Genomic DNA, 230,686 nt, shown 5'->3' on the forward strand with positions numbered 1-230,686 from the left:
CCCCTAGTACCGTAAAGTAATTTATTTAGTTTTATTAACTTTGCTAATTACCCACAAAAGCTAAAGCAACCTAATCCATTTACTTCGCCTTCAGCATTTATTTCCTCAGTTTCTTCTAATAATTGGCACATTTCCTCATCTGTAATTTTTTCATTTTGCCCAAATATCCTTTTTGTGTTTTTATCCATGATTAATTCCCCACTTTCAAAGTTTTACTTTTATTAAATAATTAACTTATTGCTATTTACCAGCTTGAAGCCATGTAGATTCTCTACAGTAAAGTAATTTAATTAGTTTTATTAACCTTCCCAATTAACCACAGAAAGTAAAGCAACCTAATCCATTTACTTCACCTTCAGCATTTATTTCCTCAGTTTCTTCTAATAATTGGCACATTTCCTCATCTGTAATTTTTTCATTTTGCCCAAATATCTTTTTTGTGTTTTTATCCATGATTAATTCCCCACTTTCAAAGTTTTACTTTTATTAAATAATTAACTTATTGATATTTACCAGCCTGAAGCCATGTAGATTCTCTACAGTAAAGTAATTTAATTAGTTTTATTAGCCTTCCCAATTAACCACAGAAAGTAAAGCAACCTAATCCATTTACTTCGCCTTCAGCATTTATTTCCTCAGTTTCTTCTAATAATTGGCACATTTCCTCATCTGTAATTTTTTCATTTTGCCCAAATATCTTTTTTGTGTTTTTATCCATGATTAATTCCCCACTTTCAAAGTTTTACTTTTATTAAATAATTAACTTATTGATATTTACCAGCCTGAAGCCATGTAGATTCTCTACAGTAAAGTAATTTAATTAGTTTTATTAGCCTTCCCAATTAACCACAGAAAGTAAAGCAACCTAATCCATTTACTTCGCCTTCAGCATTTATTTCCTCAGTTTCTTCTAATAATTGGCACATTTCCTCATCTGTAATTTTACTACTTTTTTCAAATACTTTTTTTGTGTTTTTTTTCATATTTATCCCCCCTTCCAAAGTTTATATTTTTATTAGAACGGTATTTATACCATTTAATAACTGAAAAATGTGTGCTATTTAGAAAACCTGCTCCACTTAGACAATATTATACTTGGAGTATTGGAATTATATCATCAACATTTACATTTCCTAATATTGCTACACCCAGATTCTCTGTTGAAATTACCTCATCAACTATTTTAGTTAAATTTCCCTTGTTAACTTTATCCAATATTCTTAATTCATCTTCTAGTAAAAATAGTGATCCTCTAATAGCACTTGCCCCTATGGTCTTAAGCTGAGCTGAAGTTGACTCAATTGAATATAAAATTTCAGTCTCCTTAACTTTTTTCACATTTCTAATAATTGCTTCATCAATACCATTTTCCTTCAAATACTTTAATTCTTCCATGCATATCTTAATAATTTCTTGTATTTTGTCATTATTAGCAGTAAAGGTAAATCCTATATCCCCAACTAAGCTAAATGCAGCTGAAAATCCTGATAATGAATAAACCAATCCCCTTTTTTCTCTTAATTCATTAAATAATCGTGACCCTGGTCTAACTAAAATATCCTTTAATACTTCACAATACTTACTTCTTTTATCTGTACATGGATATGTTGAAAATCCTATTCCTATAGTTGATCTATTACCACCAAACGAATCATTTATATATATCCCTTGTCCATTTTGAATTATAGGATCTTTTGTATTTTGGGGTTTATCCTCCCAACTACCAAACAGCTTATTAATATCTTTTTCAATTTCTCCAAATTCAAAGCCGCCTACAACTACAAGAACACAATTTTCTGGAACGTATGCTTTTTGAATAAGTGAGTCCACCATATTTTTATCTATATTTTTTATTGTGTCTGGACTTCCAATAACAATCTGACCAAACCCCTCCTCACCCCACAATGCTTGTCCAACTCTTTCTCCAATCTGCTTAGAATAAGTTAAGTATCCTTCTACTTCTCTTAAAATAATCTGTTTTTCATTCTCTAAATCATTTACTTCTACAGGTTCTTTATTAACTACTATATAGGATAAAACTTCTAGTATCTTGGTAATATCTTTTCTTAATCCATCAATATAATATCCAGTATAATCTTTTGTTGTTACTGCATTATATTTGCTTCCTATTCTGTTTAAATCATCTATAGAATTTGACATACTTACTAAACTATTTTTACATTTAATCTTAAACATTAAGTGCTCTACTAAATGAGAAATACCATTATCTTCAACAGTTTCATTTTTTCCACCTTGATTTACCCAAATTCCACATGAAACAGTTCTTTGTTCTGGAATACGTCTTAATAAAACTTTTAATCCATTGTCTAAACAAGAGGTCGAAATTGAAAACACTAGTAATCACCACTTTCTAAAACATAAGTCTTATATTATTGATAACAAACATTATTTCATAACTCAAAATTCATTATGATATTTCATTAAGCATTTTTATAGCAATTTTTCCATTATCTTTTCTCATGAATAATACTTCTATAGCTTTAGTATTACTTAAATCCATATTGTTATTTTTATACATGCTAAGAACATCACATGTATAACTTGCTCTATATTCAAATTCATTTGAATTATTTATAAACTCATATTTATCTTTTTCAAATTTGAAAATATCTAAAGAAGTTTTACTTTCTTCTGATAAAGCCCTTTCAACTATTAAGCTAAACGTTTTATATAATAACTGAACAATTAAGTTCATGTTTTTACCATTTTCTTTACTTACAGCTTCCAAATCTTTTTTGAACTCACTAATTATATTTTTATTCTTTATAAATATTTTATCTAAACTCGAATCAAACCTTCGTAGTAACAACTCAAATGTTAAGTTAAAATTATTATACAAAATAGAAATCATTGATACGAATACGTCTATACCTTTAAAAGAATCTCGTATGTCAGTTGAATATTCATAAAAGTTCATGAAAATATCTTTGTGTTTTTTTACTAAAGGAAACAACTCTTCACTATATTGCCCTTCTAATATTGGTAAATTTATATTTTCATTATCGATATACATCTTATTCTTTAATAATTCATACTCTTCTGTCCCTGGCATAATAATCAATCGATGTAATTGAATTGTTTTTATTTTTAATTTTAAAAGTTTGAGGATGAAATTTAATGTATCTTGGATATCTTCATAAGTTTCATCAAAAAATCCATAAATTAAGGATATTGCCATATCAATATTGTGTTTTTTTAAAATTTTTATGGTATCTAAAGCCTTTTTTAAATTAATATTCTTCTTTATTCTTTTTTGAATTTTATCAGATCCTGTTTCTATACCTAAAAATATACTTTTACATCCTGCATTTTTCATGCTTAATATTAAATCCTCATCTAAGGTGTCTACTCTCGCACTACAGCTCCAACTTATATTTAATTTTTCATTAGATAAAATTTCACAAAAATTCATTATAGTATCTTTATTCATAGTAAACATATCATGAGTAAAGGAAAACATACTTATCCCATAATTAACTTTTAATAATTTTATTTCATCAATTATTCTTTCGATACTCTTTAATCTGTATTTTCTTTTCCAAAATAAACTTGTAGAACAAAAGGTACAACCAAAAGGACAACCTCTTCCTACGTCTATGTTTATTTTTTCGGGAATAACTTTAGGATCCATTAAATCTAAATTTATAATTGGTAGTTCATCGAGATTGTGACTTATAGCTGTTTCATTTATACCAATTCTATTTCCAATTCTGTATGCTACACCTCTTAATTCACTAAGAGGTAGCGAATTAAGAAGATTATTTACTATCGGAACTATAGTTTCTTCTCCTTCACCAATACCAATAGCATCTATAGATTCAAAAGCCTGTAATGTTTCTCTTGCAGTTAAAGTTGCTTGTGGTCCTCCTAATAGTATTTTTACACTACTGTTATACTTTTTTAATTCTTCTGCTAGTTTTATTGTAAAAGGATATGAATTACACATTGTATAAAATGAAACTATTTTAGGGTTATATTTAAGAATATATTTTGCCATTTTACTTAATGTTTCATGTATATCCTTACCTAGTTCAAAATTTCCGTTATAAAGTAATGCATCAAAATCAATAACTTTAGAATCAAATTCTTTATCTTTTAAGATTTTAGCTAAAATTAATGTTCCACTATTAAGACTCTCAATCTGCTGGACAAAATTAATGCTATTCACAAATACAATATCCATATTTCCTCCTTTTTTATGTTTGCTTTAATTATCAATAACAACATAATACTCGATAGTATTATTTAGTAGTTTTAAAAATGTAGTTACTACATTTCTTTTAGCTTGAAAAGTATTACTTTCCATCTAGAAAATAGACGCATTAAAGAAAGTTAATAGTTCACGCTAGAAGCTAAGATATACATCCTACCTGTTCGAATATTCTCAATATTTAAGCTAGACTAGCTTTTTCATATATTTTAATTTCTCTATCTCTATATACGGACGATAATATTCTTCATATTCTTTTTTTAAAAACAATTCCGAGCATACATGACATATCTCAACATAATTCTCTTCCAAACTTATTGGAAGTTTATGATTTTTTATTATATCTATAAACCATTTAACGCCATAAGTTTTCAACATTTTACAATATATATTAGAATTATATTTTTTTAATATTTCACTGATTGGCATTTCCTGTGCAGAACCTAAATACAATAGCCCATTGTACTCAGTTGGGCAACAGCATGGAAACGCCCTTCCATCAGGAAAAATTAGCAACGTAGTTTGATTAAAACATTTTTGAGTACAAGCAGAACTTTTATATATTAAATCTTGTTTACTAATTTTCTCGGCAGCTCTACCTACTGGTGAACATGGCCTCTCAATTATTGTAAAACTTGAAAGATGCTCATTTAGGACATCTTTTATATCTTTTAATCTATGGCTTTTCTGTGTCACAACAGAAGACAGTTCAATTTCCAAATTTGAACCATCAGAGGCTTCCAATATATTCCTAATATACTCATAGGGAATATATTTTGAATGAAATTCATCAACACTTAAATCCATTCTACTTAATCCTGCATTAATTAAATTTTCCACAATTTTCTTACTATTTTCTTTGGTTTTGCCCCAAAAACCATTAGTAGTTACTGCAATCTTAAAATTTAAACTTTTTGCTTTCTTAATTAATTTTATTAATTCATCATAATATAAGAATGGTTCTCCCCCTGAGATACCCACATATTTAAAATTACTAATTTTAGATGCCTGTTCCATATAATTGTAAGCTTGTTCTAACTCCATAATTCCTTTAGTTCTTGGAGAACAACTCAACGCACATATGTCACACTCAGCATTACATTGTTCTGTTAATATTAAAGCTAATTTCTCAAAAGACATATTTCGCCTCCTTTATATTCATTATTTTAAAAAATTTAGATTCCAATTAATTAGTAAAATTGGAACTGAAAACAATATTATCTTAAAGAATAACATCTCACTAAGCACCTATGCTAATATGTTTTCGATATGCAAGTCACTTTTATTTGCATATCGAAAATATATTTAATTAATCATCTTTACTAGGTGGGTCTATTATTAAATTAGAAGATTCACTTATTCCATTACTTATTTCTGCTGCAAAAGATATTTTAGCGTAAGCAGATAAAATAGCCACTGACAGCACTGTTACTACTATTATTTTCTTTAAATTTTTATTCATATTTATATCCCCTTTTTTATAACTTTATGTAAACAAATAACTACATAATATGTAAATACCTTACTCTTTATACTAATAATATCATCTCATTTTACTTTTGTAAATATACTTCACTTGCATTTTTAAAAAAATATTTTATTTTTATATAATTTATGTTATTATTAATTCATAATAGTTAGGAGATTAAATAATATGAATACTAAAATTATTTCACCAGGACAAAAATTGAAAGAATTAAGAAAAAAGTACAAAATTAAACAACATGAAATTTGCGGAACCCAAATTACGCGAGGCATGATTAGCATGATTGAGACCGATAAAGCAGGTCTAACAAAAAATACAGCAATATTAATTACAGAAAATATTAAAAGGCTTTGTGAAGAAAGAAATATATCTTGCAATGTTTCTTTAGAATATTTACTTGAATCAGAAGAAGAACAAGCAAAAAAAATATTAAAAAACTTTTTAGAACTTTTTAGTTCTCAACCTGAAAAAATTTTTTCCAATTCTTTTCAAGAAGAGTTTGGAGAAATTGAAAAAATAATTAATACTTATCAATTAAAAGACGACAAATATACTATATACAGAACAATAGGAGATATTTTTAAAAAGAGTAAAGAATATTATAAAGCTTATAGCTATTATTTAAGAGCTTTCGAATCCTGCACTAACTTATTTAATGACGTGAGATTAATCAAATTAATTGTTAATATAGGCTTTTGTTGTAATCATCTTAAAAGATTTAAAGAAACTCTAGAATTTAACAAATTGGCTAGTATTTACATGGATGATATACCCGAAGACCTAAATTATAAAATAAAGTTTAACAATTTAATTGCCTTAAAGAATTTAAAAGAATATGATTTAATGTTGATAGAACTTAATCAATTAGAAATTACATTTCAACGCAAGTTAAATTCAGAAAGAATTGAAAAAGTAAATGTAATGATTTTAAAAGCCAACTGTTTAAAAGAGAAAAAACTATACATCGAAGCTATCTCTGCTCATAGAGATGTATTAACTCTAGCTAATAGCAATATTGAACTGCAATTAGTCACCTTATGCAATCTCATTGAAATATATATTGAATTGAATGATAGTAGTAATTTAAGGAAATATCTTGATAGATGCATAGCTCATTTAATAGATTATCAACTTGTAAATGATAAGATTTATTCATCAGAAATATATAATGATATTGGTTTAGGATATTATACAATACATGAGTTTGAGTTAAGCAAGCTTTACTTTAATAAATCTGTAATTGAAGCAAAAGAAACTAAAAATGCCAACATTTTACTTCTAGCTTTGAATAAGCTACTAGATATAGCTATTTGTGCTAATAATTTAGATGAAGTTGAAGAGCTTAAAATGCAAACACTTGAGATCATTTCATTAAAGCTCTTACCAAGTAACAATGTTTTGCTTATTAAAATTTTAAAATATTATAATAGTATTGGTAGAACTCAAACTGTAGATGATATACTTAGTTTTGCTGAATCCTTATTTTAAGGTACTAATTCACATTACTGATTGTACTTTTTCAGTAATCAACCCAATATACCCCTAAATTTTAAAGATTATTATAAAGGCACATACAAATACTGTTAGCTGAAGAATAGATGAATTACCTATAAACTATCCCTCTAGTAGGTTATTAAGTTTTAATCCTTACTAGAAACCCCTTGGTTTAGTTTATTAGTGTTTCTATATAAAATTTGGCTATTTATTAAGCATTTTATTATATTAAAGGCTAAAAACTCACTTAACCCCCCTCTATCCGCTGAAGTGGATAGAGGGGGGTTTTTTTAGAATCAATTTTCTTTACACTATTTCATCTCCTATACATTGTATTTTTCTGTTCAACATCTAATTTTTTATACACATCATAAATTTACTCGTACTTGAGTGCCCTTCTTATATACTTAAATTTCACAAATATATCACAATTCCATGAAAAACTCATTACAACTACAGCTTAAAATGAAATAGTAATATTTCTTATAGGTATGGTTTTTGAGATGAAGGCTTAATTTATTCATCTGTAAATACTATAGCCCAACCTAGCTAAGATAATATATAATCTGTATCTTACCTCTGGGGACCTATAAATTTTGCAATTCAAATCATAATATTAACTTTCGGGAGGGGTTACTTTGAAAAAGAAAACTAGATTATTTACTCAAGGCTTTTTCTTTGTTTTAATTGCACTAATAGCTGTAAATCATGGATTATCAGAAAAAGGAATTGCCCTATCATTTATTCCAACAGCTTCGCTTCATGCTATTTGTCCTTTTGGTGGAGTAGAAACTTTATATACTCTTTTAGCCTCTGGCAAATTATTACCTAAGTTACATGAATCCACTTTAATAATAACTGGCTTAATACTAATTATTTCTTTACTATTTGGAAAGGCCTTTTGTGGATGGATTTGTCCCCTAGGTACTGTTCAAGAGTGGATAGGAAAGGTTGGAAGAAAGCTTTTTAAAACAAGGTACAATAGTTTTATTTCCCCAAAAATTCATAAGTTCTTATCCTTTGGTCCTTATATCATCTTACTCTTGACCCTGTATGCCACAGCAACAACTGCTAAACTTGCCTTTCTAGATTTTGATCCTTACCATGCACTATTTAGCTTTTGGACTGGAGAGGTTGCTCTTTATAGCATAATTATTTTAGTTTTAATTTTGCTTGCATCCTTAGTTATAGAAAGACCTTGGTGTAAATATTTATGTCCTCTAGGCATAGTTTTAGGTATCACTAATAAATTTAGATTGTTTACAATAAAAAGAAATGATAGCACTTGCATATCCTGTAAGTTGTGTGACAAAAAATGTCCTATGAACCTAACCATATCAGATAGCACTAAAGTTTCGTCTACAGAATGTATTTCTTGTATGGAATGTACTTCTGAAAATACATGTACAATGCAGAATACCCTAGTAATGAAATCAGGAAAATCACATATTAAAAATAAGTTCATGCCTTTACTTATTATTCTATTTCTCTTTGGTGGAATACAATTATCCAAATCTTTTTCCCTTTGGAAAACAGAAAGAAGTGCAGAGCCTGCTAAGATTACTTCTAGTGACTACACTGAAAAATATGATCCTGCAGATATCAGAGGCTCTTATTCCTTTAAGGAAATTTCGAGTCTTTACAATGTGAAAGAAGAAGACCTTATTACCAGCTTTAAACTAAGTGATATTAACCTTAAAGTTAAAGATTTAGAAACTCTTTATTCAGATTCTGAAATAGAAATAGGTACAAAGTCTGTGAGATACTTCGTTGCTCTTTACAATGAAATTCCTTTTGATAAGGGCGAAGAGGAAGTATTCCTACCCTCCTCTGCTGTAGATCTACTATTATCCACAAAAAATTTAAACCCTGAAGAAATTGATTATTTAAAAGCTCATGAAGGAAACTAAATTTAACTAACCCTAATCATAAAAAAGCAAGAAAATCATAATGATTTTCTTGCTTTTCTAACATTATTAATCCATAATGAAAGTCCCATTTACTTTACTAGAACTACTATGGCTTTACATTTTAATTTAACTTCTATTAATTTTCTTGTTTATCTTCACTTTCTTCACTATCTTCATAATCTACGTCGATAATAGTTGAATCACTATAATCTATAACTGTATCATCCTTATTTTCTTCATAATCATCTTTGTTTACATTATAATAATATTTTAAATTTGGATCTTCTCTATACTCTTTTTCCAACTTCTTAGCTTTATATTTTAAATAAATTACTACTCCTGAAATAGCTATCACTGCCAATATGATAATAAAAAACAAACTTCTTACAAAAAACCCAAAGACTCCAAATATTACTGGTGAAAACACAATGAATAAAACAACAATCAATATAATTTTTAGTATATCTTTAAAATTATTCATTAATTATTCTAATTCCTTTCTCTTCTATATTAGGACATTAGGCATTTTAAAAAAATAAATAAGTCAGTATGTTTGTCTATTTTGAGTTATACTGCGTCAACAGAACCCTTAGATAGCTCTACTATCTGCGGAACCTGTTTCCTAGTCGCACAAGCTTGCTTGTGAATTAAAAATCCCCTTCACATCTTTGACTTGTTATTTATTTTCAAATGCCTTAGTTTCACAAACTATCAATACCTTGTCCTTATTATATGATATTATATTATAAATCTAAAATTAATAAATATAGGTTTCTCCATTTTAATAAAAAATTAATATTATTGAAGACCTCCATCTACATTTATTATTTGTCCTGTAACATAACTTGAATCCTCACTAGCTAAAAAAGTTACTACCTTTGCAACTTCTTGTCCATTCCCTAATCTACCAAGAGGAATTTCACTAATAAGTTCTTCTCTTTCTTCTTTTGATAACCAAGCATTCATATCAGTATTAATAACCCCTGGGGCTACTGCATTAACTCTAATGTTGCTTGGTGCAAGCTCCTTTGCAAGAGATTTTGTAAAGGAGTTTATTGCTCCTTTAGAGGAAGAATATAGTACCTCACAAGAAGCTCCCAAGTTTCCCCACATGGAGGAGATATTTATAATATTACCTCTTTTATTGCCAATCATATGCTTTATTACATTATGACTTGTATTATATGCGGATTTAAAATTAATATCCATAATGCTATTGTAATCACATTCTTCCATATCCATGAATAGTCCTACTTTTGATATAGCTGCATTATTTACTAGTATATCAATTTTTCCTAAGGTTTTAATTATTTCTTCAATCATAGATGAAGCAAAATTATAATTGCTCACATCTCCTTTTATTAAAATACCATAAGCCCCCATTTCTTTAATTTCCTTCAGGGTCTCTTCAGCCCTTTCATCATCATTAACATAATTTAATGCTAAAATAGCACCTTGTCGAGCAAACTCTATGGCTATGCTTTTTCCAATGCCCCTAGTTCCCCCTGTTATTAATGCAACTTTCCCTACTAATTTCATATACAAACACCTCTATAGCAAAATATTCTTATTACCTAACTGTAAGTTACAAAAAATTATTAATCCATAACTATAACTACCTAGAAAAACCAGTCTTTGTTTTATTAACTTTAGCTGTTAAAACTAGTAACTTTTCTTTTAATATTATATCTAGAAAATCCACAGTTACTTGTCTATCTAAGTAAGTAACATATAAATATATTATGTATTGTATCCTAAGTAATAAGTTATTTCTATAGAAACTTTAACTCTGCGTTATTATTTAAAATTATTCTAACTTATATAAGTTTATATTTTCTATATTTAAGGTTTAAAGATTCAGTTCTAGCTTCATAATATAACTGTATGCTTATTAAGGAGGGTCTATATGGCTTATAAAATTACTAACCTCTGTACCTGTTGTGGTCTTTGTATTCCTGAATGTCCTTTGAATTGTATTGGAAAGGGTGATAATATTTTTATTATAGATGAACATATTTGTATCGAATGTGGGGCTTGTTCTAATGTATGTCCCGTTAGTGCTCCTATTTTAGACTAATAATAGTTTATTAATTTTAAAATTATAATTATTTCTATTTACATAAACCCTCTACTTAATCATCCTGTAGAATTATATAAATCTCTTTATTATTTTCTGAAAATATGTTATTATTATGTTGATTTAAGAAAAAGGAGGTTTTTGATTATGGCTTATAAAATTGTTGATGCTTGCATCTCTTGTGGAGCATGTGAAGCTGAGTGCCCAGTTAACTGCATAAGCGCTGGAGATGGAATCTACCTAATCGATGGAAATGCTTGTATCGAGTGTGGTGCTTGTGCTAGCGTTTGTCCAGTAGGAGCTCCAGTTCAAGAATAATTGAACATAGAAGTAACCTTAAAAAGTACAAGCTATTAACTTTTGTTAATAGCTTGTGTTTTTTTATGAAATTATATTATCTTTTAACTTTGATTTGAAGAAACATAGTTGTGTCAAGCTTCTACTTCTAGTTTAAGTTATTATCTTATTCCATTAAATCAGTAAAACCTTCACCTAAAGTTTCATGAACATTATAAGTTATTATAAAAGCTTTTGGATCAATTTCTTTAATAAAGTTTTTTAACCTAATAACTTCCCTCTTTCCAAGAACAGTTGTTATTACCTCTTTATTTTGAAGGGAGTAAGCACCTTTTGCATCATATAAGGTTGCACTTCTATCAAGTTCTTTTATTATAAAGTTTTTGATTTCTATTCCTTTACTACTAACTATTTCAACTTTCTTAATTATATTTAACCCTTGAATAGCTGAATCTACTGTAAATCCATTTATTATAACTCCAAGTAAAGAATACATACCTACTGTAGCACCAAAAGCAGCTATAGCTAGTATAGTAACTAATAAGTCTGCTAGCAAAAGACCTTTTCCTATCTCTAAATGCATGTATTTATTTAATATTTTAGCTACTATATCTGTACCACCAGTAGAGGCATTTTGATTAAATACTATAGCCATACCAATAGCTCCAACTAGAATACCAAAAATAAGGTTTATAAATATATCCTCAGTTACCGGACCACTCATTGGAAACACTGTTTCCATAATAGATATTATAAAAGAAAGCATTAAGCTTGAATATATGGTTTTAACTCCAAACCCAGAGCCTATAAATATAAAGCCAATTATAAATAAAATCACATTTAAAACTAGCATTATAGCTCCAACATTTAGTACTGGAAAGTAATAATTAATAACCATTGCAAGACCTGTAACCCCACCTGCTGCTAAATCATTTGGTATTAAAAAGAAGTAAACTCCTGCTGCAACCAATATAAGTCCTATAGTAATCATTACATATTCATAAATTGTTTTTTTCATTTGGAACCCTCCTTAACATATAGTATATTAATAAACTTAAAATTATATTTATTTTTTCACAAATAAAAAACTCTCAACCTACTACGGCAAAGAGTTATGCTCATTTCTAAAAATGTGTACATCAAGTTTAGAAAATCTTTATTTTATATAATTAGTCTTAATAAATCTAAAATATATTGAGACTAATTATAGTATATTTTACGTTTATCATTGTTACCCAATGATATTATACTACACTTGTTATGGAAAGTAAATATGTGATATTTATGTAAATTTATTCATGTTTAATGTATTTTTATAACACTATAAAAAAAGGGCTTAAAGCAAAAGCCTTAAACCCTTGAAAATACTGATTAATCTTAGTAATAAAATTTCTTATTTTAGAATTCAGCTGTTCCTGTAGTTCTTGGGAATGGTATTACGTCTCTAATGTTGCTCATTCCTGTTAAATACATAATCATTCTTTCAAAACCAAGTCCGAAACCAGCATGTTTTGTTCCGCCATATTTTCTAAGTTCTAAATACCACCAGTAATCCTCTGTATGAAGTCCTAACTCTTCTATTCTCTTTATTAGAAGGTCTAGTCTTTCCTCTCTTTGGCTTCCACCAATGAGTTCTCCAACTCCTGGCACTAAAAGATCTGTAGCTGCTACTGTCTTGTTGTCATCATTCATTCTCATATAGAAAGCTTTTATATCCTTTGGGTAATCAGTAACAAATACTGGCTTTTTATATATTTCTTCTGTAATATATCTTTCATGTTCAGTTTGAAGGTCACAGCCCCACTCAACTGGATATTGGAACTCTTTATCTGCTTTCTTTAAAAGCTCCACAGCTTCAGTATAAGTTATCTTACCAAATTCTGAATTTGCTACATTCGTTAATCTTTCAATTAAGCCTTTATCTACAAAGCTGTTGAAGAATTCCATCTCTTCTGGAGCATTTTCCATTACATAGTTAATGATATATTTTACCATATCTTCTGCAAGTTCCATATCATCATTTAAATCTGCAAATGAAATCTCTGGCTCAATCATCCAAAACTCTGCTGCATGTCTTGGAGTGTTTGAGTTTTCTGCCCTAAAGGTTGGTCCAAAGGTATAAACATTTCTAAAAGCAAGAGCATAAGCTTCTGCTGCTAACTGTCCACTAACTGTAAGGTTAGTTTCTTTTCCAAAGAAATCTTGCTTATAGTCTATTTTTCCTTCCTCAATTTTTGGAATGCTGTTTAGATCCATTGTTGTCACTTTAAACATTTCTCCAGCACCCTCACAATCACTTCCAGTAATGATTGGTGTATGAGTATACACAAAGCCTCTTTCTTGGAAGAACTTGTGAATTGCAAAAGCTGTTAAAGAACGTACTCTAAATACAGCTGAAAAAGCGTTACTTCTTGGTCTTAAGTGTGCTATTGTTCTTAAATATTCAAAGCTGTGTCTTTTCTTTTGAAGTGGATAATCACTAGAAGATTCCCCTTCAACCACTATTTTTGTAGCTTTAATCTCAAAAGGTTGCTTTGCTTCTGGAGTTAAAACCACATTTCCTATTACAGTAATAGATGAGCTTATGCTTAACTTTTCAACTTCTTTAAAGTTTTCTAAAGCCTCCTCAAATACTACTTGAACATTTTTAAAGAAACTTCCGTCATTTACTTCAATAAACCCAAAAGCTTTTGAAGATCTTAAAGTTCTAATCCATCCAGAAATAGCTACTTCTTTCTCTGCAAACTTTTCAGTTTCTCTGTAAAGTTGTTTTACTAATAATTTTTCCATGATAACTCCTCCTATATTATTACAAACCAAAGTTTGTTTATTTATATATTAAAAACTAAGCATCTTCAATTTAAAATTGAGATTTACTTATATTTTTATAGATTAAACCTATTTAAAGAAAATTTCTTCTAGTGTGATCTCAATTACTTTGTTTTACTTTATCTTTTTTTAAAATAAAAAAAGCCTTTCATCCCTACGTAAAGGGACGAAAAGCATTATTTCGCGGTACCACCCAATTTGTGATAAAAATCACCGGCTCTATCAGTACGGAGAGTTCTCGATACTGTTCAAGGATAACGGTATGATGCCGTCTAAGTCTACTCTCCAAAGGATTTCGGTTAGAAACTCAAAGATGTTCTTCAATATAAGCTTCATATTGGTCTTCCACCCTCACCAATTCGCTTTAACTACCTCTTATATCTACTCTTCTTATCATAGTTTTTGTTTTTGTGTTACTTCTATAATATACAATAGTTCTAAAAATTATACTAAATTTGTATATAAAATATTATATGTCTTAAATATATTATTGTCAAACAATAATTTTTATGAATCAATGTATTTTCCAATCTAAAAATTTCCTACCTAAATTCATGCAAGGAATTTTAAATTTACTTATTTTATTTAAGCTTCAAAGCCTGAAGTAAACTTTTATTATCTAAAATATACTTAAATATTACTACTCCTACAATTGAAACCACAGTAAATTCCCCTATTGCTACTTGAAGTGTAGATAGCCAAAACGGAAGGTTTAACACATAATATAGCTCTGCACCAACCATGAAAGCATTAAATATTGTTGGCCAAAGGGATGCAATAAAAAGATTTTTGCTTTTACTTATACCAATGGTAGCAAATAATGTAGCCAAAGTTCCAATAATAACGTCTACCATTCCCATAGGACTTAATAAAAAATTTGAAATAAAGCATCCTATAGTAAGAGCAGGTATGTATAATGGATCTACAAAAGCTAACAGTACCATAACTTCGGAAAATCTAAATTGTACACCTAAAAAAGACAATGGTGCAAAAACAAAGGTAAGCGCTACATATATAGCAGCTACTAAAGCCATTTTTAGCAATTTCACTAAATTTTCATTATTATTCATTTCAATTTCCCCCCTATAAGGCATCTGAAAATAAATAACAAGTCAAAGATGTAAAGAATATTTTGAGGTATACAAGGAAACAGGTTCCGCAGATAGTGGTGCTATCTAAGGGTTCTGTTGACGCAGTATAACTCAAAATAGACAAGCATACTGACTTATTTATTTTTTGAAGATGCCTGCTGTATTTAACAGCGGACTAGCTCCCAAAATCTACTTCAGCATTATTATTTGCGCAATATAAAATATAAATCCATAAAGGAACCTTAACTTATAATCTTTAGGATTATATAAGAAATCAATTTAATGACTTAACTTATACAAGGAACCTTCTTTAGTTCTCTTTAATTTTTTGTAGATGAATGAAATTCATCATGAATAAGTTAATTTATCACTAAGGAATCCTATATGGTCTAAAAATTAGAATTAAGCTTTCCAAATGAATTAATAAAAACTTTAGCTTCTTAACCAACCAAATTAATATAGTTTTAGCACTCTAATAGCTAGTTATAAGATATCTTTATTGCACAAATAAATAAGGCTGCCAAAATGACAGCCTTGTAATCTTTAACAAATGAGAATTAGCCCTTGTAAATAAACTTACAAAGGGGTTTAAAGATTTCAATGCCGTAGTTTTATTTAAAGACAGGAGGCTTCCGAACTGTCCATTTAGTTTTATCGTATTTCATTATACAACTTAACCTGCGTAAAATCAATGCTAATCTTCATTAACCAAATACAAGAGATTATCATCCACATTGTAAAACAATGGAGCTACAAGTATCTTTGGATACTTGTCTCTTAATCTCTTTGCCTCACTTAGCAAGAAATCTATTTCATTATCAATTTCAAACATTGGGGCAAAATTTCTAAAGTGCTCTTCTGCTTGTTTTTGTTCCCAACCCGCATTTTCCACTAAGCCTTTAATAAACTTTTCCTTTTTAGACATAAGGTTAACCATACCACAGTTATTGTGACCCGTTAAGGCTATAGTCTTAACCCCACCTACTGCAATAGCATAGGATACCTTAAATTCACTATAACGCAAGTTTCCACCACCGGAGCGTATAATATATGAAAAGTTATTAGGAATTTTTAGCTGTTTTCTATTATCCATACACATACCTATTAACAGCTCAGCTTTCTCGTACTCATCAAAGGAATAGCCTAGATTATGATATTTTAAAAGTTTTTCTATTGGAGTACCTTTATACTTTAAAGAAATATCTTCATCACTTAGCACCTTTATTAATCTTTCCATAGAATTTGTATACGGATTGCACTTAGGCATCTTCAAAAAATAAGTAAGTAAATCTGCTCGTCTATTTTGTGCTATACTGCGTCAACAGAACCCTTTGATAGCTCCACTATCTGCGGAACCTGTTTCCTTGTCAGCACAAGCTTGCTTGTGAACTCAAAATATCCTTCACATCCTTGACTTGTTATTTATTTTCAGATGCCTTAATCCATATTTCCCCTTTCCAAATTTTAATATAATTATATTAGGTATTTTTGCCACTAGCAATATTTTTATATGTAGAGTTTTTAAATATTAGGATTTAGTTTTAAATTTTGTGTTAATTACAAGCCTATATCATTTAGCAAATCAACTATTTAGCTTTGAAAAACAACTAATTTAGGTATTTTAGCTATATTATTTATGATATATAAATATTTTATTGTTATAATAATATTAATAATGAAAATTAATAGGAGGTTTATGGATGCTAGATTTATTAAAAAGACGAAGAAGTATTAGAAAATATACCACTAAAGAAATTGAAAAAGAAAAGGTTCTTAAGTTAGTACAGGGAGCTTTATTATCTCCTTCTTCTAGAAATTTAAGACCTTGGGAATTTGTTGTGGTAGAAGATAAAGCCACTCTTGAAAAATTATCTTTTTCAAAACCTGGTGGAGGTTTTTTAAAAAATGCACAGCTTGGCATAGTTATCCTTGGAAACCCCGATATTAGTGATGTTTGGATTGAGGACACCTCAATTGCATCAACAATAATACATCTTTTATCCTATGACCTAGGACTTGGCTCTTGCTGGATTCAAATTAGGGAAAGAAACCATAATGAATCAACTTCAGGTGAAGAATATATTAGACAGGTATTAGGAGTTCCAGAGAACCTAAAAGTTTTATCCATTCTATCCATAGGATATCCTGACGAAACAAAACCAACCAATAATGAGGAAGCTTTAAATTATGAAAAAGTTCACTTAAATACTTATGGAAGCAAGTTTGTTAGATAGTTTTAAATGTATTCTATACAATAAAATTAGAGAAATGAATAAACAGCCCCTTGTTTTCTAAACAAGGGGCTGTTTATATTATCTAGCTTATCTTTATACAATTATTACGTTTTTGCATCCATTTGAAATCGCTATTTCCTTAAGCTCTTCCATATATTCCTCAGTTGGCACTGTTGATTTAATTAGGTTTTCTCTAACGCCTAGTGGTCTATATTTAATGAGCTTATAAATTATATTAGGATTTATGCTGGCAAGGAGCTTACTTCCTTCATCTACAGTTTTTTTACTGTCTAATACCTGTGGAACTACCACTGTTCTAATTTCATAAACCTTATCTAGCTTTCCTAAAACCTTTATATTTTCTATAACTGTTTGGTTCTCTAGCCCTGTAAGCATTTTGTTTTCTTCATTGTCATAAGCTTTTAAATCTATCATTGTCTTATCCATCACTTCTAACAGCTCTTTGTTATTATATATGGGCGTAGAGCCATTAGTATCTATGAAGGTAGTAAGTCCCATTTTTTTAACTTCTCTAAAAAGTTCTGTTAAGAAATCACTTTGAAGTGTGCATTCTCCCCCAGATACAGTAATCCCAGATATAAAATATCTGGTCTTTTGCAGATACTTTAGTATATCTTCCACTGTCATTGGAGTTATTTTAGGACTGCTGTTTCTTTTGCATTCAGCAATGCATCTATCACAATTTTTACATTTTTCTATATCATAAATTACTTTTCCCTCTATTTTAGATAAAGCTCCATATTTGCAATGTGGAACGCAAAGTCCACAGTTATTGCAATGATTTATGGTTTCTGGATTATGGCAGTATAGGCAGTTATAATTACATCCTTGAAGAAAAATAGCTGTTCTATTCCCCTCTCCATCCACATTGCTAAAGGGAATTATTTTATTCACTAGGGCAAATTTACTCATTGTGTCTTAGCTTTCTTTCAAGAATTTTTGAGTTTTTAACTGCACCATAACCTAATGCCACTGTATCTTGTAAAACTTGCTCTCCTCTATCTAACTTTTCAATATCTGAACGTTTAACTAAATATCCTGTGATTCTTATAACATCACAATCATCACAGTATAGGGAGAAATATCTCATATCTAAGGAAAAGGCTCCTTTTATCACATCTAAGATAGACTTAGGATTATTTTTTGACATGGTGTCAAATTTAAAGATATCACCAATTCCTGATGGGAAGTATTTATGGAATACTGCACTTTGAACTAGGTGCTCATGTAGCACTGGCTCTTCTCCAATTGGAATTCTGCATCCTGGACTTGTTTCGCAATCTGTTTCAATCCCAACTTGTGCATGAAGAAGGAAATGTCCGTTAGTTGGAGCACAGTATGGATTATTATGATTGTTCACTATTTCTTCCATTTTACTTATAATAGTTTCTCCAAGTTTATTAGCCTTTTCACTGTGTCCGAATCTATATTTTTGTTCAGTTGCTCCTAGAAGAGTGTTTACACATTCAGCAAGACCTACTAAGCCAAACATAGCTGTAAATCTATCCTTACTTATTAAACCTTCTCTAACTAAGAAGTTTGATTCAAAGAAGTTACTTTCTTCAACAATGAACTTAATTCTCTTATCCATGTAATCTAGCATAACTTTCATAGCTTCTGGAAGAACATTATTTAAAAAGTCTTGTTCATCCTTAGCCTTTTTTGCTACCTTTGATAAAATCATTCTAACTAAAGTATAACTTCCTCCACCAATGTGTAGGCCATTATAACAGCTAGCAATTCCATAATCTTCTCCAAATTCTTTAGAGAACATTCTATGATTTGCAAAGCTTGGTTTCGCACAAGAAAGAGCAGTTTTTATTGCTTCTATAGCAAAATCATCGCTGGTTTCTTCACTATATTTTAAAGTTATATTAGGTGTAGCATTTTGAAGTTCTCTTTCAACTTCTAATATAATTCTTCCTGCTTTAGTTTCTTTAGGTCCAATGTTACCGTGGCAGAAAGAATCTGTGATGGTTCTATCTATATGCTTTAAGAAAAACTTAATTGCAGCATACGCTTCTTTCTCATCTTTTACAAAAGGCTCTAATAAATAATCTATATTTCCCACATATACGGGAAAAGATGTTATTGATGGCACATGTTTATAAAGTATTAATAAGTTATTTACAGCTTCCCAAATGTCTGTAGCAGGGTCTAATCTCAAAAATTCACTACCTTGTTTCATGAATTTTTCATAATCAGGTACAATGTATCTTGGTCTATAAGGAGCTAATCCTTCATTTAAGTCACAAATAAGTCCTTCTTCTCTGTAGTTTTTTATTTTTTCATTCATATTTAAAACATCTAAACTGTTCTCTGCTGCTCTTGCTAAATTAAGTACCTTCATCTCATAGGTCAAAGTTTTATCCTTTATAATGTTAAGGATTTCATTACTCATATTACTTCACTCCTTCTTAAGATTCAAAAATATATAGTTCATAAAACCGAAGGTTTTCTACAAAATTCCTTATATTTTGACTTATATATTTATTATAGCTTAAATTTTTAATTTATAAATATATTATACTAAAATACTAATTATAATTCCATAATTATTGATAATAATTATTAACAAATAATTTATTCTAAGCACTTCTTTACATATAAACTCTCTATTACAACCCTCTTATATTTAAATTGAGATTTTATCTTATTATTAACCTTTTTCTTCTAAATTCTCTTACTACCATATAAGCACTTGCTTATATAAATCCGCTAAGATATCTGTATACCTATGATATTACCATAACTTTCTATTGACTTTTATCCTTTAAGGTTTTACAATTCTATTAGATAATTTGTCTTTAAAAGTTCTCATAACTTTTTGCAAATTTAATATATTTATTTTTAGGTGCTGATAAAAGCATAAAAGGGAAAGTGTGAAACACTGCAGCCCCCGCTACTGTATATGGTGACAAAGCTTGAATACCACTGTGATAAACGGGAAGGTAAGCTAAGGATGAACCATAAGCCAGGAGACCTACCTAGAAATCGATAATCACTTTCGGAGGGAAAGGAGATGGATGTAATTCGTCAAACAGCCTCTTTGTGGGCTTTTTTTATTTACTGGAAAATTTTTAAGGAGATGAAAAAAATGAAATCAATGAAAAAGCTTTTTAGTTTGTTTATATCAATGATCTTTATTTCTTCTTTATTAGTTGGTTGCAGCAAGCCTGCTACTAATGAAGAAAAAAAAGAAAATAAATCAGCAGCTACTTACCCAATGACTATCACTGACTCTTATGGAAAAGAAGTTACTATTAATAAGAAACCTGAAAAAATAGTTTCTCTTGGTCCCAACACTACTGAAATAGTATTTGCTCTTGGTCTTGGAGATAAGTTAGTAGGAAGAACTGATTTCTGCGACTATCCAAGTGAAGTTTCAAAGGTTGAATCTATTGGATCTCTTATGGAACCAAATGTTGAGAAAATAGTTTCTTTAAAACCTGATTTAGTTTTAGCCTCTACACATGTAAAAGAAGATGTAGTTAATAAATTAAGAGATTTAGGAATTACTGTTCTTGCTGTTTATGAAAAAGATAGCTTTGAAGGAACCTTTACTATAATTGAGAAGATAGGAACTGTTTTAGGCGAAACTGAGAAAGCTAAGAAAATTACTGATGATATGAAAGCTAAAATCTCTGCTGTTGAAACTAAAACTAAAAGTGTAACTAATAAACCAAAAGTTTATTATGTTGTAGACTTTGGTGCTAATGGAGATTTCACTGCCGGTGGTGATACTTTTATTAATAAAATAATTGAACTTGCTGGTGGGGCAAACATCGCTAAGGATCTTCAAGGCTGGCAATATAGCTTTGAAAAAATCGTTGAAAATGACCCTGATATAATAATCTGCACAAGCAATTTTGGTGCTAAAAATAACTTAATCAACGATCCTAAATACAAGGAGTTGAGAGCCGTTAAAGAGGGTAAAGTCTTTGAAATTGATGAGAATATCATAGTAAGACAAGGACCTAGATTAGCTACTGGCCTTGAGGAAATGACTAAACTTCTTCATCCAGAACTATTTAAATAAATTTAATAACATAGGGATATAACATTAATTATGAAGTAGATTTTCATTGTAGGTTTGTTCCTTAAGACATATAATATGAATTATCTTTACCTTCATAATTATGTGGCTAAATGATTTAAAAAGTATGCTCTTTTATAGGGCATACTTTTATACATATTTAATATAAGGCATCTTTAAAAAATAAATAAGTCAGCATGCTTGTCTGTTTTGTGTTATACCATTTGAGCAGACCCTTAGATAGTGCATCTTTCACTTATTATTTGTTTTCAGATACCTAAAGGAAATGAGGGATAATATGAAACTTTTTAAAGAAAGGAATATATTTTGGAATTACATAGGTATAGGGCTACTACTGTTAGCTTTAGTAGTAGTAGCTGTAAGTTTTGGTGCTGCAAACATTACTCCTATTGACACCTTTAAAGTAATTTTATCCCAAATTCCTTTTGTAGGTAATTTTGTTGATGTAAGTTCCATTCCTGAAACTTCTTATACTATTGTAATGAAAGTAAGACTTCCAAGAATACTTCTCGGTGCACTAATTGGAGCTAATCTTTCTGTAGTTGGAGTTACCTATCAAGGTATATTCAAAAATCCAATGGCTGACCCTTATATTTTGGGAATTTCCTCTGGAGCAGCTTTAGGCTCTGCTCTTAGCATAGTATTTCACTTTAATAACACTGCTGGCCTAGCCTTTGTTGGTGCACTATTAACCACTTATCTAGTTTATAGCATTGCTAGAGTTGGAAACAAAGCTCCCACAGTGAATCTTCTTCTTGCTGGTGTAGCCGTAAGCTTTTTTCTCTCTTCCATAATTTCTTTATTAATGGTTCTTTTCACTAAACAAATAGATAAAATAGTATTTTGGAGCCTGGGAAGCTTAGTAGCTTCCAACTGGAATAAAGTATTACTAGTACTTATACTATCTCTACCTATGATTATAGTAATTATAGCTAACTCCCGTGAGTTAAATATAATCTCTACTGGTGAAGAGTCAGCAAAGAACTTAGGAGTTAATACAGAAAAAACAAAAAAACTTCTCCTAGTGATAAGCTCACTACTTATTGCAACTAGTGTATCTTTTACTGGTATTATTGGTTTTGTGGGGCTAATTGTACCTCATTCTGTGCGCATACTATACGGAGCTGATCATAAAAGATTAATCCCTCTATCTGGTCTTTACGGTATGGCTTTCTTAATAATATGTGATACCTTAGCAAGAACTCTTATAGCTCCTACAGAAATTCCTATTGGTGCTATTACTTCTTTCTTTGGTGCTCCATATTTTATATATCTTTTATATAAAAATAAAAATAAGGTGATGTAATGGATAAAGAAAATAAAAAATCTATTGAAGTTAAAAATTTAAGCTATTCCGTTGTAGATAAAGACATTTTGAAAAATATTACGCTATCTGTAGAAACCGGAAAATTTTACGGAATTATTGGTCCAAATGGTTCTGGAAAAACTACCCTACTTAAAAATATTTCTAACTCCTTAGGTATCGATAAAAATAAAATTTTCATCGAAAATAAAGACATCTTAACCTATAATTATAAAGATTTAGCAAAAACCATGTCCTATGTGCCTCAAGATAACGAAAGTAACTTTGACTTTACAGTATGGGATATTGTACTTATGGGACGCTACCCCTACCTTAGAAGATTTCAACAAGAAAGCCAAAGGGACATGGAGATAGCTGAAAACGCCTTAAAACTTACTAAAACCTTTCACCTTAAGGATAAAAACATAAAGTTCTTAAGTGGTGGTGAACGTCAACGAGTATTTATTGCTAGAGCCTTAACTCAAGAGACTAAGATTTTAATTTTAGACGAGCCTATATCTATGCTTGATATACACCATGCTCTAGAAATAATGGATACCATAAAAAACTTAAATTCAAAGGTTGGCCTTACAATCCTCACCGTACTTCATGATTTAAATCTGGCTGCAGAATACAGTGATGAATTAATTCTTGTCGATGACGGAAAAATTGTGGCTATAGGAACTCCTGAAGAAGTACTCACAGAGGAAAATTTAGAAAAAGTATATAAGGTTAAAGTTTCAATAAGTAAGAATCCATATTCAAAGAAACCACATATAATACCTATACCTAATAGATATTATAAATAACAGAGAAAATATTTGTTCTTTTAAAGTCAAATATTTTCTCTGTTTTTCTTTAAAGTTATCTACAATATAATAATTCTCTTCCACGTTTTCCACATTCTTTTATAATTTCTGCATTTTTTAGTGTATAAGTTATTTTTCTTACCTTTTGCACTGGTAAATTTAACTTTTCTGCTAATTCCTTATTAGTAAAATACTCAGGCAGTTCCTTTGGCAGAAACTTATTAAAGTCTTCTATAGAGTTAAAAACATGTTTCTCTACAACTTCCACTAGTTTCCTATCTACTATGCTAGTTCCTTTTCTTCTCCAACTACCCTTTCCATCTTTTCTTCTTATTTCCTCTTCAATGGTCATTAAAACCTCAAGTTTAAAGTTTTCCCTTCCTAATAAGTAAGGAGTACTTACCAGCTCATCAAAAATATCCTCTAGCCCCCCCTTTTTAGGGGATTTTCTTCTACTTATAACTTGTCCATCTTTATCTTGAGTTATTATGTACTTTTCCACAGCTATTGGATGCACTAATACTACCTTATTATATTCTAGTATATCTATTAACTTTTTCCCTATGGCATAAAAGTTTTTAGTTTGAATTTCGTAAAAGGTATCTTCTTTAATAACATCAATAATATAACTTCCAACTTTATATTCTACTTTTGAATTTTCATCACTATATAACTTTTTTATATCTGAATGAAGGGCTTTTTCATTATTAGTACCTATACCTCTTCTATCTACAATGTCAGTCCTTGATATTTCCTTTTTCATTGTGTGCTTCCTTCCCTGCAAAATTTTATAAAGGTTAAATAGAGGTTTGTAAGTTAAAACTATATTTGAAGTATGTTACTAATTTCTCTACTGCATATTATATAGCTTATTAACTAAGCTTTCCTATGAATAATTGTATTATAATTAGTGGAATTTTAATATAGGCTTTCTTAGTTAAAGATTAATTTATTCATTTTGAAAACACCTTAAGGGAATCAATATAAGTTCCCTCCTAAAATAAATGTTAAATTTAATCATCTATAGATAAACCACGTCCAAGTTTGAAGAGTTTTTTACTCTAAAGTAGTAAGAACTTAACTTTATTTTAAGTTAAGATGTAGTTTATCTATCTAGATATAAGCTCTTAATAAAATTTATATTTTGTAACAGGAATGAAAGAAGATAAATAAACTATAATGTAGTGAAACTTTTTTAATTGTTTGAGTATACTTTTCTCACTTTTCTTTAAATAACTTAATTTTTTATATGGATATCCTTAGTACACGGTAGTTTTATTTAAACCTCCACGTTCCTTAATATTAGCATTATAATTATCAACTCATTAAGCTACTAATTAAATCCGAATATCTATGGACTAAAAACAAATTTTGGTGGTGATAAACTTGAAGATAGCAATAATTTCTGATACACATATTCATAAACATGGTGATAAACTCCAAACTCTAATTAAAAATAGACTATCCTCTGTGGATCTTATCATTCATGCAGGCGATTATACAGATATAAGAGCTGTGACTCTTCTTCAGAAAACACAAAAATTCCTTGGAGTTTGGGGAAATAATGATAAAGCTTCCATTAGAGAAATTATAAAAGAGAAGGAAATTTTAAAGGTCGAAAACTATAAAATTGGAATATATCATGGTCATGGCATGAGAAGCACTACTATAGATAATGCTTACTATGCTTTTTCTGATGATGATGTAGATATAATTGTTTATGGACATAGCCATCAACCTAGCATTTCCACAAGGAAAAAAGTGTTGATGCTAAATCCCGGTTCTCCGACTAGCAAAAGGAAAGAAAGATGGTATTCCTATATAATTCTTGAAATATGCCAGAATAACATTTTTGCCAGTTTACATTTTTATGAATAGCTTTAATTGTTTTTATAAAAGTTGAAGTATAATGCTCTATTAAATTACTTCCATAAAGATTTCCCTATCCAATATTTCATTAAGGGCATAATTCTTAATTTCCCTTAACCTTTAGTTTGACAATATAAGAATCTATAAGTGATTAAATGGTACTTGGGTATTGCACAAGTAATATAATTTCAAATTACTTATTTACTAAGAAAGTAATAAAACTACCAAGGAGTATTTTTACTCCTTGGTAGTTTATACTTTCAAACCTTTTTCATTAGTTAACTATACATAACCCTTGAGAATCATCCTTACAAATATGGCTAAACGTATCCATATAAACCTCTCACAGATATCTCTCCAGACAACACTTTTCCAAGAACTCCATCTTCATACTCAACTATTAATTCACCATCATCATCGATATCTATAGCCTTAGCCTTCCTTATGTTTTCCCCATTAATAAGTCTAACATCCTTACCTAAAAGTACAGATTTATTTCTACATATATCTATAACCTGATTAAAATTATTTTCTATGATAAATTTATTATATAGGTTTTCAAAGTTATTTAATATACCTGCTACTAATAACTTTCTATCTACTTCTCTTCCAGTTTCTAGCTTTAAGGAAGTAGCTATGCTATTAATTTCTTCTGGAAAACTATTTGTATTAACATTTATCCCAATACCCATTACTATGTAATTAACTCTGTCCATTTCACCACTCATTTCAGTGAGTATTCCACAAACCTTTTTACTATTTAACACTATATCATTTGGCCATTTTATATAAGCCTCTATTCCTACCTCTTCCATTGCTCTCTCTACAGCTGCGGCACCAATCAACGTAAGCTTAGAAGCCATAAAAGGACTTATATTGGGTCTTAAGATTACAGTCATCCATATACCAGTGGATTTCGGCGACACCCAAGCCCTACCAAGTCTTCCACGCCCAGAAGTTTGTTCCTCAGCTAAAATTACAGTGCCATGGACTGCACCTTCTTGTGCTAACTTTTTAGCTAAAACATTTGTAGAATCTATACTATCATAATGAAGGAAATTTCTTCCCATCTCCTCTGTCTCTAAATACTTTCTTACCTCTCCATAGGTTAGTAAATCTGGAGAATACTCTAATTTATATCCCTTTTTAGATATGGATTCAATTTTATATCCTTGGTCTTTAATAGTTTTTATATGTTTCCAAATTGCTGCCCTACTAATTCCAAGCCTTCTACTTAATTCTTCTCCAGATATAAAATCCTCGCTATTTTTTAGAGCCTCTAAAATCTTTTCCTTCACTAAAATCGTTCCTTTCACAAATCCAGTTAAACTTTATATAAGCTCACTTAAATTCTTATACTACTTTAAAATCACTTTATTTTTGAACTTTTCTACTTAATTTCTTTTTACTCTTCTCTAAAAATGCCTTAACATTTTTTTCTTCCTTTTCAATGGTGTTTCTATTCATGTCTCCTCTTCCTAGTCTATCACACTTTCCTAGTAATGCAATTTCTTCTATAGAGGTTTCTTCATCCATCTTCTCAACATTCTGCCAAGGCATATCTTTTACTACAAATAATATTTGCATGTGCCATCTAACTAAAGCAGTTACCTCTCTTATAAACTCTTTATCTTCATTAAAATACTCTAGAAACTCTCTTGCCATCCTTTCCCCTACTTCATCATGGTCATAGGACGTGATTTTTCCCTTTCTAACCTTTGTAGTTGGACCCTTTCCTATATCATGAAGCAAAGCTGCCCACATAAATACTCTTGGATTTTCACTATGATTTCTTCTTGTTGCTGCCTCATCTACCACCATCATAGTATGATTCCACACACTTCCTTCTGGATGATACTCTAAATTTTGTTCTGTTTTTATAAGATCACTAATCATATTAAAAGGATATTCTTTAGGGTAAGCACCCAACTCTATAAGACTATTAAAATATTCAGAAGGTTTTTCATCCTCCATAAGGTGTTTTTCAAATTCTATAAAGTAATTACTCATTTTTTTCACTCCTCTCTTGGTAATAATTATTTATGTATTGATTTATTTTTGCACCAAAAATCATTTATTTAATATACTATTTATATACTCTAAATTGTATTCCCCCTTAGATTTGAAGCTACGATATTATATTTAGTATTGTGGCTTCTTTCTATTGTATATATCTTTTAGGTTACTTTATTTATTATATCTATTTCTCTCTATTTTCTTTCATTTTTATCATAACTTAAGCTAAATTTTTATAGAGATAAATTTTAAAGAAAAAAGACCTACAATCAGTAGATCTTTTTTATGTTATGTTTAAATAATTGCTTCTATTATGGGTTTGGTTTCGGTGTAGTATCAGTATTCTGATTTGGCGTAGTTGTTGCCGGAACCTCAGGATTACTTGGAGGAGGTGTAGTAGGCTGTTTAGCCACTACTGGTTTAGTTCCTCTTTTTATAATCCTAGGATTTGGTTTATAAGTATCATTATTTAAAAGTTCTCTTGCTATTTCCTTACCATTCTCATAAGTTACTCTATAAGCCTTTGCCTTGTACCCATTTGACCCTGGTTTATCTACAACTTCTTTTCCCACTTCTAAATTTGGATCATCCATATATTTTACTGGTGGTGCTACATGATCATAGGTTTCTGTTGGAAAACTATAGGTTTTTCCCATTAGTGATGAATTAGAATACAGACTTAAATATACTTTACCACCCGATGTATACCCTTCTATATAAATTGGATATTGAGTTGAGTTAGTAAAAGTATAATCTATTCCACCATAGAAAATTGTAGCATCCAAACCCGGTTTTACATATCCTACTGGCATACTATGGTTTCTTCTACTATCTGGTATTATCCCTGCTAGTAATACTGCATTGTGCAAAGTACTTGATACCTGGCAGATACCTCCACCGTAATCATCTACTACTTGGTCCCCTACGTATGCTCCACCTTTTTGATATCCTTTATCTGGAGTGGTGTTACCTACTATTGTGTTAAAACTAAACTTATCTCCTGGCATTAGTAAAGTCCCATTTAAAGCTTTAGCACCAAGTGAAATATTAGTGGCTCTACTTGATGTAGATGTTCCAAAGCTTGTATCAAAGGATGATATTTTAGCATTAATTTTTGATAATTGCTCTTTAGTTACCTTAGGTACATCTTCATTTACTTTAGCTATTACCTCTATATTTCCTTCTTTTGTACTAGCAATTTTGCTATTTAACTCGTCCATAAGTGCTTGTACATCTAATTTAGCTCCAACCTTTTCTTCTTGTATTGAGAATTGATCACCAGAAGCCTTTTTTATTGTAGCATCTTTTTTTTCTTTATTAACTTCTTTTTCAATAGCTGCAACTTTATCCTTTATAACTTCACTATTATAAGTAAATTCCATAGTAAAGTTTTTGCCTTCACCATTTTTTATTAATTTAAATTTGTTAACCGCATTTAAATCTCTACCATAATTGAAAGCATCTTTAACTGTATTTTCTACATTGTACTGCACATTAATATCTGAATACTTTATAGAATATTCCTTATTCGCTGCTTTAATGCTAATATTTCTGTTTGCTATTTCTTTTTCATACTTTTCTCCAATAGCCTTTATAGCCTCTTCAATAGTTTGTCCAGAAATATCTATTCCCTCTATAGCAACTTTTGGCATTACTATATTTTCGTATTTATTAATGGTACCATACATATATGAAGTAGCACCAACAAAAGATAAAGCAAGTATTCCAACTACTGAAGAAATTACTATAATTTTCTTTTTGCTCTTTTGATCTTTTGGCTTTTTATTTGTTGGAGTGCCACTAATTTTACTCTCATTTTTCTCCAAATTTATATCCATAGCCACATCCCTTTCTATAATAAATTATAAAGTTACATTTGCTCTTATAAGTATATCATAAAAAAATGTAACTTTCACTTGTATATTGCTAGTATATAATTATTTTTCTATTAATTTTTTAACCCAAGTTTACCACTTAATACTAGATAACCTTTATAGTGTTATTTGGTATTTAAAAGTAAGAAAATTCACCATACATGTGAAAAAAGTATTAACAAAATTCTATGCTTTTGTTAATACTTTTTAATTAAGCACTTTCTAAACTTTTTCATTTACCCTAAACCTCTTTTTACTATCTTTTCTACTGGTTTATAATAATCATCATATAGTAATCTTTTATTATCTTCTCTTCCATTTTCATAGGTAATCATATATACCTTTACTTTATATCCATTGCTACCCTTATTCTCTATTACTTCCTCACCTTTTTTTAACTTATTATCCTTAATATATTTAGTATTTTTAGGAATCTCCTTATAAACATCACTAACAATATTATAACTTCTATTCTTTAGGCTAGAATTAGAATAAATATTAAATACCAATTCATTATTATTTATATAGCTATGAATGTAAAGTGGGTAATTTAAAGTATTTTTAAATTTATAATCAACTGTGTTGTAAAAAACTGTTGCATCGGTTCCTTTTGGAACATATGCTACTGGCATAGAATGATGCATTCTTTCTATTGGAATAATTCCTGCTCTTAATATAGCATTATGAAGAGTTGTAGATACTTGACACACACCACCACCATAACCTGGTTCTAATTTTTTATTAATTATTACTGGTGCTTCTTTATATCCTTTATCTGGAGTTGTATCTCCAACTAAACCATTAAAGCTATAAGTTTCTCCTGGCATAACTACTATTTCACTAGCAGCTCGTGCTGCTATTTCAATATTTACAGATCTTTCACTAGGAATAAACTTTGTTGAAAAGGAAGATATAACACTATCAATTTTTTTTAGTTCCTCAGCAGAAATCTTAGGTTTCGTAACACTTACTGTTGGTTCCAAACTTATACTAAGCTCTCTTTTATTAATTTTTTCTACAATTTCCCCCAATGCTTTATTGACATCTATTTCTTCTTTTATTTTTTCTTCCTGAACCTGAAAACTCTCTCCATTTTTTCTAATTGATGCATCTAAAATCTCTTTGTTTAAACTCTTATCTATTTTTTCAAGTAAAGCTTTAATTGGTTCTTCTTTATATGCTAAGCTTAAATTATACTTTATGTTTTTAGGATTCTTTATAAGCTTGTATTGACTGTAAAAATTTAATTCTTTTCCATAATTAAAAGCACGATTTACTACTTCATTAGTGTTATAATGCACATTTAACTCTTTGTATGGCAGGTTATATTCATTACTTTTAACCTTTATACTAATGTTACCTTTTTCCAATAGCTTGTCATATTTTTCTATAAGAATATTTTCAGCTTCCTCCTTTGTTTTTCCACTCATATCGATATCTTCTACACTGACTCCGGGATATATGGCATTTTTAAATTGGCTAGAAACAGAATAGGAATACTTTATATATGCTGTAATACTTAGAATTAATAAACACATTACCAAAACCACTAGGATTGTTTTCTTCTGTAATCTTCCTTTTAATTTGCTCATAATATCCTTCCTTTCATAATGTATTCTTAATACTTATGGTGTGTAGTAATCCACAAAATATTCTTTTATAAAACTTACATAATAGCCTATAAATTCTAATAAAGTCAATTCATTGGTATGTAAATCTATAAAATTTAATTTTACATTATTAAAGTAAATTTATGGATAAGTTTTAGCTTTAATACTTTTAAAACATAATACTGAGCATAACCTAACTTTTAGTACTTAAACTTTATAAGGCGCTTTAAATTGGAAATCATTTTACACTTATGCAAAATTACTTAAGAAAGTAATATATCTTTGCTACCTAAATTTTAGTTTTAATTTTCTAAGCTAAATTATAAACTAATTATTTACCATAGTTTTATATTCTTATTATTAATAAATCCATAATAATAAAAACTTCCTATAACATATAATGTCATAGGAAGTCTTATTATTATATATAATTTTATTATCTTTCAACTACAAGAGCTGTACCTTGTCCTCCACCTATACATAAGGTTGCAAGACCAGTTTTAGCATCTCTTTTAATCATTTCATAAATTAATGAAGTAAGTATTCTTGCTCCTGAAGCTCCAATTGGGTGTCCTAAAGCTATAGCTCCACCATTAACATTTACTTTATTCATATCAAAGTTTAGATCTTTTCCAACTGCTAAAGATTGAGCTGCGAAAGCTTCATTTGCTTCAATTAAATCTAAGTCTTCTACTTTTAAATTTGCTTTATCTAAAGCTTTTTTAGTTGATGGAACTGGACCATAACCCATTATCTTTGGATCTAATCCTGAAGAAGCATAAGATTTTATTGTTACAAGAGGCTTAACCCCTAATTCTTCTGCCTTTTCTTTTGACATTACAATTAACATCGCAGCACCATCATTTATTCCTGAAGCATTACCAGCTGTTACTGTACCATCTTTTTTGAAGGCTGGCTTAAGTTTAGCTAGTTTTTCAATAGTCATATTTGATTTAGGGAATTCATCTGTATCAAATACTACTGGTTCCCCTTTTCTTTGTGGTATTACTACTGGTACTATTTCATCTTTAAATCTTCCAGCTTTTATAGCAGCCTCTGCTTTTAATTGGCTATTTAAAGAAAATTCATCTTGCATTTCTCTTGTTAAGTTCCATTGCTCTGCAATATTTTCTGCTGTTATTCCCATATGATAGTCATTAAAAGCATCCCATAAACCATCTTTAATCATTATATCTACAAGACTAGCATCTCCCATTCTTTGTCCCCATCTATTACTTGGAACTATATAAGGAGCATTACTCATGCTTTCTGTTCCACCTGCTAGCACAACATCAGCATCTCCTGATTTAATCATTTGAGCTGCTAAGCTTACAGCTCTTAATCCTGATCCACAAACTTTATTTATAGTCATAGCTGAAGATGCTTCACTTAATCCTGCATGTATAGCTACTTGTCTAGCAACATTTTGTCCTAGCCCTGCACCTAATACATTACCAATTACAGCTTCTTCAATTATTTCCGGATTAATTCCTGCTCTTTTTATAGCTTCTTTTGCTGCAATTGTACCTAGCTCCACTGCAGATAGTTTTGATAAACTTCCACCAAAAGCTCCTAAGGCTGTTCTAGCTGCACTAACAATAACTACTTCTCTCATAACTAATTCCTCCTATTAAATCAACAAATATTATATTTAAAATTTAATAATTATTATTTATAAATTTTATATTTCCACGCTATTTATTATAGCAATTTTCATGCCAACTTTCAAAGTTAATAAAACCCTGTTATACCAAGGGTCTTACTTTTCCCTATAAATTTGCAGTGTAAACAAAGTATACACTGCATTGGAATCAAGTATTTTCAAGGGTTTCTTGTTAATTTTATAACATCTATGTTAAATTAATCACTTAAAGGAATCTCAACATGTTACCATGTTTTTATTGTTAACTTTATGTTAACTCATTTTTATTTTATTAATATTCTTTTCTAATGCTACAAAAACACAAGCACATGTAAACTTTGTTTACATGTGCACTTAAGTTGACATATTTATGATTTTATTACACAACTTTATATTATTCTAACCCTAATCTTTTTATCTTTTTATAAAGCCCTGCTCTACTAATACCTAGAATTTTAGCAGTTTGGTTCTTATTTCCTTTAGTTTTCTCCAAGATACTAACTATTATTTCCTTTTCCATTTCGTCAACTGCTTCCTTTAAGTCACTATTATCAATGTTATGTTTTTTACCTTTAGTTTCTACTATTTTATCTGGCAGGTGTTTAGGTAAAATTAAAAGTTCTGTATCTAAAAGATTTATAGATCTTTCAATAACATTTTCAAGCTGTCGTATATTACCAGGCCAATCGTAATTTTTTAAGTATTCTAAGGCTTCTTTAGACACCCCTTCTGAGTAAATGCCATATTTATTGCAAAGTTTTACTCTTAAGCTATCTGCTAACAATTCTATATCTTCAGCTCTTTCTCTTAAAGATGGAAGTTTTAAATGTATAACATTTAATCTATAATATAAATCTTCTCTGAACTTTTCTTGTTCTATGAGTTCTTGTAAGGATTTATTTGTGGCAGCAATAACTCTCACATTAATATTTATAACTTCATTGCCACCTACCCTCATAATTTCTCTTTCTTGTAATACCCTTAAAAGCTTAACTTGCATGCTTAATGGCATATCACCTATTTCATCTAAAAGTATGGTTCCCCCATTGGCAATTTCAAACTTTCCCTTAAGCCCACTTTTTTTTGCTCCAGTAAATGCACCTTCCTCATATCCAAACATTTCAGATTCAAAAAGCTCAGCTGGGATAGCAGCACAATTAACTTTTACAAAAGGCTTAAGTGCTCTTTTACTTCCATTGTGTATAGCTTGAGCCAATAGTTCCTTTCCTGTTCCACTCTCACCTGTAATAAGTATGGAGGAATCCCCTTTTGCTGCTCTTTGAGCAAAATTTACTACTTCCTGGAACTTTATACTTTTTCCCATTAAACTATTAAAAGTATATTTTGCTTTTTTTTCGCTATCTAATTCATTTTTATAGTACTGAAGCTCTTTTTCTAAATTTGTGATTTTGCTACTAAGTATTTTAAAATTATTTAAATCCTTAAACATGATCTTGCCGATAGCACCCTTCAATTTTCCATCTAGTACTATAGGTACTCTAATAGATATTATTCTGTGATTGTTTACTTCTTGTATTTCTCCAAATTCTTTTAAACCTGTCTTCGCTACAATATGAAGCTTAGTATTTGGAATTACCTCTGTAACATGCTTACCTTCTGGATTAATGCAACCTAAAAATTCCTTATATCCATTACTCATCATAGTTACAATTCCATTCTCATCAACAACCACAATACATTCTTCAAAGCTATCAAAAATAAAATTCAGTAACTCTTCATCAATGTTCATATAAAATCAAACCCCATTTGTTTTGATATTTTCTTTAAATGACTTACAGCAAAATTACCTGTTAACCCAACAAAAATTCCTGTACCTACTCCTGCTATAGTCATAATTGGTAAATATAACATTACGCCAAAAGTATTAACTACTAATGCAGCAGCAGCTAGTTGTCCAATATTATGAAATACAGCCCCTACAGAACTTACTCCTATGATACTTACATGATTCTTTCCTATGTTTTTTATAACAACCATAGATAAGTAGCTAAAAATTGCTCCACTTAAACTATAAATTAATCTTGATATACTTCCTCCGAACATTACTGATAGAAGTATTCTAAGAAATAAAACTAGAAAGGTTTCCTTATAATTTAGAGTGTACAATGCTATAACTGTTATGATGTTTGCCAATCCAAGCTTAGCTCCTGGAGTTATGAATGGTACTGGAATCATATTTTCAAATATATGCAATACTAAGGACATTGCCACCAGTAAGGATATATACGTCATTTTTCTTATATCTTTCATTTAATCACCTCAGCGAGAAATAAAGTCTTCCGTGTCACTTGTATTTTTACTTCCCCTAATTTCAATCACCACTCTATGTGGCAGACAAACAATCCGCTCTCCAGGTCTATTTACCAATCCAGGTAATACACAGACTTTATCTGGACAATCTGCATCCACTACCCCAATCTTACTTCCTTCAACTTTAATCTTGTTAACTCCTTCATGAGTAGTTATATTGAATTCTTCTGTGGTAGTATGGTTATCTAATCTAATCCTTCTCTGTTCCTTACCATCAACTGAAATTATTGCATAAATCTCACCATTACTTGAGCCTTCTCCATATATGAAAATCAAGTATGGTATAAATGAAATTACTACTAATAATACGATAATTATTACATCCCATTTTTTCACAATTTTCATCTTATCATCCATTCTAGTAACAATCTTAATAAATTTGTCTAGCCAAAATAAAGGCTTACATACATTAACTAGTATAACATAAAATATTCTTCTAGTATTCACTTTCACTGAGGATTTTATAAAAGATTTAAAAGTATAAAGCAGTCCTCAGCTTTTTTATTTACATCTGTGAATAAAAATCTTATAATGTTACTCATAAGATTTTTACTGACTTTATTATTAATCAATCTCATTTATTTAAACAGTTCTAAAAGGGAATTATAAGGTCAACCTAACCTTCTTTGTTGCTAAAGAATTTATTGTTTTTCCATGGAAGTTTTCACAGTAGAAAATCATTAAGTTCTCGCAAGGCTAAGGTACTTCACTTTTTAGGCTATGGTTAAAGTCTTATAATTTATTTTAAAAATTAGTGTAAACTATAAATTAATACTATAGCTTAGCATCTGCTAAAATTTTATATTATTGGAGGATGAAATGAAATCTTTTAAATCTTTCCTTATATTTATATTGTGTTTTATTACAACTTTATCTTTGTCTGGTTGTAAATCTAATAATTCAACAAGCAAGGGGCAACCTTTAACTAAAACTGAAGTTATTATAGGTACTGCTTGTACTATAAGTTTGTATGACAATAAGGATCCAAAAATCTTAGATGAAGCTTTTACAAGATTAAAGGAATTAGAGGATATCTTAAGCATTAACAAACTTGGCACTGAACTTGACAAGGTAAATGAAATGGCTGGAAAAGCCCCTGTAGAAGTTAGTGATGATACTTTTTTAGTAGTTTCTCAAGGCTTAAAATACTCAAAACTTTCTGATGGTGCTCTTGATATTACCATTGGTCCACTTGTTAAGCTTTGGGGCATTGGCACAGATGCTGCAAAGCTTCCTACTGAAGAAGAAATAGCAGAAAAAAAATCCTTAATTAATTATAAGGATTTAGTTTTGGATGAAAATAATAAATCAATTTTCTTAAAAAAAGAAAACATGATAATAGATTTAGGTGCCATAGCAAAAGGATATGCTGCTGACGAAGTTGCTAGCCTTTTAACTAAAAACAACGTGAAAAGTGCAATAATCGATTTGGGTGGAAATATTTTTGCAGTAGGTTCAAAAATTGATGGCTCCAACTGGAAAATTGGTGTTCAAGATCCTGAGGATGCAAGAGGCTCAAGCATTGGTTATATTGAGGTCACTAATAAGTCTATTGTAACTTCTGGTATTTATGAAAGATTTTTCGAATCAAACGGAAAAAAATATCATCACATATTAAATCCTAAGACTGGATACCCCTATGAAAGTGAAATACTTGGAGTATCCATACTAACGGATAAATCTATTGATGGTGATTCTCTTTCAACTACTCTTTTTGCCCTAGGAATTGACAAAGGCTTAGAATTTATTAATGCTCAACCTGGTGCAGAAGCTATATTTGTTTCAAAAGATCATAAACTATATTTAACTGAAGGTCTTAAGAATAATTTTCATTTAACCTCCTCAAAATATGAAATAATTAAATAAAGTATCTTTTTTTTATATACCTTTAAGCTGATATTTATTTATCTTGCACAAAGGTTAAGAAAGCCAAGATGGACTTATAAGTTATCTTACCTATAAGTCCATCTTGGCTCCCTTATTTAATATCTTTAATCACCTTTTACTCTATAACATTTGCCATTGCTATAGACTATGTTATAGGACAACTGAGCTTCATATTTATTCACTTCTGCCTTTATAAATCCCAATAAAGTATCCATCTCTTCATTACGTTTTTTCAAATCTTCATAATAAAGTTTAACTTTATCATAGTTCTTTTCTATAATTTCTATATCTTGAGTAGTATACTTTAATATTTCTCCAAATAAACTATGAACTTCCCTCTGAAGTGTTGAGCATAAATCCTCTAGCCCCTTAAATATGTTTCCTACTAGCTTATTAGTTATATCTAACTTTACCTCAATAATTGTGGTTTTAATCCTACTTCTTAAAATTTGTATCTTATCCTCAGGCTTTTTAAATAAACCTTTTGCAGAATGAGCAAAGTTTTGTACTAAACTTTCTTGAGGAAAAATATTTATGTCATAGTTTACTCCCTTTGAGAAGTCACTATAATGGTTCTTAAAACTTTCTAAAACCTCTTCAGGAGTTTTAATTTCTATTGGTAAAATCTCTTTAGTGAATTCCTCATAAACAGCAGCTACAGTTTTTCTGTTTTCTTCAATGTTTTTTATTATGCTCATATGCTCTAAGTAAATATTTTTATACTTAGCTAAGTAAACATTGAATTGTTCCCATAGTAAACTATTTAGGTTCTCATCGCACCATTTTATTATAATTTCCTTAAATTTTTCTTCTGAAAGACTTTTTACAGTTTTTATATCCTCAAATTCATCGATTTCATTTAAGTTTTTTTCCAACAAATCTGGTATAGCTATGTTCATTTTATTATGGCTATACTCCTTTAAAAACTCTAAATCATTTTTGATTTTATCTTCAAACTCTTTTAGATCAGTGTTAATCCCTGTTTCAATGGTTTTATTTTCATAAATTCCTTCTTCCATAACCTTAAGCTTGTTACTTACTATTTCATCTTCCCTAGTAATATTTTCTTCAATATTACAGATTTCCTTAAATAATGAATCCTTAAAGTTATAAAAATTGAGTTTCAAATCACTTTCATTTTTCACATCTGAGGCTTTAGTATTAATTTCTAATAAGGGACACTCTTTAGCTTCACCATATTGCTTAATTGAGTAATCTAACTTTTCCCATAGATACACCCATGGCTTTTCCCCTAAATCTTCTCTTTCCAAGTTCAAGTTCTCGATACATGTTTTTTTGTACTGTCCTATAACTGTTTCGATATATTTTTTTTCCTTATTATTTTCTCCTGAAATGAAATTTAATTTTGTAATGCTCTCAAAAGCATCTTCATAGTTTTTATTCTTCATAGCTGCATTTAATAATAAAAATGTAAAATTAAACTCATATGATCTTAATTCCTTATTTTCATACTTATTAAGTTTAATATGATTAAATACTTTATTTATAATATTAATACAGTGAGGAAAGTAGGAGAAATCTGTAGTTTTGTAATTCACTTTATTTAATGCACTATTTAAATATCTTACATACTGATTTAATGCAGTGTCCCAAGAGTCTATAGTTTCGTAAAGTTTTACTGCAATACTTCCCCAAGAGCTAAGTTTTAAGTTCCAAAGAAGTAAATCTAGAAAGTTAATGACCTTTTCTAAACATTGAATATTAAAGTTTTCGTGTTTTTCACATAAACTTTCAACTAGATCAATCCATTTATCCTCTTCAGTTCTTTTATATTCATTAATTGCAATGTCTAATGCATTATAATAGCTCTTTGACTCTCTTAAAAACTCTACTGCATCTATATTTACATTTTCATACTCTGGATAGACTTTGATAATGCTTCTTGCGGCTTCATAAGCTCTATCTACAATTTCAAGTTTCTTGGATCTTATGTATATTGAATAGTTCTTTTGAAGGTAAAGAAGTTCTCCTTCACTTATAATCCCATCATATTCTTCAATTGAAGCTGTATCTTCCTTCATGTCTGCTAAATTCTTTTTAGCCCACATCATAAGTTCAAAGAAGCTTACATCCTCTTTTTCTATCATTAGTGTATGAGCATATCTATTTCCTGACTTTAAGGTTTCTTCTAGAATCTCAATTACCTTAACAAAATACTCTTTAGCTAACTCTATTTGATTTTCATGAAAATATATTTCTCCTAAAGAGTAGTAGGCTACTACTAAATTTCTAAAATCAGTATATTCCATTTTTATTAAAGCCTTATAATCTTCTTTTTCTATAATTTTCTTTAGATAACCGTCTATTTCCCCTTCTTCCATATCCTCATTATATAAATACTTTAAACTCCATTTATAATATTTTTTTAAAGCTAATGCTGGCTCACAACTTATCTTCTTATCACCAATATTAAGATATAGTTGAAACTTGTCCATATTTTTTGCACATTTAGTTAAAAAGTTAATCTGCTGAGTTAATATCAAAACTACTCCTCCTTATATTTAAAATAACATTTTATATTATCTAGCCTGCCAAATTTATAAAAAAATATATTCTCTATCTTTAACTATAAACTTATTTTATACTAAACTAAATACTTTCAACTTTAAAGCTTTCAATTAATTTTACACTAAAAATAATTGTTAAAACAGATTGATATCCATTTATATTTAATATTTATAACAATTTTATCATAATACTGTATTAGTATAAAACAAATTATGCTTACCATAAACAAAAGAAGGCTACATAAAGTAGACCTTCTTTTAGAATGCTATTTTTGTTTACGTCTAAATAATGTGAATATTGCTCCCCCAATAACTGATAAAATTGTTCCTACAGCAATTGTATTTGTAGCTCCCATTGCTGCTCCAGCTTGTGGAATACCTGCAGTCACAGTGCCATTTGAAGTACCGCCAGTAGTTGTTGACGTATTTCCTCCTGAAGTTGTGCCTCCATTATTCGCTCCACCTGGGTTATCCGCTGCCTTTTCTTTGATTTCAAATTTAACAACTTTCTCAGATTTATTTCCCACTGCATCAGTTGCACTTACTTGAAGTTCATACTTTCCTGATTTTTTAATTTCAGTTCCCTTTGCATAACTTTCCCCATTAAGTTTAAGCTCTACAACAGCTTTTGAGTCATCTACAGTAATTTCTGGAGTTACTGAATTCTCATATACTTTTCCATCTTCAACCCCTGAGATAGTAATTGCTGGTGCAACATTATCTATCTCAACTTTTAAATTTTTAACAGTCTCATGTCCATATAAATCAACAGCCTTAACCTGTACAATATCGCCTTCTTTAACATCCAATTCCTTCTCAAATGTTCTTTCATTGTATTCAATTCCTGCAACACTATTACTTACGTTTATTAAGGCATCTCCATTTACATAAAACTTATATCCAAAGGTATTATCAGATACTTTACCTTTTATATTTATCTTTTTCTGATTCGGTGCTATTGTCAAAGTGTTTTTATCATTGTCTACATTTGCCACATCTAAGTTTATTACTGGAGAAATTGTATCGCATTCTCCTTTTATAGCATATTCAGCTATAACCTTATCATCGAAATCTTTTATATAGACTCCTATCTGATTCATACCCTGCTTTAATTTCACTTCATGGGCAAATGATAAGTCATTCTTCAATACAACATTTTCTCCCCCGATAGTAAACTCCTTAACTGGTCTATTTAACTTTCCTTTAATTACATAAGTTTCAGCAGAATCTGAAACAAATTCACCTGTTGCAGCAGTTTCGAAGGTTACCTTAGCTGGTGGAAGATTTATCATCACTTTTTTAGATGCAACTCCTAAGTTCTGTGCTCTATCTAAAGCACCTACAGTGATTTCTAATGCTCCACTAGTCAAATCTAAGTCATAACTATAAACACCATTTTCTACATTTACTTTTTTCCAGTCTATTGCAACTTCCTTTCCATCAACAAATATAGTAGCTCCACCAACTTCTAGATTCGATTGTATATCCTCCATTGTCCATTGAAGTTTATAAGTGTTTCCACTTACTTTTGTTACATCTTTAATTTCAACTTTTGGAGCTGTTAAATCGATTTTCACTGGAACTATAAAGCTTTGTGGTTTTGCATTAGGTAAATCCACTGATGATCTTATATCTATTGTATATTGACCCTCTGGTAGTATTTCATTCTTTCCAGTAGATTTATTATATATACTTCCATCCCAAGCAAGATCCATTAAAGTTGTTCTAATTGGATTTTTCGCATATTCTCTTTTTCTTATATTTGACTGCTTAGCAACTTCTCCAAGTTCCTTACCATCCTTATCAAGAACTACTACCACTGTATTCTTAGCATTTCTTAAGTGATATAATGATGGTATTATTACATCTCCTTGTTTGTCTCCATTTGGTGAAATTGCAATTGTATTCTTATCAATTTTTGGTTCATTATACTTGCCAGTTGCTCCATCATATCCAAGATAAGAATTGTAAACCTTATCTCCTTCAGTAACTTGAGTAACTACAGTAGACTTTAAAGATCTTTTATCAGTATCAGTTAGATATAAATGATGATCCTTTGTACTAGCTTCCCACATAGGTATATTTAAAATTTCTTCCTTACTCCAATCTCCATAATATCCTATATAAGGCATCACTAAATCTGGAGCATCTGAAGTATTGAATTTAATGAATCCCTCTAAAAATCTTTCAGTAGAAACCCCATCTGCCACATCTAATGTTGCTTTAACCATTGCCTTTCCTTTTGCTGGTACAGTTACTTTGTTCACGTCAAATTTCACACTTGCCTGATCTATTTTTTCAACGTAGTGCATAGAGCTAATAGAATCTGACTGATCTGTTAAAACGCCTAAACTTTCTACATCATAGGTCACAGGCTTATCCCCTAGGTTTTCAAGCTCTAGTTCAAAGGTTGTTGTTTTTCCTATTTCCTTTAAAGCAGTAACAGCGTTACCATCTTTCTTGTAGGTTAATATAACATTATTTTTTATAGCATTTTCAATTTGCATCATACCAGCACCTTGTCTTCTTGGAGAGTAAGGTGTAGTTGGGTCATGTTTATCCATCTTTATCTCTGCAGTATTAATAGCTGTAAATCTAGCAAGTCTGCTTAAGTCTCTACCTTTTATACTAGGATTGTTCTTTTTAATTCCTTGAATTATCAATGCTTGTCCACCTGTAGCATGAGGTGCAGCCATTGATGTTCCGCTCATAGTTTCATACTTATTATCATTTACTGTAGAGTAAATATCTCCACCTGGTGCAGATATTTCTGGTTTGAAATCTAAGCTTGGAGTCACTCCCCAAGAAGTACTTGAATCAAAATCTCCAGCATCTGCATTAGCTTCTGAAATCACTTCTTCTTTAAAGCTCACTTTTGGATTTTGACCATTCTTTATGGCTTCTACAATTTTCAGCCCTGAACTACGCCTTACAAAAGTTGCTGGTATATTCCTATTATCAGCAATAGTCACTGCCATGCTCATATATGCTTCCTCGTCAGCTCTGGAATTATTATAAACAATAACCCCAATAGCTCCAGCAGCTTGAGCATTAGCTATTTTATTATCAAAGCTAGTATCTCCTCTTTCAATTAAGGCAATTTTACCTTTAACATCTTTTCCTTGGAATGCACTACCATCATTAGCTCTTCCACAATCAACAACGTCGTACTCTTTTCCATTAAGTTTTGAATAAACATCTACTCCAGCCTTTGTAAATCCACATTTACCTAATAAAGTATCTCCTGATTTTAAGTATACTGTATCTGCTAGTGTTATCTTGTTGTTTTCAAAGTTAGCTACTTGGAGAGTATCCTTAGCAACTCCTGGTGAACCTACTATTCCTATATCTGTCATAGAGTTAAATTTATTAGGTGCAGTTGAGTATTGAGAGTTTCCTGCAGAAACTACAACAGAAACTCCTGCATTTGTTGCTCTTTCTATAGCTATTTGTTGTGGATCTTCTGAATCCATAAAACCTGAACTAGATCCTAAACTCATATTAATTACATCTGCACCAAGAGTTACCGAATCCTCAATTGCTGCTACTATGTCATCAGAAAATGCACTTTTACTTAACGGTCCATTAGAAAATACCTTCATAGCTAACAATTGGGCATCTGGTGCTACTCCATCAACTGCACTTCCTGTCTTTACTTCCTCATCACTTCCATTAGCAGCAGCGATTCCTGCTACATGCATTCCATGCATACTATCAGTACTATCTTTTGCTGTATTATTTTTATCAGCATAATTATATCCAAAAGGAACTTTTTCACTCAAATAAGTACCTTTACCAAGAGTTTTTATTTTTTCTTCAACTGCGCTTTTGCTTAACTTGACTTTGTCTTTACCATCTTGGTCAAGTCTCATATCTTTGTGAGTATGATCTATTCCAGTGTCAATTATAGATATCAACATACCTTCTCCTTGATATCCATAATCTTTCCAAACATTTTCTGCTTGAGTAAGTTCTTTAGCAGAGTTCATATCTACATAGTACTTTTTAACTTCCGTTACATTTTTTACTCCTGGTAAATTTTTAATCTTCTCTAATTCGCCTCTTCTAACCTCTATACTAAAACCATTAACTAAATTACCAAAGGAATTTTTAATGTCAGTACCAATAATCTTTTTTACTTCCCCCATAACCGGCAACTGTGCTGACTTAGCTACATTTATCTGTTGACCTGATGCCTTTGCATTTCCTGCCACTTCTGCTGCTGCCGGAGCTTCTACTTCAACAATGACTCTTATTAACTCGCTAACATTTTCTTTTTCATCATTAACAAATATGTCTTTTGAGACAGAGTCCTTTTTCATATTCTTGTAGATAGCATTTCTTAATAAAGTTTCCCCATTTTCTTTAGCTTGTACATCTTCCACTTGGTTTCCTAGAACTATTGTTGAAACAACTATTCCAACCAGAGTTTTAGACATACTTTTTCTAAAAGTATCTTTCATATTATTAACCCCCTATTTCTACATGTATGTAATATCCAAAATAAGTACATTTTGTAATATTTTAAATATTTATACACTTATGTATCAATTATAATATTGAGATTTTTCCATTTCAACAAAAAAAATACACATAATTTTTACAAAAATTTAACTATATTCTTACTTTTAAGGGTTCTTTTATTCATAATTTAAGCTTTTTTTATAATTCTTTAAATAAAATATTATTAAATTAAGAATAAATTTAATTGATAGTTTAATCTTTATTTTTTTTATTTAATACATACCTCTATATCTATATAAGTTTATTTAATTATTATTAAATATTTCTAGAGTGAATTTTTATTTTTTTCATAATTTAGGGGTTTACAAATTTTATTTTTGTCATATAATATAAATATAAATCAGAGTAATTAACTAAGAATTAAATGCATTGAAAAAGGAAAGTAACATAGATATAGGTTCCAGAGAGGAAACGATGGTGTGAAGTTTCTACTGATAATTTATGTGAAGTGCCCTTTGGAGCAGAAGTCTGAAAGTTTTTAGTAAGACTATCCAGGTTCGCCTGTTATAGCGATAAGGTATTTTTGTACCTGAATGAGGTGAGATATTTTATATCTAATTAGGGTGGAACCGCGAAGGCATACAAAGCTTCGTCTCTATATATTATAGAGACGAGGCTTTTTTTATTGATTATTCTGGTTATACTAACTTCACTATGTATGAGGATTTAAGCGCTTAAATTTCCAGGAATACTTTACCATTGTTAGTATTGTTTCAATTATGTTTTTAGTCCATTTTGTAAGTTTGTATATTTTATTGATTATGATGTATTTGTGTTATAGAAAATATGAAATTAAACCTAAGGAGGAAATCAAATGTTATATAATAGTGTTTTAGAAATGGTAGGCAATACCCCAATAATAAAGTTAAATAATATAGTTCATGAGGACATGGCAGAGGTTTATGTGAAACTTGAAAAATACAATCCTGCTGGTAGTGTCAAAGACAGAGCAGCACTGGGAATGATAGAAGAAGCAGAAAAGTTAGGGGTTCTAAAACCAAATGGTACAATTGTAGAGCCCACTAGTGGTAATACAGGAATTGCACTTGCTATGATTGGAAAGTTAAAAGGCTACAAAGTTATAATCGTAATGCCTGATACTATGAGTGTTGAGAGAAGAAATATGATTAAAGCTTATGGAGCAGAACTTGTTTTAACAGAAGGTGCCAAGGGCATGAAAGGTGCTATAGAAAAGGCTAAAGAAATTGCTATAGATGATAGCTTTTTCGTACCTCAACAGTTTGTAAATATCGCAAATCCTAACAAGCATTATGAAACAACTGCAGAAGAAATTTTAAACGATGTACCCGACTTAAATGCTTTTGTTGCAGGAGTTGGCACTGGTGGTACTATAACAGGAGTTGGTAGAAGACTAAAAGAACTTAAAGGTTCAATCCTTATTAATGCCGTAGAACCTTCAAAGTCCTCAATTTTATCTGGTGGTACTCATTCACCCCATAAGATACAAGGTATTGGTGCTGGTTTTATACCTGATAACTATGATAGTAAGGTGGTTGATAAAATTTCAACTGTTAGTGACGAAGCTGCCTTTGATACAGCAAGATTATTAGCTAATGAGGAAGGGATTTTAGTAGGAATTTCTTCTGGAGCAGCAATTTCTGCCGCTTTAGCTCTTGCTAAAGAATTGGGAAAAGGAAAAAAAATCCTTGTAATAGCACCAGATAGTGGGGAAAAATATTTATCCATGGGTCTTTTTCAATAATTTTTAGGTAGTGGTGATATGTTCAATAGACTTAAAGAAGATATAGATAATATAATTTCAAAAGATCCTGCAATTAGAAGTGTGATGGAGGTATTTTTATATCCATCTCTTCACGCCCTATTTTTTCACAATATTTCTCATAGACTTTACAGATTAAGACTTTATTTTATAGCCAGGTTAATATCTCAAATTTCTCGATTTTTTACAGGTATTGAGATTCATCCAGGTGCCAAAATTGGCAAAAGAGTTTTCATTGATCATGGAATGGGTGTAGTTATAGGAGAAACTGCTGAAGTCGGCAACAATGTTACTATTTATCATGGTGTTACATTAGGAGGAGTTGGCACAGAAAAAGGTAAACGACACCCCTCTATAGGAGATAATGTTATAATAGGTGCAGGTGCCAAAATTCTTGGGCCTATTGATATCGGTAAAGACTCCCGAGTAGGAGCTAATGCTGTGGTTTTAAAATCTGTTCCAGAAAATAAAACTGTGGTAGGTATCCCTGGAAAGATTTTAGGGGATGACTACTTTTCACCATAGATATGAAAAATAAAAACAGGGATTTAGTATAAGAGGTTTAACTCTTTTAACTAAATCCCTATTTATATCCATGTATACTTATATTAATATTTACTATAATTTATATAAGCTATAAATCCACTTAGCCTCTTAAACTTTTATGAATTTTATAACTTAATGATGCTCTATGCATAATTTATTCACAGATTATACCATTAATCATATATATCAGAAAACTCCAATATAACTTTGTTCTTTAGTTCAGTATTTGAATTATGTTCTCCTCCTAAATCTTCATTTTCAGCAATTTCTGCTGGTATTTCTACAATGAATGTAGATCCCTGTCCTTCCTCACTTTCAATATGGATACTTCCTCTATGAAGCTCCACTAGGGCTTTCACCAATGATAGTCCTATACCACTTCCTTCACTTTTTCTTGAAAGTGATGTATCCACCTGGGCAAATCTATCAAATATACTTCCTTGTTTATCCTTAGGAATTCCTATTCCATTATCTTTAACTGAAATTTTAACTTTTTCTCCCTGATCCTGGAGTTCTACAAATATACTACCTTCTTTAGGTGTGAATTTTACAGCATTAGATAATAAATTTAACATTATTCTCTCCATCTTCTGTAAGTCTACAGCCATAATCTTTTCCTCAACATTTGTATCAAATATAAGTTCAATAGAATGTCCCTCTATGTAATCAGCTACAGATAAAGTAATATCCTCTATAACTTCTACTATATTTTTATTTTGCAATTGCAACTCGTAAAAATCTGATTCTATTCTTGTTATATCTATAATATTATTAACGAGTCTTAATAACCTATATCCATTTTGTTTTATGTATATTATCTTCTTTTTAGAATTCTCATCCTCAAATTTAATTCTTCCTTGTTTTATATATACCTCTAATAATTGTACAGTGCTAAGTATTACATTTAATGGTGTTCTAAGTTCATGAGAAATATTTGAAAAAAATTCTGTTTTTAGCTTATCATATTTTAAAACTTCATTATAAGTTTTTCTATCATTTTCCCCCTTTTTTCTAAGATATATATTATAAAAAACTATTAAAAACACCACTATTATTAAACCATTCATCATTAGTATGACTTTAGCTTTCCCCCCAGCAACTACCATCATTTCATAATTTCCCTTGTTTATTATTACGCTATTTTGTGGTATTTCATTGATAGAAATCCCGTACTTCTTCATCTGCTTATAATCAAAGATGTACGTTCCTGGAGGTTCCTCAAGAATAGGAATATTTTTCATTGATTCTCCCCTTAAAATTCTCATAGCAATATCTGCTCCCATTTTGCCATGTTCTTCTCCTAGGTCCATCTTTCCACCTAAAACTCCTTGGCCTAAATAATTTTCAGACTTTGAAAATATGGGATAATTATTAGTGACTTTCAACTTATTTACTGCTTCTTTAGGCAAAGATTCTTTGTCGTCTCCATCTGAAAAAATTCCTACTATTAAGTTTACATAAGGTTTTGAAGTCTTTGAAACCTTTTCAATCACCTCATCTATCTTTGCACCCTCTATGTAATTAAATTCTAAATCATAATAATAAGGTCTAACCTTTTCTAATCTTATTTTAGTATTTCTAGAATAAGTAGTATCATCTAATAAAAAATTAATAGTTTTTATTTCGGGATAAAGTTTTTTTATAATATCTATATTTAATCTCTCATCTACATTATCTGAAAGTCCTGTAAAGTATTTTTGTTCTTCAGAGGTTAATTCTACTTTGCTATTTACACCAAGGAAAACTACAGGAATTTCTTTAAACAATATTTCATGATATTCCCTTATAAAATTTAATGATTCATCATTAGAAGCAAGTATTAAATCAAAGTTTTTTTCTTTGTATTTTATTTTTAAAATGTCACTTAATTCTTTAAAGTATTCATTAGAATTGTTACTTTTTAAGTCTAAGTACTCTATTGTATATATAACATTAAATTTGCCATTCAAGTTTTTTTGAAATCCCGATACTATATTTTTTTCCCAAAGTTGTTCTCTGTCATAAGAGTTTATTATAAGAATTTCATACATCTTTTCAGCTTTCATTGATTGTCCGTATACTTCCATATTAGAAGCTTTAATAAAAATAATGGTTAATAATAAAATTAAAGCTTTTTTCATACATCTCATAATAACCTCCTTAGTTTATTTACTTTCATATTTAATTATAGTTTCTTCCTTAACTAACTTAATTAGTCTCTTTGGTTCTAATTTTTATTTTTTTGTATTTTTATAAAAAAACACCCTCATAATAATTATTCATATTATGAGGGTGTTTTATGTATGAGCTTCAATGTTATTATATTTTAATACTCTCCTGTTACTTTTGGCTCATTTCTTTTGATTTATCCATGCAATTTATCATTGCTTCAATAACTGCACTTCTAAAGCCTCTTTCTTCCAAAGTTCTAACAGCTTCTATAGTTGTGCCACCTGGTGAGCACACCATATCCTTTAATTCACCTGGATGCTTTCCTGTTTCTAGTACCATCTTAGCAGCTCCTAGGACAGCTTGTGCGGCAAATTTGTAAGCCTTATCTCTAGCCATTCCCGCTAGTACAGCGCCATCAGCAAGAGCTTCTATAAACATAAAGGTGTATGCTGGTGAAGAGCCACTAACACCTATAACGCTTTCTATTAGGTGTTCTGGTAATATTTCTGCTTTACCAAAGCTTTCAAAAATAGTTTTCACCTGATTAAGTTCTTCCTCAGAAACAATTTCATTAGCACAAAGAGAACTCATTCCTTCATTAACTAAAGCTGGAGTGTTAGGCATAGTTCTAACCACTTTGTACTCTTTTCCTATAACTTCTTCTACGCTTTTTATAGTTTTTCCTGCTGCAATAGTAACGATGATCTTGTCCTTTGTTAGTTTTCCCTTGATTTTTTCTAATACCAAATCATAAATATTAGGTTTTACTGCTATAAATAATATATCTGAATTTATTACAACTTCTTCTTCACTACTGCCTATTTCTACGTTATACTCATCCCTTATAGCATTAAGTTTATCATTGTTTAAATCATAGATAATTACATTGTTTGATGGAACAAGCTTAGAGTTTACTATTCCTCCAATCATTGCTTTTCCCATATTTCCAGTTCCTATAAAGCCAATTCTTTTGTTCATAAATTCCTCCTAATTATGCCTTACTTGTTTGAATCATTAAGATGATTAGGGATACTTACAATTAATATTTTAGTAATTTTATTTGTATAGTTAGTAAAGTTATGACATGCTTTTGAATCAAGATGAGCACAATCACCAGGATGTAAGTTTTGTTTTTCATTATTGATAAACAAAGTAAGTATTCCTTCTAGTACATAGATAAACTCCTCACCTTCATGGTGAAAGGAAGATAATTCTTCATCACTAGAATTAGGTAATATTTCTATAAGTCTAGGCAACATTGTTTTATCGTTTATACTATTTGATAAAACATAGTTTACATATAAGCAGTTATCTATATTATGTACTTCTCTTTCATAACTTCTTTGGATAACTCTTTCCTTTCTTTTCGTACTTGAAAAGAAATAAGATAGTTCTACTTCAAGTGCCTCTGCAATACTTAAAAGAGAATCTGTAGCAATGCTTGTAAGTCCTCTCTCAAGTTGAGAAAGAAAGCCTGTAGATAAATTAGTTTTTTCACTTAACTCCTTTAGAGTCATTTTTTTTTGCGTTCTTAATTCTTTAACTTTACTTCCGATAACTTTATTCAATGTATTTCCACCTCTTCAGTTCTATAATTATTTTAAACTAAATCAAATTTGAAACATAATATAAGTTAACTTATATAACTTATTATGGGGTTCTATGATGGGACTTTAAATTATCCATCTCCATAAACCTTTAAGGGACCCCGGTTAGGACTTATGTATAAGTTAAGTTTTAACTCTATTTCCCTATATTTGCCTATTAGTTTATATCTTAATATAAAAAACCATCATTTAGTAGTTTGTCTCTAACTTCAAATTTAATAATTAATTACAACAATTTTTTTAATATATAATGTAATAAAGATACTACACTAATAATAAGCCTACTTTTGCATTCTCTTTTATACAAGTTGCTTCTAATTTATTGATTAATATAGAAACATTTTTACAACTTATATATAATAATTATTACTCAAAAATAGGTATATTGTCTATATAATATTTACATTTAAGTTAATTAACATTTTTAACTTAATAAGTAATAAATAACTTAACTTCTTCAACTGTTTTAAATCAGAATTTACTGGTCCAAAACTACCTTTATTATAACAAACTTCACCTTCCGCCATAAAACTCTCACTAATTGAAATTCAATAATCCTACTTGAAAAATGTTATTAAAAACTTAAAAATTCTTCTAATACTATTATTTCGTATTAGAAGAATTTTTATCTTAAATATTAAGTCTTTTAATAATTTAAATATAATTTAACCTAAAGCTACATCTAAAATCATCATTACAACAAATCCCATGATGGTAGCAATGGTAGCTAAATCTGTGTTTCCTCCCAACTGAGATTCCGGAACTAATTCTTCTATAACTACAAAGATCATTGCACCTGCCGCAAAAGATAGTGCGAAAGGTAATAAGGACCTCATAGTCATTACTGCTATAACTCCTATAACTCCAGCAATTGGTTCTACTATACCTGATGCTTGCCCGTAAGCAAAGCTTTTTAGTCTGGAAAAGCCTTCTCTTCTTAATGGCAAAGATACCGCTGCACCCTCTGGAAAGTTCTGAATCCCAATTCCTATAGCAAGAGCTATGGCACTAGCTAAACTTGCCGATGGAAGCCCAGCAGCTACGGCTCCAAAAGCAACCCCTACTGCTAAACCTTCTGGAATATTGTGAAGGGTTATTGCTAAAACCAGTAATACACTTCTTTTCCAACTTGTTTTTATTCCTTCCGCTTCTTCTGTCTTAAAACCCACATGGAGATGTGGAATTATCCTATCAACTAAAAGTAAAAATAATCCTCCTCCTATAAATCCAATAGCTGGTGGAAGCCAGATAACACCTCCTGCTTCAGCAGCCATTTCAATGGCTGGAGCTAAAAGAGACCAAAAGCTTGCTGCAATCATAACCCCTGCAGCAAATCCCATCATTGCATCTAAAACTTTTTTATTTATATTCTTAAAGAAAAACACCAATGCTGCCCCTAGCGCTGTAACTCCCCAAGTAAATAAAGTTGCAAGTAATGCTTGATACACAGGGCTTAGGGTAAGAAACCACTCCATAATAATCACCTCTTTTATTATCCTAGGTATTGAAACCCTACGGAAAATCCGTATTAATTTAGCTATGAGTGAAAACTTCGCTACTATATCCTATTCAAAACTTAAAAAGTGGTTATTAAAATTTAAGCTTCTTCTTATCTTAATAAATCTTGTTTAGACTTTATAATTGATAAATGCTAAAATATACGTAGGTAAATTATAAAACTAGATTTTGAAATGAACCTAAGGTTAAAGTTATGATTATAAACGACTAAAAAATTAAATGCATGGGGGTATACTCTATGAAATACTTATTTATAATTAATCCTGTTGCTGGTAAAGGACGAGGGTTAGAGTACATTAGTAAAATTGAAGAATATTTTAAGGATAAAAATATAGAGTTCCATATAAAATTAACTCAGTATAAAAATCACGGAGAAGAAATCACTAGGGATTACTGCTCACAGGATACCTATCACGTGTTTGCTATTGGTGGAGATGGTACTGTTAATGAAGTTCTTAATGGTTTAATTGGTACGAATAGCTTATTGTCTATTATTCCTTGTGGCACCGGTAATGATTTTGTGAAGACCCTTTATGGAGACTTAACAGCTGATAATTATCTCCACTTATTAATTAACGGAAAACTTTGCTCTGTTGATTTAGCCTCTGTAAATCATAGATATTATCTTAATATCTCTTCTGTAGGATTTGATGCAGAGGTGGCCTACAATGCTAGAAAATTTAAGTATAATAAGTTCTTTCCTAATAGCCTGTCATACTTAACAAGTGTTTTTTATACTGCTTTTAGATTTAAATCTATGGATTTACAAATCTTAGTGGATAATACCCATATAACTCAAAAGACCTTTCTTTTAGCTGTATCAAATGGAAAGTGTTATGGTGGTGGCATTTATATTACTCCTGATGCCAATATCTTTGATGGTAATTTAGACATTTGCAGTATTGAAAAAGTTACTATTTTAAAATTATTACTTTCTATAAAAAAAGCCTTTGATGGTAATATAAAAGATATTAAACAGGTTTCTTATCATAACTGTAAAAAAGCTATTATTTCCTCACCTATGGAATTTGCTTTAAATGTGGATGGCGAACTATTAAGAACAAATCACGCAGAATTTAATATAATCCCAAATGGATTAAAAGTTATGTTGCCACAGGAAAGCATATGTAATAATTATGAATTAAGGGAAACTATAAATTTATAGTCTTATTAATAACTCTAGTTAAAACCTAGAGTTATTAATTTTTATTAGTATTTCTACCCTCTTTAAGGTTCATAATAACTATATAGTTACTTGCAAAGAATAGTAAATAAGCTTACAATATAACAATAACTAAAGGACAAGGTAATAAATATGAATAAAAAAACATTTGAAGATTTTAATTTAAATCCAAGCATTATAAAATCTGTTAAGCTACTAGGCTATAATACCCCTTCTCCTGTTCAAGCTGAAGTAATTCCTATAGCTCTTGAGGGAAAGGACATAATTGCTAAGGCTCAAACTGGAAGTGGTAAAACTGCTGCTTTTGCAATTCCTATTCTTGAGAATCTACAACTTGAAGAAAATGCTGTTCAAGCACTTGTGCTTACACCAACAAGGGAACTTGCTGTTCAAGTTGCAGAGAGTTTCTCTACTCTAGGTTTATATAAAAGAATTAATGCAGTTTCAATCTATGGAAAACAGCCTATGACTATACAAAAAACTAAGCTCGCTCAAAGGGTTCATGTGGTAGTTGGAACCCCTGGCAGAACTATAGATCATATAAATAATGGAACTTTAAATTTAGACCATATCCGATACTTGGTAATAGATGAAGCGGATGAAATGTTAAATATGGGCTTTTTAGACCAAGTAGAAACAATTATAAAAAGGGTTCCTAAAACTCGGCAAACTCTTATGTTTTCTGCTACCTTATCTGAAGAAATTCAGCAGCATATAGTGACCTATATGAAGTCTCCACAAGTAATCCAAATTACACCTAAAGAATTAACTGTAGAGAAAATTAATCAAAGATGCTATTTTGTAAGCGACAATGATAAGTATAAACTTCTACAAGATTTAATTGTTGTTGAATCTATGGAAAAGTGTATACTATTTTGCAGAACTAAAAAAAATGTAATTGAACTAGCCTCAAGAATGAGAGCTTCAAATTACTCTGTTACTGAAATCCATGGTGATATGCTTCAACAAGATAGGCTTAAAGCTATGAAATCCTTTAAACAGGGTGAGTATACCTTTATAGTGGCTACAGATGTAGCTTCTAGAGGCATAGATGTAACAGGAGTTAGTCATGTTATAAATTATGATATACCACTTGAACTAGAAGCCTATGTTCATAGAATTGGTAGAACTGGTAGAGCTGGAAACTTTGGAGAGGCAATAACTTTTGTAACTCCTTATGAAGATAAGTTTTTAAAATCTATTGAGGAATTCATTGGGCTACAAATTCCAAGAGCTAATGCTCCAACGGAAAAAGACCTTGAAAAAGCACCTAAAATTTTAGAAAAGCCTATTATTACAAAGACATCTACGACACCTTCTCAGGTGCTTAAATTGTATATAAATGCTGGAAAGAAAAAGAAAATTCGTAGAGGGGATATTTTAGGAGCTTTAGTTAATAGCGGTAATATTCCTAGTGAATCTATTGGTGTCATTGAAGTTTTTGATAATTATAGCCATGCTCATATTCTAAACGGTGATGGAACTAAACTTTTAAAAGCTATGAAAGAAATAAATCTTAAAGGTAAGCCTGTAAAGATTGAGAAAGCTAGAGAAAAATAATGTTTTTCTCTAATTTAAAGGGTATCTCAAAACAAATTGAAAAAATGTTTTGAGATACCCTTTTATCTATAGATCTAGTTCATCTTTTCTTTTCTTAATTCTTTACATAAAGATATAAAACCTATAATTATAATTATAACAAATGGCAGAGCTGCTATTATAGCCATAGCTTGTAGCGCAGATAATCCTCCTGAAATTAACAATATTATAGCTAATAATGCTTCAATAATTCCCCAGAATATTTTCTTTTTATTTGAAGGGTTTAGACTTCCTTTAGATGTAAGCATAGCTAGCACAAAGGTGGCAGAATCTGCTGAGGTTATAAAGAACGTACAAAGTAAAATCATTGTTATAATTGATATTATATTATGAAAGGGATAATAACTTATAATTTTAAAAAAGGCTATTTCCGGTGAAGCCGCAATGGTTTTTAAAGCTTCCAACGTTATTATCTTATTAATTCCTAAGTTTGTTCCTAAAGTTCCAAAGATAGAAAACCATAATGCTGATGCTAAAGTAGGGGCCATAATAACTCCTAACACAAATTCTCTTATAGTTCTTCCCTTAGAAATTCTTGCAATAAACATTCCTACAAAAGGAGTCCAAGATATCCACCATGCCCAATAGAATATGGTCCAGTTTCCCAACCACGACTTATCCTTTAACCCTTGAAGTTGTATACTACTACCCAAAAAACTTTTTAAATAACTTAATGTTCCTTTTGAAAAATTCTCCATAATATCTTTTGTTGGTCCTATAAAAAAGCAAGCAACCATAATGCCAAATGCTAAAATTAGATTTACATTTGATATAATACTTATACCTTTATTAATCCCACTAACAGCAGACAATATAAACATGAAAGTAATAAGAATTATAATAATTAGCTGAACTTTTATATTTTCAGGTATATGAAACATGTAATTAAGTCCACTATTAATTTGCATTGTCCCCATTCCTAAGGATGCGGAAACACCAGCTACTGTTGCAAATACCGCAAAATAATCTATCATCTTTCCAGTTAACCCACTTGCTCTTTCTTCCCCTATTAAAGGAATAAAAATACTACTTACTAAACTTGGTTTACCTTTTCTAAATTGAAAATAAGCAATGGCAAGACCTACAATACTGTAACTAGCCCAAGGATGAATCCCCCAGTGCATAAAAGAAGTTACAAAAGCAAAGTTTGCAGCTTCTATAGACCCTTCTTTTATATTTCCTAGAGGCGAGGTAAAATGGAAAATGGGTTCTGCAACACCCCAAAACACTAAGCCAATACCCATTCCTGCTCCAAACAGCATAGCAAACCAAGCTCCAAAGGTATACTCTGGTTTAGTATCTTCACTTCCAAGCTTAATTGTTCCAAGTTTGCTTAGGGCTAGTATGAAAGAAAATACAATGAAAAGATTCATAGAAACTAAGTAAAGTATTCCAAACTCATCACTAATTAACTTCATCATACTGGTAATTAATTCCCTGAAGTTAATTTGTTTTAATATACCCATAAGAGAAATTAAGCATACACCAAGTATTATGGGAAACCCTTGATGAAATTTCTTTATATGCTGATGTTTACTTTTCAATGCTCTTAACTTAAAATCTTTTTTCATTCGCTTAACTCCAATTTTAAATATTTTAATCATGCACTAAAATACATGTGTTAAATATATTAACTATCTTTTACTCTAAATTACTTTAGTACAATTATATATACATACCTACCTCTAATTTTACACCATAATCATCTTATAACAACACTATTTATCTTTATATTATGAAGTATATTTTCAAGCTGTTTAAAATGTGTTAAATTTTTCTCAAATTCTTTAAAATAATATTTTATTCTGCTCACAACTTGTGCTATAATAAACGCTATATATATTATGGGAAAAGGGGATATTCTTATGACTAAGTCAGCAATGGAAAAAAAAGAAATGATGCTTTCATTTGTTAATGCAACAAAAAAACTCATAGCCGAGGAAGGTATTGAAAATGTAACTGCGAGACGAGTAGCTCAACTTACGGGCTATAATGTAGCAACTGCATATAAGTACTTTAATAACTTAAATCACATAATCTTTTTTGCTAGCATGAAGTATTACAATGAATATATTCATGATTTACCTAACTATATAAATGAAGGTTACTCTTCATTAAGAAACTATTTAGAAATCTGGAGATGCTTTTCTATTCATGCCTTTAGCAATCCAAGAATATTTAAATCTTTATTTCTTGACCAAAAACCACATAGTGTTCAAGATACAATGAAACACTACTACGATCTTTACCCTGATGAGTTTCACGAATTACCACAGGTTTTACTACCTATGCTAAATAAAGATTGTATAATCGATCGAGATATTGCAATTCTTAAGGTTTGTGTTGATGATGGCTATATTAGAAAAGAGGATTTAGAGGAGTTAAGTAGAACTATAATTATTTTCTTTGAAGGATTATTGATGAAGGTTACAAATAATATTGACGGATATGACAAAGATACCTCACTTGAAATTATTGTGAATTACATAAAAAATAATTTGCACTATTACAATTTAAAAGTAAAAAATATGATTCCTGAATTTACAGAATTCAAATAGATTTAATTATTAGCTATACTATCTAATAATAAGAGGTTGTTTCTATATTATAGAAACAACCTCTCACTGTTTATTAGCATATCCTGGGCAGCATTACCGAATCTAATTCTTGTAATATTCGTTTTCCTCCAAAGTTATTTTTCAAAATAACTTTTTCATGGTCTATAGTAATTTCACCAACAATAGATGATTTTTTATAACCTTCACATTTTCTTAGTTTATCAACCATTTTACTAGCACTTTTTTCCTTTACAATGAGAATCATAGCTCCCTCTGAGGCAAGATAGTAGGGATCTAACCCGATAATTTCATTTATGGTTCTAACTTCACTTCTTATAGGAATATTCCATTCATCAATATTTAACCCTATTTTATATTTTGATGAAATTTCATTAAAGCACTGTCCAATTCCACCCCTAGTTGGATCTTTTAAAAGCCTTATATCCTCTTTATATTCCCATAAAACTTCAATTAAGTTATTTAAAGGTTTTACATCACTTTTTATATCTCCTACCACTTGAAACCCATACCTTTCCACAGCAATAGCAGTTCCATGCTCTCCAATAGTAGAAGTTAAAATCACCTTGTCTCCAGGTCCTATGTTATCATTAAGTTCATATTCAACAAAGCCTATGCCCGAAGTGTTAATAAAAATTCCCTGAGCATTTCCTCTCTCCACTACCTTAGTATCCCCAGTAGCAATTATAACTTCTGCTTCTTCAGCAGATTCCTTTATAGACGTTAATATTTTTTTTAATTTCTCAACAGGAAACCCTTCTTCTATAATGAAACTTAAGCTTATAAACTTTGGAACAGCAAAAGAAGTCACTAAGTCATTTACAGTTCCTGATATGCAGAGTCTGCCTATATCTCCACCACTAAAAAATATTGGATTTACCACAAAGGAATCTGTTGTAAATGCCATTTTATTAGATGTTACTGCTAAAATAGCTGAATCCTTATCCTTAATCAAAGTTTCATTAAAAAACTCCTTATAAAAAAGCTCTTTTATTAATTCTTGTGTATGCTTTCCACCTTCTCCATGAATTAAACCAATTCTATCCATAATTCCTCCATTCATTAAGGCATCTGAAAATAAATAGCAAGTCAAAGATGTGAAGGATATTTTGAGTTCACAAGCAAGCTTGAGTTCACAAGCAAGCTTGTGCTGATAAGGAAACAGGTTCCTTAGATAGTGGAGCTATCTAAGGGTTCTGTTGACGAATTATAACACAAAATAGACAAATATACTGACTTGTTTATTTTTTGAAGACGCCTAAGCTTCAAATTTATATGCACAATAGCAAGAACCCTCTACTGATACCATACATGGACCAAGAGGATTTTCACTATTACATACATGTTTAAAAAGAGTACACTGATTAGGTTGAATCTTACCCATTATTACCTCTGTGCATCTACACCCTGAGGTAATATCTTCCTTAAGGTGAATTGTATTATCAATAGAAAACTTATCTATAGCATTAAACTTCTTATACTTAGGATTCATAACTAAAGCTGACTTATTTATATAACCAATGCCTCTCCACAATCCATCCTCTACTTGAAAAACTTCCTTCAATATATTTTTAGCTCGTATATTCCCATCAGCTGTTACACAAGACTTATATATATTACGAAAAGTTGTATCATTACTTTTCTTTTCTAAACTATACAATGCTCTAAGAATATAGTATATGGAGAGTAACATATCTTCAAAGGTGAACCCTGCTATAACACCCGGTATATTGTTATTACTAAATAGCTTAGCAAGGTCATTTTCACCTTGAATAACAGCCACATGGCCTGGTAAAATAAGGCCATCTATTGATGACGTAGTTGTAAGAATTTCTTCTAATATAGGAGGCATTGTTTTTATAGAATTATAAAAGTAAAGATTTTTAATATTTTCCTTGTATGCTCTTTCTATTATAGTTCCAATTAAGGGGGCTGTAGTCTCAAATCCAATGCCCAAAAATACAAATACCTTTTCCTTACTTTCTTTGCATAGCTGTATTGCATTGCTCAAAGAGTAAATAATTTTTAAATCTACTCCATTTTTTCTTTCCTCCCAAAGAGAAGTACTTGTTCCCCTCACCTTAGCTATATCTCCAAAAGTTACTATAGTGGCCCCTGACTTTCCTATCTCTATAGCATTATCTACAAAGCTTCCATGAGTTACACAAACAGGGCAACCTGGACCTGATATAAGTTTTATTTTTTTAGATAGTAGTTCTCTTATTCCTGTCTCGTATATAACATGAGTATGAGTACCGCAAACCTCCATTATATTAATCTCCTTCTTTGAAATATTACAGCTTAATTCCCATATTTTTTTTATCAGTAAGCTTAGCCTTTCATTCATCCATATCTCCTCCAAATTCATAGTAGATGTGTTCTATGGTTTCTTGGAGAAAGCTATGATACTCCTCATTAATTTTTTGTATTCCAAAACCTCCATGAATTAAAATATACTCTCCTATTTCAGGGTTATCTATTAAGCTTACGTCAACCTTTATGTGAATACCCCTGATATTTACTAGTGCATTATTTTCTTTAACTTCTAGCACTTCCCCTGATACTGCCAAGCACATAAAATCACCCTTCTATTATTTCTTTTGCAATAGCTAACTGTCCAACTGATATTCCACTGTCATTAATCGGAATTTTTTCATTAAAATACACCTTGAAACTTTCACTTTCTAATTTATTAGTTATATTCTCTAGTAAGTATCTATTTTCAAAAACTCCACCACTTAACACCACAGAGTAAAGTCTTGTTGCACTACTAATTATCTTTACCATATCTACAGTAATATTAATTAAAGTATTATGAAACTTGGTAGATATAATCTCTTCTGCAATCCCACTTCTCTTATCCATAATAATCTCCTCAATCGCAGGTAGTATATCTATATACCTATAGCCTTTTTCTTCAAAAACACTATAGTTATAACTTTCCTTAATGCCTTTTACAACTAGAGCTTCTAGTTCTATGGCACCTTGTCCATCATAACTTATTTCTTGTCTAATCCCTAAAATCGAAGCTACAGCATCAAAAATTCTACCTACACTAGAAGTTCTATAACAATTGACATTGTTTTCTAGAGAAATCTTATGATTTTTCAACCGTACTTCTATTTCTTTTTCCTGTAAGCTTTCTTTTAAATACTTACGCACTTCTTCGATGACATAAGCCTTTATTTCCTTATGTTGAATTTCCTCAATAAAGCTTAAAGCAATCTTATATATTTTTTCTGTAGCCTTATCACCGCCTTGAATCTTAATGTATTTATATTGACACACCCGTTGGTAGTTTTTTCTGTCTCCTATGAGAAATTCACCTCCCCAAAGTTGTCCATCATCACCATAACCTACTCCATCATAGATAACCCCAATAACTTCATGGTTGATGTGATGCTCTACCATGGAGCTTACCATATGGGCAAAATGATGCTGAACTTCTAATACTTTAGTTAGGTTTTTTTGTTTATATCCACGATAAATAAATCCTGGGTGCTTATCTACTACTACATAATTTGGTTTATAGTTAAGCAGGTTTTTCATATTATTTATACTATGAATGTACTCCTCATATACACCAAAGTTCTTTAAATCTCCAGTATACTGACTTAATAAGGCTGCCTTATTACTACTTAATGCAAAAGTATTTTTCATTTCACTTCCTAAAGCTAAAATATTTTTTTCTATATTTAAATCTATGTAATAAGGTGCATAACCTCTTCCTGTTCTACTGATTATAACTTTATCCTTAATTACTTTTGTAACAGAATCATCAATAGGTATATTTATATTTCTATTATGAATTAAAAAGTAATCCCCAATGTGGCTTAAACTATTTAAAGCTTTAGAGTTATTATATTCAACAGTTCCTCCACTGATATTCCCACTTGTCATCACCAAGCACTCCACACCTTCCTTAAAAAGCAAATGATGTAGTGGAGTGTAGGGTAACATTATCCCTAAATATTTCATTTTAGGCGCAACACTTTCTGAAATTTTTCTTATAGGTTTATCTTCTTTAATTTTCAGTAAAACAATAGGTGCTGCTGGTGATTTTAGTAATTCTTCCTCTCTATATGAAACTTCAACATACTGCTTAACTGTATCTATATCCTTCATCATCACTGCAAAGGGTTTATGCGGTCTATTTTTTCTGTTTCTAAGATTCTCCACCGCCATATTATCAAATGCATTACAACATAGATGAAAACCTCCTATTCCCTTTATAACTAGTATTTTGCCACACTTAATCATGTTTCTAGTATACTTAATTTCATCCTTGCATTTTACAATGTCACCTTTATTATTTGTTACAGTAATAATTGGTCCACAATTGGGACAAGAAATAGTTTGTGCATGAAACCTTCTATTCCTTGGAGCCTTATACATTTCCCTACACTGTTCACACATTATGAATTCTTCCATATTTGTTGTATGTCGATCATAGGGAAGAGTATTCATAATGGAATATCTGGGTCCACAGTTTGTACAACTTGTGAAGGCATAGTTATGCCAAATGGAGTTTTCATTATTAATTTCCTCAAGACAATCTCCACAAATTGCAATATCACCTAACAAATATTTTTCACCATCTTCACTTATTTCACTTTCTTTTATGCTAAAGCTCGAATAGCTAACAACTTCTTGTCTTTCACCTTTAACCCTTTTTATTTTTGCCATTGCTGGTGGGGTTTTAACTATAGCCAATAGCGCTCTTCTTATATTTTCTCGACTTCCTTCTATATCTATAACAAGGGATGAGCCTTCATTACTCACCCACCCCTTTACAGAGTTTTTTATAGCTAAGTTATAGACATAATGCCTAAACCCCACCCCTTGGACTATTCCATATATTTTAATAACATATCTATAAATCAACTAACCTTCTTCTCCTTCTATATAATCTATGTTTGCTGTAAGTTCTGGCACATCTCCAAAGACTACTCCAACTATAGTATCTTTATTAATATATTCATCACATAGTTCCATTAAATGCTCTCTTAAATCCTGTTGAGTTATATGGCTATCCCAATTAACCGTAATTTGAACACTTTTTATCCTTACAAAATTATTGTCCTTGCAGATATCTTTAAGATTTTTAATTATATTTTGCATAAGAAATGAATCATGCATTTACATTCCTCCCTTAACTTGTAGCTTTATTTTCTCAAAAACCCGGTCTTTAATCTCCTTAAATCTCTGAGTCAACTCCTCACTTAATTCTGTACCAAAATCAATATCTGCTGCTTCAACAGTGATGAGAATACCCTCCACCTGCATAAATGGAAAACAACTTAATATTTTAACTAAACTCATTTGATGCATGGAATAGCCTTTATGGCTAAATTCCTTTAATTGTTTTATATCAAAAATAGAAATTTCTCCTGGATTTAAATCTAGAATACTTGAGTCAAGAATTATAATATAATCATCTGCATTAATAGCGTTTAAAGTGTATTCTATATCCGTTTCTCCAATAATAACTTCTACACCTAACTCCTTTAACTCTCCTTCTAAGGCTTCAGCTATTCTTATACCAATAGAGTCATCCTTCATAATTCTATTACCTATACCAATTACTTTGATTTTCATTAAACCACCCTAATTTTCACAACGGACGTTTTATTGGACACTACATGAGTACCACAGGACACACAAGGATCAAAACTTCTTACTATCCTTCCTACTTCTATAGGATCATTAGGGTTATCTATAAAGGTTCCAATCAGTGCTTCCTCTAAGGTTCCCTTTACTCCCATAGAATCTGTAGGTGATAAGTTCCATCCACTAGGCGTTATAATAGTATACCTGTCAATAACCTTATCTTTTATTCCAACAAAATGTGCTAATGCTCCTCTTGTAGTATCGTGAAGATCAAATCCTAAGGCTTCTATTGGCATGGAAAACTTTTTGAAGCTTAGAGGTTCAATTCTTACCCTTTGAAGAAGCATCTTTATCCCTTCAGCTACCTCCTTTGCTTCCAGAGCTCTAGCCATGAGCCTATTCATTGTAGAACTCCCCTCTCTATACAATCCTGAAATATACATTCTTGCCAAAGGTCCTACTTCCATTGGCATGCCATCATATCTTGGAGCCTTAATCCAACTATATCCTGTAGCTTTTTGTGGATTAGCCTGCCAATTATCACTGCCCACACCAAATTGCTCTTCTTCTGAGGAATACCAGCTATTATAAATATTTTGTGTTATTTTTTCTGGTTCAATATCTAACTCTTTCCCGTTATTCAAAATAATCTTTCTTGGCACATACTTTATATCCGCGTAACTATCAAAAAGTCCGTAAGACATAAAATTTCCGCTACTTTCTCCGATTTCATAGTAATCCCCATAATATTTACCTATGGTGTTAACATCTGTTATCATCCTATTTTCGATAAAGTCTATTAATTCTGTAACTATCCCTTGGGCCTCTAACACTTTTTCAGCATTTATTATGCAAGTGACTCCACCAACAAAAACCCCATGAGTATGAGGTGCCTTACCTCCAAGTAGCGCTAATAGCTGATGCGCTTTTTTACTTACTTCTATAGATAAAAAATAATCTTCTCGAAGTCTTTCACTATCTTTTTCAGGGATTCTATAATCCTTACTTATTACTTCAAATACCGGATCTACCCCAATATTCCCCACATAATCTGGAAGTACAAATTGATAAAAGTGCCTTAAGTGATTTTGAATAAATTCACTGCTATGCATTATATCTCTTAAAATTCTTTCATTTAATGATGGCGTAATATTTAAGGCGTTTTCTAAAGCTCTAGCAGATACAAGCCCATGAGCTGTAGAACATATACCGCATATTCTCTCTGTAAAATATATGGCATCACTGGGCACTCTGCCCTTTAGCATTTTTTCAAAGCCTCGAAACATCATTCCTTGACTTTTAGCCTCTACCACTACATTGTTTTCAATTTCAACTTCTATTTGCAAATAACCACTTATTCTAGTAATAGGATTTATTATTACTTTTGTAGCCAACACACTCCCTCCTTACTCCATTCTTACAAAAGGCTCCATCAAATCTGGAAATCCTACTTGTGCGCAACCTATACAAGGAGTATTATCTCCTACAGGCCAATTAACTCTATCATTCCAACGTCTTGTAGGACAATCTGTTCTAGTTACCGGCCCACGACAGCCTAATTTAAACATGCATCCTTCCTGTCCAACAGCTTCTGCAAAAATTCTATTTTCAAAAAAAGACCTTCTTTCACAATAGTCATGAATAGTGTTTCCATAAAAGATTTTTGGTCTATTTAAGTCATCTAACTCTGGGTCTCCATATAATATTAAGTTTGCTATTGTACCCATAACCCAATCTGGATGGCAAGGGCATCCAGGTAGATTTATAACTTTTTTTCCTTTTAAAAATTGTTGTAAGCTCATACATCCTGATGGATTAGGTGCTGCTGCTGAAATTCCCCCCGACACTGCACAAGTCCCAACTGCTAAGATATATCGCGCCTTTTGTGCAGCTGCAAAAACCTTGTCTGCTGCTGAAATTAGTTCATCATTATAATAGGCCGCATATGTGTAAGCACCATTATCCTTTACGGTAATAGCTCCATCTACAATCAATATAAAATTCTCATTAATCACATCATTAAATTCTAAAAAAGCTTGTGCACCTTGAGCCAACATTAAACTATTTGTATATCTTAGATTTACAACATTTGTTATGAAATAGTTAAAGGATGGTGCATCTGCATTTAAGAAAGAAATAATATTTCCAGAGCAGCCTGTTGCTTCTATCCATACTAAATTTATTTTATTTTTCCTGTTATCATTTATTTCTCTAACAGCATTACCTATTAATTCTTGTACCCGATACAATATTTTTTTATTAATTCCGCACTCTACCACTATATATCCTCCTATTTTTGAAGAACTCCAATCTTCGGAAGCTTATTTACTGCATAAGTTAAACCATGACACTTATAATATTGCTCAGTAGCATCTGTTCCTGCCTTAACTCCAAAATGGGTGCCCCCACCCCATCCTGCTACTAAGGTCACATCATATACTATTCCATCTACAGCAACATAAGCTGGGTTATTATTTGAACCATCATACTGCTTTAATTCTTCTATGGTAAATACCCTGTCAGCTGTAGATAAATTATTACTTGGAACTGTTTCTCTTACAGCGAATCTATCTTTATATTCCCATTGAATTAAATAAATCTTTTTATTAATTTCTGTAAAATATTTATACATTTCTTTTAAATTAGTTTGAAAATCCATAAAAATTCTCCTAAAATTATTATCTAAAATAATAATATGTATAAATAAATATATATATGAATACAAATTGAGTTTATGCCTACATATTACTCATTTCTATTGAAATCAAGATTTTCACATTGATTATAAAATAGCTCGTGGGAATACCAGAAACTTATTTTTATAATTATATTTATTTTAAGAATCCTGTGCTATAATAAATGTATATCAATATATTTAATTATAACGATGTAAGGATGTGTGTTATGTTTCAAGTAAGTTTAGTTATACTAGTTATTGTAATAGTTATTATATCTGCAAGTAGAAGGAGGACAACTATGAGTGCTTATAATGTAAAAAATATAACTTCGCAAGAAGCTAAAGAGTTAATAGATAAAAATGAGGATACACTTATTTTGGATGTGAGAACAAAAGCTGAATATATCAGCGGCCATATTCCTAATGCAAAGCTTATACCCCTTAATCAGTTGACTAATAGTATTGATGATTTAGATGAATATAAAGATAAACCTGTAATTATTTATTGTGCTACTGGTGGAAGAAGTCCTATAGCAGTTAACATCCTTGTGGAAAATGGTTTTTCAAATATCAATCATTTGTATAGAGGAATATCTAATTGGAAATATGATGTAAAAAAATAGATATATAATTTTACTTTACTTTTAAAAAAATCTAAAGATTAGGCTCCAAAAAATAAAAAATAAACTCGTATTAATTAAATTAATACGAGTTTATTTATAAATTATTTCATATTTAAACTTAGCTTATTATGCTACGTTATTTTTTTTGTTTTTTCCGTATTTTCTATCATAGTTACCATACATTATAATTGCAATTACAGCAAATATTATTGGTCCTGCTATACTAAATATAGTAGTTTTAATATCACCATTCATTGCTGGTTCTATGATTGTAAAGAAGTTAGCAAATCCTACTGTGAATGTTACTATTATAGTAGCAACTAAAGAGAAACTTTCTGATTTGAATGCTACGAATGGTTTCTCAATTTCTTTCTTTCTCTTGAATGATATGAATGCTATTGATAAGAACATATACGGAACTGTCATTGCAACGTTAGTCATTGCAACTAAAATTTCGAAGAACTTAGCAACTTCATCTCCACCGAAAGAAACTAATCCTATAATAATAATAACTATTACACCTTGAACCCACATAGCATTTATTGGCATTCCATCTTTAATTTCGCCCATTTTTCCTGGCCATAATTCTTTTGGAGCACCCTCAATTAACTGCTTTAATGGAGCATAAGATAATGTAAAGAACGCACCAGTTAATGCTAATAACATTGATAATCCAACGAATCTAGCTACCCAGTTACCCATTGAAACAGCTACAGCTTGTGATGTACCGAATGCTGTTCCTAATTGATATCCAAGGTTGTTCATTACAACATAACCTACGTTACCCATGTGAGCTTTATCACCTGAAAGAACTGTTTGCCAGTTTGTGAACACACCAACGCAGAAGATACCTATTGCATATCCAATTGCTATAACTATAGCTGAAATTGCAATACCTTTTGGGAAATCTCTCTCTGGATTTTCTGCTTGGTCAACAAGACCTCCAACAACCTCTATTCCACCATAAGCAAATATAGCGAAAACTAGGAATGAGAATGTAGCAATCATGCTACCAATATATTTAGGGTTTGGTGAAGTTGTTAATGACATTGGCTGTTGTAATTGTCCACCATTACCTATGAATACAAGTATCGCTCCAACGATTAAAACGATGTTTAAAGCTGCAACTGCAGTACCACCAACTGAAGTAACTTTTTTAATCTTATCTAATCCTTTAGAAGATGTATATGTTACAAATAAAATCCAAAGAATTGCAAGTATACCAAGTGTTTGTGTTGGTGCTAAGCCAAATAATGACCAAGTCTTACTCTTATCTACTCCGAATATAGCATTTGAGAATGGAACCCAAATACCAGAAGAAACGTTAACCATCCAGATGATATTTGATGCATACCACATGAATGTAGCCATGAACGCATATCTTGGTCCAACTGACTTCTCCATCCATGAGAATATTCCACCCTTTTCATTTTTGAACGCTGCGCCATACTCAGCCATCATGAATGCAAATGGGATGAAGAATGTAATTGCTGATAAAATATACCAAGGAATTGCTGCATATCCCATTAAGTAGAATGATCTTGGCATGTTGTTAAATCCATAAACTGATGTAAAAATCATTAGTATTAATGATACCAGTGTTAACTTTTGAGTGCTGTTACTGTTTGATGACATTTTTTATCCTCCCTTTTTAATGAAATTTAATAAATTAATTTAATTTAACTTACTCGCAACTATCATTATACACACCACGACAAAAAAATCAATATTTCTTAAAAAGTTTTAATATTTAATCTTTTCAATCAAATCTAAATATTAATTTATAAAATCGGTAATACTTCACTACCTTCAAGGTAACTCGTTTACAAAGTGCAAATATGAATATATTAGCTCCTTGATATTTAGTTATTAAAAGTGTTTCAGTATAAAAAATAAGGGGATAATTCTGAACATTAGTGTGAAACCTTTACAGTTTTTAATATTTTGAAAACAATATTCTATTACAGTATTTCTCGATAATGTCACAATATATCAAGTCTTAATTCTATTAAACAAGCCTAGTTAGATTCATTTATTAGGTAAGTTTGTAACTTTTTAGTTCCAGCTTGAAAATTTCCATGATTTATAAATATTGTTTCACAAAACTTATTTTTTATGTACATAGTTTTGGATAACAAAAACACATGAAGTGATACTCCATGTGTTTTATAAATCCGTTTATTATATTACTTAAATTTAAAAATTTGTAGCCGAAAAACAAGTTTGAAATTTACATTCTTTATATAGCTCTTGTTGCTTCTCTTAACCAAGCTTTTTCTTCATCGTTTAAATAGCCTTCTAATTTCTTATAAACTAACTCATGATAGTTATTTAACCATTGTTTTTCTTCACTTGATAATAACTCAACTTTTAGTGCTTCTAATTCAAATGGGCAGTAAGTTAAAACATCAAATCTCATAAACTTTCCAAATTCAGTTTCAGCCTCTATATTAACTGCTATTATATTTTCTAATCTAATACCATGTTTTCCTTCTCTGTATATTCCTGGCTCATTTGATATTAGCATGCCTTTTTCTAAAGCAACATTTGATACTTCTTTTCTTATGCCTTGTGGTCCTTCATGTACATTTAGTAGGTATCCTATTCCATGTCCAGTACCATGTTTGTAATCTATTCCTCTATCCCACATTGGTTTTCTTGCAAGAATATCTAAATTACATCCTGCAATCCCGTATAGGAATTTTGCCATACTTAATGATATATTTCCTTTTAATACTAAAGTATAATCTACCATTTCTTCTTCTGTAAGCTCACCTAAGGCTAAAGTTCTTGTAATATCTGTAGTACCATCTAAATATTGTGCACCTGAGTCAATTAAATACAAACTCTTTGGTTCTAATTTTGAGTGATTTTCCTCTGTGGCATGATAATGGATAATTGCTCCATTTGGGCCATAGCCTGAAATAGTAGAGAAGCTAATATCTACAAAGCCTTCTCCTTCACTTCTAAATTGTGTAAGTTTATCTGCTGCAGTAATTTCTGTAATTTCTGTTTTTCCTATGTTTTTCTTTAGCCAGTTAAAGAATTTAACCATAGCTACACCATCTTTTATCATGGCATTTTCTATATTACTAAGTTCAGCTTCATTTTTTCTTGCTTTTAAATCAGTAGTAATATTTCTTCTTTCAACAACCTTTACATTTCCACTTAAAGCATCTTTTATCCAAACATTAGTCTTTGTTGGATCATAAGTAACAACTGCCTTATCATCTATCTTTACTATATCACTTACTATCTCTTCGTAACCTTTTACATTTACGTTGTTTTCTTCTAGATACTTACTTATTTCTTGGCTTACTTTATCTTTGTCTATATATAGTGTACAACCCTTATCATTCATTAGTAAATAACTTAAGAATACTGGGTTACATGGAACATCTGCACCTCTTAAGTTTAAAAGCCAAGCTATATCATCTAAAGAAGCTAATATGAAATCAGAAATACCCTCTTTCTTCATTTCTTCTCTAACCATAGCTAATTTTTCACTTAGAGACTTTCCTGTATATTTTAATTCATGAATAAACATTTTCCCTTTAGGCATACTTGGTCTCTCTGTCCATACTTTTTCAAACAAGTCCTCTTCAGCCTTTATATTAATGTTCTTATTTGCAAGTAAAGATTTTAAGCTATTTAAGGCAGCTACAGTAAATACTTTTCCATTGAATGCAACTGTTGAACCTGCCTGAAGATTATCAGCTAACCACTCTACGTGATTTTTTACTCCTGGTTCTCCAAGCTTTTCTAAAATATAACTTGTTCCCTCTATCTCTTTAGCACCCTGAAGAAAATATCTTCCATCAGTCCAAAGATGAGCTTCTTCTAGAGTTATTACAGCAGTACCAGCAGAACCTGTAAATCCTGTTACCCATTCTCTTGCTCTAAAATACTCACTTACATATTCACTTCCATGATTGTCATCACTTGGAACTATGAAAGCATCGATTCCTCTTTCTCTCATTAAAGTTCTTAAGCTATTAACTCTTGCATCTACATTCATAATTATGCCTCCTATAATATATGTAATATTATGTTTACTTAGATATTATTTATATACTTCTATAATTAACATGCATTGTTTAAATATGCATACTTTAGTAAGATAAACTAAAGTATACACTATTATATTATATTGTTCTTAAAAGTACAAATATTTTAAACAGATTTACTGTTCAAAATTTATATTTAATGCTTTTTATCAGCTATAAACTGCTTTTTACTAATTAAAACTTGAAATCATAGGTATGTATCTCTACTATATTCCTTGAATTAACCTTAAGTGTTGGAGCATTTTTACCAGTAAATTTAAATATACTATTATAACTTAACTTAAAATTCATAACTTCCCCTCTGAAAATGAACTTTGTCCTACATATTTTTATAATACTTAATATTGATTTTACACTTAATATAGATTCTTTTCTATAATTCTTATAATTTTCTTTAATTCATGTTATATATTACATAATATATTTTTCATTGCTTTCTTCATTTATAAAAGCTTAGTTAAAAATAATTAAAAGTTAGTAAAGCAATAAAACCCAACCTATAAAAATCAGGTTGGGTTTTATTGCTTTAGCTGAACTTAAAAATTCTGTTGTTTTAAATCACTAAAATCTTAAGATTTTTTATAAGTCGTAGTAAAGTTCAAACTCAATTGGTGATGGAACTTTAGCTATTTTCATAACTTCTTTATCATATTTAAACTTAATCCAGTTGTTGATGAAGTGTTTATCAAATACTCCATCTTTAAGTAAAAACTCATGATCCTTTTTTAATTCTTCAAGAGCTTCTTCTAAAGAAGTTGGAAGAGCTTCTATTTTGTTTCTTTCTTCTTCTGGCATATCAAATACATTTATATCAAAAGGTCCAAATCCTGCTTCTGTTGGGTCTATTTTATTTAAGATTCCATCGATACCAGCCATTAAAAGTGCAGAATATGCTAAGTAAGGGTTAGCTGTTGCATCTGAAGGTCTGAACTCAAATCTACGCTTCTCTGGGTTTTTTACATAACCAGGAATTCTTATAACTGAGCTTCTATTTCCTGTGGCAAAGCATATTGATACTGGTGCTTCAAAACCTGGAACTAATCTCTTATATGAGTTTGTAGATGGGTTAGTGAAGGCTAATAAAGCTTTAGAATGTCTTAAAATACCTCCTATGAAGTATAATGCTTCTTGGCTTAATTTTGAATACCCCTTCTCATCATAGAATAAGTTCCCTCCATTTTTCTTAAGAAGCATATGAACATGCATTCCGCTTCCTGCTTCACCATAAAGAGGTTTAGGCATAAAGGTAGCAGTTTTTCCGTGTCTTACTGCTTCATTTTTAATTACATATTTAGCTATCATTGTAGCATCAGCCATTCTTCTCATTTCACCTAATTCTACTTCTAGCTCTAATTGACCAGCTGCTCCTACTTCATGATGGTGGTATTTCACATCCACTCCCATGCTTTCAAGCTTTAAAGTCATTTCACTTCTTAAATCATTATTTAAATCATAAGGTAAATCCCTGTGATATCCTCTTTGGAAAGGAACTTTGTATCCATAGTTTTCTTCTTTTTCGTTAGTATTCCAATAAGCCTGCTTAGAATCAATTGTTACTTCTTGATGGTTATTCTTAGCTTCAAAACTAATATGATCGAATAAATAGAACTCAAACTCTGGTCCTATTACAAATTCATCAGCTATACCAGTTTTCTTTAAGAACTCCTCAGCTTTCTCAGCTACAAATCTAGGATCTCCACTAAATCTTCCTTCTTCTTTTCCTACAGTATAAATGTTTGCAATCATAGTTACAGTTGGAACCTTGCAATATGTATCAACAAAAGCAGTAGTTAAATCTGGTATAAAGCACATATCTGAGTTTTCTATGCTTGAATATCCATAACTTGAACCATCAAAACCTATACCTTCTTCAAAAACTTTCTCGTTTAATCTTTCCACAGGAATTGAAAGATGGTTCCATCTTCCTGGTAATGTAACTACCTTAAAATCAATTATTTTAATTCCATTTTCTTTAACAAAACTTTCTAGTTCGTTAAAATTCTTAAACATAAAATTCTTCCTTCTTCCTTAAAATATTTCGAATTTTCGCCATTTTCAGTATAATACAACGTAATGCTGTATTCAAATCCCATCTAGTTCTTTAAAACCCAGTTTAACCATATTTATGAAAAATATCTCTCTATATATTCTTTTTATGAAGTTTTTCTTTCATTTTTACTCCAAATTTATATGTTTCCTATATAAAAAAAGGAACTGCTCAACATGTATTCTTGTGAATTGTGAGACAGTCCTTTAATATTATTAATTCATAATGCTGATTATCCTAAAGGATATTACTTTATTTTCAAGAAACCTTACCTAAGAAGAATTTTTCAATTTAACTAACTTTTTAGTTGATATTTCCTTTAAAAATGTATCTATTTCCTTCCCCTCTAACCAGACTGCCCCAATGAGACCATGTTTAAAATCTACTTGCTTATTTGTGTGAAAATCTGAACCAGCAGTATAGAAACAATTCTTCTCTCTACAAAGCTTTAAGAAGTATTTTGTATCTTCCTTGGTATTTCTAAAATACTTTGCTTCAATTCCTTGAAAATCCATAGATATCACATCCATAACATACTTTTTATTTATAATTACTGGGTGTGCTAATACTACTGTTGCACCAAAATGCTTCAATATTTTTATGCCACTTTCCACTGATAATTTTCCACTATCTAATTTCACTTCAACAGTTCCTCTTAATAACCTTTGTATTTGCTTAGTTTTTCTGGATTTTACAAGCTTTAAAATCTTCTTAAAAACTTCACTTTTATATCCATCCTCATTAAAGTAACCTAGAATATGAACACGACTTCCTCTATATCTAGTTGAAAGTTCTACTCCTGGAATAACCATAACTCCATGTTTTTCTCCTGCGATTACTGCTTCCTCTACTCCAGCCATAGTATTATGGTCAGTCAATGCTATTATGTCCACCCCTTGTTCCTTTGCAAATTGAACTACCTCACAAGGTTTTAGACAGCCATCAGAGACCGTGGAATGTATATGAAAATCCCCTTTTACAAACATTTAACTACCTCACATATTGTTATAATACATATTATTTGCTTTTATCTAACTTTGATATAAAAACTTTTTCAATTCTAATGTTTTTAGTTCATCCTTAAATTTTGTTATAAATGATAATTTATATCCTTATCTAATATAGTGACTTAATTTCAAAAACTACTATAACATTTACATCTTTACAAAATTCCACAATGAACGCTTTTTCTAAAACTTACCACAATGTACTTAAAATCATTTTTTCTTAAACCATTTATAATACAAATCTGGTCTTAATGCTTTAACATGGTCTAAAAACTTTGTCTTATAGCCAAGTTTATCTAACTCCTCTAAAATCCTTCTTGGAAAAGTGGTTTTTTCCTTCATTGCTCTTGCAGTATCTATTACTCTAAAATAACTACAGGAAGTTATAAATATATGAAACAACATGGTATCTTGTCTTTTATATCCTACCTTCCCTAAAGCTTCATATACATCTATAACTTTCAGAGAAATTTCCCTTGTTAGGGGATTGTGCATTAAATACTTATCAAGTTCAATACCATGAATGCACTCTCTTATAATATACTTATACCCATAGTCATAGAGTTTAGGAAAATGAGGATCCTCTTGAGCCATTTTTAAAGTCCTTATTTCCTTTCTACAAGAATCCGGATTTTTAAAAATCTTTATACAGGTTTTAGAGTCAATTTTATATACTTTGCCTTGGCTTCCAGCTCCTAAAAGCTCTAACTTTTCAATATCATATCCTCCATATTTTTTAATAAAAATCACCTACTATAATTGTTAACCTTATTATCAGTATATGATGGTTATAAAAACAGGGCACAATAAAAACCTCTGATAAGTCGTGTTTAAACTTCTTATCAGAGGTTACATATTTTCTTATTTTATCTGTTCTTCATTTAATAATTCCTTACCTACCCCATAATACTTCATCATTTCATTCTTAGGAACCATACTTCCCCCTGTAGCCCAAGCTATATGAGTGGAGTTTTCCATTTTGCTTTCTAAATTATTATTTCTAATATAAGCGGCTCCTTCTTGGCTTTTAAATAACTTAACTATCCCAGGCATACCTGCTAAGGCTGAAGGTTCAAGGTAAATCCTCTCTGTATCTGCAAGTGTGCTTAATAATTTATAAAGCTGTTTATCTTCTACAGTATAAATCCCACTTAAAAGTTCTTCCATGACCTTCCCTATAAATCCTGAAGCTCTTCCTACCGCAAGTCCATCTGCAATAGTTACATTATCTATACCAAAGTCTTGTACAGAAACTTTATTATGCTCTCCTGTACTCATTCCCACAAGCATACAGGGTGAATGAGTGGGTTCTGCAAAAAAGCAATGAACATTATTTTGAAATATAAGTTTAAGTCCAAAGGCAACTCCACCAGGACCTCCCCCCACACCACATGGAAGATATACAAATAAAGGATGACTATCATCTACTAATACCTTCATTTCCTCTAATTGATTTTTAAGTCTTAGAGCTGCTACAGCATAACCTAAAAATAAATCCTTAGAATTTTCATCATCTATAAAATAGCTACTTACATCCATTTCTGATAACTTTCTTCCCTCTTCTACAGCCTTACTGTAATCAGATTCATACTCTACTACTGTTACACCTTTGCTTCTTAAAAGATCTTTTTTCCACTGTTTTGCATCTGCAGACATATGCACTGTAACCTTAAAGCCTAATTTTGCACTGATAATTCCAATACTAAGCCCTAAGTTTCCTGTAGAACCCACTGCTATTGAATAATCAGAAAAAAATCTCCTGAATTGGTCACTGGAAATTATTGTGTAGTCATCTTCTTCCTTTAATATTCCTTCTTTTATCGCTAAACTCTCAGCATGTTTTAAGACTTCATAAATTCCGCCTCTAGCCTTAATTGAACCTGAGATAGGAAGGTGACTATCACACTTTAGCAATAAAGCCCCCAATAATTGCACATGATGCAGCTTTTCTATTCTATGTTTCATTTCTCTAACTTTTAGAATTGGCGATTCAATAATTCCCTTTGTGCTTTCTGTTTCAGGAAACACCTTAGCAATAAAAGGTGCAAACCTCTTTAATCTAGCCTCTGCATCCTTTACCTCTTCTTCAGTTATATTTATATTTTTCATAGCCTCGCTAAAACTCTTATGCCCTGGATTTAGCCAAAGTACTTCTTTAGTATCCATAACTTCTTTTAATATAGGATATTCCTCTATCCATTGTAGTTTTGATTTCCCCATAATTAAATTATTTACCATTTACACATCCCCTTAATATAAAATACATCAATAACTCTTCTCTCCTATAATTATATAACTATATCTACATCGTAAAAACCTTAAAGCATAAATTAAGTACTAGATTTGTCAATATTCTTTAATAGATAATAGCTTACTATAATACTTCCATGAAGTTTATCTTTTCACTTTCATCAACAATTTAAAAAGAAAATCCCTACTAAATTGCATTAGTAAGGATTTTATATACTTATCAACTTCTATAAATATCTAACTTGCTATATCTTTTGTAAAACTTTCAGCTGATAACTTTTTTTTATTTTTACTTCCATATAATCTTACTGCCGTTAATACAGCTCCTAGTGCACATATACTTGCTGCCGTAATATACACATAGGTCATTCCAAAAACAAATATATCCTCTCTTCCTGAAACATAGCTAAAAACTGGATATCCAATCTTGTAACTCATACGATTATATAAAATACTTGTGGATAAGGACACTCCTATAACCATACCTAAGTTTCTTATTAAAGCATTAACGCTTCCTGCTATACCAAGCTTGTGCTTTGGCACTGTTGACATAACCAAGGAGTTGTTTGGAGATTGAAATAACCCATTACCTATAGACATGATAGCCACAAAGCCTATCATAACCCAAGGACTTGAATACTGATTTAAAGTAGACATAAGGAATAATCCTGTACTTGTAAAAACAAGTCCTAAGAAGGTTAATAATTCTGATCCTATCTTATCTGATAAATATCCACTTATAGGTGCCACTATAGACAAGATTAATGGATACACCATCATAAATAACCCCGTAATTTCTGGTGGTAACTTCAATACATTCTGCAAATAAAAAGGTTGCATTATATTAGAAGCTCCAATGGCTATAAAGGATGTAAAGGCACAGAATATACTAAGAGAAAATAATGGATTATGAAAGATTTTAAGGTCTAATAAAGGTACTTGAAGTTTTCTCTCTACAATAATAAATAATGCAAAGGAGAAAATCGATATAATAAAGCCTAATAAAATAACAGGACTTGTGTATCCAAGATGTTGTCCAAAGGTTAAAGAACAAATTAAAGCTATTACTGTAATATTAAATAATGCTGCTCCCTTTAAGTCAAAGCTTTCCACTTTTGATGAAACATCCTTAGGAAAGTTCTTCGTTGCCCAAAAGAAAGTAAACACACCTATTGGAAGATTTATAAGGAAAATATATTTCCAGCTTACTAAGGATATAATAAAGCCTCCAAGTGGTGGGCCCACCATAGTTCCTAAGGCTACAAAGGTTCCTGAAACCCCTAAAGCCCTTCCTCTTTCATTAGTAGGAAACACATGAGTAATTATTCCTTGACTAGTAGACATAGTTGCTGCCGCACCAATAGCTTGTACAATTCTAGCTATAACTAATACTCCTAAGGAGTTTGTGATTCCACACAATAAGGACCCTATAGTGAACAAAATAATACCAAACTTAAATATAGTAGTTTTCCCTTTGATATCCCCTAATCTTCCAAAAATTAAAATGGTAGAAGATATCACTATTAAATAGCTTGTAACCACCCACTCTATGGAAGCCATGGTTACTCCAAGCTTATTTGCCATCACTGGTAAAGCTACATTTACAATACTGCTATCTAAGCAAGACATAAAGGTCATCAAAACTACATTAAATAAAATAATCCACCTATTTTTAATTAAGCTTTCACTTGAATTGCTCATAAATTAATCTCCTTCTTCTGTTTTTTCCTTATGTTTCTTTGTCTTAGGCATCTTCAAAAAAATAAATAAGTCAGTATGTTAGTCTATTTTGTGTTATACTACGTCAACAGAACCCTTAGATAGCACTACTATCTAAGGAACCTATTTCCTTGTCTGCACAAGCTTGCTTGTGAACTCAAAATATCCTTCACATCTTTGACTATTATTTATTTTCAGATGCCCTACTCAAAACTTTGCTTAACATTTCTTCAAGTAATGCCTCCTCATCTTTTGAAAGGTCCTTAGTTATTATTTTAATCCATTGCTGAATTTCTTTTTTTATTTCAGGAACTATAGCTCTTCCCTTTTCAGTAAGATAAAGCTTGTAGGCCCGTGAATCCTTCTCATCTTCCTTCTTTTCTATATACTCAAGGTCTATTAACTTTTTTATAGACCTTGCTGACATTGCCTTGTCTACATTAAGCTCTCTGCTAATTTCATTTTGATTTATTCCTTCTTTTCTATAAAGTACAAGGAGAAAAGGATAAGTTCCACTGGTTAAATTCAATTTTACCATTGCCTCATCTGTATAACTCTGTGTAATTCTAGAAATAGTATTTACAAATTTAATTAAGGCTCTATTTTCCTCTGACATACCTTCACCTCTAAAAATTCAACATAATTTTTTAACTTTCACTATATCTTTACAGTTTTCAAAATTGTAGGTAATCCCACTATAAATGTAGTTAACTATCCATTGAAAATTACTAATCATAATCTTAATTTCTAAAACCTTTACCTCATTCAATTACTAAAACATGAAATACTATACTTAAATTCCTATAATAAAAATACAACAATATAGTTGATTAGTCAACTATATTTATACATATAATACTTCTAAAGAGGAGAAAATAATTAAGCATTAGTGTATTAGCTTATGTTAAAACAATAGATGAAAAAATTAAAATAAAGAAAGGAGTGCTATAAATGGATAATAAAAATATGAAGGATTATGTTAAGTTTAATGAAACTAAAAGTGATCCTCAACTCCCTTTAGAACTAAGTTCAAAAATGAACTGGGGAAAGGATAAAAATCCTCTTAATACATCTAAATCTAATAGTGATGTAGAAGAAGAAATAGATTTATCCTATAAAAATGGTAGTGGCTTAGAAACTTAGATTTTTTCTAGATTTCTGTTTTTTTAAGAAAGTATAGCTTACCTTCAACATATATAAAATTCTTTTTAGCATTTTAAAGCTTTTAGAAATAATTAAAATTCTATGTAGGAAAACTTTAAAAATCACTATGCTCTATATTTTCTTAGAGCATAGTGATTTTATTAATTTACAGTCCATAACCGGTCTATATAAATAACTGCATATCAGAATTTAGAGCATCCTTTAAATACTCCTTTGCATCCACAATTTCTAGTTCCGGAATCATTTCCTCTTCTTTAAAACCCATTACTTCTACGGACATCTTACATCCATAGAATTTCACACCTTTTTTTCTTGCTCCATTTAAAAAATCTATTAAATGAGGTGCCTTATCCTGATCCATCATTTTTAATAGCATTTCTTTTCCAACTCCAGCAAAATTCATCTTAGATAATGGTAGCTCCTCTGGTCCTTTGGGTGTCATCATTGAAAACATCTTCTCATATAAAGTTTTATCCTCGGAGGACAACTTTTCTGGATCCCTTAAAAGCATTAACCCCCAAAAGGCAAAAAACATTGTTACTTCAGCACCTAATTCTCTAGCTGAATTTGCCATTATTAATGCTGCTAGTGCTTTATCATATTCTCCACTAAAAAGAACCATATTTACTTTCTTATTAGAAAACTCCTTCTCCTCATTACTTGTAAGCATGTTATCAGTATTGTTCATGAATACAACTCCTTTGTATAAAATTAAAATAACTAAAGTTTATTAATGCTATAGCTTTCAGAGTAAAGACCTTGCATACATGGTTATTTTAAGTATTTACTAGATTTTTAATACAAAAGTTTAATAACTTTAGTTAAGAAAATAAAAAGTGATAGATTACTGCATAAACAATAATCCATCACTTTTTTCATTTTATAAATTTCATTTAACTAACCTAACTCTTTTTTACTTATCCATCTAATTAATAAAAATCCCACTATCAACGCTAAAATTGCTGGAACTACATTAAATCCTGCTGGTATTTTTAGAAATACCGGAATTAGTGATCCAAGTACAAAACCTAATATCAACATATAAGTTTTTCTTGGTTGTTTTTTTAGTAGGTTTTCTATAGTTCTAGCCGTTCCTAAAGTTCCTAGAACTATTCCTAGTCCTATTGGAATTAAAAAGGCTATATTCCTATCATTAACAGCACCTAAGAAAACACCATATAATCCCAAAGCAAGCATCATAAAAGATGCACTTATTCCTGGAAGAATTAACGCAATAGCTATAATTATACCTATAACAAAAAGAAATATAATGCTCATAAATCCTTTTTGTGTAGCTAATGCCGTTGTCTGAGTAGGTTCATTAGACATAATAAGTACAATTACAAATCCAATTATCAAAAATAATATATCCTTAATATCCCGTTTACCTTCTGTGGACTTTTTGTATAGCACTGGAACTCCACCAAAAATAACTCCAATAAAAAAGAATCCCATTATTGCTGGATATTTATTTAAAGCATTTTCTAATAGTTTACTGAATAGTACTATTCCTAGTAGTCCGCCTAGACCTACTTGCATTAAAAATAAAGTATTTCCCTTCCAATCTTCGAAAAAGGAACTGATAGAATGTATTAAATCATCGTAAATTCCTAGGATTACAGCCATGGTTCCTCCACTTACACCAGGAACTAAGGTAGCAATTCCTACAACTATACCCTTAAAAAAGTTAACAAACTTCTCCATTGTATCCTCCTATATTTTCATTTATAAATTTACCTATTTATAGTCATAAGTAAAATTATAACTTCTAAAGGTAACTTTGTAAAATAAGTTTTTCTTAAGATTTTATTACTAAGGCATCTGAAAATAAATAACAAGTCAAAGATGTGAAAGCTATTTTGTGTTCACAAGCAAGCTTGTGTTCACAAGCAAGCTTGTGCCGACAAGGAAACAGGTTCCGCAGATAGTGGAGCTATCAAAGGGTTCTGTTGACGCAGTATAGCACAAAATAGACGAGCAGATTGACTTATTTATTTTTTGAAGATGCCTAAACTCTAAATTCTGCCTTACTTCCCTTATTTGTTGAGCTTACCTCTAGTCTAGCACCAATTCTTTCCTTTAATTCAGCTACGTGAGAAATAACTCCAACTAACCTGCCGTCATTTTGCAGCTCCATTAAACACTCTATTGCATTATCTAGAGATTCTGGATCTAAAGTTCCAAAACCTTCATCTATAAACATAGTATCTAATTGTATGCCTCCTGCATAGCTTTGCACTACATCCGCAAGCCCTAAAGCCATAGATAGAGATGCCTTAAAGCTTTCTCCTCCTGATAGGGTTTTTACGTCTCTAGCTTTTCCTGTATAATTATCAAAAACCTCTAAATCTAAACCTTGACCTTTTCTCTTATCCCCAATATCCTGCTTTCTCAAAAGCTCAAACCTGCCTGAAGTCATCTTAGTAAATCTAAGATTTGCAGCAGCTATTATATCTTCGAAATAAGAAGCTAACACATATCTCTCAAAGCTTACTTTCTTTGGATTGTCCCCATTTATAATGTTAGCTAGGTTCCCTACTATCTTGTATTCTTTCTCATCTTTTTCTATTTCCTTGCTGTAAGCTATGCAATTATCTAATATTAATTGATTATTTTTTATTCTAGAGAAGATTTCCTTGGTCTGATTTTCTAAGGATAGTTTTGCTCTATTCTCTTCATTTAACTTTTCCTTTACTTCTGTTAAATCAGCTTTAGCTAGCCCTTCTGTTTCCTTTATAGCATTTACATATAGGGCTTTTCCTGCTTCTAGCCTAGAGTTAAATTCGTTTATCTCCTTATCTAATCCTTGAAGTTGTTCTTCTGCAACTCTGCTATTAGAGTAATCCTTATACCCTTCAAAGCCTAAAGCTAGAACTTTTTCTTTAAATACTTCTACAGCTTTATTTTTATCACCCTCTACTTTTATAAGCATTTCTCTTGTGGTGTTAAGTCTTCCTTCTTCTTTATCAAGAATACTTTTTGCTTCATTAAAAGCCCTTTCAGAAGCTTCATAAGCAGTTTTAATAAGTTGTAAGTTCTTGTTTAATGCTTTCTCTTCCTCTTCTAATTCTTTTAAGGATCTAACCTGACCCTTAAATTCCTTTAATATGTTTTCTAGATTTTCTTTAGCTCCACTAAGAACCCCTTCTCCCTCTACTAATTCCTTATTTCTCTCTTGAAGTTCTTTTCTTAACTCTACAATACGGTTCTCTAATTTTACCTTTTCCTTTTGTCTTTCTTCTTCCTCTTTCATTATGTTCTTAAGGTTGTTTAGTTTTAACTTTAATTGTTGTCGCATAATGTCATTATCTCTTAATAGTTGTTCTACTACTTTATTTATCTCCATAATATCTTGAGAGGCTTCTTCCATAAAAAGCTCTTTTAAAAGTGGATTTATAGTGTTTTCTCTTAAAGAGCTTAAGCCTGCATTAATATGAGTTAACTCATTTAATTTTTTATCTCTTTCATTTCTAATAACCTCTAAGTTTTCCTTACTACTTTTTACTCCTTCTTCAGTAACTTCACTATGTTTTACCTCAGCTATCTTTGGGTGTTGGGTAGAACCACATACTGGACAAGGCATTCCCTGTTCTAACTGCTTGGCAAGGATTCCTGCTTGGCTTTTCCTTAAAGTATCTTCTAAGAATTCATAGTGTTCTTTTGCAACTTTAAATTTTTCTTCTAGCTTTTTAAAGCCTTCTATTTCTCTACTATGATCCCCCTTTTCCTTAATCCATTGCTTTATTCCATTGGAAAGCTTAAATAATTTTTCACCTTTAGCTATACCTTCCACTAAATTTATGTCTACTAAGGCTTTTTCTTCTTTCGCTTTATTTATATCTTCAATGGCTTTATTTACTTGCTTAAGCTTATTATCATTTTCATTATTTTCCATTTCTATGGCACTTATTCTGTTTCTTATTCCCTTTACCTTTCCTACTAAAGTCTCTACCTTTTTCTTATTATCTTCATAATCTGAAGCCTTAACTTTAAGCCTTTGAATTTCATCTATGCTCTTAATCAAGGAATTTTTCTCTTCTTCTCGCCCTTGCTGCTTTAAAAATTCTTCAGTGGCTTTTTCTAAATCTTTTTTACAAGTTTTCACTTTTTCTTCTAGGCTCTTTAAAGCTATATCTAACCTCTTAAACTCATTTTTCTTTTCTTCATACTTATCTTCATATACCTTTACAGTAATAGCTTTTCTTCCTCTATCTAACTGAGTTTTTTTCTCTTCAAAGTTTTTTACTTGCTCATTAAGCTTATCTAGTTCCTCTTTATACTTTTCTAGATTAATAAACTTCTTATTGGTCTCTTCACCAAGAGCTATATTCTCATTAATTTTAGCTATTGAGTTACTTATTAAAGCTATATTTTCTTCAAGGGTCTTCTCTTCCTTTTTATCCCCTTCTATAAACTCATAAAATTTTGTTATTAACAGTTCTATATTGGGTTTCTCAGCGCTAATAAGCCTATACAGCTCCTCATCCTTATCTTTACAGCTAAAAGCTCTTATCTTATTTAATCTATCTCTTTCTACCTGCTCAACTTTACGCCTTAACTTATTTGCCTCTTCCTTTATTTCCTTTTGAACCCTTTCAAAAATCTCTGTTCCAAAGATTTTTCTAAAGATATCTTCCTTTTCCTCACTTTTTGCATTAAGGAGTTTTTTAAACTCTCCCTGTGGTATCATCACTAACTGTTTAAATTGCTCTGTAGTTATGCCTAAAATATTTTCTATCTCTTTTGTTACTTCCTTAGCTCCTGTTATGGTTTTGTCCTTAGATAATCTAAGTTCTGCTGTAGCTTTACTCTCTGTAAATCCCTCTCCCCTTTGTTTTTGCTTTAAATAGCTTGGAGTTCTCTTTATATAATATTCCCTATTCCTTATAGAAAACCAAAGTTCTACCTCTGTTGGGGTATCTGAATCTGCAAAATCGCTCCTTAAAGACCTTCCATCTCTATCACTACCACTAGGTTCGCCATACAAAGCAAAATTTATAGCATCAAAGATAGTTGTTTTTCCTGCTCCTGTATTTCCTGTGATAACAAACATATTTTTACCCTTAAGATTTCCTTCAAAATCTAACTCTTGCTTTGTAGCATAGGGCCCAAATCCATTAATTATAAGCTTTTGAAGCTTCATTATTCCTCACCAACTTTCTCAGCCTTCTCTATAATTTTTTTCATAACTTCAATACCTTCTAAAGTGCATTCTTCCTCTGTTATGTCCTGATAAAAACTCTGAAAAAGACTTAGTTTAGACCTTTCTCTTATGTTGGTAGCTACTGTTTTGCTATTAGCTGTAGCTTTTATTCTTTCTTCCCTCATCAATTCCATCACGTTAGGATACACACTTCTTAGCTTGGCCATAGGATCTAAAAGCTCCCCTTTATCCGTAAGTATCACCTTTATGTAATCTTCTTTATTTGCTGAATTAACTATGTCTAAATTCATTAAACTCTTAAGTTCCCCTGTGATTATTCTAAAATCTCTTCTTGGTTTAAACTCACGAAAACCTATCTCTACTTCCCCTTTGTCATCTATGCTTACAATAGTTATTCCCTTTTTTTGTTTAACCTCTGAAAAAGAATACTTTAAAAGTGAACCTGCATATCTTATCCTGTCACTACCAACCTTTTGTGGACCATGTAAATGCCCTAGAGCAGTGTAATTAAAAGTGCTAAAGCATTCTGCATTAATAAGGGCAGTCCCTCCAATACTTAAAGGTTTTTCTGATTCACTTTCTTCAAGGGTTACCGCAACTTCATCATTTTTTATATATGTAACATAACCATGGGCAATAGCTACATTTCTTTCATCCCTATTCATTGAATCATTAATTACCCCAACTATCTTTCGCATTGCATCATCATGGCTTTTTATTTCATTATCCTCAAATAAATCTCTAACCACTGCTGGGTCTGCATAAGGAATAGAATAAAAGTTGATAGGCCCATGCTCATCATGAATTGTAACTTTTTCTATATGTTTTTTTAAATTTCCACTAATATATAAACCGCTTTCCTTTAATAATTCACTGGCAAAATCAATTCTTTCATTACTATCATGATTTCCAGCTAAAGCTATAACAGGAGTCTTTAAATCTCTTACAATTTTGCCTAAAATTCTATTTAATAGTTCTATAGCTTGTACTGGTGGTACAGACCGATCATAAAGATCTCCTGCTATTAACACCACCTGGGGTTTTTCCTCCTCAATTGCCTCATAAAGTTGATTTATTATAAACTCTTGGTCTTCTGTCATATAAAATCCATTTACCAACTTACCAATATGCCAATCTCCTGTGTGAAAAATTTTCATAAATTCTTCCTCCCTAATAACTCTAAAAAATCTTTAGCCTGTTAAAAAGACCCTTGTCCCATAAATATATTATATACTTATACTAACCTTAATTAAATAATCAACAAATTCATACATTATAATTATTTGCCAGTTAAGCATCTGAAGATAAATACCAATTCAAAAATGTGAAGGATATTTTGAGTTAGACAAGGAACCTGTTGACGTAGTATAACACAAAATAGCAAGCATACTGACTTATTTATTTTTTCAAGATGATTTATATGAAAATACCCCAGCCTTTTGGCTAGGGTATTTCTATAATTAAATTTGAAAGTTAGCTTAAAATTAGTTACTTCTAAAATTCCAAAACAAAATTAAATGTTTTTAAAGCTATAACTAATATGGATAAACATTAAATTACTCTTGCTCTTTTATTATTTTATTTACTATGTTTACTCTTTCTTCCCCTAATACATTAGCTATTTTTAGTGACATTATATCATCCTTGTATACTCTCTCTTTATTAGCTTCAACAAGTTTTTTTAGTCTTTCTTTAAGTACCTCATATTCCATCACACCATCTAAGTAAGAATCTACTAAATCCTTCATTGCTGTAGCCAATTCTTTTGGGTTTTTATAGGTTAATCTCATGATAAACTCCTTTGTTACAATATTTTCTTAAATATTATGTTGCTTTTTCAACATTATAATACATTATACCTATTTTCTCTTTAGATTTCTATAGATTTTTTTGTAGGAAGATTTTTCTTTACATAAGAACGTAAGTTCGGTAAAATACTATTATTAGTACTTTTATGGGAAGGATTGAGGACAACATGAAAGAATTCAAAGATAGACTTATAATGCATCTTGATTGTAACTCCGCCTATCTTTAGCTGGGAGGCTGTATATAGACTGGAAAATGGCTCTAAGGTTGATCTTAGGAATATTTGCTCTGCTGTTGGAGGTGATGAGGCTTCTCGTCATGGAATTATTTTAGCAAAGAGCGAAATTGCAAAAAAAGCGGGGGTTCAAACTGGTGAAACTTTATTTACAGCAAAACAAAAATGTACCAATGTTGGTGAGAAATTAGTTCTTGTACCGCCTCACTACCATTTATATCTGCAATGTTCAAATGCAATGATTGAACTTCTGAAGGAATATACTCCACTTATCCAAAGATATTCTGTTGATGAATGCTTTCTAGAATTTAAAGGGTTAGATAAAGATTATTCTGATGCAGTAGATTTAGGGTACAAGATTAAAGAAAGAATAAAAAAAGAACTCGGATTTTGTGTAAGTGTTGGCATATCCTCAAATAAACTTTTAGCTAAAACCTGCAGTGAATTTGGAAAAGATTCTGTCCACACCCTTTATCCCTTTGAAATTAAAGAGAAAATGTGGCCACTCCCAATTGGGGATTTGTTTATGGTAGGGAGGAATACTAAAGCAAAATTAATAAATAACTTCGGTATAAATACCATAGGTGATTTGGCTAACTTTGACCTAGGACTTTTGAAATATAAATTAAAAAGCCACGGAGAACTTATTTGGAAATATGCTAATGGCATAGAAGCTTCAGAGGTTAGAAAATCCAACTTTATCGAAATGAAAGGCATGGGAAACTCCACTACTTCTCCTTGGAATATTGAAAATTCTCGAGAAGCTTACCTGTTTATTCTTTCACTTTGCGAAACCCTAGGAATGAGACTGAGAAACTCCCAAAATCTATGTAATTTAGTTTCTCTATCCTTAAAATACTCTGATTTTAGAGGTTGTAGTAAACAAAGGAAATTGACTTCTCCTACTAATGTTACCTCTTCCCTAGCCGAAATTGCCTTTAAGCTTTTCAAAGAGCTTTGGGATGGTATGCCCATAAGGCATATAGGCGTATCCGTATCCCACTTATGCAAAGATGAATGTACTCAATTAACCCTCTTTGATGAGAAAAATACAGAAAAAAAGATAAAGTTAGATAAGACTCTAGATGAAATAAGATATAAGTATGGAAATAAAGCAATAGTAAGATCTTGCTTTTTAGAAAGTGGAATAAAGCCAATGATGGGTGGCGTTGGGGATGATTACCCTGTTATGAGTAGTATTTTGTAATGGAGTGATATTTTATGAAGATTGTATCAAAGCCTATAGAAGTAGTTTGTTGGTTTGAAGAAGATGGCTCACCCCATCCTGTTAGATTTAGGATTAAAAATGATGATGATACCAAATGTACTATAAAGATAAATAAAGTAATGTTTACTGATAAAGAAAAGTTTGCAGGTAATCCTATCCTAGTATTTAACTGTCTATCCCTTGTTAATGATTCGGAAAAATTTCTAGAATTGAAATATGAAATTAATACTTGTAGATGGTATCTTTATAAGATTTAACTTGATCTATTGTGCTAATTTATAATTTTTTATTAATAGGATTACTATTCCATACTCCATGGACATAGTAATCCTTAAAATTAAAAGTGTTATAACCTCTCAATTAAAACCTCCATAATGCCTCCACACACCATACCTTCATCTTCAGCTACCTCTCCTGTCATATCAACTCTTTGAATTTCATATCCCCCATTTCTTATAATATGGTGGGCTGTATTAATTACCTCTCCCTCAGCACATCCCCCTCCAATGCTGCCCGTGGTCCTTCCATCTGGATAAACCAACATTTTAGCCCCTGCTTTTCTCGGTACTGACCCCTTAGTTCCAACTACTGTAACCATAGCTCTTGGTTCACTACACTCTTTTGTTAGTTCTTCAATTATATCCCCATTAAATTCTACTATATTGGGTTTATTGGTCTTAGAAACCCCACTTACTGCCCTGCTCCTTCTTCTATAGCTAATAAGCTGTGCTAAAATAGAAATTGCTATTTCTTCAGGAGTAACTGCATCAATGTCTAGACCAATAGGTGCATTTAATTTATCTAATCTATCTTTTGGGTAACCTTCCCTTAATAGTTCCTCTCTTACAATTTTAATACGCCTTTTTGAGCCTATCATCCCCAAATAAGCTGTATCATAATTAAGGACTTTCTTAACACATTCCATATCATGTCTATGACCTCTAGTTACAATAACCACAAAAGTTGATGAATTAAGTTTAAACTTATTAAAGCACTTATCAAAGCTTTCACAAATTACCCTTTCTGCCTCAGGAAACCGAGGAGCATTAGCAAAAAATGGCCTATCATCTACTACAGTTACTGAAAAACCAACCTTCGAAGCAAACTCTACTAGTGGCTTTGAGATATGTCCTCCACCTAAAACTATTAGCTTTGGCTCTGGAAAGTAAGGTTCAATTAAAGTAACCCCTGATTCCTTTTCATCTATAAATTGAAGTTCTCCAGTTAAGATTACATTATTAGCTTTCTCTAATAATCCTTCATTAAAGTTTAGCTTGTCCTTGTTCCATATATCTAAAGCTTCTTCTGTAAGAAGTGTTTGCGTTCTTTTATAATCATTGGCTCCATCACTAGTACCCCACTTAGTAATCATAACAGCCTTTTTTCCTTCTTCCAGCAGCTGAAGCAGTCCTTCATACTCACCTTTATTTAAGTTTATCCCCATAATGGCCACTCCCCTTCATCCACTTTTTAGCTTTAAAATTAATTGTATCACTCTTGATTACTGTAATATACTTCCATATTATGATTTTATATTATACTTTATTACAAACTTATCCTATATAGGAATGCATCTATCTACTAAAGGTTTAAGCTAATGTAAAATCCCCCTATATAGATTTTAGTAACTATAATTTGAAAGCCAATAATATTAAAACTTTATAAAAAACTAATGAAAATCTCTATATAATAAAAAAGGGGGAATGACCATAATGAATCCATTATGACACATTCCCTTATTTTATTAAGTATTTTTACTAACCATAATAATCTATAATATAGTTATTTATTACTTCTCTCTAGAAAGTATACCATCAATAAGCCCATATTCTTTAGCTTCTGCTGAGCTCATAAAATTATCCCTTTCCATATCCTGTTGTAGCTTTTCTTGTGATTGTCCTGTCTTTTCACTATATATTTCAATAAGTCTTTGCTTTGTTTTAAGCATTCTTTCAGCATATATTTTTATATCCGTTGCCTGACCACTTAAACCACCTGAAATTGATGGCTGATGAATCATAATTTCACTATTAGGTAGTGCAAATCTCTTTCCTTTTGTTCCACCAGCTAACAAGAAGGACCCCATACTGGCAGCCATACCTAAACATATGGTAGATACATCTGGCTTTACATATTGCATAGTATCATAAATTGCCAACCCTGCTGTAATTACCCCTCCTGGGCTATTAATATAAAAGATTATATCCTTGTCACGATCTTCAGCTTCTAAAAATAACATTTGAGCTATAATAATACTAGCTGAAGCATCGTTAACCTGATCACTTAAAACTATAATTCTATCCTTTAACAGCCTTGAATAAATATCGTAAACTCTTTCTCCTCTGCCTGTTTGCTCTATTACTGTAGGTACATAACTCATTATAATCTCTCCCTTTCACAGCTCTAAACTATGCAGCTTTAGAAATAGGATTTACCACTTTTGTAGTAACCATAGGCTTATAATGTATTTCTGCCTTTTTAAATAATAAAACATTAACCTGAGCTTTTCTAAATTCCCTTGGGGAAACCTTAAACATTCTTTTAAATGCCCTTGAAAAAGCCTCTTGAGAGCTAAATTGATATTTTAGTGCTACATCAACTATTTTTTCATCACTTTGAACAAGCTCTTGTGCAGCCTTTGTTAGTCGTCTTTTTCTAACATAGTCCATAACAGTTTCTCCAACTAATTCATGAAAAACCCTATGAAAATGGTACTTAGAAATATATGTTTGACGCGCTAACTCCTCAAGAGAAATTTTTTCATTTAAATTATCTTCAATGTAATCTATAGATTGTTGAATTATTTCATTATACTCCATTATAAACCTCCATTTCATCAAGATGCATAATTTAATTATAATGAGATTAAAATTAAATTTCCTGACATTTTTTGCTCACTTAATTTATACCTAAAGTAATAAAAAAATTCAACTAGGAGGTTTTAGAGGTTTTTATAGATTTATCGTTAAATATTTTGGCCATTAAAAGCTTAGCTCTTGTAAAGAAGAAATTTATTAGGCCATTTTCATATAATGTTATAGCTTCATCTGGATTCCTTCCAATTGCTAAAAAGGTCAAAGTCTTAACCTTCGGAATTATTATAGCTAGGAGAATAAATGCTATTCCCAACTTCATAGTTAATCTTCCTTTCTTAATAAGTTTATGAAATCAAACCTATATGGTATTAAAATCTATATTCATATACTTATTAGACGAAACTTTCCTCTATTTTGTTTCACTAATTTTAAAAATTATAAGATATTTTTTCCGCTTTTTCCGACATTAATTTACCCCTGGGATTTTTCTATCTCTTATTATATTTTTAATCACAAAAATCTGTTCGATTTATAACCCTTACAAGTAGACTTAATCCTTAAAAACATCCTTAGTTTTTAGTGACAACCTCCCCATGAATAACTGCGCAAAATTATCTATATTAAAAGTAATTAATGATAACAAACCACTGGATCTCCTGCCTGAATGTTATTAAATATAGCTTCTGCTACACCATATGGTGAATTTACACATCCATGAGAACCATCATTTTTGTATATATTTCCTCCGAAACTTGATCTCCAGGTTGCATCATGAATACCGATGTCTCCATTAAAGGGCATCCAAAAACTTACTGGTGCTGCATATCCTGGCCCTCTTAAAATAGCATTTTTTTGCTTATATGTTATCTTATAAAGCCCTGCTGGAGTTGAGTGCTTGCTATCTGCGTTTCCTGTAACCACATTTCCATGAGTAATAAGTTTTCCATTTTTATAAAACCACATATGCTGGTTTGTAAGATCAATTTCTACATAAGTATTTCCTATACCATTACCACTATTCTCTTCTTCATTTTGGCTATATATAGGTTTTCTACTTATAGATTTACCTTCTTTTATAATGTTAATTAACTCTTGAGTTTCTTTAGTTCTATTAATGGATACCCCATAATATCCGCCACTAACTTTAACTGTTCGTCCAGAGGTGGTTTTAAAATCCCTTGGCTTACCTAAAGTATCATAGGTATTTCCAAGCTTATTTATATAACTTTTCACCTTTTCTTCGTCAAAGCTAACCTTGAAATTATCATCAATTTTAAGCCAATTATTTATAGTAGCTCCATTTAAAACTTCTTTACCTTCTGTAAAGTTATAAGTAACTGTGACACCTATATATTTATTAAGTGAAGCTTGTGCCTCTATAACTTCTTTAGAATCTGAAGTATATTTTGGGTTTTCATAACAATTAACATCTTCTAAGCTCAACACCTGTTTTTCATCTAAGATTGCACTTACTATTTGCTCATACAATACATCTCTATTAATTTTATTTCCCTTAACTTCCTTTATAATTTCATAGCCCTTATCTGTTCTTTTTAAGCTAGCACTTTTAGGTTCAATTATCTTTGCCTTATCAAAGTAACTTAGTTTGTCCACAGACTCCTTTAAAAGTTTTTCATCAAAAGAAAACATATCAGATATCTGAGAATCTGTCTTATTAAAAATTCCAACAATCCATTTAAATGGATTTTGGCTATCTATTAACTCCTGAACTTTATCCTGTGAATTATATTTTATCCCCATTTCTGAAGCAGAAATTTCTTCTTTACCACCATCTCTTCCTTCTAGTGTTAAAGTATATTTTTCAGTATCCGCTGCCAACTCTTCATTTACCTCCTCTACAGTCTTTCCTGAAACAGCAATGGTATTAATTGTGGTTCCAAAATAGAAATGGTTCATAAAATAAGTTGAAAATCCTAAATATATTAAAAGTAAACTTGCAACTGAAATTACACTCCACTTCATAATTTTCTTTTTTCTAATTAGTCTCTTCTCTATATCATCATTATCATATTTATTTTTATCTTCATCAATTTCATAATTTTCTTCTTTAATATCACTATTTTTTTCAACACTATTATGTTCTTCATGAAAAACACTTCTTTTCTCATAATTAAAAGTTTCATCCCCAACAGTATTCAATTCTTCTATATTTACATCTGCATCTTCATACTCCATATTGTAATCCATTTTTATATCTTCACTATTTTCTTCATTACTGCTATGCTCTTCTTGGAGAACACTTTTCTCCTCAACATTAATTGTTTCATCTCCAGTAGCATTTAACTCTTCTATATTTACATCTATATTTTCACATTCCACATTACAATCTATTTTTATATCATCACTATTTTCTTCATTACTACTATGTTCTTCTTGGAGAACACTTTTCTCCTCAACATTAATTGTTTCATCTCCAGTAGCATTTAACTCTTCTATATTTACATCTTTATCTTCATATTCCATATTACAATCTATTTTTATATCATCACTATTTTCTTCAATAATATTATGTTCTTCTTTAAAAGTATTTTTCTCCTCATGGTCAATAGTTTCATTTCCAATAGAATTGAATTCTTCTGTATTTATATCTTCACATTCCACATTACAATCTATTTCTATATCTTCACTTTCTTCTTCACTGCTACTATGTTCTTCTTGGAGAATATCTTTCTCCTCAGTATTAATAGTTTCGTCTTCAGCAGCATTTACTTCTTCTATATTTATATTTATATCTATATCTTCACATTTCATATTGTAATTTATTTTTATATCTTCACTTTTCTCTTCAATACAAGCTTCTTCCACCTGCATGGTTTCTTCTAATGCATCTATAAGCTTTTCTTCCACCTGCTGGAATTGTTCTCTTTCATTAGTACCCTTTTCTTGTCCAATAACCTTACTCAGTTCCTCATCAATTCTTATTTGTTTATCCATAAACTAAGCCCCCCTGAATTATTACTCCAAACTTAAATTCAACCCTCTATAATATGTATCAACTTTCTTGCCGTTGCTAAAATATATTAAGAAGTAGTCATAATAATTCCTTAAAAATATATAATGTTTCGATTTCTATATAGAACTTGCGCCCTAAGATAGTAATTCTAGCAAAATTTTGTTTTTAGAATATATTAATTGTGGCTAGTTCCTTGACAAATATGGTAGATTTTTTAAAGCTACTATCAACTTTATATTTTCTTCAAATTAAAAATTCAGTAGGGTTTACTAGCCTACTGAATTTTAATTTCTATATTTTATAGGGAATCAAATTTAGAGCTTACCTTATACTCTATCTAAGAAAGTTACCTAGAAGCTTTTAGTAGTTATAAACCTTTAACAAGTTTTTAATTCTACTAATAACCTCCTGTCGCACCTGCATTGGTTCCAAGCATTCACATTTATCCCCAAAGCTAATCAAAAGGTTATATCCAAAATCATCTTCTGTAAATGGAAAGTTAACAATAAATTTATTATCTTCATAAGGTTGGATGTTTTCTTCTCCACAGTGTTCTACCATCTTCTCTCTCAGAGATTCATGGACTATAAGTTTGATGGTTATAATATTTTTTTCTATATAGTCCCATGAACCTAATGATTTTACATGAAATTCTCGGGGAATAAATGTGTCTTCAAGAATTTCAAGTGCTGAAATACGAGATAGTTTAAAAGTACGGAAGTCCTGTCTTAAATCACAGTGCCCTTGTAAATACCAATGCAGCTCTTTTAATACCAACCTATAAGGTTCAACCCTTCGATTGCTTCTTTTACCATTGCCCTTTAAATATTCAAAAGATAATATTTTTTTGTCATTCAATGCTTTTTTAATTTTTTCAAGATTTGGCTGCAGGTCCTTATTTCCTATCCATGGCGTAAGATCAACAGTAATTTGACTTGACTTTAATTCAATATCTCTAATCTGCTCATCTGGAACTAATCCCTTTACCTTTGCAAGTGTATTAATAATTTCATCGTTAGTTATTGCATTGGAGATGCTTCCAAGACCAATTAAAAGTGTTTCGATATCTGAGGTAGTAAAAAGCTTCTTATCAATTTTATATTCCTCCATAATTCCAATACCGCCATTAATCCCTGGATAAGTAATTATGGGTATACCTGCAGAATTTATAGTTTCTATATCTCTATATATAGTTCTGGGACTAACTTCAAACATTTCCGCAAGCTTAGTTGCACTAATTTTTTTACGTTGGAGCAATACCATAATAATGGAGATTAACCTATCTATTTTCAAATTTCATCAATCCTTTTTCTTTTTTACTTATCATATAAATATGACATACTGTTGTCAAGGTTCTATGTTAGAATAAGTTTGTATTAAGCAAGGAGCCTTAGTACTAATGAAATAACTTATAAAAGGAGAATAAAAAATGGAATTAATAAAAGAATTCAACAGAGTTATAGATGAAACTAATAGAATTGCTTTAGCAACTTGTGTAGATAATGTACCTAATGTTAGAGTGGTAAACTTTTGTAATAATCCTGAAAATAAAGGTGTTATCTACTTTTCATCTTTTAGAGGTAATCCAAAGACCTTAGAACTTTCACAAAACAATGTAGTATCCTTTACAACAGTTCCCGTTTCAATTGAAAACAGTGAACATATTAGAGTTCAAAATGCTACAGTTAAAAAAAGTGATTTAACAATCTTTGATTTAAAGGATGAATTTATAAAAAAACTTCCAAGCTATGAAATGCTAATAGCACAGGCAGGGGAAATGTTAGATGTTTATGAGATTAGCTTTAATGAAGCATCTGTAGTTTTAGACCTTGGCAAGGGTGGTAAAATAAATTTATAAAATCCCTTCCTTAATTTAGGTCCCATAAATTCAAGGATTTCTTATAATTAAACTTTAATTACAAAAAAAATAATAGAATGAGAATCCTGATTTAATTAAAGATTCTCATTCTATTATTCATTAGGTAATGAACAAGTTCATTATTTAATGCAACTTTGGAAGCAGCTTTAAACTAAACAAAGATACTTTGTGAACAAACTACGTTTGTTACAACAAAATAATTTACCTAGGCTAATCATCTGCCACCATAGATTTCCTAGCATTTTCTATATGCACTAACAACTTTTCCAAAAGATACTTCTCATTTATGTCATTGTCCTTTTTTTCTAATTCAACATAATCTCCTTCTGTTGCTATAGTAATTATTTCTGCATTATTTATTAAATAGTTAAAAACACCCATAGCTACAGGATTGATAGCTTTTTTAGTGTGGAAACAATCTAAATCAATATCTAAAATAAATTTCTTTTTTATTCTATTCTCCATAAAAAAATCAGGTATAAACTTATTTATCTGATTTAATTTAAACAGTAATTCCTCATCTTCTATTACCTTATCATATACCTGAATTTGACACTCCTCATCATGTGAACTTTTATCACACTTACTGGTGCAACAAGGGTCTATATAGTATATCTTGCTATTGCCATAATCTCTACAAATACCTGCACTGAGAAGACTAAATACAACTGCATCTGATATCATCCCTGTTTGCAAAGAAAAATCTATATGTTCATCATTACAAAGTTTTTCTAATGCGGCACTTATTGAACTTGGTTTATTTATATCTGTGTCTGCTATCAATTCATCACTTAATTTCTTCCACTCTAATCCAGCAACCTTATGGGAATGCCTGCAAAATGCACTACGAGTGTCCATATGGTGGTCAAAAGTTAATAATACTGGCGCAGTTTCATTGTTAGAATCGTATTCTGACCATGGAATTATAACTTCATGATGATTAGCTACAATATAAATTTTCTTTTCTCCTATTACTTTCTCAGTTACTTTATCTGTTTTCAACTATAAGCACTCCTTTAAAAAACACCCCTAAATTTTCATAATATCTAAGATACCATATTCTTAATAAAAGGAAAAGGGTTCTTTAATAAAGGCGTACTCCAGCATTAGCACATATATAAATTATCTTTCTCTTCTTTTTCCATGCTGTCCTTTACCTTCTTTAGGTAGATCATTAACTATAGCCTTAACACTTTTACCACCTGCATTTATTAAAGCATTGGCTACTCCTTCTTTTATACCCATAGAAGAATAAGTCGCTCCAGACACCACCTCTACCTCTGCACTTTGATTTTTTATAATATTAGAAGTTACAGTGCTGTAAGCTCTATTAAACCATTTAGCATCATCATTATTTTTTGTTACCTCTATCTGAGTAATTTGCTGGTTTTTCACAGTTACTTCGACTGTGATCTGTCCTCTAAAGCCTGTACCAGTTCCCTCATAGACTCCATCTGCTATACCTGCTGCATCTCCATAGCCTGCAGCAGCTTCACCAGTTATGGCAGTTATGGCAGTTGAAGCTGGAATTGAATTATCCCCTTCCAACATGGCCATGATAGAATTTGAGTTTACTCCAGTGTACACCACCGACAAGAAAGTCATGGCAGCAAGGGCTAATACTACTTTCTTAGTTATATTCTTACCTGGTATTACACCAACCTTTAAAGTTTTTTTCACAGGACAGGCTGCTACACACTCCATGCAGTTTATACATTGTAAGGATCTCACTTGTCCATGAGACGCTACATCAATATTCATAGGACAAACACCGTTACATTTACTACACCCCACACAAGTTTCTTCATTTCTTATAATAGTTAGGGGTCTTAGAGTACCGAATCCCCCTAACTTTGCCCCTTCAATACAAAAATAATTACAGAAGGGTCTTTCAAACACCATTGATGCAGCAAGGAATATAAAAATCACACTCCACCCTATTATGGTCAGTGCATTGCCTCCTAACAAATTAGTAAAATTCCCACGAGGATCTAAGGTCATAAGGGTAAAAATATAATCTGCACTTACTAGTATTGTGATGAATAATAGGATATATCTCAATGGGACGAAAGTTCTTTTTAGTTTTGTTGGCATTTTATATTTCTTTATTCCTAGCTTATGTCCAAGGGTTGCAAACACGTCCTGCAATGTACCAAAAGGGCAAATCCATCCACAAAATACAGGTCCTAAGATTAAAGTTATCCCCAATAAAATTGAATTTGCTATAGGATAGTTGATAAATAAACCTAAGATAGTGACTAAAATTCCTAAGGCTTGTACAGTATAACGTATATATCTAATGTTTTGTTCTTTTTTCTTCATAATATTTACCTTCAGCTCCTTTCACGTATTATGTAAATCACTTATTGCAGTTATAATTATATTTGATGATTCTTAAATGAAGCTTAAATCCTAAAATCAAATTTATCTCTTGAAGATGCCTTAATCACTTGCAGAGGTTTTTATTGCACTTTATACTATATTAGGTGATGTGTTTTTTGCTTAGATACATAAATAATCATACTTTGATATAATTTATTCTCAGTTACGGAGGCACTATTTAACTATTAGAAGAATAACTGTTTACTACGTAACTCAGATTTGAAAAAATGATTTTTATTAGTATTCATATTTTTGGAGAAACAACTTCTTCCAACAAATTATTTGCTGTTGAAGTTCTTTCTCTCTGGTAAACTCATGAAATTTAAGGGGGACTTATGAAAAAGAAAGATATACTAGAATTAAAAAGACGTTTTAAAAAAGCCGAATGTACCTTTACTAAAATGTGCGGCTGCTATGTAGACGGTGAGAAAAACATTGTATTAAAAATTAAAGAAACTTTTTTAAACCTAAGGGATGAAGAATTCTTTAAATATTTAGAGATTGCTAAAAAAACCCTATCGGGTACTGTGGGTAATAATCTTTTAGAACTTAGCTTTCCACTTGATGAAGAAAATATAAATAGCAGACAACTTTCTCTATTCGAACTTAAGAATAGTAAACTAAAAAATGATGGACTTCTTGATAATTTTTATAATTTAATCATAGACAGTTATGACTATGCAGGTAATTTTCTAATACTTATTTTTCACGATGCTTACGATGTTATTACAAGAACTACGGACAATTCAAAATTAGATGAATCAGAAGAAGTATATGAGTACCTATTATGTGCAATATGTCCAGTGTCTCTTACTGAACCAGGTCTTGGATACTTTGAAGATGAAAATCGAATTGGTGCAAGAATTAGAGATTGGGTAGTTGGTCAACCTGAGGTAGGCTTTATTTTCCCAGCTTTCACAGATCGTAGCACTGATGTTAACTCCATTATGTACTACACAAAAAACGCAAAGGCTCCTCATCCAGAATTAATGGAAAAAGCTTTAGGCTGTAGTTCAAAACAAACTGCTACTGAGCAGAAAGAAGCCTTCACTGCTATTATCCGTGAAGCCCTTGGGGATGATGAAAAAAAATCTGAAGGTTTATTCATGGAAATTCAAGAAACCCTTAATAATATAGTGGAGGAGCATAATACCATTAATGGTAAGGATGCTGAACCTATAATTTTGACTAATGATAGTATTCAAGATATTTTAATTGAAAGTGGGCTTTCTGAAGAAATCACAGCAAAAATTGAAAAATCTTATACAGAAGAATTTGGTGATGCTCCTCCTGTAGTAGAGCATTTAATAGATAAAAAAGTACTTGCAGCTAACGAGCAAAGAAAAAAGGAAGAAAAACTTCATAAGAAAATACAAATACTTGAGGAAATACTTGAGGAAACAAAACAAGAAAATTCTGTTGACACAGAAAAGGAATCAGCTATAGAAGCAGCCACTGATGAACTGTTAGAAACAACTTCTTCTGATAACTCAGAAGAAAACACTGACTCTGCCACTGAAGTAGAAACTGCTACTACTGCTGAAAACTATGATATTGTACTTAAGGTAAAGCCTGAAAAAGTACCTCAAATAAGATCTGAAATAATCGAAGGTAAAAAGTGTATTATTATTCCTGTGGAAGATAATGAACAAGCTAATGTAAATGGTATTACTGCAGAACTTTAACTAGTTACTACCCATGGTTCTTATAAATGTTCTTATCTAAAACCAAAAAAATCTCAGAAAAGCTATTTTAGTCTCATTAAAGGCTTTGAAAATAAAGAATATAAGATTTCTATTAAAAGCCTAGGTTAAAATCTTTATTAAGCTTTCATGACATGCTCCCCTCACCTACGCTCTTCTTTCATGAGCAAGGAAGGCTAAAAGGTTAGGGGACTTCTTGTGCATTAGGTTAAACAAGAAAAAACTTAAATAACCCAGAAAAATCTAAACATTAGATTTTTCTGGGTTTTATAGTATAACAAAATTCCCATACCTACTTTATAAAATAAGCCAACCACCTAAAAAATCTTCCTATATTTTTAAAAGAAACTATATTGCACACTGCTTCGGTGAGCTTTCCAAACTTCCTATAAAATAAATTAAATGCTAGAAAGGGAATCCATTGTTCTTTAGCTTTTGGTAGTCTCTTCATTATATTTTTAAAGGTGTATACTTCTTTGTATATCCATAGATAGCCATTATATAATTCCTCTGCTGTGATATTCTTAGGTTTATATACCACATGAGCAGTGTTATAATTTGATAAATTATAATCTACAATTCTATTTTCCTCTAATAGTGATGAGTATAACTTTGTGCCAGGATATGGAGTTAGGATATGTGACGTTACAGTTTCTATCTTGTTTTTAACTATCCATTCTAAGGTATTCTTAAATACAGAGCCATCATCTTCATCTAACCCAAAAACAAAACTTGCATTTATCATTATTCCTCTTTTATGAATTTCACCTACAAGTTTTTCATATCTGTTTACACTATTTTGCACCTTATGGACACTATCTATGGATTTACTATTTATACTTTCAAAACCTATAAATAGACTTTGGCAACCAGAATCCTTCATTTCATCTAATAACTCTGGCATGTCCACTATATTGGAAGTAACCGCTGCATTCCACTTTAGTTTTAGTGGTTTTATTCCCTTCAGCAATTCTTTTGTCCATTTAGGATTTCCAATAAAATTATCATCAATAAACATTATATGTCTTGTTTTTAATGCCTTTATATCTTTAATTACATCTTCTATAGGTCTATTGATATAAGTTTTAAGTGTATCTTTGCAACTATTATAGCAAAAATCACATTTAAAAGGACATCCTCTGCTTGTACTAATTATATTAGTATATAAGTACTTTTTATTATCAATACTCTGATAACTAGGTGATATTATTTCCTCCCCAGAAATACCTTCCATATCATAATATATCTTCTTAAGTGAATTATTTTCTTTATCCTTAAGTATTTTCCACCAAACTCTCTCAGCCATTCCAACACATATTACATCGAAACTATTAGAAGTTCCCTCTGGATCCGCTGTAATATGTATGCCTCCAGCAACTACTGTTATTCCTCGTTTTTGAAACTCCCTTGCTATCTCCACTGCTCTATTCATAACATCTACAGTAACAGTTATTGCTACTAAATCCACAGATTCATTAAAGTTTATGCTTTCAATATTTTCATTCTCAATAATAACTTCATGGTCTTTAGGTGTAAGATTTGCTATTGTTAATAAAGCTAAGGAAGGAGACATTCTTGTTTTTAACTTTGTGTCCATAGGCCTTGGTAGCATTGCAGGTTGAATTAACTTAATCTTCATATATTACCTCACTAAATAAACTTTACTCACCCTTTAACTAATTAGCGTTCAGCCTTCACCCTCTCATTTATGTGTCATTTCTATATTCTAAAATATCGCCTGGCTGACAGTCCAAAGCTTTACATATTGCCTCTAAAGTTGAGAATCTAATGGCCTTAGCCTTTCCATTCTTTAATATAGAGAGATTTGCCATGGTTATTCCAACCTTTTCTGTAAGTTCTGTGACGCTCATTTTCCTTTTAGCTAGCATCACATCAATATTAATTATAATTGCCATATTGCTTCCCTCCTGTATTCCTAATTCTGCCTTAAACAATTTTTAATTGTTTATTTAGCCTTACACAGTTAAATCATTTTCTGATTTAATATCAATAGCTTCTTTTAAAAGCCTTTGAAGAACAGCAGCGAATACTGCAATCACAACTGATGCAAAAATAATAATAATTGGAAACCCTACAAGTCCTGGGGCATCGTCTGCTTCCGCTATAGGATATAAAAATGGTGTAAGTGCTGCAAACATAATGCTAATTGTATTTGCACAGTATTTTATATTCTTTAAAGCCTTTACAGATAATTCCGAGAAAGCTTTATTCTTATCAATATAGCTTAAAAGTTTTAAAGCCTGATAAAGAGCAAAGAAATAAGTTATTGCCGCTATATAAACCCCCATTATAATAGAAAAATGTAAATAGTTTATAAACCCAGGCACCCAAAATATACATAGCCCAAGAACCGGAATCCCAATAAGAATAACAACTATTTTCAAAAAAATTGTTGAATATCGTTTCATAAAAAGCACCTCATTTTTGATTAATAATTACAAACATTGCATCTCGTATTACTATTAACCTTTTTTTTTAAATTTATATATAGAATATCACATTGTTTATCGTTTATCAATAAGTTTTTATTGATTTTTGCTGTATAAGGTAAATAAAAAAGATGACTTCCTTTCAATAAGAAATCATCTCAATATTAACACTCTATTCCATTTCAACAAAACTTCTTTTAACTCTATCTGTATTCACCTTTATAAAATTGCTAACTTAAATTTCTATTGGCTGGTTTCACTTCCACTTCTATTTTTGTTCCTGCTTCTTCATTTATTACTGCTACCTTTGCCACAGCGAGGTTAACTAGAGAAGCTACAGCTGCAAAGAAGAATATATACTGCGGACCAAAGGCAGTCCAAATGATTCCTCCTATATATGCACATATTATTGATACAATATGATCCATACTCATACCAAAGGACAAAGTAGGAGTAATTTCAGATTCATCCACTGCTATAGAGCGAAGATAAATTGTTTTTATCATACTCATCTGCATAGACATACGGTCAAGTATAATTAATACAAAGGTTAAAATAACAGGTATACCTACCTTACTAAGAACTCCTGTTGAAAACCCCGATGCTAAAAATCCATAGGCAACATATACCACTATAAAGGATATGGCATCAACATAAAGCATCTTTCTTATACCATATCTGTCAAGCCATCTACCTAATGCAGGAATGAAAAATATACCTATAAAGGAGCCTATTATCCCCAAAATTGCGATGGTGTCAGCCTTCTTACTTAAAAGATCGATAAGTACCCAAGGGCCATAAACTGCCATTATCTGCTTTTGAACTCCTGTCATTATTGCTAAAATATAATAATATTTGTACTCCTTACGGAATATAAACTTTAGTTTTCTTTCTTCCTTAATTGGAACCTTTACAATTTTGTTCATATAAAGAAGCAATATAAAGACTACTACAAAAATCACAGCTGCAATAAGAAATATAATCTTTACAGGTGCAGTTAAACTAAAAAATCCAGTCCTAAACCCAACAAATACCGCAACGCTAGCAAGCATACTAAAAGCTGTGCTAACTCCCTTGTAGCGACCCATTCTCTTTCCTACTTCTTCATCCTTTATAAGAGACATTCCTATGCCATCAGATAAGGGGAAAAATAAATGCATCCCCATAGAATTGATAAAAAGAAATATACACATTACTGCAAAAGGGGGAGTTAAAAATCCTAAAAATAAAAGTCCTATAGCACTTAAAAGCTGTGCAATGATTGCAATACGCACATCCCCTAAAAATGACAGCAATGAAATTACTACAATTGAAATTATTCCAGGTAATTCTCTAGGAAACTCAATTACCCCTCTTTGAAAAGCATTTACATTATAAGCTTCCTTAAAGTAATTTGAAAAAACCCCATCACTAAGTCCAAGGCCAAGAGCCGTTAACGCCAATATTAAAAAATAAAGTGTAACTTCCTTTTTTCCCGTCCTAATTGTTCCCATTTTCATTATACATTCCCCCAAAACAAGTTTTGTTCATTAAGGCATCTTCAAAAATAAGTAAGTCAGATACCAAATACCGCTCTTATAATCATATATCGAAAGTATTTATGAATGCAATGGCTATATTCATTTCAATGAATATATAACTTAAAAACCCAGAAAAATCTACAAGTTAGATTTTTCTGGGTTTTATAACTTTGTCAATGAAAGCCCATTAGTCATTAATATTTTTATTTACAATGGAGTTTTCAAAAGATAGGGCTTCATCCTCTTCTCTTTTGTCTTCTTTCTTTATCAAAATGTCTAAAGTGTGAGCACTAGCCCCTAATAAATCTGGTCTTTCACAAGTGGAAAAATGATAATCTAGAAAAAGCTTAAAGGTTTCTTCATCCATATCATTTATGATAGGACGCATATAATTAGCTGGTCCATCAGCTGCAATTATTTTTAACCTTTCTATTTCAGCTTGTTCATTAATCTTATTAATATCTTCAAGTCTTACATAATCATATAAGTCTTCTGGCTCTGATATGACATGAAAATCTTTGCTTAGTTTGCCTTTTTCAATAGATGTACGGATATTATTTTCCTTAAATCCATAAGTTAACACGCTGTATTCATTCATGCAATAAGCTACTAAGATAATCCCACCAACCTTTGTTACTCTTTTAGCCTCTTGTAAAGCCTTCACCTTGTCCTCAAATTTGTACAAATGATACATAGGTCCAAACACTAAGGTTATGTCAAAGGTATTTTCCTCAAATCTTGATAAATCTAAGGCAGTTCCTTGCATTGCTTTTACTGTACTTCCCTTTGATTTTAAAATTCCTAGATTATGTTTCACAAGTTCAATGGCTGTAACATCATAGCCTTCATTGGCTAACTGTACAGAATATCTTCCTGTACCTGCCCCAACATCTAAGATTTTTGGGTTCTCATAATTTTCGAGATACTGATGAATATATTTCATTGAAGTTAAGAACTCTACTTGTGCATATTTTCTTGTTAATCTTTTATCTTCACAAAACTTATTATAATATTTCTCTAATTCTATTGTCATATGTTTATATACCTCACCCAATTGTTATAGTATAAATTAATTAATCGAAAGCTTGTCCTTAACTATTATACTATAGATTTAGATTAGGATAAACCGTCTCTTACACATGTAATTATTACCTTAGTCATTTAGAAATAAATAACAAATCAAAGATGTGAAGGCTATTTTGTGTTCATAAGCAAGCTTTTGCCGACAAGGAACCTACTGGCGTAGTATAACTCAAACTAGTCAAACATACTGCTTTATTTCTTTTTGAAAATCCCTTACTAGCCAGCTATTGGTTTCTCTATGAAATCTCCCCGTGTTTCTCGTAACTACCTACCTTAGATATTGCATTGTTTTCATCAACAAACACAACCTTTGGTTTATGAGTTTTTGCTTCCTCATTATGAAGCCCACAGTAACACATTATAATAATCTTATCTCCCTTTTGAACGCATCTTGCTGCTGCCCCATTTAAGCAAATAACTCCACTTCCAGCTTCCCCTGCAATAACATAAGTCTCAAATCTTTCTCCATTATCTATGTCTGCAATTGCAACCTGCTCATATTCTAGAATTCCTGCTGAATCCATTAAGTCTTTATCTATGGTTATGCTTCCTACATAATTTAATTCTGCCTGAGTAACTGTTGCTCTATGAATCTTTGATTTTAACATATTAATTATCATGATGTATCTCCCTTACACTTCAAAGATGAAATTATCAATTAATCTAGTTTTACCAATAAATACAGCTATTGCTACTAACACACTCTTATCAATTGTAGCTACTTCTGTAAGAGATAAGCTATCAACTACATTAACGTAATCAATCCGTGCTAAAGGCTCACTAGTAAGGATTTCATTAATTATTGCTTTTATCTTTTCTCCACTTCTCTCACCCTTATAGAGAGCTTCTTTAGCACTATTTAAGCTTCTACTTAATACAAGAGCTGCTTTTCTCTCTTCTGTATTTAGATATGTGTTTCTTGAGCTCATAGCAAGGCCATCAATTTCTCTAACTATAGGGCATGGCACTATTTCCACTGGTATATCTAAATCTCTTACCATCCTCTTTATTACAGCCAGTTGCTGTGCATCCTTTTCCCCAAAGTAAGCTTTATCAGGTAATACAATATTAAATAATTTTGTTACAACAGTACAAACTCCTCTAAAATGGCCTGGCCTTTTAGCTCCACATAACCCTTCAGTTATTCCATTCATATCTACATAGGTTGAAAAGTCCCCTAAATACATTTCTTCATTAGAAGGATTAAAAATTAAATCTCCACCAGCAGCTTCAACAATTTTTCCATCTCTTTCTAGGTCTCTTGGATAACTTGAAAAGTCTTCTTTTGGACCAAATTGAATAGGATTTACAAATATACTTACTACTACCTTGTGATTTTCTTTACTTGCCATTTCTACCAAGGAACCGTGACCTTCATGCAAATACCCCATAGTAGGAACAAATCCTACTGAAAGACCTTGTTTTCTCCACTGTTTAACTATATCTCTAACCTCTTTTACACTATGAACTATCTTCATGGTTTTATCCCCTTTACTAATATAGTTTTTCTAATACTTCTTCATCTATTTTAAATTCATGCTCTTTTGCGGGAAAGGACCCAGCTTTTACTTCTTCAATATATTGTTTAAAAGCTTCTCTCATATGATATCCTACATCAGAGAACTGCTTAACAAATTTAGGCTTAAAGCCTGAAAACATGCCAAGCATATCCTGATATACAAGGATTTGACCATCGCAACCTTTTCCGGCTCCTATTCCTATTGTGGGTATGCTTACTCTTCTTGTAATAAGTTCTGCAAGTTTAGCAGGAACACATTCTAATACTATAGCAAAGGCCCCTGCCTCTTCTAATATCTGTGCCTCTTCAATAAGTTTTCTAGCAGCATCCTCACTTTTTCCCTGAACCTTAAAGCCCCCAAAGGCATTTACTGATTGAGGGGTTAGTCCCAAATGTCCCATTACTGGTATTGAAGCCTTAACTATTGCACTTACCTGGTCTGCTACAGCTGCTCCACCCTCTAATTTAACAGCATTTGCATTTCCTTCTTTTATAAGCCTTCCTGCATTACACACGGCATCATATATAGAGGTTTGGTAAGACATAAAAGGCATATCTCCAACAATAAGAGCATTTTTTGCCCCTCTTGCTACTGCCTTTGTATGATGAATCATATCCTCCATAGTAACACTTAAGGTATCCTCATACCCAAGACATACCATTCCAAGTGAATCACCAACAAGAATACCATTTATCTCCGATTCATCTATAAGCTTAGCCATTGAGTAATCATAGGCTGTAAGCATTGTGAGTTTTTCACCTTTGATTTTTGCTTCTTTAAAAGTCATCACTGTATTTTTCATATTAACTATTCCCCCAAATATTCATCTAATTTACCATAGTCCCTGTTTGGATTCTTTTCTTTAGCTAGTCTCAGTATTTCCTTTGATAAATCCTTATAGGCAGATATGTGCTCTGCAGGCATTGAGTTGACATGGTTTTTAATAGTATTAAGGTCTCCTCTTTCTATAGGACCAGTCAAAGCCTCAGTTAAGCCTAAACTACGTATATTGTTTATGTTGTAGTTTATAAGAGGATATAAAGCTTCAATTGCCTCTTTTTCCTCAAAGCCATACTCCTTTAAATATCCACTGGCTCTACTAATAAGTCCGCAAAAAATATTGCTTACTGTTACAGAAGCTAAGTGATAAAGAGCTTTATCCTGAGTTTTTATAGGAAGGATATTATTGCCTAAAGACTTAAAAATCCCTATAAGCTCCTTCATATATTTTTCATGACCTTCAATTGTGAACCAAGCCTCCTTAAGAGACTTATAACTTTCATATTTATGTGAAACGGGAAATATGGGATGAATGGAATAAGCATATGCATCAGACTTTTCAATATGAGAAAAAATGTTTGAAGAAAGGGAACCGCTGGTATGACAAATAGCCTTCCCCCGAATATTAAATTCTTTAATTTTTAACCAAATGTTATATATTTCATCGTCAGGTGTAGTTATAAATAAAATATCACTATGATTTATTAAATCACCTATACTTAAGAAATGCCTCGTACCTATAAATACTGAAGCTTCCTTTGAAGAATCCGGATTTTTACTGTAATATCCAGAAACCTCTAATCCCTTCTCAGCAAAATACTTGCCCAGGGAAAAACCAACCTTTCCAGCACCAATAAAACCAATTCTAATAGATATCACCTCTTTTAAATAATGATGATACCTGAAATGAAATATATACCTTAAAATAATTAACCTCAAAGTCTGGTGCAGCTCTTCCGATGCTACCCATAAAACAAATTTAACATAACTGTTATATAGTGTAAAGAAATTATATTTCACTAAATCCACAAGGATTATTTGGAAAAATTTCGGAATTTTGCAAATTGGATTGTATTATACTGCTAATTGAGGAGGGGTAAATTATGTTTAAAAATAATTTTATAGCACTTCTTCCAAGTCACTCAATAGAGTTATAAATAAAAAGAAGCAAGGTTTATGTGAGTATATAAACCTTGACTTCCCAATAATATTTTGTATTACACTATCTAAAATTCAACTATAAGCACATCATATTCTTCAACTTTATAAAATCCAACCTTCTCGGCTATTTTAACAGAACCTAAATTCCTGGTCCAACTATCCCAATAAGGTTCTAGATTTCTTGTAGCACATTCCTTAAGAAAGTTTACAGCTAGAACTGCTCCAACACCTTTCCTTTGCTGTTCTTCAATAGTCTCAATGCCTATTCCACAGTGATTTCTACTTACAAGTTCAGCAGTACACCATGATATTAATTTTCTGCCATCAACAGCACAATATCCAAACCCATTTTTAATAAACCCCTCAATACTCCCCCACATTCCTAATATCTCTTCTTTTAATAATTCAAAATTCTCTAGTCTACTATCCTTAAGCACTTCTTCATTAATAGGTTTAACTTCATATGAGGAACTTTCTGGAGTTTTATATTGAATATTTGCTATATCATATTTATACAAAGCTCTCTTATCTTGGTAAACTTTTAAATCATAAAATACATCTAGTAGTGCATTTTTCCATAAATCTGATGTATAGGAAATTTTAATATAGTCATAGAATTCTTTTTTCAAGTCTTCAGTTAAAATATATTCTTTAATATATTCGATGCACCGAGTATATTCTTCATGCGCAGTAGTATCGCCACCAACATATATTACAAAATTACCTTTATCAAAAATTACATATAACTCAGGATTTATCAATCTATTCAAGTATATTTCTCCTGGTGTATTTCCTTCAATAATTGACTGAAAAACAAAGTTCTTACTACTTGAATTAAATATTTTTTTTACTATTTCAAAATCACTATCTATTTTATACATGATATTCTCCCCCTAACTTAAAACTAACTATTTTGGAATATTTTGTATTAGGCTTTATGAATAGTATATACTATGAAATCCATTAGTACAAAAAAAAGAAAAGAGCAAAGCTTATTATTGGAAAATATAAAGACTTCACTCGTAGAAATTCAAGATATTCAGATAAGCAGTTATTATTGAAAGGATATTTTATAGTAAATTTAGAAATATATAGGGAAACCCTCCAAACTGATGGTTTATTTAACATCAGTTTGGAGGTTTGCATGAAAGGCTTTCTAAAAAATAAGTTCTCCTGGTTTATATCCATCTGGCAATTCTTCTTCACTTAAAAATTTGAAACTGTCATCACGTAGTATTGGTAAAAATGCTTCGTATGGCATCTTTGGAAACTCGCAGCCATAACTACTAGCTCCAAACCATTTACCTTCTTTGCTGCTCAAGTTTAAATCTCTAGCAAATTTTGTATGGTTTGAGCAATCATGAACTACTAAATCCCATTTTTCTTCATCAGCTATTTTCATAAACTTTAGAGTTAATTCTCTACTCCAAGTTGGAGATATATAACCGTGTCTAGCGATATACATGTTTTCTCCATAGTAATTGTCTATGTTATTCTCATTTAAATGTAATTCTGCACAATTGATAAAATCAAGGTTTGTATCTAAAATCGCTTGCTTTTTCTTAAAGAATACTTCGAAAAACTCAGGAGTCATTGGAGTTTCAATTCCTACGTTTTTAATATATTTCTTTGCTATTCCAATGTTTTCAATAACCTTGTCTGAACACTTAGAAGCACCTAAGTTGAAACGTATCTCGTCAAGGCCAGCTTCTCCTAATGCTTTTAAGGTCTCCTCTGTAGCTAAAATTCCATTTGTATATAAATGTTGATGAATCCCTGCATCCTTAAACTTCTTTATTACGGAATAGTATTTTTCGATTTCCATGAATGGCTCTAAATAAACATAGGAAATACCAGTAGGTTTCTTGTAGGTAGAAAGAAGCAAATCAATATCTTTCTCATAAAATTTTGTACCACCAATTTCCCACATACCTTCACCAACTGGAGGAATATCATCTAGTTCTCCATAATTGTAACAGAACTTACACTCAATGTTACATTTATTGGTTTTTCTAATTGCACTTAAGCCAGTACCCATTAGACAAGAACCACACCCCTTTGGAAATTTACTTTCATTTCCTACAAAATAAGTTCTATTCTTCAAAGTTTTTAAGCCTTTAATTTCTGACATTAATTTATCATTTCTATGATCAATGGCTTCCTCAATTTGCGCAAAGGTAGAGTAAATGATTTCTTTTTGTTTTGTCATCAGTTCCTCTTCTTCAGGCAACATTGAAAAAAATTCAAACCATAATAACGCATCTTTCTTTGAAATTTTCATAATGTATCCTCCTCTAATTATCCTCCTGAAGACTCAATTTAAGTCTTCTTGCTACACTTATTAATGAAATTACTGTCTCCACATATATTGTATAAGGAAACATAACTCATAAAAGTTCAATTAATTATAACACTTTTTATATTTAAAAAAACTAAGAATATAAACCCATATTGATAAGTCTATAAAAAATTCAACCCATTAGTAAAAACCCAGGACAAAACTGTCATGGGTTTCAATTATATAGGCTAAGCATAGCAGGTGAAATTCATATAATAATAGCTTATACTAACTTCTCTTAGCCTCCCTAAGCTCAGCCACAGTGCTGTTAAACCATCTTATAGCCTCCTTGTGCTTTAAGCTTAAGTCTTCAATACCAGTAATAAAGTAAAGCTCCTCCAGCTTCTTTACTACTTTCTTAGGTAAATCATAATACACATACCTTGATTTAAAATTATACCTATAGGGATTATACTTCATTCTTAAAACCTCTACCAAAGGGCTTAAAGTAAAGTTATTATAAAAGGCTAAGGCCTCTATTCGATTATCCCTATTAATTTCTTTTTCAATTAAAAATTGATATATATTAAAAAGTTTTTCTACATTTTCTAATCTTGTGTTTAACTGAGCATAAAATTTTTCTTCGTCAATAGGTTTTATTTCTGTTAAATTTTCTTTATCAAAGTGAACTAAAACCTCCCCATGTATTTCTCTTTGAAGGAACTTTTCAGAACCACTGTGTTTTACAACACATACTTCTATCACCATAAACCTACTTATTCCCTCCAGCTTATAAACCTTTTGATAAGCTCCCTCGGACATAGGTTGAGGACACTCATAACTTATTTCTATAGGTGCTAAAGCTTCTAGTGCTTTATCTATGATTGGAAATACAGCTCTTACTTTATCATCATCAGCATCAACCACTATATCAATATCTGACCATTGATCTACCCTTTTAAAGGCTGAAGAACCACATTGCCACATTCCATATACATAATCTAAAGGCTTTAATGCCTCTGCAATAGCCTTTAAAATTTCTTCTCTTCCTAAGATTTTCTCTCCCATGATAATTCCCCCTATTTTATATTCTAATGGCCTTTACTTACTTTATTAGACTCTTTTAATAGGATGTAAGCCTTCTCATAATCCCCTTTTAGAGAATAAACTTCACTTAAACTACTGTAAGCAAAAGATAATTCCTTTAGGGCGTACAATTCAAAGCCCTTATACCCTGTATTTATATATTCTTCAATTTCTTTTATAGCTTCCTCAATTTCTGAAATAGCTTTTTCTAATTCATAAAGCTTACAATAGCACAAACCTTTATATACTTTTGCTGTTATCATATAAATACAATCCATTTGATATTTAGGTTTTTCTTCGTAGTTTATTTCCATTAAAGCTTCAAGGGCCTCATTATAGTTACTCATTAAGTATTGTGCCTTTGCATACTCTATATAATAGTAAAAAGTTTTATCTCCTGCATTATCCACTAATAAATTTAAATATTTTATAGCTTCTACTGGATTGCCCTTTTGGTTTTCACATTTAGCATAGTTATGATAGATTTTGGCTAAGTTTAATTTATTCCCTGTAAACTCCACATATTTTCTAGCTTCATTAGAGTTTAACTCAAAGTTATTAAAATCACCCTGTAACATATAAGTTATTGCTAAAATTCTGTAAGCATCATCTAATCTGTAGTAAAGATTATTGTCTCTGGATAAGGAAATTGCTTTTTTACACACCTCTATTGTCTTTTCATAACTTCCTAAGGCAAAATGTATCGCAGGCTGCATTACTAACATTTCAATTTCTAAAAATATATCTTTAGTACTAGATTTATTGTAAATTTCGTATATTTTATCCAAGATCTCTAAGCAATCCTTATAATCATAGTTTTCAATACCTAATTTTAATAAGTTTATATTTGCTCTTGCAGCATCCACATATAACATATTGCTTATATATGTACTGCTGCATTTTTCTATAAGCTTTCTTCCCTCTTCAACCTTTTGGAGCTTAAGCTTAGAAACTCCTAACCTGTTAATTACATCAGCATATATCTTGCTTTTCTCATTAAAAGTGTACAAATTTAAAAGCTTCTCAAGGTCTTTCTCAGCTAGTTTATAAGCTTTTTCTTTTATAAACTTATCAATATCATTCAAATCGCTAAGTATTATGTTCATAGGCATTTGTTCTTCTTGCTGTTTTCTATGGTCTGTTACATCATCTTCAAGTAAATAGGCTATTGGCATATCAAGTTTCCTTGCAATATACTCTAAATTCTTCATAGAAGGGTTTGAATGGCCCGTTTCAATGTGACTTAGCATACTTTTAGTCATTTCACTTCCTGCTAAATCAGATTGTGTCATTTTAAGTTCCTTACGTCGCTCCCTTATCTTTCTCCCTATTGTTGTACTCATTCTTTTCGCTCCTTGTTCTGCTGATATGTTAATCTATAATATTATATTAGTATAATTTAATTAAACTTTCAATCCTTTTTTAGCAAATTAAGCACTATTATTAATTATTTTCTACTTAGTGTTAAAGGTAACTCCTATTTTCTATGCAATATTGTATAATTATATTATACTTTTTTATTTCTTTCTGTTGACAGTATAATATCATTAAACTATAATAATTTTATAATATTTTCCAATTCAAAAATGGGAGGGGATTTTTATGTATAATGAATTTAAAGATAAGGTTGTTTTAGTTACTGGTGGTAACAGCGGCATCGGGAAAGCAACCGCTTTTGCTTTTGCAAAAGAAGGGGCAAAGGTAATTATCTGTGGTAGAGACTCCGAGAAAGGTAAATCAGTGGTTGATGAGAGCAAGAAAAATGGATGGGATATTGATTTTATTCCCACTGATGTTTCTATTGCTGAGGAAGTAAAAAATATGATTGAACAAATAATAAAGAAATATGGACGCATGGATATAGCCTTTAATAACGCAGGAGTAGACGGTGATGTAGCAAGGACTGCTGAATGCTCTATAGAAAATTGGAATAACGTAATGAGTGTTAACACAAACGGAACCTTCTACTGCATGAAGTATGAAATAATTGAAATGCTTAAAACAGGTGGAGGATCAATTGTTAATAATATTTCCTTGTCAGGTCATAGAGGCTACCCAGGATGTATCGCTTATGTTACCAGCAAACATAGTTTAGTTGGACTTACTCAAGGCGCAGCTATGGAATATGCGGGAAAACAAATCAGAATAAATGGAATTTCTCCAGGATTAATCAAAACTCCTATGACAGATAAGGATGCTTCAATGAGAGAAAATTATACTGAATGGGTAAACAACCTTGAACCACTTGGACGCATAGGTCAACCAGAAGAAGTATCTGAAGCTGTGCTTTGGCTTTGTTCTTCTAAGGCTTCCTTTGTCACTGGTCACATAATGGCTGTAGATGGTGGAATCTTGGCTCGTTAACCCTTGAAATCGGTTTTAATTATTAGGGATATCTTATATTTTGAATAGAACTGTTTCTTATTACAGTTCTATTCAAAATAATCTCCTGTAAATTCCACAATTACTGCATTTTCTACACCATCAATTTCTGAAAGAGTTGTAACAAAAGCTGTATTATCACCATTTAGGCGTACTTCATAGGTAAGCTCAGTATATCCCTTAGAGGTTGTCTTATTTTTTAAAACTTTATTGACACCTTCAATTTCTCTCATGACAGCTTTCCCAGCTTCATTTGCATATTTTACAATTAAAATATAAACTCTTTTTCTGCTTCTTACATTTACTAATAAAATATAAATTATAGCAATAAAAATAGTTCCAAGTAATGAAATTATATATAATCCAGCCCCACAGGTCACCCCTACAGCCACTGTCCAAAATAAGAAACCCACATCCAGTGGATCTTTTACAGCAGTTCTGTAACGTACTATAGAAAGAGCACCAACCATACCTAGTGATAATACTACATTAGAGCTTATTACAATAACAATAAAGCAAGTTACCATACTTGTTAGTACAAGTAAAATATTAAAATTGTTGTTATAGATAACTCCTTTAAAAAATTTTCTATAGACAAAATAAACAATCATTCCACAGATAAAAGCTGCTAACATGGACATGATGAATCCACCTATAGTGAGATTTCCTGTTTCCTGTAAAAACCCCTTTTTAAATATATCAGAAAAATTATTCATCTAAGTTGTATCCTCCTCTTCTCTTCTCTACACATCACATATTTTGATATAGCACATTTATCTGTCATTGCTGTGTTCAAAATACTCATAACATGGGTTGGTAAAAAATCATCAAACTTTATTTCCATCACCATAATTTCTTCTTTAAGTACTTTTCTTGTTATATAGTCTTTAGCAAACATATCGTAATTACCTATAGATGAAGATATATCCTTATCAAAGGTAATTCTTACATTTCCAGTAGGTAGAACATAGGCTTCACGCATATATTCTACTGCTACCCCTGGCTTCATCAATCTCGTTTTATTGTATGCCAGAAGTTCTTTACATACTTGCTCTTTTCTATGTGCTAAAAGCTCATAATTGCCAGCTAAAATACAGTCATATTCAGCTCTGGTAAGCGATGCACTGATTTTTGATATGAACTCATCATATTTTTTCTTACATTCTAATCTTATATAGTTATCTTCTAAATTATAACAGCGAATTCTAAACTTCTTTCTAAACCTAATTCCTGATTGTTTCTCTTCAAGGGCTGATTGATACATATCATCAAAATATAAGCTGCTAACTAAGTACCCCTCTTCCCTTTTCATATTAGAATCTGTAAAAATCACCGTTTTAAGACGATTTCTCAGGGTATGATAAACACTTTTATTGATATAATACTTCATTTCATGTCTAAGTGTATGTCCTTGGTATTGCATTAACCCACCTACTTAATCTCAATTTCTAAAAGACCATTTACATTGTATCTTTCAACCCCCAAAATCTTAGTTTGAAATCTTTCCATACTAAGCTGTTCCCGCCCCTTATTATCTACTGCTGTTACCCTTAGATAATATGTTCCTGGTGATAATCTATCATTTAAAGTATATTTTGTTTCAGCAATGTTTTTTTCTTCTAGAACTTTACTTTCCATATTATAATCAGTAAATATCTGTACATTATAGGTTACAGGTAGTCCTTCATAAGAATAAGCTGGTTCCCAGCTTAAAACAACTGAGTCTCCATTTTGTTGTGGCTGTGCTACATACATTGGTGATGGATATTTTATAGCTTCATTAAAAGCTTCATAATTGCTTAAAATACCATCATATAGTTTATCTAAATACTGAGAATACTCTTTAGGATTCATTTCATCTAGAAGCCCTATGTCTGGATACTGAGTAATGGTTTTCTCTAAAACTGGTTTATAGCTATTTACTAGCTCAGTAACCTTCTCTCTAGTAACCTGATGTTTTAAAAGTTCATCCATCTTACCTTTAATTTTTTCTATACTTCCTTCTAACTTAAAATAACGTCTATGCAATACTGACTGATTTAACTTTTGAATTCCCTTTAAGGATGGTGGTAACTTCATTAAACTACTTTCATGGTCACCAAAGCGAAGGCTACCATCGAAGTCCCAATGTGCAAAATACCATGTGTTAGAATTGTCTGGGTTATAAATAATAAAGTTATGATTAATGATGTCGTTATTCCCCATAAGCAAGTTAAAGGCTAACCAAGTTAAATAGTTATCTTCATTAAAATACTTCTTAAATACTTCTCCAAAATCCCTACTTTCATCATTAACAGCCTCTAACATCTCTAATAACTTTTTATGACTATTTGCTTCTCTAATAGTAAGTACCGTCTCAAAGGCTTCTTTATTGTAATTAGGATCATCCACATCTTTTAACACATCACTTTTTTGAAAACTAAAATCTCTCGCTTTATACATAGATGCATTACTACTTAAACCTCTAGCTTCTAGATAGGTTTTATTAGGTTGTTCAATTTCAGTATATAACCCATAATACTTAAACTCTTGCTTATCCTTTGGCACAGATGTATCTCTAATCCAAACCCTCATAAAATAAGTTCTATAACTTATAATATTATCAACAGAAGATAATAGGTCTGTCTGAAGTTTTGTTGCAATCTTTGTAATATCCACAGAATGCTTATTAATATTGAGATTTCTTTGTCCAAAAAAACTTTCAGCCTCATCATCAAGCTTTACTCTGTAACTCTTATAAGTATTTCCCCTTGATGAGTTACCACGGACACGAATTGTAGCATTTTTACTATCTAAGCTTGTCAGTGGATCTAAGGTTTCTCCTTCCTTCAAAATTTGAACATTACAATTTAATTCTGGGTTATAAGTATGATCCCTTGATGCATGCATTCCAAAAGCAGAAAAATCAATGATTTCTCCGTGTAAGGTCTTCGTTGGAAAAACACTAATATAAACATCATGTATATTTGTATTGGGGTCATTAGAATAAATACTCTTATCTTCTCTAATAGGAATACCATTCATAGAGCTACTCTCAATATTCCATTCCTCAAGGCTTGTTTTTTCTGTTTTAATTGCTTCTTCCTTGGGGGTTATATCCTTAAAGTATAAAATTCCAAATAAAATCACTGCAACTAATATAATTATCCCTAGTATTCCATTATTACTTTCATCAGATTTATTCACACTCTTTAACCTCCATTGATTTTACCTTTATTTGCATAAAAGAAACATATTTAAACTTTTTAATCTTTTCTTCAATAAAACATAAGTAATAACCCATCCAATAATTCCTCCAATTAATAAAGGAAGTGTATAGAATGGCTTTCCAATGACAGAAAAAATCAATGATAGTGATGCTGTTAAAACTAAAAATATAACAGGCCCTATGGTTGCAAAGGTATGGTCTTCAAAGTAGTAAAGGAAAATAACTGTAAAATACATGCAAAAGGTACAATACAATCCCATACTTAAAATCATAAACATATTAAGAGATTGAGCACTTATGCCTAAATAAGGAAAAAATACATTGGCAAGGCATATAAGTACAACTACTATAATTAATTGAACTTCATAAACATAAAACAATTGTAGCCTTATAATATTAATCATATTCTCTCTTTCTTTTTCAATAATCGAATAAGCACCATTGTTTAATGCTGAAAGATAAGCCACATATTTATCAAAAAACTCTGTTTCAACTTTTACTACAAATATAACTAAAGCAGGCATATTCACAACAATTGCCATAAACATAGCCATATCATACTCAGGAGCTGTTCTGAAAATGCTAACCTGAATACTCATATCAGAGAAAACCCAGTAGATTATAGTTGAAATATAAAATCCTAACATATATGAAAATCCACTTAGCACTAACTTAGGGAACCTTTTGAAATATAATAGAAAAGAAAAATAGTTATTACTTGGTTTACCAAAAGCTTTTATACAGCAATATACAAGCAGTATATTGGCAAGAAAAAATCCAATTGATAATGCTATATAAGCAGCAAACACAATTTCCACATTAAATACTTTATATAATAATAAAAATGTTGGAATTGTTACAACTAAACTTATTAAATAACTTATTGTTACTTCCTTGTACTCTTTTAAAGCTGATACATAAGTAATTAGATTGTAGGTGTTTGTGGCAAGTACTCCCAGCCAGTAATATACAATTAAAAATCCAATTGGGATTCTATCATTGAAATACATTCCTAAACAAAGTGCAAAAGTAATTATCCCTGATACAATACTTCCCATGGCAAGAACACCAAACATAGATGCACAAATATCAGCTTCTTTTTTTACAAAAATACAGTCAGAAATATATCTAGATAATATAGTGTTGAATAAAGAAGATACTAATATTGCAACTAAAAAAATATAGGTAAAAGAAGAAATAAAGAACATACTCCTTAACTCTTCAATTCCAAAACCATCCATGAGAAATTTTAATGTTAATAAAAGTATGGCAAATAATACTGAAGGTCCAATAGTTGTCATAGTTGCGTAGATACTTCCCCACACACTAGCTGCCAGTGTTTTTCTTTCATATATTTTTCTAAGTTCAAATCCTATCCCTGCCACTTATGTCCACCCCCTAATTTTTCATACATTTTACTATATTCTTTAAGAAATGCATCCTTTCTATAGTAAGTTTCTACTCTTTTTTGTCCAACAAGGCTCATTCTTTTTCTTTCCTTTGGATGTCTTATGCAATATATAATTGCTTCTGCCATAGCTTCACTACTCATTACAGGGGTAATTATTCCAGCTCTCCCAAGGTTATCTCCTTCCTCACCCTCTAAGAGCCCTTTGCAATCTCCAACATTAGTAGCCACAACTGGTATTCCAGCAGCCATGGCTTCCAAAATAGCTAGTGGCTGTCCTTCACTTATGCTAGATAAAAGTAGAAGATTAATCTCTGGAAGATACTCTTTAACATTCACCTGACCTAAAAACTCAATATCATCAATGTTTAAGTCTTCAATCATCTTTCTGCATTCCTCATAGTACTCTGGATTCTCTTCACGGTTTCCCATAAGATATAGTTTAGCTTCTGGCACCCTTTCCTTCACAATATCAAAAGCTAGAATCATTGTTTTTACATCTTTAATAGGTACTACTCGAAGTACAGCTGCTATATTAAATTTATTTATATCTAGCCTATTATAGGATTTTAAGTTTAAGAAATCTTCAGGATTTATTCCATTAGGAATGATACAAATTTTTTCTTCTGGGCATCCCAGCTCTATCTGTAACATTTTATTTACTTCAAATAAACTAGTTACATTAGCAGCTTGATTATATGCAATGTAAGAAAGTTTTTTAAAAAACTCAATCCATAGTTCTTTAAAATCTCCCTCCACCCAATTAGAACGAATGATATCTTCTTCCCTCTCCCGTGTATAGATTCCATGTTCTGATATAAGTAGTGGCTTCTTTGTTACATAAGAGGCACAACTTCCAAGTATTCCTGCATATCCTGTAGATACGCAATGATACATATCTGCCTTAGGTATATTTTCCGATAAAATATGCATAAGAGGAAAATACATACCACGAATATTCCAAAGAAAATGCTGAAATATCTTCTTAGATTGCTGCCTTTCATATTCCTCAAGGCAGATTTCATAGAAAGCTTCACTCATAAGAACATCTGTTAGATACTTCCTATGCCTTTTCATAAATTTTAAAGTTTTTTCCCAATGAATCTTACTTGCTGCTCCAACAACAAGATTCTTTAAAGTTTCCTTTTCATCTATTGATAAAGAAACCTTTTTATATTTATGAGAAAACTGCTCCTCACCAAGATAAATTGTAGAAATCTCTTTCACATTGTCTGGAACTTTATATTTGTACTCTGACATTTCTTTTTTATTAGTTGCTATAGCCCAAATAACAAATTCTATATCTGAAAAATGATTACAAAGCATCTGTATCCAGCTAGAAACTCCCCCTGGTACATATGGATAACAACCTTCACATATAATGCATATACGCATAGCATTACCTCTCTTTCAACTCTATAACTGCATGCTCATTTGCCAACTTTAAAAGATAATATCCATTGTCAATCCTTTTAAAAGAAAGTCCTTCAGCACTTTCAATTTCACCATTTGTCTTATAGAAGAAAGTCTGTCCATTTATAAATTTGCTACATTCTATTTCAATGCGATTTCCTTCTTTTCTCCACCCGAACTCCATATTTACATAACTCTTAACTTTGCTCCTCATCTGTGAAAGAGTTTTTCCCTCTAAATAAGAAGCTGGCTTTAATACCTTTTCTTCAAATAATCCAATTTGTTTTTTATATCTATCCCAAGATGGGATGTTTTCATCTTCTGCTATTAATGTATTAATATCAAACACATGAGATATCATTCCATAAGAAGCTATAACTGACGTAATCTCAAGAAGATTGCCTTCCTCTAGTGTATTTCCAAAGGTGGCTGCTGGAAATACACTGTAGGAAGAGCTACTATTAAATCTTCTATTACTCTCACTAGAACCTAAATGTCCCCTTATGTTTTTTATTTTTACATCAGGTATATTTATGATACTCTCGCTTAATTTATCAGACATCATTACTAGTCCATTAACATCATATCTTGGAAAAACTTCATTAAAGCTTTCTAAAAAGTCCTTATTTAAGAAAATTTTATTTTCATCCTCACAGTTAGACCCATAAACAAGCTCTCCCTGGTATTGAAGTGCTGATTTACCTATTGTGCTAAACAAACTATCATTAATAACTGGAAAACTTTTATCCTTGGAAGATTCAATTAATACTGAGGAAGTATAAGGAATGTTTTCTCTTAAGGAAATTCCAAGAAAAACTGGCCATACAGTATCCCTAACAAAAGCTTCAGTATTTCTACCATATAACTTCATGGATATTTTATCGTTAATATAAGTTACCATTGGAAAGTTATCCAAAAACACACTTGTGCCTCCAACTATAGGATATATGAAATCATCCATTATAGCTCCAATAGCTCCTGTTAATATTCCCGAGCAATTTATATCTGCCATAAAGATTCCATTAATTAGAAAAGATTTTCCTTTTTCATAGCCATAACTATATAAAATTGGAACTTTCTTATTGGCATCCTCTACATAAACCTCTGCATCACTTTTTATTGATAGCCATGTCGAAGCATTATATCCATCATAATTCATCTCTTCATATTGAATTGGGAATAATTCTTTTACAAAGCTAAGTTTGTTATAGTTTTCTTTAATAGTTTTTTCCTTAATACCTAAAAAAGGATATAAATATGATTCTTCATTTCCCTCTGCTAGTCCACCAGCAAAAATTGCTTTTCCACCATCAATGATAAATTGTCCCAAGGTCTTTAAGTCTATATATTTACTAACTACGTCATCACAAAATATAAGAACAGTATTTTTATTTAAGTCTTTAGTTTCTATTTTATTTTTTTCTTCATAGGAAAGTTTTAAATCTGACATTATTAAACATGTATTTCTGTATATCTCTTTATAAATTTCCTTACTATTACTTCCTGTAATAAGAAATTTAGGTTCATTTTCTTTAGATATGCTTATTTCTTTACTTAAGGGTTCTTCTTCTACAGCTTTATTATAAATTTCAATTTTTTTTGTTTTTTCCTCATTGATGTTATAAATCATGAATACACTGCTTACAGTTATAACAAGAAGAATTACATATAACAGCCTCTTAACTGATAGCATCTTCTTCCCCCTTTGAAATCCAGTATCTTAACTTTTCGAGTCCAGCTGCTGAAAGTCTAACTGCTTTATCTTCTTCTAGCTGACGAATACATCTATAAAATTTTTCTTTATCCTTACACTGAAAATGCATTTTAAGTATCATCATATAACTTTCTTCACACTTAGCTGCTTCATGATTTTTAACCCAAAACCTTTCAGCTTTTTCATAAGATTTATCTTCTATTAAATAAGTAAGATAAGCTTTATATTCTTTAGTTTCTATAATTCCTTCCTTAATTTCCATTTGACCTTCCAAAACTTCACAGTACTTTTTCTTATATAACTTTTTCTCTTTAAGTGAAAGTACATGGCTTTCAATAAGCTCTTCAAGTATTTCCATAATCTCATGAAAAACATCTATAGAATTACAATCCTCTTCATATCTTCCAAGCACTTCATTCCACCTTTGTTGATGCATACGATACACTTCCATTTTTGCAGCTGCTATATAGTGAGCTGATTCAGAATCCTCATCATTTTCTGCTGCAAGTAAAGCTCTATAATTGTTAAACATATCCTTCTTAAGCTGATTTAATAAAAGAGTTCTTTTTTCTGTATTAGTGCTTACTACCATGGCATCTTCTACAGGTACTACATTTAATTCTCCCTGTAAGTAAGATCTTTCTTGTGATCTTTCAAAATCAAATCTTTTTACAAGGGATTCTCTATCATATTTATATTCATAAATAAATTTTTCTAAGATTCTTGGAACATAATAAATTAAATATCCTAAACCTGGAAGACAAATAAAAAATAATGCCATCCACGCAACTTGTTTCTTCTTTAGTTTCAATATAAACCAAAGTACAGAAATCATTAGATTTATAAGGAGTAATATCAATATTAACTTATCCATATTAATCACCTATGCCTTCATAACTTCTAACTAGCTCTGCCTTAACACCCTTTTCTTCTAGTCTTTTTAAAACAATTTTATAGTCTTCTCCTGAGGTATTATTAAGCAATACATATACTACTCCCTCATGATCTGTTCCAAAATGATCTGTCATTCTAACACAAGCTGATGCCATTTCATATATGTCCTCTAAGGTTCTTAAATTGCCTAACTTAATTATGCAATATTCAGCAAGTTGCTTATCCTTTTTCTCCTGTGCCAGTAAAACAATTCTTTTAAATTCCTTACTGTTTAATATGTCTGTATTTTTAATATATCTTTGTCCACGTGTATAATTTTCATATTCAATTGCACGTACAACAGATTCAGTAATTAATAAAGCTAAAGTTCTAAGAAGATTAATGTGGTACAAAGTTTGGCTTTCAAACTCTAAAGCTTTAATTAAAATTACTGCTATAGATTTTCCTTCATGAGAAATTGGCACTACTACTGCTGGTTCCTTGTTCCATACATTGCCCTGATATAATTCTCCTTTTTGTATAGCAGCCTTAATTTTAGGGTAATTGTCCAAGTTCCATGACTTACCACTTATTATTGACTCTTCATTTAAAGCATTTACAAGTCTTAAATAGGAGCTCTTTTCGTTTACCTTATAAACTGCCACCATTCTAGTATTAATCATCTCTGATATAACATTAAGAATTTCCATGAATATACGGTCTGGCTGGAGAACCATTAGCTTATTTACAACTGAATACAATTTAGGTAATCCTGATTTTGAATCTAAAATTCTCTTTTCATACTCCATCTTTATAGCTACATTTTCTTTATTAATTTCTTTTAATTCTTCATATTCAGATTTCACCATTTTTAAGTTTCTCTGACTTTCCCCAAGATTTTCTTTTAGCATATCTGAAGTATAACTAGTGCAAATACCAAAAAACACAAATTCAACAATCATAAGAACTGATTCTGCATAAGAGTAAAAGTTAGTCATTTCAAATATACTAATATTTTGCATAAATAAATAACCACAACTAGCTAAAATAACGGCTATAGCACTTTGACGTATGCCCATGAATAAGGATATAAGTACCACATATATCAAAAGCCAATGAACTTTTGAAAATAAGGTATGAGAATCACATATATAATACAGTAGGAAAAATATAATAAATACTATAACATTCTCTATGGTTCTTCTAATTGCTGGAGGCATTTTTTTGTTTTCTTTCTTAGGAATTTTAATCTTATCTTCCAAATAAACAATTTTCTTTTCCTTAAGTAAACTTGTCAAGTTTCTAAAGTCTGTCCATTCTAGTTCTTTATGGATTTTTTCATTGCTGACACTTTTTATCCTAGCATTACCTTCTGACTCTATATCTGCTTCAATATTAAAGCTTTCAGATAGTAACTGTAATAATTCTGCTCTAGAAACCTTAAAGTCTCCTGAAACATTATAAACTCCATGATTTTCTGATTCCATTACACGTTTAATAGCATCTACATAATCTGAAACATGTATTGGCTGGAAAATTTCATCTTTTCCAATGTTAATCTTCGATTGCAATTTTAATTCTCTAATTAAGCTACTTAAAAAATCCTTGCTTTTATCGCTGCAATTTTCACTATAAACCTCTGTTCCTCTAAGAACTATGCTCTGAAACTTATATTTCTCCTTATATAAGGAAACCATTGACTCTCCCTGTGCATACATAAGACCTTTACTAGTATCAGGTATAATTTTATTATCTTCAGCTATGACTCCACACTGGGCTCCATATACCTCATAAGAAGAAAGATAGATAAACTTTTTAACATTATACTTTGCACATTGCTCTAAAACATTATTTAAAGTAATAAGATACTTTCCCTTGCTTCCACTGCTAGGGATATTCATATAGTCAATACCTGCAAATACAACAATGTCAGGTAGAACAGAAGAAAAAACTATTTCTGTCATATCTGCTTTTCCAGATAACTTATAGTACTTATATTTTATAGTCTTAGAAATTTTTCCTGAAAACTTGTTATCTGACAGTAAGTAACCATCATAGCCTTCCTTCCCCATTCTCTCAATAAATGATTTCCCTAATTCATGGTCCCCTCCAACATACATGACCTTCATCCATAAATTCCCCCTTCCTAAAAATAAATTTTTGCATAATAAAAACCGGCTAATTTATTTATATTAGCCGGTTGTACCATTAACTTAACAACTTTCAGGTACCCAAATAAAAAAGTTGCATCATCGTTTCTAATTATATTTGATATTTTTTATCTGTTATTTCTTAGTATGAAAATAATAAATTCACGGGTTGTACTGATAAATGAACTAGTATTAATTACAAATATAAAAGCCCTAGCATTTCATGTTACTCTATTATTGAAAAATGCCAATTCAACAATGATAATGGGAAACATAAATGCTAGAGCTTAATAATTACTACAATACATCAATAAATAATCTTAAGGACTTTACTATTGTCACTTTTGTTACAATTGATGATATTTATCAACAGTAACTCCAGCATATATTAAAAGTTGAAAAAATTTTATTAATACAACAAGTTAAACTGTAAATTACTTTGTACTTAATTAAAATTTAGTATACGTTATATTAAATGTATATGCTGGTATTTATTTTAAATTCCTTTAAGTAAGTGTTTCTTTTTTGTCCCTAGGCATCATTTTTTACCCTAAAAGTCTTGGCTGTGTTTGCATAAAAATCAACTATCTTCTTTTTATGCATCAGCAGCCTCTACTTCAATGGAACTTTTTGTATCATTTTTCATTCACCCTTCTTGTTATTGGTGTAATCAACAGGAAGAGACTGTGTCCAAAAAATATTTTCAATTCTAACTCCTATTACAATTTCATCTTTTATTAAAGCTCATGAGCTTTAATAAAAGATTTTATAAAGGTAATAGAAATTAACGTCATCAATAAAGTACTCACAAACACAGGCCAATGCGTATCAACTCTACTAAGGAGAATTCCATAAACTAATGCACCTAATGGCATCCCCCCTCTTGTAATCATCCCAATTATAGAAAATACTCGGGACATATATTCCATTGGTGTTTCTCGTTGTATAAAGGACTGTATCGGAACATTAATAAACATATTAGCTGCACTAAATAAACAAAAGACAACTGCTAGCAATAGAAAATATAAAATTGTATCATTTCCTAATACAGATAGAGTATAAGGAAACATAAGAAGTGAAAACATCAACATACTTACTATCAGCAAGCTACACCCAACTTTTAGTGGTTTTACTATTCCGCTCTCTTTCCCAAATATCCAACCAACAAAAGTGCTTCCCAAAATCATTCCCAGTATACTTATTGATTGTAAATAACCATATTGTGCATTAGAATATTCCAAACGAGTTTTAAAGAATAAAGGTAATGCAACTGCAAAAATTGGTTGTACTAAAAAATATATTACAATAAGAAAATAGCATGCCATACGGATAGTTTTATTAGATAAAATGAATCTAATACCCCTAGATAAGTCTGATACTATTTCAGATATACCTTCTACCGACTTACTTTTCACATGTTTATATCTAATCAACATCTCGCTTATTCCAGACAATAAAAATGAAAATCCGTTAATAAAAAATAGTATCGTAATACCAAATTCAGAATACATTAAAGAACCAATAACAGGACCCAACAGGACGGATAACCCTCTCAGCGATGCCATTTTAGAATTAGCTACATTTAGTTCCTCTTGAGCTACAAGCTGGGGCATCATTCCTCTTGTGGCTGGATCAAACAAACCGTTTAGCAAGGATATTATTATTTGACCCACAAGCAGCAAAGTAAGGCTCATTCTATCAAAATATGATATGAAAGCCAATAAGAGTATTACACATGCACTAGCTAAATCCGTTATAACCATGATTGCCTTCCGATTCAACCTATCCCCAAGCACTCCAGCAAAAGGATATACAAAAAGAGCCGGCACTAGAGATGCAAAGGAAAAGAGGCCAATAGTAGTTGCATTACCCCCAGCATCTATAATATAAAGAGGCATAATCATCATTTGTATACTGGTCCCTGTGTCGGATATCATTCTTCCAATCAAAAACAATGTAAGATTAATATTAAAACCATTTTTCTCTCTTTTCATAAAATTAAAACCTCGCCCCTCTCTATCAGCATTTGTTACTACTTTATCACAATATTTCTATATACCCTTCCGTTCCATTTACTCGGATCCTTTGCCCGTCTTTAATCAATTTCGTAGCATTTTCTACGCCTACCACTCCTGGAAGTGCGTATTCCCTAGTAATGACAGCACCATGGGTCATTAATCCACCTATCTCAGTTACCAGCCCTTTGATGGATACGAATAGAGGTGTCCAGCTAGGATCTGTAAATGAAGTTACTAATATATCACCCTCCTCTATATTGGCATCTTCAAGCTTTAGAACCACTCTTGCTCTGCCCTCTATGATCCCCGCTGAAACCGGTAAGCCCACCAAAGCATCCTTAGGAATATTTCCAGTGTTATATTCACCAGTTATAACCTCACCCTCAGATGTTATAACTCTAGGAGGTGTTAGTTTTTCATATACCTCGTACTCCTCTTTTCTCTTTGTAATAATGCTATAATCAAGTGTTTTTGTGCGAGCAACCTCCCTGAATTCTTCAAAGGATAGATAATAAATGTCCTCTTTATTTAATATGACGCCATTTTGTACTAGTATATTAGCTTCTTTCATCAGAGCATTTTTATAAATTTGATAACATCCTATAATAAAGTACTTAGGATATTCTCGGTAGCCTGTAACATTTCTCAAAACACTAATCATTTTCTTTGTCTTTTTTGCCTTTCCTTTACCACCAGGTAATTTCTCTAAGCGATTTAATATTTCCATTTCCTTCTTCTTCGCTTCCAACTGCCCCTGGGCAAATTTCGTAGCACTTGAATTCGGCTGTAAATTTTTAATATTGCTAAGTATCATTGGAATAAGTGCTGTGGGTTCTTCACTCCAACGAGACTTTGTGATATCTATTTCTCCAGGACAACGCATTCCGTATTTTTTAAGATACTCTTGCATTGCATAACTTACTGCCTTGCCACCTTCCTGATTTCTAAGTTCTTGAAAAAAGTTTTCATCACTTGCATTTTTAAAATATTCAATCACAGCAGGATATTGACGGACTACATCCGACACGTCCAGAAGATCTAATCCCATACTAGAAGTGATATTATTAGGCGCTGATTTAGAAAGTATGTCCACTGCATTTTTTTCACCTAGCCATTTTTCTATATTTTTGTTAATCCAATCTGATACATATCCCCATACTACCATCACTCCCATGCTCTCTGGATTGTATAACGTCGTATTTAATTGTTTTGTATCTTGTAAAATGAATTCAAACAAGTCATCCCCTGTTTTATTTGTAATTCTTTGCTCCACATCTCGTATCAATCCTTCATTGTAGTTAATCAAGTTTTCTATAAATCCAATATCATTTTTCCTATAGATTTTTATTGCTTGCTTTATCCAGGCTAAAGTCCCCGAACTCATATTTATGGAGCCTTTTCCTTTCGGTAAGCTCTTAAGAAAGTCCTTCCTCTTTATTAAATTTGAAAGCGCATTTTGCATTAGAACATCTATCTTGCCTGTACTACTGATTAAAACTTTTCGGCCTATAGGTGATGCCAAGTCATAAGTTACATCTATATATAATCTTCCACCAACAGGTTTACCAATTCCAGAGAACCAAAATGATAATAAGTGAAAGAAAGATATTCCTAATGGCTTAATTTCTTCTGTCATCATCTGTTGATGTCCTAATGATATATACACATGTTTTTTTTCATCTTCTGCTTTAGGTATGGGATATAAAGTTGTGATTGGGCGACTCTGAACAATATAGAAACGCCCTTCAAATAGGCACCATTCAATATCTTGTGGGCAGGCAAAATACTTCTCTATTTTTCTTCCCATAGCCTCAAGGTTCAAAATCTGCTCGTCAGTTAGTGTCTGTACATTCTGCAATTGAGAATTGATCACCTTTTCCACTGTACCGCCTTCTTTTACAGCTTGAATAGATATTTTTTTAGTAGATATCTTCTTACTTAAGATTTTCCCTTCCCTAACCTTATAAATATCAGCATTCACAAGCCCAGAAACTAAAGCTTCACCAAGTCCAAAACTTGCATCAATGGAAACTACCTTTCTATTTCCTGTGATTGGGTCTGCTGTAAACATAATTCCTGAAGCCTCAGGAAAAATCATTTTTTGAACCACCACAGATAAATATACCTTATGGTGCTCAAAATCGTTTTGAATACGGTATGTCACGGCACGGTCTGTAAATAATGATGCCCAACACTTTTTAACATGCTGCAGGATAGAATCCTTACCAATTATATTTAAATACGTATCCTGTTGGCCTGCAAAGGAAGCCAAGGGTAAATCCTCTGCTGTAGCACTCGAACGCACAGCATATGAGTATCCCTCCCCCAATTTTGAAATGTGTCTAGAAATCTCTTCTTCTATATCCTTTGAAATTTCTGCCCCTTCAATGACCCTTCTTATATTTTTGCTAGTTTCTTCTATTTCTTTCCTGTCTCTAACCTTTAGTATGGATAATTGATTCAGTAGCTTGTTAAACTCTTCATTATTCCCAATGATCCTTTTGTATGCCTCGGTGGTTATGCAAAAGCCTTCTGGCACCTGTAACCCCTGGATTTTTGATAATTCTCCTAAATTTAAACCTTTTCCTCCAACTACCATAAGCTTTGTTTTATCAATTTCATGAAAATTAATTACATAAGAATTCATACATATACCTCCTATATATTTTTCAAAATTTTATCCTTTTCAACCGTTACAAAAAACATCTTTAATATTCAATTTCCATCTGGTCTCACAATAACTGCTTTTCTAGATTATTGTTGCTTCAATATATTTTGCTCATTATATTAATCAATCTGACAATTATGAAATATTCCATGCGTTTATTTCATAATATAACTTCATAAGAATGTTGTCAATGAAATTATGAAATTTTATATTGATAAATTTCATGAAATTCGTTAAAATTATATAGAGGTGAGTATAATGAATGGCTTTCAACGACGTAGAGAAAAAAAAATGGATGATATTATTACAGCTGCATGTGAATTATTTTCAGCTAATGGAATAAAAGTAGTAAGCATTGCTGAAATTGCAAAAAAAGCCAATGTATCTCAAGTCAGTATATATAATTTTTTTGAGAGTAAAGAAAATTTAGCAAAGCAAGCTTACTTTAAAATTATGGATGAAATAATGAAAGATTTAGAGGCATTGATTAAAAGTAATATTTCATTTCGAGAAAAATTTGAAAAGATGGTCCATATATCATTAGAATCAGCAAAAAATTTAGATGGAAACCTGTCTTATTCAGAACTTTTAAAAGATCCAACTGTTCAAAAATTTCTTGAAGAGTATGGTCATAATAAGACGATTCCTTTATTAATGGACTTAATTGAACAAGGCAAAAGTGAGGGCTGTCTTGATAGGGAAATTTCTTCTGAATCAATACTTATTTATATTAATTCATACAATGAAATGCTTAAATCTAACATGAGCACAAAAACAAGAATAGATTTAGGAAAGTTATTTTTTTATGGATTATTTGGAGAAAATAATTCCTAATATATCTCGTTACCACCAAATATAAAACAAAGGCAACACCCTATAATAAAACGCTCTAATGATATATCAACAGAAAGTAATTGTTGCAAACTTTATTAATAATTAAATCATAGTATTTTGGTGCATATTTATAATTGTATAAAAATTGAGAGCCAGTCAAAAGGAATTCAAATTCTCCTTAACTAGCTCTCTAAATTTTTTCTTCCAAAGAATATTGTACATTCATTCAAAGATGATAATTATATTTTTAATGTAATATGTAGATTATCAAGTAATTACATGATAATCTACACTCTGAAAATAGCGATCACAATTTATTCTAAAATACCACTTAATTTTTTGACTACTCCACTATAAGAAGTAATTTAATTGCTACAATTAGCAGTAATTTTAGAATGCAAACCCTTGGTGTTGCTTTAGCAAATTGTATCTGCTATGATATAATCTATAAAAAACAGTAAAAATATATTGTAAAATGAGGGAAGAGAATGAGTGTAGATCAAACTTTGGATGAAAAAGAAATTAAACATCAGCGCCGTCCTCGCTATAAAGGAACTCATCCTAAGAATTTTAAGGAAAAATACAAGGAACTGAATCCGGAGAAATATGCTGATGATATTGAAAAAATTATTAAAAAAGGCAACACTCCTGCAGGTATGCATATTTCCATTTGTGTTAAAGAAATATTGGAATTTCTACAAATCACCCCTGGGCAAATTGGGCTAGATGCAACACTAGGTTATGGTGGTCATACCTTAGAAATGCTTAAATGTTTAGATTCAAAAGGGCGCTTATATTCACTTGATGTAGATCCTATTGAATTACCAAGAACTAAAGAGCGTTTAGAGAAATTAGGTTATGGTCCAGAAATTTTAGAGATTAAGCAAATGAACTTTGCCAAAATAGATGAAGTCACCTCAAAGCCAGAGGCTTTTAATTTTGTATTGGCAGACTTAGGGGTTTCTTCTATGCAAATAGACAATCCTGAGAGAGGGTTTACCTTTAAGGCTGAAGGTCCCTTAGACTTAAGACTTAATCCCAACGTGGGTATCTCTGCAGCAGATCTTTTAAAAGAATTGAATTTATTTGAAATAGAAGATATGCTCATAGAAAATTCTGATGAGCCTCACGCAGCTGTGATTGCTCGTGCTATTCTTTCTAGCATAAAAAAAGGAATTGATATTACAACAACCACGCAACTTAGAAATATCATCAAAGATAATCTAAAGTATGTTCCAAGAATCAAAGAGGATGATATTAAAAAGTCCTGTCAAAGGACCTTCCAAGCATTACGAATTAATGTAAATAAAGAGTTTGAAGTTTTAGATGAGTTTTTAGAAAAACTTCCTACTGTCCTTGCTAAAGGTGGTCGTGTTGCCATACTTACATTCCACTCAGGAGAAGATCGTCGCGTGAAAAAATCTTTTCAACACTTTCTTCGCGAAGGTATTTATTCTGAAATAGCTAAAGAGCCTATTCGCCCATCAGCAGAAGAATGTAATGTTAACAGTCGTGCACGTTCTGCTAAATTACGTTGGGCAATAAAAGCATAAGAAAAAGTAAGACCCACGACAAAATTGTCGTGGGTCTTGTTGATGGAAGCGAAATGATTCTATATCATTAGTTATTAACTTATAAAGTATAATGAAATAACTTACCAAATAAACGAATCATATATAAGTTGTTTATCGGAACCATCTAATCTAATTCGATAATATTTACCATCTGACCCGTTAAAATAAACCCAATTATTTAAAACATTTATATCCGTTGATTGCATATCACAAAGCTTACTATAGTTAGAACCATCAATTTTCATTTTACTTAATTTATAATCATTATCTAAATATATCCACTCACCCACCACTTTCATCGAACTAGGCTGAGTTACATTACTTATTAAAGTTTTAAATGAACCGTCCTTTTTCATTTTACTTATTGTTGAGTAGCTTGATTGATAGTAAATCCACTCTCCAACTATATTAATACAACTTGGTGCATCATCTGATAGTTTTGTTCTTCCTGAACCATCCGTTTTTATTTTGCAAAATTCGCTTAAGCTTAAATTTCGTGGATCAACTTTGCGTTCATAATATATCCATCCATCATCTGAAATGTTTACTTCATCTACTATATCATCAGTAATCTTAGTTCTATCAAGTCCACTAAGTCTAATCTTGTAAAGCTTTCCCTTATCATCATAGTTTCTGTAATACATCCAGTCTCCAATAATACGTAAAAGCTCGGCATTCTCATCACATACTTGTGTTGTACCAGTGCCATCAATTTTAACTTTTTTTAGATACCCACCATTAGAATAATAAATCCAGTCGCCAACTACATTTACCTTATCTACCCAATCTTTGGTATAGTATCCTTTCTCTGAACCATCAGCTTTCATTTTAAAATTATTAATAATGATCCAGTCTCCATACTGTGCAACAGAATCTTGATTAGCTGTATTTCCTAATATTTCTTTATCTACAACAGTAAGTGTTAATTTCACCTTATTAATATAACCATTTACAGTTCCTTCATATGTGACACTACCAAGTTTAGAAGTATCTATATTGCCTGCATTCCAAGTAACTGGCACATAATATTTTTCCCCATTACTAATTGTTGTAATAACGGTAGCTGGTAACTGATATTTCTCTCCCAACTTAACACTTACGTTAAATTGCTCAATATTTTTTATAGCAAGATCAACACCAAATCTTTGTCTTCCTGTTCCATCATTTTTTATTTTATACATCTTTGGTTGATTAGAAATATTTTGATAATAAATCCAATCACCATTAATTTGCATATTGTTTGGGCTTAATGTGCCATTTGAAAGTTTATCTTCACACAATATCTTTCTCCCAGTTCCATCAGTATTCATTACTCTGAGCTTGTAATCAATATTATCATAATAATAGATTTGTTCTCCTGAAACATTGTAGTTTAAAATATATGAGTCAGCAGCTATCTCAGTTTTGTTTGTTCCATCTAGATCCATCTTTAAAATTCCCGAGAAATAATTAGCGAATAAATTTTGACCTGAAATAATAAGTCCACTACATTGATACTCAAATAACTGGGTTCTTTCATAACCATCTTTATTGATTTTATATATACTATTCCCATAAGTAGCACTTATATAATAGATCCAATTACCCATTAAATTTATCCCATAGACATGCTCTTCGCTTAATTTGGTTTTACTTGTTCCATCTATTTTAACTTTATATAGATAATTTTTATCAGTTAGATTTGAATAAAACACCCAGTCTCCCACAATACTCAGACTTTCCATGGAGTCACTACAAACCAGTGTCCTTGAAGAACCATCAATTTTAACTTTGTAAAGCTTATTATCATCAGAAAGATTTTTATAGTAAATCCATTCTCCTATAATATTGATATAGCTTACCTGATCATCACTAAGTTTAACTTTATTCGTTCCATCCGGCTTTATCTTATAAAGTTTTCCATCAACTTCATCAGAAAAATACTCCCATCCAGCCCTTTCAACAGCTAATCCTTCATGTGCAATATTTCCATTGCTATTTCCTCTTTCCACTACACTAATTGTTAAGTCGATCTCCTTATTATATCCTTGAACTGCTCCTTTGTATGTGTATGATGATTTTATATCAGTATCAATATTATATGAATTCCAAATTACTGGCACTAGCAACTTTGACCCATCAGTCATTTCAGCAGGTACGTATTTGGGTAATTCACAATAATCACCTTGTCCAACTTGTATGTTCTGATCATCAATATTTGAAATAGTTCTACAAATACCAAAAAGCTTTAAGTCAGTTCCATTTAAATTGCTGCTATATAAAAAACCATACTCATCATATAAAAATATTCTGTCGCCATTTACATTAATATGTGTAATATTAAAATCAGTAAGCCTTTCATTCTGACTACCATCATATTTAATCCTATAAAGAGTATTGTCATCACTTACATTTATATAATATAACCATCCATTTACCGCATTCAACTCAATGCCCTCAGAAGCTTGTACTAATATTTTGTTTGTGCCATCTGTATTCATTCTATAAATGAATTTGTCATTATAATCCTGATAAAACAAATAACTATCTTGCAAAGTAACATATAATGATGTCTCAGTATTGATGTTGATTTTTGATGTATTATTCAAATTCACTTTAGTAACTTCCCCATAATTTGAAAAGTTGCTATAATACATATATTCTTCATATAAGTTAATATAAAGTGGACTATCCTCAGTTACCTTTTTCTTATTACCCCCATTTAAATCCATTTTATATAAGCTATAATTTTCATTTACATCCTGATAATAAATTGAATTATTGTATACTCTTAAATAAGTGGCTGGTTCCATTGTTAATTTTGTTCTTTCTGTTCCATCTTTATTAACTTTATAAATTGCACTATTATCTGATAAATTGCAATAATAAATATAACTTTCTTGAACATTTAAAAACAATGGTTCATCATCATTTATCTTCGCAACGCTGCTTCCATCAATTTTAGCTTTTGATAATTTTCCTTGATTAATAGGATTTCCATAATATACCCAAGTTCCATCATATGTTGCAAATCCATAATTATTTATATTAGCATTATTTGATGGCTCAACATTTAAAGTTAATGTTATTGACCTATTATAATCTAATAGTGTGCCAGTATAAGTATATTTTCCAACCTTAGAAGTGTTAGCCTGCATTGAGTTCCATTTAACTAATAACTCTATATGGTAGTTATCACCTAATTTAGCACTTATAGTTTGTGGTAATGAATATGTTTCTCCTTGCTTAACATTCCTAACAACATCACTAATTACTATTGTATTATTAATAAATCTAGACACCTTAGTTATATCATATATATCAATGATTCCATCATCATTAAAATCATATTTGTCTTGCCACGTTAACATCTCATGATTTGCATTATAATATTTAGCCACTTGTGCTAAATCTTTAATATCAATTATTAAGTCTTTGTTAACATCTAAATTCTTATCTAATGTTACATCACTTAAAACCTCTCCTCTAACTATTGCAGGTTTTATTGGGACAAAACAAATAATAAGAAGAAAAATTAAAATCTTTTTAAGTATATTTTTCATAAAATCCCCCGTTTTCCTTTTTACCATAAGCATAATAATTAATAACTCTTTTAGTTATACCTAGCTGTATAGACATTTTAACTTCCAATTCATACATTTAAATTATACTAACATTTTTTTTGTAAAACAATGAATATAACAAATATTATGAACTTATTTTAAAATTTGAATTTAATAATAGATTTAATTATAATACACTACTGAATCCAATCTCAACTTGATACATAATTTTATGAAAATCTTCAGATAAAGTTATTATCACCTTTCTTATTTCATAAGTCATTAGTGTTGTTTGTAAATATTCTCTATCTAGTCACTGTGCCAAATTTAATAATCTTGGTGAGACTGAGTGAATCTTTTTTTGTTAAAGTAAAACTTATGGAGACTATATTAGTGGTTAATCTCCTTATTAAAAGTTCTTTTTGATAGTTTAGAACGAAGATTAAAGTCACAATCTTAAAATAAGATTCAATACATAAAAAACACTATCATTCCTATGAATAAATTGTCTTGAAAATATATTACGTTATATAGTTTAACACCTCTGAAATCTCATTTATATTTCGCAAATCTGTTATAGTTCTAATCAAGTATTACTGCATAATTAGAATATAATTATATGCAAAATACATATAGAAGCAACATTGTATTTTATGCATATTTTCACTAGATAATCTACAACCTAAAAATAGTAACCTCAATCTATGACAAAAGGAAGATGATACTTATGAATGAAATTCAAAAGGCATATGTAGCAGGCATCATAGATGGTGAGGGAAGCATTATGCTTCAGAGCTTTCATAAAAATCAACTACCATCTCCTTGCGTATCAGTAGCTTCGACTTCAATGGAACTTTTAATTTACTTAAAACAAATTATTAGTTGTGGCGTCATTGTAAAAAAGAAAAATTATAATTTGGAAAAGCACCATGACTCCTATACCTTTTACGTACGATATAACAATGCTATAAATTTACTTATAGAAATTGAACCTTATCTAATAATAGAAAGTAAAAGGAAAAGAGCAAAGCTTATCATTGAAAAATATAAGACTTTAACTCCTAGAAATGGAAGATATTCAGAAGAACAACTATTATTAAAAGAATTATTTTATAAAGAATTTATAAATACATAGGAAAAAACCTCAGCATTTCTGCTGAGGTTTTTATGGTGGAAGCGAAGCACGGTGGATGAGATCCACTATTTCATAACTCTTTCCTTCATTCTTCTTAAATTTATCTTTTTATCATCTTCAAAGCACTCTTCTAAATCATCAATAAGTATTTTAAAATCTTCATAGTTAATAATTCTTTCACCAATAGTTAAAACATTATAATAACCCTTTATAAAAATAACTTCGGTTCTTTTTAGTTCTTTATTGTTAGTGCAATATCGATGCATTTTATTAGTTTTGTTAAGTTTGTTCACATAATCAATAGCTTTTCTTCTATTTATTATTGACAAAAACACTTATTAAACATGCTTTATAAACCACTCAAGATTTTGTTCCATTATTGCTTTATGAAGACCAGGTTTATGAGGACTATGCCCCATTCCCTTAAATACTATAAGTTCACTTTCCACTTCTGAGTCTTGTAGCCCTCGGAAGAGTTCATATGCATTTGGAACAGGTACCCTCTTATCGTTATCGCCATGTTGGATAAGCGTTGGTGTACAAGCAGTTTTTATATATGTCATAGGAGAGGTTATTGCATATACTTCTGGATCATTCCATGGTGTGGCTCCTAGATATGATCTAGTAAACGTTGTTATGTCCGTATTTACATAGTAAGTAATCCAGTTACTTATTCCTGCTCCTACAGAGATTGCTTTGAATCGATTGCTAAAGGTTGCGCAGAAGGCTGAGATGTATCCCCCTTGGCTCCAACCCATTACTCCAACTCTTTCGCTGTCTATTATGTCCATTTCCTTTAGAGCATCTACTCCTGAAATAACATCCTCATAGTCTCCTACTCCAAGCATTCTAAAATTACTGGTCAAAAACTTGTTTCCATAGCCTGAGCTTCCTCTATAATTTGGCTCGAGAACAATGAAGCCACTCTCTACAAACTGCTCAATTGGATAGAGTTTATTCATATTATGGAAGGGGAATGATGCCCATGTTGGTCCACCATGTATAACTACCAAAAGCGGATACTTTTTATTGGAATCATAATCATGTGGCTTGGATAAAACCCCTTCTATCTCAAGACCATCCTTGGTGTTCCAGATTACAACTTCTTTTTTACTCATTAGTTTATTCTCGTATATCCTGCTTTCATTTGTTACTTGTACTGCGTTTACGTAAACCTCAACTGCCCTATTTTTTTCTGTTTTTATATAGGCTATATTTTCACCATCAAAGGTACTATCTGCATCGGCTATATAACACTCACCATTGCTATAGATTGAAGATATTTCACCCTTTTCAGAAACCATTCCAATTCGACAGTTGGCTCTATCCTGCCAGGTTACAAGGATTCCTTTGCTTGTCCATTTAATAGGTGTAACACCTCTGTCAAATCCAGATAACCTCATTAAGGTTTCTTCCTTTTCAAGATCATATATCTCTAAAACGACATCTTCGAAAACCTTCCATTTATAATATTCTGACTCTCTTGGCGTTTTAGCAAATACAATTCTATTTCCATCTGGAGAGAATGAAATATTTGAATTAAAGGTTCCAGTAACATTGAGTTTTGTAAGCTTTTTTGTGGAGATATCCAATAGGTATACATATGTCTCTTCATCTCTTATATCTCCTGTTGGAGTACATATAAGTACAGCTTTTTTCCCATCCGGAGATATTTGGAAACCCCTTATGCTAAAATCCCTCGGATTTGTTATGTCTACTTTAACATCCTTTGGTTCTTCTTTTTCATCTTTTTTCTTATTACTTAGCTCTTTAAATGATTCAATTGCTTCCTCTATTCCTACATAGCATAAATAATCATTCTTATATTCTTTATCGACATATTCAAATTCTCCATAAGTCTCTTTACGTTTTTTTAGCTCCTCCGAATCAGATTCCGTAGTGGTATAGTATATTCCCTTGCCATCAGGCGACCAGATAAAGTTGTTTACACCTTCCTTGGAATTTGTAATCTGGATTCCATTAAACTCGTCAAAGGTTTTCAAAATAATTTGTTTTCGAAGTTTTTCTTTTTCACCTACCTCTGAGATATAGGCTAAATAATTCTTATCGGTCGCCCATGCAGGGCTGCTGCTTTCAGATTTACCTGTTGTAATGGGATAATGCTTTTGACCATCTACTTCATAAACCCACACATGATTTCTGTATACATTTTCAGCTAAATCAGAAGTCCTTTTAACATATGAAACAACCTTTCCATCCTTACCAATGCTTATTGATTGAAGCCATGGTATTTGTACCAACTCATCAATTGAAGTATAATTTGTCTTGTTCATAAATTCCTCACTCCCTCCATTATCATAGAATTTGTGCTGTACCAAATAATATTTGTGAATTTTAGCACTCGCTTTGATTATAAAGCATATTTGGGAATTTTTGAATTATTCTAAATTATTTTGTTATAAAAATTTTTAGTACTATGTTTATGTGAAAAAATGCATCTAATTCAATTCGGTTTTTCTGTAACATTTCCCAGCTTTATTTGTAGAATCTAATTACATCAACCTTCTACACAAAAACCTCCGTTACTTATGGTACAGTTCACCTTTTGTAATTCTAAACTTCCTTACAAACAGGAAAAAACCTCAGCATTTCTGCTGAGGTTTTTATGGTGGAGGCGAGGGGACACAATTTCCCATCATTTCTGTATGGTGCTGACTATATCTTCAACTTAAGTTTTATCTTAAGTCGCTTGGCGTATTATAGAAGTCATAATATAGTTTTGAAACTTCTATCCTAGTACTTCTTATCAAAATAATTTGACTTAGAAGCCTATGAGTCGATACGAGGCTGTTGAATTTCTTCACATACCTCTCGGTATTGCCGTCATCATGATTAGTATCACATGTTACGGTTTCACCGATAAAGCCAAGTTTTCACTTAGGAATCACTCCCTAAGGCGACTCTTGTCAATGTAATTGACACTGAATCGAACCCCTGTCCGAAAGCCATCACAACTAGGCATCTCCGAGTGCAGTTCATCTTTTAACATTCCCTCCATGAAACGCCGACGAACAGGCTTTTCACTTCAGTAGCTTCATTAATTCCGTTCTTAAGTCAAAGCTTTCCTAAGCTCGGTTCCCCACTAAATGACGCTCTATCCTAAGTCGTGGGACTCAAAGGTAGAACGAGCTGAACTAAGCAGCTAACGCGAAATTATCTTCTGCGTTTATCTTTATTCCCATAGTTTTTTAAGGCGGGCCCATGAGTTCCCTCCACTCGCTTCCTAGGTGCCACGTACCCCCGTCGAAACCAGTACGCCCCCATGATAAAGTTCTTTTAAACGCATTTCGCATCTCTGGTAAATCCTCATAAACTATTTTTTAGCTTAATCACATTTACTAGATCAAAGTTGTTAACTTTCAATGCTATATTCAATTTTATTTGAACTATGAAGTTACTATATTATATACTGCACAATTATTTTATGCAAGAACAAACTATAATATGCAAAGTTCATATATTTTGTAACCACCAGCTGTTATTATCAATCGGTGACTACAAAATATATATTACACTAAATCTAAAATAATAGCAAGGTACAATGATTACATATGTTGGAAATAAGTTTAGTGTTATCTATACTTTTCCTTCATTTCTCTATCAATATCTCTTTTAGCAGCTTTTTCTAACATTGCATCTCTCTTATCATAATCCTTTTTACCCTTACATACCCCAAGAGCAACTTTAATTCTTCCATCTTTAAGATAAAGAGATAGTGGCACAAGAGTATACCCCTTTTGAGCTGTATATCCTATAAGTTGAGTTATCTGCAATTTATGAAGAAGTAGTTTACGCTCTCTTAGTGGATCTCTATTAAAAATATTTCCTTGCTCATATGGACTTATGTGCATATTTTTAACAAAGACTTCTCCATTTATTATATCTGCATAGGAATCCCTAAGATTTGCTTTTCCTGCTCTTATGGATTTAACTTCTGTTCCAACTAGTTCAATACCAGCTTCTAAAGTCTCTTCTATGAAGTAATCGTGTCTTGCTTTTCTATTTTCAACTACGGTCTTAGTTCCTAATTTCTTAGCCATATTTTCACCTACTTTTAATTTATAAATTAAAGGCTTCTAAAATATTTCTACTTTCTACTCCTAGTAAGCCTTAAAATAACTATTTAATATTATATCTACCTAAAGTCTTGAGTTTAGTTCCCTGTAATTTAGAATATACTATATTTCCAAAGATTTGTAAATCATTTACTTCGAGGAAAAGGAGCTGTTAAATTAACAGCTCCAGTTTATTTTATGGTTATAACTCATATATATTTAGCTCTTCTATGGTATCTATGTTTTACTCGTCTAAGTTGTCTATATTACTCTTTTGTATTATTACAGTGTTATTTGTTCCACTATCTTGATCTTTAGTGGTATCTTCATTTCTAAAGTAACTAGCTTCATCCCGGTCTTCATCTTCAAATTCACCTAGAGATATTACTGGATAAGCTCCCACTGTAAGTTCTTCTTCTACTTCATTACCTTCTTTAACTATATCAAAGTAAACTTCATGAGCTGCGATATCAACCTTTGAGCATACTACTTTAACAGAATCTCCAAGTCTATACATGTTTTTAGTTCTCTCTCCAATTAAAGCCATGTGCTTTTCATCAAAGATGTAATAATCGTCCGCTAAGGCACTGATGTGTACTAGACCTTCGATGGTGTTTGGAAGTTCTACAAACATACCAAAGTTTGTAACTGAGGATATAATTCCCTCGAACTCTTCACCAATTTTTTCTGACATGTACTCAGCTTTCTTTAAGTCATCTACTTCACGTTCAGCTTCTACTGCCATTCTTTCTGTATCAGAGGATTGTTTAGAAGCTTCGTCTACGAATTTTCTAAGCTTCTTCTCTCTGCCTTCCCCTAGTCCTCCATTTATTAATTCTTTAATGATTCTATGGATTGTAAGGTCTGGGTATCTTCTAATTGGTGATGTAAAGTGGCAATAGTATTTAGCCGCAAGACCAAAGTGTCCTACACATTCTGGTGAGTACTTAGCCTTCATCATTGAACGAAGTAATAAAGTACTTACTACATTTTCTTCTTTCTTACCTTTTACCTTCTCTAGAATTTCTTGAAGCATTCTAGGATGAACATCATTGTTCCATTTTACAAAGTATCCTAGGTTATGAACAAACTCATTAAAGTGCATTAGCTTTTCTTCATCTGGATCTTCGTGAATTCTGTATACAAATGGAGCATTCATCCAGAAGAAGTGCTCTGCCACAGTTTCGTTGGCAATAAGCATAAACTCTTCTATAATTCTATTTGAAACTGCTCTCTCGTAAGGCTTAACATCAATTGGTTTACCATTTTCATTTAAGATTATTTTACATTCTTCAAAATCAAAATCTATGGCTCCTCTTGAAAATCTCTTTTTATTTAGAATTTCATATAACTTCTCCATATTTTTAAAGTCTTCATGTAAGTACTCATATTTTTTAATTAACTCTTCATCCTTATCTCTAAGGATTTTTGTAACATCAGTATAGGTCATTCTTTCATTGGTTTTAATAATACTTTCAAAGACTTCATGATCTAAAACCTTACCTGTATTATCAATTTCCATAAAGCAGCTTAAAGCTAATCTATCTACTCTTGGATTTAAACTGCACACACCGTTAGATAGCTTTCTTGGAAGCATTGGAATAACTCTATCTATAAGATATACCGAAGTTCCTCTTTTGAAAGCTTCTTTATCTAGTGGGTTGTTTTCTCTAACATAGTGAGATACGTCTGCAATATGAACTCCTAGCTTGTAATTTCCATTAGAAAGTCTTTCTACGGAAACAGCATCGTCTAAATCCTTAGCATCTTCTCCATCTATGGTCACCATTTTTACATCTCTTAAATCTTTTCTTCTCTTGTATTCACTTTCAGGTATTTCTTCTGGAATTCTTTCTGCAAAGTTTTCAACTTCTACTGGGAATTCTTCAGGTAAGTTGTGTTTTCTTATGATAGTTAGGATATCAATACCCTTATCGCCTTTATTTCCTAATATTTCGATAATTTTTCCCTCTGGATTTCTTCTTTGCTCTGGCCAACGAGTTATTTCTACCACAACGATTTGACCACTTTGCGCACCATTTCTATCTGCTTTAGAGATAAATATATCTTGAGCTATCTTTTGGCTATCTGGAACTACAAAACCAAAGTTCTTACTATCTTCATAGGTTCCTACAAGTTTTGTATTTCTTCTTTCAATAACCTGTACTATCTCACCTTCACATTTTTTTCCCTTGTCTTTCTCTCTTAGGATCTTAACTAGAACTCTGTCATTATGCATAGCGCCATTTACATTGTTTGCTGGAATAAACACATCTGGTCTTTCCTCATCAGCAATTACAAATCCAAAGCCCCTTTGGTGACCTTGAAAGGTTCCTGGTAGCATTCCCATTCTCTCTGGAATTCCATAATACTCTGCTCTATTTTTAATTATTTGTCCGTCAGCTTCCATTCCAGCTAATAGCTTTTCAAATTCCTTCATATCTCTTTTATTTATACTAAAGATTTTTGCAAGCTCTTTTATATTCATAGGCTTATATGCTTGTTCTTTCATAAAGTTAATTAAAACTTCTCTAATATTCATTTTTGACCTCCTTTTTAGGTATCTGAAAACAAATAACAAGGCAAGGATGTGAAGTATATTTGGGGTTAGACAAGGAAACAGGTTCCTTAGATAGTGGAGCTATCTAAGGGTTCTGTTGACGCAGTATAACACAAAATAGACCAACATACTGACTTATTTATTTTTTGAAGATACCTTACTATGTATTATTCGTATTTTTTCACTACTAGGTTATAACTATTCACTAATTAGCTATTTAACTAATTAAAACTTCTAGCTTAACCCTTTATATATCTATTATATATTATTTAACCACAATATTTGTTAACATTACATAATATTAACAATAAAAAATAACAAAAAAAAATTCCTCTGGTCTCTCCCAGAGGAATTTTTTCATGACAAACTATGTTTACAACAAAATTCGGCATGTATTAAAGGGTATACAGCCCTTGGGGATGGACTGTACGAATAAATAAAAAGGGGGCTATAATTCTCTTTATTTATTTAACAAGTTTATTATAATAAGATTTTTTGTTTTTTTCAAGTGTATTTATAAAACAAACTATAAATAAAGTATAAACAAAGTGTTAATTCAACATATTTTTACATTTCATTCTCACTTCATTTCCAATTCTTTAATCTTTTTCATAAAATGTACACCTAAAAAGTAACTAAATATAAGTTTATTTCACTCTTCTTTTCCTTAAAGCTTCTTAAATTTTTAATTTACCCGCATCAAAATGAATTAAAAAATAAATATATAAACTTTTAAATCACATTGAAATAAGTTACAAAGACATTTAAACATTCTTTAGAAGTTCTATTTCTTCCTCTGTAAGTTCTCTAAAGCTACCTTCTTCTACAGTTTCATCTAATTTTAGTGGTCCAAAGCTGATTCTTCTTAAATAAACCACACTCTTGTCTACAGCTTCAAACATTCTTTTAACTTGATGGAACTTGCCTTCCTGGATTGTTACATGAACTTCCGCTCCATCCTCATTAGAGTTAATTACCTCTAGTTTAGCTGGCATACAAAGATATCCATCATCTAAAGTAATTCCCTTTTCAAATTTTACTATATCACTTTCATCTATAGGTTTATTAATTTCAGCATAATAAACTTTATCTACATGGTTTTTAGGAGCAATTAACTTATGATTTAATTCTCCATCATTAGTTATAAGTAGTAATCCTACAGTATCTTTATCTAATCTTCCTATTGGAAATGGTTCAAACACTTGATATTCAGGGTCTAAAAGATCAATTACAGTTTCATCATGATTATCAAAAGTAGCACTAACTACTCCACTTGGCTTGTTCATCATTAGATATATAAACTTTCTATAATTAATCTTTTCTCCTTTAACTTCAATAGTTGAATTTACAGGATCAACCTTTTCAGCACTATCCTTTACTGGAGTTCCATCTACTACTACCTCACCCTTTCTGCAAAGAGCCTTCACTTCTTTCCTACTTCCATAACCTAAATTAGCTAATATTTTATCTAAACGTTCCATAACTATTCCTCACTTTCAAAATACTTAAGTATCCTCAAAAATAACTAGTCAGTATGTTAGCACCTCTCCCATTATAATGTGTCTACAAAAATCGTTACTTCTATCTTAATAATATTTGTTTTCTGTAACCATAAATCCCCTTGCACACACAAATTACTGCTCATAGCTTAGACTTGTTATTTATTTTATATACCTTTTTTATTATTTACATAATAACATATTTAACATACCTATTAATTCTAAAGGATTTACTATATTATGACAACCTTATATAAAGAAAAAACTTCTCACCTTTTACTATGAGAAGTTTTTCTATGCTTTTATAGAATTATTTAAACAAATCTAGCAGTCTTTTTATAAAGCCCTTTTTCTCTTCTTTTACCTCTGCAGCCTGCTTTTTCTCTTCAACCTTTTCTATTGCAGGAGTTCTAAGAAGAAACTGAACTGTGGTATTGCTGTTTTTCTCATGGACAAAGGATCCCTTTACTGAATCAGCCTTATCTCCTAGTATACTATCTTGTAAGCTACTTTCTAGGGTAGTTCTCATGGTATGAATACCTTCATTTCCAAGTTTACTAATTGCATTCTTAACACCACTTTGACCTTCCTTTAACTTGTCAATTGCAGTTGGAATAGTCTTTGTTTCCTTTGTCATGGTTTCAAGACCTTTATTTATATCGTCATAGCCTCCAAAGATTCTTGAAGTTCCATATTTTATAGCACCAAAGCTATCTTTCATAGTCCCTATTCCATCTGGAAGTTTTTCCATTTGTTCTCCCATTTGCTTTGTGTTTTCTGCAATGGAAGCTACCCCTTTATTAAATTCATTATAACCTTCTTTAAGGGTCTTTGTGTTTTTATCTATCTCCCCTAATCCATAGCTACTTTGTGTTACCCCATTATTTAGCCCTTGTAGAGCTGCTGCTTCTTGTAACACACCATTAGCTAAAGCTTGTACTTTAGGATCTGAACTACCTTGGAGCTCCTTTGCTAGGGCTGCTAAGCTCTCATGGGACTTTGTTAAATTGTTCATTCCTCCTGCTACTTCACTTAGGGCTCCATTCACCCCTGTGATTCCTGAGGAAATTCCTTTAATACCCTCATTAAATCCATTACTTCCCTTAGCTACCTCTTGTAATCCTCCTTGTAAGGCGCCTACAGCACCTACCATAGCTTTGCTTTCTGATTGCAAAGTACTTAATCCCTTATGGAAGTCATTGATTCCTTCCATAAGTTGTCCCGATTGGCTTTTGATTTCATTTGTAGCACCGTAAATCTTATTTAAGCCTACATGAAGTCCATCCATTCCATATCTTAAGGTCCCCATTCCAAGGGACAACTTATCCATTCCAGTCACTAAAGAAGTAGAGCCTTTTTCTAGTTCTCCTAGTCCCTCAGTTAATTTATCCATATCACTTTTTATATCCTGTGGAACAGAAATAGTTGCAGGAATTAAAGTAATATTTATGGGCTCTAATTCCATATCCTTGCCATCCATTTCTAGTACAAAACTTTGCTCCTTTGATGGAAGTGCCACAAAGCTAATATTAGCTTTTTTTCCTACTACAACTTTAGAGCCTTCTGTTTTTATATTTGTAAACACTTCTTGATCTGCAACAACTTGAATTTGAGCCATAAGATTTGAAGAAGTATTTCCCTCATTATTAAAGGTTACTTTTAATTCAAGGCGTAGCTTTCCACTTTTTCCTGCTAACTCTTCTCCTTTTAATTCTTTGTCATCTAAAAAGTATTTTATTCCAATAGTTACTGGTAGTTGTTTTTCCACATTACCTTCATAGTAAAGCCCACTATCTTTAAACACTGAAGTTGGCCACTTAACTTCGCTACCATTTACCTCAGGATTAACATTATTTGATAGATTTTTTATATTTTTATAGCTGCCGTAATCTATATAATAAGGCTCACTACTTTCTCCATAAAGATGGTTTACTACCTTTATACTCCCTACAGTTCCATCACTATTTAGGGAACCGTAGACAGTTTCATCCTTTAATATTTCTGCCTTTGCCATGGTAGTTGTTGTCATCATAACAGCTAAAGTTAATGCTATAATAAATTTTCTTTTCATCTATACAACCTCCCTTTTTTCTTCAGATTTATACATTTTAATAGTTTTGGGCCACCCAATGGTTGTTGCTTTAATAAACCAATTAAAGGTTACAAGTAATGCCGGTAATACGGTGTATACAATAAACAAGCTTATAAGTGCTCCTCTTCCAATTAAAAGAGTAAGCTCTGAAGCTGAGCGAATAGTTGTAATAAATGAGATACTAAGAGTTCCTGCAACCAATATTAATGCACTAGTTAAAACAGATTTCCCCGTATCCCCTATGGTTTTTATCATAGCTGGTATCGGTGGCATCACCTGAAGGTTTTCCTTATACCTTGAAGTAACCAATATTGCATAATCCACTGTGGCTCCAAGCTGAATTGCTCCTATAATAATAAAGCTAATAAAGTTTAAAGAGATTCCTTGAAAATATGGAATACTTAAATTTATCCAAATTCCCAGCTGAATTGCAAAAACCAACAAAATAGGAATTCCAATAGATTTAAAGGTGATTAATAAAATTATTCCTATTAGTAGGATAGATACATTGTTTACAACTAAAAAGTCCTTGGAAGTAACTGCTTGTAAGTCTAAATACACTGCTGCTTCACCAGTTAGATACCATTCACTATAATACTCACTGGAAATTCGCCTAATTTCTTCAATGGCTTTTGTAGTTCCTTTTCCTTCTGTACTAGATAGCAAGTTAATTATCATATAAGTAAACTTCTCTGATTCAAAGGTTTCTTTCACTTCCTTTGGGATTATTTCTCCTGGAAGAGTTGGATCTACCATGGAGTAGAGCCCCTGAACGGCATCTACATTTTCAACAGTTTTTATTTCTTCAATAAGATTGTTAATTTTGATTTTATCTTCCTTAGGTATTATTAATATTAACTCATTACTTTTTCCAAAGACCTGTTGTATTTTTTCATTTGCTATAGCAGATTTAGAACTTTCTGATAGGGTCTTTTCTGTTGAATAATAATATTCAAGTTTAGATTGTCCTAAGAAAGTTGGAGCCACAATAAGTGCCGCTATAATCAGTGTTACTACACGAGACTTTACCATGAAGCCAGATATTTTCTCGAACCCTGGCATATAAGCCTTATGTTTGTACTTCCCAAGCTTTTCATCCACAGCAAGAATTAAACAGGGCATTAAAGTTACAACTGCTACCAAGCTAAAAAATACTCCCTTAGCTAATACAAGACCCATGTCTTTTCCTATACCATAATTCATCCAAAGCAAGGCTAAAAATCCACACACTGTAGTTAATGCACTAGAGGAAACTGAAGAAAAAGTTTTTTCTATTGCTCTTGCCATTGCCTCATTTTTATTTCCATCTTTATTCTCTTCATGGAAACGATGGAGCAAAAATATAGAATAATCCATGGAAACAGCTAACTGTAGTATGCTGGACACGGAGTTAGTGTTAGAGGATATCTTTCCAAAAATTATATTAGTACCTGCATTTAGCACTATGGCTACACCTATAGTGACAAAAAACAATATTGGCTCATAATATGCATTTGTAGATATCAATAAAATAATTGTAATTATTAAAAAGGCTACTACAGAGTAATAAATCATTTCCTTAGAAGTTGTGTCCTGCATATCCTTAGAAATTGCAGCAGGACCTCCAAAGTAATGCTCTTTGTCTATGAGTTTGTTCACTTTATCTAGAGCTTCTCTAGTAATTAGAGCATCATTGCTCTCTGTAAATTGAATTTGAAGGAGACTGTATTCTCCGCTTATAAATCTTTTGGATAGTTTTTTATCGAAAAACTCCAGAGGCTTTTTCACATCCTCTACATCATCTAGCCAAATAGCTTCTTTTATTCCTGGTATACTGACAATAGATTTTTTAATCTCTAGAATATAATTTATATCATTGCTTTTTATCATTAAGGTTGCAGAACCATTAATGGTAAATTCACTTTGCAACTTTTCCTTGCCCATTATTGAGTTCATGCTCTTTGGAAGATAGGAACTTAAATCATATTCAATTGAAACAAATCTTCCAGCTATAAGTGAAATTAATACTAAGGCTGAATAAAAAACAATTATAAGTTTTTGATTTTTTACAATAAACCTAGAAAACTTCTTCATAATAACTTCCTTTCACACTTTATAATCTTAAACACACATTTAAAACAGTTGTTTAAAACCTATATTTAAATTCTAGCATGATAAAATTTTCTAGTCAATGTTGAAATATATGGATGTAAAAAAATATTTTTTGGGCAAAGAAAAAAGCAAGGGCATTTCTTCCCTTGCTACACTGACTTTGTTAATATACTATTTATAAGCAATTCTACATATTGATTTAACTCTTCTGAACCATTTAAGTCCATCTCATTTTTACCTTCTATGTATGTATCTAAAATCACATGGTTTACCACTAATCCAACAATTCCTGAAAAAATTTGAAGATATTTATATTTTATCAGTCTATTATCCTCTGTACCGATATTTTCCTTAATAATTTCCTCAATAATTTTTCTAATTTCTTCATTAAGGTATATTCTTTGTATTAACATTGGATTATAGCTTTTATCTTCTGTGCTAATATTTACTATAAGTTCAATTAAAGCAGGGAACTTAAACATGAATTCCAAAAGGCTTTTAGCCCACTGAATTAATTTTTCCTGTGAAGATAGCTCACTATTAACTAAAATGTTTTTTTGCATACTGCAAAGTAAGTCTGAATAATAATTCTCAACTTCCTTTAATAAATTATTTTTATTTCCAAAATGATAATTTATTGCAGCTACATTTACTCCAGCTTGCTCTGTAAGCTCTCTGATTGTTACCTCACCTTTTAGTCCTACTATGTCAATTGCTACTTTTAATATTTTACTTCTTGTATCTAAAACCTGATTACTCATATTTATTCCTCTTTTAACTCTTATTAGTTAGAATTTTATTATATGTAAAATTCAATGCAAAAACTCCACAAATGTTTAGTTTGTTTTTGGATTTTCTTTAATATAAATCTTTTAATAACCTTATGTCATAACCTAAGGTTGTAATTTATATATTATCATAATTTGTTAAATAGTTATATAAGCACAGGCAGATTCAGTTGTATTTATCTAGCATTACTATGTTTTAAAGCTTAACTATTTCTTAGCTATTTAGCTAAATGCACCTAAGAAAATTTATGGATTGTAATATTTTCTGATTTTCACTAAATAATTTTTTGTTTCTGTTGGAAGCTTATAAAAATCAGCTTCACTGCTTATGCCTCTTCTTCTCATGTTTCCTGGTCCAAAATTGTAAGCAGCCAATGCCATATCAAGGTTATTGTTATGAAGCTTTAAATAATCCTTAATATGCCTAGTACCAGCATCTACATTTTCCTCTATATTATAAGGGTCCTTAACGCCATAATCTTTAACGTTTCCAGGCATAAGTTGCATTAACCCCATAGCCCCTGCCGATGACTTTACAGTGGGGTTAAAGTTAGACTCTACCTTTATGATTGCTCTAATTAGTTCTTCACTAATTCCATGTTTTTGTGAGGCAGCCTTAATTGCAGCTTCTATTCTTTCCCCTTGTGTCTTATTCTCATTAGTTGCACTTACAGTTTGAGGCGCCACTACAGATCTTAAATTTAACTCATTAATATGTACTCCACTAAATTGATTATTGCTATCTAGTCCAATCTTATTTGCCTGCTGTTTTTCATTTAAGGCCTTAACTAAGGCTCCTAAAACCATTTGAAAGCCACCGGAATTAGAACCTTCTTCTCCTCCTCCAAATAGCTTTGACAGCATACTCATTTGAAGAATTTGAGCCATTCCCTGGTCTCCTTGTCCACTTTGTGCGCCTAACATTTCCTCAAGACCTAATCCTCCCATACCTAAAGCCTGTAAGGGATTAGGTGAAGTTAATCCTTCTAAAGGATTTATATTATTAGCTGAGGTGTTTTTTATAGTTTTAGTGTTTATGTTGTAGTTGTTTAAATTATTATTGACACTTATATTATTGCTCATGATTTTCTCCCCTATGTTTAAATCTAATATGTATTATTTAAAACCATAATTTACTTTTTCTTTAAGTTTAATTTAAAATTCTTCTTAATTCAATTATATTAAATTTTCCAACAAAAATATAGAGCTAATATTTTCTAATATTAACCCTATACTAAAAATAACTATTTATTATTTCTATTGTTATCATGTAATGCCTGATCAATGATGATACATAATGCAAGGATAAAAGCATGATTTTCACTTTCTTCTATATCTACAGTATAGCTATCTCTAATTGCTAGCCACTTCTTACTAGCTTCTGCTATTAGCGTTCCATTTTTATAGATAGTAAAATTATGAGCAACTATGTTTCCACAAATCTCATAACTTCCAAGAGAGCTATCTATATTAAACCTTTGAGAAAAAAAAGTAAATTGCTTTTTAACTCTAGCAACTTCCTGTCCATATAAGTCAATATAGTACTCTGGTAAAAAAGCCATTATTTTTTGTCTTATATTTACAACCTCTTGCCCCTGATTATCGTACATTTTTAATTTATCCCCTAAGGAAAAAACTTTTCCTTTAACGAAATAAACTTCTCTTCCTGTATAATCCATTATGCTAAAGTCATCTCCAAAAGTAAAAATCTTTTGATTTATAACATATCTCATATCCTCACCTCACCCTTATTTTCCATCTCAATGTTATAGCAAATCTTCAAACGTACCTGGATTTCTATTTATATTCTTTTCTTCTTCATATTATGATATGCTATGAAAAATTTATAAGCCCCTTTAAGCATACCATAAAGCGACTCATAGATTTACTAATATATATAATGCAATAGAGCTACTGCATAAATATATCTAATTGTATTTTACATTCTCTTTAATATAAGTTGTCTAAAATTATTTTATGATGTAGAAATAATTTTGAAGCTTATATATTTGCATATTCCTAATTAAAGCATTGCCTAAAAGTTTACTCATTAACCTCAATTTCAACAATGTGGTAGTCTTCATAGGTTAACTTACTAAAACTGCTCTTACATAAGGCTAATAGCTTGTAATATCCTTTGGTAAAGGGAATAAAAGTATAATAATTCTTTTTGCTATACTTTTGGATAACCTTCCACTCACCCTTTTCCATTAAATAAAACTCGTAAACTATATCCTTGCCACCGTCACAGCCTACAGTAAAGTTCACAGCTTCATTACACTTAAAAGCCTTACTCTCTGTGTTTATTCTACAATTGTTTATAGGTGGTGCTTCAGCTACAATAAACCTAACCTGTTTTTTAGCATCATAATTCTTAGTGCTGCTTAAATTTCTTGCATATATATCTATCTCATATTCTCCAGCACATTTAGGTGTTAACTTAAATTTCTTTTCCTTAGAAAACTCTGTTTCTTCCACCTCATGACCGTTAATTTTAACTTTATACTGAACCAAGGTATTTTTTGTATTTTCAGCAATTACTTCAATTTGAAAGCTATCACCTACAAGATAAAGCTTTTTATTTTCTGTTAAGATATAGTCTATTTTTGCTGGAACATACTCTCTACACTGAATATAAACTATTGAATGCACATCATATTCCCGTTTTGACCGTCTATCCTTAACCCTTACCTCCAGCTTATATTCTCCAACTTCCTCCGGGGTAAAATCCACCCAATCATATTCACTGTATTCCAATTTATCAATAACTTCTTCATCCTTAGTTACTATAAATTCATACATTAACTCTAATCCGCCTTTAGCAGCTACCTTTATATTTACGGGCTCATTTATTAATAAATACTTCTTTTTATCTAATACTATATCTTCTATAATCACATTTTCTATAAAATCTTCTTCTATGGTAAACTCCATAGTTTCTCTAGCTTCAAATTCCTGTGAAAAGCTCTCATCTTTAACTAAAAGCTCTATTATATACTTTCCTGATTTTTTAGGAGTCCAAATACAGACATTTTCCTTTTGATACTCTGAAGAATAGGGGTCATTTCCATCTACTATAAATTTGTAGCGAAGATTCTTACCACCTATTGCAATTCCTTTAAGAGTTATAGGGGTATTTTCTACCTGTGGAGAGCTTAAATCTGAAGTTATACTTAGCACCTTAATAGGTCTATATAAATCCACCTTATAATTCATTACCGCTCTATCATCATACAGGCTTTGGGAATACATATCCTTAGCAACGCATAAAAGCTTATACTTCCCTGGTTTCCCTTCTGAAAAGCTTACTAGTCTTTTTGTTGAAAAATCCTGAACTATCTCTGCATTACCATCCTCATGAAGTTTTATGAACTTATATAAAATAGTTCTGCTTTCATCAAAGGCAGCTTCCACTTCAAAGGTTAACTCTTCTCCCACTAGTAACTCCTCACAAAGACATTTGAAATTTCTAATTTCTACCTTTTCTACAGGTAGTACCTTGAATTTTTCTGAAGCAAAATCATCAAAAATATTAGAAGAATGTTCCTTTTTGCATTCCACTAAAATCTCAAATTCCCCTTCTACTTTTGCTGTATAAGCTAAGGTATTTTCTATAGAGTAATCTTTAATTAAGTGCCACCTAGCTTCTTCCTTAATCCAATACCTGTACATAACAGGAAGAGTATTAGGCTCAACAGTAACATTGATCTTTTCCCCAATTTTTCCTTCAGTTTTATCTAAAGTTATGTGTTTAATTAACTTTTCTTCTATGGTTCCAATGATAAAATCCACCTTAGAAGTGTAGTCATGGGACTTTTTACTCCCCTCCCTCTTAGCATGTACCATTATCATATACTTTCCATCTTCCTTAGGGCTCCAAAGGGCATAGCTATCCCTATGAAAATCCTTAAGGGTGCTCCACTTACCATCATTTCCAATTAAAAATTTATATAATAATCCATCTTCTATTTTATTTTCAATAGATATTTTAATTTCTTTATTTTTTTCTTGAGGACTCTCTAAACTTGTAATAATATTCATTTCATTCATTTCAGTTATCCTCCTTAAATAATGAACAGGCCTTTTCACCTATGAACCTTGAAAAAGATTTAGCTTAAAAACCTCTTTATCTAATAACAATACTTACATTATACTATAATTCCATAATATGTAACAACAAAATACTGTTTTTTCTTTATTTTTTGTAAATTACAACTTAGGGTAATAAAAATCCTTAAAGCTGTGAAAAATACTCTTAAGGAGTGATTATTATGAATAAAAATGATAGAGATTTTCACTATGACCCTGAGTACACTTACAAGAAAAAGAATATAACTATTCACAAAGCAGAGGATAGTTACCCTATAATTGAAAGAACCAATAATGGTCTTTTATTTCCTGAAGGGCCCAAAACCTTTGTGGATATGGACCAATTTAAACCCGGACACTAATTACCTTTAACCTTATAATTAAGCTTTTGATAATGGGTAATCCATTCACTTGTTTAATAAGTTAATTAGTAAAATTAGGTTTAAAGATTTACTGTAATAAAAAAAGAAGGATTTGGCAGGGTAAATATAAATTATCCTGCTAAATCCTTTTTCTTTATGAATTAATTTCATTTTTTCTTACTAATCTTATTAGATTTTCCTTAAGCCTTGTATCATCTTCACTACTTCTCTTTTTATGACTAGCAGTCTTTCCTCCGCCTCTTCTCACTTTTGCAGAAAGATGTCTTTCAAACAGTAGTTTATCAATATTATCATTATTATATATATTTCCCTTAGGACTTATGGCATAGGCCTTCTTTCCAAGAACCATAGCTGCTACTCCATAATCTTGAGTAACTACAATATCCTGAGCCTTTGCTTCATTGGCAATTTTCATATCTACACTTTGAAACCCACTATCCATGTACTTAACTGTAGCATAAGTGCTAGTTAGTATGTGGTTAATGTCACAGTAAAGTATTAATTCTAGTCCAAAATCCTTTGCTACTTCTTCAATAATGTGCTTTCCAGGACATGCATCTGCATCCACAATTATTCTCATAGTTATTCCCCTAGCTTTTCTTCTAGTTTTTCCTTTAATTCCTCATAACCTGGTTTCCCAAGTAGGGCAAACATGTTCTTTTTATAAGCTTCCACCCCTTCTTGGTCAAAAGGATTTATATCTAACATATATCCACCTATAGCACAAGCTTTCTCAAAGAAGTAAATTAAGTATCCAATACTGTATTCAGTAAGGTCCTTAAGATTTATTACTATATTAGGAACTCCACCCTCATTATGAGCAAGAGCCGTTCCTTCCATAGCTTTTTTATTTACAAAGTCTATGGTTTTCCCACTTAAGAAGTTAAGTCCATCTACGTTTTTATCGTCTTCCTTTAAGGTTAGTTCCACCTTAGGAGTTTCTACATTTATAATAGTTTCAAAAAGGTTTCTTAACCCATCTTGAATATATTGGCCCATGGAGTGTAAATCTGTAGAGAAATTCACTGAAGCAGGAAAGATTCCCTTACCACTTTTTCCATGACTCTCTCCAAATAATTGCTTCCACCACTCACTAAAATATTGAAGACTTGGCTCGTAGTTTACAATGATCTCCGTTGTTTTCCCTGTGATATATAAAAAGTGTCTTAGTGCTGCATATTTGTAGCAGTTGTTATTTTCTAGGCTTTCACAACTATACTCCTTCACAGCATCCCCTGCACCCTTCATTAAATCTTCAATATTAAGTCCTGCTGTAGCAATTGGAAGTAACCCTACCGCTGTTAAAACTGAAAATCTACCTCCAACTTCATCAGGAATTACGAAAGTTTCGTAACCTTCCTCCTTAGCAAGACTTTTTAAGGCTCCTCTAGCTTTATCAGTTGTTACATATATTCTATTTTTTGCTTCTTCTTTTCCATACTTATTTTCAAGAAGCTCCTTAAAAATTCTAAAGGCAATAGCAGGTTCTGTAGTAGTTCCTGACTTTGAAATTACGTTTATTGAAAAATCCTCATCTTTTACAATATCTATAAGATGAGATAAATAAGTAGAACTTATATTATTTCCAGCAAATAATATTGCTGGTGCTTTTCTCTTTTCATAAGGCAAATTGTTATTAAAGCTATGAGTTAGTGCCTCAATTACAGCTCTAGCACCAAGATATGATCCTCCAATTCCAATTACCACAAGGATTTTAGAGTTTTTCTTTATTCTTTCCGCTGCTACTTTAATTCTTTGGAATTCATCCTTATCATAGTTCTCAGGTAAATCAAGCCATCCCAAAAACTCATTTCCTGCTCCATCTTTGTTATGTAAAGTGTGATGAGCATCAGTAACCATAGGTTTAAGCTTTAATATATCTTCCTCATCAACAAAAGGTGCTGCTTTTTTAATATTTAAGTATATTGGTGACTTCATAGTACGCCTCCGTAAACGATATTTTCTATAATTATATAAATTACACTTAAGTAGTACTCTATTACTACCAAGTTAAATAATGAACTCGTTCATTTCCACTTTTTAGTATAAACCATTTCATATTTTTTATCAAACTTAGGCATTAAATCTTAAGAAATATGCTGTAAAATACTTAACACATGTCAACATAAAAACAAATAACTACCAAAGCTATATCTTTGATAGTTATTTGTTTTTCCATATTATATTATTCAATTCCTCTTATAGAATCAACGATACTTGAAGTAAATAGCTTTCTTGAAGTATTACTGATTTTACCTAAAAGCTATTTCTCAAAACCCATTCTAAGATAATTTATTTCAATTGCTGCTTGTTATTCTACTGCTCTAATAGAATCAACAATACTACTTTTAAATAAACTCCTTGAAGGAATCACTGATGAAATTAGGCAAATAATTATCACTGCAACATAGGTTATAACAATAGTTACAGTTGGAAACTTCCAGGCTATACCTTGACTAATGAGCTGAGCTCCAGCTATATAAATCAAATATGTCAATATAGTTCCTAAGGTTATACCTATTCCACCTGAGGCTATGCCATAGAGTAGCCCTTCATGGATTATTATTTTTCTAACCTCATCATTTCCAAGCCCTAAAGCTCTCATCATGCCAATTTCCTTACTTCTTAATATTGTATTCATGCTTATTATATTTATTAAGTTTATTATGCTTATAGTAGCTATTATGAAAATAAAACTATAAAGGCTTAAAGACAATTGAAAATTAGTTTTTTTAACTCTTTCAAGCTCTTCCTTGAAAGATATTATTTTTATTTCTTTGCTTAATTTCAAATTGTTTCTTATCTCATTTTCCACTTTTTCATAGCTAACATCTTTTCTTAAATTAATTACTACTTCTTGATCTTTCTTAACTTCCATATGCTTCTCCGCAAATTCACTACTTATAATAACCACATTCTTTTCTTTTCCATAGGATAAATTTAAAGCTTCTTCTTTAAGTAGTCCTCCTATGATAAAATCTTCATTACTAAAGCCTAACTCCTTTCCTTCCTTATCATATCTTGTATAGCCTAATCGTATAGTATCTCCTACTTGTACGTTAGTAAAATTATAATTATTTAAATTTTGTGCTAGAATGACAATTGGTTTTTCCCTCATCTCATTTATATCAACATTTCCCTCTAGTAACCCATCTTTTAATTTATCTAGTTCCTCACTACTATATCCCTGAATCTCAGTAATAAATCTATACCGTTTTTGAGCTAATAAATCCTTCATGAAATTATCATTCTTACTTTCAGATTTTATATATGCTATACCATCATTTGTTAGTTTATTTTCTGGCACTTCCATAGCAATTTGAAATTTCTTTTTTGCTGATAAATAATTTATACCATCAATGTTTTTTAAACTATTAACTTCATTGTTTGCTAACCCTAAGTTTTGTGAATGACCTTTAGCTGAAATAATAAAATCACCATTAAAATCATTTTTAAATCTGCTAACGGGATTAGCTAATGATATTAAGTAATTTACAATCATAAGCATAACTATACTCATGCTTAAAGAAACTACAGTTGTCATAAATCTCTTCTTATTTCCACTTAAATTAAGATAAGCTATACGAGTGATAAATCTAGACTTATTTACCATAAAGCTATTACTTTGCAATGGCCTCCTATTTTTTTTACCTTTTATACCTATATTATTATTTGAAATAATAGCTTCCATTGGAGATATTTTTGATGCCTTTTTAGCTGGAAAATATACTCCAACAATTATTGATGTAAACCCTACAATTAAGGAAGAAATAATCCCTATACTCGGAACTTGAAAATTACTTGTAGTGCTACTCGTTCCTAGCATAATTCTTATACCTATTTGAGTCACAAAACTTCCCAGTAAGATTCCCATGGGTATAAATATTAACCCTAAAATTATACCTTCTCCTAACACTAAGCTTTTTATCCTTTTAGGTGATGCTCCAATAGCTCTAAATATTCCAAAATCCTTTATTCTTTGCGCTACAGATACATTGAATATATTGTAGATTATTATAATAGCCACAATACCTACTACTATAAATAAACCTACACAAGCAAAATCTAGTATTTTTTGTCCTAGTACATAACTTCCTATTAGTTCATTAGGCATAAAATGAATCTCAGAATAGCTATTTGTAGCAATAAGTGTCATTAGTCCGTCCTGTATGGAGTAATTGTCCTTAAAAGTTAGATATCCACTATACTGTACATTTTTATTATTTAAAACTGTTTCTGCACATTCTTTAGTAATATAAGCCTTTCCAGTATTTTTAGGTCCATATGATGTAGACTTATGTTCAAATAACCCTACTAATATAAAGTTATTATTGTTTTCTGTGGTTTTTCTTCCATTGGGAGCCATATACTCAACAACTGAAGATAATTCAATACTATCTCCAATCTTATGTTTTTGTGGAAGTAAATCTAGTATCCACTTTTCTAAGGCAATCTCCCCTTGCTTTTCTGGATACTTACCTTCTATTAACTTATAGTTTAAAAGTTCAGTAATATTTTCATCACAACCTAAAATATCTAATTTATAACTTGTATTTTCAAATTTATGAGTTCCTAAAGGAGTTATAAAAGTAACCTTATCTATGATAGGATCATCTTTAATATCTTCAAACCTAGCTTTATTCCATGTAAAAAACATGGCATCATATATCCCTCCCGATCCATCAATGACACTTTGATAGAAAGTCTTTTTTATAGTTTCTACTAATATAGTTGCAGAAATTACTAAAGATATAGACATTACTATTCCAACTGCCATAAAAAAGATTCTTTTTTTATTTTTTAAAATGTATCTTGGAATCAGCCCCCAAAAACTCCTCATTACTTCACCCTCTTATCATCCACAATTATGCCATCAGCTATGGTTATAACTCTATCTGCACGGGCTGCAATATTAGGATCATGTGTTATCATAACCAGGGTTTGATTATATTTTTTTATGGACATAGTAAGTAAATCTAATACTTCATTGCTGTTTTTACTGTCTAAGTTTCCTGTAGGCTCGTCTGCAAATATAATTGAAGGCTTGTTAGCAAGAGCCCTTGCAATTGAAGTTCTTTGCTGTTGTCCTCCTGATATTTCTCCTGGTAAGTGAGTTTTTCTATTTTTAATATCTAAGGTTTCCATGATTTCATTTATATAAGCTTCATCTACTTTTTTCCCATCCATTAGTAGTGGTAATTTAATATTTTCTTCTACTGATAGTATTGGAATCAAGTTAAAGAACTGAAATATAAATCCTATGTTTCTTCTTCTAAATCTAGATAATTCTTTCTCTCCCATAGAATAAATATCCGTACCATTTATAAAAACTTGTCCAGCAGAAGGCTTATCAAGGCCTGCCAAAAGATGCAATAAAGTACTTTTTCCTGAACCACTAGGACCCACTATGGCTGTAAATTCTCCTTTTTCAATAGCTATATCTGTAGCTTTAAGTGCCTTAACCTCTGTTTCCTTAATTCCATAGGTTTTTGTTAGTCGTTTTGTTCTTAATAACTCCATAAAATCTCCCCCAATTTATTCCCCTTAAATAATATGGTTCTTTTATTATCCTTTTATAAACACAATATACTTAATATCTGTTTACTATCATTAATTTTAGTGTTGATTTAATAATGTACTATTTATATGATATCAATTTCACAATATTTTGTAAATATATTTGATACAATTATAAAAATATATTGTATCCTAATTCATTTCTTACTTATTTATCACCCCAAAAATTTCTATAGAACCTAGTATCACCATAAATACTACTACTTGATTATTAGGTAAAAATAAAAATCTAGAACAACTTTCGTTTATTCTAGATTTACCTGTATGCTATAAATAACTTAAGATACTTAATTAAACATCCTTTGTATCTCTTTTTGACATTCATAAGCCTTCTCATATTCTTTATCTTCAAAATAAAGCTTTTGAAGTTTATTATAGTAGCTAATCCTTATTAATTTGTTATCCGTTTCATCCAAGAAAACTAATAGTTCTTTAATAGTCTCTTTAATTTTATCCACCTTTTCAAGCTTAGTATAAACCTCTTCCATGATTTTGTATGCTTTTAAGGTATACTCATAATCATTATTCTCTCTCGCATTTTCCAAGCCTAAGCTAACTATAAGCAATGCTTCATCATAAAATTCTTTTGCTATGTACACTGATGATTTTTCAATTAAAGTATGAGATAAATTTTTCTTATCTACCCTAGCTCTAATTTGCTGAGATTTATTATAATACTCTAAGGCTTCAGTTAAATTATTCTTCTTTACATATAATGAACCTAGATTATTATAAAGATAAGCTGCCACCTTTTCGTCAGTGTTATTAATCAATAATATTAGCTCTTTATAAATCTCAATTGCTGTATTTAAATCTCCTTTTTCTTTATAACAACTTGCTTTAAAACTACTTGCATAAATATATCTTTCTAATTCTTTTTCTTTATCACACATCACTAGAAACTTCTCAATACAATTAAGTGATTCTTCTAAATTAGATAAACTTTGATAGCAAAGTGCAGAGTTATATAATGCATTTTGCAAGGTAAGTGTTTGCTTCGCAATCTCCGAATTAATTATTGCTTTATTAAAATAAACTATAGCTTCATCAAAATCTAATAATATATATTTACACATGCCTAATCTATTATAAAGATAGCACCTTTCCTTTAAGTGTACACCATCAGTTAATGAGTCTAGGGAGTAAAAATAATTTTTATAAGCCTCTAAATATTTGATCTCATTATAATACTTGTCACCTTGTACTTTATAAGTTTCTGCTTTGACATTTTGTAAATTATACTGTTCCCCAATTTTTATAATATCTTCTAGTTCTTCATAGGTTAAATCAGTAACTAATTTATCCATGCAGTATTTTTCTGCTTCTTCTTCTATGGTTCTTAGAAAATATCTATCATCTATTTCTATATCAACCCCAAGTTCCTTTGCTTTTTCCCTAAATCTTTCTGTAATAATTTTTGCTGCATCTTCCGTTATATTTCTTCTTCCATTCTCCAAAAGACCTAAGTATCCTCTTGTAAAGTTCTCACTAGCAAAATCATCTTGTGTCATTTTAAACCTTTTTCTTAAGGTTTTGATTTTTTCACTACCTGTTAAAAACTGCATTTCATTCCCCTTCTTACTAAATATTAATAATATCACTATTTACTATTATATCAATAATTTTTGAAAATAACTTTCCTTGATTAATAAATTTACTAACTTTTTCACTTAAAAACCCAAAAATGTATATTCACGCACCATTTTAAAGAGGCTTCAACTACTTGTATTTTTCGTATCCTTTACTTTTTTGTATCACTTTTATTTTTTATGTCTAATTAAAAATTTATTAGTGCCAAGATCTTATCTAGGTTTCTTTGAGCCATAAGTTGAACTTTCCTTGAATTTACCATATGCTAAAAAAAGACACATAGACAGGCTATCTATGCGTCAAATAAAATATATGTTTAGTAAGAGAAAGGCTATTTTACTCCCACTCTATTGTGGAAGGTGGTTTTGAAGTTACATCATAAACAATTCTGTTTACTCCTTTAACTTCATTCACAATTCTTCTTGATACTTTATCAAGAACTTCATAAGGCACTCTAGCCCAATCAGAGGTCATACCATCTGATGATGTTACGGCTCTTAGTGCTACTGTGTGACAATAAGTTCTTTCATCTCCCATAACTCCAACAGATTGGATATTAGGAAGGCAAGCAAAGTATTGCCATATTTCACTTTCAAGTCCTGCTATTGCTACTTCATCTCTAAATATTGCATCTGCTTCTCTAACTATTTCTAGTTTTTCTTCAGTAATTTCTCCTAAAACTCTAATTGCAAGACCTGGTCCTGGGAAGGGCTGTCTCCAAACTAAGTGGTGTGGTATTCCAATTTCTTCACCCACTGCTCTAACTTCATCTTTGAATAATTCTCTAAGTGGTTCTATAAGTTCAAAGGTGATGTCCTCTGGAAGTCCCCCTACATTATGGTGACTTTTTATAGTAGCTGAGGTATTTGTACCACTTTCTACTACGTCAGCATAAATTGTACCTTGAACTAAGTAATCTATTTTACCAAGTTTGTTTGCTTCTTCTTCAAATACTCTTATAAATTCTTCCCCAATGATTTTTCTTTTTCTCTCTGGGTCAGAAACTCCCTTAAGCTTTCCTAAAAATCTTTCCTGTGCATTTACTCTAATAAGATTCATATCAAAACCTTTTTTAAAGATTTCTTCTACTTGGTCTCCTTCGTCTTTTCTTAAAAGACCATGGTCTACAAACACACAAGTTAATTGCTTACCAATTGCTTTATGAACAAGTACTGCTGCTACTGAAGAATCTACTCCTCCAGATAGGGCGCATAGCACCTTTTTATCTCCAACAAGATTTTTTATCTCTGCTATTTTCTCTTCCGCAAAGGAAGCCATGGACCAATCCCCTTTAAGATCACATATGTTCTTAAGGAAATTAGATAGCATTTTTTCTCCAAATAAAGTATGCTGAACTTCTGGGTGGAACTGAACTCCATAAAGTTTCTTTTCCTTATTTCCTATGGCAGCTATTGGACACTGGTCTGTATATCCAATAACTTCAAAACCTTCTGGTTTATCTTCTATAAGATCTGTATGACTCATCCAACACTGATTTTCTTCAATGCCTTCAAATAGCGGGCTATTTAAAACTAAATCTACATTGGTTTTACCATATTCTCTAACAGGTGCAGTTTTAACACTTCCTCCTAGAGTGTGAGCCATAAGCTGTGCTCCATAGCATATTCCTAGCACTGGAATACCTAAGTTAAATATTTCTCCATCTATTTTAGGTGAATTTTCACCGTATACACTATTAGGTCCACCTGTAAAAATGATTCCCTTAGGTGCTAATTCTTTTATTTTTTCTATTGAAGTTGTGTAAGGAACTATTTCACAATAAACACTATTTTCTCTAACTCTTCTTGCGATAAGCTGATTGTATTGTCCGCCAAAATCAACTACTAAAACTAATTCTCTATCCATGGTTTAGCTTCCTCCTTTATTTTCTTTGGTAAATGCATGTTGTAAATAAGAACTTTCTTTTAAGCTATATATTTTTTTGTTTTTAATGTAATTTATAAAGCCTTTTATCCTTATACATTTACACTGTAATTTGGTGCTTCTTTTGTCATCACTATATCATGAGGATGACTTTCTCTAAGTCCTGAGGAAGTTTGAACCACAAAGGTAGCATTTTTATATAATTCTTCTAGATTTTCTGCTCCTAAATATCCCATACCAGAACGTATTCCACCTACAAGTTGGTATATAGTTTCTACTACCGAACCTCTATAAGGAATTCTTCCTTCTACTCCTTCTGGTACTAGTTTTTTGTTATCTTCTTGGAAGTATCTATCTTTACTTCCATTAGCCATAGCTCCAATGGAACCCATGCCTCTATATACTTTATAGCTTCTTCCTTGATAAATTTCAATTTCTCCTGGTGCTTCTTCGCAGCCTGCAAATAAAGAACCCATCATAACAACCTTAGCTCCTGCAGCTAATGCCTTCACTGCATCTCCAGAGTACTTAATTCCTCCATCTGCTATAACAGGAACCCCATACTTATTAGCTTCTTCTACACAGTCCATTACTGCTGTAAGCTGTGGAACACCAACTCCTGCTACTACTCTTGTAGTACAAATTGAGCCTGGTCCAATTCCAACTTTAATACAATCTGCTCCAGCTTCTATTAATTCCTTTGTTGCTGCTGCTGTAGCTACGTTTCCTGCAATAATTTGTAGTTCAGGATACTTAGTTTTAATTTCTTTAACTGCTTCAATAACTCCTCTAGAATGTCCATGTGCAGTATCTACTGTAATTACATCTACATGAGCCTTAACTAAAGCATCTACTCTAATCATTAAATCTTTTGTTACTCCTACGGCAGCTCCACAAAGAAGTCTGCCTCTTTCATCTTTTGCAGCGTTGGGGTACTTAACGGCTTTTTCTATATCTTTAATAGTGATAAGTCCTTTTAAATTAAAGTCCTCATCAACTAATGGTAATTTCTCAATTTTATGTTTTCTTAGAAGCTCTTTTGCTTCCTCTATAGTTGTGCCCTCAAGAGCTGTTATAAGTCCTTCACTAGTCATCACTTCACTAATTTTCTTTGAATAATCAGTTTCAAATACTGTATCTCTATTAGTTATGATTCCAACTAGCTTTCCATTTTCAGTAACTGGCACTCCTGAAATTCTATACTTTGCCATTAGACCTAGTGCTTCTTCTATAGTCTTATCCTTAGATAGTGAAAAAGGATCTTTAATTACTCCATTTTCTTGTCTTTTTACTCTATCTACTTCACTAGCTTGAGCTTCTATGGACATATTCTTATGAATTATGCCTATACCACCTTCTCTAGCCATAGCTATAGCCATTTTAGCTTCAGTAACTGTATCCATTCCCGCACTAATTAATGGTAAGCTTAATTTTATTTTTTTAGTAAGATTAGTTACTAGCTTAACATCCTTAGGTAACACATCTGACTTATTTGGAACTAATAGTACATCATCAAAGGTATATGCTTGTTTTAATATTATTGCCATGATTGTCATCCTCTTTTCTATTTATTTTAGGCATTTGAAAATAAATAACAAGTCAAAGATGTGAAGGATATTTTTAGTTCATAAGCAAGCTTATGCGGCAAGGAAACAGGTTCCGCAGATAGTAGCGCTATCTAAGGGTTCTGTTGACGCAGTATAACTAAAAATAGACAAGCATACTGACTTATTTATTTTTTGAAAATGCCTTATTTTGTTGCAGTAAAACTCTCTAACTAAGCACACAATCTCTCCTTGTGCTCACTTTTACAAATGTAATTTTAAAATGCAACTTTTACATGAATGTTATTAGCTAATAATTAATTCATAATTTGGGTACAAAAAAACATGTTAGCTATACTTCTATAAGTAAAACTAACATGTCCAATTTTATCATTGTACAATGCAATCTTACTCATAGTCAGAAATTATTGGTTTCCGGTAGATACTCCTTGCCATATTCAAGGTATATATGAGCTAACGTTATTAAATTATTAATAATCAATGTTCGTTTGTTTTATTAATTATATATATTTTATTTAATTATATTGGTTTTGTCAACACATTATTTCAACTGTATTTAATTTCTTAATATTTGTCAATAATGAAGGTAGTTAAGCGGAGGTAGATTATGGATAAGCAATTAAAATATAGAACTCGCCATCTAAACATAGAATTTAGCCAAATTATAGAGACTGAAGCTATAAACATGGTTTTTCAACCTATTGTTAATCTTGCTACAGGCAAAATTTTAGGCTATGAAGCACTTTGTAGAGGGCCTAAGGAATCCCCCCTTCATTTACCAGATGAGCTTTTTAAAACTGCAAGACTCTCTAATAAGGTTGCTGCTTTAGATGAACTCGCTAGGAAAAAGGCAATTGAAGCTTTTATCCCCTTTTTAAAGGATTATAAACTTTTTATTAACATGACTCCTCTTGCCATGTCTAACTATGATTTTTTTGCTAGTAGTACCTTTGAATGTTTAGAGGACAATAATGTAAATACTTCAAACCTAGTAATTGAAATTACAGAGCAGTGCCCTATTGATTTAGTTGAGAACTATAATAACATAATTAAGGATATAAAATCTCTAGGAATAAAAGTAGCTTTAGATGATGTAGGCTCTGGCTATTCTGGACTAAAAACTATTTTAAAAGTTATGCCAGATTATTTAAAATTAGATATGGATTTAACTCATAATATCCACAAGGACACTTTAAAGGAAAACTTAATTAAAGGTTTAATACACATGTCAAACTATTGCAATATGAAAATAATTGTAGAAGGCATTGAATGCAAAGAAGAACTAGAAACTCTCATATCCCTTGGTGCTTATGGAGGCCAAGGATACTTTCTTCAAAGACCTACTGATTCCCCTGAAGATATTTCTCTAGAGTGTAAAGAAATTTTTAAAACCTACTTATCTAAGTTAAACTTATAATTGCATTATAAAAGAGCTATGTGAAAATTTATGTTTCACATAGCTCTTTCTTTTATAACTTTATAAGTTGTTAGACTATCTTTATTTTTGCCTATATTTTAGTACATTCCATCCATTCCCATGCCTGGTGCCATTGGAGCTGGTGAGTTCTTTTCTGGTAAATCAACAACTGCAGCTTCTGTTGTTAAGAAAGTTGAAGCTACTGATGCAGCATTTTGAAGTGCACTTCTTGTAACCTTAGTTGGGTCTACAATACCAGCTTTAATCATATCTACAAATTGAGCTCTTAATACATCATATCCAAATGGACTTTCTGAAGCTTTAACTTTTTCAATAATTACTGAGCCTTCTTCTCCAGCATTTGTAGCTATTTGTCTTAGTGGCTCTTCAAGAGCTCTTCTTATAATATTGATACCAACTTGAATTTCTGGAACATCAGATGTTAATTTTGCTACCTCTGGTATAGCACTTACATATGCAGTACCACCACCAGCAACTATGCCTTCTTCAACAGCTGCTTTTGTAGCTGCTAAAGCATCTTCTATTCTTAATTTCTTTTCTTTAAGTTCTGTTTCAGTAGCCGCTCCAACTTTAATTACAGCAACTCCCCCTGCAAGTTTTGCAAGTCTTTCCATTAGTTTTTCTTTATCAAATTCTGAAGTTGTATCTTCAATTTGTCTCTTTATTTGGTTTACTCTGTTTTCTATTTCATCTTTAGAACCTCTTCCATTAACAATTACAGTGTTTTCCTTAGAAATTTTAACACTTTCAGCTCTTCCAAGCATGTCAATAGTAGCGTCTTTTAAGTCATGACCTAATTCTTCTGAAATTACAGTTCCGCCAGTTAAAGTAGCGATATCTTGTAGCATTTCTTTTCTTCTATCTCCAAAGCCTGGTGCTTTAACAGCAACGCAAGTGAAAGTTCCTCTTAATTTGTTAACAACTAGAGTTGCAAGAGCTTCTCCTTCAACATCTTCAGCTATAATTAATAACTTTCTTCCTTGTTGAACAATTTGCTCAAGAACTGGTAGAATTTCTTGGATGCTAGCAATTTTCTTTTCAGTTATTAGGATGTATGCATCTTCTAAAATAGCTTCCATTTTATCTGGATCTGTTACCATATATGCACTTAAGTATCCTCTATCAAATTGCATACCTTCAACTACATCAAGCTCAGTGCCCATAGTTTTTGATTCTTCTACAGTAATAACACCTTCATTACCTACCTTTTCCATAGCTGAAGCAATTAAAGCACCGATTTCTTCATCAGCAGAAGATATAGCTGCAACTCTTGCTATGTCTTCTTTTCCATTAACTGGTTTTGAATGTTTCTTTATTTCTTCTACTGCTTTATCCACAGCCATTCTAATACCATTTCTGATTAGCATTGGATTTGATCCTGCAGTAACATTTTTTAAACCTTCTCTGATGATAGCTTGAGCTAAAACTGTAGCTGTAGTAGTTCCATCCCCTGCTACATCATTTGTTTTAGTAGCTACTTCTTTAACAAGTTGAGCTCCCATGTTTTCATAAGCATCTTCAAGCTCTATTTCTCTAGCAATAGTAACACCATCATTAGTTATAAGTGGTGATCCAAACTTTTTATTTAATATAACATTTCTTCCTTTTGGTCCAAGTGTAACCTTAACTGTATCTGCAAGAGTATCTACACCTCTTTGCATAGATCTTCTAGCTTCTTCTCCGAATAAAATGCTCTTAGCCATATTAAAAACCTCCTACTTCCTTCTTATTAGTCTATTAACTTTAATTTCTCATTTTCAGTAATTTTGCTTTGCAGCAACTTTACTATTTAATAGCTCTACTACTTAGCTTACTGTGCAGCAACCTTTTACTACTCAATTACTGCTAATATATCGTCTTGTCTTAAAATAATGTATTCTTTACCTTCAAATTTAATTTCACTTCCAGAGTACTTTGAGAATAGTACCTTGTCTCCTACCTTTAACTCCATTTTAATGTCCTTGCCATCAACATAGCCTCCTGGACCTACCGCTACTACTTCTGCCTCTTGTGGTTTTTCCTTTGATGCGCCTGGTAGAACTATTCCACTTTTAGTCATTTCCTCTGCTTCTAATCTTTTAATAACAACTCTGTCTCCAAGTGGTCTGATGTTCATAAAAAAACCTCCTTAAGTTTATAATTATATAAATTTTATAATATACTCTTTGTTAGCACTCATCACTATCGAGTGCTAATTACAATATTTATAATAAAGAAAACTTCCATTATTATCAAGTGTAATCACATTATCCATTAGCCCAAATTTAGCCATTATTCCGTTTTATTTCGATTTATCTCTGTATTTCTTATATTATCACTTTTTCTCTTTATGCATTCTATGAAAAAAGTCAATAATGCTATGTCCTTTCCAAAATCCAAGGATAAATAAGGCTATAGCTACTATAGCAATTATTATCATGGAGGAATAGTTTTCCATATGTATTCCTTCGCCGAAAAATGCTGATGCAAGTATCCACGGAAATCTTCCTATTGAAGAATAAAGTATAAAGTCTACTAGGGTTACATTTGACACCCCAGCTACATACACCAGTACATCCTTAGGTATTCCAGGTATTAAATAAATTATGAGAATTACAATTTTATTGCTTCCTGCATCAAGTACTTTTTTAAATCTTTTTAGATTTCTTTTCTCAATCATCCTTATTACATATTTTTTTATGAAGTATTTTGCAAATAAATATCCTAGGGTACTCCCCATCAAAATCCCGGCACTAGATAATATACTACCCCACAGGGCCCCAAATATGTATCCTCCTGCCACCTGAGTTACTTCACCTGGTATAAAAAATATTACAACTTGAATTATTTGGATTAACACAAACATTATTATGCTAAAAGATCCATAAGATAATATCCACTGCTTAAATTCTTCTGGATTTCTAAACATAGTTGAATGTCTAAAAAACAACTGATAAGCTCCTATAATTAATGGAATTGAAATAAGTATTAAAAAAATTTTCAACCTATTTTCTTTTATTTTATCCTTTGTTAATCGTAACCAGTTCTTACTTTTTTCCATAGATATTCTCCTATTAAACTTACAAAATTTAATATAAGCATAAAAAACTTTAGTCTATTTTAATATTGTTTTCCCTTGCATAGTAAAATAAGTATTGTTGTGCAAAACCAGAAAGCTCACCAAATTTTTCTCTTCCGAAGGCTCTTATTTTAGGTAGGGATACATCAGGAGCTAAATAAAAAAATTGCATAGCTCTTTTTACCCACACATCTACAGGGAAAGCTGAATACTTTTGCATAGAAAATAACATTATACAGTCAGAAACTTTAGGGCCAACTCCGTTAAAGCCTTTCAAGCCCTCATGACAGTCATCATCACTAAGACTTTTTATATGTTCTAAACTCCTTGTACCTTCTACCACACTTTTAATTCCATCGATTATATACTTAGCTCTAAAACCTACCCCTAATGCTTCTATTTCTTCCATAGTAGCCTTCTCTAGTGCTTCTGGTGTAGGAAAGGTGTAATAAGTCTTTCCATTGTACTCTAATTGATTTCCATAGGTTTTACTTATGTTTTCTATAGCTCTTTTTATCATAGGTATCCTATTATTAGCTGAAGTTATAAAGGATATTAAGATTTCAAAAGGTTCCTGCTGAAGTAGCCTTATACCATAACCAAAATCTACAGCTTTTTTAAGAAGTGGATCTTTGCCTAACTCTTCTTTTATATCACTATAATTTCTTCTTAAATCAAAGTAATCACACCATATACTATTAAAATCTTCTAAATTAGTGTTGTGCAATATAACATCCTTATCACATTTCTCTACTTCTATAACCTTACCAAAGGCTACCCCTATATAATTATCATTGCTTTGCCTATGCCATCTAAAACATTGACCACAATCAAATATATGAGGAAGTTCAAAACTTGTTACTCCTTTTAAAATAACTTTGCCTTCTTCTTCTATTAATTCTTTAAAGTCCATGGTATCACTCCATTCCATATACAAATATTTCTAATTATTAATTCTATGATAATATCCAAAATGGATTAAGTAAACTTAATTTTTATTAGATAATGAATAAGTTAATCTTGTGGAGCTTCTTTGTAAGCTGCTTTGGACTAAACATAGGTACTTTGTGAACAAACTGCCTTTGCTACATCAAAGCAACTTACCTAGGCTAATGAGCTGCAAGGCTGGCCAACACCCCCTTAAAGAAAGTTACCTACTTGAAGCTTCCAAAGTTTTGTTAAACTAAGAAAAGTAATGCTATGAATATTCTCAACATCACTGGTATAAATTATTCCATTAAAGTTACTATTTATCTAATATAGTAACTCCTTCATTAGCAATTACTCTATTGATTTGAATCTTCCCTACTGTGATTTTCTTTGAGTTTATTTTACTGACTCCAAAATCCTTCTTCAACTTATATTTAAAATGAAAATATGTTTAAAATAAAAAGGCCGCCAAAATGGCGACCTTTTATAATTAATTCTAATTATTATTGTTGTTCAGAAAGTTGAGTATCTATAGCTTTAGCAGCCTTCTTACCAGCTTCCATTGCAAGTATAACTGTTGCAGCACCTGTTACAGCATCTCCACCAGCATATACTTTAGATTTTGAAGTTAATCCTGTTTCTTCTTCAGCAACTATACACTTCCATTTATTGATTTCAAGTTCTGGAGTTGTTGCTGGAATTAATGGGTTTGGTGATGTTCCTAGAGACATAATAACAGTGTCGCAATCTAATGTAAACTCAGAGTTTGGAACAACTTGTGGTCTTCTTCTTCCAGATGCATCTGGCTCACCAAGTTCCATTCTTACGCACTTCATTCCTTTAACCCAACCCTTTTCATCTCCAAGTATTTCTACTGGATTTACAAGAAGGTCTAGAATAACGCCTTCTTCTTTAGCATGATGAACTTCTTCAACTCTTGCTGGTAATTCTGCTTCACTTCTTCTGTAAACAATATGAGTTTCAGAACCAAGTCTTAATGCTGTTCTTGCTGCGTCCATAGCAACGTTTCCGCCACCAACTACTGCTACAACCTTACCAGATTTGATTGGAGTTGAATATTCTTCTTTGAAGGCTTTCATTAAGTTGTTTCTTGTTAAGAATTCATTAGCAGAGAATACTCCATTTAGGTTTTCTCCTGGTATTCCCATGAATTTTGGAAGACCTGCTCCTGAACCTATGAATACTGCATCAAATTTCTCATCATTGATTAACTCATCTACAGTAACTGTTCTACCAACAACTACGTTAGTTTCAATTTTTACACCTAATTTTCTAAGGTTATTTATTTCATGTTTAACTACTGTATCTTTTGGTAATCTGAATTCTGGAATTCCATAAACTAAAACTCCACCTGGTTCATGTAATGCTTCAAATACAGTTACATCATAACCCATTTTAGCAAGATCTCCAGCACAAGTTATTCCTGCTGGACCTGAACCTATTACAGCTACTCTTTTATCCTTTTTCTCAACTTCTTTTGTTAAATCTACATTGTTTTCTCTTGACCAGTCAGCAACAAATCTTTCAAGCTTACCAATAGCTACTGATTCTCCTTTTATTCCAAGAACACATTTACTTTCGCATTGTAATTCTTGAGGACAAACTCTTCCACAAACTGCTGGAAGTGCTGTATATTTATCTAAAGCTTTTGCAGCTTCTGCAAAGTCCTTATTTTTAACATGTTGTATAAACTCTGGTACATCTATAGATACAGGACATTTACCAACACATGGTTTGTTTTTACAATTTAAACATCTTGAAGCTTCTTGAACAGCTTCTTCTTCTGTATATCCTAAACAAACTTCTTGAAAGTTTGTAGCTCTTACTTTTGGGTCTTGCTCTGCAATTGGAGTTCTTTTCATTCTATCCATTATGCATTTCCTCCTCTTCCACAACCTGGTTTCATAGTATCTTTATTAACTTCCTCATCTTTATACATTGATAATCTCTTAAGAGCTTCATCAAAGTTAACTTTATGTCCATCAAATTCTGGACCATCAACACAAGCAAACTTAGTTTCATCTCCTACAGTAATTCTACAAGCACCACACATTCCAGTTCCATCAACCATAATTGGGTTTAAGCTTACTATAGTTTTAATTCCTAGCTCTTCAGTTAATTTACATACAAATTTCATCATTATCATTGGTCCTATAGCAACAACTAAGTCATATTTTTTACCTTGGTTATTTACTAAGTCCTTTAATTTTTCAGTAACTAATCCCTTAAAGCCATGGCTACCATCATCAGTAGTTACATAAGCATTGCCTGCAACTGCTGTCATTTCTTCTTCTAAAATTACCATATCCTTAGTTTTATATCCCATGATAACATCAGCTTTTATTCCTTGCTCATGTAACCATTTAACTTGAGGATATACTGGTGCTGTACCAACTCCCCCAGCAATGAATATTATGTTTTTATTTTTTAATTCTTCCATATCCTCATGAAGAAGCTCTGATGGCATTCCTAATGGTCCAACAAAGTCATAAAAACTTTGTCCTACCTCATAATTTGCCATATCCTTTGTAGTACATCCCATAGTTTGAACTACAATTGTAACTGTTCCTTTTGCTGGATCCGTATCGCAAACAGTTAAAGGTACTCTTTCACCCTTTTCATCCATTCTAATAATGATGAACTGACCTGGTTTTGCAGATTTAGCTACTCTTGGAGCTTCAACTTTCATCATGAAAATTGAAGGAGTTAAAAGTCTTTTCTCAACAATTTTATACATAATACATCCTCCACATCTAAACATTTGTTTAATATTAAAAATATTTAAATTTATTTGTCTACAAATTATGAATCTTTAACAAATTTTGCTAGGTTTCCAACTAATTAACCTGTCAATATGTCCCATTATCCTATATTAGTATAACTCTATAAGCAGTTATATAATACATCAATGTTAAACATTGAACAAGTTCATTGTTTTCACAACTTTAGAAGGATTTTCAAGTTCTACTAAAGTTTAGTTTTCATCCCAAAACTCTTAGTTAAAGAGTGTGAGATATTTATACTTTCAAAATACCGTTAAGGTTTACATTTGAAAAATTACATAAAAAATAGACAATATGTAAAACCACATTAAAAAACAATGCTATTTACATCCTGTCCTTTTACCTGAAAGTTTCCCTAGGGCTCTTATCCTTCCCTAAGTTTCTTCTTCGATGTCCAATTTTGGATCTCTCCAGGGTCGTGTCTGATTATTGTATCTTACCTGAAAGCTTTTGAATAAGTCATAGCATAGCTTATCCATTTCTTCTACGGTTACCCCCTAATATAGAAGTATCTCCAATAACCATCATCCACTCAATATTCACATTACACATCTATTTTATAGTTTTATTTAATACTAGTCAATATGAACATGCTGTAGAAAGTGTGAATATTTTCAAAACATGAATAATGCTGTCATCTACTGTCACTTTTTATTTCTTAATACTATTAAGTTATTGTATGAAACTTTCTTGATTTCCATAAAGGGAATCAACGTTAAGACTTATCTTGTACATTGTTTTTACTTTGTCTCCCTTATGCTTCTGGGTTGTAAGTAGAATATATTATCATAATATAACCCTATATTTTTTGAAACCATTTTCAAAAAGCTACAAATTGTAGCCCCCTATGAAAAGCTCCATAGAGGGCCTTTAATTCTCTTAGAAATTTACTTTTGTTCCATTATATATGCAAGTAAATAATTTCTTCATTTCTTCTACTGTTATTGCTCTTGGATTTGAGCCTGTGCAAGCATCTCCAATAGCATTTTCAGCTACATAATCTAAGTTATTATTAAAGTCTTCTTCATTTATTCCATAAGCTTTTAAAGTTGTAGGAATATCCATAGTTTTGTTTAAATCTTTAATAGTATCTGTTAATGCATCAACTAACTCTTCATCAGTATTTCCCTTTAGCCCTAAATTTCTTGCTATAGTAGCATATATATCCATGCAAGCTTTCTTGTTAAAGTCTATTACATAAGGTAAGAATACAGCATTAGCACATCCATGAGGAATATGGAATACTGCTCCTGTTTTGTGAGCCATAGAATGAGTTATTCCTAGTAGTGCATTTGAGAATGCCATACCAGCTAAACATTGAGCTATATGCATGTTATCCCTAGCTTTTCCATCTCCATTATAAGAATTTAATAGATTTTCTTTTATCATTATAATAGCTTGCATTGCAAGTGGATCTGAGAATGGCGATCTTAATGCTGCTACATAAGCTTCAATAGCATGAGTTAATGCATCCATACCAGTGTAAGCTGTTAATTGTTTTGGCATTGTCATAGCGATTTCTGTATCTAAAATTGCTATATCTGGAGTAATATTGAAATCTGCTAATGGATATTTTATTTTCTTTTTATAATCTGTAATTACTGAAAAAGCAGTTACTTCTGTTGCTGTACCACTTGTTGATGGTATTGCAATAAATCTTGCCTTATTTCTTAGTGTAGGAATTGTAAATGGATCCTTTATATCATCAAAAGTAATTTCTGGGTGCTCATAGAATACCCACATGGCTTTAGCTGCATCAATCGGTGATCCCCCTCCAATTGAAACGATCCAATCTGGACCAAAGTCTCTCATTACCTCTGCACCTTTCATAACTGTTTCTATAGATGGATCTGGTTCTACTCCCTCGAACAGTCTAACTTCCATTTTTGCTTCTTCTAATAAGTTTTTAACTTTATCTAAAAAACCAAACTTTTGCATTGAGCTTCCGCCAGTAACAATAATTGCTTTTTTCCCCTGTAAAGTTTTTAATACTTCTAAGGATTTTTCTCCAAAATAAATATCTCTTGGTAATGTAAATCTGTTCATAAATACCCCTCCTATGTAATCAGCTTATGAATTTTAAAGCTTCTTAAAATTTAAAATAGGAATAGTTAAATAATTAACTATCTTATAAATTAATTATAGTACAACAAGTTTAGGAAATCAGTATTTTTAACCAAATTAATAAAAACTTAACAATTAACTGCTAAGTTTTTATTAATTCAATATACTTAAAACATTCACAATGACTTATATATGATTTTAATGGATAATCATTTGTTAAATATGTAACACTTTTTCTTATATTAATTACCTATTCGTCATCAAATTACAAAAATTTCAGACCTTTAGTATATCATTTAGTACCCTTTAGCTTTTTAAGCTATACACTATTTGTATTTATGAATAAGCTCCTTTAAAAAAGTAATAGTTTCTATTGGATACCTTCCTACAGATACCTCACCAGCAAGCATAACTCCTGTTACTCTGTTATTTATGAAGTTATATAAATCATTCACTTCTGCAATGCTAGGCACTAGAGAATATTTCATAGACTCTAACACATAGGTGCCTATAATAAATTCTTTTTTACTTTTCTTCATTATACTTATTAATTGTTGCTGCACTTTTGGTATATCAACTAAATCAAGCTCTGCAGATAAGTCTCCTCTTCCTAGAATTATCCCATCTACTGATTTCAATATATGCTCAAAATTTCTTATTCCTTCTCTACATTCAACTTTTGCCCATACTTTAGGAAACTTGTATTCAGTGTTCTTTCTAACTAATTTACCAATATAAGCTTTCAGCTCCTGTATATTTCTCTCAGAGGTCACATAAGAAAGACATATTATATCTACCTTGTTCTTAAGGGCAAAGTTTACATCTTTTTTATCTTTTGAGGTAAGGTTCATTCCTTTTCTGTCTATACCCGGCACATTGATGCCTTTTTCTCCCCTTATAATTCCCCCTCTTACCACCACCGTTTTTATTAGCTCTTCCCCTGCTATTCTATGATTAACCTGAAACTCCATAGTGGCATCCTTCATTAGTATTTTTTCCACTCCATAAAGAAGAGAAAAATTTCCCTCAAGTTTTATAGGCACTAAAGTTTCATTTTGAAACCCTTGCCAATTTTTTGCATAGAAGTTTTCACTACAAAACATAACTTTTTCGTTACCCTCTACCTTAATTGCTTTGTTAAACAGGTTAGATATTCTAATTTTATTCCCTTGTAGATCTGCAATTATCGGTACCTTAGGATAATTTTTCTTAGTATAATCTATAAGTTCTTCTGCTAAATCATAATTTATATGAGAAAAGTTGAACCTCATCATATTCAAGCCAGCTCCAACTAATCTATCTACATCCTCTTTTTCTCTCACATTAGGTCCTATCGAACAAATAATCTTCATATTATACTCCCATTTTACTAAAATAAACCTGAAAAAAAAATTACAATATATTCTAATTATAACATATCCAAAATAGTTGGCTATAATCAAAAACTCATAAAAAAGCCCTAGATTTCTCTAGGGCTTCCTAAGTAAACCTAAAGGTTCTAGCTTTACCTGGGGTTCTTTTATTTATACAGCAAAATCAAAGATAAATAAAAGAATATAATATACTGTTTTGTATAATTAGATTACTTTTGATAGTTGTGGAAGCCTCTTCCTGTTTTTCTACCAAGGTATCCAGCTCTAACATACTTTCTTAGAAGACTGTGAGCTCTGTATTTTGTATCTCCAGTTTCCTTATATAATACATCCATAATAGCAAGACAAACATCAAGTCCTATTAAATCACCTAATGCTAATGGGCCCATTGGGTGATTTGCTCCAAGCATCATAGCTTTATCGATATCCTCTGCATTTGCAATTCCTTCTGCAAAGATTCCTACAGCTTCATTAATCATTGGAACAAGTATTCTATTAACTACGAATCCAGGAGCTTCTGCTACCTCTACAGGCTCTTTGCCCATTGCTAAAGTTAATTCCTTTATAGCATTATAAGTTTCTTCCGAAGTTGCCATTCCTCTTATAATCTCAACAAGCTTCATTATTGTTGCAGGGTTGAAGAAATGCATTCCTATAACTTTGTCTGGTCTTAAAGTTGCTGTAGCTATTTCAGTTATTGAAAGTGATGAGGTATTTGTAGCTAAAATTGCTTCTGGCTTACAAATCTTATCTAAGTCAGCAAATATTTGTTTTTTAATTTCCATATTTTCTACTGCTGCTTCAATTACTAAATCTACATCATCTAATAGGTTTAAATTAGTGGTTCCACTGATTCTTGATAATATATTTTCAACTTCTTCATTTGTGATTTTCCCTTTTGCTGCAAGCTTTTCTAGACCTTTTTTTATTCCTGAAATTCCTTTTTCAACGAATTCATCCTTAATATCTCTGATGATTACTTCAAAGCCTTTTGCAGCAAATGCTTGAGCTATTCCAGCTCCCATGGTGCCAGCACCAAGAACACAAATTTTTTCCATAATATAACACCCCTTTAGTGAATTTTATATTTTAAAAATCTCAATTTAAATATGAGCTTTTTATTTATATATATTTTTTTAGTTGAAAAAACTATATATCTTCCATAACTATATTACCATAACTTTCATATTAAAATAAACCCCAATACTCCTAGAGCATTGGGGTATATTACTATTTTTGCATTGCTTTGTATTGAGCAGTAAGCTCTGGAACTATTTTAGTATAGTCTCCAACTAATGCAACATCTGCAATCTTCATGATTGGAGCATCTGCATCTTTGTTTATAGCTATGATAAAGTTAGAATCTTGCATTCCAGCTAAGTGCTGAATTGCTCCAGATATACCACAAGCTATATAAATTGTTGGTCTAACTGTTTTTCCTGTTTGTCCTACTTGAACTGATTTATCAACCCAGCCATTATCAACAGCTGCTCTTGAACCAGCTACTGAACCGCCTAGTGCATCAGCAAGGTCTTTTAAAACTGAGAAGTTTTCTTTAGAACCTACACCTCTACCACCAGCTACGATAAATTCAGCTTCAATGATATCTTCAACTTCTTTAGCTAATTTAACAACTTCTAAAACTTCTGTTCTTATATCTTCTTTAGCTAATGAAAGGTTAGCTTTTTCTATTTTAAAGCTTCTGTTTTCATCTCTAGTTAATTTCTCGAAAACTCCTGGTCTAACAGTAGACATCTGTGGTCTATGATCTCCACAAACGATTGTAGCCATTAAGTTTCCACCGAAAGCTGGTCTTGTCATTAATAGGTTGCTGTTTTCTGGATCTATATCTAATGATGTACAGTCAGCTGTAAGTCCTGTAGATAATTTTCCAGCAACTCTTGGACCTAAGTCTCTTCCTATATAAGAAGCTCCTATAAACATGATTTCTGGTTTCTTTTCATTGATTAAATCAGCTATAACTTTTGCGTATCCATCAGTAGTATAGTGGCTTAATAACTCATGATCAGCAACTAAAACCTTGTCTGCTCCAAAAGCACCTAATTCTTTAGTCATTTCTTCAATGTTTTTATGTCCAAGAAGTAATGCAGTAAGCTCTACTCCTAATTTATCAGCGATTTCTCTACCTTTTCCAAGTAATTCTAATGCAACATTTTGAAGTTCTCCATCTCTTTGCTCAGCAAAGACCCAAACTCCTTTATAATCTCCTATATTCATAGTAATTCCCTCCTACTTATATCCTAGATGAAGTGTTTTTCTTTTAGTTTAGATAATGCGATTTGTGCAGCTTCTTTTGGTGATACATTGTAGATCTCACCTTTGCCTTTTGCTTCTTTTGCCCAAGATCTTTTAACTTTTGTAGGTGAACCTTTTAATCCTAAAAGAGCTACATCTACATTAATATCTTGTACAGTCCAAACCTTTATCTCTTTTTCTTTTGCTAAAGAGAATATGTTTTTAATATTCATGTATCTTGGAAGGTTTAAAGTTTCGATAGCTGTTAATAGAACTGGAGTTTGAACTTTGATATACTCATATCCATCTTCCCAAGCTCTTCTAACTTTTAATCCATTCTCTTCTACTTTAACTTCTTCAACATAAGTTATTTGTGGAAGGTTTAAATGTTCTGCTATTTCTGGTCCTACTTGAGCTGTATCTCCATCTATAGCTTGTCTTCCTGCGAATATGATATCATACTCTAAATTTTTAATAGCAGCTGCTAAAGCATGTGAAGTTGCAAGAGTATCAGCTCCTGCGAAAGCTCTATCAGTAACTAATATAGCTTCGTCTGCTCCCATTGCTAATGCTTCTTCTAAAGCTACTCTAGCTTGTGGTGGTCCCATTGTTATTATAGTAACATGAGCACCATTTTCATCTTTTAATCTTAATGCTTCCTCTAAAGCATTTTTATCATCTGGATTTATTATTGAAGGAACACCATCTCTTATAAGAGTTCCTGTTTTTGGATCTATTTTAACTTCATTTGTATCTGGAACTTGTTTTAAGCAAACAACTATTTTCATCATTAATTCCCTCCTACTTTAAGACGTTAGCTGAAATAACCATTCTTTGAACTTCTGAAGTTCCTTCATAGATTTCAGTTATCTTAGCGTCTCTCATCATTCTTTCTACTGGGTATTCTTTTGTATATCCGTATCCGCCGAAGATTTGAACTGCTTTAGTTGTAACTTCCATAGCTACTTCTGATGCATATAATTTAGCTCTTGCAGCTTCTAATGAATAAGATACTCCTTTATCTTTGTTGTTAGCAGCTTTGTAAACTAATAATCTAGCAGCCTGAACTTTAACATCCATATCAGCTATCATCCATTGTAATCCTTGGAATGCAGCAAGTGGTTTTCCGAACTGTTTTCTTTCTTTCATGTAAGCAACTGCTTCATCTAAAGCTCCTTGAGCTATTCCTAGTGCTTGAGCAGCTATACCAATTCTTCCACCATCTAGAGTATTCATTGCAACTCTAAATCCTTGACCTTCTTTTCCAAGCAAGTTTTCTTTTGGAACTATACAGTTTTCGAATACTAACTCAGTTGTTGAAGATGCTCTTATTCCTAATTTCTCTTCAACTTTTCCTATTGAGAAACCTGGGAAAGATTTTTCAACGATGAAAGCAGATATTCCTTTAGTTCCTTTTGATTTGTCTGTCATAGCAAATACTATGAATATATCTGCAACACCACCATTAGTGATGAATATTTTAGAACCATTTAATATATAGTTATCACCATCTAAAACAGCTGTAGTTTGTTGTCCTGCAGCATCTGTTCCTGCGTTAGGCTCAGTTAATCCGAAAGCACCTAGTTTTTCACCTTTTGCAAGTGGTACTAAGTATTTTTCTTTTTGAGCTGGAGTTCCAAAAGCATATATTGGTGAAGCACCTAATGAAGTATGAGCTGATAATATAACTCCTGTTGATCCGCATACTCTTGAAAGTTCTTCTACAGCTATTGCATAAGATAGGTTGTCTCCACCTGCTCCACCTAACTCAACTGGGAATGGAATACCCATCATATGGTATTTAGCCATTTTTTCAACATTTTCCATTGGGAATCTTTCAGTAACATCTATTTCAGCAGCAATTGGTTTTACGTCAGTCTCAGCGAATTCCCTTACCATTTTTCTTACAAAATCTTGTTCCTTAGTTAGTGAAAAGTTCATTTCCCTTTACCTCCTATAATTTATACATTTATAGTACTATTTCTACTCGTACCTTATCTATTTTTAAACGTCTTATCTCTTTTCTCAACAAAAGCAGTCATACCTTCTTTTTGGTCTTCTGAACTAAAGCAAAGTCCAAATACTTCTGCTTCATAAGCTATTGCACTATCTATATCCATTTGCATTCCCTTATTTATAGCAGTCTTGCATAACTTAACAGCTATAGGGGCATTTTTAGCTATTTTACTTGCCATTGCTTTAACTTCATCTAATAAAACTTCTGGTTCAACTACCTTATTTACTAGACCAATTCTTAAAGCTTCCTCAGCAGTTATAATATCACCTGTGTATATTAATTGCTTAGCCATTCCTTCACCAACTAATCTAGCTAATCTCTGAGTTCCGCCAAACCCAGGGGTTATTCCTAGACCAACTTCTGGCTGTCCGAATTTAGCCTTTCCTGAAGCTACTCTTATATCACAAGCCATTGAAAGTTCACATCCACCGCCTAGAGCAAAACCATTAATCGCAGCGATAACTGGTTTATCTAAGTTCTCTAGTTTTCTAAAAACTCTGTTTCCTAGCACTCCAAAGTTTCTTCCTTCCATCGGATTTAAATCTTTCATTTCTGATATGTCTGCACCTGCAACAAAAGCCTTACCTTCTCCTGTCAAAACAACTACATATACTTCATCATCTTGTGCAATAGTATCAATAACATTATCTAATTCTTTTAAAGTTTCAGAGTTTAAAGCATTTAATGCCTTTGGTCTGTTAATCTTAACTATCGCTAAATTGCCTTCTTTTTCAAAGATGATATTACTATAATTCATTCTTTTCATCTCCCCATGAATCTTTTCCTTCATAATTTGTTAATTTCGTAACAAATTGAAGTAAAAAATAATTGAAGCATGTTTGCCTCAATTATTATTATATAAGGTATTTAATAACATTTCAATATGAATTGTTATTTTTTTTACAAGATTTAAAAAATATTTATATTTATTTAAATCTTTATCAGTGTTAAGACTTATATTACTGTGAATTCCTAACACCATTGTATATTTCTGTCGGAAACTTAGCTCAATTCTTGCTCATTTAGCAAATAACTTAGAGTCATAAGACTTTCACTTAAGTGAACATTTTCCACTATTACGTCATTAGGTACTTTTAAGTCTACAGGGGCAAAGTTCCAAATTGCCTTAACTCCATTTTTAGTTACTACATCACTAACATTTTGCGCTCTATTCTTTGGCACACATAATATAGCTATATCAATTTTGTTTTCTCTTAAAAATCCTTCTAGATCATCTATATCTTGAATTTCTATATCTCTAATTTTAAGTCCTATTAATTTTACATTGATATCAAAAATTCCTTTTAGATTGAAGGACATTCTTTCGAATTTAGTATAATTCGCAATAGCCTGACCTATGTTACCAGCACCTACAATTACAGTGTTATACTCTCTGTTCAGTCCTAGTATACCAGCAATTTGATGTAATAGTTCTTTAACATTATAACCATATCCTTGCTGACCAAAATCTCCAAAGCAATTTAAGTCCTGTCTTATTTGAGATGCAGTGAAGCCTATCTTTTCACTTAGTTCCTTTGAAGATATTCTATCCACATCATTTTTGGCAAGTTCATTTAAGTATCTATAATACTTTGGTAACCTCTTTATTACTGCCATAGAAATATTCTTTTTTCTTTCCAATGTTTCCACCCCTAACTTAGTATTGTAATATTTTACTCTTGTATTTTCAAATCAACCACTGCATTTTTACTGCTTAAGTTCATCATAAAATTTCCTTTGTATGTAAATACCCTTGTTAAAACTTTTTAATTACTATCTTTAGTATTACCTATTATTCAAAATCCCTATAACACAAAATAATATAATTTATCCATACTTTTTCTATATATAACTATCATATTACAAATATTTTAGTACAATTTAATAATTAACTAAAATTATGTATAAATATGTATTAATTCTCAATTATATATTATATCACCAAATTAAGATATACGCTATATTTTTTATAAAATTTACATTAATGTTCGGTAGGTTTTATCATATATATTAACTTTTACTACAAAAATCCTTTCATTCGTAGTAAAATATATAATCAAGGACGGTGAACAACATGATAGTTTTAAGTTGCAAGAATCTTCATAAAAGCTTTGGTATAGATGTAATTTTAAAAGATATTACTTTTAATATAAATGAGGGCGAAAAAATAGGATTAATCGGTTCAAACGGTGCTGGTAAATCTACTTTATTTAAAATATTAACTTCTCAACTAGAGCATGATAGTGGAGAGTTATTTATAGATAGATCTAAAAAACTTGGATACCTATCCCAAAATCTGGCTTTAGAATCAGAAAACTCTATTTACGAGGAGCTTCTTTCTGTTTTTAATAACCTATTATCAATGGAAGAAAAACTTAAAGCCCTAGAAATAAAAATGAATGAGCCCTATGATGCCTCTAACGAAGCTTATCACAATAAAATATTCGCAGAGTATACAACTCTTACCGAGGTATACGCAAACAATGGTGGCTATACCTATAAAGGTGAAATTAGTAGAGTATTAAAAGGACTAGGTTTTACAGAAGAAGATTTCAATAAATCTATTAGCATACTTAGTGGTGGTCAGAAGACTAGAGTAGCCCTATGTAAACTTCTTCTAACTAGCCCTGATATTTTACTTCTAGATGAGCCTACAAACCACCTTGATTTGGATGCCATAGAATGGCTAGAAGAGTATCTGAAGGCTTATAAAGGTACAATGATTATCATATCCCATGATAGATTTTTCCTAGATGCTATAACTAATAAGACCTTAGAACTAATTAATGGTATTATAGACAGCTATAATGGCAATTATACTGCATTTATAGAACTTAAAAAGCAGAACTATGAAGTAATGCTTAAAGCCTATAATCTTCAACAAGCTGAAATTAAGAGACAAGAAGATATTATTACTCGTTATAAATCTTTTAATAGGGAGAAAAGCGTAAGGGCCGCAGAGAGTCGCCAAAAGGCACTAGACAAAGTAGAACGAATAGATGCTCCTCACAAGGAACAAAAGGCTTCTAGAATAAAATTTGAAACTCAAATTAAAAGCGGAAACGATGTGCTTTATATCGAAAACTTAGCAAAGTCCTTTGGTGAAAAGTTATTATTCCAAGGGTTAAACATGGATATTAAAAGAGAAGAAAAGCTTGCTCTCATAGGGGAAAACGGTCGCGGTAAAACCACTTTATTTAAAATCATTATGGATAGATTACCAAGCGATACTGGAATTAAAGTTCTAGGAAAGAATGTTTTCTTAGGTTATTACGACCAGGAACAATCTAACTTAAATCTAGATAAGACAATTCTAGATGAAGTATGGGATGACTTCCCAAATATGACTACCACAGAAATTAGAAATGCTCTAGCAGCATTTTTATTCACAGGTGAAGATGTATTTAAGCAAATATCCACACTTAGCGGTGGGGAAAGGTGCAGAATTAATCTTTTAAAACTTATGTTATCTAAAGCTAACTTTCTTTTATTAGATGAACCTACAAACCATTTAGACATTATGTCTCGTGAGGCTTTAGAAGATGCAATTACAGATTATGATGGAACCATAATTGTAATTTCCCACGATAGATATTTCTTAAATAAAGTTATTAACAAAATCTTTGAACTTAAAGAAGATGGAATTAAGGAGTATCTTGGAAACTACTCTTACTATATAGAGAAAAAGAAGAATCCATTAAGATTTAAGGAAGAAGAAGAATATGATGGTTTAACTAAAACTCAAATTAAGTTAGACAAAAAGAAAAAGAAAGAACTAGAAAAAGTAGAAAAGGAAAAGAAAAACAAAGTAAAATCTATAGAAGATAACATTGCTAAGCTTGAAGAAGCCCTAGAACAGCTCCAATCAGAATTATGCTTAGAGGAAGTATATTCTAACCCTGAGAAAAGTATGGAAGTAAACAAATCCATCTCTCAGGCTCAGGAATCACTTGAGGAATTATATGCTCAATGGGAAACCATAATTTAAGGCTTCTTGGAAAGGGTGTTTCTATTTTCTTTTTTACTAAGTAGCTAAAATTCTTTTCAAATTCTTTCAACGGCATCCTTCTAGCACTTAAGAGAAGAAGAATAAGCAAAATTAAAGAAATCATGTCAGTACTATCCTGATATGATTTCTTTAATTTTAAATATGATTTGCTCTACTTTATAATCATAGTAGAACTACTTAACAGTTACAAGTTAAGATTTTTCAATCCTTATTCAAACAGTTTATTATTAAATAATAATCCAACGAATTGTCAATGATATTTAAACCTAAATAATTATCTCTTTTATGTTTGAACTTTTTTCTCAAGTCTTCCACATATTGTTTTACAATAGAACTAGCTAATATCATTATTTCATCACCTTAACTTAAATTTATTAGAGACCTATTGTCATAAATCATAATAAGAAATGAGTTATATATTTGTTTACTTTTGTCTCTATTGTTATTATGCACAGAAAACTACATATTATTACACCAATTTACAATATTCATACCTTATTACACTTTAAGGTATGAAAAAACACAGGAAAACTCCTGTGTTTTAAAGATTATATATATATATTAAAAAGGGTTATATACTTGTAAAATATTTTTAAACTATTTATTTAGACCTCTTGCAACCATTTCTGTAACTGCGAAAGAAGCTACATCATCTGCATATTTACCTGGTCCGAATCCAGCATCATATCCAAGCTCTTTAGCAAGCTCATGAGTTATTCTTGGACCTCCACACACTAAAATAACCTTATCTCTTATACCTTCTGCTTCTAAAAGCTCTACAAGGTTAGTTAAGTTTTGGATGTGTACATCCTTTTGAGTAACTGTTTGAGACACTAAAAGTACATCTGCTTTAAGCTCTATAGCTTTTTTAATAAACTCTTCGTTTTCAACTTGGCTTCCAAGGTTGTAAGCTTCTATCATTTCATATCTCTCAAGGCCATAGTGTCCTGCAAAGCCTTTCATGTTCATGATAGCATCTATTCCAACTGTGTGAGCATCTGTTCCTGTTGACGCTCCAATAATTGTAACTTTTCTTCCAATATGCTCTTTTACATACTCAGAAACTTGTTTCATATCCATTGTATCTACCTCAACTGTTTGAACATGGATTTCATCATAGTTTACAGTATGTTGTAGTGAACCATAAACAACATAGAAAGTAAATTCTACATCTAAAGCTTGGTGATTAGCAACGTTAGGATCTTTTAAACCCATAGCTTTAGCTAGTTGTGCTGCAGCTTCTATTCCTCTTTCATCATCTTTAACTGGTAGTGTAAAGCTCACTTGAACTTTACCATCATTCATAGTATCTCCGTAAGGCTTAAGCTTAGTTAAGTCTAAGTTTGTATCAAAGTCTCTTACTTCAGTAGAATATAATCCGCCGCTCATTATTTGTTACCTCCTAACATTAATTCTATGAATGGGTTGAAGTATCCATTTTCGATTTCTACAACGCCATTAAGACCTTTTCCTCCAGTAAGTGGTCTTTTTATACCTGCAAACTTACCTTGCTCAAGAGTTCTAAATAAGCCTTCTTTTTCAATTTCTCCAATTAAATCAGCTGCCTTATTTAATACTTCATCAACTCTTGTTTGCATGATTCCACCTTCTTTGAAAGTGATTTCAGAACCAAGGTCCTTCATAGTATTAAAGATGTATTGAGCATTATCTATAGAAATAGCTCTATCACTCATAAATGGAGTATGAATAGCTTCTGTCAACATTCCAAGTAAGTGTAATTTTTGAGAAGTCATTATTGTAACCATGTTAAATAACGCATCTTGAACTTGTCCTTTGAATATATCTCCAGTCATGAACTTAGTTGGTGGCATGTATTTTAATGGTGCCTTAGGGAATATCTCTCTAGCCATTTGTGCTTGTGCAAGTTCAAATAAGAATCCATTTTCAACTTTTGGATCTATTTCAAACGCATGTCCAAGCCCCATTTGCTCTTCTGGAAGTCCAGCAACTAAAGCAAATTGCTCGTTTATAAATTGAGAAGCAAGTACTGTATGAGCCTCTTCTACAGCATCTGCAGTTGTTAAATAGTTATCTTCTCCAGTGTTAATTATAACTCCAGCAAAGCCGTTAATTATTCTTGAGAAGTACTGGTCAACTATAGTTCTTTGCATATTTATATCTCTAAATAGTATTCCGTATAATGCATCATTAAGCATTACGTCTAATCTCTCTAAAGCTCCCATAGCTGCAATTTCTGGCATACATAAACCTGAACAGTAGTTACATAGTCTTATGTATCTTCCTAATTCTTCACCTACTTCATCAAGAGCTGATCTCATAAGTCTGAAGTTTTCTTGAGTTGCAAAAGTTCCTCCGAAACCTTCTGTAGTAGCTCCATATGGAACATAGTCAAGTAAGCTTTGTCCTGTTGTTCTAATAACAGCAATTACGTCTGCTCCTTGTTTAGCTGCAGCTTTAGCTTGAATTATATCTTCATAAATATTTCCTGTTGCAACAATAACATAAAGATACGGACCTGTTTTATCCCCAAATCTTCCAAGGTATTCTTCTCTTTTACCTCTATTAGATCTTACTCTTTCAACTGCTGCTTTTGCTACCTTATCAACAGCCATTTTAATTTCAAATTCATCGTGCATTGGTAATTTTGTTAAATCGATTTCACCTTTTGCTACTTTCTCAGCTATTTCTTGTGGAGTTAATCCTGTTTCTATCATAGCATTTCCAATGAACTTAGAAGCTCCTAATGCTAATCCATTACCTTTTGTAATATTTTCTACCACAACGTTTGGTAGTGGTACTCCAAACTCATCAACACCATCTATTCCTAATAATCTACACACTGTTCTCTCTACAGCTACAGTTGTATGTTTATCTATAAAAGTTTGAGTATCTTTAGCTATATTTCTAGCAGATGCTCTTGCTTTTTCAACCACTTCCCAATTTAAATTTAATTTACTTTCCATGGTTATCCTCCTCATCATAATAAGTTTTTGCGATATTTACTATGTCTTCTTCAAGCCCTAAAAGCATTGCTATATTAAGCGCATCTTTTGGAACTTTATTTTCTTTAGAAACTCTTTCTAGTTTGTATTCCATATGTTCTTGAATTATCTCCACAGAATGAGTTTTATTTAAATCTATTTTATATTTTAAGCTTTCAAAGTCCACATTTTTAAGCCCTGTCACTTGATAGTGATCCATGTTATCTTCCACTATACCATCATAGTGAGTGGAAATTATGCTTACAGTTTGGTACTTTGTAAGGTATGTAGCTAGGGATTTTACTAGGTAATATCCTTCTTTAGGATTAGTTCCTCTTGCAAATTCATCTAGCGCTACAAAGCCATTGCCTCTTTTAACGCATTCCACTACTTCTTTCATCTTAATTATTTCTGCCCCAAAGGTACTTAAGCCTTTTGAAATTGACTGCATATCATCAGAAACAAAATGAATAAAGTCAAGCACTGGAAAGCTAGCTTCTTTAGCAAACACATAAAAACCCATTTGCCCTAAGAAAAGATTTAAAACAATAGTTTTTAAAGCAACAGTCTTTCCTCCCATGTTTGCACCAGTTATTACTGTAGTACCGCCCTTGAGCTCCATGGTTACAGGAGTAAACTCTTTTCTTTTCTTATTTAAGATACTCTTAATTTCTGGATTGAAAGCTTCTCTTAAACTAATATCCATATGTTGTATAATGCTAGGTTTTACACAACCATACTTTATAGCAAGCTTTGCTTTTGCAATCAACAAATCAAGAACCCCAACGGATTTTATGTTTTCTTCCATGTCTCTTGCATAATCTGAAAGCCTTAAAGTTAATTCTTTTCTAATTTTTAGCTCTTCTTCTTCTTCTAAAATAACTAAATCTAATCGCTGCTGTTTTAATTTAGATATCTCCACTTCATCTTTAGAGCCAAAAATTTCTCTTTCTTTTTGTCTTTTAAATTCTCTTATATCCCTAAGTTTTTCACTATACTCTTCATAAATATAAAAAGTAGACATCTTTTCTTTTTGAGGATTTAAAATATTCAAAGGTTCTTCTAAAGAGTTGAACTTAATTTTAGGAATATTTAAGTTCAATCTCTCTAAAATAAGCCTTAGTTCTTCACTCAAAATTGAAAAGTATTTTATCTCATATAGTTCTACTTCATCTAAAGTATCTTTTTCCCTACATCTAGTAATAGATGCTTTAATATCTTTTATCTTACAAAACACTCTTCCGATTTCACAAAAATCGTCTTCATTTTCCTCTATGGATTTTATAAGATTTTCTATATCCTTAAGCTCTTGCTCTAGCTTATGGCTTTCACTAACTTTGTAAGGCTTTATAAGCTTTTTTTCTTCTATGCCGTAAAAAGTAGTTATTTCTAATTCATCCATTACAAAAGAAAACCCAATTTGTTCTCTTTGTTCATTATCTAAAAATTTCATATTATCGCCCTCCAACCACGTCAAACACTGGTACAGCTAGGCACTGTCTTAATCCTTCTAAAAATTTGTCTTTGTCAAACTCATAGCCGTAGGGAGACTTTGGGTTTGCTGTAACACAAACAACATTGATAGGATTAATAACCTTAATAACCCCTCCTTGTTTTTGGAACTTGTAAAGTGTATCGCTAGTTAAAAACACCTTAGTTCCATCTTCCACAAGGAAATTAATGTTTTTGTACAAACTTGTAGTTTTCATAATATCATCTATAAGTTTATCTGAAATAACACCTTTTATAACAACATAGCTTACAGTTTCATCTAGAGCTTCTACAATTTCTTTCGATGCCTCTAGGGCGGTTAAAACTTCCAATGTTTTATAGGTGTTATTTTCATAAATTATACCAACTCTTCCTTGACTTAAAATGTGATTTCCAAGTTTTATTATAGAATTGTTTTCTTCATGGGGTAAGCTTAACAATTCAACGGTATGCTTTGTTTCTTCTATAACTTTTCTCATACTTCTAGATAACGCAGCCCCAGTAGATAAAATCGTTGCTTCTGTTATGGCGGGAGATGCAAAGGTTTTTCTACTTAAAGCTCCATCAATTATAACTAGTTCAGAGTCCAGAGATAAAAGTTCCTCTCTTATTTCTGCTAAATAAGAATTTAGGGAAGGCCCACCTAAATCTACATAACCATCACTTAATGCTCTACAAATAATTACTTCACCCATAGGGGTATGTATCCCTGTAGATCTAATAATTTCTTTAGTTATATCACTATTAAATAGGCATTGTTTTGCAGTTGCTAAAACAGTGCCTTCTTCAATGTAAATCTTGGGTTTTTCTGTAGCTGTAACCCTATCCACTTCTTCTCCATCACGTCCAATAGAAGTAAGGCCCAGGGACACTTTGCCCCTGGCTTCCTTCAATATGTGGTTTAAAGTAGTAGTTTTTCCTACATTTTTATTCATACCTATAATAGAAACACTATTATAGACTTTTATTAATTTCAAAATTTCATTCATGTAATCCCTCGATTCCTGAAAATCCTGGATTTTCTAAGAATTAGTGTGAATGTCTTTCATTTCTTTCTAAGCCGATTGGCTCTAAAGCTAACTTTTCTCCATTAAGAAGTCCTGCAACACCAACTTTATGAACTTCTTTCTTACCTGTGCAAACATCACAAGTACATCCTGGAGTGTAGTCTGTTGGTTGAGAGTAAGTTGTAATAACTCCCTCAAAGTTTCTTAATATTACTTTGTCATGGCTTTGAGAAATAATGTAGTTAGGCATTACTGGAGTTTTTCCACCACCGCCTGGAGCGTCAACAACAAAAGTTGGTACGCAATATCCTGAAGTATGTCCTCTTAAGCCTTCAATGATTTCAATACCCTTAGAAACTGGAGTTCTGAAGTGCTCTAGTCCTAGTGATAAGTCACATTGATAAATGTAGTATGGTCTAACTCTCATTTTAACTAATCCATGTACTAAATCTTTCATTACATGAACACAGTCATTTACTCCTCTTAAAAGCACTGATTGGTTTCCTAGTGGAATACCTGCATTAGCCATTCTCTCACAAGCAGCTTTTGCTTCTTCAGTTATTTCATTTGGATGGTTAAAGTGAGTGTTTAACCAGATTGGGTGATATTTCTTAAGCATATTTACAAGGTTATCAGTAATTCTTTGTGGCATAACTACTGGAACTCTTGATCCAAGTCTTATAATGTCAACGTGTGGGATTTCTCTTAATTTGCTGATGATGTACTCTAAAGTTTCATCATTAACAAGTAGTGCATCTCCACCTGATAAAAGAACGTCTCTTACCACTGGATTGTTTCTGATGTACTCTATAGCTTTATCAATTCTTTCCATAGGCATAGCATCATCTTTTTGACCAGCAAATCTTCTTCTTGTACAGTGTCTGCAGTACATTGAACATTGGTCAGTTATTAATAATAATACTCTGTCTGGATATCTGTGAGTTAATCCTGGTACTGGTGAATCAGTATCCTCATGTAATGGATCTTCTAAGTCAGCAGCAGCTCTGTGTGTTTCAAGTCCTGTTGGAATTGCTTGCTTTCTAACTGGATCTTCTGGGTTAGTTGGATCGATTAGAGATAAGTAGTATGGAGTTATAGCCATTCTTAATGTTTGAAGGCATTTTTTAGCTCCCTCTTCTTCTTCTTCAGTTAGTGGAATATATTTTTTTAATTCCTCTAAAGTCTCTATTCTGTTTCTTGTTTGCCATTTCCAATCATTCCATTGTTCATCAGTTACATTTGGAAATAATTCATGTCTACGATTAATCATTATTTTTCCCCCCGCATATTTAATATAATCTATTTAATTATTTTTAATACTTTTTGCAGGAAACCAAGATGACCACTAAGCTATTAACCCAATCTTTCCTTAGTTTCCCTATTTTTTAGATTTCATATGCCCAACCTTAAAACTGAAAGCCTATAATCATATATTTCTTAATGAAAAATTCGATTTATATTATACGTATAATTCTTCAAACATTTTTCTTAAGTTTTCGTTTTCTCTTAACTCTTCTAAAGTTATTTCAGCATGTCCTTTAGTGTATCCGTTTCCTATAATCATAGTTACGTCTTTACCAACACCTTCAGCTCCTAATGCTGCTTTTGTAAAGCTTGTAGCCATTGAGAAGAAATAAACTATACCATCATCTTTAACTGGTAATATAGTTGACATCTCAGTGTTTGCTACATTTACACAGTTGATAGAAACATCAACTTCTTTTCCATTGTTGTTAGCCATAGCCATATTCATAACTTCTACTGGCTTAGTAGCATCACCAATAACTATTATTAGTCTTTTTCCAAAATCTAATTTTCTTAATCTTGAAGCTTCTTCTTCATTTCTTACAAGAGCTATAACTCTTCCAGTTGGTCCAACTCTCTTAACACCTTCATAGCAGCAAAGCATTCCTGATTTTCCTGCTCCTCCTAGTATTAAAACTGTTTGTCCTGGAGTAACAAGTTTAGCAACTTGCGCTGGTGCTCCTGCAACATCTAATGCAGCTAATGCTAATGTTTCTTCCATATCTTTTGGAAGTTTTGCATATAGTCCGCTTTCGAAAAGAATAGCTTTTCCTTTGATTTCAACTCTATCGATATCTGGTTTAATATCTATTATTTCATCAATTCTTAATGGAGTTAATGAAAGTGATACTAATGTAGCAATTTTATCTCCAACTGCTAAATCAGTTGTTCCTTCTAATGCTTCTCCGATTTTTTCAATTGTTCCTATAAGCATTCCACCTGATCCTGTAACTGGGTTTTGCATTTTTCCTTTTTCAGCTACGATTTCAAGAATTTTAGCTTTTATTTTTTGAATATCATGATTAGCTTCTTCCTCAATTTGAGTAAAGCTTGCTGAGTCAATGTTTAAAGCTTGAACATCTATTAAAATTTCATTATCATAAATGTCCATGTTATTGTCTATTTTCACAGCTGGTTGTGGTAATACTGATTTTGGTTCTATAACTCTATGAGTTCCATATTTACATCCCTTTTTCATTTTTAAAGACCCCTTTCAATGACAAAATTATATATCTTAAACCTGTAATGGTTTGATGGCATCTGAAAACAAATAGTAAGTCAAAGATGTGAAGGATATTTTCAGTTAGACAAGGAAACAGGTTCCTTAGATAGTGGAGCTATCTAAGGGTTCTGTTGACGCAGTATAACAGAAAATAGCCAAGCATACTGACTTATTTATTTTTTGAAGGTGCCTAATCCTAAGATTTCTCTTGCTTCTTTTGGAGTTGCAATCTCTCTACCTAGTTCTTTTGCAAGTCTTACTACCTTCTCAACAAGAACTGCGTTAGATTCTGCCATTTCTCCCTTTCCAATATAGATGTTGTCTTCAAATCCAACTCTAACATGTCCACCAGCTACAATTGACATTGCTGCTAATGGGAATTCATATTTTCCTATTCCTGCTACACTGAAAGTATTACCTGCTGGAATACTTTCCTTCATGAATAAGAAATCTCTCATATCTCCAGCGATACCACCATTTACACCCATAACAAAACTAAAGTGCATTGGTGCTTTTATGTATCCCTTTTTATGAAGTCTTAAAGCCATATCTATCATGCCTTTATCAAAAACTTCAATTTCTGGTTTAACTCCCATTTGGATCATCTTTTCACCAAAGGCTTTTATATCATTTTCAGTATTAACAAATATTTCATCTCCACCGAAGTTACAAGTTCCACAATCTAATGTAGCCATTTCTGGTGCTAGATCTACTGGCTGTAATCTTTCTTCATTAGTCATTCCTACTGCTCCACCTGTAGAAGGCTGAATGATAACATCTGGACATCTTCTTCTTATTTCTTCTATGCACTGTCTAAATCTCTCTCTGTCCTGAGTAGGTGTTCCATCATCTTTTCTTACATGAAGATGAATGATACTTGCACCAGCTTTGTAAGCCTTTTCAGCTTCATTTCCAATTTCCTCAACAGTATAAGGAACATTTGGATTGTGCTCTTTAGTAACTTCTGCTCCACAAATAGCTGCAGTTATTATTAACTTTTCCATAAAACTACCTCCAAGCTTTGTTAATTTTTTAACAATACCTATGCAGGAATTCCTGCAATTTACTTTCTTTTCTTATCTTTTGGAACTACGCATGTTCCGCTTGCTCTACATACAACTATAGGCTCTTCTAAAACATCACAAGCTGAATCATTTATATCTGGTCTTGGAACTATTACTTTTCTAGCTTCAAAAACCATTTTTCTTGAAGTGTTTCCAACTTGTACAATTTCTCCAACTGCTTCAATGTAATCTCCAGCATAAACTGGTGCTAAAAACTCAACACTGTCATAAGCTTTAAATAAACCTTCATCTCCATCATTTAGGATTAGTAACTCTGTAGCCACATCCCCAAATAATTGTAACATTCTTGCTCCATCTACTAAGTTTCCACCATAGTGAGCATCGTGAGAACTCATTCTTAATCTAATTAATGATTTCATCCCTTTTCCTCCTTAACCTCTATCTTAATTATTATTATTTTATGTAACCATCATTTTAATAAAATGATGAAAGATGTTACAATACTTAACCCCTACCATTAGATTCACACCTTAAAGTGTTAAAGTACTAATCCGTAATCCTTGAACCATGAAATTAATTATTCCTAAAGCTCAGATCATATTTTCATAGGTACTTCTCTCATTATCTTTCGTATTTTTAAAATTCATATGTATTTTTGGCAAAATAAAAAATGGTGCTGAAAAATTCAGCACCACTAATAGACATTAACACCTTGGAGGCTACTATTAATGCAATGAATTTTTCATCACATAAATAGCTCTCCATAATTTAATTATGGCAGTTATAGAAGATTGCCTTCTATCCCCAAGCAATATATATATAAACATATATACTCTTTCGGCATATAAATACTTCATTCAAAGCTTTGGAGGTTTTTCTCCTTAACATCTATGAATTACCAACTTTATATGCACCTCTATTTATGACCTATTTAATTTTATACCAATAACTTTATCTTCAATTATCATTATAATATTCCATTTTAAAAAAATCAACACATTTTTTCTCTAAATTATGTTTATATTAAGAAATTTTTAAAAAATTTAAAAAATTGCTATGCTTAATCGACACTTCATTGTTTAAAGAATTTCTATATATGTATCCATCAGATCTGCTTCTGAAACTTCATCAATGAAATTGATTACACTTTGGACCATAGAATTAGCATGAGCAGTAGTTGTAGTTACTACTACAAATCCAATTATGATGCTCTGATGAATATCTTGATCTTCAACTTCTGCTATGGATACGTTGAACTTATTTTTCACCTTTTGTATTATACTTTTCACAACCATTCTTTTTTCCTTAAGTGAATGAGAAAAAGGAACATTTAAATAGACCTTACAACTTCCAATTATCACTTGTTTATCACCATCCGCTAAAATGATTCTCTAGTTTTTCTCATTTTATATTGAGCTAGCACTAGTACCTAGGAAACTTATAAGCATTTGTTAATATGCATTAGTATATTATATTTATATGCACCCAAATAAATTACTTTAATTAAACAGTGCCTGCACTAATAATTTATTTTAGTTATTTATAATATCTTCTCCTAACTCTCTCCACAAATAATAATCATCAATAAATTTATTATTTAATACTTGTAGCATCTGTTCATATTGTTTTTTATTCCAGTTACACTCAGACTTAAGACATCTTTCTATATACTGCTTAAAAAAGTATTTCATAGTATTATTTAATGTAATCTCTTTAACTAAGTTATTATTATTATCACAAAGTATGATATAAATATACTTTTGTTTTATTAAATTTAACAATAGCTTTAAACATTTTTCATCATTATAGTCAAACCAAAACTTATAATAATTATTAAATCCCTTTTCCCTAAGGTTTACTACTATATATTGAGCTAAAACATCTTTACTCTTAAGAAAAGCACCTCTGATTGCAACACGAGGATTTATTATCTGAGTTTTTAATACCCTAAAGTCATCCTTTACTACTATTAAAGTTACAGTACTCAGTTTAATTCTGTGCTCTACCAAAGTTGAGGAATTAGCTGGTAAGTCTATAATAAGATCTTCTAAGCTTCTCACATTGTTGACCTCCACTTTTAATCCAACTAATAAACATTTTTTGTACAACATATTATACCACAGAATATTACATAAACACCTAAGGTTCTCATAAGTAATACTAAATATTATTTCATTATACAAATTTTATTAGGTAAACTCCTCTGTATTTTTGGGTTGTTTTTTATTGGTAACAGATATTTTGTAAATATATTAAATTTTTCGACACTAGTAGTAATAACTGTTATTAAGTGATAAAATTTATTGTATACTAAATTTTGATTTCTTATCATATAAATTATTGAATTATATATTGTGATGAAATGGAGGACAGATTATTGAGTACTAAAAAAATACTAACCGGAAACGAAGCTGTTGCAAGAGGATTTTTTGAGGGTGGTGGAATAGTTGCCTCAAGTTATCCCGGTTCCCCTACAGTTCAAATCCTAGATAGTTTAAAACAGTATGAAGAAATTTTTAGTAAGTGGGGAACAAATGAAAAGGTTGCTATGGAAATAGCTATGGGGGGAAGCATTGCCGGCGCACCTTCCATGGTATCTATGAAACATGTAGGAATAAACATAGCAGCTGACCCCTTTATGACCTTTACACAAGTTAAGACAAAAGGACCACTTCTATTAGTTGTTGGGGATGATCCTGGTCTTACTAGCTCTCAAAATGAACAAGACAGCAGATTCTATGGTAAATTTGCAAACATTCCAGTGTTTGATCCCTGCAATCCTCAAGAAGCTAAAGACTTTATTGTAGAAGGAATAAAAATTAGTGAGTCTTTTAATACTCCTGTAATGATAAGACTAACCAGCAGATTATGTCATTGTAGAGGTGTTGTGGAATTAAAGGATAGAGTTGAATTTTCTTATGATGGCTTCAAAGAAGATCAAAGTAGATTTTGTATGTTGCCTCCATATGCTAATGCAGCGCAGCACTTTATGAAGGATCGAATGGAGAAGTTAGGAAACTATAATGACACCTATACCTTGAATAAACTCGATACTAATAATAGCAATATCCTAGTAATCACTAGTGGAATGTGTTATGAGAATTTAAAAGAACTTAATTTAAATGTTGATGTATTAAAACTTGGAATGATTTACCCACTTCCTATGAATCTCATAAAAAATTTATATCCTAAATATGAAAAAGTCATAGTGTTAGAGGAAATGCTACCCTTTATTGAAAACGAATTAAAAGTAGAAGGACTTAAGGTTATGGGGAAGGAATTGTTCCCATTTACTGGTGAACTTACTCTAGAACTTATTAAAGATGGACTTGCTAAAGCCAATATAATTAAAAATGAAGTTCAAAGTGTAGAGGCAGAAAAGGTTCCGCCAAGAACTCCAATGCTTTGCTCCGGATGCCCCCATAGACCTATTTTCCATATACTAAAAATGAATAAGGCTACTGTTATAGGGGATATTGGTTGTTACTCTTTAGGAATTTTAGAACCTTTTGAGGTTCATAAAACTAACATAAGTATGGGAGCTTCTTTAGGAATGGTTTTAGGCCTTGCAGAAGCAGAAAGTAGGATAGGTAAGAACAAACCTTTAGTTGCAACCATCGGCGACGGTACCTTCTTCCATTCAGGTATTACAGGCTTTTTACAACTTGCTCAAACAGATAAAAACATTACTGTAATTGTAATGGATAATAGGACTACAGCCATGACTGGTGGACAAATAACCCCTACAACAGGAGACTATTTTAAAGAAGAAGAACTTTACTCTGTGAATATTGCTGAAGTTTTAAAATCTCTTGGCATTGCTGATATTACTATAGTAGATCAGTTTAAATATAAGGAAACCAAAGAAGCTATAAATAGTGCCATGAAGAGAAATGGTCTTTCAGTAATTATAACTACTAGACCTTGTGCTCTTAACTTCAAGGTTAAAAATCCTCATTACTATGTAGATGAAAGTATCTGCATTAGTTGCAGAAGCTGCATAAGAACAAACTGTCCTCCTATTTCAATGAAGCTATATGATGGAAAAGATAAGAAAAATTCTTATATAGATAGCAATATGTGTGTAGGTTGCTCCGTATGTTCTCAAGTTTGTCCAGTTGGGGCTATAAAATGTAGTAAATCAGAATAGGGAGGGATGATTATATGGAATGCACAAATATATTAATATGCGGTGTTGGTGGTCAGGGTCTAGTTGTTACCACTAATATTCTTTCAGAAGTTGCTTTCTTGGAGGGTTATGATATTAAAACCAGTGATGTAATCGGGCTTTCCCAAAGAGGTGGCCTAGTGTTTGGTTCTATAAGGTTTGGTGAGAAAGTACACTCTGCCTTAATCCCACAGGGAGAAGTCGATATTTTGCTTGCTCTTGAAAAATTAGAAGGTTTAAGATGGGTTCACAACCTCAAGAAGGATGGAATAGTTATTTTAAATAACAACACTATTTACCCAAACAGAGTGCTAATTGAAAAAGAAGAGTATCCTGAAGATATTGAGAGTAAGTTAAAAGATAAGCCTTTAAAATTATTAGAAGTAGATGGAGTGGGTATTGGAAAAGAACTTGGTAACTTAAAAGTAGAAAACACAGTTCTTTTAGGAGCTTTATCTAACTTCTTACCATTCTCATTAGAAACTTGGCATGAAGTTTTAAGTAAAACCTTCTCTTCAAAACTTTTACCTATAAATAAAGATGCCTTTAACTTAGGAAGAAATATTTCTTTTAGTAATACTACTAAAAAATAAGGCTCAAATTATGTAGACTTCTAAGCTGGATTATTATTTTATTCATCTTGGAATCTCTTAAGAAAATCAACTAGGTCCATCCACAACTTGGGTCTAGATTTTGGCTTTATATAATTAAAGCAGTGAAGATTACTCCTCACTGCTTTTTAATATTCACTGAAAAACTTTATGCTGACATTTTTCCTTGTGATTTTACTTCTTTTTTAGATGGGATATATTTATATATTGCCCAATAGGTTAATCCAACAAATACTGCTCCACCTATTATATTTCCAATAGTTACTGGAATTATGTTATTGAATATACCTCCAACTGTTAAGTGGGATAGTTTCTCTGGTGTAACATGGGATAACTCTACAAAGGCTTCATTTGTCTTTGCTAATAAACCAATTGTAAAATAGTACATATTTGCAACTACGTGCTCATAGCCAGAAATAACGAAAACAAATATTGGAATAAATCCCATTAATACTTTGCCTGATACATCTTTTGCTGCATAACTTCCCCAAACACTGAAACAAACTATTATATTACAAAGTATTCCACTTGAAAGAGCTTGTCCGAAAGAAAGACTTGCTTTTGTAGCTGCTACTTTAATAGCATAACCTCCTAAAGTTCCTGTAGATAATAGTCCTGCATTAAAAATTAAAACAGCAATGATTATTGAACCAATAAAGTTACCAACAAAAACTAAAGTCCAGTTTTTGATTACTTGACCTACAGTGATTTTTTTCTCTGCTAATGCAATACTTAATAAGGCATTTCCAGTGAAAAGCTCTGCTCCACAAATTAAAACAAATAATAAACCAACTGGGAATACTAGTCCTGCTACAGTTTTTTGAAGTCCAACATTGGTAACACTATGAGAGGCCATAGATGAACCGTATGCTCCCATAGCAATAAAAGCTCCAGCTAAAATAGCTAATAATAAAGTTTGCATTGTTTTGTTATTTGCCTTTTTTATACCTACTTCTTCAACATAATCAGTTATTTCAGCAGGTGTTAACATTTTCTTGTCCATTACCCTACCCCTTTCCTATTAACAAACTACTCTTAAATTCTATTAATTTGAGTATATAAAAATATTAATTTTTTATTAATCCATGGATAATTATATTTGAGCTTATACCCTATGTCAATAAAATTCTACTTACTTTATATGCAATTTTACCCAGAACAAAAGCGTGCATTTACACGCCATTTTAAAAAAAGCATCAATCATTTGTAATTTTCTATATATGTATTAAAGCCTGCTAATTACAATGCTTTGATTCTACTATTTTCAGTGAAGAAAAGTTGAATTTCCTATAAAATAAAAAAAGTCACCATACTTTGGTGACTCTATAACCAATAAATATTAAATATTTCTATTTCCTCTAATTCTAAGTACTCCTGAACAAATTCATTAGTAAAGGTGCTTTTTAATACCTTCTTAAATTTTAACAATTGTTCTTCTGTTGGCTGTAAATCCTCTTTTTTCACTTCATTGTATACTACAAAAGTTGAGTTTTCTAGTTTATAGACATACTCTTCCCCTTTCACATACAAGTTATTTTCTTTGTCAAATTGAAGGCTACCTAATACATTTGAAGATATCTCTATCTTTTCAACTTTTTTTAAGGGCAAGTTATCCATATCTAACTCTGCTAGGTATAAGAATTCTTTTATTTCCCCATTATTCCTCCCATAAGAAATAGTTCTAAATGCTACCTTCTTTTTATCCTCAGTTATAGTAGCAAAATGAACTTCTTCTTCAGAGTTTTCAAGTTTATAGATTAACTTATCACCCAGATACAAGCTATTATTGTTTCGTTGTTTATCTCCCTTGGAATAAAGATACATTTGTTCTTTAGTTACCTCCATAAGAAGACCCTTTACTGAACTTAATTTTTCCATAGAGTTTATGTCATAAATTTCATATTTTAATACAGAGGGGTTTATTGAAGCTACTACTAAAATTTGCTGCTCATTAATCCACTTAAACTCCACTATATTCTGCATTTCTTCATCTTTTATAGGAATATTTTTATAACTTTTACTCTCTAAATTATAAATAATGACTTCTGCAGAATTATTATTTTCTTCATAAAAATATTTAAAGGCAACATTTCTTTTATCAGGACTTAAGGTTGTTAACTCCTTAAACTTTGTACTTTCACCAATAGGTTGAAGCTGTCCATTTTTTTCATCATAAAAGTAAATATTGTTATGTCTTTCAAACACCGCTTTTATATAATTTTCCTTTACAATCACCTGATTTTCTTCCTTACTTTCCTCTTTTACAACCTTTTCCTTAGTGCAAGCAGTAAACAAAAATAAAGCAACAATGAAACTTATCATTATTACACTTCTCAATAAAACACCAAACGCCCTACTCCTTTTGAACGTCACAGATACTCACCTTCACTCCCATTACTTCCAAAACATTTATACCGTCCATTATTATACTCCTATTAATCTTTCTCTTCAATATATGATACGTAGGATAATAATATTTAGTTAAAATAAAAACAATTTTTTACAGAAGTCACTTTAAAAGGTCAGAAACTCTCAAATTAATTTTAAGCGTTATAAATTCCTACAAATAAATTAAAGAGTGCACCTAAAATCCCTTAAGTACACTCTTTAATGTTTATATATAATTTTAAAATAAACTGAAAGTCATCTCTCCTGAAAAACTTTAAGGAGCTAACCGGAGCCTCTCAATTATATTAAACTATAGCTTTAATTCTTAAGGCTTTTAGAAGCTAAGTTTAAATTTATTTATTCAAGGCTTTTTCTACTACCTTAGATATTAAGTTGTTATCTGTAATATAAGGAAGGGTTATGTGGTCTGTGTTCTTATTTCTTTCATTATATTCCATACTAGTTTCTATAGAGTGTGGGTTTCTTGCCCAAGCTCTTCTTGCTACTCCTCCCATAACATCCCATGCCATAGAAGACTTAATTATATTATCTATTCTTTCACTACCATCAAGAACAAGTCCAAAACCACCATTTATAGACTTAGAAGTACCAACTCCTCCCCCATTATGAAGAGCAATCAAACTCATACCTCTAGCTGCATTGCCCGCAAAACATTGCACAGCCATTTCTGCCATCATATTGCTTCCATCTTTTATGTTAGAAGTTTCTCTAAAAGGTGAATCTGTACCGCTAACATCATGGTGATCACGTCCAAGCATTATTGGTCCTACTTCTCCATTTCTCACCATTTCATTGAATCTAAGGGCAATATCTATACGTCCCTGTGCATCTTGATATAATATTCTAGCTTCTGTTCCAACTACTAATTTATTCTTTTCTGCATCTTTAATCCAAATATAATTGTCTCTATCTTGGCCTCTTCTGTTTGGATTAATGCAGTCCATAGCCGCCTTATCAGTTTTTACCAAGTCTTCATGTTTTCTACTTAGACAAACCCATCTAAATGGACCATATCCATAATCAAATAACATTGGTCCCATAATATCTTCAACATAGGAAGGATATATAAAACCATCCTTCTCATCTACACCATTTTTAGAAATCTCTTTTCCACCTGCATCATAAACTGCCTTCATGAAGGCATTGCCATAATCGAAGAAATACACTCCTCTACTTACTAGAATCTTTATAAGTTCAAAATGCTTTAATAAAGTCTTGTCTATGAGCTGTTTAAAAGTATTTCTATCTTCTTTTAAAAGCCTTGTTCTTTCTTCAAAAGAAATTCCTACTGGAGCATAGCCTCCATCATATGGAGCATGGCAAGAAGTTTGGTCAGATAAAAGATCTATTTTAATATTGTTATCTACAATGTATTGTAACAAATCTACTACATTACCATGATAAGCTATAGAAATTGTTTCTTCCTTCTCTACCTTTTCTGAAACTACTTTAAAAATTTCCTCTAGATTGTCAGATGCCATAGAAACCCAACCTTGATCCAACCTAGTTTTTATTCTTGAGTAATCAACCTCTGCTACAATTCCTACTCCATTTGCTATTTCAATTGCCTTTGGTTGAGCACCACTCATACCACCAAGACCAGAAGTAACAAATATTTTCCCTCTTAAATCTCCATCATCAGCTACTCCAAGCTTTGATCTTCCTGCATTAAGTAATGTATTAAAAGTTCCATGAACAATTCCCTGTGGTCCGATATACATCCATCCACCTGCAGTCATTTGTCCATAGTTTGCAACTCCCAATTGAGTAGCAAGATGAAAATCTTCTGGATTGTCAAACATTCCAATCATAAGACCATTAGTATTAATAACTCTTGGTGCGGTTTTAGAGCTTCTAAATAGTCCTAGTGGATGCCCACTTTCTAAAACTAAAGTTTGCTCATCTGTGATATTTTCTAAGTATTTCATTATAAGTCTATACTGCATCCAGTTTTGACATACCTGTCCTGTTTCCCCATAAGTAACAAGCTCATAAGGATATAATGCTACTTCAAAGTCTAAATTGTTATCAATCATTACCTGAAAAGCCTTTCCCTCTAGGCATTTTCCCTTATACTCATCAATTGGCTTACCATAAAGTCTTCCTTCTGGTCTGAATCTGTATCCATAGATTCTTCCTCTAGTAACTAACTCCTCCATAAATTCTGGAGCAAGTTCTTCATGGTATTTTTCTGGAATATAACGAAGTGCATTTTTAAGAGCCAACTCTGCCTGTGCCTTAGTTAGCGTAAATCCCCTGTCTGGAGCTCTTCTAATCCCAGTAGCAAACTCAGGCATTTTTGGCAGCACATCGTCTAGCTTTACTACCATTGCATTTTCAATACTCACATTGTTTATCATATTTTCATCCTCCCCAAATTATAAATTCATCTCAAAGGGTTTGTTTAACTCTTCAGTTCCTTTAACAACAAACCTTCCATTTTCAATGATATTATATACTTCTCCTTCTTTGGTAATAACTGATATAAATTCTAAACCATCATAAGGAAGTGTTATATCTGTATGACATTGAGTATATGCTTCTTCAATATTAGTTTTCCTTAGGATAGATTTTTCATTATCTCTAGCAATGATTTCTTTGCCATCAAGTTGGTTATAAACCTGAACATCCTCTGCGAAGGAGAAACAAGTATCTCCAATTGCAAAGTGTGGTCCCATTTTTTCTACTATAAGGATTGGTAAAATATTTACTATATCATGCTTTTGTGCAATAACATAAGCTAAAGTGTTTGTACCAATAGCAAACTCACCAAGTGGTAATGTTTTGTTCGGGAATAATAAATTCTCTTCTATATATTTTTTATTTTCTTCTGCACCCTCAAAATTTGTGCAATTATATTCTTTAATGTAACCATCTTCAAATAAAAGTTCTAAATTTAAGAATTTTAAATCGTTCAAATACACTTCTTCTACATGAAGTATTCCATTAGTTCCCTTAAGTACTGGTGATGTGAATACCTCCCCTACAGGGATATTTACATCAGCTACACAATTTTCAAAGTTAGTTTCTTTGTTAGGATTTTTGAGCTCATGCATTTTAACTTTTATGTCTGTTTTATTTGTTCCCTTACCTTTAACTTGTACATATTCACCCTTATCTAAAATATCAATAATATTTTGCTGAATTCTTTCCCATTTACTTGAATCAAGCATATTTATTTCTAAGGTATCTTCAAATATTTTTTCATATCTCTCTCCAATTTCTGGAGTAGGGAAGGCAATTATGGTAAAACTTGTTTCTGTATCTGGCATGTACTTATCCATCATTCTTCTAATTCGGCCTTGATGACTTTGGAATAATCTTGCCTGAGTTTCACTGAGTTTCAAACATTCCTTCTTACTCTCTGGTGCGAAAGGAGTCTCCCCAAACCTATCAAAGAAAGCTGGTCCTGAGTATTTAGAAAGTTGTTCCTTATATGTTTCTAAGGCTTTGCTATATGCTTCTTCCTTTGCTTTTGTATACTCTTCATCTAAGAAAAGAGCTCCATCAAACCTGTGATCATAAGTGAACTGTTTATTTGGGTCAGTAGAATCTACAGTATTTAAAATGCATTTTAATCCAAAGGTTTCAAAATCCTTCATAAGGCTTTTAACAATTAGTTCTTGTCCCACATTAAAAATAACTCTAACTGTAGATTTTTTTCTATAATCCTTATTATCACGGGTAAAACCATTTATATAAGCATTAACTACAGTTTTAGATATTTCTTCTATCTTTCCATAGTTAGCTAAGAACTCTGCTGTTTTTATCTCATTTTCTCCAATATATCTACCATATTTAAATAAGTACCTAATATCTCTCAAGTCTTCCTTTTGGATTATTTCACTAACATAGCCTTCTATTTTTACTGCTACATCTTCAATTCTAGCTTTTGCTTCTACTTCTAACATGTCCTTTTCGAAGTTCTTTACAAGTCTAAGTAGATTTTCAGTCTTTGCTCCGTTGCTTTCAATAGAATTATATATGTCCATATATAAACTATTTAGCTTTTCAATCCTTTCAACTTCATGGTTGAAGGCAAGTTTTATCATAGAACAGAACCTATTGTATAAGTAGGTAAATACTCTACCTAATTCCTCTCCAAATACGCTGACTGCGTAAGCTGGATTCCCATAGCTCCTGTTATAGTTTTCTCCCATTATTTCTTTATAAAGATTATTATTTTCTTCTAATAAAACCTCAAAAGTATTAGAAGTAAAATAATCTCCCTTAACTTTCTCTTCCATTTCACAAGCCTTAACTATAAGCCCTGCTAAAGCTTTAAGATAAATTAATTCTTTTTTATCTTCTTCTACAGGTTTACCTGCTATACCCCTTATGGATTCTAAAAGTTCCATGTACTTATCGGCCATTGTCATATCCCCCTTTTTCTTTAACTATGCCACATTTGAAAATAACTAAGCATCACTAACACCTTGTTTTTGAGAAATTAAAACAGCTAAAAACATTCATAATGTTAGTGTTTTAATTTCCTTCTTAATTTGAAAATCCTCTAGTAGCTTTGCTTTACTAATTATATGCCACATATAATTTAATAACTCCCCAAAATATGGTTTTTTTACTTATAATAAAAAGTTAACATATTCAGAATTTTAAAACAATACTTTTTGCTATTATATATAATTTTAAAGTTTAATTATAAATATTCTTTAAAAATTAGGGATTACCTTCTATACTTTTCGTATTATTTTCTTCCTTACTTCGACTTATTTCACTAAATAACCTATCCTTATATTTAAAGCTTTAGAATAAGCTTTAAACTTTAGTTTTGTAAACTAGGAAAGTTAAATTCAAGGACTTAATATGAAAAATAAACGGTATATAATTTAATTTCTTTCTTATTTACACTTAAGTTTCAACTTAAAGGCTTTGTGCAAGGCCTTATTTAGATGTCCTAATCCTTTATTACTTTATAGAATGCTTTTTGAGCTTTATAGCAAAAACAGAGAATAAAACTTAATTTATTCTCTGTTTCACTAATAATTATTTATTTTATCGCTGACCTAGTTTTAAATTAGGTGACGCATTTAGGGTTAAATCAGCTACTCTTCCCCTTAAATACTCAAAGTATGCTGCACTTCCAATCATAGCAGCATTATCTGTACATAAGACTAGTTCTGGAAATAATACCTTTATACCTTCACTATCTCCTCTTTTTGTCATAGCATTCCTCAAATAAGAATTGGCAGCAACTCCGCCAGCTATTGCAATCTTATCAACACCTTTTATTTTGCAAGCTTTTATTGCATTGTCTACAAGCACATCTACTACAGACTTTTGAAATGATGCAGCAATATCTGCTTTATTATATTCCTCACCCTTCATTTCTAGCTTATTTAGATGATTAAGTACTGCTGATTTAACTCCACTAAAGGAAAAATCTAGACTTTCTTCATGAAAATTAGCTCTCGGGAATTTAACTGCATTTTCATTTCCCTCTTTAGAAAGCTTATCAATTTTTGGTCCTCCTGGATACCCAAGTCCTATAGCTCTGGCCACCTTGTCATAGGCTTCTCCTGCAGCGTCATCTCTTGTCTGTCCCATAACCTCAAAATTACCATAATCCTTCATATGAACTATGAAAGTGTGACCTCCTGAAACCACTAATGTAACAAAAGGTGGTTCTAATTCCTTATATTGAATAAAGTTAGCGCTTATATGTCCTTCTATGTGATTAACTCCAATTAGCGGTACCTTTAAAGAATATGCTAAGGCCTTTGCGTATTGTAATCCTACTAGCAAAGCTCCTACTAGCCCTGGCCCATAGGTTACTGCCACTGCATCAATATCTTTGAAGGTTAAATTAGCTACCTCAAGAGCTTCTTGAACTACTGCACTTACAGCCTCAATATGTTTTCTTGAAGCTACCTCTGGCACTACTCCCCCAAACTTTTTATGTATATCAATTTGAGAGGAAATAATATTAGATAATACTTCTCTTCCATTTACCACCACAGAAGCGGCTGTTTCATCACAACTAGATTCTATTGCAAGTATTTTAAATTGTTTTTCCATTTATATTCACCCACTTATATTGCTAAAATTATATAGCTTCCATATTAAAGTTTATCTACAAACACAATTTCATATAAATAAAATTATATGCTTTATATTAATTCCTTTTCCTAGGTTTATTATACTTTAACACTTATTATATATCAAACATCCTTAATATTGTCTATAACTTTTATGTTGAAACTTATAATAAGCTTTATGCTTAATTTTACATTTCTAATTAAGAGAATCACTTAAAACTATCCCTATTACAAACATAAGTTCCCTGTGGTATAATAATTTTGTAGGTTACTTAATATATAGTATCTTCGTAAGGTGTAACTTACTTTGGAAAAGCGGTTAGTTTAATCTACCAGCACTCTTTTAGGTGAGTTAAACGAAGTTTCCCTTGGGAAAATATGCATTTCTAACTAAATTCATAAATTAAGGAGTAATTATGAGTAATACTAATTATGCAAAAGTTGTTGTGAAGGGATCTCCTATTTCAAAGTCCAACTTTAAACTATTCAATATAAACGGAAGAGCGATTCTCCCTTTCAATTCAGGAAAGTATCATGATAGATATGCTCTTTATGAGGAAGAAATCGCCTATGAATGTAGAATTCAAAACCCTGGATTAGTCCTTAGTGAAGCTCTTATTGCTGTGCTAAAGGTTTACTATAAAAGCAAAAAAAGACATCCTGATACCAATAATATTACTAAAAGTATTTTTGATGGTGTTGAAAAAAGCGGGCTTATAGTAAATGATGCTCAAGTTAGAAGGTTAATTATTGAGGAATTTTATGATGAAGAAAACCCTAGATTTGAGCTAGAGCTTTTTGCAGAAAGTATCTATAAAATGAATTACTCTATTGTTAAACTGAGTAATCCATTAACTCCAATTGATTATGGTCCACCCCCAAATAGGAAAAGTGAAGGAAGAAATCAAAAGGCTGACCTTAAATCACCTGTAAGTGATAAGTCAAAACTTACCTGTGAAATATGCAATAAAACTGTATCCAAAGAAAGCTCCATTAGTGCTAACAAAGGAAAAACTATTTTATGCAAAAACTGCTTTAAAAAATTGTTTTAACTTCTTATTTCTATAAAAACTTAAAAACAACCTAAGCTGGTGTGTAAATTCAGTGGTGAAGTTCTTTCTCCATAAAAAACAAAAACAACCAATTTTTCAATGGTTGTTTTTGTTTTTTATAATAATTTAATTAACTTAATCTATCCAACTGATACTTCTGTATCTTCTTCTTTATAAATATTTTTTCTTTTGTAAAATAAGATACTAACCATAAATCTGACTACTAAATCTATGCACATTGCTGACCAAATTGCAATAACACTTAACTTTAAAACGTAGGTAAAGTAGAAGGCTAATGGAATTCTCACAAGCCAAATACCAATCCCAGCAGAGTACATAGGAACCTTTGTAAAACCAGCCCCCCTTAGTGCACCGTTTAGGCAAGCCGATATGTTTTGTGGTATCTGTACAAGGCCCATAAGTATTAAGTATTTAGAACCAAGCTCTATTATTGGTTGTTTATCTGTAAGGAGCCCCATTACAAAGTGTGGTAAAAACAGCAATATAACAGACGAGAACGTAGTTAATATGGTAGATCCAATTAAAATTTCTCTCATATACCTTTTTCCAAGCTTTTTATTTCTAGCTCCTATAGTTTGCCCTGTAAAGGCTGTTGCTGCTACAGCAAATCCCACTGCTGGCATAAATGAAATTGATTCTGCTTGAAGCCCTTGCTGGTATGAAGCCATGGCTATATCTCCGTACCTTAAAATTAAGGTAGTTAGAATTATAGCTGATACTTGCCAAAATATAGATTCCAAAGCAGAAGGCATTCCTACTTTATATACTTCTTTAATTTGATGTTTATCTAGCACGAAACTTTCCTTAGATTTGGACCCTGCTAGTACTCCATCTTTATTGAACAATACATACAGTCCAACCATTGCACCAACAAATTGAGCAATTACAAGCCCCACAGCAGCTCCCCTAAGTCCTAAGGCTGGTATTCCTAAAAATCCAAAAATAAAAATTGGACTTACTATTACATTTGTCCCATTCATAATAAACGCAATCTTCATTGGTGTTTTAGCATTTCCCATTCCTTGAAGTACTGCTGCAACCACTAACATAATTACCTGAAATGGCAATCCAAAGGCAACTATCTTAATGTATTCATAGGCATTAGCTCTTAGTGTCTCACTAGAGTTTTTATATATAGTCCCAAGAAAAAAATCTCCATTAAAAAACAAAATCACTGCTAAAATTATAACTAGCATTAAGCATGACAGTAAGGTTTGCATGGCTACATGTTTTATTTTCTTGTGATCTCTAGCACCATAGGACTGAGCTACAAACACAGACCCTCCCGTTGATATTCCTTTAAAAAGAGCCCAAATAATATTAGTTATCCTATTGCTTATCCCTAGTGCAGATATAGCAACCGCATCTAGCCTTCCTATAAAGCCCGCCGCTACAAACCCCGCCATCATCTGAAGTACACTTTCAAAGGTTATAGGAAGTATCATTGAATAGATCTTTTTCCTAACCTCTTTTTGACTCATCTCCGTTGTTTCTTCCACAGGTTATCCCCCCACTACAATTAATCCAATATAATTATACCATTTTATTTCGAGTGCCGAAACATTTAAAAAAATAAATATTAATTAAATTCAATAAACTTATTTTTTTCTTCTCTATCACCCATAAAAATATACTTAATATGAACATATTTTTATGCTCATGCAAATATCATATAAAAAATGCTTATTTTAACATTAACTATTTTTCATAAATATGTTATGTGGGGAGGTTTTTATAATTTTATGAAAATATTTAAGAAAATTAAATTATTTTTTTTCTTACTTATAGGTTTAGGTGTAATAATAATTGCAAGTTCTTTTACAATGAAAAAAGATTTGCAAAAAAAATGTGATTTAGTTACTGAAAAACTCATAACCATATCTGAACTAGCTACTACAAAATATAACTACTCAAATGTGATTTCGATAAATGACAACTTGAAATATAAGGATTTTATTATACCCTTTACTGAAAAATCCTTTGTTGTAAAATATAATGGCTATGTTACTGCTGGAATTGATTTAAGCCAAGCTAGAACATCTATAGAGAACAATGAACTGTTTATTATTCTCCCTCCTAGCAAAATTCTTAACCATACAGTTAATGAAGATGAAATTTTCATTTTCGATGAAAAGTCTTCCGTTTTTAATAAACTCCATATTGATGATATGTTAAAGGAAATAATCGCTGAAAAAGGCACTATGGAAAGTAATTTAATTAAAGAAGGCTTCTTAGATAAGGTTGACGCTGACACTATAAAGTTTCTTAAGGATTTTTTTAAAGAACTAGGCTATGATGAAATAAACATCTCTATTGAAAAATCTAAATAAGTAAAGCCTATATCTTAGGTTAATCCTAAAATATAGGCTTTACTAATTTTATAGCTACCAGCTTCCTGAGGAACCTCCTCCACCAGAGGAGCCTCCACCAAAACCGCCAAAGCCTCCACCTGAACTTCCTCCAGAACCTCCACCGAAGCCTCCAAAACCTCCGCCACCGCCTCTTCCTCTTCCACCAAATATATTGCTCCAAAATATTAGTTTGAATAAAAAGGTAGTAACTCTTCCTCTATTGAATATTAAATCTAATAAGAATAAACCTAAAAATATTCCTAGTGGAAGTGGATTAGAATTTCCCCTTGTTGAAGTATTATCTCCCCTACTAGGTAAGGTTATTTTTTGAGATTTATCTAAAGTAGTCCCATATTCCTTTGCTATATAATCACTCATAGTGCTATAACTTGCTAAAAGACCTTCACCATAATTTCCACCTTGAAACTTGGGCTTAGCTATTTCTTCCATTATTCTACTGGTTAGCACATCTGGTACAGCACCTTCAAGCCCCCTTCCTACTTCTACTCTCCACTTTCTATCATTAAGAGCAAGAAGTATTAGTAGCCCATTATCCTTCTCTTTCTGTCCTATTCCCCAGGTCCTAAATAACTTTAATGCATATTGTTCTATAGGAGTACTTTTTGTAGTGTTAATAACCACCACCACCGCTTGTGCTCCAGTTTTATCCTCTAGCTCTTTTCCAATAGATACAATACCTTCAATCTCACTTTTACTTAAAGTCCCAGTGTAATCATTAACATACTTATAAGGTGTTGGATTTGGAAATCCTTCTGTTGCCTTTGCAGTAAAAGGTAATACGGCAAATATAAATAATAGAAGAGAAGTTACTATTATTTTTATAGATTTATAATTTTTCATAGTTTTCATTATTTACTAAAATCTACTTTTGGAACTTCTTTAGCCCCTTCAGCAGCTTTGTAAAGTGGTTTTTCTTCAAAGCCAAACATAGAAGCAACTATATTACTTGGAAATCTTCTCCTCTTTGTGTTATATTCTGTTACTGCAGTATTATAGTCTTGCCTTTTAACTGCTATTCTGTTTTCTGTTCCTTCTAACTCAACAGATAAATCCCTAAAATTTTGGTTTGATTTTAACTCAGGGTATCTCTCAACCACTACTAAAAGTCTTGAAAGAGCCCCAGATAAACTAGCATCTGCTTCTGCTTGTTCTTTAACATTTTGTGCTCCTGCAAGCTTTGCTCTGGATTCTGCAACCTGAGTAAAAATTTCTTTTTCTTGAGAAGCATAGCCCTTAACAGTTTCTACAAAGTTTGGAATTAAATCAGACCTTCTTTGTAAGTCTGTGTCTATATCTGCTTGTGCACTATTTACCCTTAATTCTAGAGCCACCAAACTGTTGTAAGTTCCTACTATTGGAATAGCTATTAATGCAATTATTACTATAATAGCAATTAAAACCTTTAGTCCACCTTTCATATCTTTTCCTCCTTAATAAAATGTTTTTAAACATATCTTCTATAAAGTTTATTGTTATATTGTTGCATAAAGAACAAATTTTAATCCAAATAATAGATAAATAACTTCGTTTAAAACGGCTTAATAAAAAAGCAATTTATCCTTAACTTAAGAGATAGTTTACCCATAATAAAGTCACAATATTAAGTTTTGCTGAAAATTTAGGTGTAAAAAAACCTTATAATTAAGCCTTTGTTTTATTCGGCTATAAATTATAAGGTTATTTCATTTAATTATATTCTACCTAACTCCACGAATAGGCATTGTTCATGCTCTACCTTAAAGCCCATTTCCTTAGCCTTTCTTATAACATCCTCATCATAAGATCCCGGCTGAAACCAAAGATTTTCAATTCCTGCTGCTCTAATAGCTTCTAAAGAGTTTATTGCCACCTTAGGATTAACAATTATGTTTATTGCTTCAATGCCTTCAGGTAACTCTTCTACAGAGTGATATATTTTCATTCCTTCAATTTCTTCATACTTAGGATTAATACCATATACTGTATACCCTTTTTCATCTAGTCTTTTTAAAATTTTATTTCCAAATCTACTTTCATCTGGCGTAGCTCCAAGTAATGCCCAAGTTTTAAAGTTTAACATTTCATTCATAGCGTGTCCTCCTTAATCTATTTAGGGTAAAATTAGTTTTCCCAATAAAATTAATTCCATAATATATTTATTACTAATACCTGTCAACAATTCCTTTAACCACATTTTTTCATTAGCCAAATATGAGGTTTTGTTATATAATATACTAATGTACACTAATAAGAATTTAGTGTAGCACATATTCGATTATATGATTAATTATTAATACTTAAGTAATTTAGAAAAGGGGATTGACATGAGTAAAATAGATGAGATTGGTGTTGATATGATCGAAAGCGACTTAAGATATCTTAATTTGCTATCTCAAAAATTTCCAACAATTTCTGATGCTTGTACTGAAATAATTAACTTAGAGGCAATTTTAAACCTTCCAAAGGGTACAGAACACTTTTTAACTGACATCCATGGTGAGTATGAAGCCTTTGAACATGTTTTGAAAAATGCTTCAGGTGTTATTAAAAGAAAAGTAAATGATATCTTTGGAAATACTCTAAGAGAATCAGAAAAAAAGGATTTATGCACCTTGATATATTATCCTGAACAAAAGCTTGAGTTAACACTTGCAAAAGAAGATGATGTAAATGATTGGTATAGAATAACTCTACATCAATTAATTCAAATATGTAGAAATGTTTCTTCAAAATATACTCGTTCAAAGGTAAGGAAAGCCCTACCTAGTGACTTTGCTTATATTATTGAAGAATTATTACATGAATCTCAAGTTAGACCTAATAAGCATGATTACTTTAATGGAATTATTAATACAATTGTAAGTATTGGAAGAGCTAACGAATTTATCATTGCAGTTTGTAATGTAATTCAAAGACTTACTATAGATAGACTTCACATTATTGGAGACATTTATGATAGAGGTCCTGGTGCTCACATAATTATGGACACCATTATGAACTATCATGCAGTAGACATCCAATGGGGAAATCATGATATTCTTTGGATGGGAGCTGCTGCTGGAAATGAGAGTTGTATTGCCAATGTAATAAGGATTTGCACTCGTTATGCAAACCTAGAAACTTTAGAAGAAGGCTATGGTATTAACTTGCTGCCTCTTGCTACCTTTGCTATGGATACTTATAATGATGATCCTTGCAAATCCTTTAAACCTAAAACTGGTCCTGATGATGTTTATAAGGAAAAAGATTTGAAGTTAATGGCCCAAATGCATAAGGCTATATCTATAATTCAGTTTAAACTTGAAAGTGAAATAATTAAAAGACGTCCAGATTTTGGCCTAGATCATAGACAATTGTTAGATAAGATTAACTTTGAAAATGGCACAGTAATGGTGGAAGGTAAAGAATATCAGTTAAATGATACTAACTTCCCAACAATAGATCCTAAAAACCCATATAAGCTTACTGATGAAGAAAAAGAACTTGTTACAAAACTAAAATTCTCTTTCTTAAATAGTGAAAAACTTCAAAAACATGTTAGATGTCTATTTTCTAAAGGAAGTTTATATCTTAAATATAACTCAAATCTTCTTTACCATGCCTGCATTTCTCTAGATAATAATGGCAACTTTAAAAAAATTAAGCTAATGGGTAAAGAATACAGCGGTAGAGAATACATTGATAGAGCAGAAAGATTAGCTAGAGAAGCTTACTTTAACAAAGGAAGCCATGCCGCTAAGCAATATGGTCTAGATTATTTATGGTATCTTTGGTGTGGAGCTGACTCTCCCCTATTTGGTAAGAGCAAGATGGCTACCTTTGAAAGATATTTCATTAGTGAAAAAGAAACTCATAAGGAAATTAAAAATCCATATTATGAACTTAAAGATAATGAAGAAGTTTGTGATAGGATTTTAAGAGAATTTGGCCTTGACCCTGAAATTTCTCATATAATTAATGGTCACATGCCTGTTAAGACTTTAAAAGGAGAAAGCCCTATAAAAGCTAATGGTAAGCTTTTGGTTATCGATGGGGGGTTTTCTAAGGCATACCAACCCGAAACCGGTATTGCCGGCTATACCTTAATATATAATTCTTATGGCTTACAACTTGTTCAGCACGAGCCTTTTGAATCTACTCAAAAGGCTATTGAAGAAGGAAAAGATATTTTATCTACTAGCTTCATATTAGAACGTACTGCAGATAGAATGAGAATTAGGGATACTGATATAGGTAAAGATTTAATAGGCCAAATTGCAGACCTACAAAATCTTCTTATAGCCTATAGAAAAGGTATTATTAAAGAATTAAAATAAGTTAACAAGTATAAAGTTTGTCTTTTAAAATTTTCTTTATTTAACTTAATAGAAAACCTTCATTTGGATTTGATGCAAATGAAGGTTTTAAAAACGGCAATTTTCAAAGAAATAAAAACAGAGAGAAAGGGGGATTTCTCTCTGTTTTTATTTAGAAATTATTATTAACATAATTTATTTTGTTAACTATTCCTATTATAGCCACTATATTTAATCTTAAACAATTTACCTTTAAAAATTTTCTACCTATTCTATTTTAAGACTTGCCTTCATATTTTGACCATTTCTCACAAATTCTATTTCAATGGTATCTCCATCTTTATGAGTATCTTTAATTTTATTTAACTCTTCAACAGTTTCAACCTTCTTGCCATCAAACTTTGTAATAACATCTCCTGGTTGAAGTCCACCCTTTTGAGCTATACTAAAATTAGCTACATTAGTAATATATACTCCTACAGGCACCTTATACTTTTCAGCTAATTCCTTCGTTACATTTTGAACTGTTATTCCAAGAGTTATTTTTTGTTTTACTAAGTTTTCTAATTTTGTAGTTACATCATTAATTGGTATAGAAAAGCCTATCCCTTCTATTCCATTACCACTTAGTTTTGCTGTATTAATTCCAACTACTTCTCCTCTAGCATTTATTAAAGGTCCTCCACTATTTCCAGGATTTATAGCTGTATCAGTTTGAATTAAATTCATCTTCTTTCCATCTATTTCTACATCTCTACTTACTGCACTTACAATTCCTGTAGTAACAGAGCCCAAATATTCTTTTCCTAGAGGATTACCAATTGCTACAACTTGTTCCCCTACTTGTAAACTTTCTGAATCTCCTAAGGTAGCAACTGCTGGAAGTTCTACTTTATCTGTAATTTTTAAAACCGCTAAGTCTGCTTCTTGATTATAGTTTACGATCTTAGCATTAACTTCCTTTCCATTATTAAATATTACCTTTACTTGATTAGCCCCTGAGATTACATGAAAGTTTGTTAAAACATATCCCTCTTCTGAGAATATAAATCCTGATCCTATACCCTCCTGAGGTTCCATATTGAATCCAAATATGCTTGTTGAAACAGATTTAGTTGAAACTCCTACTACTGCTGGAGAAACTTTAGTCACTATCTCTGGTATATTTATACTACCTACAGCAGTAGGTGCCACCACTGTATTCCCATTATTAGCACTCTTTTGCTGAGTTACTGGTGTATTTGTGTTTTTCATGGTGGTATATGTTACTGCTCCACCTACTGCCCCTCCTAGTAAAGAGCAAATAAGTGCTACTGCCACCACAGAACCTAGTCTACCTGTTGTCCTTTTTCTTTTTATCTTAGGATCCGGATAAACATAAGGATTGTTATAAATTTCTGTATTTTTAAAGCTTCCATAGGTTGAGCTATCATAGTTCATATTATGATTTTCTGGCATAGTATTAAATTTATTATCTTTATTATTGAAGTTATCCATTTTTAAATCCTCCCTTAATTAAATCTCCCTATAACTATATTATCTCCATTTATGTGTCAATTCAGTGGCGACTTTGTGAAAAATTTTAAAATTAAATGTATTTATCACTATGTTTATGTCATAATTATTTTGTATTAAATTTAAACTATATAGGTTTAATCTACTTTTATATAAATTTCTTAGTACTTTTAGTCTATGAGTTTAAATAGTAAATTATTTGCTTGCAATAATATTTCTTGACTACTTAGCTTAATTGCATTCCTTCAGCAAATTCTAGTATGTGAAATCTCTATTAATTTAAAGGAGCTGAATATAATGTTTTATTTGATTTTAGCTATAATTTGTAGCTCTTCTATTGCATTAATTTTTAAATATACCGAAGGGAATAAGTTAAACCGCTATGCAGTAACTTCTTCTAATTATTTCGTTGCATTTTCAGTAAGCATTACCATGTTTCTATGGAATAATTCTTTAAATTTTCCTTTAAGCTCTTCTCTACATAAGTTTAGCACAGAATTTTCCTCAGTGGTTCTTTCTAATAATAAATTATTTTCCTCTGAAGGTAGCTTTATTTGGGCAGTATTAGTAGGAGCTATAGCTGGAATATTCTTTTTTCTCTCCTTTATTTATTATCAAAAGAGTGTAAGAGAAAATGGTGTTGGTCTTTCTGGAACCTTTGGAAAGCTTGGAATTCTTATACCAATGATTTTTTCAATTATCCTTTGGAATGAAATCCCAACAACTCTTCAGTGGACTGGTATAGCGTTATCTTTAGTTTCTATTATTATAGTAAACCTATCCTTTAAAGATCTTTCTTCAAAGAGTTTTAATTCTACATTAGTGTTATTATTCATCTTCGGGGGTATGGCGGAGTTTTCCAATAAAATATTTCAAAAATATTCTATAACAGAGTATAAAGACTTATTCTTATTTTTTGTCTTCCTAGTAGCCTTTCTTATTAGTATCTATTTTACTATTAAAGAAAAGAAAAAGGTTTCTGGAAATGATATACTACTAGGTATTATCGTAGGAATTCCTAACTTATTTTCTTCTTATTTTTTAATTCTTGCACTAAATTATATAAATACCTCTGTAGCCTTTCCAATATATAGTGCTGGAAGCATACTGCTAATCAATTTAGGTGGCTTTGTGTTGTTCAAAGAAAGACTTTCTAGAAAAGATACCTTTGCCGTAATAATGACTCTAATTGCCCTTATATTAATTAATATGTAACTCTATATATATTTAAGCTGTTATATCTATAATAAAAGAAATGCTGATATCTAAATATATCAGCATTTCTTTTATTATAGATATTATATGTGTGCTTATAAACCAAACTTACTTTGAAAACACATTTTTCATTAATTTCTCTATACACCTAAGAACTAAATTGTTTTATATCTAATTATGTTTGCATGAGTTAATGGAAGGCTATTATCATCGGCTTCTGCATCTCCCCTAGAAAAGATACCTTTGCCGTAATAATGACTCTAATTGCCCTTATATTAATTAATATGTAACTCTATATATATTTAAGCTGTTATATCTATAATAAAAGAAATGCTGATATCTAAATATATCAGCATTTCTTTTATTATAGATATTATATGTGTGCTTATAAACCAAACTTACTTTGAAAACACATTTTTCATTAATTTCTCTATACACCTAAGAACTAAATTGTTTTATATCTAATTATGTTTGCATGAGTTAATGGAAGGCTATTATCATCGGCTTCTGCATCTCCATTATTAACCATTAAGTTAACTCCAAGTTCTGATGCATACTCTTCCTGTCCCATGGATTTATTATTGTTCATAGATGAAAAATCTTTATTGTTTTGGCAGGTTCCATTATAATCATAGTTATCTCTATCATATCCAAAAGTCATTTCATCTCTAAGCTCTACGTTTTCGTAGTCATCCCTAAGATTATCAAAAGTAATTTCCTCTGCAAACTCATTTTCAAATATATCTACTCTATTATCAAAGTTATTATGAGAATGGTATGGAGTACCATTAGATGTGGAAGTTTCACTTGTCATCTGTGCCTGATTATTAGCTTCATCAACTTTCTCCCAAGCTGATTCAACACCTGGATGAGCAACTCTAAAATCCCCAAAATAATTATGCTTGTTAGATGGATATATTGGACTTGATTTTTTATTAGCCATAATTTCCCTCCTCAAAATCTTTATATTTATAGGTTGCTTGAATTTGAGAGAAATTATGTATATTTTATAAGCTTAAAGCAATAATATTTTTTTATCTTTGTTAAGAACTTTAAATCTGGAGGCTTATCATAGAAATATTTTTAAATACAGTAATATCTATGTAAGTTTATATGAATTACTCTAAATTTGTCACTGGAAGTCGGAAAAAATGTGTTTGCAAAATTCATAATTTTGTAACAATTGCTTTGAAAGTATGTTATAATTTTATTAATAATACAAATTATTTACTAATAATTATTTCTTTATTATATGTGTATGACATTTATTTCTATTCTCAATATAAAGTTATAGGTGGTGAGTAATTTTGAAAAACTTATTAGTTTTTGCAAAAAAATTTTTACTTCAAGCTTTTTTAGTTCTCCTAATCTTATTTCTAGCCTGGGGAGTAAGCATTAAAAATTATTTTTTATTTCACTCCGTCATTGAAATTATTACCATAGCAGCAGGTTTTAGTGCTATGCTAGTTTCCATAAAAACTCATAATATGAGCAATAATGATTTTTTCCGCTTTCTTGGTATAACCTCTGGCTTTGCCATGGTTATTACTCTAATCCATGTCATCACATATAAAGGCGCTGCTATATTTACAACAGATCCAAATATCCCTACTCAGCTTTATATCTTTTATAAATACTATGAGTGTATCTCTCTAATATTTGCTTTTTATTTTATTAGTAATAAACTCAACATTAAAAAAGTTATTATTTCAAATCTTATATTCATAGTTATTTTTATATGGACTATACTCTTTTCAAACTTTTTTCCTGATTGCTATAATGAAGTCACAGGTTTAACTTTTTTTAAGATTTTTAGTGAGTTCCTATTTTGTATATCCTATATAATTATATTAATTTTCCTTAAATTTCAAACCCTTGAAGTTTCAAAGTACAAGCTTAATTTAATATCAATTTCTATAATATTTAAGCTTACGAGTAGCCTATGTTTTTCTTTTTATACAGATGTATATGGTAGATTTAATTTTGCTGGCCACATTTTTAACTTTATATCTTATTGTCTATTTTACACCGCTTTGTTTAAAGGTGTAATAATTGATCCTTATGAAAGCCTAGTTGAAAAATTAACAGCTAAAACCAATGAGTTAGAAATTGCTAATAAGCACCTTATAGCTGCAAAGTTAAAGATAGAAAAGGACTATAAATACAATGAAAAACTTATCAACTTTCTTCCAGATGGAATATTAATATTAGAACATGAAAAAATAATCTATTCTAATAAAAGGTTTATGGACATGTTCCACTTAACAAGCCTAAAAGACATTCTAGGAAAGGATATCTTTAGTATTATAGATAAGTCCTATCATCCACTATTGTTTAGCAGACTCAATGCATTAGATAAAAATATACTCCTCTCACCTGTAGATTATGAAATTCAGATTAACAATAAAAAAATCTTTGCTGAGGTATGTTCCTTATTTACAACCTATCAGGGAAGTGAACAACTAATTATGGCAATCAGAGATATCAGTGATAAAAAGAGAGCTGAGGATATGTCTCTTAAGCTTCTGGAAATAGAAAAAGCAGAAGAGCTTAAAAATGAATTTTTTATAAACCTATCTCATGAGCTTAAAACTCCTATTAATGTAATGTATTCTGCTATTCAGCTTCAATCTATTTATTTGAATGATCCTGTTTCAATCTCTAAGTACAACGATTTAATGAAAAAGAATTGTTTAAGGTTAATAAGATTATCAGATAACATGCTTGATATTACTAAAATTCAGTCAGGTTTCTTAAAGCCCAAACTTATAGTTGAGAATATAGTTCCAGTTATTGAAAATATATCTTTGTCTATTATTGATTATTTACAATTTAAAAACCTTAATCTAGTTTTCGATACAGAGTATGAAGAGCTTTATTCTAAATTCGATAGGAGTCTGCTAGAGAGAATACTATTAAACCTTTTATCCAACTCAATTAAGTATGGTAAAGAAAATGGTCATATATATGTTAATATCTATACTGAAGAAGAAGATACTATAGCTATATCCATAAAAGATGATGGTATAGGTATGCAATTAGAAGATCAAAAAAAGATATTTATGAGATTACAAAAGCTTGATAATTCATTATCTAGAAATACTGAAGGAAGTGGTGTAGGCTTATTCTTGGTTAAATCTTTTACTGAAATTCAACATGGAACTATTAGCTTTACAAGTAAACCTGATGAAGGTACTGAATTCATTATTAGATTCTCTCGGATTTATGAATATGAAGAAGTTTGCGCTACTATTGATAATTCAGATGTATCAACCTTCAAAGATACCATGGAAAAGGTTGCCATAGAATTCTCCGATATATACACCTAAATCTATAATTATTGAACCAAAATGTCTAATATAAATATTTAATAATGAAAGATTTTTCATGGCACATTGTACTTCCTAAAAGTAAAAATGCAAAGTTACTGAAATATGTAACTTTGCATTTTATTTTTTATGTTAATAATCTTATTTATTTGTATAAAGCTCTATAATTTTAACAATTAATTCTACAGCCTTCTCTATTGACTCTGTTGGTACGAACTCAAACTTACCATGGAAGTTATGTCCGCCTGCAAATAAGTTTGGTGTTGGAAGTCCCATGTAAGATAATCTAGCACCATCAGTACCTCCTCTAATTGGAACTACCTTTGGAACTATATTTAATGCTTTCATTGCTTCTACTGCTGTATCAACAACATGCATTACTGGCTCAACTTTTTCTTTCATGTTATAGTAAGAATCTTTAACTGTAATTTCTACAGTTCCCTCACCATACTTTTTATTTACTTCTTCAGCAATTCTTATTATATTTGCTTTTTTAGCTTCAAAACTGTCTTTGAAGAAATCTCTTATGATATAAGACATTTCTGTTCTCTCAACAGAACCTGAGAAACCATTTAACATATAGAAGCCTTCATAACCTTCAGTATGTTCTGGTCTTTCATTAGCTGGTAACATACTATTTAGTTCCATTCCTATAAATTGAGAGTTAATCATTTTATTCTTTGCTGAACCTGGATGTACATTTCTTCCATTTATAACTATTTTAGCTGAAGCAGCGTTGAAGTTCTCATATTCTATTTCTCCAATTCCGCCACCATCTAAAGTATAAGCAAAATCAGCATTAAATTTTTCTACATCAAAGTGATCAGCTCCAGCACCTATTTCTTCATCTGGAGTAAATCCAACTCTAATAGTTCCATGTTTTATTTCTGGATTTTTAATTAAGTATTCCATAGCAGCAATAATTTCAGCTATTCCAGCCTTATCATCTGCTCCTAAAAGACTGTTTCCATCAGTAGTTATTAAAGTTTTACCTATGTAATCCTTTAACTCTGGGAAATCTTTTGGTGAAAGAACTGTAGTTTCATTTAATTTTATATCTCCACCATCATAGTTTTCAACAAATTGTGGATTAACATTAGCTCCTGAATAATCTGGAGCTGTGTCCATATGAGCAATAAATCCTATTGTTGGTATTTCTTTATCAGTATTTGCTGGTAATGTAGCCATTACGTATCCATTTTCATCTATAGTAACGTCGCTCATTCCAATTTCTTTTAACTCTTCTACTAACTTATTAGCAAGAACCATTTGTCCTGGAGTACTTGGAGTAACACCAGTTTCTGCATCTGATTTAGTATCATAAGCTACATAGCTTAAAAATCTTTCTACAACCTTTGACATATCTATCCCTACCTTTACTTAAAAAATTTGCAAGTTTTAATATTATTATACTACCTTTTGTAAACATTCTCAATTTCTTTTGCAAAATTTAGTTAAATTTAATATTTTCTTGTAAGATTATATCTTTAAATCCTCCATTACTATTGTGCTGAAAACTTTCAATAAATATTATAAATAATTCATATAAAAAAGTAGTAAACCTATATTTATAATTCAATTAAATTGGTATAATTTACTTGCAAGTATATATTTGATTGGAGGACTAAAAAATGATAGATTTTACTAAAGGTTTAAGTTTCAATGAGTACTTAGAAAAACAGCACCAAAAATATGGAGATGTTCAGGATAAAGCTTACGAAACTACTGAACTTACTACCCAAGCCAAAGATCTTGTAAAAGCATTAGATAAAACAATTCATGCTGCAGTTTTTACAGAAGGCTTTTGCCCTGACTGCATTGTTACTATACCATTTATACAAAGAATGGCTGAGGAAAACCCAAATCTAAAACTGCACTTTATGCCTAGAACTGGCTTTGAATCCTTCCTTGAAGAAGCTGTTGGAGATGCAAGAATTCCAACTATCATAACCTTTGATGGGGATATGAACCCTAAAGGTGCTTATGTTGAAACTCCTAAAGCTTTAAGGGACAAAATGATAGGATTAAACAATGAAGAAAAAAAATCTTTAGTTGTTGACTATAGAGCTGGAAAATATAATGATCTAGTAGAAAAAGATCTGCTGGAAATAATACTATAAACTTTAAAGCATCCCATATTATAGGTAACAGAGTAAAACTTAATTTATACAATAGCCACTCTGGTTCCCTTAAGGCTTTTGTAGCTGAATAAAATACATTTTCACCTTAAAAGCCTATAAAGAGACTTTGAAGGATATTTTTATATCTTTTACAGTCTCTTTACTTGATTTTACATATAATAAAAGTTCCGTTAAAAATGTATTATACTTTTTAACGGAACTTCTTTTTTATATTTTGGCATAAGCATTTGATTTTGTTTAAACTTTAAATTCTACCAACACCAATTTCTCTAGCTATACGCATTACTTCTTTTGCAACTTCATCTGCGACTCTTTTATCTAATGCGTTAGGAATTATATATTCCTCATTTAATTCTTCTTTAGTAATTAAGCTAGCTATTGCTCTAGCTGCTGCAAGCTTCATATCCTCATTTATTTCCTTTGATCTCACTGCAAGGGCACCTTTAAATATTCCTGGGAATACTAATACGTTATTTATTTGGTTTGCAAAGTCAGATCTTCCTGTGGCAATAACTCTTGCTCCCCCTTTTTTAGCTTCTTCTGGCATTATCTCTGGAGTTGGATTTGCCATAGCAAATATTATTGCATCCTTATTCATAGTTTTAACCTCTTCAGCTGTTAAAACTCCTGGAGCTGATACTCCAATGAATACATCTGCACCCTTTATGACTTCAGATAAACGTCCACTTTCCATATCTTTATTAGTATCCACTGCAATTTCTTGTTGAGCTGGATTTAGCATATCAGCCCCCTTAAAGATTGCTCCTTGCCTATCACACATTATTATATTCTTAGCACCAGCATTAAGAAGTAATTTGCAAACAGCTATTCCTGCTGACCCTGCTCCATTTATAATAATTTTTACCTCTTCTATTTTTTTATTTACCACCTTTAAAGCATTGTATAATCCTGCTAACACTACTACTGCAGTACCATGCTGGTCATCATGAAAAACAGGTATATTAAGTTCTTCCTTTAATCTTTTTTCTATGTAAAAACATTCTGGAGCCTTTATGTCTTCTAGGTTTATTCCACCAAATACAGGCGCCATAAGTTTAACTGTTTTAATTATTTCTTCTGGATCCTCTGTATCTAAACATATAGGAAATGCATCTACTCCTCCAAATTCCTTAAATAACAATGCTTTTCCTTCCATTACTGGAATTCCAGCCTCTGCTCCAATATTCCCAAGTCCTAATACTGCTGTACCATTTGATACAATTGCCACAGTATTCCCCTTGATAGTGTAATCATAAACCTTATCCTTATCCTCTGCAATTTCTATGCAAGGCTGAGCAACTCCTGGGGTATAAGCTATAGAAAGATCTTCTCTAGTTTCAACCTTAATCTTTCCTACAACTTCTAATTTCCCTCTCTTTTCTTTGTGCATTTTTAATGCCTCATCACCATATGACATAACTTAACACCTTCCTAAAAAAAATTTTATCTTTATTGCTTTCCATTAAAATACTCACAATGAGGAGCCAATGGACAAATATCACATTTGGGCTTTCTTGCATTACAAATTTTTCTACCATGCCAAATAATATAGTGATGTGCATCACTCCACATACTCTTAGGAATATTTTTCATAAGCTTTTCTTCTACTTCTTCTACATTCTTTCCCTTTGCAAGACCAATTCTATTTGAAAGTCTAAACACATGAGTATCTACAGCAATAGCAGGAACTCCAAAAGCATTAGAAAGCACCACATTTGCAGTTTTTCTACCTACCCCTGGAAGCTCTATAAGCTCTTCCATAGTCTTTGGAACTTCACCCTTATGTTTCTCTAAAATTCCTCTGCAAGCTCCTAAAATATTTTTGCTTTTATTTTTGTAGAAGCCACAACTCCTTATTTTCTCACCTAGTTCTTCTTCTGTTAAGGTTACAAAAGCCTCTGGGGTGTTATATTCCTTATAAAGCTCTTTAGTCACCATATTAACTCTTTCATCTGTACATTGAGCAGAAAGAATTGTAGAAATTAAAAGTTCAAAGGGACTATTAAAATCCAATCCGCACTTTGCACCCTTGTAAGTTTCTTCTAATATACTTAGAACCTCTCTTCTTTTTTCACGATTCATAAAGTTACCTCATTTCACCATTGTCTTATTACTCTATAAAAAGGCTTCTTCCACTATTATTATAACAAAAGTAAAAGTTAAATATAGACCTTCCTATTAAAAACTTATTATATTTCTATTATAGAATTTTTATAGGCTTCCTCAGTCAAAAATTAATTTATTCATCTTTCAAAAGCCTTAAGGGAATAACTGTAGGTTCTATGTGCAAAATTAGTCTTGAATCTAGTTCCATATTCATAAATTTCCAAGATAGAAGTTTATTTGTATATAAAAAAATAACTAGAAGAATCTATATGTTAACAACAAAAGATTTCTTCTAGTATATATCTTTTTTAAAAACTAATTATAATTTTTAGAACCTTACATAAATAGCCCTGCACCTGGTCCTAAAGGCAATCCTAGAGCCATCCATATTACTAAAAGGATTGTCCAGAAAATTAAAAAGGCAATAGAGAATGGTAACATCATTGATATTAATGTTCCAATACCTGATTCTTCATCATATTTCTGCATGAACGCAACTATAACTGCGAAATAAGCCATAAGTGGAGAAATGATATTTGTTGCTGAATCACCTATTCTATATGCTACTTGAGTTAATTCTGGTGAATACCCTAATCTCATAAACATTGGTACAAAGATTGGAGCCATAATAGCCCACTTTGCAGAAGCAGATCCTATAAATAGATTTATGAAGCCAGTAACTAATATAAAGAGTATAAATAATACTGGACCTTTCATTCCTATAGCTTCTAATAATACAGCACCCTTAACTGCTAAGATAGTTCCAAGGTTAGTGTAACTAAAATATGCTATAAATTGAGATGCAACGAAAGCAAGTGCAATGTATCCACCCATTGATGCCATGGATTTAGATAACTTTGCAGCTACATCTTTTTCTGACTTAATTGTTTTTGCAAACTTTCCATAAATAACTCCTGGTACAAAGAAAAGTATTGTTATTATTGGTACTAATCCGTTCATTAATGGAGAGTGATCAATTAAACTACCATTCTTAGGATTTCTTAAAAATGATGCTTCTGGTATACAAAGAGCTACAATTAAAACTACTAGAGCTAATATTGATAAATTTGCATATTTTAAGCCTTTTTTCTCATCATCACTTATATGACTTATTTCTGTATCAATATTCTCAACTTTTTTATTATAAGTACCTAGTCTTGGTTCAACAATTTTTTCTGTTATTATTGTTCCAATAATTGTAATAACAAATGTAGATACAAACATAAAGAAATAGTTAGCTGTTGGTCCCACTACGTAATTAGGATTCAATATTTTTGCCGCCTCAGTACTTATACCACCTAACATTGGGTCTGTTGTTCCAATCAATAAGTTGGCACTAAAACCTCCTGAAACTCCTGCAAAAGCTGCTGCTATTCCTGCAAGAGGATGTCTTTTAAAAGTTAAAAATATAAGTCCTCCTAATGGAACTAATACAACATAACCTGCATCTGATGCAATATTAGACATTACTCCTAATAAAACTACCATAGGAGTAACTAGTTTGCCTGGAGTTATAGATACTACCTTCTTAAGAACTGCGGAAATATATCCTGTTCCTTCTGCAACTCCCACACCTAGCATGGCAACTAGTACCATTCCAAGTGGTGCAAAATTTGTAAAGTTCTTTACTGCATTCTCTAGCATATACTTAATTCCATCTGCACTAAGTAGATTAGTTACAGTGACTGTTTGTTCCTTTAATTGCATAGTTTTTGGATCAATTAACTCTGCAGTTACTGAAACTCCTGTTAATGAAGCTATAGCCGAAACTAACATTATTGCCACACAAAATATTCCAAATAAGGTTATTGGGTGTGGTAATTTGTTTCCAACTCTCTCTACTCCATCCAAAAACTTCATAGTTAAACTTTTTCTTTTTACACTGTTTGAATTCGTTTTCATTAAAATCCCCCTTAAATCACTCATTTTTTTACTTAAATTTCAATTTATCACAATTAGACAATTAAAAATTAAAATTTAATTAAAAATTGAACGAAAATTTCGCATCTTCAGTATACATAATATTTTAAACTTTGTAAATAGGTTTACGTAATCTTCTTAAACGGTATTGTTAATCTTATTTTGAGATTAATAAGTTTATCTACTCTTGTATAGATACTAGACATTAATGATTTATGAAAATTCATATAGTAAAATCAAATTATCTTTGAGTATTATTTTTCACATAATATGATTTAAATCACACCAATTATACAGATTTATGCTATAATTTACATATAATTTAACAAAATTAAAACTTTTAAAACCCATAAAAATTTTATTTAGCAAAGTGGAGTTTAATTCTGTAGATGAACTTTAATTAGGTTTTGTTCTTGTTTCAAAACCCTTGAATTACCTCCAAATATTAATCATTAAAATTAAGGAGAAGATACACATGAAATTATTTGGTAAGAAAAAAGCTATACCTACAGAAGAAAATCCTATATTATCTAATACCACTGCTATTGTTGATAACAGTAACAATATAGGTACTGATACTATTGAATTTTTAAAAGATATGAATAAAGATATAGAAAGAATTATTTCTCAACATAATTCTGTTAATAGCGAACATGATATATTAGCAAGTTTAGCTTCAAAAATTTCAATGCAAATGAACACTATCTCTAATTTAGCTAGTGACACTAATTCTTCTACTGAATTACTACATAATCAAAGCAAAAACCTTATGGATATGACAGCTAGAAATGTAGACAAGTCTCAGGAGGGTAAAAAAACTATTGAAGATATTGTTAATATTATAATGTCTTTAGATGGCGAAGCTAAAAATACCTATAATAGTATAAATAATCTTTGGGGAATGATTCAACAAATTTCCCAAGTTGCTCAGATCATTGATGGAATTGCTTCTCAAACTAATATGTTAGCTTTAAACGCAGCTATTGAGGCTGCTCGTGCAGGGGAAGGCGGAAGAGGCTTTGCAGTAGTAGCAGAAGAGGTTAGAAAGTTAGCCGAAATGACTTCTCAAAGTACAGGAGATATCACTAGCCTTACTGGGAAAATTCAAGCTGAAGCTAAAAATGCTTTAAATAGCGCTAATAAAAATACTCAAGTTATTTCTAAGGGCGTTACTGCTTCTAAAACTGCCCTTGAAAAAATTGATGATACCTTAGATTCTTTTGGTAAGGTTGAGAATGAGGTTAATGAAGTTTTACATGTAATATCAACCCAAAAATCTCATATAGAAAATATTTTAAATAAAATAAGTGATATTGATATAATTTTAAGAGATACAAATACCCAAATAGATCATCACATTGCTGAGGCTAACGTTGTTGATAGAAAACTTGAAGAAAGCATTTCTAATATAGCAAAATTTATTAATACTAAGGATATTTAACTCTTACGAATTTGAAATTAAAGCTTTCATATATCACTGTGAAAATATTTGTGGAAGTGCTAAGTATAGCCACCATAAACTTATTAATTTTATATTTTTAAATTTTGCCTGTAATAATGCTTAAAGGAGTAATTCTTATGAGAATCTACTCCTTTTTTATTTATTCTTCTTCACTTACTTTATGAAGAATATAATGTTAATTTATATATATTATTTAAATCATGATAAAGGTTAAATCTGCCACTACTTTGAAACACTCTCTCCTAAATACGCCTTTTTAATATCTTCATTTTCAAGAAGTGCTTTCCCATTACCTTCAATAGTAATTTTTCCGGTTTCCATAACATACCCTCTGTCAGCTATCTTCAAGGCTACATTAGCATTTTGCTCTATTAAAAGAATAGTAACTCCTTTTTCACGAATGGTCTTTATTATATTAAATATATCTTTTACAATTAAGGGTGCTAGACCCAAAGATGGCTCATCCATCATCAAAAGCTTAGGATTAGACATTAAAGCTCTTCCAACTGCTAACATTTGTTGCTCTCCTCCTGATAAAGTTCCTGCTAACTGCCAGCTTCTTTCCTTAAGTCTTGGAAAAAGACTATATACCCACTGTATATCTTCTTCTATCCCCTTTGTGTCCTTCCTAAAATAAGCCCCTAATTTTATGTTTTCAAGTACTGTTAAGTTAGAAAAAACCCTTCTACCCTCTGGAACTAAAGTTATTCCCTTAGTCACGATATTTTGTGACTTTTCTCCAAGAATCCCCTTACTTTCATAGGTTATACTTCCACTTTTGGGTTTTACTAATCCTACTATGGACCTTAACAAAGTGCTTTTACCTGCTCCATTAGCTCCAACTAAGGTTACTATTTCACCTTTTTTAACTTCAATATCTATTCCTTTTAAAGCTTCTATTCCTCCATAAGATACAACTAAATCACTGACCTTAAGCATCTTCCTTCACCCCCAAATATGCTTCTATAACCTTTTGATTATTTTGAATTTCATGGGGTGTCCCCTGAGCAATGGTAACTCCGTAATCTAACACATAAATCCTATCTGATATTCCCATAACCACCTGCATATGATGCTCTATCATAAATATAGTAAGGTCATATTCATCTCTTATTTCTTTAATAAACTCCGTCAATTCTTCTGTTTCCTTTGGGTTCATCCCAGCTGCTGGTTCATCTAATAACAACAGTCTTGGATTAGTAGCTAGAGCCCTTGCAATTTCTAATCTTCTTTGCTTTCCATAGGGTAAAGAGGAAGCCTTTTCATTCATCACATCCATAAGTCCAACTCTCTCAATAAGGGCTAAAGATTTTTCTCTAATAGCTCTCTCCTCCCTCTTATAACTAGGAAGTTTTAAAAGCGCACTAACAAGTCCTGATTTTAAATGAAGATGATTTGCTATAAGCACATTATCTATTACGGATAACTCCTTAAACAATCGTATATTTTGAAAAGTTCTAGCTATTCCCTTTTTTGTTATTAAATCTGGTCGATTACCTGTAATGTCCTTTCCTTCATAAGTTATACGCCCTTTTGTAGGAGTGTATACTCCTGTAACCATATTAAAAGCCGTAGTTTTGCCAGCTCCATTAGGTCCTATAAGTGCTACAATTTCCCCTTCTCTTATACTCAAATTGAACTCATTAACTGCAGTTAATCCACCGAACTGCATAGTTGCACTATTTGTCTTTAATAACTCCATAATTATTTTCCTCCCTTAGCTGTGGTTTTTCTTTTAAAGAACCTAAGCTCTTTAATATTCTTTAAAAAAGCTATAAGCTTATTCCAGCTAAATTCCTTTGTTCCCATAACTCCATTTCTAAAGAATAATACAGCTAACATTAGCAAAGCAGAAAATACAACCATTCTAAGTCCTGCTACTCCCTTGAACTCTACAAATCCTAAGTTAATACTTTCATCCAAAAATCTTAGAGCTTCCCCGGCTATGGTAATAACAAAAGCAGCAATAACTGTTCCCGTAACACTCCCCATACCTCCAAGAACTATGATAAGTAATATATTAAAGGTTAAAGTAAATCTAAACATCAATGGATCAATAGTCCCTAAGAGATTTGCAAGTAGCCCACCTCCAATACCAGCAAAAAAAGCACCAATTATAAATGCTAATACCTTATGCTTAAACAAATTAATTCCCATACTTTCTGCTGCTATTTCATCTTCCCTTATAGCCTTAAGTGCTCTTCCATAACTGCTATTTATTAATGAAAGTATAACTATTATAGTTATTAATGCAATGCCAAAGGTCCACCAAAGATTGATAACGGGCGGTATACCCTTTAGTCCTAGAGCACCATTTGTAATAGTTTGAGTATTAGTCAACACAACTCTAATAATTTCTGCAAAACCTAAGGTTGCGATAGCCAAATAGTCACCTTTTAACCTTAGGGCTGGAGCTCCTATAAGATAAGCCGCTATTGCAGAGAAAATTCCCCCAATAATTAAGGCAAATATAAAGGGCATATAAATATTATCTAGGGGTTTCATCATAGGTGCTAAAAAAAAGTTTTGTGCCTTAACTGCTATTGGCATAGATAAAATTGCTGTAGTATATGCTCCAACGGCTATAAATCCAGCATGTCCAAGAGAAAATAGCCCTGTGAAACCATTTATAAGATTCATGCTCAATGAAAGAATCACATAAATAGCACATAAATTTAATATTCTAGTTTTATAACTGTCTAAATTCCCATCTAAGAAATACATTACTATTGCTAATATAAGAAAAGCTATGGCAGTTAACCTATTATTTCTTTTCCCAAACCATTTTAAAATACCATTTCTCTCTTTCACCTATTACACCTTCTCTGCTATTTTTTCGCCCATAATTCCTGTAGGCTTGAATAGTAAGATCAATATAAGTAATATAAAGGCAAAGGCATCTCTATATCCTGAAAGGCTAGGTAAAAATGCTACTAACATAATTTCACCAACACCAAGGATAAATCCCCCAAGTACCGCTCCTTTAATATCCCCTATACCCCCAATAACTGCTGCTATAAAGCACTTTAATCCTGGCATAATTCCCATAAGAGGAGCTATTTGTGGAAACTTTAATCCCCACATAATTCCACCTACTGCTGCAAGAATTGAACCCAAAGCAAAGGTTAAGGAAATTATCCTATTTATATTCACACCCATTAGAGTTGCAGTTTCATGGTCCTTAGATACTGCTCTCATAGCCATACCACTTTTTGTTTTGTTAACTAAATAAAGTAATCCGAATAATAATATTAAGGTTACTATTGGAATTATAATGGTTAATCTTTGAAGTGACACCTTCCCAATTTGGATAACCTCAGTGAATAAATCAACTTGTGGAAAAGCCTTTGGCACTCCTCCAAAGATTACTGTGGCCAAATTTTCAAGTAAGAAAGAAACACCTATAGCTGAAATTAAAATTGAAATCTTAGGTGCGTTTCTTATAGGTCTATAGGCAACAATTTCTATAAGTATCCCTAAGAGTCCAGTCATTATAATAGCTGCAACAAAAGCTAAGTACCAGGGCATTGAAAAAAGAGAAACTCCATAAAAGGCAAAATAAGCTGCTACCATAAAAATATCTCCATGGGCAAAATTTATAAGCCTAAGTATTCCATAAACCATAGTGTATCCTATTGCAATTAGTGCATAAAGACTGCCTAAGGATATGCCATTTAATAGGTGTTGCAT

General features: G+C 31.3%; 184 protein-coding genes, 1 other RNA gene, 1 pseudogene, 5 riboswitches and 2 other annotated features (1 of these 193 cut by a window edge). Of the genes and pseudogenes, 38 read left to right on the forward strand and 148 right to left on the reverse strand.

Features of this window, described 5'->3' with window-relative positions:
• Nucleotides 1-47: 47 nt before the first annotated feature.
• The 8 genes from C661_RS23840 to C661_RS23520 form a co-directional block, all read right to left on the reverse strand.
• Nucleotides 48-188, reverse strand: coding sequence for a hypothetical protein (locus tag C661_RS23840; RefSeq protein ID WP_017413260.1), 141 nt, complete (start codon nt 186-188; stop codon nt 48-50).
• 124 nt (nt 189-312) lie between these two features.
• Entirely contained in the window at nt 313-453 is a 141-nt protein-coding gene (locus C661_RS23845; RefSeq protein ID WP_017413261.1) for a hypothetical protein, read from the reverse strand.
• Between the two features lie 124 nt (nt 454-577).
• The gene (locus C661_RS23850; protein ID WP_017413261.1) at nt 578-718 is read right to left on the reverse strand and encodes a hypothetical protein; all 141 of its coding nucleotides are present in this window, start codon (nt 716-718) and stop codon (nt 578-580) included.
• 124 nt (nt 719-842) lie between these two features.
• Nucleotides 843-983, reverse strand: coding sequence for a hypothetical protein (locus C661_RS23855; protein WP_017413262.1), 141 nt, complete (start codon nt 981-983; stop codon nt 843-845).
• 106 nt (nt 984-1,089) lie between these two features.
• A complete protein-coding gene (locus C661_RS0100160) occupies nt 1,090-2,355 on the reverse strand; it encodes a M16 family metallopeptidase (protein ID WP_017413263.1) in 1,266 nt (421 codons plus the stop codon).
• 73 nt (nt 2,356-2,428) lie between these two features.
• The gene (locus C661_RS0100165; protein WP_017413264.1) at nt 2,429-4,204 is read right to left on the reverse strand and encodes a B12-binding domain-containing radical SAM protein; all 1,776 of its coding nucleotides are present in this window, start codon (nt 4,202-4,204) and stop codon (nt 2,429-2,431) included.
• 213 nt (nt 4,205-4,417) lie between these two features.
• Nucleotides 4,418-5,371, reverse strand: a complete 954-nt coding sequence (locus C661_RS0100170; RefSeq protein ID WP_017413265.1) for a radical SAM protein — start codon at nt 5,369-5,371, stop codon at nt 4,418-4,420.
• Nucleotides 5,372-5,540: 169 nt separating this feature from the next.
• Nucleotides 5,541-5,693, reverse strand: a complete 153-nt coding sequence (locus C661_RS23520) for a hypothetical protein (protein ID WP_017413266.1) — start codon at nt 5,691-5,693, stop codon at nt 5,541-5,543.
• Nucleotides 5,694-5,885: 192 nt separating this feature from the next.
• Between C661_RS23520 and C661_RS0100180 the strand changes: the two genes are divergently transcribed.
• Nucleotides 5,886-7,205, forward strand: coding sequence for a helix-turn-helix domain-containing protein (locus tag C661_RS0100180; protein WP_017413267.1), 1,320 nt, complete (start codon nt 5,886-5,888; stop codon nt 7,203-7,205).
• Nucleotides 7,206-7,849: 644 nt separating this feature from the next.
• A complete protein-coding gene (locus C661_RS23010) occupies nt 7,850-9,121 on the forward strand; it encodes a 4Fe-4S binding protein (RefSeq protein ID WP_017413268.1) in 1,272 nt (423 codons plus the stop codon).
• Nucleotides 9,122-9,257: 136 nt separating this feature from the next.
• Here C661_RS23010 and C661_RS0100190 read toward each other — a convergent pair whose 3' ends face one another.
• Together C661_RS0100190 and ymfI are read right to left on the reverse strand one after the other, a co-directional pair.
• Nucleotides 9,258-9,602 carry a hypothetical protein gene (locus tag C661_RS0100190; RefSeq protein WP_017413269.1) on the reverse strand — a complete coding sequence of 115 codons (345 nt, stop codon included), beginning with the start codon at nt 9,600-9,602 and terminating at the stop codon, nt 9,258-9,260.
• 317 nt (nt 9,603-9,919) lie between these two features.
• Nucleotides 9,920-10,660, reverse strand: a complete 741-nt coding sequence (gene ymfI / locus C661_RS0100195) for an elongation factor P 5-aminopentanone reductase (protein ID WP_017413270.1) — start codon at nt 10,658-10,660, stop codon at nt 9,920-9,922.
• Nucleotides 10,661-11,027: 367 nt separating this feature from the next.
• Between ymfI and fdxA (C661_RS0100200) the strand changes: the two genes are divergently transcribed.
• Entirely contained in the window at nt 11,028-11,198 is a 171-nt protein-coding gene (gene fdxA / locus C661_RS0100200; protein WP_017413271.1) for a 4Fe-4S ferredoxin, read from the forward strand.
• Between the two features lie 147 nt (nt 11,199-11,345).
• A complete protein-coding gene (gene fdxA, locus C661_RS0100205; protein ID WP_017413272.1) occupies nt 11,346-11,516 on the forward strand; it encodes a 4Fe-4S ferredoxin in 171 nt (56 codons plus the stop codon).
• A 145-nt stretch (nt 11,517-11,661) separates the two neighbouring features.
• On the opposite strand, the gene C661_RS0100210 is transcribed toward fdxA (C661_RS0100205), so the two are convergent.
• The 4 genes from C661_RS0100210 to C661_RS0100225 all read right to left on the reverse strand — a co-directional run bounded on the left by C661_RS0100210 (nt 11,662) and on the right by C661_RS0100225 (nt 16,652).
• Nucleotides 11,662-12,513 carry a YitT family protein gene (locus C661_RS0100210; RefSeq protein ID WP_017413273.1) on the reverse strand — a complete coding sequence of 284 codons (852 nt, stop codon included), beginning with the start codon at nt 12,511-12,513 and terminating at the stop codon, nt 11,662-11,664.
• Between the two features lie 380 nt (nt 12,514-12,893).
• Nucleotides 12,894-14,285, reverse strand: a complete 1,392-nt coding sequence (gene asnS / locus C661_RS0100215) for an asparagine--tRNA ligase (protein ID WP_017413274.1) — start codon at nt 14,283-14,285, stop codon at nt 12,894-12,896.
• A gap of 198 nt (nt 14,286-14,483) precedes the next feature.
• Nucleotides 14,484-14,730 (reverse strand) — a binding site (T-box leader).
• A 175-nt stretch (nt 14,731-14,905) separates the two neighbouring features.
• Nucleotides 14,906-15,394, reverse strand: a complete 489-nt coding sequence (locus C661_RS0100220; RefSeq protein ID WP_017413275.1) for a QueT transporter family protein — start codon at nt 15,392-15,394, stop codon at nt 14,906-14,908.
• Between the two features lie 715 nt (nt 15,395-16,109).
• The gene (locus tag C661_RS0100225; protein WP_017413276.1) at nt 16,110-16,652 is read right to left on the reverse strand and encodes a carbonic anhydrase; all 543 of its coding nucleotides are present in this window, start codon (nt 16,650-16,652) and stop codon (nt 16,110-16,112) included.
• Between the two features lie 463 nt (nt 16,653-17,115).
• On the opposite strand from C661_RS0100225, the gene C661_RS0100230 reads away from it, so the two are divergent.
• Nucleotides 17,116-17,649 carry a nitroreductase family protein gene (locus C661_RS0100230; RefSeq protein WP_017413277.1) on the forward strand — a complete coding sequence of 178 codons (534 nt, stop codon included), beginning with the start codon at nt 17,116-17,118 and terminating at the stop codon, nt 17,647-17,649.
• Nucleotides 17,650-17,742: 93 nt separating this feature from the next.
• Here the strand turns inward: C661_RS0100230 and C661_RS0100235 are convergent, their stop codons facing one another.
• Both C661_RS0100235 and C661_RS0100240 read right to left on the reverse strand, forming a co-directional pair.
• Nucleotides 17,743-18,582 carry a YjjW family glycine radical enzyme activase gene (locus tag C661_RS0100235; RefSeq protein ID WP_017413278.1) on the reverse strand — a complete coding sequence of 280 codons (840 nt, stop codon included), beginning with the start codon at nt 18,580-18,582 and terminating at the stop codon, nt 17,743-17,745.
• Complete coding sequence (locus C661_RS0100240) at nt 18,575-20,071, reverse strand: YjjI family glycine radical enzyme (protein WP_017413279.1); 1,497 nt, start codon at nt 20,069-20,071, stop codon at nt 18,575-18,577. Before C661_RS0100240 ends, C661_RS0100235 begins: the two co-directional genes overlap by 8 nt.
• 434 nt (nt 20,072-20,505) lie before the next feature.
• A riboswitch (cobalamin riboswitch) is annotated at nt 20,506-20,675 on the forward strand.
• A 92-nt stretch (nt 20,676-20,767) separates the two neighbouring features.
• Here C661_RS0100240 and C661_RS0100245 point away from each other — a divergent pair.
• The 3 genes from C661_RS0100245 to C661_RS0100255 all read left to right on the forward strand — a co-directional run bounded on the left by C661_RS0100245 (nt 20,768) and on the right by C661_RS0100255 (nt 23,839).
• Nucleotides 20,768-21,709 (forward strand): ABC transporter substrate-binding protein, encoded by a 942-nt coding sequence (locus C661_RS0100245; protein ID WP_026050873.1) that lies wholly within the window; start codon nt 20,768-20,770, stop codon nt 21,707-21,709.
• Between the two features lie 295 nt (nt 21,710-22,004).
• Entirely contained in the window at nt 22,005-23,033 is a 1,029-nt protein-coding gene (locus C661_RS0100250) for a FecCD family ABC transporter permease (RefSeq protein ID WP_017413281.1), read from the forward strand.
• Nucleotides 23,033-23,839, forward strand: coding sequence for an ABC transporter ATP-binding protein (locus tag C661_RS0100255; protein WP_017413282.1), 807 nt, complete (start codon nt 23,033-23,035; stop codon nt 23,837-23,839). The genes C661_RS0100250 and C661_RS0100255 overlap by 1 nt, the downstream gene beginning before the upstream one ends.
• Before the next feature lie 55 nt (nt 23,840-23,894).
• Here the strand turns inward: C661_RS0100255 and C661_RS20960 are convergent, their stop codons facing one another.
• Nucleotides 23,895-24,602 carry a DUF8091 domain-containing protein gene (locus C661_RS20960; RefSeq protein ID WP_017413283.1) on the reverse strand — a complete coding sequence of 236 codons (708 nt, stop codon included), beginning with the start codon at nt 24,600-24,602 and terminating at the stop codon, nt 23,895-23,897.
• Nucleotides 24,603-25,216: 614 nt separating this feature from the next.
• Here C661_RS20960 and C661_RS0100265 point away from each other — a divergent pair.
• Nucleotides 25,217-25,717: a metallophosphoesterase family protein gene (locus C661_RS0100265; protein ID WP_242825955.1), complete on the forward strand. Its 501-nt coding sequence runs from the start codon at nt 25,217-25,219 to the stop codon at nt 25,715-25,717.
• A 311-nt stretch (nt 25,718-26,028) separates the two neighbouring features.
• Here the strand turns inward: C661_RS0100265 and C661_RS0100270 are convergent, their stop codons facing one another.
• From C661_RS0100270 to C661_RS0100305, 8 genes are all read right to left on the reverse strand, one after another.
• Nucleotides 26,029-27,006: a biotin--[acetyl-CoA-carboxylase] ligase gene (locus C661_RS0100270; RefSeq protein WP_017413285.1), complete on the reverse strand. Its 978-nt coding sequence runs from the start codon at nt 27,004-27,006 to the stop codon at nt 26,029-26,031.
• A gap of 76 nt (nt 27,007-27,082) precedes the next feature.
• Entirely contained in the window at nt 27,083-27,718 is a 636-nt protein-coding gene (locus C661_RS0100275) for an HDIG domain-containing metalloprotein (RefSeq protein ID WP_017413286.1), read from the reverse strand.
• A 317-nt stretch (nt 27,719-28,035) separates the two neighbouring features.
• Nucleotides 28,036-29,562, reverse strand: coding sequence for a VanW family protein (locus C661_RS20965; RefSeq protein ID WP_017413287.1), 1,527 nt, complete (start codon nt 29,560-29,562; stop codon nt 28,036-28,038).
• Between the two features lie 272 nt (nt 29,563-29,834).
• Complete coding sequence (locus C661_RS0100285) at nt 29,835-31,190, reverse strand: VanW family protein (protein ID WP_017413288.1); 1,356 nt, start codon at nt 31,188-31,190, stop codon at nt 29,835-29,837.
• A gap of 454 nt (nt 31,191-31,644) precedes the next feature.
• On the reverse strand, nt 31,645-32,823 hold the full coding sequence (locus C661_RS0100290; protein ID WP_017413289.1) for an acetyl-CoA C-acetyltransferase: 1,179 nt from the start codon (nt 32,821-32,823) through the stop codon (nt 31,645-31,647).
• A 421-nt stretch (nt 32,824-33,244) separates the two neighbouring features.
• Nucleotides 33,245-34,600: a sigma-54 interaction domain-containing protein gene (locus C661_RS0100295; RefSeq protein ID WP_017413290.1), complete on the reverse strand. Its 1,356-nt coding sequence runs from the start codon at nt 34,598-34,600 to the stop codon at nt 33,245-33,247.
• Nucleotides 34,597-35,121, reverse strand: a complete 525-nt coding sequence (locus tag C661_RS0100300; RefSeq protein ID WP_017413291.1) for a Gx transporter family protein — start codon at nt 35,119-35,121, stop codon at nt 34,597-34,599. Before C661_RS0100300 ends, C661_RS0100295 begins: the two co-directional genes overlap by 4 nt.
• 9 nt (nt 35,122-35,130) lie before the next feature.
• A complete protein-coding gene (locus tag C661_RS0100305; RefSeq protein WP_242825956.1) occupies nt 35,131-35,634 on the reverse strand; it encodes a NusG domain II-containing protein in 504 nt (167 codons plus the stop codon).
• Between the two features lie 366 nt (nt 35,635-36,000).
• Here C661_RS0100305 and C661_RS0100310 point away from each other — a divergent pair, with 366 nt between their 5' ends.
• On the forward strand, nt 36,001-37,047 hold the full coding sequence (locus C661_RS0100310; RefSeq protein WP_017413293.1) for an FAD:protein FMN transferase: 1,047 nt from the start codon (nt 36,001-36,003) through the stop codon (nt 37,045-37,047).
• 125 nt (nt 37,048-37,172) lie between these two features.
• Here the strand turns inward: C661_RS0100310 and C661_RS20970 are convergent, their stop codons facing one another.
• A complete protein-coding gene (locus C661_RS20970) occupies nt 37,173-39,572 on the reverse strand; it encodes a hypothetical protein (RefSeq protein ID WP_017413294.1) in 2,400 nt (799 codons plus the stop codon).
• A 290-nt stretch (nt 39,573-39,862) separates the two neighbouring features.
• Nucleotides 39,863-44,059 (reverse strand): S8 family serine peptidase, encoded by a 4,197-nt coding sequence (locus C661_RS24370; protein ID WP_017413295.1) that lies wholly within the window; start codon nt 44,057-44,059, stop codon nt 39,863-39,865.
• A gap of 421 nt (nt 44,060-44,480) precedes the next feature.
• Nucleotides 44,481-44,720, forward strand: a binding site (T-box leader).
• A gap of 214 nt (nt 44,721-44,934) precedes the next feature.
• Here C661_RS24370 and cysK point away from each other — a divergent pair.
• Nucleotides 44,935-45,843: a cysteine synthase A gene (gene cysK / locus C661_RS0100320; protein ID WP_017413296.1), complete on the forward strand. Its 909-nt coding sequence runs from the start codon at nt 44,935-44,937 to the stop codon at nt 45,841-45,843.
• Between the two features lie 18 nt (nt 45,844-45,861).
• Nucleotides 45,862-46,386, forward strand: a complete 525-nt coding sequence (epsC, locus tag C661_RS0100325) for a serine O-acetyltransferase EpsC (RefSeq protein ID WP_017413297.1) — start codon at nt 45,862-45,864, stop codon at nt 46,384-46,386.
• Between the two features lie 194 nt (nt 46,387-46,580).
• On the opposite strand, the gene C661_RS24155 is transcribed toward epsC, so the two are convergent.
• From C661_RS24155 to C661_RS0100350, 4 genes are all read right to left on the reverse strand, one after another.
• Nucleotides 46,581-48,536 carry a sensor histidine kinase gene (locus C661_RS24155; protein ID WP_017413298.1) on the reverse strand — a complete coding sequence of 652 codons (1,956 nt, stop codon included), beginning with the start codon at nt 48,534-48,536 and terminating at the stop codon, nt 46,581-46,583.
• Between the two features lie 190 nt (nt 48,537-48,726).
• Complete coding sequence (gene proC / locus C661_RS0100335) at nt 48,727-49,536, reverse strand: pyrroline-5-carboxylate reductase (protein WP_017413299.1); 810 nt, start codon at nt 49,534-49,536, stop codon at nt 48,727-48,729.
• A gap of 20 nt (nt 49,537-49,556) precedes the next feature.
• On the reverse strand, nt 49,557-50,126 hold the full coding sequence (locus C661_RS0100340; protein WP_017413300.1) for a helix-turn-helix domain-containing protein: 570 nt from the start codon (nt 50,124-50,126) through the stop codon (nt 49,557-49,559).
• Nucleotides 50,127-50,830: 704 nt separating this feature from the next.
• Entirely contained in the window at nt 50,831-51,640 is an 810-nt protein-coding gene (locus C661_RS0100350) for a ZIP family metal transporter (RefSeq protein WP_017413302.1), read from the reverse strand.
• 281 nt (nt 51,641-51,921) lie between these two features.
• Here C661_RS0100350 and C661_RS0100355 point away from each other — a divergent pair, with 281 nt between their 5' ends.
• Together C661_RS0100355 and C661_RS0100360 are read left to right on the forward strand one after the other, a co-directional pair.
• Nucleotides 51,922-52,848 carry a diacylglycerol/lipid kinase family protein gene (locus C661_RS0100355; RefSeq protein ID WP_017413303.1) on the forward strand — a complete coding sequence of 309 codons (927 nt, stop codon included), beginning with the start codon at nt 51,922-51,924 and terminating at the stop codon, nt 52,846-52,848.
• 150 nt (nt 52,849-52,998) lie between these two features.
• Nucleotides 52,999-54,426: a DEAD/DEAH box helicase gene (locus C661_RS0100360; RefSeq protein ID WP_017413304.1), complete on the forward strand. Its 1,428-nt coding sequence runs from the start codon at nt 52,999-53,001 to the stop codon at nt 54,424-54,426.
• Between the two features lie 74 nt (nt 54,427-54,500).
• Here the strand turns inward: C661_RS0100360 and C661_RS0100365 are convergent, their stop codons facing one another.
• Nucleotides 54,501-56,036: a BCCT family transporter gene (locus C661_RS0100365; RefSeq protein WP_017413305.1), complete on the reverse strand. Its 1,536-nt coding sequence runs from the start codon at nt 56,034-56,036 to the stop codon at nt 54,501-54,503.
• Nucleotides 56,037-56,330: 294 nt separating this feature from the next.
• Between C661_RS0100365 and C661_RS0100370 the strand changes: the two genes are divergently transcribed.
• Nucleotides 56,331-57,023, forward strand: coding sequence for a TetR/AcrR family transcriptional regulator (locus tag C661_RS0100370; protein WP_017413306.1), 693 nt, complete (start codon nt 56,331-56,333; stop codon nt 57,021-57,023).
• Between the two features lie 73 nt (nt 57,024-57,096).
• Here C661_RS0100370 and hypE read toward each other — a convergent pair whose 3' ends face one another.
• The 9 genes from hypE to C661_RS20980 all read right to left on the reverse strand — a co-directional run bounded on the left by hypE (nt 57,097) and on the right by C661_RS20980 (nt 65,310).
• On the reverse strand, nt 57,097-58,089 hold the full coding sequence (gene hypE, locus C661_RS0100375) for a hydrogenase expression/formation protein HypE (protein WP_017413307.1): 993 nt from the start codon (nt 58,087-58,089) through the stop codon (nt 57,097-57,099).
• Between the two features lie 210 nt (nt 58,090-58,299).
• Nucleotides 58,300-59,388: a hydrogenase formation protein HypD gene (hypD, locus tag C661_RS0100380; RefSeq protein ID WP_017413308.1), complete on the reverse strand. Its 1,089-nt coding sequence runs from the start codon at nt 59,386-59,388 to the stop codon at nt 58,300-58,302.
• A complete protein-coding gene (locus tag C661_RS0100385; RefSeq protein ID WP_017413309.1) occupies nt 59,381-59,617 on the reverse strand; it encodes a HypC/HybG/HupF family hydrogenase formation chaperone in 237 nt (78 codons plus the stop codon). Before C661_RS0100385 ends, hypD begins: the two co-directional genes overlap by 8 nt.
• Nucleotides 59,618-59,621: 4 nt before the next feature.
• A complete protein-coding gene (hypF, locus tag C661_RS0100390) occupies nt 59,622-61,925 on the reverse strand; it encodes a carbamoyltransferase HypF (protein WP_017413310.1) in 2,304 nt (767 codons plus the stop codon).
• A complete protein-coding gene (locus C661_RS0100395; protein WP_017413311.1) occupies nt 61,926-62,180 on the reverse strand; it encodes a hypothetical protein in 255 nt (84 codons plus the stop codon). It abuts the gene before it with no gap.
• Nucleotides 62,181-62,639 carry a hydrogenase maturation protease gene (locus tag C661_RS0100400; protein WP_017413312.1) on the reverse strand — a complete coding sequence of 153 codons (459 nt, stop codon included), beginning with the start codon at nt 62,637-62,639 and terminating at the stop codon, nt 62,181-62,183. It abuts the gene before it with no gap.
• Nucleotides 62,639-64,048: a nickel-dependent hydrogenase large subunit gene (locus C661_RS0100405; RefSeq protein WP_242825957.1), complete on the reverse strand. Its 1,410-nt coding sequence runs from the start codon at nt 64,046-64,048 to the stop codon at nt 62,639-62,641. The genes C661_RS0100400 and C661_RS0100405 overlap by 1 nt, the downstream gene beginning before the upstream one ends.
• A gap of 9 nt (nt 64,049-64,057) precedes the next feature.
• Entirely contained in the window at nt 64,058-64,930 is an 873-nt protein-coding gene (locus C661_RS0100410) for a hydrogenase small subunit (protein ID WP_017413314.1), read from the reverse strand.
• 11 nt (nt 64,931-64,941) lie between these two features.
• Nucleotides 64,942-65,310 carry a cytochrome b5 domain-containing protein gene (locus C661_RS20980; RefSeq protein ID WP_017413315.1) on the reverse strand — a complete coding sequence of 123 codons (369 nt, stop codon included), beginning with the start codon at nt 65,308-65,310 and terminating at the stop codon, nt 64,942-64,944.
• 317 nt (nt 65,311-65,627) lie between these two features.
• Between C661_RS20980 and C661_RS0100420 the strand changes: the two genes are divergently transcribed.
• Entirely contained in the window at nt 65,628-65,951 is a 324-nt protein-coding gene (locus C661_RS0100420) for a rhodanese-like domain-containing protein (RefSeq protein ID WP_017413316.1), read from the forward strand.
• A gap of 126 nt (nt 65,952-66,077) precedes the next feature.
• Here the strand turns inward: C661_RS0100420 and yjeM are convergent, their stop codons facing one another.
• From yjeM to C661_RS0100470, 8 genes are all read right to left on the reverse strand, one after another.
• Nucleotides 66,078-67,586 (reverse strand): glutamate/gamma-aminobutyrate family transporter YjeM, encoded by a 1,509-nt coding sequence (gene yjeM / locus C661_RS0100425; RefSeq protein ID WP_017413317.1) that lies wholly within the window; start codon nt 67,584-67,586, stop codon nt 66,078-66,080.
• 604 nt (nt 67,587-68,190) lie between these two features.
• Nucleotides 68,191-69,969 (reverse strand): aminopeptidase P family protein, encoded by a 1,779-nt coding sequence (locus tag C661_RS0100435; protein ID WP_017413319.1) that lies wholly within the window; start codon nt 69,967-69,969, stop codon nt 68,191-68,193.
• A 628-nt stretch (nt 69,970-70,597) separates the two neighbouring features.
• On the reverse strand, nt 70,598-72,028 hold the full coding sequence (glnA, locus tag C661_RS0100445) for a type I glutamate--ammonia ligase (RefSeq protein ID WP_017413321.1): 1,431 nt from the start codon (nt 72,026-72,028) through the stop codon (nt 70,598-70,600).
• 309 nt (nt 72,029-72,337) lie between these two features.
• The gene (locus tag C661_RS0100450; RefSeq protein ID WP_017413322.1) at nt 72,338-73,051 is read right to left on the reverse strand and encodes a PHP domain-containing protein; all 714 of its coding nucleotides are present in this window, start codon (nt 73,049-73,051) and stop codon (nt 72,338-72,340) included.
• Between the two features lie 231 nt (nt 73,052-73,282).
• Entirely contained in the window at nt 73,283-73,822 is a 540-nt protein-coding gene (locus C661_RS20985; RefSeq protein WP_017413323.1) for a hypothetical protein, read from the reverse strand.
• 111 nt (nt 73,823-73,933) lie between these two features.
• A complete protein-coding gene (gene dsdA / locus C661_RS0100460) occupies nt 73,934-75,310 on the reverse strand; it encodes a D-serine ammonia-lyase (protein ID WP_017413324.1) in 1,377 nt (458 codons plus the stop codon).
• A 249-nt stretch (nt 75,311-75,559) separates the two neighbouring features.
• Entirely contained in the window at nt 75,560-77,023 is a 1,464-nt protein-coding gene (locus C661_RS0100465) for an MFS transporter (protein ID WP_017413325.1), read from the reverse strand.
• A gap of 202 nt (nt 77,024-77,225) precedes the next feature.
• A complete protein-coding gene (locus C661_RS0100470) occupies nt 77,226-77,657 on the reverse strand; it encodes a MarR family winged helix-turn-helix transcriptional regulator (protein ID WP_017413326.1) in 432 nt (143 codons plus the stop codon).
• A gap of 335 nt (nt 77,658-77,992) precedes the next feature.
• On the opposite strand from C661_RS0100470, the gene C661_RS0100475 reads away from it, so the two are divergent.
• Entirely contained in the window at nt 77,993-78,184 is a 192-nt protein-coding gene (locus tag C661_RS0100475; protein WP_017413327.1) for a hypothetical protein, read from the forward strand.
• Between the two features lie 184 nt (nt 78,185-78,368).
• Here C661_RS0100475 and C661_RS0100480 read toward each other — a convergent pair whose 3' ends face one another.
• From C661_RS0100480 to C661_RS0100500, 5 genes are all read right to left on the reverse strand, one after another.
• A complete protein-coding gene (locus C661_RS0100480; protein ID WP_017413328.1) occupies nt 78,369-78,893 on the reverse strand; it encodes a DsrE/DsrF/DrsH-like family protein in 525 nt (174 codons plus the stop codon).
• A gap of 209 nt (nt 78,894-79,102) precedes the next feature.
• A complete protein-coding gene (locus C661_RS0100485; protein WP_017413329.1) occupies nt 79,103-79,909 on the reverse strand; it encodes a DUF368 domain-containing protein in 807 nt (268 codons plus the stop codon).
• A 304-nt stretch (nt 79,910-80,213) separates the two neighbouring features.
• On the reverse strand, nt 80,214-83,348 hold the full coding sequence (locus tag C661_RS0100490) for an AAA family ATPase (RefSeq protein ID WP_017413330.1): 3,135 nt from the start codon (nt 83,346-83,348) through the stop codon (nt 80,214-80,216).
• Complete coding sequence (locus C661_RS0100495; protein WP_017413331.1) at nt 83,348-84,526, reverse strand: exonuclease SbcCD subunit D; 1,179 nt, start codon at nt 84,524-84,526, stop codon at nt 83,348-83,350. The genes C661_RS0100490 and C661_RS0100495 overlap by 1 nt, the downstream gene beginning before the upstream one ends.
• A gap of 399 nt (nt 84,527-84,925) precedes the next feature.
• Nucleotides 84,926-85,159 (reverse strand): TIGR04540 family protein, encoded by a 234-nt coding sequence (locus tag C661_RS0100500; RefSeq protein WP_017413332.1) that lies wholly within the window; start codon nt 85,157-85,159, stop codon nt 84,926-84,928.
• Nucleotides 85,160-85,378: 219 nt separating this feature from the next.
• On the opposite strand from C661_RS0100500, the gene C661_RS20990 reads away from it, so the two are divergent.
• Together C661_RS20990 and C661_RS0100510 are read left to right on the forward strand one after the other, a co-directional pair.
• Entirely contained in the window at nt 85,379-86,617 is a 1,239-nt protein-coding gene (locus tag C661_RS20990) for a Y-family DNA polymerase (protein ID WP_017413333.1), read from the forward strand.
• Between the two features lie 14 nt (nt 86,618-86,631).
• Complete coding sequence (locus C661_RS0100510; RefSeq protein WP_017413334.1) at nt 86,632-86,895, forward strand: hypothetical protein; 264 nt, start codon at nt 86,632-86,634, stop codon at nt 86,893-86,895.
• Between the two features lie 89 nt (nt 86,896-86,984).
• On the opposite strand, the gene C661_RS0100520 is transcribed toward C661_RS0100510, so the two are convergent.
• The 6 genes from C661_RS0100520 to C661_RS0100545 all read right to left on the reverse strand — a co-directional run bounded on the left by C661_RS0100520 (nt 86,985) and on the right by C661_RS0100545 (nt 93,721).
• A complete protein-coding gene (locus C661_RS0100520) occupies nt 86,985-88,082 on the reverse strand; it encodes an XdhC/CoxI family protein (protein WP_017413335.1) in 1,098 nt (365 codons plus the stop codon).
• A gap of 345 nt (nt 88,083-88,427) precedes the next feature.
• The gene (clpP, locus tag C661_RS0100525) at nt 88,428-89,018 is read right to left on the reverse strand and encodes an ATP-dependent Clp endopeptidase proteolytic subunit ClpP (RefSeq protein ID WP_017413336.1); all 591 of its coding nucleotides are present in this window, start codon (nt 89,016-89,018) and stop codon (nt 88,428-88,430) included.
• Nucleotides 89,019-89,046: 28 nt separating this feature from the next.
• On the reverse strand, nt 89,047-89,457 hold the full coding sequence (locus tag C661_RS20995; protein WP_017413337.1) for a helix-turn-helix transcriptional regulator: 411 nt from the start codon (nt 89,455-89,457) through the stop codon (nt 89,047-89,049).
• A 112-nt stretch (nt 89,458-89,569) separates the two neighbouring features.
• On the reverse strand, nt 89,570-89,773 hold the full coding sequence (locus C661_RS0100535) for a hypothetical protein (protein ID WP_017413338.1): 204 nt from the start codon (nt 89,771-89,773) through the stop codon (nt 89,570-89,572).
• A 311-nt stretch (nt 89,774-90,084) separates the two neighbouring features.
• On the reverse strand, nt 90,085-91,470 hold the full coding sequence (locus tag C661_RS0100540; protein ID WP_026050883.1) for a L,D-transpeptidase family protein: 1,386 nt from the start codon (nt 91,468-91,470) through the stop codon (nt 90,085-90,087).
• A gap of 1,318 nt (nt 91,471-92,788) precedes the next feature.
• Entirely contained in the window at nt 92,789-93,721 is a 933-nt protein-coding gene (locus tag C661_RS0100545) for a helix-turn-helix transcriptional regulator (protein WP_017413340.1), read from the reverse strand.
• Nucleotides 93,722-93,857: 136 nt separating this feature from the next.
• Between C661_RS0100545 and C661_RS0100550 the strand changes: the two genes are divergently transcribed.
• On the forward strand, nt 93,858-94,286 hold the full coding sequence (locus tag C661_RS0100550; RefSeq protein ID WP_017413341.1) for a pyridoxamine 5'-phosphate oxidase family protein: 429 nt from the start codon (nt 93,858-93,860) through the stop codon (nt 94,284-94,286).
• Nucleotides 94,287-94,517: 231 nt separating this feature from the next.
• Here the strand turns inward: C661_RS0100550 and C661_RS0100555 are convergent, their stop codons facing one another.
• Complete coding sequence (locus tag C661_RS0100555) at nt 94,518-95,309, reverse strand: UPF0489 family protein (RefSeq protein WP_017413342.1); 792 nt, start codon at nt 95,307-95,309, stop codon at nt 94,518-94,520.
• Nucleotides 95,310-95,429: 120 nt separating this feature from the next.
• Entirely contained in the window at nt 95,430-96,629 is a 1,200-nt protein-coding gene (locus tag C661_RS0100560) for a 4Fe-4S binding protein (RefSeq protein WP_017413343.1), read from the reverse strand.
• Between the two features lie 395 nt (nt 96,630-97,024).
• Between C661_RS0100560 and C661_RS0100565 the strand changes: the two genes are divergently transcribed.
• Entirely contained in the window at nt 97,025-98,374 is a 1,350-nt protein-coding gene (locus C661_RS0100565) for a DUF4317 family protein (protein ID WP_017413344.1), read from the forward strand.
• A gap of 310 nt (nt 98,375-98,684) precedes the next feature.
• On the opposite strand, the gene C661_RS0100570 is transcribed toward C661_RS0100565, so the two are convergent.
• The 13 genes from C661_RS0100570 to C661_RS0100630 all read right to left on the reverse strand — a co-directional run bounded on the left by C661_RS0100570 (nt 98,685) and on the right by C661_RS0100630 (nt 111,613).
• Nucleotides 98,685-100,031, reverse strand: coding sequence for a B12-binding domain-containing radical SAM protein (locus C661_RS0100570; RefSeq protein WP_017413345.1), 1,347 nt, complete (start codon nt 100,029-100,031; stop codon nt 98,685-98,687).
• A 67-nt stretch (nt 100,032-100,098) separates the two neighbouring features.
• Complete coding sequence (locus tag C661_RS0100575) at nt 100,099-100,308, reverse strand: helix-turn-helix domain-containing protein (RefSeq protein WP_017413346.1); 210 nt, start codon at nt 100,306-100,308, stop codon at nt 100,099-100,101.
• A 60-nt stretch (nt 100,309-100,368) separates the two neighbouring features.
• Entirely contained in the window at nt 100,369-100,821 is a 453-nt protein-coding gene (locus C661_RS0100580; protein ID WP_017413347.1) for a DUF2975 domain-containing protein, read from the reverse strand.
• A gap of 251 nt (nt 100,822-101,072) precedes the next feature.
• Complete coding sequence (locus C661_RS0100585; protein ID WP_017413348.1) at nt 101,073-102,341, reverse strand: MFS transporter; 1,269 nt, start codon at nt 102,339-102,341, stop codon at nt 101,073-101,075.
• Between the two features lie 208 nt (nt 102,342-102,549).
• A complete protein-coding gene (locus tag C661_RS0100590) occupies nt 102,550-103,395 on the reverse strand; it encodes a class I SAM-dependent methyltransferase (protein WP_017413349.1) in 846 nt (281 codons plus the stop codon).
• Between the two features lie 286 nt (nt 103,396-103,681).
• On the reverse strand, nt 103,682-104,065 hold the full coding sequence (gene panD / locus C661_RS0100595; RefSeq protein ID WP_017413350.1) for an aspartate 1-decarboxylase: 384 nt from the start codon (nt 104,063-104,065) through the stop codon (nt 103,682-103,684).
• A gap of 12 nt (nt 104,066-104,077) precedes the next feature.
• A complete protein-coding gene (gene panC, locus C661_RS0100600; RefSeq protein WP_017413351.1) occupies nt 104,078-104,923 on the reverse strand; it encodes a pantoate--beta-alanine ligase in 846 nt (281 codons plus the stop codon).
• A gap of 16 nt (nt 104,924-104,939) precedes the next feature.
• A complete protein-coding gene (panB, locus tag C661_RS0100605) occupies nt 104,940-105,767 on the reverse strand; it encodes a 3-methyl-2-oxobutanoate hydroxymethyltransferase (RefSeq protein WP_017413352.1) in 828 nt (275 codons plus the stop codon).
• A 5-nt stretch (nt 105,768-105,772) separates the two neighbouring features.
• On the reverse strand, nt 105,773-106,624 hold the full coding sequence (locus C661_RS0100610) for a Rossmann-like and DUF2520 domain-containing protein (RefSeq protein WP_242825958.1): 852 nt from the start codon (nt 106,622-106,624) through the stop codon (nt 105,773-105,775).
• A gap of 347 nt (nt 106,625-106,971) precedes the next feature.
• Nucleotides 106,972-107,787, reverse strand: a complete 816-nt coding sequence (locus tag C661_RS22545; protein ID WP_017413354.1) for a GNAT family N-acetyltransferase — start codon at nt 107,785-107,787, stop codon at nt 106,972-106,974.
• Nucleotides 107,788-108,062: 275 nt separating this feature from the next.
• Nucleotides 108,063-109,187 (reverse strand): radical SAM protein, encoded by a 1,125-nt coding sequence (locus C661_RS0100620; RefSeq protein WP_017413355.1) that lies wholly within the window; start codon nt 109,185-109,187, stop codon nt 108,063-108,065.
• Between the two features lie 285 nt (nt 109,188-109,472).
• Nucleotides 109,473-110,252 (reverse strand): nucleotidyltransferase domain-containing protein, encoded by a 780-nt coding sequence (locus tag C661_RS0100625; RefSeq protein ID WP_017413356.1) that lies wholly within the window; start codon nt 110,250-110,252, stop codon nt 109,473-109,475.
• 23 nt (nt 110,253-110,275) lie between these two features.
• Nucleotides 110,276-111,613: a helix-turn-helix domain-containing protein gene (locus C661_RS0100630; protein WP_017413357.1), complete on the reverse strand. Its 1,338-nt coding sequence runs from the start codon at nt 111,611-111,613 to the stop codon at nt 110,276-110,278.
• A gap of 259 nt (nt 111,614-111,872) precedes the next feature.
• On the opposite strand from C661_RS0100630, the gene C661_RS0100635 reads away from it, so the two are divergent.
• A complete protein-coding gene (locus tag C661_RS0100635) occupies nt 111,873-112,634 on the forward strand; it encodes an SDR family oxidoreductase (protein WP_017413358.1) in 762 nt (253 codons plus the stop codon).
• A 68-nt stretch (nt 112,635-112,702) separates the two neighbouring features.
• Here the strand turns inward: C661_RS0100635 and C661_RS0100640 are convergent, their stop codons facing one another.
• Genes C661_RS0100640 through C661_RS0100675 form a run of 8 tightly spaced genes read right to left on the reverse strand, consistent with a single transcriptional unit; the run spans nt 112,703 to nt 123,397 of the window.
• Nucleotides 112,703-113,368 (reverse strand): DUF4956 domain-containing protein, encoded by a 666-nt coding sequence (locus tag C661_RS0100640; RefSeq protein ID WP_017413359.1) that lies wholly within the window; start codon nt 113,366-113,368, stop codon nt 112,703-112,705.
• Nucleotides 113,365-114,075, reverse strand: coding sequence for a polyphosphate polymerase domain-containing protein (locus tag C661_RS0100645; RefSeq protein ID WP_017413360.1), 711 nt, complete (start codon nt 114,073-114,075; stop codon nt 113,365-113,367). Before C661_RS0100645 ends, C661_RS0100640 begins: the two co-directional genes overlap by 4 nt.
• Nucleotides 114,076-114,083: 8 nt before the next feature.
• A complete protein-coding gene (locus tag C661_RS0100650) occupies nt 114,084-115,838 on the reverse strand; it encodes a CotH kinase family protein (protein WP_017413361.1) in 1,755 nt (584 codons plus the stop codon).
• A 27-nt stretch (nt 115,839-115,865) separates the two neighbouring features.
• Complete coding sequence (gene pelG, locus C661_RS0100655) at nt 115,866-117,245, reverse strand: exopolysaccharide Pel transporter PelG (RefSeq protein ID WP_017413362.1); 1,380 nt, start codon at nt 117,243-117,245, stop codon at nt 115,866-115,868.
• Nucleotides 117,233-118,663, reverse strand: a complete 1,431-nt coding sequence (pelF, locus tag C661_RS0100660) for a GT4 family glycosyltransferase PelF (protein WP_017413363.1) — start codon at nt 118,661-118,663, stop codon at nt 117,233-117,235. Before pelF ends, pelG begins: the two co-directional genes overlap by 13 nt.
• A gap of 4 nt (nt 118,664-118,667) precedes the next feature.
• Nucleotides 118,668-120,374 carry a DUF2194 domain-containing protein gene (locus C661_RS0100665; protein ID WP_017413364.1) on the reverse strand — a complete coding sequence of 569 codons (1,707 nt, stop codon included), beginning with the start codon at nt 120,372-120,374 and terminating at the stop codon, nt 118,668-118,670.
• Nucleotides 120,361-121,269: a hypothetical protein gene (locus C661_RS0100670; protein ID WP_017413365.1), complete on the reverse strand. Its 909-nt coding sequence runs from the start codon at nt 121,267-121,269 to the stop codon at nt 120,361-120,363. Before C661_RS0100670 ends, C661_RS0100665 begins: the two co-directional genes overlap by 14 nt.
• 1 nt (nt 121,270) lies before the next feature.
• Nucleotides 121,271-123,397 carry an NAD-dependent epimerase/dehydratase family protein gene (locus tag C661_RS0100675; protein WP_017413366.1) on the reverse strand — a complete coding sequence of 709 codons (2,127 nt, stop codon included), beginning with the start codon at nt 123,395-123,397 and terminating at the stop codon, nt 121,271-121,273.
• Nucleotides 123,398-123,453: 56 nt separating this feature from the next.
• Nucleotides 123,454-123,537: riboswitch (cyclic di-GMP riboswitch) on the reverse strand.
• A 158-nt stretch (nt 123,538-123,695) separates the two neighbouring features.
• Here C661_RS0100675 and C661_RS24550 point away from each other — a divergent pair.
• Nucleotides 123,696-123,814: pseudogene (locus C661_RS24550) on the forward strand (IS982 family transposase); the annotation flags it as partial.
• A 341-nt stretch (nt 123,815-124,155) separates the two neighbouring features.
• Here the strand turns inward: C661_RS24550 and C661_RS0100680 are convergent.
• Both C661_RS0100680 and ppsA read right to left on the reverse strand, forming a co-directional pair.
• Nucleotides 124,156-125,367: an MFS transporter gene (locus C661_RS0100680; RefSeq protein WP_242825959.1), complete on the reverse strand. Its 1,212-nt coding sequence runs from the start codon at nt 125,365-125,367 to the stop codon at nt 124,156-124,158.
• Between the two features lie 91 nt (nt 125,368-125,458).
• The gene (gene ppsA, locus C661_RS0100685) at nt 125,459-128,083 is read right to left on the reverse strand and encodes a phosphoenolpyruvate synthase (RefSeq protein WP_017413368.1); all 2,625 of its coding nucleotides are present in this window, start codon (nt 128,081-128,083) and stop codon (nt 125,459-125,461) included.
• Between the two features lie 279 nt (nt 128,084-128,362).
• Between ppsA and C661_RS0100690 the strand changes: the two genes are divergently transcribed.
• Nucleotides 128,363-128,938, forward strand: coding sequence for a TetR/AcrR family transcriptional regulator (locus C661_RS0100690; protein ID WP_017413369.1), 576 nt, complete (start codon nt 128,363-128,365; stop codon nt 128,936-128,938).
• A 488-nt stretch (nt 128,939-129,426) separates the two neighbouring features.
• Complete coding sequence (gene rsmH / locus C661_RS0100695; protein ID WP_017413370.1) at nt 129,427-130,491, forward strand: 16S rRNA (cytosine(1402)-N(4))-methyltransferase RsmH; 1,065 nt, start codon at nt 129,427-129,429, stop codon at nt 130,489-130,491.
• Nucleotides 130,492-130,592: 101 nt separating this feature from the next.
• Here the strand turns inward: rsmH and C661_RS0100700 are convergent, their stop codons facing one another.
• Nucleotides 130,593-134,054: a DUF5050 domain-containing protein gene (locus C661_RS0100700; RefSeq protein ID WP_017413371.1), complete on the reverse strand. Its 3,462-nt coding sequence runs from the start codon at nt 134,052-134,054 to the stop codon at nt 130,593-130,595.
• Between the two features lie 727 nt (nt 134,055-134,781).
• On the opposite strand from C661_RS0100700, the gene C661_RS0100710 reads away from it, so the two are divergent.
• Nucleotides 134,782-135,189 carry an LAGLIDADG family homing endonuclease gene (locus C661_RS0100710; protein ID WP_017413373.1) on the forward strand — a complete coding sequence of 136 codons (408 nt, stop codon included), beginning with the start codon at nt 134,782-134,784 and terminating at the stop codon, nt 135,187-135,189.
• A 65-nt stretch (nt 135,190-135,254) separates the two neighbouring features.
• Here C661_RS0100710 and C661_RS0100715 read toward each other — a convergent pair whose 3' ends face one another.
• The 12 genes from C661_RS0100715 to C661_RS0100770 all read right to left on the reverse strand — a co-directional run bounded on the left by C661_RS0100715 (nt 135,255) and on the right by C661_RS0100770 (nt 152,345).
• Nucleotides 135,255-135,518 carry a hypothetical protein gene (locus C661_RS0100715; RefSeq protein WP_041876854.1) on the reverse strand — a complete coding sequence of 88 codons (264 nt, stop codon included), beginning with the start codon at nt 135,516-135,518 and terminating at the stop codon, nt 135,255-135,257.
• A 9-nt stretch (nt 135,519-135,527) separates the two neighbouring features.
• Nucleotides 135,528-137,483 (reverse strand): S9 family peptidase, encoded by a 1,956-nt coding sequence (locus C661_RS0100720; RefSeq protein WP_017413375.1) that lies wholly within the window; start codon nt 137,481-137,483, stop codon nt 135,528-135,530.
• A gap of 649 nt (nt 137,484-138,132) precedes the next feature.
• Nucleotides 138,133-138,464: a transfer-messenger RNA gene (ssrA, locus tag C661_RS23015) on the reverse strand.
• Nucleotides 138,465-138,782: 318 nt separating this feature from the next.
• Nucleotides 138,783-139,250, reverse strand: a complete 468-nt coding sequence (gene smpB, locus C661_RS0100730) for an SsrA-binding protein SmpB (protein ID WP_017413377.1) — start codon at nt 139,248-139,250, stop codon at nt 138,783-138,785.
• A 259-nt stretch (nt 139,251-139,509) separates the two neighbouring features.
• Nucleotides 139,510-141,807: a ribonuclease R gene (rnr, locus tag C661_RS0100735; RefSeq protein WP_017413378.1), complete on the reverse strand. Its 2,298-nt coding sequence runs from the start codon at nt 141,805-141,807 to the stop codon at nt 139,510-139,512.
• 782 nt (nt 141,808-142,589) lie between these two features.
• Nucleotides 142,590-143,306, reverse strand: coding sequence for a pseudouridine synthase (locus C661_RS0100740; RefSeq protein ID WP_017413379.1), 717 nt, complete (start codon nt 143,304-143,306; stop codon nt 142,590-142,592).
• Nucleotides 143,307-143,634: 328 nt separating this feature from the next.
• Nucleotides 143,635-145,395, reverse strand: a complete 1,761-nt coding sequence (locus C661_RS0100745; protein WP_017413380.1) for a hypothetical protein — start codon at nt 145,393-145,395, stop codon at nt 143,635-143,637.
• Nucleotides 145,396-147,489, reverse strand: coding sequence for an efflux RND transporter permease subunit (locus C661_RS0100750; protein ID WP_017413381.1), 2,094 nt, complete (start codon nt 147,487-147,489; stop codon nt 145,396-145,398). It abuts the gene before it with no gap.
• Nucleotides 147,490-147,656: 167 nt separating this feature from the next.
• Nucleotides 147,657-148,268, reverse strand: a complete 612-nt coding sequence (locus C661_RS0100755) for a TetR/AcrR family transcriptional regulator (RefSeq protein WP_017413382.1) — start codon at nt 148,266-148,268, stop codon at nt 147,657-147,659.
• A 273-nt stretch (nt 148,269-148,541) separates the two neighbouring features.
• Nucleotides 148,542-149,378, reverse strand: coding sequence for a lytic transglycosylase domain-containing protein (locus C661_RS21005; RefSeq protein WP_017413383.1), 837 nt, complete (start codon nt 149,376-149,378; stop codon nt 148,542-148,544).
• Nucleotides 149,379-149,539: 161 nt separating this feature from the next.
• Nucleotides 149,540-150,028: an LURP-one-related/scramblase family protein gene (locus tag C661_RS0100765; RefSeq protein WP_017413384.1), complete on the reverse strand. Its 489-nt coding sequence runs from the start codon at nt 150,026-150,028 to the stop codon at nt 149,540-149,542.
• Between the two features lie 310 nt (nt 150,029-150,338).
• Nucleotides 150,339-152,345, reverse strand: coding sequence for a triple tyrosine motif-containing protein (locus tag C661_RS0100770; protein ID WP_017413385.1), 2,007 nt, complete (start codon nt 152,343-152,345; stop codon nt 150,339-150,341).
• A gap of 221 nt (nt 152,346-152,566) precedes the next feature.
• Here C661_RS0100770 and C661_RS0100775 point away from each other — a divergent pair, with 221 nt between their 5' ends.
• Nucleotides 152,567-152,746: a hypothetical protein gene (locus tag C661_RS0100775; RefSeq protein ID WP_017413386.1), complete on the forward strand. Its 180-nt coding sequence runs from the start codon at nt 152,567-152,569 to the stop codon at nt 152,744-152,746.
• Nucleotides 152,747-152,900: 154 nt separating this feature from the next.
• Here C661_RS0100775 and C661_RS0100780 read toward each other — a convergent pair whose 3' ends face one another.
• The 7 genes from C661_RS0100780 to guaB all read right to left on the reverse strand — a co-directional run bounded on the left by C661_RS0100780 (nt 152,901) and on the right by guaB (nt 163,365).
• Nucleotides 152,901-153,347, reverse strand: a complete 447-nt coding sequence (locus tag C661_RS0100780) for a YaiI/YqxD family protein (RefSeq protein WP_017413387.1) — start codon at nt 153,345-153,347, stop codon at nt 152,901-152,903.
• Between the two features lie 2 nt (nt 153,348-153,349).
• The gene (locus C661_RS0100785) at nt 153,350-154,705 is read right to left on the reverse strand and encodes a glucose-6-phosphate isomerase (protein WP_017413388.1); all 1,356 of its coding nucleotides are present in this window, start codon (nt 154,703-154,705) and stop codon (nt 153,350-153,352) included.
• A gap of 373 nt (nt 154,706-155,078) precedes the next feature.
• Complete coding sequence (locus C661_RS0100790) at nt 155,079-157,607, reverse strand: ABC transporter permease (protein ID WP_017413389.1); 2,529 nt, start codon at nt 157,605-157,607, stop codon at nt 155,079-155,081.
• A complete protein-coding gene (locus tag C661_RS0100795) occupies nt 157,607-158,287 on the reverse strand; it encodes an ABC transporter ATP-binding protein (RefSeq protein WP_017413390.1) in 681 nt (226 codons plus the stop codon). Before C661_RS0100795 ends, C661_RS0100790 begins: the two co-directional genes overlap by 1 nt.
• Before the next feature lie 344 nt (nt 158,288-158,631).
• The gene (locus C661_RS22550) at nt 158,632-159,909 is read right to left on the reverse strand and encodes a helix-turn-helix transcriptional regulator (protein ID WP_017413391.1); all 1,278 of its coding nucleotides are present in this window, start codon (nt 159,907-159,909) and stop codon (nt 158,632-158,634) included.
• A gap of 361 nt (nt 159,910-160,270) precedes the next feature.
• The gene (guaA, locus tag C661_RS0100805; protein WP_017413392.1) at nt 160,271-161,800 is read right to left on the reverse strand and encodes a glutamine-hydrolyzing GMP synthase; all 1,530 of its coding nucleotides are present in this window, start codon (nt 161,798-161,800) and stop codon (nt 160,271-160,273) included.
• 110 nt (nt 161,801-161,910) lie between these two features.
• Nucleotides 161,911-163,365, reverse strand: a complete 1,455-nt coding sequence (gene guaB, locus C661_RS0100810; RefSeq protein WP_017413393.1) for an IMP dehydrogenase — start codon at nt 163,363-163,365, stop codon at nt 161,911-161,913.
• Between the two features lie 392 nt (nt 163,366-163,757).
• A riboswitch (purine riboswitch) is annotated at nt 163,758-163,855 on the reverse strand.
• 135 nt (nt 163,856-163,990) lie between these two features.
• Here guaB and C661_RS21015 point away from each other — a divergent pair.
• The gene (locus tag C661_RS21015; protein WP_017413394.1) at nt 163,991-164,800 is read left to right on the forward strand and encodes an EAL domain-containing protein; all 810 of its coding nucleotides are present in this window, start codon (nt 163,991-163,993) and stop codon (nt 164,798-164,800) included.
• A 98-nt stretch (nt 164,801-164,898) separates the two neighbouring features.
• On the opposite strand, the gene groL is transcribed toward C661_RS21015, so the two are convergent.
• The 14 genes from groL to C661_RS0100885 form a co-directional block, all read right to left on the reverse strand.
• The gene (groL, locus tag C661_RS0100820; protein ID WP_017413395.1) at nt 164,899-166,524 is read right to left on the reverse strand and encodes a chaperonin GroEL; all 1,626 of its coding nucleotides are present in this window, start codon (nt 166,522-166,524) and stop codon (nt 164,899-164,901) included.
• A 128-nt stretch (nt 166,525-166,652) separates the two neighbouring features.
• Nucleotides 166,653-166,937, reverse strand: coding sequence for a co-chaperone GroES (gene groES / locus C661_RS0100825; protein ID WP_017413396.1), 285 nt, complete (start codon nt 166,935-166,937; stop codon nt 166,653-166,655).
• Nucleotides 166,938-167,135: 198 nt separating this feature from the next.
• Nucleotides 167,136-167,861: a TVP38/TMEM64 family protein gene (locus tag C661_RS0100830; RefSeq protein ID WP_017413397.1), complete on the reverse strand. Its 726-nt coding sequence runs from the start codon at nt 167,859-167,861 to the stop codon at nt 167,136-167,138.
• Nucleotides 167,862-167,910: 49 nt separating this feature from the next.
• Complete coding sequence (locus C661_RS0100835; RefSeq protein ID WP_017413398.1) at nt 167,911-168,792, reverse strand: DNA-3-methyladenine glycosylase family protein; 882 nt, start codon at nt 168,790-168,792, stop codon at nt 167,911-167,913.
• A gap of 520 nt (nt 168,793-169,312) precedes the next feature.
• Nucleotides 169,313-170,701 carry an NADPH-dependent glutamate synthase gene (gene gltA, locus C661_RS0100840; protein WP_017413399.1) on the reverse strand — a complete coding sequence of 463 codons (1,389 nt, stop codon included), beginning with the start codon at nt 170,699-170,701 and terminating at the stop codon, nt 169,313-169,315.
• Nucleotides 170,701-171,567: a sulfide/dihydroorotate dehydrogenase-like FAD/NAD-binding protein gene (locus C661_RS0100845; protein WP_017413400.1), complete on the reverse strand. Its 867-nt coding sequence runs from the start codon at nt 171,565-171,567 to the stop codon at nt 170,701-170,703. Before C661_RS0100845 ends, gltA begins: the two co-directional genes overlap by 1 nt.
• Nucleotides 171,568-171,934: 367 nt before the next feature.
• Nucleotides 171,935-172,037: riboswitch (glycine riboswitch) on the reverse strand.
• Between the two features lie 455 nt (nt 172,038-172,492).
• Nucleotides 172,493-173,659, reverse strand: coding sequence for an iron-containing alcohol dehydrogenase (locus C661_RS0100850; protein ID WP_017413402.1), 1,167 nt, complete (start codon nt 173,657-173,659; stop codon nt 172,493-172,495).
• A 344-nt stretch (nt 173,660-174,003) separates the two neighbouring features.
• The gene (locus C661_RS0100855; protein WP_017413403.1) at nt 174,004-175,029 is read right to left on the reverse strand and encodes a pyruvate kinase; all 1,026 of its coding nucleotides are present in this window, start codon (nt 175,027-175,029) and stop codon (nt 174,004-174,006) included.
• A 230-nt stretch (nt 175,030-175,259) separates the two neighbouring features.
• On the reverse strand, nt 175,260-176,108 hold the full coding sequence (locus tag C661_RS0100860) for a 3-hydroxybutyryl-CoA dehydrogenase (protein ID WP_017413404.1): 849 nt from the start codon (nt 176,106-176,108) through the stop codon (nt 175,260-175,262).
• A gap of 172 nt (nt 176,109-176,280) precedes the next feature.
• On the reverse strand, nt 176,281-177,288 hold the full coding sequence (locus C661_RS0100865; RefSeq protein ID WP_017413405.1) for an electron transfer flavoprotein subunit alpha/FixB family protein: 1,008 nt from the start codon (nt 177,286-177,288) through the stop codon (nt 176,281-176,283).
• Nucleotides 177,289-177,311: 23 nt separating this feature from the next.
• Nucleotides 177,312-178,094, reverse strand: a complete 783-nt coding sequence (locus C661_RS0100870) for an electron transfer flavoprotein subunit beta/FixA family protein (protein WP_026050886.1) — start codon at nt 178,092-178,094, stop codon at nt 177,312-177,314.
• A 13-nt stretch (nt 178,095-178,107) separates the two neighbouring features.
• Nucleotides 178,108-179,247, reverse strand: coding sequence for an acyl-CoA dehydrogenase (locus tag C661_RS0100875; protein WP_017413407.1), 1,140 nt, complete (start codon nt 179,245-179,247; stop codon nt 178,108-178,110).
• 53 nt (nt 179,248-179,300) lie between these two features.
• On the reverse strand, nt 179,301-180,080 hold the full coding sequence (locus C661_RS0100880) for a short-chain-enoyl-CoA hydratase (RefSeq protein WP_017413408.1): 780 nt from the start codon (nt 180,078-180,080) through the stop codon (nt 179,301-179,303).
• Nucleotides 180,081-180,325: 245 nt separating this feature from the next.
• Nucleotides 180,326-180,964 carry a redox-sensing transcriptional repressor Rex gene (locus C661_RS0100885; RefSeq protein ID WP_017413409.1) on the reverse strand — a complete coding sequence of 213 codons (639 nt, stop codon included), beginning with the start codon at nt 180,962-180,964 and terminating at the stop codon, nt 180,326-180,328.
• A gap of 433 nt (nt 180,965-181,397) precedes the next feature.
• Between C661_RS0100885 and abc-f the strand changes: the two genes are divergently transcribed.
• Nucleotides 181,398-183,311, forward strand: a complete 1,914-nt coding sequence (gene abc-f, locus C661_RS0100890) for a ribosomal protection-like ABC-F family protein (protein ID WP_017413410.1) — start codon at nt 181,398-181,400, stop codon at nt 183,309-183,311.
• A 618-nt stretch (nt 183,312-183,929) separates the two neighbouring features.
• Here the strand turns inward: abc-f and kamE are convergent.
• The 10 genes from kamE to C661_RS0100945 all read right to left on the reverse strand — a co-directional run bounded on the left by kamE (nt 183,930) and on the right by C661_RS0100945 (nt 194,405).
• Complete coding sequence (gene kamE / locus C661_RS0100900) at nt 183,930-184,721, reverse strand: lysine 5,6-aminomutase subunit beta (protein ID WP_017413412.1); 792 nt, start codon at nt 184,719-184,721, stop codon at nt 183,930-183,932.
• Complete coding sequence (gene kamD, locus C661_RS0100905) at nt 184,721-186,277, reverse strand: lysine 5,6-aminomutase subunit alpha (protein WP_017413413.1); 1,557 nt, start codon at nt 186,275-186,277, stop codon at nt 184,721-184,723. The genes kamE and kamD overlap by 1 nt, the downstream gene beginning before the upstream one ends.
• Nucleotides 186,267-187,748: a lysine 5,6-aminomutase reactivase ATPase KamC gene (gene kamC / locus C661_RS0100910; protein ID WP_017413414.1), complete on the reverse strand. Its 1,482-nt coding sequence runs from the start codon at nt 187,746-187,748 to the stop codon at nt 186,267-186,269. The genes kamD and kamC overlap by 11 nt, the downstream gene beginning before the upstream one ends.
• A 1-nt stretch (nt 187,749) precedes the next feature.
• Nucleotides 187,750-188,775, reverse strand: coding sequence for a lysine 5,6-aminomutase reactivase subunit KamB (gene kamB, locus C661_RS0100915; protein ID WP_017413415.1), 1,026 nt, complete (start codon nt 188,773-188,775; stop codon nt 187,750-187,752).
• Between the two features lie 40 nt (nt 188,776-188,815).
• Nucleotides 188,816-190,063: a lysine 2,3-aminomutase gene (gene kamA / locus C661_RS0100920; protein ID WP_017413416.1), complete on the reverse strand. Its 1,248-nt coding sequence runs from the start codon at nt 190,061-190,063 to the stop codon at nt 188,816-188,818.
• 189 nt (nt 190,064-190,252) lie between these two features.
• Nucleotides 190,253-191,296 carry an L-erythro-3,5-diaminohexanoate dehydrogenase gene (gene kdd, locus C661_RS0100925; protein WP_017413417.1) on the reverse strand — a complete coding sequence of 348 codons (1,044 nt, stop codon included), beginning with the start codon at nt 191,294-191,296 and terminating at the stop codon, nt 190,253-190,255.
• Nucleotides 191,297-191,493: 197 nt separating this feature from the next.
• Nucleotides 191,494-192,324, reverse strand: coding sequence for a 3-keto-5-aminohexanoate cleavage enzyme (gene kce / locus C661_RS0100930; RefSeq protein WP_017413418.1), 831 nt, complete (start codon nt 192,322-192,324; stop codon nt 191,494-191,496).
• A gap of 59 nt (nt 192,325-192,383) precedes the next feature.
• Nucleotides 192,384-192,764, reverse strand: coding sequence for a 3-aminobutyryl-CoA ammonia lyase (gene kal / locus C661_RS0100935; RefSeq protein WP_017413419.1), 381 nt, complete (start codon nt 192,762-192,764; stop codon nt 192,384-192,386).
• 327 nt (nt 192,765-193,091) lie between these two features.
• Nucleotides 193,092-193,272, reverse strand: a riboswitch (Lysine riboswitch).
• Nucleotides 193,273-193,424: 152 nt separating this feature from the next.
• Entirely contained in the window at nt 193,425-193,706 is a 282-nt protein-coding gene (locus C661_RS0100940) for a DUF503 domain-containing protein (RefSeq protein WP_017413420.1), read from the reverse strand.
• A gap of 171 nt (nt 193,707-193,877) precedes the next feature.
• Nucleotides 193,878-194,405, reverse strand: a complete 528-nt coding sequence (locus C661_RS0100945; protein ID WP_017413421.1) for a hypothetical protein — start codon at nt 194,403-194,405, stop codon at nt 193,878-193,880.
• Between the two features lie 317 nt (nt 194,406-194,722).
• Between C661_RS0100945 and C661_RS0100950 the strand changes: the two genes are divergently transcribed.
• Nucleotides 194,723-196,495, forward strand: coding sequence for a thiamine pyrophosphate-dependent enzyme (locus tag C661_RS0100950; protein WP_017413422.1), 1,773 nt, complete (start codon nt 194,723-194,725; stop codon nt 196,493-196,495).
• A 14-nt stretch (nt 196,496-196,509) separates the two neighbouring features.
• Nucleotides 196,510-197,106, forward strand: a complete 597-nt coding sequence (locus C661_RS0100955) for an indolepyruvate oxidoreductase subunit beta (protein WP_017413423.1) — start codon at nt 196,510-196,512, stop codon at nt 197,104-197,106.
• Between the two features lie 166 nt (nt 197,107-197,272).
• Here C661_RS0100955 and C661_RS0100960 read toward each other — a convergent pair whose 3' ends face one another.
• From C661_RS0100960 to tsaD, 5 genes are all read right to left on the reverse strand, one after another.
• The gene (locus C661_RS0100960) at nt 197,273-198,127 is read right to left on the reverse strand and encodes a formate/nitrite transporter family protein (RefSeq protein WP_017413424.1); all 855 of its coding nucleotides are present in this window, start codon (nt 198,125-198,127) and stop codon (nt 197,273-197,275) included.
• A 320-nt stretch (nt 198,128-198,447) separates the two neighbouring features.
• A complete protein-coding gene (locus C661_RS0100965) occupies nt 198,448-199,446 on the reverse strand; it encodes a hypothetical protein (RefSeq protein ID WP_017413425.1) in 999 nt (332 codons plus the stop codon).
• Between the two features lie 419 nt (nt 199,447-199,865).
• The gene (gene hutU, locus C661_RS0100970; protein ID WP_017413426.1) at nt 199,866-201,893 is read right to left on the reverse strand and encodes a urocanate hydratase; all 2,028 of its coding nucleotides are present in this window, start codon (nt 201,891-201,893) and stop codon (nt 199,866-199,868) included.
• Nucleotides 201,894-201,911: 18 nt separating this feature from the next.
• Nucleotides 201,912-203,906 carry an aminopeptidase gene (locus C661_RS0100975; RefSeq protein WP_017413427.1) on the reverse strand — a complete coding sequence of 665 codons (1,995 nt, stop codon included), beginning with the start codon at nt 203,904-203,906 and terminating at the stop codon, nt 201,912-201,914.
• 640 nt (nt 203,907-204,546) lie between these two features.
• Nucleotides 204,547-205,569, reverse strand: a complete 1,023-nt coding sequence (tsaD, locus tag C661_RS0100980) for a tRNA (adenosine(37)-N6)-threonylcarbamoyltransferase complex transferase subunit TsaD (RefSeq protein WP_017413428.1) — start codon at nt 205,567-205,569, stop codon at nt 204,547-204,549.
• Between the two features lie 436 nt (nt 205,570-206,005).
• Between tsaD and C661_RS0100985 the strand changes: the two genes are divergently transcribed.
• Complete coding sequence (locus tag C661_RS0100985) at nt 206,006-206,641, forward strand: RusA family crossover junction endodeoxyribonuclease (protein ID WP_017413429.1); 636 nt, start codon at nt 206,006-206,008, stop codon at nt 206,639-206,641.
• Between the two features lie 140 nt (nt 206,642-206,781).
• On the opposite strand, the gene C661_RS0100990 is transcribed toward C661_RS0100985, so the two are convergent.
• Complete coding sequence (locus C661_RS0100990) at nt 206,782-208,161, reverse strand: MATE family efflux transporter (protein ID WP_017413430.1); 1,380 nt, start codon at nt 208,159-208,161, stop codon at nt 206,782-206,784.
• Nucleotides 208,162-208,404: 243 nt separating this feature from the next.
• Between C661_RS0100990 and C661_RS0100995 the strand changes: the two genes are divergently transcribed.
• Entirely contained in the window at nt 208,405-208,992 is a 588-nt protein-coding gene (locus C661_RS0100995) for a DUF4230 domain-containing protein (RefSeq protein WP_017413431.1), read from the forward strand.
• 54 nt (nt 208,993-209,046) lie between these two features.
• Here C661_RS0100995 and C661_RS0101000 read toward each other — a convergent pair whose 3' ends face one another.
• The 3 genes from C661_RS0101000 to C661_RS0101010 form a co-directional block, all read right to left on the reverse strand.
• The gene (locus C661_RS0101000; protein WP_017413432.1) at nt 209,047-209,883 is read right to left on the reverse strand and encodes a TPM domain-containing protein; all 837 of its coding nucleotides are present in this window, start codon (nt 209,881-209,883) and stop codon (nt 209,047-209,049) included.
• Nucleotides 209,883-210,452, reverse strand: coding sequence for a LemA family protein (locus C661_RS0101005; protein ID WP_017413433.1), 570 nt, complete (start codon nt 210,450-210,452; stop codon nt 209,883-209,885). The genes C661_RS0101000 and C661_RS0101005 overlap by 1 nt, the downstream gene beginning before the upstream one ends.
• Before the next feature lie 272 nt (nt 210,453-210,724).
• A complete protein-coding gene (locus C661_RS0101010) occupies nt 210,725-211,102 on the reverse strand; it encodes a CoA-binding protein (protein WP_017413434.1) in 378 nt (125 codons plus the stop codon).
• A gap of 235 nt (nt 211,103-211,337) precedes the next feature.
• Here C661_RS0101010 and C661_RS0101015 point away from each other — a divergent pair, with 235 nt between their 5' ends.
• A complete protein-coding gene (locus C661_RS0101015; RefSeq protein WP_017413435.1) occupies nt 211,338-213,329 on the forward strand; it encodes a fructose-bisphosphatase class III in 1,992 nt (663 codons plus the stop codon).
• Nucleotides 213,330-213,575: 246 nt separating this feature from the next.
• On the opposite strand, the gene C661_RS0101020 is transcribed toward C661_RS0101015, so the two are convergent.
• Nucleotides 213,576-214,805, reverse strand: a complete 1,230-nt coding sequence (locus C661_RS0101020) for a S1C family serine protease (RefSeq protein ID WP_017413436.1) — start codon at nt 214,803-214,805, stop codon at nt 213,576-213,578.
• Between the two features lie 315 nt (nt 214,806-215,120).
• Here C661_RS0101020 and C661_RS0101025 point away from each other — a divergent pair, with 315 nt between their 5' ends.
• Complete coding sequence (locus tag C661_RS0101025; RefSeq protein ID WP_017413437.1) at nt 215,121-216,038, forward strand: SMR family transporter; 918 nt, start codon at nt 215,121-215,123, stop codon at nt 216,036-216,038.
• 445 nt (nt 216,039-216,483) lie between these two features.
• On the opposite strand, the gene C661_RS0101030 is transcribed toward C661_RS0101025, so the two are convergent.
• Nucleotides 216,484-216,981 (reverse strand): hypothetical protein, encoded by a 498-nt coding sequence (locus C661_RS0101030; RefSeq protein WP_017413438.1) that lies wholly within the window; start codon nt 216,979-216,981, stop codon nt 216,484-216,486.
• A gap of 364 nt (nt 216,982-217,345) precedes the next feature.
• Between C661_RS0101030 and C661_RS0101035 the strand changes: the two genes are divergently transcribed.
• A complete protein-coding gene (locus C661_RS0101035) occupies nt 217,346-219,367 on the forward strand; it encodes an MASE3 domain-containing sensor histidine kinase (protein ID WP_017413439.1) in 2,022 nt (673 codons plus the stop codon).
• Nucleotides 219,368-219,508: 141 nt separating this feature from the next.
• On the opposite strand, the gene pepT is transcribed toward C661_RS0101035, so the two are convergent.
• Nucleotides 219,509-220,729, reverse strand: coding sequence for a peptidase T (gene pepT / locus C661_RS0101040; RefSeq protein ID WP_017413440.1), 1,221 nt, complete (start codon nt 220,727-220,729; stop codon nt 219,509-219,511).
• Nucleotides 220,730-220,998: 269 nt separating this feature from the next.
• Here pepT and C661_RS0101045 point away from each other — a divergent pair, with 269 nt between their 5' ends.
• Nucleotides 220,999-221,487 carry a thioredoxin family protein gene (locus tag C661_RS0101045; RefSeq protein WP_017413441.1) on the forward strand — a complete coding sequence of 163 codons (489 nt, stop codon included), beginning with the start codon at nt 220,999-221,001 and terminating at the stop codon, nt 221,485-221,487.
• Between the two features lie 265 nt (nt 221,488-221,752).
• On the opposite strand, the gene C661_RS0101050 is transcribed toward C661_RS0101045, so the two are convergent.
• The 3 genes from C661_RS0101050 to C661_RS0101060 all read right to left on the reverse strand — a co-directional run bounded on the left by C661_RS0101050 (nt 221,753) and on the right by C661_RS0101060 (nt 225,516).
• Nucleotides 221,753-222,925 (reverse strand): NAD(P)-dependent malic enzyme, encoded by a 1,173-nt coding sequence (locus C661_RS0101050; RefSeq protein ID WP_017413442.1) that lies wholly within the window; start codon nt 222,923-222,925, stop codon nt 221,753-221,755.
• 32 nt (nt 222,926-222,957) lie between these two features.
• On the reverse strand, nt 222,958-223,590 hold the full coding sequence (gene nth, locus C661_RS0101055) for an endonuclease III (RefSeq protein ID WP_017413443.1): 633 nt from the start codon (nt 223,588-223,590) through the stop codon (nt 222,958-222,960).
• Nucleotides 223,591-223,950: 360 nt separating this feature from the next.
• The gene (locus C661_RS0101060; protein ID WP_017413444.1) at nt 223,951-225,516 is read right to left on the reverse strand and encodes an AbgT family transporter; all 1,566 of its coding nucleotides are present in this window, start codon (nt 225,514-225,516) and stop codon (nt 223,951-223,953) included.
• 493 nt (nt 225,517-226,009) lie between these two features.
• Here C661_RS0101060 and C661_RS0101065 point away from each other — a divergent pair, with 493 nt between their 5' ends.
• Nucleotides 226,010-226,975 (forward strand): methyl-accepting chemotaxis protein, encoded by a 966-nt coding sequence (locus C661_RS0101065; protein ID WP_017413445.1) that lies wholly within the window; start codon nt 226,010-226,012, stop codon nt 226,973-226,975.
• Nucleotides 226,976-227,218: 243 nt separating this feature from the next.
• Here C661_RS0101065 and C661_RS0101070 read toward each other — a convergent pair whose 3' ends face one another.
• The 4 genes from C661_RS0101070 to C661_RS0101085 form a co-directional block, all read right to left on the reverse strand.
• Nucleotides 227,219-227,935 carry an ABC transporter ATP-binding protein gene (locus C661_RS0101070; protein WP_017413446.1) on the reverse strand — a complete coding sequence of 239 codons (717 nt, stop codon included), beginning with the start codon at nt 227,933-227,935 and terminating at the stop codon, nt 227,219-227,221.
• A complete protein-coding gene (locus tag C661_RS0101075; protein ID WP_017413447.1) occupies nt 227,928-228,698 on the reverse strand; it encodes an ABC transporter ATP-binding protein in 771 nt (256 codons plus the stop codon). The genes C661_RS0101070 and C661_RS0101075 overlap by 8 nt, the downstream gene beginning before the upstream one ends.
• A 2-nt stretch (nt 228,699-228,700) precedes the next feature.
• Nucleotides 228,701-229,720 (reverse strand): branched-chain amino acid ABC transporter permease, encoded by a 1,020-nt coding sequence (locus C661_RS0101080; protein WP_050551805.1) that lies wholly within the window; start codon nt 229,718-229,720, stop codon nt 228,701-228,703.
• 90 nt (nt 229,721-229,810) lie between these two features.
• Nucleotides 229,811-230,686, reverse strand: partial view of a branched-chain amino acid ABC transporter permease gene (locus tag C661_RS0101085; protein ID WP_192812641.1) — the 3' portion only. It continues 18 nt past the right edge of the window; only the last 876 of its 894 coding nucleotides appear in the window; its start codon lies off the right edge, out of view; it ends in the stop codon at nt 229,811-229,813.

This window comes from Clostridium tunisiense TJ (assembly GCF_000300195.1).
GTDB lineage: Bacteria > Bacillota > Clostridia > Clostridiales > Clostridiaceae > Clostridium_J > Clostridium_J tunisiense.

Coding starts and splice junctions, on each gene's coding strand:
- pepT (WP_017413440.1), bottom strand. CDS start 220,729: ATGTCAAAGGTTGTAGAAAGATTTTTAAGCTATGTAGCTTATGATACT.
- C661_RS0100575 (WP_017413346.1), bottom strand. CDS start 100,308: ATGGCAATTATAATTAATATTGATGTGATGCTAGCTAAAAGGAAAATG.
- C661_RS0100960 (WP_017413424.1), bottom strand. CDS start 198,127: ATGGACAAGAAAATGTTAACACCTGCTGAAATAACTGATTATGTTGAA.
- C661_RS0100190 (WP_017413269.1), bottom strand. CDS start 9,602: ATGAATAATTTTAAAGATATACTAAAAATTATATTGATTGTTGTTTTA.
- C661_RS0100870 (WP_026050886.1), bottom strand. CDS start 178,094: ATGAAAATAGTTGTTTGCTTAAAACAAGTTCCAGATACAAATGAAGTT.
- C661_RS0100400 (WP_017413312.1), bottom strand. CDS start 62,639: ATGAAAATCAAAGTAATTGGTATAGGTAATAGAATTATGAAGGATGAC.
- ymfI (WP_017413270.1), bottom strand. CDS start 10,660: ATGAAATTAGTAGGGAAAGTTGCATTAATAACAGGGGGAACTAGGGGC.
- C661_RS23850 (WP_017413261.1), bottom strand. CDS start 718: ATGGATAAAAACACAAAAAAGATATTTGGGCAAAATGAAAAAATTACA.
- C661_RS0100955 (WP_017413423.1), top strand. CDS start 196,510: ATGGAATGCACAAATATATTAATATGCGGTGTTGGTGGTCAGGGTCTA.
- C661_RS0100465 (WP_017413325.1), bottom strand. CDS start 77,023: ATGAGCAATTCAAGTGAAAGCTTAATTAAAAATAGGTGGATTATTTTA.
- C661_RS0100590 (WP_017413349.1), bottom strand. CDS start 103,395: ATGACAATAGAATTAGAGAAATATTATAATAAGTTTTGTGAAGATAAA.
- kamE (WP_017413412.1), bottom strand. CDS start 184,721: ATGAGCGGCGGATTATATTCTACTGAAGTAAGAGACTTTGATACAAAC.
- C661_RS0100835 (WP_017413398.1), bottom strand. CDS start 168,792: ATGGACTTTAAAGAATTAATAGAAGAAGAAGGCAAAGTTATTTTAAAA.
- C661_RS23845 (WP_017413261.1), bottom strand. CDS start 453: ATGGATAAAAACACAAAAAAGATATTTGGGCAAAATGAAAAAATTACA.
- panB (WP_017413352.1), bottom strand. CDS start 105,767: ATGAAAAATACAGTGATGACTTTTAAAGAAGCAAAAATCAAAGGTGAA.
- nth (WP_017413443.1), bottom strand. CDS start 223,590: ATGAATCGTGAAAAAAGAAGAGAGGTTCTAAGTATATTAGAAGAAACT.
- C661_RS0100230 (WP_017413277.1), top strand. CDS start 17,116: ATGCTAGATTTATTAAAAAGACGAAGAAGTATTAGAAAATATACCACT.
- C661_RS0100520 (WP_017413335.1), bottom strand. CDS start 88,082: ATGGGGATAAACTTAAATAAAGGTGAGTATGAAGGACTGCTTCAGCTG.
- C661_RS0100745 (WP_017413380.1), bottom strand. CDS start 145,395: ATGAAAAGAAAATTTATTATAGCATTAACTTTAGCTGTTATGATGACA.
- C661_RS0101080 (WP_050551805.1), bottom strand. CDS start 229,720: ATGTATTTCTTAGATGGGAATTTAGACAGTTATAAAACTAGAATATTA.
- C661_RS0100245 (WP_026050873.1), top strand. CDS start 20,768: ATGAAATCAATGAAAAAGCTTTTTAGTTTGTTTATATCAATGATCTTT.
- C661_RS0100985 (WP_017413429.1), top strand. CDS start 206,006: ATGAGTAATACTAATTATGCAAAAGTTGTTGTGAAGGGATCTCCTATT.
- C661_RS24155 (WP_017413298.1), bottom strand. CDS start 48,536: ATGAGATGTATGAAAAAAGCTTTAATTTTATTATTAACCATTATTTTT.
- C661_RS0101050 (WP_017413442.1), bottom strand. CDS start 222,925: ATGTCATATGGTGATGAGGCATTAAAAATGCACAAAGAAAAGAGAGGG.
- C661_RS0100790 (WP_017413389.1), bottom strand. CDS start 157,607: ATGAGGAGTTTTTGGGGGCTGATTCCAAGATACATTTTAAAAAATAAA.
- fdxA (WP_017413271.1), top strand. CDS start 11,028: ATGGCTTATAAAATTACTAACCTCTGTACCTGTTGTGGTCTTTGTATT.
- C661_RS0100290 (WP_017413289.1), bottom strand. CDS start 32,823: ATGAGAGAAGTAGTTATTGTTAGTGCAGCTAGAACAGCCTTAGGAGCT.
- C661_RS0100580 (WP_017413347.1), bottom strand. CDS start 100,821: ATGAAACGATATTCAACAATTTTTTTGAAAATAGTTGTTATTCTTATT.
- C661_RS0100170 (WP_017413265.1), bottom strand. CDS start 5,371: ATGTCTTTTGAGAAATTAGCTTTAATATTAACAGAACAATGTAATGCT.
- C661_RS0100535 (WP_017413338.1), bottom strand. CDS start 89,773: ATGAAGTTGGGAATAGCATTTATTCTCCTAGCTATAATAATTCCGAAG.
- C661_RS0100855 (WP_017413403.1), bottom strand. CDS start 175,029: ATGAAGATTATTTGTTCGATAGGACCTAATGTGAGAGAAAAAGAGGAT.
- C661_RS0100365 (WP_017413305.1), bottom strand. CDS start 56,036: ATGAAAAAAGATTTTAAGTTAAGAGCATTGAAAAGTAAACATCAGCAT.
- C661_RS0100235 (WP_017413278.1), bottom strand. CDS start 18,582: ATGAGTAAATTTGCCCTAGTGAATAAAATAATTCCCTTTAGCAATGTG.
- C661_RS0100670 (WP_017413365.1), bottom strand. CDS start 121,269: ATGGATAAGTTAATATTGATATTACTCCTTATAAATCTAATGATTTCT.
- C661_RS0100220 (WP_017413275.1), bottom strand. CDS start 15,394: ATGAATAATAATGAAAATTTAGTGAAATTGCTAAAAATGGCTTTAGTA.
- C661_RS0100485 (WP_017413329.1), bottom strand. CDS start 79,909: ATGGAGAAGTTTGTTAACTTTTTTAAGGGTATAGTTGTAGGAATTGCT.
- C661_RS23855 (WP_017413262.1), bottom strand. CDS start 983: ATGAAAAAAAACACAAAAAAAGTATTTGAAAAAAGTAGTAAAATTACA.
- C661_RS0100285 (WP_017413288.1), bottom strand. CDS start 31,190: ATGAGCAAATTAAAAGGAAGATTACAGAAGAAAACAATCCTAGTGGTT.
- rsmH (WP_017413370.1), top strand. CDS start 129,427: ATGAGTGTAGATCAAACTTTGGATGAAAAAGAAATTAAACATCAGCGC.
- kamA (WP_017413416.1), bottom strand. CDS start 190,063: ATGATTAATCGTAGACATGAATTATTTCCAAATGTAACTGATGAACAA.
- C661_RS23520 (WP_017413266.1), bottom strand. CDS start 5,693: ATGAATAAAAATTTAAAGAAAATAATAGTAGTAACAGTGCTGTCAGTG.
- C661_RS0100795 (WP_017413390.1), bottom strand. CDS start 158,287: ATGGAGTTATTAAGAACAAAACGACTAACAAAAACCTATGGAATTAAG.
- C661_RS0100500 (WP_017413332.1), bottom strand. CDS start 85,159: ATGAGATTAACCTATAAAAACCCAAAAGAATTGGCTACAGCAATGAAG.
- C661_RS0100470 (WP_017413326.1), bottom strand. CDS start 77,657: ATGTCAGAGGAAAATAGAGCCTTAATTAAATTTGTAAATACTATTTCT.
- C661_RS0100775 (WP_017413386.1), top strand. CDS start 152,567: ATGAATAAAAATGATAGAGATTTTCACTATGACCCTGAGTACACTTAC.
- C661_RS0100860 (WP_017413404.1), bottom strand. CDS start 176,108: ATGGAAAAAATTTGTGTTCTTGGTGCTGGCACCATGGGAGCTGGAATA.
- C661_RS20980 (WP_017413315.1), bottom strand. CDS start 65,310: ATGGATTTTCAAACTAATTTAAAAGAAATGTATAAATATTTTACAGAA.
- C661_RS0101030 (WP_017413438.1), bottom strand. CDS start 216,981: ATGGCTAATAAAAAATCAAGTCCAATATATCCATCTAACAAGCATAAT.
- C661_RS0100295 (WP_017413290.1), bottom strand. CDS start 34,600: ATGAACATTGATGAAGAGTTACTGAATTTTATTTTTGATAGCTTTGAA.
- C661_RS0101010 (WP_017413434.1), bottom strand. CDS start 211,102: ATGAATGAAATGTTAAACTTTAAAACTTGGGCATTACTTGGAGCTACG.
- hypD (WP_017413308.1), bottom strand. CDS start 59,388: ATGAATGAAAGGCTAAGCTTACTGATAAAAAAAATATGGGAATTAAGC.
- C661_RS0100710 (WP_017413373.1), top strand. CDS start 134,782: ATGAATGAAATTCAAAAGGCATATGTAGCAGGCATCATAGATGGTGAG.
- C661_RS0101060 (WP_017413444.1), bottom strand. CDS start 225,516: ATGAAAACGAATTCAAACAGTGTAAAAAGAAAAAGTTTAACTATGAAG.
- kamD (WP_017413413.1), bottom strand. CDS start 186,277: ATGGAAAGTAAATTAAATTTAAATTGGGAAGTGGTTGAAAAAGCAAGA.
- C661_RS21015 (WP_017413394.1), top strand. CDS start 163,991: ATGGATAAGCAATTAAAATATAGAACTCGCCATCTAAACATAGAATTT.
- C661_RS0101025 (WP_017413437.1), top strand. CDS start 215,121: ATGTTTTATTTGATTTTAGCTATAATTTGTAGCTCTTCTATTGCATTA.
- C661_RS20965 (WP_017413287.1), bottom strand. CDS start 29,562: ATGGATATAAATTTGGAGAAAAATGAGAGTAAAATTAGTGGCACTCCA.
- C661_RS0100645 (WP_017413360.1), bottom strand. CDS start 114,075: ATGCAATACCAAGGACATACACTTAGACATGAAATGAAGTATTATATC.
- C661_RS0100350 (WP_017413302.1), bottom strand. CDS start 51,640: ATGGAGTGGTTTCTTACCCTAAGCCCTGTGTATCAAGCATTACTTGCA.
- C661_RS0100310 (WP_017413293.1), top strand. CDS start 36,001: ATGAAATCTTTTAAATCTTTCCTTATATTTATATTGTGTTTTATTACA.
- C661_RS0100750 (WP_017413381.1), bottom strand. CDS start 147,489: ATGAAGAAGTTTTCTAGGTTTATTGTAAAAAATCAAAAACTTATAATT.
- kdd (WP_017413417.1), bottom strand. CDS start 191,296: ATGAAAAAGGGATGTAAATATGGAACTCATAGAGTTATAGAACCAAAA.
- C661_RS0100765 (WP_017413384.1), bottom strand. CDS start 150,028: ATGAGATATGTTATAAATCAAAAGATTTTTACTTTTGGAGATGACTTT.
- C661_RS0100385 (WP_017413309.1), bottom strand. CDS start 59,617: ATGTGCTTGGCAGTATCAGGGGAAGTGCTAGAAGTTAAAGAAAATAAT.
- C661_RS0100480 (WP_017413328.1), bottom strand. CDS start 78,893: ATGAACAATACTGATAACATGCTTACAAGTAATGAGGAGAAGGAGTTT.
- ppsA (WP_017413368.1), bottom strand. CDS start 128,083: ATGAATTCTTATGTAATTAATTTTCATGAAATTGATAAAACAAAGCTT.
- C661_RS0101005 (WP_017413433.1), bottom strand. CDS start 210,452: ATGAAAGGTGGACTAAAGGTTTTAATTGCTATTATAGTAATAATTGCA.
- C661_RS0100450 (WP_017413322.1), bottom strand. CDS start 73,051: ATGTTTGTAAAAGGGGATTTTCATATACATTCCACGGTCTCTGATGGC.
- yjeM (WP_017413317.1), bottom strand. CDS start 67,586: ATGTCATCAAACAGTAACAGCACTCAAAAGTTAACACTGGTATCATTA.
- C661_RS0100965 (WP_017413425.1), bottom strand. CDS start 199,446: ATGATAAGTTTCATTGTTGCTTTATTTTTGTTTACTGCTTGCACTAAG.
- smpB (WP_017413377.1), bottom strand. CDS start 139,250: ATGGCTAAGAAATTAGGAACTAAGACCGTAGTTGAAAATAGAAAAGCA.
- C661_RS0100180 (WP_017413267.1), top strand. CDS start 5,886: ATGAATACTAAAATTATTTCACCAGGACAAAAATTGAAAGAATTAAGA.
- dsdA (WP_017413324.1), bottom strand. CDS start 75,310: ATGGTAAATAATTTAATTATGGGGAAATCAAAACTACAATGGATAGAG.
- C661_RS0100495 (WP_017413331.1), bottom strand. CDS start 84,526: ATGAAAATTTTTCACACAGGAGATTGGCATATTGGTAAGTTGGTAAAT.
- epsC (WP_017413297.1), top strand. CDS start 45,862: ATGTTCAATAGACTTAAAGAAGATATAGATAATATAATTTCAAAAGAT.
- cysK (WP_017413296.1), top strand. CDS start 44,935: ATGTTATATAATAGTGTTTTAGAAATGGTAGGCAATACCCCAATAATA.
- groES (WP_017413396.1), bottom strand. CDS start 166,937: ATGAACATCAGACCACTTGGAGACAGAGTTGTTATTAAAAGATTAGAA.
- C661_RS0100640 (WP_017413359.1), bottom strand. CDS start 113,368: ATGAATAATTTTTCTGATATATTTAAAAAGGGGTTTTTACAGGAAACA.
- panD (WP_017413350.1), bottom strand. CDS start 104,065: ATGATAATTAATATGTTAAAATCAAAGATTCATAGAGCAACAGTTACT.
- C661_RS0101045 (WP_017413441.1), top strand. CDS start 220,999: ATGATAGATTTTACTAAAGGTTTAAGTTTCAATGAGTACTTAGAAAAA.
- C661_RS0100995 (WP_017413431.1), top strand. CDS start 208,405: ATGAAAATATTTAAGAAAATTAAATTATTTTTTTTCTTACTTATAGGT.
- C661_RS0100665 (WP_017413364.1), bottom strand. CDS start 120,374: ATGCTATCAGTTAAGAGGCTGTTATATGTAATTCTTCTTGTTATAACT.
- C661_RS0100355 (WP_017413303.1), top strand. CDS start 51,922: ATGAAATACTTATTTATAATTAATCCTGTTGCTGGTAAAGGACGAGGG.
- C661_RS0100165 (WP_017413264.1), bottom strand. CDS start 4,204: ATGGATATTGTATTTGTGAATAGCATTAATTTTGTCCAGCAGATTGAG.
- C661_RS0100740 (WP_017413379.1), bottom strand. CDS start 143,306: ATGGAACGTTTAGATAAAATATTAGCTAATTTAGGTTATGGAAGTAGG.
- kce (WP_017413418.1), bottom strand. CDS start 192,324: ATGGAAAAGTTAATAATAACTGCAGCTATTTGTGGAGCAGAAGTTACT.
- C661_RS0100845 (WP_017413400.1), bottom strand. CDS start 171,567: ATGTATAAAATTGTTGAGAAAAGACTTTTAACTCCTTCAATTTTCATG.
- abc-f (WP_017413410.1), top strand. CDS start 181,398: ATGATAGTTTTAAGTTGCAAGAATCTTCATAAAAGCTTTGGTATAGAT.
- C661_RS0100560 (WP_017413343.1), bottom strand. CDS start 96,629: ATGAAGAAAAAAGAACAAAACATTAGATATATACGTTATACTGTACAA.
- guaB (WP_017413393.1), bottom strand. CDS start 163,365: ATGGCAATAATATTAAAACAAGCATATACCTTTGATGATGTACTATTA.
- C661_RS0100620 (WP_017413355.1), bottom strand. CDS start 109,187: ATGAAAATTTCAAAGAAAGATGCGTTATTATGGTTTGAATTTTTTTCA.
- pelF (WP_017413363.1), bottom strand. CDS start 118,663: ATGCGTATATGCATTATATGTGAAGGTTGTTATCCATATGTACCAGGG.
- C661_RS0100830 (WP_017413397.1), bottom strand. CDS start 167,861: ATGGAAAAAAGTAAGAACTGGTTACGATTAACAAAGGATAAAATAAAA.
- C661_RS0100435 (WP_017413319.1), bottom strand. CDS start 69,969: ATGAATGTAGATGCAAGAGTTAATAGCTTAAGAACTTTAATGAGAGAA.
- C661_RS0101000 (WP_017413432.1), bottom strand. CDS start 209,883: ATGAAAACTATGAAAAATTATAAATCTATAAAAATAATAGTAACTTCT.
- C661_RS0101075 (WP_017413447.1), bottom strand. CDS start 228,698: ATGGAGTTATTAAAGACAAATAGTGCAACTATGCAGTTCGGTGGATTA.
- C661_RS0100875 (WP_017413407.1), bottom strand. CDS start 179,247: ATGAACTTTTCACTAACTAAGGAACAAGATTTTGTAAGAAAAATGGTA.
- C661_RS0100975 (WP_017413427.1), bottom strand. CDS start 203,906: ATGGCCGATAAGTACATGGAACTTTTAGAATCCATAAGGGGTATAGCA.
- C661_RS23840 (WP_017413260.1), bottom strand. CDS start 188: ATGGATAAAAACACAAAAAGGATATTTGGGCAAAATGAAAAAATTACA.
- C661_RS0100755 (WP_017413382.1), bottom strand. CDS start 148,268: ATGAGTAATCAGGTTTTAGATACAAGAAGTAAAATATTAAAAGTAGCA.
- C661_RS0100395 (WP_017413311.1), bottom strand. CDS start 62,180: ATGCATGATTCATTTCTTATGCAAAATATAATTAAAAATCTTAAAGAT.
- asnS (WP_017413274.1), bottom strand. CDS start 14,285: ATGGAAAAATTATTAGTAAAACAACTTTACAGAGAAACTGAAAAGTTT.
- C661_RS0101015 (WP_017413435.1), top strand. CDS start 211,338: ATGAGTAAAATAGATGAGATTGGTGTTGATATGATCGAAAGCGACTTA.
- C661_RS0100210 (WP_017413273.1), bottom strand. CDS start 12,513: ATGAAAAAAACAATTTATGAATATGTAATGATTACTATAGGACTTATA.
- C661_RS0100780 (WP_017413387.1), bottom strand. CDS start 153,347: ATGAGAATAATTGTGGATGCAGATGCATGTCCTGGAAAGCACATTATT.
- rnr (WP_017413378.1), bottom strand. CDS start 141,807: ATGAATATTAGAGAAGTTTTAATTAACTTTATGAAAGAACAAGCATAT.
- clpP (WP_017413336.1), bottom strand. CDS start 89,018: ATGAGTTATGTACCTACAGTAATAGAGCAAACAGGCAGAGGAGAAAGA.
- C661_RS0100635 (WP_017413358.1), top strand. CDS start 111,873: ATGTATAATGAATTTAAAGATAAGGTTGTTTTAGTTACTGGTGGTAAC.
- C661_RS0100565 (WP_017413344.1), top strand. CDS start 97,025: ATGAAAAAGAAAGATATACTAGAATTAAAAAGACGTTTTAAAAAAGCC.
- C661_RS0100225 (WP_017413276.1), bottom strand. CDS start 16,652: ATGGAAAGATTAATAAAGGTGCTAAGTGATGAAGATATTTCTTTAAAG.
- C661_RS20995 (WP_017413337.1), bottom strand. CDS start 89,457: ATGGAGTATAATGAAATAATTCAACAATCTATAGATTACATTGAAGAT.
- kal (WP_017413419.1), bottom strand. CDS start 192,764: ATGAAATCATTAATTAGATTAAGAATGAGTTCTCACGATGCTCACTAT.
- groL (WP_017413395.1), bottom strand. CDS start 166,524: ATGGCTAAGAGCATTTTATTCGGAGAAGAAGCTAGAAGATCTATGCAA.
- C661_RS0100785 (WP_017413388.1), bottom strand. CDS start 154,705: ATGAAGTCACCAATATACTTAAATATTAAAAAAGCAGCACCTTTTGTT.
- C661_RS0100240 (WP_017413279.1), bottom strand. CDS start 20,071: ATGAGTAATGAAATCCTTAACATTATAAAGGATAAAACTTTGACCTAT.
- C661_RS0101065 (WP_017413445.1), top strand. CDS start 226,010: ATGAAATTATTTGGTAAGAAAAAAGCTATACCTACAGAAGAAAATCCT.
- panC (WP_017413351.1), bottom strand. CDS start 104,923: ATGAAGATAGTTCATAGTGTAAAAGAGGTTAGAGATATAGTTAAACAG.
- C661_RS0101070 (WP_017413446.1), bottom strand. CDS start 227,935: ATGCTTAAGGTCAGTGATTTAGTTGTATCTTATGGAGGAATAGAAGCT.
- C661_RS0100850 (WP_017413402.1), bottom strand. CDS start 173,659: ATGAACAGATTTACATTACCAAGAGATATTTATTTTGGAGAAAAATCC.
- C661_RS0100370 (WP_017413306.1), top strand. CDS start 56,331: ATGACTAAGTCAGCAATGGAAAAAAAAGAAATGATGCTTTCATTTGTT.
- C661_RS0100475 (WP_017413327.1), top strand. CDS start 77,993: ATGGATAATAAAAATATGAAGGATTATGTTAAGTTTAATGAAACTAAA.
- kamC (WP_017413414.1), bottom strand. CDS start 187,748: ATGAAATTTTTAGATAATGAACAAAGAGAACAAATTGGGTTTTCTTTT.
- glnA (WP_017413321.1), bottom strand. CDS start 72,028: ATGTTTAAGAATTTTAACGAACTAGAAAGTTTTGTTAAAGAAAATGGA.
- C661_RS0100720 (WP_017413375.1), bottom strand. CDS start 137,483: ATGAACAAGACAAATTATACTTCAATTGATGAGTTGGTACAAATACCA.
- C661_RS0100700 (WP_017413371.1), bottom strand. CDS start 134,054: ATGAAAAATATACTTAAAAAGATTTTAATTTTTCTTCTTATTATTTGT.
- C661_RS20960 (WP_017413283.1), bottom strand. CDS start 24,602: ATGAAAAAGGAAATATCAAGGACTGACATTGTAGATAGAAGAGGTATA.
- C661_RS22545 (WP_017413354.1), bottom strand. CDS start 107,787: ATGTATAAAATAGATAGTGATTTTGAAATAGTAAAAAAAATATTTAAT.
- C661_RS24370 (WP_017413295.1), bottom strand. CDS start 44,059: ATGAAAGATACTTTTAGAAAAAGTATGTCTAAAACTCTGGTTGGAATA.
- C661_RS0100880 (WP_017413408.1), bottom strand. CDS start 180,080: ATGAATTATAGTAATATCATCTTTGAAAAAGAAGGCAATTTAGCGATA.
- C661_RS0100865 (WP_017413405.1), bottom strand. CDS start 177,288: ATGAATATAGGAGATTATAAAGGAGTTTGGGTCTTTGCTGAGCAAAGA.
- C661_RS0100420 (WP_017413316.1), top strand. CDS start 65,628: ATGAGTGCTTATAATGTAAAAAATATAACTTCGCAAGAAGCTAAAGAG.
- C661_RS0100770 (WP_017413385.1), bottom strand. CDS start 152,345: ATGAATGAAATGAATATTATTACAAGTTTAGAGAGTCCTCAAGAAAAA.
- C661_RS0100690 (WP_017413369.1), top strand. CDS start 128,363: ATGAATGGCTTTCAACGACGTAGAGAAAAAAAAATGGATGATATTATT.
- fdxA (WP_017413272.1), top strand. CDS start 11,346: ATGGCTTATAAAATTGTTGATGCTTGCATCTCTTGTGGAGCATGTGAA.
- C661_RS0100625 (WP_017413356.1), bottom strand. CDS start 110,252: ATGGGAGAGAAAATCTTAGGAAGAGAAGAAATTTTAAAGGCTATTGCA.
- C661_RS0100570 (WP_017413345.1), bottom strand. CDS start 100,031: ATGAAGATTAAGTTAATTCAACCTGCAATGCTACCAAGGCCTATGGAC.
- C661_RS0100360 (WP_017413304.1), top strand. CDS start 52,999: ATGAATAAAAAAACATTTGAAGATTTTAATTTAAATCCAAGCATTATA.
- tsaD (WP_017413428.1), bottom strand. CDS start 205,569: ATGGAAAAACAATTTAAAATACTTGCAATAGAATCTAGTTGTGATGAA.
- C661_RS0100550 (WP_017413341.1), top strand. CDS start 93,858: ATGGAATTAATAAAAGAATTCAACAGAGTTATAGATGAAACTAATAGA.
- C661_RS0100630 (WP_017413357.1), bottom strand. CDS start 111,613: ATGAGTACAACAATAGGGAGAAAGATAAGGGAGCGACGTAAGGAACTT.
- C661_RS22550 (WP_017413391.1), bottom strand. CDS start 159,909: ATGCAGTTTTTAACAGGTAGTGAAAAAATCAAAACCTTAAGAAAAAGG.
- guaA (WP_017413392.1), bottom strand. CDS start 161,800: ATGGATAGAGAATTAGTTTTAGTAGTTGATTTTGGCGGACAATACAAT.
- C661_RS0100255 (WP_017413282.1), top strand. CDS start 23,033: ATGGATAAAGAAAATAAAAAATCTATTGAAGTTAAAAATTTAAGCTAT.
- C661_RS0100250 (WP_017413281.1), top strand. CDS start 22,005: ATGAAACTTTTTAAAGAAAGGAATATATTTTGGAATTACATAGGTATA.
- C661_RS0100510 (WP_017413334.1), top strand. CDS start 86,632: ATGAAGATTGTATCAAAGCCTATAGAAGTAGTTTGTTGGTTTGAAGAA.
- C661_RS0100300 (WP_017413291.1), bottom strand. CDS start 35,121: ATGAAAGATATAAGAAAAATGACGTATATATCCTTACTGGTGGCAATG.
- C661_RS21005 (WP_017413383.1), bottom strand. CDS start 149,378: ATGAGCAATAATATAAGTGTCAATAATAATTTAAACAACTACAACATA.
- C661_RS0100585 (WP_017413348.1), bottom strand. CDS start 102,341: ATGAAAATGGGAACAATTAGGACGGGAAAAAAGGAAGTTACACTTTAT.
- hypE (WP_017413307.1), bottom strand. CDS start 58,089: ATGGATAGAATTGGTTTAATTCATGGAGAAGGTGGAAAGCATACACAA.
- gltA (WP_017413399.1), bottom strand. CDS start 170,701: ATGGATAGAATGAAAAGAACTCCAATTGCAGAGCAAGACCCAAAAGTA.
- proC (WP_017413299.1), bottom strand. CDS start 49,536: ATGAACAAAAGAATTGGCTTTATAGGAACTGGAAATATGGGAAAAGCA.
- C661_RS0100275 (WP_017413286.1), bottom strand. CDS start 27,718: ATGAGTAATTACTTTATAGAATTTGAAAAACACCTTATGGAGGATGAA.
- C661_RS0100675 (WP_017413366.1), bottom strand. CDS start 123,397: ATGAAGGTCATGTATGTTGGAGGGGACCATGAATTAGGGAAATCATTT.
- kamB (WP_017413415.1), bottom strand. CDS start 188,775: ATGAATGAAATTTTGAAATTAATAAAAGTCTATAATAGTGTTTCTATT.
- C661_RS0100490 (WP_017413330.1), bottom strand. CDS start 83,348: ATGAAGCTTCAAAAGCTTATAATTAATGGATTTGGGCCCTATGCTACA.
- C661_RS0101020 (WP_017413436.1), bottom strand. CDS start 214,805: ATGGATAACTTCAATAATAAAGATAATAAATTTAATACTATGCCAGAA.
- hutU (WP_017413426.1), bottom strand. CDS start 201,893: ATGATAAACAATGTGAGTATTGAAAATGCAATGGTAGTAAAGCTAGAC.